Below are 230,686 nucleotides of genomic sequence, written 5' to 3'. Positions count from 1 at the left end.
CGTAAATATTTCTACTTGTCTTTTCATTTATATGAATTTAATTTAACAATCAGTTTTATCCTTATTTTCAAAGAACAGTTCAAAGATAAGAGCGGAACCAGGGTGGTCTCCAAATAAAAAAACCTGCTTTTGTAAAACAGATTTTAAATAGTATTAAATTAAATAGAAGAATATTTTACTCTGGTCTATTTTCAGAAATATAAGATTCTAGTCTTCGTTTAAGTTCATCAACCTCCTTCATTTTATCGGTAAGGCTGTTAAGCTCAAGATCAGGGAATTGTTTTCTTATGAATTCAATTCGCTCTTCATTACCGCAATTACCGGGACAGGCTTCCACCGTTTCTGAAATTGTGATCGCCAGAGCTTTGCGGTACACTTCATCTAAAAGAAGAAAATGCGCCTTATCCAGTCCTTTTTGCGCAGCTTTGAACTGGATCAGGATCTTTTCTGGATCTTTATTTTCATCCAGCATTTTTATAAGCCCGTTAAGCTGGCCGCTGATGCTCTGCAAGCGGGTTTTTATATCTTTACTTAGATCTCTAGGAATCATACTTTTAATTTTCAGCAAGATACATCTGGAGTGGGGGAGGTCACCAAAAGTATTTTAAGTTTTTAGCAGCAATTTGTTCCTTCCTGAATGGGTGGACAGGCAACAGTACCATAAGAACAATAAACGCAGCAATCACCTTCCTTTGGTTTCAATAATTGACTGCAATTTTCACATTGGTAAAAAAACTGACAGGCGGTTGTAGGCATTTCTTCTTCTTTCGTATGTCCGCAATCAGGACACGTAATGGTAGATACTAGCTGTATTTTCATAATCTATTATTTTTGTTTAGAGCATATGAGGAATATCCGATGACAAAGTTGGATACGTAAAGATCATCGTCCTTAACTCATTGATTTTCATTTTGGTTTTTATCGCCATGGCGAATAAATTGATGGTTTCCTCTGTGTTAGGACCTATTAAATGTGCCCCAAGAATAGTCTGATTCTCTTTATCAATAATCGTTTTATAAGCATATTCTTTAACATTCAGTCTTTTTGCATTGAACCAGCTTTCCGCATGGTTATAATTGACCTGATATTCTATCTGTTTTGATTTGGCTTCTGCTTCGGTTAATCCTACTGATGCCAGGGTAGGTAAAGTAAAAACTACGGAAGGCATTGGTGGATAATTAACTTTTTTCTTGTTCCCTTTGATGATGTTTGATGCCACGATATGCCCTTCCATCACCGCAACAGGGGTAAGGGGCAAGCTTTTAGAATCTGCTGAATCTCCCGCTGCATAAATATTAGGATTAGAGGTGCTTTGGAGGTAATCGTTGACCGTGATTCCTTTTTTTGAAAAAGATATCCCTGCTTTTTCCAAATCTAAATCAAATATGGCGGGAGGACGACCGGCCGAGTTAAAGACAGAGTCAGTCTTATAATTGACCTCTTTTCCATTTGATTTTCCTACTACTACATAATGGTCTTCTTTCTTTTTAATTTTAGAAACTTCGGTTTTCAAAACCAATTTAATGCCCAGGTTTTGGGTTGCCTCCACAAGATGTTGTACAATGTCACGATCAAAGTTTTCCAAAGGAAATTCTCCACTATGTAATATGGTTACATCGGCACCGGCCCGCGCAGCGATATGGGCAAATTCAAAGGCAATGTAGCCACCTCCAATAAATAAAAGTGATTCAGGTAGCTTTTTCAGGTTAAGGAAATCTGTACTTGAAAGGGCCAAATTTCCACCTTCAAAACCCAGTACCCGGGGTTTTGCTCCTGTTGCGATTACGAATTTATCAGCTTCAATAACTTCATCTCCTACCTGTAAGGTGTTATCAGATACAAATTTAGCTGAAGTGTGATAAGTGTCTATGTTCTTATTCTTATATCCTTTTTCAATTTTAGGAGGCATGGCATCCACAAAAGATTGCTTAAAAGCCATAATATCTTCCCAATTGACTTCTGGTACGGTATCTATTCCATTTCCTTTAAGCCTTTGCGCAAAATCACGTACTTCAGTTGCTCCTATAATCACCTTTTTAGGATCACAGCCTCTTAGGGCACAGGTTCCACCGTAGGGAAGTTCATCGGTAATGCCCACCTTAAGGCCTTTGGAGGCACATTTATTAGCAACGGTCATACCCGACATCCCGGAACCTATTACAAATACATCATATTTTTTCATCTACTTCTCTTCTTTATTTTCTGTATCGATTACTTTATAACCAGTTTTATTTATTGCTTCTCGAATTACGACCAAATCAACTTTAGTTTTATCATATTCCACCACAGTATTAGAATTTTTGTAACTCGCTTTTACGGATAAAATGCCATCTAGTTTGTTCACCTCGCTTTCTACATGGGCTTCACAGCCTGCGCAGGTCATTCCCTCAACTTCAAAGGTGTGCTTTATTATGTTTGATTGAGAAACATACACTATATCCTTGCTGGGCTGTGCATAAAATATATTGGAATAATAAGGGAAAGTCAGCATCAATCCGGCAAATGCTGTAACTATGAATAGAAAATTTTTGGACTGCCAAAAAGATGGTTTTGCTTCTTTGTCACAGGCACAATCTATTTCTTCTTGTGTTTTAGGTTTCAATTTTAAATACCAGGCCAAACCAAGAATTCCTATAGTAAGTGCAACCAAATAGGGACGAAAAGGTTCTATCCAGGAAAATGTGGTGACAAGTCCACTACTACCTGCTAAAATTGCCAAAAGGGGAGTAATACAACATACGGAAGCAGTTATCGCAGTAACTATGCTCAAATATGCCGGACTGTTTGATTTTTTGGAAGTTTTCATTTTAGGCAGTTTTTTTAACCATTTTGATAGTAGTGAAAATAGTATTAAGTACAGCTGTTTTATCCTTCACTAATGAATAATACAATGTTTGCCCATCTCTTCTGGAGGAGATAAAACCTGCATCTTTAATTTTACGGATGTGTTGGGATATTGCAGGTACACTCATTTCTAAAATATCAGCAATATCACAAGGGCACAATTCGTCTTCCATGTTCAAAAGGAATAAAATTTTTAAACGTACCTCACTACCAGCAATCGATAACAGTTTGGTCATATCCTGAAAATTATCATCCATTCTTTCAAGAACATTTTTACAATTGAGAAGTTGTTGATGATCAGCTTGGGCTCTTGTACAAGTAATTTCCATGGTGAATGTATTATTTAGATTTCAAAGGTATAATAAAATACGTATTTAAGCAAATACTTAAATAATAGTTAGTACAAATATTCTGCTTCATACATTTAAGAGATTATGACCATTAATTTCAATGATTCTAGGAGTTGTATAGCAGTCAGCACATTACCGCTTCATTCAGCGAAATGCTCCATTTTGGGTAAAGAGCTTTCTTAAGAATATCTTGAGCATCCTTTTAATTTTTTCTCTTGATGTATTCGATAAATAACAAGTTGTGCTAATTCTATAGCCTTATTCTATAAACTAAGTAACAAAGGATGCCCGCTTAATAGGAATTCCATTTATTCATTTACTTCACTTCCGGTTGTTTTTTAATTTCAGCATTTCCATTTCCTTCCCGGCCGTTGCTGTTCCTACCTTTTTTGTAATGCAAAATACCAATATTTAGAAGTTAGTCCAGACTGCATAAGCCAGTCGCATACTCCTTTTTATAAGTCTTCCCTAATTCTAATTCTTGAAAATGTATCAGCATCAAAAAAGGTAACAGCACACGGCTCTATAGGAAGTAAATCAAATAAAAATCTCATGAAATCATTTCAAAACAACATACCCAGAAGCGAAGTAAAAAAATCAAAAACAGGAAAACGCCCCGGATATAATAAGTAAATCAATTATTAATTTTTAAATTTTTTAATTATGAGTACGCTTAGAAACAAAGTTCAGTTAATCGGAAATGTGGGGCAAACCCCGGAAATCAAAAATCTTGAAAGTGGTAAAAAAGTAGCCAGCTTTTCAATTGCAACCAATGAATTTTATAAAAGTTCAAAAGGAGAAAAAGTACAGGATACACAATGGCACAATGTTGTGGCATGGGGGAAAACCGCTGAAATCGTAGAGAATTATGTGGGCACCGGAAAAGAAATTGCCATTGAAGGTAAATTGACCACTCGATCCTATGAGTCCAAAGAAGGAGAGAAGCGATATGTTACTGAAGTGATAGCCAGTGAAATTCTTCTTTTAGGCAATGGAACTGCTAAGGCGGAAAGCCAGCAGTAGTTAATTAAAAGAGGGCGGGTACTTGCTCACGGTAACGCCCTCTTTTCATTGAAAACTCTTTAAAATGATTAATTATGAAAACTAAAGTTAATGAAATATCGATAAAATATCAGGGGAATTTTAAGATCTCTCAGGCGCCTAAAATAAGTTCATCTGTTAATGCTGCTGAACTATTATACAATACCTGGAACAAAGACCAGATCGGCCTGCAGGAAACTTTTAAAGTAATGCTGCTTAATAACGCAAATAAAGTGAAAGGCATTTTTGAAGTTTCCACCGGTGGAATTACGGGGACACTCGTAGACTTACGAATCTTGTTTGCGGTTATTCTCAAGAGCCTTAGCTGTTCTGTGATCCTTGCTCATAATCATCCGTCAGGGACTTTAAAACCGAGCGAAGCAGATAAACGCCTGACACTAAAAATTACCAAAGCAGCGGAACTGTTAGATATTAAAGTCCTGGATCATTTAATACTGACACCAGATGGTGATTATGTAAGCTTTGCGGATGAAGGTATCCTGTAAACTATTTTTTAATCCCTTATAAAATACCTCTAAAAACTTTAGGGGTATTTTTTTTATTCTAATCTCTGGATTTTTTATTGGCTACCGGTAGTCTGGAATTAAAAAAAAGAACTTTCGCTTTTACCTGAATCTTCCTTTTTACTTTCCAAGTATGGAAATAAATGAATAATAAAATTAAAATTTTCACCATTCTATAGCATATTAATTTCTTTTTGAAAAAAAATATGGTATATTTAATTAGCTGAACTTCAGCAAATAATTTTATGTAAGGTATCCCAATTTTTGACTTTCGCTGATATCCTTACCAATCATAATTTTTTACATAATGGAATTTTATTCCTCAAAATGCAACTGGACATTGGTCCAATTTGTATGAGATTTTCGTCCCGCCTGGCGGGACGAAAAGGAATAGCAAGAGGATAACGGGCAAAGCCGCGTTATATATCTGGCTTACAACACTAATTAATTGATAATCAATCAATTAAAGTTAAATTAATTTAGGTTTAGAGCTTTTTGAAGTCATTTTTTCACGGAAAAAACTTCACAGCCCAGTAAAATCAACAAAATTTTCACGGAAAAATGGATAAAGGATATGAATATGAACGGTTTAAGAGCATAAGTCTGAAGGCTTCCGTTGCAAAGAAATTCAACAGCTATTGCAAAAAACTTTCTATGTCAAAATCCATGACCTTGCTTTTAATGCTGGAGTTTTTTGAGGATAATGGAATTTCTCCAACGGAATCTATGGGCCCTAAAATGCAAACCCTGGAAAACCTGATCAAGAAAAGGATCAATGGAGTCATCGCTATCTTAAAAGATATTGAGAAAGGACAAACCAAACCAACGGTAGCCATGATGCAATCTTTGTTCCAGGAAGCTGAACCTAAAAAACAACCCCTGATCCTGGAGAAGAAAAATACGGAAGAAAAACAACCCAAATATCAAGAACGAAATCAACAAGACTCATAAATTATTAAAGATGTATATCACCATCACAGCACAAAAATTAGGAGGGAATTATTCTCAGGGTTCAGCCGACTTTGTGGACTACCTGGAAAAGGAAAACCAGGGACTGGATTCGCAGGATAGGGAATACTTCTTTAATCAATATGGGGACCAAGTTTCAGCGGAGGAAGTAGTCCGGGAAATTGATGCCAATACCGCTAAACTGGAAAAAACGGAACCAAGGTTTTATTCTATTACGATAAGCCCTTCAAAATACGAGTTGAACAGGTTGAAAAACAACAGCGAAGATCTAAAAAAATATACTCGTGCAGTGATGAAAGATTATGTGGCTTCTTTTAATCGTGAACTCAATGGCCGACCGGTCAATATTGATGATATAAAATACTACGCCAAAATTGAACATCAACGATTTTTTAAAGGCACCGATACACAGGTACGGGAAAATCAGCCCTTTGCTACCAAAATACTTCAACTAAAAAATGATATCCAAAAAGTGGAGCGCGGAGAACAACCTGGGAATATTGCTCAGATGAAACGGGAGATCAATAAACTGGAAAAAGCAGCTCCCCATAAACAAGAGGGGCAACGAATTGTACAGGGAATGCCCAAAGAAGGGAACCAAAGCCATATCCATATTATAGTGAGCCGCAGGGATGCTTCGAATAAGTATAGCTTATCTCCCGGTAGCAAATACAAAGCATCGAAGGTTGAGTTGAATGGGAAAACAGTCAAACGGGGTTTTGATCGTGATAAATTCTTTGGAAAAGCTGAAAAAACATTCGATAAGAACTTCGGATATCAACGAAATTTTGTGGAAACCTATACTGCCAGGAAAGAGTTCATTAAAAACCCTAGAAGTTATTTTTCAAATTTGATGAAACTGCCAACCAGTGAAAAAGCAATTGCCATGAAAATGCTAAAAGAAACCGGAATGCCTATGATGCCAAACATCCCAACCAATAAAGCCCAGTTGGCTTTAAAAGTTCTTAACCGGTTGAGAAGGGGAGTGGATATAGCAGTTAAATCAAGCTCTATCGGAATTTAAATGAAATAATATAAATGATATGGAAGAATTCAACATTGTAAATACCACCATAATCGTCATTTTTTGTAGTCTGCTTTTCTACGGTTTATACCGTATTTCCAGATATGCATTTTTGATCAATTCACTTTTGCTAATAGGATTTATTCTTTACTGCTTTTATCCCCAGCTGATTATAGAAGGCCTATTGTATGTGGGTAGCCCCTTGTTATTAATCAATACGGTTTTCTATGTTTTCTGTCATTCCACTGAAATAAAGGATAAGGTTGCGAGGAAGTATCAGGTAAATTTTAAAACCAGTAGTAAAGATTTTAAGATTGCTAATATCAAACGCGGGGCATCCGTCATCGGTTCTGCCGGTAGTGGAAAAACGGAAAGTGTGGTCTATGGTTTTCTAAAGCATTTTCAGCAATACACTTTTTGTGGAGTAATCCATGATTATAAGGATTTTGAACTTACCGAAATGGCTTATCCGCTTTTTAAGGATTCAGATATTCCTTTTAAGATCATTTCCTTTGATAAGATTATCCACCGGGTCAATCCGATTGCACCCCGCTATCTGGAAAATGAAGAGAGCGTCAATGAAATTTCCAGAGTTCTCATTGAGAATCTATTAGAACAGAAGGAGTCAGGCACAAGCGGAACCACAAAATTCTTTAATGATGCTGCAGAAGGTTTAATAGGAGGGATGATCTGGAAATTGAAAACATCCTATCCACAATATTGTTCATTGCCCCATTTAATCGCAATATATCAGTTTCTGGACACAGAGAGCCTTATAGCTTTCCTGGATTCGAACAGGACCTCCAGGGCGATGGCAGATGCCTTTATTAGCGGTAAAGATTCAGAAAGACAGACTGCAGGGGTAAAGAGTACCCTGGCTAATGCCCTAAAACGGATCAGTACCCAAAGTATATTTATGGCCCTGTCTGCAGATGACGTTCCTTTAAATATAAATAATCCCGAAAACCCCGCAGTAATTTCCGTTGTGAATAACCCTAAATTTGAATCTTCCTATTCTGCGGTAATTGCAGCCATCATCCATACCATTACCAAACAAATGAGTGTACGTAATTCCAATCCGTCATTTCTATTGATGGAAGAAGCACCTACCTTACGCTTACTGAATATGCACCGCATTCCGGCTACTTTGAGAAGTTATGATATTGCCACGATATATGTGATGCAGGATAAGATCCAGAATGACATGATGTACGGAGATAAGGCCAGTAAAGCTATACTAAGCAATCTGTCTTACCAGTTCTTTGGGAAGGTTAATGATCCTGACACCGCTAAATATTATGAACGTTTCTTCGAGATTATAAAGGATCCTACTAAGAGTGTGAGTAGTGGCCATAATCTGAATTTCGATACACGAGTGATTACCGGGGAAAATGAAATTCCGAAAATTAGAGCAGATGCTTTTTTTCGATTGAAACAGGGTGAGTTCATTACCTATGCTGATGGGAAGGATAAAAAAGTACAGTTTAAATTACAAAGGATTTTAAGGGAGCTTCCTGGAGCAGCTAAAGAGTTCTCTTCAACCGATTTGGAAATGAATTTTGAAAGAATTTATCAGGAAGCTAAATCAATTTTTAAATAATTACAATAATATTATACTTTGTCAAGTAAAAACCAGAAAAAACTTGACCTAATTCAGTTTTAAGATTATCTTTGCGGTACTATGAATATTGCAGCATCCATTAAAAGTAAAATTAATAAGTTAGATTCAGGAGAGGTTTTTACCTATGATACCCTTGGAATTCCTCCAAATGAATTCCTGGCTGCTGCAAAGGCATTAAGCCGATTAGTGGAGGATAATGTAATCAGGAGATATAAAAATGGGGTATATTACAGACCTAAACAAACTGCTTTTGGGGAATTAAAGCCCAGAGAAACCACATTACTTGACTTGTATCTCTTTGAAAAGGACAAACAGATTGCATACGTTACCGGATTGCGACTATATAATGAACTGGGATTGACTACTCAAATATCGAATGTGGTAAGGGTAGCAGGTAACAAAGAGATCAAAGCCAAAATAGGTAATCTTGTCATTAAACCTGCAAAAGCGTATGTGCCCGTTGAAGAAAACAATGTATCGTTACTTCAATTATTAGACGTTATAAAAGATTTTAAAAATATTCCGGATATGGATAAAAAAAGGGGAATCACCTTTTTAAGAAAAAAAATTCAGGAGCTTACTGATGTAGAGAAAAATAATCTGATTGCTATTGCCAAAGCATATCCTCCAAAAGTGAGAGCACTGTTAGGTGCCATCCTTGAAGCTCTTTCTTTAAATTCCTTCAGTACATCACTTAAAGGCAGTATCAATTATCTGAGTACTTATAAATTTGGCTTATCCAAAAGCATCTTACCTACAATCTCAAACTGGAATATTTCTTAATGAAATTACATCACTATAAAGCCGCTTTTGAAGGTGCCATCGTGGCCACTGCCCACCATTTCGGAATTTCTGAAATCTATGTAGAAAAAGATTATTGGGTGACCTTTGCCCTTAAAATTATCTTTACGGATCCCAACTCCAAAGATATTGCCGTTTTCAAGGGAGGAACTTCGCTATCTAAATGCTATGGTATCATTCAACGGTTTTCCGAGGATATTGATCTCGTTGTCATAAAAGAAAATGGAGAAACAGATAACTCTATAAAAAGAAAACTTAAGAAGGTCACCAGTGTGTTGGAATCAGAAATGAAGCTTGTTCCTGATCACCCCCTGGAAAATAAAAAAGGCAAGATTAGAAAGTTGGTGTACGGTTATGATAAAGTAGGGGTAAAAGGTATATATGGGCAGGTTCGGGACCAGATTGTTTTGGAAGTTTCCAGCTTAGGCAGATCTTACCCGTCGCAAAAAGTCAGCGTGCACTCAATGATCACACAGTTTATTGCGACCACAAACAATCAGGACCTTATAAAAGAATATCAACTTGAACCTTTTAATTTAACGGCAATAAGCATCGAACGAACCTTTTGCGAAAAAATCATTAGCCTGGTAAGATTTTCATATACGGAGAATCCTTTAGAGGATTTAAAAAATAAGATCCGACATACCTACGATTTACACCAGTTACTGCAGGAGTATAAAATTTCGTTATTCCTAAAATCAGATGATTTTGAAGTAATGCTTTTGCAGGTAGGGAAAGATGATGATAAAGCTATTCCCACAGATAAAGAATGGTTGTCCAAACACCCGTTAGAATCCTTGTTTTTTAAAAATACCGAGAAGGTTTGGGAAAGTTTAAGCCCAACTTATAATGGTCAATTTAGGGAATTACTAACCGGAGAACTACCAGACGAAAAAGAAGTATTGCAATCTTTGATGAATATCGGATCCAGACTAAAAGATATAAAGTGGTCTATCTGAAAATCCTGATTTCGGATAGTCAGTTGGTTTTCAATTAGGATTATTTATAAATCGATGAGAAATTTTTAATACCACATCCCTTTCACCCTTTCCTTCGTTGAGCTCCAGTAATACCTGCCGGTCGTTACTCAGAGAAAACTTAGGAAATACATACACCAATCGAGCAGTGTGACCTTTTTTAATTTTCGTAGGAGCTTTATAGGCGAATACAGGGTCTTTTTTAAGTGATTGCATCGATTTTTTCTTTCCCTTTTGCCTGGTAGTCACAGACAGATTTAGAAAATTGACATCATAATCCAGGCTGGATTGGTTTTCAATCTGAATTACAAAATACAGTTCGTTCTGGTTAAAAACTATATTTTCAACACTTAATATGATGCCCTGGTTTCTTTTCTTTACCCTACCAATCCGTTCCTTTTTATTCAGTAGATAGAAACAAAAATTTCGATAATGGGTTTCTCTGTCGAGCTGGTTTGGTTTTGGTTCTATATCCTTAAAAGGGGCTGGCAGATCACGCTTTTCAGTGCCTATACGTTCTGTACCCTGGATAAAATAGTTTAATCTGGAGAGGTCCTTCCTATACTTAAGGATATAAGAGTACACCGAACCTCCAGCATCTATTACCAGAAGATTACTCTCAGTCCCTGGTTTAGCCTGTAATAAGCCGAAATATTGTTGTCTTTCCCTGTTATGGGTGAAAACAAAATGGCTGGCACCTGTAATACCCTGGCTGATAGGCTGCGGAAAAAATAAGGCCACGTTTTTGTGTTCATTGGCAAAAATCGTGTCCAAGCGTTCTGCCTTTTGAGAATAAAGTTGGATGCCTGTTAAAAGGATCGCGGAAATAAGAAGATATGTTTTCATGACCAAGAGTTTAAATTATACCAGAAATTTATAAGCCTGGTTTTAATATGAGTTTATAGTTATTCAGGACCGTAACTTTTACATTACGATTTTTGGTTTTTAAGAGCTTGCCTATACCACTTACCTGTGGCACACTGGGAATATTGATCTCTCCTAAAAGATCATCCAGGACTTCGGTAGTGGCTTCCTCACGAAAATTATTTTCCACATAAATACCTTCACTTCCATCCTGTAGATCAAAAGCTTTTAATGCGGTTGGTTGATGTTTTAAATTCTCTATTTCGATAAGCACCCGGTTAGGCCGAAAACTTACAAAACCAAAAATGGGGGTATTCTTTGGGACCGGCTTATTGCCAATAATCGCATCCTGTTCCAGCCGTAAACGGAGCCGGGAATTAGACCTGACTACCTGGGTACCATCGACTACAGCTAAAATTTCCGAATCGGTAGTTTCAGAAGCAGCAATGTTGTTTGATTTAGGATTGGATGCAAAGAAAAGCTGGTGCTCCAGTCCCATCTCTTTAGCCTGGATCTTCACTTCCTCCCGAATTGCTGAAGTATCTGTCCTTTGAATTTTCCTGGGAATTGATTTTTTAGACCGGGCAGCCACCGCACTTACTTCCGCATACCTTCTTTCTCCCAAAAAATATATACTATCGATGATGTGCTGTTTTTCCTTTTCGGGAAGTTCTGCATCGTAATAACCCAGAGAATCCATCAGTTTTTCATCATAAATACTGGGGACATTGGTCTCCCTTACCTCTTTTAAATCGTTGATGGCATCCAGTTTCGAATCATAGGAAGGTGGATCTTCCTGCAGCTCTGGAACCGTTGTTTGTTTTAGGTTCTTGTCCTCATCTTGATCATCACCTGTGATCATGATCGTATAAGAGATCAAAAAAATGATGGTGATAGCGATGATACTCCCAACCACGATCTTATTCTTTTCTATTTTCATCATAATATGTTTTAAGATTCAGGAACGATTTTTCTCAGACTGTTTTCAAAGTAATCCGTAATCAGGAGGCCATGAGGATTATTTGGAAAATGCCGGTCTACCGTTATAAGTTTTCCCGTGGAAATAAGTTCATAAGTGTCTACAATAGAGCCTCGGTTGATTTCAAAAACGGTAGTTGTTCTAAACCTATAATGATCATCCATTTCTTCGATGTCCGATTCGATACTGATGACCTTTTGTACCAATGAATATTGAAGCAGACGATTATAAACACCTTCGGCTTTTTTCTGGCGATATAGATCGGCAACAGAACCATTACCCAACCATAATGCCTTTTCAAGGTTTTTCTCATAATTGGTGGCGTGAATGTTGTAGAAGTAAGTGTGGAACAGGTCTAAATGTGCTAATGCTTCCACCTGAAAATTTTCTTTTTGGGTGACTAGTTTTAAAGGAATAATACTCCCGTCATTGTTAATGGCAAAAGTAGAGTTCAACGCTTTTTTATTCGTTGTGAAGGTGACCCAGAGGGCAAAAGCACTAAATATTTGTGCGCTTATAACAATTGCTAATACAATAAATCGGTTGAGTTTTAAGACGGTATAAATATCTTTATAAGGAGTTTTCATAGTTTTTGTGTTTAGTGTTTATACATCTGCTTATTCTGATCTATCTTTTCCATAACTGGCAAAGGTTTTAGCTGGTAAATAATCTCAGGGTAAAGGAGATGGCGCGGCGGTATAATTTGAATTTTAAAAAGACGATAAAACCAATTGATCCAAGTTCCACCACCGGAGCAAAGAAATTACTCCCGAAATCGGTACCGAAAAGGTTCTGCCAGAAGTTGGTGTTGATCTCCGTATATAGCGCGTTAATAAATACATTGACCAGAAAAAAAGCAGGAACAAGCATATATACTCCCGCATATAATCTGAAAAAGCTATAGGCCATCGAACGGAATTTCTCAAATACCGAAAGACTAAGGATCAAAGGGAAGAAAGCCTGCATGATTCCCAGGATAAAATAGCGCTCCGCAAGGAAAAGAGGATAAATAAACAAATCCAGGATCCATAAAAACAGGCTGATCAGAAATGCAAAAGTTTTAAAACCATATAATGGAGTGACCAGTGCTTCATATAATAAGGCCATGGCTTTGCGCATCGCGTCCAGTGCGGATACATCTTCTTCGATCGGGATCTCCTGCATCTGTAGGGGGAGGAGGGCAGGAGCAGTTTCACGGTATTGATTCTCTATGGCTACAAGGATCCCATCAAAAAATCCCAATATCTGAGTAGAGAAAATAACCAGCAATACCACGGCAAAATTCTTTGCCAGTTCACCTGGACTAAGACCCCAGGTATATCCATCTTTTTCCGCTACACCCTCATTATATTTCTTCAGAATGTTGACCAGGAAAAATAAAACAGCTAAGGTTTTCATTCCTACTATAGTGTATTGCGAGAACTCACTACTCTGAATCGTCTGGAATACAGTATCAATATATTCCAGACCTACTGCGGATATGATGGCAACAGCTGTCATTAAAAAGCAGTTTCCCGGTTATTGATCCTGTCCTGCATCTTCCGAAATGATATGATCTCCTGGTAACGCCTGGTTTTCAAGCGCACATCATTCACCATTTCCTGGCTTTCCAGTTCTTTTTGTTTTAATACCTCGGCCCGCTCTGCATCACTCATTTTTAAATGGTCACTGGATAAGATCTCATCGATAAAATCCATGGTTGCCAGGGAGTTTTCCACCACGGCATCAAAGGATTCTGTGACCCTGGTTACTTCATCGGGTTCGATATACGGAGAATCCAGAATGTCTCGAAGGTCATTCTGCATGACGCTGATCAATCGCTGATTATTTCGTCCGATCTCCCGAACAGCCTTCAGATCCTGAATGACACTATTGACCTTTTCTATATTCTCTTTTTGAGCTTTTAGAAAATTAACCGTCTTTACCAGGTTGGCTGTCTGTTTTGCTGATTCTACAAGGGATTTTACCAGACTGATAAAATTGGTATTATCATAAACGGGCATTCCCTGGCACGCAGCGCGTGCAGGCAATAATAACGCTATAGCCATTACTACAATCAAAGTTTGAGTTTGCTTTTTCATGATTTCTTGTTTTTAGGATTAATAAATTCTGTAATTGCTTTTTCCATGGAGTTATGTTGGTCATAAAGCGCCATTATTTTATCATTTTCTGACCCGTCAGTCAGATATGCCGCATAAACTTCCATGGGTACTTCGAGACGGAACACATTGCTTTGTTTTCCAATCTTTATAAAGATCTCTGTGTATTTTCTGGATCCGGTAAGGTTGTTCTTTATAGATCTTAACTGGTTAAGATCATGTTTAGAAAGACTTAAGCGTCTTACCAGCTCTTCATATCCTTTTTCGTTATGGAGGCTGTAAATCACCTGTGTGTTCTCCAGAATACTCGCTGAAGTGGAATTATTGGGAAGCTGGTTGATCGATTGTAAAATGATTCCGATAGCACCGTTCTGTTTACGAATAGCCTGATAGTAAAATTCTACGCTCTCTAGTACGTTTTCAAATTTTAGCTGTTTGGCAAATTCATCAAAAAGGATAATTCCTTTTTCCGAACGATTCTTCCATATGGTTCTTTGTATAGCCGACTTGATCAGCTTCAACATCACCGAAAGGATTTCCTTGTTATCCTTTACTTCATCCAGTTCAAAAACGATCAGACGTTTATCCTCGATTTTATAGGTCTGATCTTCGTTGACTTCAAATAGAAAACTATATAGACCATCGCCAACATACTCCGACATGATATGTAAGAAATTCGTAATGTTGAAGTAGTCGGGATGGATTTTGAGTTTGCTCAACAACTCTTTTTGGTTGCTTTCGATGAAGTGGTAAAAGCTATCTAGAGAATGATTCTCAGGTGTGTTTACATAATAGTGGCGTAATATCTTTTTGATGGAAACCGACTGAGCCTTGGTTACTTTCAGGTCTGAGGCAAATAATTCGAATAGGAACACCGACAAATCTTCCAGACGTTCCGGGCTTAGGTCATTTAAATTATTGATATAGAAAGGATTGATGCCTAAACTCTTTCCACTCTCATAGCGGAGGACAGTATATTGTCCGGGATATAGTTTAGCGAATTTGGTGTATGATCCTCCCAGGTCAATAATGACCAGGCGTACCCCACTTTCAAAATATTGTCTCAGGATGTTGTTAGCCAAAAAAGACTTGCCTTCACCAGTGGGAGCAAAAATGGCAAAATTCCGAGCTTTGATCCGTTTCTTATTCTCGTCCCAGACATCTTTAAGCACAGGGATATTATGTTCCCGATCATTGAAGATGATGCCAGTCGAATCCGACTTATAATTCGTATTATTAATAAACAGGCACAGGGCATGTTTTAGATCGGTTACATAGAGATCTTCATTGGAAAAATTAGACGAAAAACAGCAATAACTGTTTAGTATATAATTTTTACGTTCTTCACCTCCGGGGTAGTAGGGCAGAATGTCCAGCTCTTTGAATTCGGTCTTTATTTTGGAAGCAATCCTATCCAGATTTTTGGATTTCCGATCCCAATAGATGATGTTTAGATGACCGCGTATGATTCGGGAATTTTCATCCGCATTGATCCGATCCAGAGTATCCTGTATTTTTCCCAGTACTATTTTGTTTTGAGATCCGAAATTGGAACTCTTTTTTAATTCCTCAACTTTTTTATCCAGAAGCCTGCGCCATTTATGTTTATCGTCCAGATATATGATCTGGTTTATCATATGATTCTCATTCAGGGTGAGCCCTAAACCATCGATAAATCCCTGATGGAATACAAAATCATCCGAAGTGAATTTTTCATTGGTCTTGCTACTTTGAGCACTTTCGCCAAAACATAGTTCACTGTTGATGGCCAGGGTGTCAAAATAATTTTCACCAATATTTACTTCCCCTTTTTCTAATAGAATATCGGTATCAAAACCTTCATTGAAACCATTGAAATAGCTGTTAGTCAGGTGTTCTATACCTTTTTTTTCCAGTGGGATGAGATCTATTTTACGACTGTTATTGATAAATGAAACCGAATCGCTCACTGCAGCTGTAAAGCTTTGTACAGTATCATCTAATTCCCTAACAATTGCTTTGGAGATATTTCGAAACGGATTGACATATTTGGAGTTATTAAGAGCTTTATTTTTGGGCAGGTTAAAAAAGAGAAAACTGCGATGCTGCATATATCCTCTTCCTTTGAAATGATCATGGGTGGCTTTTTCTAAAAAGGATTCGCGTGGTAGTTTCTCACACGAATAGGCTGTCTTTAAATAAATATCCTGCTTATGGACAACAGTTCCTACCGGTAGCGATTTCAGTGCCTGAAACCATGCTCCATGTATATCTTCAAAATCTTTTTCAGATAGGGAATATATCTCTGGTAAGGTCACTTCATAACACAAAACCACATTACCATTATTGGCAAAAATGATATTGTCTCGAATATCTACAATAGGATTATGGGCTGATAGGTTAATCTTTTTCATAGTAGAAGCCGGAATTTTTTTTATTACTGATGATTTTTGGGAATACTTTGGCCACATGAAATATTTGAGGATTATTTACTGACCTGATCAAAGCGATATATAAAACCGAATTGAAAAGGAATACACCACTAATAATCCCAAAACTGAAAGAAAAGATGACGACCAGAAGAGAAGCTATGATGGATACCATCATCAGTGCGAACAGGGATAAAGGCAATCCAAAAATGATTGCCTTCTTTCTCATATTTCTATAGATCTCAAATTTTTTCATAACGTTTAGTTCATTATTACTTCAGGATCTTATACTACAATGGTGATCAGATAGGAAAAAATACCTACGACAGCGCCGGCAATGAGAACAAAGACCAGGACCCTGGTGATTCCTTTTTTGAGATCAGAATTTTCTCCAAAGAAATGACCAGCATTAAATAGAAACCCAATAAGGAAGATGACCCCCAGGATAATAGGGAAGATGCTCCTAATAGTATCAGAAACATCATTTACGGAATCTTCAATTCCCCCAATTTGTGCAAAAAGTGATGTTGAAAGTAGGGAAGCAAACGTTGCCAAAAAGATTGATTTTTTCATAACGGAAAAGTTTAGATTTTTGATGTTGTTTTCGTTAAAGAAAAATTACATATAAATAGTTTCAAATAATTGAAAATCAGATATTTGTGAATAAAATATTATTTGGTTTTATTTGAATTCCGTTATTATTATTTGGCATTAAATTCTATGAATATCAATGGGTAAGTTGTTGATAACCTGAAAATTGAAAATTTAGAAAACACTCAAAACGTCAGTTTTATGATTTTGCTCTTGAAAATGTGTGTCATTTTCTAATAGGGATCTCAGAATCAAAAACTAATTGTCATTGATCCGGGACACGACGGGAAAGATTCAGTTGCTATTGGAATAAACGGTATTCAGGAAAAGGACGCGGTGTTGAAAATTGCAAAGAAAATTTTGGAGTTAAATGAGAAGAAGGATGCGCCTTTAGATATTTATTTAACTCGATATAGCGATACACTCATTTCTCTATCTGATAGAACTAACCTGGCCAGAGCACTAAACGCTGATCTATTTATTTCGCTGCATTGTAATCATTCGGACAATCCAAATGCCAGAGGTATAGAAGTTTATGTAGCTAATGCTATATCTAAGTATTCAGATGAATCTATCTGGCTTGCGTTTCTAATACAAGTTGAATTAAATAATAATTTGGGTTTTGAGAGTAGGGGAGTGAAGTTTTCGAATTTTCAGGTAAAACGGGAAACGGTAGATTATTGTCCTTCTGTGCTGTTAGAATTGGGGTTTTTTAATATTGGGGATGAGAATAATTTTCCCAAAAGGCAGAAGCTATTACGGCGATGGCTTTAGCTGTATGGGAATTTTTAATTAAAAATTCAAAGGTTACTAGAGAGTTATATGAGAAATATTAAAAGAGATTTTGATAGCGACTGTTAACCCTATACCTACCTATATCAGAATGTCTATTTGATTGAGAATAGGATTGTAAAGGTCAACTGTGTCATCCGGGGACTCTATCGATAAAATTAAGCTGTAGCGAACTTGATTGTTGTACCTCATTAGTTTTTTTCGTGTTCGCCACCATCCATTAACCGGAAAAATAGCAATCACGTTTCTTGTGGCTAGGTCGGCAGCAGTTCCTTTCCAAATGTCTTTATGGATTGAACCTTTGTCTCGAACTTTATTGCCGATAATCCAACTTTCACCAGAATACGAGCCACCTTGGTCTTCCAATCTCGCTTCTCTGTTTACTCTTTCACGAAAATGCCCAACAGATTCACCGGAATCAATCATTTTAAACCTCAAACCGTAGGATTGATAGTAGTATGATTTGCTATATTGTTTGTTTCCGGGATTAGGTTCTATAAAATAACATAGCGTGGCGGTAAGAGTTACTTCACTATCAAAAAGACCAGTCAATACTTCTGAGGGCCAAGGCAAATCATGCAAGTGCATTTCATTAGTTTTGACTGTTCCCTTATCAAGAATGTACGGGCTTAAAGTTTCCTGAGCAATTAGCGTAAGTGAGTTGTTGGCGCTTCGAACCGCCTTCTGAAAATCAGGTACGCCATAGCCAAAAGTTCGTAGTAAATCTCGTTGCTCTGCGTTATTTAACTCTTGGATTTTTCTATTGCTAAGCATTTCATTTGTCCAGTCTGCCGAATGTACTAGAAGCCCTTTAATAGTTTCAGGCCATAGTGTCGGATATTGCGAGGTTAACATTGCAGCATATCTAGATGCTAGTGCAGTGGCACCGCTTGTATCGCCAAAGCTATGCAATGGTTCAGTTCTAAAGTTTTTTCCAACCGAAAGCACTCTTAATGAATCTGGATCTATGAGTCCATCATTATGAATCCCATAATTACCACCTTCCATAACCAATTCAGGTTTTAAAGCCCAACTGTTTTCCCACATCAGGGAAGTGCTATTGCTTGGCGACATTCCGCCAGTTGGAACAAGTGGGGTTGCCCCTATAAATTGGACTTGGTCAATAACGGTCTTTTGGGTAAATGAGCCAATTGTCAAAACATTAAAGGCTTGGGCTGGGTCGTGAATGGATTCTTCAAAATTTCTTTGGGGATATTCGTTAGGGTTGAATATAGAAGTATTGCCACTGGAAATACAGAATAGAGATTTACCATTTGATGTTCCCGATTCTCCAAATGCTATTTTATCTACTGAACTTGACCAAGAAGAAGGTTTTCCCTTGTCTCGCCCATCCGTAGCAGTAACGGCCATAGTAAGAATCCGTTTATTTTCTGAATTTAAGATAATCGCTCTGGCAACTGCTTCTTCAGTTACCGCACCATATAATTCTGGTTGATGAGGATTGTTCGGATGAATTAGTTTTATGGATTCAAGACGATGGAAAATTTCAATGTTTGAGGTGTCTTGTAGTAAATCTGTTAGGTCACCATATAATGCTGTTCCGGCCATTGGTGTTCCGTGTCCGAGACTATCGGTGTCGGCATTTCCCCATTCAGGATTTACCGAGTCCATATTTCCATCTGGTAAAAAGTCTTGCAAAAGAGGGTGTCCTCGGTTAACCCCAGTGTCCATAATGCAGATAATTACGGAATTATCTGTAGTTCTATTGATTGTCCGGTTTTTTAGGTCTTCTATCCAGTCATTAGCATCATCACTGTTAAGACCTGTAAAAAAATCGGCAGCTTCTTTAGGCTTCCTTAACTCTGCTAATTTATCAGTGTATAAAATAGTAGTCGATAATTCCCTAGCTGTGCATCTTACCAAACGCACAATGTGTTCTGGGAACAGTAACCTTCGTTCAGCTACAACGATGACATTATCTGTAAGCATATTCATTACATCGTCATCTTCACGGGCATCGTTCTGAGTATCTTCACGATGTAACCAGACTTCCCACCAGATTTCTTCATCCAGGTGGGGAAATTCAATTTCATCTTCTTGCCAAAAACTGACCAATGTGGCTTGCTGAATGTTGCTGATGTTGTTGAGTAGAGGAGCATTTTTAGGATTCCCCTTTGGGGTATCTTTATCAGGATTAAGATATACTTCAATTTTATTTAGAAATTTCGATATTCCTTTTGTGTTTAAAAATACACAAGCTCGATATTGCTCATATTCATGACCATCTATTACAACTTTTTCCAATTTTGATGAAACAAAGCGATGGTCGCCGGCTCTTCCATCCTCAAAACTATCAAATGCCAACAAACAATTTTTTTCGGAAATGAATTCTAGATATACAAAATCAGTATTGGAATCATCTCTGAAGGACCTTACTGCCATACCAAGTTGAGCACGTAGAGAATTACCGTGAGCACCTCTATTTCTATCAATAGGATTCACTTGGTTTCGTCCAGTACCTGGGCTTGTGTAAGACTCGGTAGATACATACCCAGAAAGAATTATGTGTTCTAAGTTTCTAGGCATCTACGATTTAAAACTGGGTCTTTTTGTTTTGAATAAATTTATGAAGTGTGGCTGATGAAACTTTATCGGAATTGTTCACAATCATTTCCTTAATAGCATCTTTACAGGCATTGGAAATATCTGCAAAGCTCAATCCAACTGCTTCCTTTGCCAAAGCATTTATGGTCTTGCCTTTAGTGAGTGAATACCCTTTAAGCTGAACTTTAATAAGTTCTGCAATTTCTTTATCGCTTGGTAAAGGATATTGTATAATGTCATCAAAGCGTCTGAATAAAGCTTTGTCCAGAGCTTCCGGTATATTGGTTGCGGCTATCAACAAGCTATTCGATTCATCTTTCTCAATATTCATCAAGAAGCTGTTCAATACTCTTTTAATTTCCCCAACGTCGTTGCCGTAACTACGATTAGAACCTATGGAATCAAATTCATCAAAAAGATACACAGCTCTATGTTGATACATAGAATCGAAAATTAATTTGAGTTTAGCAATAGATTCACCCATATAACGACTAATCAAACCATCCAATCGGATAATAAACAATGGAATTTCCAAATCGCCTGCGAGAGCCTTGGCCGTCATAGTCTTTCCACAACCAGGTGGACCAACTAGCATTAGTTTACGTCTTGGTTGTAAATTATGCTGTAAGAGTTGGTCGAATTTTCTTTGTTCAGATAAAATACGCTTAATAGCCTCAGATACCTCTTTAGTCAAAACCATATCTTTGGTTTTGATATGAGGCCGAAAAACTTCAAGTAAATCTTTTAATTCTCTTTGGGCTTCATTAACAGGAAGAATTCTTGTTTTTGAAACTGAATCTACCTTTCTTTTGGTCTTGATTTTCTCAATCAAATGTTTCAGTTCCTCAGCAAGTTTGGTGTGCCCTTGTCTGGCTTCAGCAGCCGCAATCTGCATTGCAGTGGTGTAAAAACGGTTATCGTCTTCGTCACCATAGCTCTGTAATAATGCCTTTATTTTTTCTGCTGCTGCCAAATTGTTTTTAACAAAAGTAGTGAAATTAAAAAATGTTTAGATGTGAAAACTTGTAATCCTTATAAAAATTAGTTTCAAATTAAGATTTACATAATAAACACCTACTTCCTCTTATCCCCAGCCTTCTCGTCAAAAGCAATCAAATTAAACAATTCCCGCATCCTGCTGCGTACTCTATTTCCATAGCGTTCTTCCAACTCCTCTGCATTTAAATTAGTAGTAGCATGAGTTTTTAGCTTGGTTTCAAGAAAAAGATCATAACGGGAGAGCAGGATTTCCCCGATCACGTTGCAATCTTTTCCATAATGCCGCCCCATAGGTTCTACACCCATATCATCGAAACAGAAAAAACTACTTTCTCCATAATCTTCTATGGTTTTATATCCTAAATGATTGAAGGCAAAAACAATATTCCGGCAGGGCATCACAACATATTTTCGTTGATGTGGCACTAAAAAATGTAAGAGTTTCATAAGACTTGTTTTACCGCATCCCACGGGTCCGGTAAGTAAGAGTCCTTTATCTAGGTCAATATCAAATTTTTTGCAATTTTCCTTATCTTTGATGAAGTAGGAGCATAGCTTTAATAAGATCTCTTTATCCTTTTTGTAAATTTTAAACTTTTCTCCAAAGAGGATCTTACCTTTCGCATTCAAATACACCAGGATTTTCGGAAAATCATACTGCACGGATTTTCCATCAAACCTGCCTAAAGAATATTCTACGCCGCCTTCGATTATTTTAGAGGGGTTGTGCATAATTCTTGGTTTTAGTGGTCTTGAGGTTGTCCTGATGATGAGACGCTTCCTCTTTTATTTCCTTGTTATCTTCGTTGAATAATTCTGTTCTATCCATCCAGTGGATCGCTAAGGCTTGCCAGTCCCTTACCTCGTTTCCATCACTTGTTTTCCAATTATTGGAGTGGTAATGATCAAAGAATTTTTTTCCTTCGTCAGCATTAAATCCTTTTTCTTTAAAAAAAATTAAAACGGCCTGCCTGCCCTTTGGCTGTTTATTAATGTTTATTTGTTTAGTATTGTTTATATAAGGTACTAATGCTTGTCCACTGGCGGGACGGTGTGGGTCCACAGCTTGTCCATTTCTGGGATGGTGCTGGTACACAACTGGTTCATCTTTGGGATAGTACTGTTCCGCAAGCTGTTCCAATATGGGATCGTAGTCGCCCGTAACCGGTTCATCAGTAGTCCCGATAATGGCCATCTTAATTTTACTTCCCTTGTAAGGATTATTGGATGGAAAATACGAGAGATAATTCCATGAATCAAGGTCTGTGATACAACGATGATAGGTAGATTTAGAGCCTATCTTAGCCACGCGCATCAGTTCCCTACGGTTTACAAAAAATACATCTGCAAACCGGCTACTATTCCATTCCTGAAATAAGGCCATATACAGGCTAATGTGGGTTGGGTTTAGGCGCTCGTCAAAAAAGAACTTTTCAAAAGCTGCGTTGAGTTGCTTAATATAATTCATCCTTTATAGGTCAAAATTGTGTTTTACTCTGTTTTCATCCATCACCCGGTGAATCTCCTGGACATCATAGTAAATAATCCCACCTACCTTGGTATATGGCAGGGTACCATTTATTCGAAGATTTTGTAAAGTACCCGGACTTATTTGAAGCAGATCCATAACCTCTGAGGATTTAAGATAGCGTTTCAGTGTCCCGGAATTTTGTTTGGTAAAGAGGGTTTTTAATTCTGCGAGCAATTCCATTTTGAATTCTCGAAGATCGTCTGTGGTAATAATACTTGTTGGCATAATAGAACATTTTTAATAGAAAGGGACTACCAAACGGTTAAAGCTTTTTAATTGATAGCCCCTATCATAGTTTGACTTTCGTTCTACTAAATTGGTACTGTTTGGTGGATATCTTTCCCTATGGGTTTCGTAGTTACGATAACATTTAACATTTAATATCTATTGCTATAGTATGGTCTTTTTTGGGGAAGTATTGCTTAGAATTATAAACCAAACTATTAGAAAATTGATTTTGTACGGCAGTTCTTGAACTTTTCGTAGTAACTCGTAACTACGAAAAGTTCATTTTTCATCATCCTGGTTCATCTTAGCTTCCAAACGCAGGATAAGATTATGAAGATATTTTGCTCTGGGACCTTTTCGGGACTTTATTTCAGAGTAGGTTTTGTAGATGTTCTCCAGTTTGATATTGAAGAAATCCTCAAAAGAAGAAGTGATTGTGCTGATATCTACAGTACCATGGTTAAGATCTCCATTGGCGTATAAGGCATAGATAAGTTCTACCAATGAAGTTTTTGAACCTGACCACAACATGACCTTATGTTTTTTATCCATCAAACCACTTTGTTTTCCTGGTCGTAGAGTTTCCATTGCTTCTCTAATGAAATGGATAAGCCGATACATAGCCTGGATCTTTGCCCATAGCATATCATGAGAGCTTGAAAACTCAGGATACTGGTAGTAATTGATCATGGGAGTGAAAGGATAGTTCTTACGATGGTTCCTGGTAAAAAGCTGGTGATCCAGGTATTCATGCCCTTGTTCCATATATTGGACAAAATCATTATTCTTATAAAAGAACTTATTGATCTTACGTAGTTCCTTCTCAAAAAATCGAAATTGAAAATTCTTACCTGCTTTAGGTTTACGAGTCTCACAGGATCGTACTTCTGAGAAATAGATGAGATAGCTCATAGGACAGGGTTTGATTTTTTTAAAGAATTCGATCTCGTCCGGGGTGTTTTCAAAATCCTCTTTTTCCACAATCTCTTTTAATTTAGAAAGGGTGTGATTTGAAATATCAATCCCTTTATCCGCTTTTTTTAAGGGATGAGGGATTGGTACCACCTTAGTGTTCAAACTATTGTGAAACTCATGTATTACGTCATCAAACATCTTATTATTACCTTGAATCATTAAAAAATAGTGTGGTAACGGGATCTTCAAATTGTTTGTTTTTATAAAGACTAGGTAAGGACCGCGATTACAATATCAATTATGAAATCTCATTTCTCATCATGTCCAATTGTTCTAACAGGAAATTATCGGAAGTTTGAATAAAAGCCTGTTTCTCAATTATGGTTGCACCAAATTTTCGTTTTTCAAAGGAGGCGCTAAAACCTAAATCTATTTTCTGAAAGTTTGAGTTCTTAGCCCTTTTTATGGTCTGATATAATAACTGACGATATACCTGATATTCCCTGGAATATTCATAATCCATTCCGATTAAATTGGGGACGTATATACCTCCTTTATTTTTGTAACAGAACATGACGCCGGCTATCTGCTTTTCCTTCTTAAGCTTTAATTCGATGAACTCCCAGTTTGAATCGGATGCCATATTTTGAAATACTTTCTTTGGATAGGTAAAAGTGTTTAATCCGAAATTTTTTGATTTCACATTTTTATAGAGTTCATGATAGATATCAATTTTTTCAGGAGTAGGGGAGTCTAAAATTGATATATGGAACTTATCTTCAAACGGCAGTACCTCTTTTCTGAAATGTTTTCGAGACCGGGAGCTTAATGTTTCCAGAAATTCTTCTTCACTGTTCCATTCTAAATTATTAATTACACAGGAATCTGGCATGGAGACGGGAATATAACCTTCCTTTTGGAAAACTTCTGCTAAGGCTGTAGATTTCTTAAAATCGCGCAGAACGCACATTCCAGTTCTTAGTCTTTCTCCCAGCGCTTCGATTCTTAATAAGAGTTCTTTGATAGCTTCCTCAGATTGTGAATGCTTGTGGTCTAAATACAAATGACTCCCTTCGGTAAAGAGACATCCCATAGACAGTACTTTAGTAGTCATCGCATAGGGATTGGATTCCCTGTCTTGCTCTATGGCTTTAGATACCGATTCCGGTGCAAGCATATCATTCTTCCATAAGCCGCTGGTTAAAAATGTAGCTAAAATTGGATCATCCTTCTGATCTGTAATTATAAAATAATGGAAGTTCCAGTTATGCTCTTTTTGATCGTTATGGGAAAAGCATTTTTCCAGAAATTGAAGTCCTTCTTTATTAAGCATATTATGATTTCCAAGTAATTTATTCCATAGATCTGTATCGATGTCTTCGATGCTTTCCGCATAAATCACCGATACATCTGAGTCTGATTTTTCTTTTATCGTAGTTGGGTTCACGCTTATATTAAAAGCTTTGCCAACCCTTTCCAAAGTATTATTAGTTGCCTTTAGCGCTTTTTCGTAATGATTCTCCAAGGCATCCACCAGGGCTTTAATATCTTCTAATTCATTGTGGCAGGAAATCGTAATTCTTACCCCGGTATTTTTCACAGGAACCGCTGGAAATAATCCCAGGTTTACAAAGAATCCTTCATCCAGCATTCGTTTCACAAAATCATAGCCGGTGGCGGGTAAGCCCGTACCAATATAAAAAACCGGGGAGTCGTTCTTTGAAATTAAGGGCAGGTTGGTTTTTGAAAGCAATTCATTAAAATAATTTATCCGCATCTGAAGAGCTTTTTGTAGTGAATAAATCTCCGAAGAAAGATGAATGTCTGCCGAAGCACTTGCCGCGGCAACAGCGCTGGGTTCCAGTTGGGCAGAGAAGGTGAGGGGGCCACCAAAATTTTTAATTTTTCTAAAGAGTTTTCGATCTGGACAGACCAAGACCGCACCCGAGGCTCCAAAGGTTTTGCTTAGGGTGCCAAATAATAAAATATTTTCAGGGAGTTCTTTTAGGACTTCCATTACATAGCCACCACCATTATGGCCCTTCCAGCTCATTCCATGCACATCATCAAAATACAAATGCAGCTGAGGATATTTTTCACAAAGGGAGATAAGATCTTCTATGGGGGCATAATCACCATACATGGAATAAACCCCATCTGCCATATACCATATTTTTTTAACCTTTCCTGATAATCTCTTTATTCGGTCTTCCAGCATGTCCAGCGAGTTATGACGTATCAAACTCACGGGAATACCTCTTATCTTAAGTAATTGGGCAGCGTTTTGAACACTCCAATGCACCTGGTGATCTAAAATTACCGCGTCCTCATCTCTAACTGCCGTCGGTAAAACTGCGATATGACCTAGCGTACTGTTCTTGGTTATAAGAATTGGATTGTTGTAGATCTCTTTTATTTTTTCTTCTAACCTCGCATACAATGGATGTGAGATATAAGTCTTTGAAAGTGGAAATTGAGTACCATATTTTTGAATGGCATCTATAGCAGCATTTTTAAGACGCTGGTCTTGTTCCAGACCCAGGTAGCCCGTGGTTCCAAAATGAAAGGATTCTATTCCATTAACTTTTATTTTCCGTCCATTCAATCCTGATCCCTCAGCATGCAAATGTAAAACTCCTGCTTTAGTTGCATTGGTAATTACTTCATCTACGGTATCCAGAAAATTGTTGTGTTTTATTTTTGCCATAACTATAGATTTAAAAATTCTCATATTAAACTATGACAAAAAATTATTATAAATCTAACCGTTATTGGTAAAAGTCTTTTCAGAACAGTCATACGGCTTTTCATCCAAATGCAGGTAAAATCTATGTTTATAATTTTAAAACATGTTAAATGAAATCATTTAAGGTGTTCTGATAAGACTATTTATTTTTTATTATATATTAGTGATATCCAAAACTTTACGGGATGGTGGTGGATGGAACCTACGCGAAAATGTGGATCTCTGAGGGGATCTTATTCTTTGTCTATAAAGAAATTTATGAGATCAATAGGAGTATGGCCAGAGAGATCGTTAGTCAACGTTTGCAGCTGCAAAATGAAAATTCGTATCCTATATTTTGTGATCTAAGGGCCATTACCAATGCACAGAAGGAAGCCAGGGATTATCTCGCAATAGAAGGTGCCTTTATGACGACAGCTCTGGCTCTTCTGGTGAAAGATGATCATGCGATGGCTATTACTCAACTCTTTATAAAAACAAGCACCCCCGATTACCCTATCCGGGTATTTAAAGATAAAAAGAAGGCGCTTTTGTTTCTGCAGGACTTTAAATAGTAATCTTTAATATAAGAATTATGGAATATGCATTCAACAATGAGGATAAAATGAGATTCAATTCTTTATATCAGCAAATCATAGAAATTGCCTGTGGTAACTTCATGTTTCGTCAGGAGCCTTCCGGCAGAAGAGATCCCATTGATACAGTTACCGTACTGCTGAATATGATGTCAGAGGAAATATATAATTTTTGTTTTGGATCAAATCAGGAAATAAAGCAACCGGAAATACAATTTTCAATCTTTTTAGATAAGGATTTTTACATCACGTCATATTCTTCCAACACTCCTGAAATTTTGAAATGAAATCAGGACAAATTTGACTGCCCGGTTTCTGAAATTCTTTCAAAAAACTCGGAGAAAGCGCTGACGGACGAACTTGATTCAGCTACTGGAAAAATGTATCAGCAATTTATTCCTGTTGACTTCATTGTTGAAAATAAAGCATTACATAGATGTCCTTGCACTATTCAAAGGATGGTGGGAGTAGATCCCTCCTGTGCATATGTCATTACAGCTTTTCGTTTTACGAATGGTGAAGAACCTCTGAGAAAAGTAAGTAGTATAAGACATTCATTAAAATCAGGAAAAAAGGAAAGCGCTGCAACAAAAATTTTACTGAAACAAGTACGTCTTTATATCCTTAAAAATCTTCATACCGATCTTCCATCTCTTAGAGAATTAGGTCTTATTCATCGTACTAATAAAACGAAACTCAAAGAAGGATTTAAAAAAATGTATGGCACTACCATCCATAGGTTTCATATGGAAAAAAGGCTTGACAAAGGAGCACTCTTGATTAGAACTACGGAATTACCAATTTCCATAATTACTCAAAAATGCGGTTTTAAGGATCATTCTCATTTTTCCAAGAATTTCCGCAAACAATTCGGGCAGACACCTTCTCAATATAGAAGGGATTATCAACGGTCGATTTTATAATAGAATAGTTTAACGGCTTTAGCAACCATTTTCTTTGACAGGATTTGGTGAAATTTACTATTGTAAAATGACAGAGTTATAAAAATTGAAATACTAAGATTTTTATTACTTCTTTACTTTTCAGTACCATGCTGGCTTTTACACCCAATGAAAGAAATTATAAAATCTTTTTGCGCAGAAAGTAGGAGAAGCCGAAAATCCTTGAAAGAGTAGGTGAATTTAAACTTTAATATTATGAAAAAGTTATTTTTAATTCCGATTATGGCGTTTCTGGTAGTATTAGGCATGTCCTTTACAAACTTGGGAGGCGAAATTGAAGAGCAACCTGAAGTTGTTGCCAATGACTATGTGAATGATAACGGTACCTGGAGAGCTGTTCCTGAACAAAACTGTACCGGCGGCAACGAAGTTTGTCGAGTTCAGTTTGGTGCCGGTGGACCGATCTATGATCTTTATGACGAGATGGATCTGTCTACCAAAAAGGAACAAAGTGATGGCACCATAATAATTCTTCAATAGAAATTGATAAAAAAGCCTATCGGTTATTTAGCCGGTAGGCTTTTATTTATTTTTCCCCTTTCTGGTTTATTCAGGCAATACAAGAAACTTCTGTAAATTATCTGTTTTAATATAGTTATTAATAGCCTTATTTGCATCTTCCTGGGTTACAAAATTTTCCAATATTCCAGTATATTGTAAAATGTACTCTTCATAATTCCTTTCTTGTTCCAGACTTTTTTTTAAAAATTGTGGCCAAAAATTGAAATATCCAAAAGAATTGATTCGGGATTTAAAAAGTTGACTCGCATGTTTGATATGAGCTTCCAACCACTCATTATCAATCCCGTCTTTCTTCAGTTTTTTGATTTCATTCATTGAATTTAAAAACATATTGTGTTCGTTACCAAGCTCACTATTGAATCTAATGTTAAAAGCATATAAACTATCGTTCAAATCGATCCATTGTCCGCCAGCCCCTGGTGCATAACAATCCTCATGCAGAACCTTTACCAGTCTTTCATAGAAGGCAGTATTAACAAGATTCAGTAACACTTGATTCTTTATGCTTGGCTCTATTTTTATGGGCAAGAATATTTCAGAAAATGATTGACCAATTCCGGGATATATTAAGGTGTCATTTATATTTTCACTCCTGTTACTCCATTCAGTAATTTTTTTTCCTTCTCTACGACCGGATACTGGAAACTCTGACAGATAGAGTGATATTTCTTTAACCAACTCCTTAGTTTTGAAATCTCCAGTAACGATAAAAGTATATTCGTTGAAATTAGAGAAATGATCTTTGTAAGCTTTCATTAAAGCTTTCTTATTAATATCATCGTAGGAGATCTTGTCAAGATTTGGATACAAAGGGTTCCAAATTGTTTCTATTCCTTCCTTGAAAAAATTAGACCCTCCTTTATTTGCATAGGGACTTTTTCGTTGAATCCTTTTCTTTTTCCAATATTGAAAAGCCTGGTCGTGATCCTCAGGGGATTGAATATACTGATATAATAGGTTGAAAAAATCGTGTAAGTTTTTTTTATAAAACTGAGCCTCTATGAGAAAATTAGCATGGTCGAAACCAAAATTCAATTTCATATTATGATTACGCTTAAATTCTTCTATCTGAAAATGATTATGGTGATCGGTACCTGTGAATGTAGCATAATTATGTGCTAATAACTCAAGTTCATAATTAATTGAATCACCATCAAATCGTATAGGTTGAAAGCCCAAAAACTCAATCCGGTTCTTGAATTGTGAGGATTGTGGGGCTGTTGGTTTGAATAATACCTTAATATTATTTTTTAATTTTAGAGTAGTAACACCTATTACGTCTTCATTCAGACTAAGTTCGGATATCTCTTCTACCTTAATTACTTCCTTAATCTCATCTATCTTGTTAATTGGAGAATGATTTTCCGGTGTATTAGACTTATATACCTTTGAAATAATCCTTTCGATTTTTTTCTCTCCCGGAATGAAAGCCTCGGGAACATTAATAAAAATAAAATCCGTGTCTTTGAGTAAATTCTTTCGGTTATCTGAAAAGTTCTGTAGCTCGGAAAGAGTCAATTCCTGTAGCAGTTTTTGCAGATTTTTAAGTCTGTTTTCAGAAGGTGCTGAATTCTGATAAACAAAATGATTTTCATATTGATTTGCTAAATTGATGGAACTTAAAGATTCGTCCTTCCATGCTGATATAAGCTTCTCCTTAGCTTCGTTCAATTCTTCCAGGGTAAAATTGGAATGAATGATTTTATCAGCTTCAACCGCATCAGCAATCTTAATTCCTATTTTTGAGGGTTCAGATCCCAGTTCAATATTCATTAACCCTATACTAACTTGACTACTGGCAGCTCCATTCCCGTGGTAACTAACTGCATTACCCGAGAATTTTGGATCATATTGACTTAAATAATTTCTGTTTCTTTCTGTTATTATGTGTTCATATAAATTTTGAAGGACAGCGATATAAAAATCTTTCTCTGATTTAATTTTAAACTCATGGTTAGGTCTTTTGGAAATTATATTTAACCTCCAATTAGTATTTAGGGTATCCTTTATGGATTCATATTGATTTTTTCCGGTTAACTGATAATTGAACTTTTTAATGGCTGGCGAAGGATCCCTTTCGATCTTTGGCCTTGATAACCGTGAAAACTTACTACGGATGACATTTTCTATGCTGTCCAGGTTGATAGGACCTACCACAATGGCCGCTTGTAGATTTGGTCTATACCAGTCTTTATAAAAATTTCTTAAACGATTAATATTCAGCGTTTTTATACTTTCAATACTTTTCTTGCTATCCTTAAACGGAAATTCTATATTTTTAAGAATGATTTTTAATTTTTTATCATAAAGATTGCTCGCGTATGTATCATTAGGTCGCATTTCGCCAAGAATACTTCCTGCATGCATATCCAGCCGGGAGGAATCAATTACAATACCTTCTGCCCATTGTTCTAAAACATTCAGTCCAAGGTTGAGTTTCTCCTGATTATAGTTAGGTATTCGTAGAGTATAACCGGTAGAAAGTCTTCGTGTAAACGCCGTAAGATGAATACCATTTACAGTAAGGATTACATCCAGATCTTTGAACTTTTCAAGATCCTTTACTGCTACGTGTTCCAAAAGGTGCGCATATTCAATCTGGTCTTCGTCGGTATGGAAACTTCCGGATTTCACCAACATTTTTAAAACCACTTCGCCTTTAGGATTGTTATTATTCTTCAAATAGTATGTAAAACCATTATCTAGTACTCCAAATCTTACTGTACTATCCAGAGGGATAGCTTTTTCAGACAAACTTTGCTGAAAAATTTGAGAATAGGAGAGGAAGGTGCTAAAACCAAAGAGTAGGATAAAAGCATAATGTTTTTTAATAGCCATCATTCTGAATTAAGTTTGGGTTTTTTGAAATTTCTTCGGCTGGAATTGGATAAAGTATATCTGTATTCTGCCAGGTTGAGTTATTCCCAAAAACATTTGTAGTTCGGTCGGTTCTTTTAAGATCAAACCAGCGATGTCCCCATTCTGTAAATAGTTCAAGCCTTCGCTGGCGAAATATCTTTTCCATTAATTCTTCCTCAGCTATACCTGGTGTACTCTCCGTTAAAGCAGGTAACCCCGCTCGCTTACGAATCACGTCAAGATCATTTAGTGCATCGTTGATCTTACCCAAATTTGCTCTTGCTTCTGCCCGAATTAGATATTGCTCAGCTAAACGTAAAACCATAGAATATTCCTTAATGGGAAATTCTGAACTGGCATCAATCTTATATTTATGACTGAAGAAAGCATCTTTTGATGAATTATATCCAACCCAATTCTGACGGCGAATATCACTTTCAATAAACTCAGGAATTATGGATGCATCTAATTTTAATGTGGCAAAAAAAGAGAAGAAAGGATCGATAATAAACATACTACCATCATTCGTATTAGAGGCTATTCCGCCACCACCGATTGGAGAAATTTGCCATATAGCCTCCCGGCTATTTGCCAGAAAAACATCATCCAGGTTATCTAGTATTTCGTAAGAAGCAGTTTCATTAATTACCTGGCTGCTATAATCTTCAGCTTTCTGCCAATCTTCCTGATAGAGATATACTCTGGCCAGAAGAGCATTTGCCCCAAACTTATTCCCGCTGGTTCTTTCGCTATTTCTGTATGAAGAACTCAGAGTTTCTGATGAAATCAGTAGGTCTTCTTCTATTAAATTGTAGATTTCATCGACTTCTACCCTCGGTTTTAATGCGTTTTCCCGATAGTCGGTGTTTAGTATCAACGGTACCTCTCCATAAAGATTTACCAATTGAAAATAACTGAAAGCCCGAACGAACCTTGCTTCTCCTTCAAGCTGCTGCTGCAGCGCTGCATCAATGGAAGAAGAATTTTCTAAACCTTCGATCAAAGAATTACATAAATAGATGATATTATAAGCACTGGTCCATAGTTGTAAGTTACCCGGATTGCTTGGATCGATTTCATGCTCCTGGAACTGCATCATATTGATATTTCCTGAATTGAGATACTGAACATTATCCGACGATAAACCTCCCAGTACGGTAACACTCGATCTTGAACCACTTGAGAAATCAGCCTGGAAAAGTTCATTATAGATACCGTCCATGGCGCTAATTGCTGTTTGATCGTTATTGAACACCTCTTCTCTTACCAATTTATCGGTAGGAGAATCGATCTCTACCAGTTTCTCACAAGAGTAATTACTGGCCAAAAACAATAAAAAAAGAGTTCGGTTTATTAATGTTTTTATATTCATTACTATATAGTTTTAAAAGTTTACTTGAGCTCCTGCGGTAAGGCTTCGCAGGTTACCTATAAAATTACCGTCATAAGAATTTTCAGGATCCATACCCTTATAAGACGTGATTGTCCAGAGGTTTTGCCCGTTAAAAAACAACTGAAATTTGTTTATGCCTATACGCTGAAGAAATTGCTTTGGAAGATCATAGCTCAGAGAGAGGGTTTTTAAACGGAGAAAAGAACCGTCACTCGTAAAGAGTGAGCTGTTAATAGCATTTGAATAAGCCAGGGCTCCCTGATAAGACTGAGTTGGCTGTTGAAAGTCATCGGTATTATATCCTGAGAGGATATTTACCGGCCTTCCTGCGTTATAATATATCAGTTTTCCATTTTGCCTGACGAATTGCCATAAAAACTGCAAATGAAAATTTTGGTAGCTAAGGCTATTGTTTAAACCGCCAAAGAATTCGCTGGTTCGATCTTCTACAATGATTCTGTCCTGGTAATCCAGTCTGCTATCACCATTCACATCTTGGAAAGAATAATAACCACTTTCCGGATCTATCCCTGTATAGTTATAATTCAGCGAAATATTTAAAGGCTCACCAACGCGGTAAGTATTGGCGTATGAAGACTCCTCAATACCTGGATAACGCACGAGTTCATTTTTTGGAAAACTTATATTCAAAGAAGTCTGCCATTTGAAATTCAAATTATCAATATTAATACTACTAAATTCTATCTCAGTTCCCCGGTTCTCGACTGTTGCAGGTAAATTGGCCTGGACAGATCCGAAACCAGTGATTGCAGGAAGCGTATATCCTACCAGCTGATTGGAGGAACGGTTTTGATACCAGCTTCCTCCTAAATTGACCCGGTTATTCCAAAAAGCCAACTCAAGTCCCACTTCCAATTTTTTATTAATCTCCCAGGAATAATCGGGATTGGCCAATCCGGTAGGAAAAAGACCTCCTGGTCCTCTGGTAGCTCCATAAGCGTCGAGGTATCCATAATCACCAATTTGGTCATTCCCCGTGCTGCCGTAACTTGCGCGAAGTTTACCTAAGGAGAGAAAGTTGAGATGATCTTTCATAAAACTTTCTTCAGAGAAGATCCAGGCTGTCCCAATAGCTCCGAAATTGGCAAAGCGTTTATTAGGTCCGAACCTGCTGGATCCGTCCCTTCGGCCGGTTAGGTTGAGATAATATTTTTTATCCCAATTCAATCCCAATCGTGAGAATAGCGCAGCATATCTATACTCAACCGTGGAGTTTTGTGCATTCAATATACTCTCTGCGGCCGCCAGATTGCCAATAAGTGCCTCAGAAGCATAACCTATACCTTGCAGACTTTGACGTGAGCTGGTATTTTCCTGAATGGTACCGCCCAGTAGTAGATCCATATTTAACTTTCCAAAACGGACATTGTAAACCAACTGTGGTTCTACAATCCATGATTTCCTAACGGAGTTTAGATGTACTGATCGGTTTATGGGATTACCCGCCGGGTTATATGACCGTGCGGGCAACTTCCAGAATTCGTCACTGTCATACCGTGTGTATCCAAGACTCGATTTCAGAGTTAAGCCTTTTGCAATTTCATAAGAAATACCTGCATTCGTGATAAAATTATTCGTCTGGATGTCATTACTATTAAAAAAGCCTTCCAGAGGATTCTTTATACCGGCCTCAGCCCATTCGGTCCAGTTCAGGGAGTCATCATCATTCAATAATGCCGGTGCGTTAGGAGGTAGAAAATTTAAGGCACCAACGTTGAGATCTCCGGTAAGTTGGTTCTTATCAAGGCCATAATTCAGGGAAACCTGTAAATTTAATTTTCTGTTCTGGGAGGAGTGGTTTAGACTTAAATTACCGGTAAGCTTGCGATAATTATAATCACCGGGATATACGGTGCCCTGGCTAAACCAAGAGCCGCCTACTCTAAATGAGGTTAGGTCTTTTCCTCCAGTAAAGGCTAGGTTAGCATTAGTTACCTCTGCATTTTTACCAAATGCATATTCCTGCCAGTCCGTATAACGTTGCTGATCCCATACCAAAAGATCATAGGCATTGCTGGCATTAGGTTCAATACCGTCATTATCATAAGCTGCTTTTCTTAATTCAAGATATCGCGGTGTTTCAAGCAAATCCATTTTTCCAGGTACATAAGATATGCCGGTATAGGCCCTCATCTCAAGTCCTTTACTAGACTTTAAGCCAGTTTTTGTAGTGATAAGAACCACCCCGTTGGCTCCACGAGAACCGTAAATAGCTGTGGCATCGGCATCTTTAAGAACCTCAATACTTTCAATATTTGCAGGGTTTAGGTTATTTAAAGGGTCAAGACCCGAATTTCCTAGAAGAGAATTACTTTCTACGGGAATTGAACTAATTGGTACCCCATCAATAATATATAAAGGATAATTACCTTCACTCCTTAGACTATTAACTCCCCTAATCTGTATGGTGGAAGCCGCTCCCGGATTGGTTCCTCCAGAGGTGATCTGTACACCCGCCATTCTTCCTTGTAATGCTTGTAATGGACTTATCACTGGCTGTTTTTCTATTTCCTCAGCCGTGACACGGGAGATATTACCGGTTCGTTCACGTCTTTTTACGGTATAGTATCCGGCATTGATAAGCACTTCGTTTAAGGAGGCAATATCTTCCTTTAGGACAACATTTATGGTAGATTGATTACCAACTGCAACCTCCCTTGATTTAAAACCTATAAATGAGAATATCAGGGTGTCCCCTTGGCTAGCCTGGATAGCATAAGATCCGTCTGCTGCGGTAACCTCACCAACTCGTTTATTTTTAATAAAAACAGTTACGCCTTCTAATGGTTCCCCTTTGGGCTCTGAGACTTTGCCAGTAATTTCCTGTTGGTAAAAATAAATAGGAGTTGAGGGTGTTGCCGCTTTGGCTTGACCCATCGCCAACATGACCAATAAGGCCATGGCTAAGAGGAACATGATGATAAGCATGCCCCGCTTGTAAAAATTTTTCATAATTTTACATTAGTTAAATGAAACATTTGTTTTATTAAAGCTTAGGCCTTCCCTGTACGACTGCAATCTCAAGGGAAGGCTTTTTTGCTTTTACCCGTCAAAACGAGTGTTCACTTTTCTTTTTTCCATATGCATTTTTTTATTGGCTAAAACAATCTGTAAAATTGGCGCAAAAAAAGGTTGCCGTATAATAACTAAAGGCCATCTGACCTTAAGCCGAGTTTGCCCGTCTACTTTTCTATTAAGAATAGCAGACTTCCCACCCAACTGCCATTACCTATATGAGGTAATAACAACCCACGGGATTATTTATAAGGTTTTCCTGTTCCCGTACACAAGCTTGATAAAAACACTCCACAGGAATGCCGGCCGCTTTGACCTTTGTTTAAAATGTAGGGTTAATTCGTAGCGACGATTTTTTAAGTGAAGAAACAAATGCTTTAAAAATAATTGAGCAGAAAATACCTAAATACAAAAAAGGCGTGAAAGCTCAACTTATCGAATCGCGGTACTGGTATACCTTGTACACAATAAGTGAGCCCACGCCCGGGTCGTGAGCACTTCACCTATCATCTCGTGTACTAAAAATTACCAGTTTTCGATTCGAGATTCAAAGCGAATGCTTCTAATATTTTACTTAAAGAAGTTTCGCAAATATATTATAATGAACCAAATATAATAAAAATTATTTTATGGTACCTTATAGGTTACCATAATTTTTGTTTTTAACCTAGAATTTTATAGTATGATTGAGAATACCTTAAAATTCAGTGAACATAAAATAAGATTTGGCAAGCATATAAGGTCATTAAGAGAAAGAATTGTTAGTCTTGAATATCCAAATAGAAATATTTCACAGCAAGAGCTGAGTGATCGAAGGGGCCTTTTATCTAAAAAAACTATAGGTGAAATAGAGAGGGGGGAGGCTAATCCTACTTTTGAAACATTAATAGCCCTGGCAATAGTTTTAGAGGTTTCAGTTACAGAGTTATTTGACTACAATTAATTTGCTTTATCCCGCTAAATCGGAGTGGAAAATAACCATTAAATTGCGTATATAAGACTTGTGATCGCAAATAATGTATTGATAAAAAATTTAATTTTTGGGAACCAGGAAAGAAAACAGTTAAGTGTACAAGTCGATGTCCTTACTACTTTAACCTATCAATCGTATGTCGAACAAACAATATTTGGCAATTCAAATACTCATTTTCTCATCTTTAGAATCCTTTAACATTAGAAAGATTTTTACTAAATTGCTCCAGCTACTCTACCCTACCTCGGAAGCATAATTATTTACTACATACCCGAATCTTAATAATGGCAAAAAAGAAAACTACCAAAGAAAAATCTATTGAAGAAAGCCTGTGGGATGCTGCGAATAAATTACGTGGCTCCATCGAACCTTCAGAATACAAACATGTGGTGCTCGGGCTTATCTTCCTGAAATTTGCCAGTGATAAATTTGAAGTGCGCCGTGAGGAACTTGTTGCCGAAGGCAAAGAAAAGTACCTTGAAATGAAAGACTTCTACAATATGAAGAACGTCTTTTTCTTAGCAGAGACTTCTCGATGGAACTATCTTATTAAAAATGCGAAGCAAGACGATATTGCGCTAAAGATTGATACCGCGTTAAACCAGATCGAAAAGAACAACCCATCTCTAAAGGGTGCATTGCCGGACAATTATTTTTCCCGCTTAGGACTGGACAAAAGTAAATTATCGTCTCTTTTGGACACCATTAATAAAATAGATACTCAAAAAGACAAATCCCAGGATATCGTGGGGCGTGTATATGAATACTTTTTGTCCAAATTCGCTTTGGCGGAAGGAAAAGGAAAGGGAGAATTCTATACACCAAAGAGTATTGTAAATCTTATTGCCGAAATGATAGAACCCTATAAAGGAATAATTTATGACCCGGCTTGTGGTTCAGGTGGAATGTTCGTGCAGTCTATCAAGTTTATTGAAAGCCACCACGGGAGCAAACGGGAAATTTCAATTTACGGACAGGAGTACACCAATACTACTTACAAACTGGCAAAAATGAACCTTGCCATTCGGGGGATATCTGCTAATCTGGGTGAAAAAGCGGCCGATACCTTTAGCAATGATCAGCATAAGGATTTGAAAGCCGATTATATTATGGCCAACCCGCCCTTTAATCAAAAGGACTGGCGTGGGCCGCAGGAGTTAATAGATGATCCCCGATGGCAGGGTTATGAAGTGCCTCCTAAAAGCAATGCCAATTACGGATGGATATTAAACATGGTTTCCAAACTATCAGATGATGGGGTTGCCGGTTTTATTTTGGCTAACGGAGCTCTTTCCGGGGGTGGCGAAGAATATAAAATTAGGAGAAAATTGGTGGAAAACAACCTGGTGGAAGCTATAATAATTTTACCTAGGAATATGTTTTACACTACTGATATAAGCGTAACCGTTTGGATCCTCAATAAAAACAAAACAGCACATACTCGTTCTATCGGCGATAAAGAACGCCATTATAGGAATCGAGAAGAGGAAGTGTTATTTATGGATTTAAGACGTTGGGGAAGTGAGTATGAAAAAAAATTTATTGAACTAACTTCTAATGATATAGAAAAAGTAGCCGAGAACTATCACCATTGGCAAGAGCCAGATTGGGAAACCACTTACAAGAATATTCCTGAATACTGCCAATCAGTGCATTTTGATACTATAGCCAAAAACGACTTTTCTTTAGTTCCTAGTAAATACATTGAATTTATAGATGGCGATAGCGGTATTGACTTTGATACCGAGATGAAACGTATTCAAGGAAATTTTAAAGAATTATTGAAAGAAGAAAAACAAAGCCAGGAACAACTCATAAACGCTTTCAAAACTTTAGGATATGAGTTATAAATCGATTGGAAAATATATACAATTGGTAGATAACCGAAACAAAGATTTAGCTGTTACCAATCTATTGGGTATTAACATTACCAACAATTTTATGCCATCTGTTGCGAACCAATCAGGTTTAGATTTATCTAAATATAAGTTGGTTCAAAAAGGTCAGTTTGCAACTAACATTATGCACGTTGGTAGAGATGAAAGACTTCCTATAGCATTATATACTAATGATGATCCCGCATTAGTTTCTCCAGCTTATAAAGTATTTGAAGTGATTGATGAGAATGAATTACTTCCAGAATTTTTGATGATAGAATTTCAAAGACCAGAATTTCATCGATTAGCTTGGAATTATTGCGATAGTAGCGTTAGAGGTGGTTTGGAGTGGAACCGCCTTTGCGAAATAGAAATGCCCATACCGCATATAAATGAGCAACGCAAATATGTAAACCTCTATAAAGGATTGCTTAATAATCAAAAGACTTACGAAAATAGCTTAGATGATTTACAGCTGATTTGTGATACCTACATTGAAGATTTAATCAAAACCAAAGAACCTAAAACATTAGGTGCTTACATTCAACAATCTGATGAACGAAATACTGATTTAGAAATTGATTTTTTACAAGGTGTATCGACTTCTAAAATTCTAATTAATACTAAAGCGAACACAACAGGTGTGAATTTCAGGAATTACAAAATTGTTAAAAATGGACAATTTGTATATGTAGCCGATACTTCTCGAAGAGGAGATAAAATTGCTTTAGCAATGAATAATGCTGAAGACTGTATTGTATCTGCAATTTACACAGTTTTTGAAGTGATAGATAAAAGAGTATTGCTTCCTGAGTATCTGTTTTTATTTTTTAAGCGAAGTGAGTTTGACCGTTATGCACGCTTTAACTCTTGGGGAAGTGCAAGAGAAACTTTTGATTGGGGTGAAATGTGTAGAGTGCAATTACCTATTCCAGATATAAAAATTCAAGAAGCCATTGTTACCATTTATCATACTTTAGAAACTCGCAAGCGTATTAATGAGCAATTAAAAGCCAGTATTAAGCCCCTTTGTCCTGTGCTAATGAAGGGGGTTGTGCATGGGGTGGAAACAGAACTTATTGAAGCATGACAGAAGAATTAGAACGAATAAAAAAATTAAGTGAATTTCAACTTGTTGAATATTTTCAAGATGGTGTAATTGCTCGGGCTACAGGAAGTGATTTTGATAATCAATTATATACAACAGTAAGAACCAAGCTCATTAGGAATAAAGCATTAGAAAATTTGCTACCTGAATGGATTAAAACAAAAAGAACAATAGACCAGTTTTGGACTTTCATCAAGGGAAGGTTTAGTACTTATCAAGAACGCAGAGATTTTTTATGGGATGAATTCTCCCCAATATTAAATTATTTAGAAAAGAAATCTACCTCACCTTTAGAAGAAAGCATTGTGTTTGATGAAGCACATATTCATATTCAATGGCAAAAAGCTCTTAAACGAATGCAAACAGAACCTGAAGGTGCGATAACTTCAGCTCGAACATTAATTGAAAGTATTTTAAAATATATTTTAGACGAGCAAGGTATAGAATATAACGATGGCGCTGAATTACCCGACTTGTATAAAGAAGTTGCAAAATCTTTGAATTTAGCACCAGAAAAACATCAGGAGCAAATTTTTAAGCAAATACTTGGTAGTGCAAGTGGTGTTGTTAGTGGTTTAGGAGCGTTGAGAAATAAACTAGGAGATGCTCACGGGAAAAGTAAAAAAAGTGTTAAACCATCAGAAAGACATAGTGAATTAGCAGTCAATTTAGCAGGGTCAATGACAATTTTCTTGTTCAAAACATTTAAAGAAACCAAAGTTTTTAAATTATCAGCATTTTGAATTTTATACTAAGACTTTTCTTAACCTTCAGCTCGGTTTCATTTTTTGTAATTATTTTTCTTATAAAGAATAAAATATTTCCAAATATATGCCGGAATATTGACCATTTTCAAGTATTAATGAGCTTGGTTTATTTGATTATTCCATTCCTATTGGCTCTAATTGCCTTGTTTCTATCTGGAAAATTATCGGTATCCAATATTAAATCCATAAAAACGATTGAAGTCTCGAATAATGATTTTTTAGCCAATTATTTAGCTTTCTTCTTCGTTGCACTGAGTGTAAATGACAGTCTTACTTTTTTTGTGGTTTTTGGAATTACTCTTGTTTTTACTTTCGTTTCCAGGGTTTCCTATTTTAATCCAGTCTTTTTAATATTCGGTTATACATTTTATTATGTAACTATTAAGGATAATGTAAAAATAATGCTAATCAGTAAACAAAAGATTAAATCGCCTAAAACAATTGATGAAATTCTAGCCCGAAGAATTAACGATTATACATTTATTGAAATTTAAGATATGAATTACCTAATAGCTAAATTAAAAACTGAGTTCAAAAGTATCCTTTCTAAGAATAATGCGATCGTAGATAATATTACTGGAAATTCAGATGAGAAAGTTATTTATGATCCGAATCATAATTTAAATGAGGACGAATGGTTCCTTTTAAATAATTTTTCGGAAAAGGACTATTTTATTGAGGAATTAAAATCATCTTTCTCCCAATCTTCATTAAATCAGATTCATAACACTCAATACAACGATATTAATTTCTTATTAATGTTCCAAGGCAATCAAATACATATTCAACGTATTACCTCTTCAAAGTTTATAAATCGCAAGACTTTTTTAGATTATTCGGGACAACCTGTTATTACCGAACAAAAACAACAGATAGAAATAAGAGAAACATCAGACGCTATTTATTTTCAAAAAGAAGATCAGCTTATTTTTAGAGATTTGGGTAAAATAAAACCAATTTTTAGAGGCATCTCAGAGCTCCATCGCGAAGCCACGGAGGAAGAAGTCTCACAATTTTTAGCTATTCCGTTTATATTGCTAAATGGATTTGATGATAAAAAAGTTGGTACTCTCAACAGAAAAAGAATTGCCGATGTAAAAGTAAAGTATGATAGCCTCTCAAAAAGAAAAAGAAGCTTATTAATAAAGTATGCAAAAGAGAATGCTGGAATAGATATATCGAATGATAAGTTAGAAATTAAAAACGATGTTGATTTAAAAAACTTACTTTATGCAATGGATCAGAGGTACTATTTTGCAGATATTTATGAAGAGAAAAGAATAGCTACTTCAACAAGAATTCAGGATTCATAATATATGTCTAATTAAATAATTTAAAATTATAATGTAATAATGCCCGAAACCAATCGCATAGAATATAAGCGTGAACTTTCCGAAGGACTGGAGAAAGAAGTTGTGGCTTTTTTGAATTACAGAGAAGGTGGCATAATTTATATAGGCATAGATAAAGAAGGTAGGACAGTTGGCGTTCAAGATGCCGATAGCGACCAGTTAAAAATAAAAGACCGGTTAAAAAACAACATTCGTCCTTCAGCCCTCGGACTGTTTGATATTGTAAGCGAAGAAAGGGATGGGAAAGAAATTTTAAAGATTATTGTAGCCAGCGGTTCTGAGAAACCATACCATCTCAAAAAATACGGGATGAGTGAAAAAGGCTGTTTTATACGCCTGGGTTCTGCTGCAGAACCGATGTCGCAGAAACAAATTGAAGAACTTTTTGCCTCTCGTACCCGGAATTCCATAGGGAAAATAAAAGCCCATCGCCAGGATCTAAACTTTGAGCAGCTTCATATTTATTACCAGGAAAAACAAAAACCCCTTAATAAACAGTTCAGGAAGAATTTAGAGCTTACAACCACCGAGGGTGATTTGAATTACGCCGCTTATTTGCTGGCCGATGAAAATAACCTTTCCGTAAAGGTCGCAAAATATAAGGGTGACACGCGAGTAGATTTAATGGAAAGTAACGAATACGGTTATTGTTCCCTTGTGAAAGCTACTAAGAGTGTACTGGATAAAATAAGCCTGGAAAACCGCACCATCACACAAATAACTCAGAAAGAACGAAAGGAACATCGTCTATGGAATGCCATTGCACTTAGGGAAGCAATTATAAATGCCTTTGTCCATAATGACTATACCCGCGAAATAGCACCAAAATTTGAGATCTTTAATGATCGCATCGAAATAACTTCCGCAGGTTCTTTACCTGATGGCTTAAGTAAAAATGAGTTTTTCGAAGGCTTTTCAATTCCCCGGAACAAGGTGCTGATGCGTATTTATAAAGATCTGGACCTGGTAGAGCAATTAGGTTCGGGAATTCCCAGAATACTGGAAGCGTACAGCAAAGAATGTTTCCGTTTTTCTGATAATTTCCTCAGGATGATATTTCCTGCCGGAGATGAAGTTTATAGGGAGACCCCGCAAGTCTCCCCCCAAGTTACCCCACAAGTCACCCCCCAAGTATGGGATCTTCTTATTGTTTTTAAGGGCGAAGAAAGTAGAATCGAATTGCAAAAATCATTAGGGCTTGTGGACAGAAAAAATTTTAGAATCAATTACTTAAACCCCGCTTTAGAAGAGGGTTTGGTAGAATTAACAATACCGGACAAACCCAAAAGCAGTAAACAGAAGTATAGGTTAACTGAGAAGGGAAGAAAAGCCAGACAGGAATGAAATTTACCGAAGCACAACTGGAAAGTGTTTTTGCCAACCAGCTGGAACAGGAAGGTTATAAGCATCAATTAGGAGGCACTATCTCACGAAAGGAAGATGAAGTGCTCATTGAAAGTGATCTTCGGGAATTTCTATTGACAAGGTACCGGAAAAACGGGATTACTAAAAATGAAATAGATTCCATTATCCTTAGACTTAAAACTCTTCCGGCATCAGACCTCTATGAAAGCAACAAGGAGTTTATGCAAATGCTTTCTGATGGTTTTTCGCTAAAGCGGGAAGACCGTTCCCAAAAAGATATTTGGATCTATTTAATTGATTATTCAGAAGACAACCAAAATACTTATAAGTTCGTTAATCAGCTGGAAATTACCGGAACCCAAAAACGTATTCCTGACGGGATTCTTTATATTAATGGAATTCCGGTAATTGTTTTCGAATTCAAAACGGCGATTCAGGAAAATACCACCATTTATGACGCTTATATTCAATTAACAGTGCGTTACCAAAGGGACATACCTGAACTTTTTAAGTACAATGCATTTTGTGTAATTAGTGATGGTGTAAATACCAAAGCAGGTTCATTTTTTGCGCCTTATGAATTCTTTTATGCCTGGCGCAGGATCGCAGGATTGGCACAAGAGGTTGACGGTATTGATAGTATGTTCACCCTTATCCAGGGAATGTTGCATCAATACAGGCTGCGGGACATCATTAAAAACTTTATTTATTTACCGGATAGCTCCAAAAAGGATGAAAAGATCGTGTGCCGCTATCCCCAGTATTATGCGGCAAGGGCTCTATTTGACAATATTCAGAAAGTCCAAAAACCTAACGGTAACGGAAAAGGAGGCACCTATTTTGGAGCAACCGGTTCCGGTAAAAGTTTTACCATGCTTTTCCTAACCCGGCTTTTAATGAAAAGTGATCATTTTGAAAGTCCTACTATTATTTTGATTACAGATCGAACCGATTTGGATGATCAGCTTGCAGGGCAATTTACCAATGCCAAAGCCTTTATTGGGGATGATGCTATCGTAAGTGCAGAAAGCCGTGCAGACTTACGCAAACGGATTAGAGGAAGGGAAAGTGGTGGCGTGTTCCTTACCACTATACATAAGTTTACAGAAGATACCGAGTTACTTACGAATAGAAGCAATGTTATTTGTATATCTGATGAGGCTCACCGGAGCCAGACCAATCTTGACCAGAAAATAAAAATCACAGAAAAAGGGGTAAAGAAAACTTTTGGCTTTGCTAAGTACCTTCACGATTCTTTGCCTAATGCTACTTTTGTAGGTTTTACCGGGACGCCAATCGATGCTACTTTAGATGTATTTGGGAAGGTAGTAGATGAATATACAATGACAGAATCTGTAATAGATGAAATTACAGTACGTATTGTATATGAAGGAAGGGCAGCGAAAGTGGCCCTTGAAAACAGAGAATTAAAGAAAATTGAGGAATATTACCGGGTAGCTGAGGAAGAAGGTGCGAATGAGTACCAGGTAGAAGAGAGTAAAAAGCAGTCGGCTAACATTAATGCCATTTTGAGTGATCCGGATCGTTTACAGGCCATAGCAGATGATTTTGTCAATCATTATGAAAAAAGGCTGGAGGAAGGTGCTACCGTAAAAGGAAAAGCAATTTTCGTTTGTAGCAATCGTGAAATAGCTTACGAGCTTTATAAGAACATCATCGAATTAAGACCGGAATGGGCAAAGATTAGAAAGGCAGAAGAAGGTGCCGATTTAACTGAAAAAGACAGGAAGCAACTCAAGCCTATTGAGAGGATAAAGATGATCATGACAAGGGGAAAAGACGATCCTAAAGAAATGTATGATCTTTTAGGAACCAAAGAGTACCGGAAAGAGCTGGACCGTCAATTTAAAAATGAGAAATCGAATTTTAAAATTGCCATTGTCGTCGATATGTGGCTTACAGGTTTTGATGTGCCGTTTCTGGATAGTATCTATATCGATAAACCCATCCAGCAGCATAACCTTATCCAGACGATTTCCCGGGTAAACCGGAAGTTCCAGGGCAAGAACAAAGGACTGGTAGTAGATTATATTGGTATTAAGAAACAAATGAACTTAGCTCTTGCCAAATATAATAAGGGTGAGCGTCAGAATTTCGAAGATATTGAAAAGTCCCTGAAGATAGTTAGGGACCACCTGGATTTACTGGCCAGGATTTTTCACAAATTTGATAGTACAGATTATTTCCAGGGAGATCCTTTAAGCCAATTGAACAACCTTAACCTGGCTGTTGAATACGTACAGCATACCAAGGAGCTGGAAACACGTTTTATGGATTTGGTGAAACGCCTGAAAGCTGCTTATGATATTTGTGCTGGAAGTGAAAAGTTAACACACGAAGAACGGGATTATACACATTTTTATTTAGCTGTAAAATCTATAGTTTTTAAACTCACCAGGGGAAATGCACCGGATACCGCCCAGATGAATGCCAAAGTAAGGGAAATGATCAGAAATGCTTTGGCAAGTGAAGGCGTGGAGGAGATCTTTAAAATGGGTGATCAAACCAATAGTCAGCAGGATATATTTGATGAGGATTATCTGGCAAAAATCGATAAGATCAAATTGCCCAATACTAAAATCAAACTTTTACAGCAATTACTGGCCAGGGCTATTGGAGAGATTAAAAAAGTGAACAAGGTAAAAGGAGTAGATTTTTCTAAAAAGATGGAAGGCCTGGTTTTCCGATACAATGAAAGAAAAGGTGATGTGTTACGCGGAGAGGTCTACGAAGAGATGGCAGAGCAGCTCACAGATCTTATTTGGCAGGTACAAAAAGAGTTTTCGGCCGGGGAAAAGTTGGGAATTGATTTTGAAGAAAAAGCCTTCTATGATATTTTAAAAGAGCTTTGTATCAAATATGATTTTCAATATCCCGAACATAAGCTCATCGAGCTCTCAAAGTCAATAAAAGATTTAGTGGACGAACAAGCGAAATTTCCAGACTGGAGCAAAAGAAATGACATTAAATCTGCCCTAAAGGTTGGACTTATTCTATTACTCGATGAACACGGTTATCCGCCGGTGGAACGGGATGAAGTTTATGAAGAAATATTTGAACAAGCGGAGAATTTTAAGAAAAATAGAGCGGTGTAAATGAGTTACTATGCTTTATAGCATTCCTTTAAATGATGACTCCTTTTAGACAATTATCCTAATAGCCTTAAAATAATAGCGCCAATTACTTGTAATTCAGCTTTCTTTAGAAAGCTTTTTTAGTCTTTTTTAAAAGTTATAAGTCAGTATCATAGGTTATGTTTTTACCTGAAATTTAATTTTACAGATGGATATTTATTCGCTATTTAAAAAATCGACTTTTTATTCTGTGTGATTTCGACATTTTATGGATCTAACGTTTCGCATTTCTTCACTGCTTTACTTTTAGGAATTTTTTAAAGCTGCATCTCTAAGGGATATATATGAGAACTTTTTACGATAGGGAAGAGGATGTATTTCATAGCTATTAGGTTTCAGGCATGCTGAGCTATTCCAGGGAAGTAATGGGCAGTAATTCAAGATTGGATCTTAATTACTAAAATTTTGAATCTTATTAACGATGGAAAATTAATGGTTACTTTATAGAGTTAATTTCCGGAATAAATATAAAATTCCGTTTTAATTGATATTAAACGGAGATTTTCTATATGGCTCTTATTTATTTATTAAAAAAAAATGAGATTCTGTACTTATTCTGTACTAGATGAAAAAACAAAAGGCTCTCGATTTCTCGAAAGCCTTGATTTTACTTGTAGCGAGACCGAGATTTGAACTCGGGACCTCCGGGTTATGAATCCGACGCTCTAACCAACTGAGCTACCTCGCCGTATATAATTCTCATTATTTAAATCTCGCTAAATGCCTTGTCATAATTGGCTTCGCAGGATTTCTTTAATGCGGGTGCAAATATAAAAACAATTTGTTTTGACGCAAACTTTATTTTCTAAAATATTTATTTTGATTTCTTTTAATGTTACCAATTAATATCTATATTGCCCGAAACTAATTAATCAAGAATGGAAGAAAAGATAAAGTACGAAATGGAGTTTCCTATTCAAGCTTCTCCTTCATTATTATTCCAATATATTTCAACGCCCTCAGGTTTAAGTGAGTGGTATGCCGATAACGTTAATTCCCGAGGGGAATTTTTTACTTTTATATGGGAAGGTAGTGAAGAGAAGGCAAAGCTCGTAAGTAAGAAAAGTGACGAGCGTATAAAATTCAAATGGATAGATGATGAAGATACTCCTTATTTTTTCGAATTACGTATACAGGTTGACGACATAACCAAAGATGTATCCCTTATGATTACAGATTTTGCTGAAGAAGACGAAGTAGATGAAGGCAAAATGCTTTGGGAAAATATGGTTTCAGATCTTAAACAGATTCTGGGATCAGCCTAGAATTCTATTATAAATAGTAACTTTGCCCCGTTTTTAAACGGGGTTTTTTTATGATCAATTTAGACGGAACAATAGTAAAGGAAAAAAATGCAAAATTATCGGTACTTAACCGGGGCTTTGCTTATGGAGATTCAGTATTCGAAACGATAAGAGTGATTAGCGGGAAAATAATGTTCTGGGAGGATCATTATTTCAGGTTAATGGCTTCTATGCGAATTATGAGAATGGAAATTCCATCAAGTTTTTCCCCTGAATTCCTGGAAAAAGAGATCAAAGAGATCATTGAGGCAAATGACCTGGCGACCTCTCCTGCCAGAATAAGATTTGCAGTGTACAGGCTTCAGGGAGGGTATTATACTCCGGCTACTAGAGATATTGGCTATGTTATTAGTGCTGAAGCCATGGAAAATTCATTTTATCTCTTCAATGATAATCCTTACGAGATAGAATTATTTAAGGACCATTATGTAAATAGTGGCTTACTTTCTACGATCAAATCTAATAACCGAGCGGTGAATGTTCTGGGAAGTATTTATGCCCGAGAGAATGACTATGATAATTGTCTTTTGTTAAATGAAAAGAAGAGTGTAGTGGAAGCTTTAAATGGGAATGTGTTCTTAGTAAAAGGAAAAACAATAAAAACTCCGCCGATTTCAGATGGAGCTCTCAATGGTATCATAAGGAAGCAACTGGTGAATATTCTAAAGAAGACTGAAGAATATAACCTCGAAGAAACTTCTATATCACCATTCGAACTTCAGAAGGCAGATGAATTATTCATTACGAACGTGGCTCAGGGTATTCAACCGGTTAGTAAATATCGTAAAAAAGACTTTGAAAATAAGGTTTCAAAAGATCTATTGAGCAAGCTTAACGTAAAGGCAAGATTGGGTTAATTATAAGTTGGGTTTTCGGGAGAATTAGACCAAAGCATATATTCGCCGCCTAATTCTAACATTTTATCTTTCCAAAAAGAATTGTAAGGTTTTTCTAGCAAATCTCTGTTGTCTTCGTTCACGGTAACAACCCAGGAATGAGAATTTAATTCTTCATCTAACTGGTTAGCATCCCAACCGGAATAACCCAGGAAAAATTTAATTTGCTTGTCGTCGATTAACTCCTTGGAGATAAGTTCCATCACGACTTCAAAGTTACCGCCCCAGTAAATTCCATGAGCTATCTCAATACTATCGGGGATTAGGTCTGGGATCTTATGAATAAAATAAAGATTATCCTGCTCTACAGGCCCTCCATTGTAGACCTTAAAATCTCCTTTAATTTCAGGAATAAGATCTTTTAGAGTGAAATCGAGAATTTTATTCAATATAAACCCAACCGATCCATTGTCTGAATGGTCAGCTAGTAGAACCACAGAGCGATTAAAAGACACATCTCCAATTATAGATGGTTCTGCAACTAAAAGATGGCCTTTGGTTGGTTTTAACGCGATCATTGTAGCAGTCTTTTTATCTAAACTAATTATTTCCTATAAATAATGCAATTCCTTGGCAAAATTTTTAAATAAAAAAGCCTTCCTTAAGGAAGGCTTTTAATAATTACTAATGCAAATTATTAGTTCACAGCTTTTTGTAAATCAGCTCCGGCTTTAAATTTCACTACATTTTTAGCAGCAATCTTAATAGTTTTTCCGGTTTGTGGGTTTCTTCCTTCACGAGCAGCTCTTTTAGATACAGACCAAGATCCGAATCCTACTAATGAAACTCTATCTCCTTTTTTAAGAGACTTCTCTACGTTCTCAAGGAAAGACTCTAATGCTTTTTTTGCTGCTGCTTTAGAAATTCCAGCGTTTTCAGCCATTGCATCGATTAAATCTGTTTTGTTCATAATTTGAATTTTAAATTAATTGTTGGTTAAACATTCTGTTAAACTGGTATACAAATTTATACGGATTTCTTGTCCACGCAAGTAATGACAGGGGAAAAGCCCGTATTTGTTAATAACTTGGTTGTTTTGTTAATAAAGATAATTGTTTTTTATTAAAATGCAACCGATTCAGTGTTAATAAGGCTTCAGCGCATTTTTGCTTCCGGAGCAAAATCGAAACCATTTAAAAGTGATTTTGCATCCATTTTTCTCTTGCCCGGAAGCTGAATTTCTTTCACAATAATATAACCGCCAATTGCGGCGACTTTTATTTTATTATCAACAATGGTAACTGTTCCGTTTGGCAAATGATGTTCACGGTTTAATTTCTCGACATCATAGATCTTTACCTGCATTTCTTCTGAAAAATTATCCAGGTAACACCAGGCTGCAGGATATGGATTCAAACCTCTAATAAGATTGTATATATTATCGAGTGAATTGTTCCAGTCTATTTTAGTATTATCCCGTGTAAGTTTAGGCGCATCCCTTAGGTCGCTAGAATCAAGTTGAGCCCTAGATTCTACTTCCCCTTTTGCAATTTTGTCAAGCGTTTTAACGACTAGCTTAGAGCCGGTTTTCATTAAACGGTCGTGCAAAGACTCTAAATTCTCATCCTTGTTGATGTTAATTTCTTGCTGAAGTATCATCGCACCAGTATCGATCTTCTCATCTAGAAAGAAGGTTGAAACTCCGGTTTTTTCCTCGCCATTAATGATGGCCCAGTTAATAGGCGCGGCACCTCTATATTGAGGTAGGAGGGAAGCGTGAAGGTTAAAAGTGCCATATTCCGGAAAATTCCATACGGATTTCGGCAACATTCTAAAAGCTACTACTACCTGTACATTGGGATTGAGGGATTCAAGTTCCTTCTGGAAATCTTCAGATTTGAGATTCGTTGGCTGTAGAACTTTTAGATCTTTAGATTTTGAATAGGTTTTTACCGCGCTCTCTCTTAATTTCCTGCCTCTTCCGGCAGGCCTGTCTGGGGCTGTAATTACACCAACTACATTATATCCGGCATTTATGATGGCTTCCAGGCTTGCGACTGCAAATTCAGGAGTTCCCATAAATACTACTCTAAGGTCTTTCATTTATTTATAATTTTATACTTATTATTCGCACTGCGGTCCAGAATTCCTTTTTCGCAAAGCAGACTTAATATTTTTAAAATGGCAGTTTCAGTATAATCCAGGTGTGAAATTATTTCTCTTGAATCCATAGGACCTTTCCGCAATAGTCTTAGGATACTTAAATAGATTTCATTCATATCATCCCTGCTTAATTCCTTTTTCTCCTTTTTACATACGGAGCATTTTCCACAGGCGGGAGGATCTTTCTCTCCAAAATATTTCAGGAGTTGTACCTGTTTGCAAATAGAATCGTTCTGTACAAAATCCAGAACAGCCTCAATTTTATCTCTTTTTGTCTTATTATATTCTTTAATAAAAGAAGCGACCGGGTTTATAGTGGAGTCATCTTCCCGTGGCACCAGGAAAGTAATGCTGGCATCATGTTTAGATAAATTGAATTCTATGATCTCTTTTTTAGCTAATTCCTCTAATATACTGATACATTCTTTTTCAGGCATATTCGCCTTGTCGCAAACTGAATTAAGATTAAACGGGATCAGGTTTTCGAAAACTCCACCGTAATTTCTCAGAACCGTCCTAAGGAGATGTGCGTACCTTGGATTTTCTTCCAGGTAATTGTCCAGATGATGACCAGATAATAATACCTGGATCTCTGTTTTCTTTTGGTAATTCTGAGAAAGTCTCAAAATACTGCACCTGTCTAGAAGCTGTAAAGCATTGAATGCTTTGTGAGAATTGAACTGGTAATGATGACAAAAACTGGAGAAATTAAAATCATGTTCTGTGTTTTCACCTTCTCCATAAGCGATCCTGAAATAAGCATTCAGTTTACGATATAGGAGTTTTACGTCTTCGACAGAAGCAAGATTGTTGAGGAATTGATTCTTCAAAACCGGGATATCACCGGAATTTGTAAGTATAATTGCCTTTGCTGGTTTACCATCCCTTCCGGCCCTTCCAGCCTCCTGAAAATAGCTTTCCATACTTTCAGGGAGGTCAATATGAATTACCGTTCTTACATCGGGCTTGTCTATTCCCATGCCGAATGCCGTTGTGGCTACCATGACACTTACTTTATTGGCAAGCCACTGCTCAAATTTTTTCGACTTATCCTCTTTCTTTAATCCGCCGTGGTAGGCCGCAGCGGTAATCCCGTGTTTGTTTAAAAACTGACTTATCTCCTGTGTGGCGTTCCGGCTTCTTACATATATTATTGCTGAATCCTCATTGAGGATCTGGGTCAACCTAAAATATTTGTCCTCAGTTTTTATGACTTCATACTGAAGGTTCGATCTTTCAAATGATTTTTGATGAATTACCGGGTCTTCCAGTTTCAATTGTTCACAAATATCTTTTACTACTGTTTTGGTGGCAGTCGCGGTAAAAGCAGCAAAAACAGTTTCCGGAAGCAGTTCTCTAAGTTCAGCAATATTTCTATAGGCGGGTCTGAAATCATGGCCCCATTGTGAAATACAATGGGCCTCATCTATAGCAATAAGGCTGATGTTCATTTGTTTTAATCGTTCTCTTACGAGTTCCTGCTGTAATCTTTCAGGGGATAAATAAAGAAATTTATAATTTCCGAAAATACAATTGTCAAGGTTCCTATCCAGGTCAGCATAGGAGATCCCACCAGTAATTGCCATTGCTTTGATGTTCTTTTGTTGTAAGCCATTTACCTGATCTTCCATTAATGAGATCAATGGTGAGACAACAATACATATACCGTCTTTTATTAAGGCCGGCACCTGAAAGCAAATGGATTTTCCTCCTCCGGTAGGGAAAAGGGTTAAGCTGTCCTTTCCCGCGAGAATAGATTGGATGACCTCGAGCTGTTGCGGCCTGAATTCCCGGAAGCCCCAGTATTTTTCTAATATTTTTAAAGCCTCCTCCTGCAAATTACTTTAGATCTTATCTAATATAAAGGTTGTACGCTCTTCCACACTGAGTTTTGGAACTTCAATTGGATCGTATCCATACCTCCTATAAGTAGAATAAAGATAAGACGAAATTTTTAAGGCTTCCTCATAACTCTCATATCGTTCGTTATCACTGGTGTAGATTTCCTTCCAGGGAGGCAGGATAAAAATGATATCGTAACGATTGATCTCGCAGGTTCTATGGAAAAAATCCGGGTAATTCGTGTCGAAATAATCCATGTAGGCAACTACATCTGGTAGACCCCGGTCTATAAATATATGATCAGATTGGTGCTCTTTTGCCTCATTGAACTGATTAAGCCTGCCTTCAAGAAGCTTTTCACTGAATAACAATGGTTTTTTTAGGAAAAGCTGGTCTATACCTTCCTTCTGAGCCTCAAGGGTTACCTGCCTGGAGATTTCATGCAGACATTTTTCTCCTTTTTCTTCCAGTTTATGAATGATGGAAGATTTACCTGTTCCCGGACCACCGGTAATTACAATTTTTCTATTTTTCACGGCGCAAATTTCGACATTTGAATTTGATTATAAAAATGCTATCATTACTTGTATCTTTGCAATTAAACGAAGGAGAAAAATTATGAGTGAATCCAAGAATCCGGAAGAATTTTACGCCAAATTGAAAAAGCAACTTCAGGATACGGCTATGTGGCCTTCTGAATATCTTTATAAATTTATTGTCCCAACCAAAGGAGATCAAATTTCACAGGTGCAGGGCATTTTTAACAATATGGGAGCTGTGATTGAAACGAAGCAATCTAAAAAGGGAAAGTATACCAGTGTTTCCATCAACGTTAGAATGAAAAATCCAGATCATGTGATTGAAAAATATAAAGAAGTTGCCATAAAAGTGGAAGGCGTAATATCTCTTTAACCACGCTATAAAAGAATCCTTTTTATTGTGGTTCTTTGGTAATATTTAGTATTTTGCAGGCAGGAGTATAACTTCAGTAATTACCTAATTAAACTTCAATTTTGACAAACGCATTAGAATATAACTCTGAAAGGAGTAAATTGATAATTCCCGAATACGGCAGACATCTTCAAAAAATGGTGGAGCATGCTGTGAGCATTGAAGACGACGATGAAAGAAATAAGGTCGCGAATTCAATTATAGCAGTAATGGGAAACATGAATCCTCACTTGAGGGATGTACCAGATTTTCAGCATAAACTTTGGGATCAGTTATTTATTATAAGTGATTTTAAACTTAACGTTGACTCACCTTTTCCAAAGCCAACAAGGGAAATGCTGGCAGAAAGGCCAGACATGCTGCAATATCCTGAGAATAATCCCAAGTATCGTTTCTACGGAAACAATATTAAAAGGATGATAGATGCGGCAAAAGATTACGAAGAAGGCGAATTCAAAGAAGCTTTGGTTCTTACCATAGCCAATCATATGAAAAAATCTTACCTGAACTGGAATAGAGATTCAGTTGATGATGATGTGATCTTCGAACATCTTAAGGATCTTAGCAATGGGAAGATCAATCCTAAAAATCTTCTTGATGAAGATCTAAGTCAAGCTTCAGAACTTATAAGAGGCAGTGGAGGAAAGAAAAAATATACCAAGAACACAAAAAAAGGCGGCCGTAGTAAAGGTGGTCGCAAACGCTACTAAATTCAACAACTTTTAATGGGAACTTTTCAAATTGAAGGTGGTCATCGTTTGAGCGGGGAAATTCAACCCCAGGGAGCAAAAAACGAGGCACTGCAGATTCTGTGTGCTGTATTGTTAACCGATGAAAAAGTAACAATACATAATATTCCAGATATACTTGATGTAAATAAACTTATCAATCTTTTGCGCAATTTAGGTGTAAAAATTGAAAAGATCGGTAAAGGAAGCTATACTTTCCAGAGTGATGATCTAAATATGGATTATCTCAACAGTGAGCAATTTAAAATTGATGGCGGTGGATTAAGAGGATCTATCATGATCGTTGGTCCTATGCTGGGAAGATTTGGAAAAGGTTTCATTCCGAAACCGGGAGGGGATAAAATTGGAAGACGAAGGCTTGATACCCATTTTGAAGGTTTTATGAAATTGGGAGCCGATTTCAGATATAATAAAGAGGAAAGATTTTATGGTGTGGAAGCTCCAAAAGGCCTGAAAGGTGATTTCATGCTTTTGGAAGAAGCTTCAGTTACAGGTACTGCTAATATTGTGATGGCAGCAGTCCTTGCAAAGGGAACTACTACAATTTATAATGCGGCATGTGAGCCTTACCTGCAGCAACTTTGTAAGATGTTGAACTCAATGGGTGCTAATATTAGCGGAGTTGGGTCTAATTTACTTACTATAGAAGGTGTTGAAAAACTGGGAGGTTGTGAGCATACTGTTCTACCAGATATGATTGAAATAGGATCATGGATAGGTCTGGCAGCGATGACAAAAAGTGATATCACCATTAAAAATGTAAACTGGGAGATGCTGGGCATTATTCCAACTACTTTCAGGAAACTTGGAATTACTGTTGAGAAGAAAGGGGACGATATTCATATTCCTGCACATGAAAATGGATATGAAGTGCAAAGTTTTATTGATGGTTCTATCATGAATATTAGTGATGCTCCATGGCCTGGATTTACACCAGATCTTTTAAGTATCATTTTGGTGACTGCAACTCAGGCAAGAGGAAGTGTACTTATTCATCAGAAAATGTTTGAGAGTAGATTGTTCTTCGTGGATAAATTGATCGATATGGGAGCAAAGATCATCCTTTGCGATCCTCATCGCGCTACGGTAATTGGGCATGATTTTACCTCTCAACTGAAAGCTACTACGATGACCTCTCCAGATATTAGAGCTGGAATTTCTTTATTAATTGCGGCACTGTCAGCAAAAGGAACTTCTACCATTCATAATATTGAGCAGATAGATCGAGGTTATGAACATATAGTTGAAAGACTTCAGGGAATAGGTGCCAAGATCACCAGGCTGGAATAATCTTTTAAACTTAAGGAATAAAAAAAAGCTGTTCGATTGAACAGCTTTTTTTATGCATTTATTTCTTTAGACTTAAACCTCCTCGGTCTTAGCTTTTTCTTTACGTTCCTGATAATGGAAAAGATTCTTTTCCTTGATCATTTTCGTAGTTTTTTCAGGCAGCATATCTTCCCATCCATCTTTTCCTTCGCTAATCATTTTAAGTACTTCACGAGAGTAGATATCCATGATATCTGGATTGTAATTGGTGATGTCTTCTACACGTCCATTATATTTGAAGAATTTGTAAAGTTCCTTCATACGAGGATGTACTTTTACATTTTCACTGGTAGTGATCTCACCGGTTTCAGGATCTTTCAATGGATATAGATAAACCTTAAGATCTTTAAAGAACAGTTTACCAAAAGCTTCAAGAATTCCACCGCTTAGGTGACGATAGTATTTCTCATCGAATACATCTACCAGGTTTTGAACACCCATAGTCAGACCCATTCTTTGCTTGGAATAACGAGAGAAGTATTCAACAACCCTGTAATACTCCTGGAAATTTGAGATCATTACGGTTTGTCCAAGAGAACATAACAGTTCTGCACGGTCCATGAAATCTCTTTCATCGATCTCTCCTTCCGCCCTAAGGTTGGAAAGGGTGATCTCAAAAATGATCTCAGTATTTTCTCTATTTACCTTACTTTCATTAAAGAACATTTCTTTAGACCGCTCATACATATCCATATTAACTTTCGTTACTGGTCTAAAGCTACCTCTTAAAGCGAGAATATTCTTTTTATAAAGGATCTTAGCGGGAAGAACATTATTTCCATCTGGCCCAAACATTACCGCCTCGGTCATTCCATTCTTTACCAGCTGGAGACTCATTAATCTGTTATCTACCTTTTCGAATTTTGGACCGGAGAAGTTAATTGTATCGATCTCGATTTGATCCTTATCTATATGATCGTATAGATATCTAAGAAGTTTCTTAGGATTATCATATTTATAATAAGCACCGTAAATAAGGTTTACACCAAGGATCCCAAGTGTGTTTTGTTGGTGTCTCGCATCATTTTCATGAAATCGAACATGTAGTAGAATCTCATTGTAATCTTCACCTGGTTCAACCTGGTATCTGATTCCAACCCAACCATGACCTTTATATTTTTTAGCAAAATCTATAGTTGCTACAGTATTGGCATAGGTGAAAAATAATTTATTGGGATGTTTTTCTCTTGAAATTCTTTCTTCGATGAGCCTTGTTTCGTGAGAAAGCATTTTCTTTAAACGAGCTTCAGTAACGTAACGACGGTCATTCTCAACTCCATATATCGCATCACTAAAGTCCTTGTCATAGGCACTCATCGCTTTTGCAATGGTACCTGAAGCGCCTCCAGCCCGAAAAAAGTTACGAACGGTTTCCTGGCCAGCACCAATCTCTGAAAACGTCCCATAGATGTTTTCATTCAAATTGATGCGAAGGGCTTTACTATTTATTGACGGAACATTCTCAAATTCCTTATCGCCCATTATAGTAATTGGCATAGTTTTTCTTTTTAGTAAACAATTTCTTTGTGTACTTCAAAAGTACTAAAAGCGGTAGGCATACGAAAAAATATATTTACTTTTGTGTCAAAAATAACACCTTTTGGAAGTAACATTTTTAGGAACAGGTACATCTCAGGGAATACCAATCATTGGAAGCGATCATCCGGTCTGCCTTAGTGATAATCCAAAAGACAAGCGTTTGAGGGTTTCCATACTTGTAAACTGGAATAACTTGAATATTTTAATTGATTGCGGACCAGATTTCAGGCAGCAAATGCTTGCCAATAATGTTAGAAAACTGGATGCTATTTTTTATACCCATGAACATAATGATCATACGGCCGGTCTGGACGATATAAGGCCTTTCTTTTTCAGGCAGGGCGATATTCCGGTTTATGGACACGAAAGGGTTTTAAATGCCTTGCAAAAGCGCTTTGATTATATCTTTACTACTAAAGATAAATATCCTGGAGCTCCTGGTGTTAAGGAAAATATCATCGAGAATAGACCGTTCAATTTTCACGGTTTAACTGTTACTCCCATAGAATTCATGCATAACCGTTTACAGGTTTTCGGTTTCAGGATGGAAGATTTTGCATATTTGACTGATATCAAATCTATAGAAGACCAGGAGCTAGAGAAGCTTCAGGACCTTGAGGTCCTTGTGGTTAGCGCTCTTAGAATTCAACCACACCATTCTCATTTCAATCTCAAAGAAGCTTTGGAATTCGTAGAAAGGGTTAAACCACAAACCACCTATTTTACCCATATTAGCCATATGCTGGGTTTCCATGATGAAGTAGAGAAGGAATTACCAGAGAATGTTCATCTGGCTTATGATAATTTAAAAATTACCGTTTAGAATGCGCAATAAGATCTTAATGTACCTTTTTATATTTTCAGTGTTATTCACGCTTTTTATATACGTGAATGATAAGAGGATACTGGATTCAAAGCAGGAAAAAATTGAACGCCTCGAAGATCTTCTGGCTGATATGGAAGAAGTTCCAGATGCGGATACTTTTTCTGAAATATCTGAAGTTGAAGATTATTTTAACCTACAGAATAATGAGGATGCCATTACTTATTTTGAAAATAAAGGAATAGATACACAGGACCTTATTTTGAAAATAGAGGATGCCATTATCAGTAAAAATTCTGCTGAAGAAGATAATCCTTTAGTTCCACAAGCCGGGATGGAAGGAAATATGCGGATTAATAAGATCAAGGTTTTGAACCATAAGTGGATCATCGCAGATTTTACAGACGGCACATACTGGGGAGAGGTTTTTCTGAGTTATGAAGTCGCTGAAGACGGAGAGATCAAATTCTATCCGGAAAAATCTTTTCTTTACCCTTTATACTAGATCCTGGTCTTTAGCCATTCTTTTAATTCAAAGAAGTTCTGGGGAGCCACACCGTGACCCACGGGAAATTCTGAATACGAATTTTTAATTCCCAGGTTATCCAGGAAAGGTTTTGTTTTTCTGGCCCAATCCACTGGAATTACCTGGTCAACGCTACCATGAGAGCAGTAAAAGTCAAGTCCGGAAAAGTCGTTCTTCTCATAGCCTTCTTTCAGGATTCCCTGGTTAACGTAACCGCTAAGTGCAACGACATTCTTAATTTTTTCAGGGTATGAGAGTGCCACCGCATAGCTTAAGATACTTCCCTGACTAAAACCCAGAAGATTTACATTTTTAGCATCTACCGGGTAATTCTTGATCACTTCATCTATAAAATCCCTGATGGTCTCTCTGGAGGTAATCGCCTGCACATCATCGCTGAATTTCCCGTCATTGTTATCCCAGTGAATTTCATACCATGCATTTCCATATGGCTGCATGGAATAGGGTGCTTTGGCCGAGATAATAAAAAGATCATCGGGCAATTCTCCTGCGAAAGAAATTAGATCATTTTCATCGCTTCCATAGCCGTGAAGCATTATTAAAACCGGGGATTTATCCGATTTTATTTTTGGTTCTTTAATAATATGTTGAAGTGAAAAATCTTTTGTCATTATGAAATTGTACTAAACCATTTTTGAAATAAAGGTCCCAATATCGGAACCTCGCGTTCTTCTCCTTTTATCGCCATTACCAGACCATAGCCCCATAAAACGATAAAGAATAAATAAAATGCTCCTACTATAAAACCCTGATCAAATAAACCCATTAAAGCCCCGATCAGGTAAAAAGTGATATTTATACCAAAAGCCTGTCTTAAATGAAAACTCGCAAATCGATCTTTAGGTTCCAGATTCATGAAATATGCGATGATCGTACCAATGATGGTAATATAGGCAACAATAGCTGTTGTTTTCGCCTGTCCTGTAGTTTCCATGATTTTAAAATTATATACTAATAAATCCTTTTTGAGTGACTACTCCAAAAGCTTTTCCTATTAACTTCTTATTTAGGAACAAACTGTTTTTGGATGAGGATAATATATCTTTCTCACTAAAATCGAAAGAATCACCAGGGATAAACAAACTAAGGTCTACCGGTGCTTCTTTTTCTATTTCAGACTCTTCGATCCCAAACCGTTCTTTACCTGCGGTTAGATATTTTATTGCTTCCTCTTTTTCGAAAATAGTGGAAAGTGCTCCAAAAGCAGACTCTAAGCCAATAGTCCCGTAAAGCGCGTTATCAAATTCAACTTTCTTATGCTCAACATCTATTGGGTTATGGTCGCTGGTTACCATATCTATAGTTCCGTCCTTTAAACCTTTAATAAGGGCCTTACAGTCTTTTTTCGTCCTGAGAGGAGGAAGTACCTTTATGTTGGCATCAAATGATTTTAATTCCTCGTCAGTAAATAGAAGATTATGAATGGCCACACTGCAGCTAACATCCAGTCCTTTTTTCTTAGCGTCTCTTATCAGTTTAACCGATTTCTCAGTTGAAATGGTTGGAATGTGCAATTTTCCTCCGGTGTATTCCAGTAAATAAAGGTCTCTGGTAATCTGCAGTTCTTCAGCCAGATTTGGAATTCCTTTTAGACCCAGCGAAGTGCTGTTTTCATGTTCATTCACCATGCCGTTGCCAGCTATCCTGTTCTCCTGAGGATAACTCTGAATCAAAGCGTTAAAATTCTGAGCATATTGTAAAGCGATCTTTAGCAAATTTGGATTACGTAAGGGTAATTTATAGTCTCCGAAACTTACTGCGCCCGCTTCCTGCATATCAAGCAATTCAGCGAGATCAACTCCCTGGCTTTTAATTGTAAGAGCACCAACCGGGTAAAGGTACACGGGATGATGAGATGCTTTCGCCTTCACCGCCGAGATACTTCCGCTATGATCCAGCACCGGATTGGTATAAGGATTCAATGCTACAGAAGAAAATCCTGATTTGCCGGCAGTTTCTAATCCATTTGCAATGGTTTCTCTGTCTTCAAAACCCGGTTCTCCAAAACTTACACTACTATCAAACCATCCTTTAGAAACGTGCAGATTTGGTATTTTAATTTCCTTATCTGCTTTTTCATTCAGGTTTTTACCAATCTTCTTAATGATACCGTGATCTATGAAAATATCTGTTTTTTTATTGTGGAATGGAGATTTTTCATCCAGAATAATAACCGATTTTAAAAGTAGCTTCATTTAAGGAATTTTATAAGTAGCATTTCGATCGCTAGAAATATTAAGGCAAAAATAACAAACCATTTCCAAAGAGAAGTGATCTGGGTGGCAGCATTTGTTTCAGAAAAATATTCTTCAGTAGAATTATAAATATTGATTCCCTCTAGTTCTGTTAGGTTGGTATAATTTAGATCACTTTCTGTTCTGGGAAAGTTAAAACTGATACTTCCTACCATCGAATTATTATTTGAAACACTGTAATTCCCGGCTTCCAGGTCTATATTTCCTGTGCTTATCTCTACGCGGTTATTATAATTCTGCTGTTGGGGAATTATATCTGTCTCCCCGTTAACGATATGAAGAACCAGGTCTTTTTCCAGTTCTACCGGAATATCTATTTGCTGTTCTTCATCAGTAAGATAATACAACTGGTTTTTTTTAAGCGAGGTAAGTCCTATTTGATAAAAAACCGGAACGATAAGAGGAGAATTCCTGAAATTAGAATTCACCTGATTAAGAGCAGCACTAAAAAGATAAACCGAATCTTCTCCAGCCAGAAATGCCCTGCCATCCTGATAGCTAAGAATAGCATTGCTCGCTGACAAATTGTGCGAGGTTAACACTTTTGGATATTCAAAATTATCTATTCGGTCCTCGAAGACATTTTCGAGCAACGGGTGGTCAAAGGAAATGTCTGTGATCAGTCTTTCAGAATTTACATTATCTGAAAATGCTGAAAATCCAAAGCTATTTAATAATTGTCCATAACCTTGAGCCTCTTCAGAAGGAATAATAATAACAGAGGCTCCATTCTCTTTAACCGTAGAGAGATTGTTGATCAAAGAGGAGGGAAGCTGTTCAATTTCATTTAAAATAATGAGGTTTGCCGAGTTCAATCGGTTAAAATCGATTTGATTTGGTCTGAAATTAAAGGTTTCGAATTCCGGTTCTGTATAAATACGATTTAAAAAATCTGTTTCCTCAGCAGAAATTATTACAACTTGAATTTTAGGATTTTCGTTGATATTGAAATAAAGCTGGTTATCGTAAGAAAGTCCCAAATCTTCAATTTCTATGCGACCTCTGGCGATGCTATTATTTTGAAGTCTGAACGTTACCTCTGTTGATCTATCTTCTACAAACTGAACTGTATTTCTTCCTAATAAAGTTTCTTGATCATAAATAGATATGGTAACCGGTTCTTCAGATAATTTATTTGAACTGGTAATGATTTTAAGCGTGGTACTTTCCGGAGAGGTTTCTTCTACGAAAACAGTGTCCAGACTGGCATTATTTATTTCAGGCGTTAATTGTTGAATGAAATGATAATCAAATTCTGTTTTATTTATATCAGTTGGCAGGTTCATCGATCTTTGAAAATCTGAAATGATTACCAGGTCATTATCCTCATTATCCTGATCCCTGAAGTAATTTTCAGCCTTCAGGTTAATTTCTCTAAAACTTAATTGTTTTTCGGTAAGCTCAATATTTTGAAGTTCGGCTTTAAGTTCGGTTGTATTTCGATCAAAATATTCCCTCGTATTAGTGAAAAAGCCGATATTTTTTTCTCCTTCTAAATTCTCCAGTAATGAATTTAGTGCTTTTTGAAAACTTGAAGATTGATCATTACCAGCCTGCATGCTAAATGAATTGTCCAGATATATGAGGGTCTGAGGTTCGTTAAGGGCTTTGTCACTCGCAGGAATAAATGGTTGTGCGAATGCCAGGATCAAACAGGTGAGTAGCAGTAATCTTGAAGCAAGGATCAGAAATTTCTTGAGCCGGGAACTTTTTCGGGTTTCCTGAATTACTTTTTTCAGGAACTTTACATTGGTAAAATCTTCCTTTTGGAATTTTCTTAAACGGAACAAATGGACGATCAGCGGAATAATAAGTAGAATAAGGGCATACAGTAATTCCGGCTGTTGAAAATGCATATTAAGGAATAAGGTTTCTCAAATATAGAAAATGATAGTCGATTAAGCGCTAAAACCTTTTAATACGGAATTTAAAATTGCTGCCTTTGCCTAATTCAGATTCCAGTGAAATAGATCCACCCATAGATTCTATAAGTTTTCTCACTGTGGCGAGGCCAATACCGCTACCTAAACTTCCTTCGCGATCTACGGAATCTAAAGTGGTAAAAAGTTCAAAGATTTCGCTGTGTTTTTCCGGTGGGATTCCTTTGCCATTGTCTCTTACTTCAAAAAAGTAAAATTCTTCATTCTTGTCAAAGGTTATCTCAACTTTTCGTAGATCCTTATCATTGTATTTCAGTGCATTGCTAATAAGGTTCATGAAAACCTGGGTTAGGGCAGCCTTATTGACATTATGTAGCATAATGTCATCTGGGTAGGTGATTTTGATATCATCTGAAACCTGGTAAAGATCGACAATTCCCTTCAGCATTTTTCGAAGATCAACATTGGTATAATCCTTTTCCATAACATGATCACTACGGTAAAAGCTCAAGATCCCGTCAATATAATTTCGTAGAGAGTAAGAGGATTCTACCAGGAATTTCAGGTATTGTTCGGTGTCCTCATCAAATTTACCCTGATTTTCATCCTTTAGTAATTCAGTAAGAGAAATGATATTGGCTAACGGCGATTTAAGATCATGGGAAACAAGGCTCGCAAATTTTTCAAGTTCATGATATTTTTCTTTCAATTTATTCTGAACCTGATAAAGCTTTAATCTCTGCTTTCGGAATTCAAATAAATTCATTGCCTGTTTGGCCAGGGCTTTTAAGGCTTTTAACTGATCACTGGTAAGTTCTTTTTCTTTCGTATCAAATACACAAAAAACCGCTATGGCATGTCCCTGGGGATTATGAAGTGGAATCCCGGCATAAAATGAAAATTCCCGATCATAAATACCCTTAGCTGCTTCAAACAACTCGGGTTGTTTACTCCTGTTTAGAATATAAATGGGTGTGTCACTATGAATGGCATGGTCACAGAAAGAGTTGTTTCGATCTATTTCTTCGATTTCGGCGCCATATACCGATTTATTCCAGATTCGGGTTTTATCTACGATACTAATTTTGGCAACTGGAGAATTGGATATAGTAGCCGCTAAAAACGTAAGATTGTCATAATCTTCGTCTGGCCCCGAATTTAGTATATTATATTCCTTCAATGCAGTTTGCCGTAGCTTTTCATTGAAAGGAACTAGCTTATGTTGCATTTCCCCAAATAAAATATTGATTTAAAGTTATTTAAAAAAAAATAACTTTTCCTAAAAAATATCCTAATCTAATGAATATAACGCTTTATACTAAAATCGAAACGGGTACCTTCTCCTTCTATTGAGGTTACCTTAATAAAACCACCAAGGCTGCCTACGATCTTTTTTACTGTAGAAAGCCCGATTCCATGACCTTTTTTTCCCTGCCGGTCCTTTTCTGCGGCTGTGGTGAAAAGCTCAAAGATCTCATCGTGTTTATTATCTGGAATACCAATACCGTTATCCTGTATGCTAAAATTGAAAAATTCACGGTTCTCTGTACAATCTATATCAATAATGATCCTTTCGTTGCTATTATATTTAAGACTGTTACTTATAAGATTCATAAAGACTTGCCCTACAGCCGCACCATTACCATAGATTTTAAGATTGTTATCAGGTAAATTGATTTCGCAATTTTCAGCGATGTTTAGAAGGTCTATAATATCTTCTAATAGATCGTTAAGGAAGAATTCCTGATCTTTATCTGCATCTACATTGCTGGAATAGTGATCCAGAAGTCCGTTGATATAATCACTAAGGGTAAGCCCTGATTGCTTGAGATAATTTAAATATTTAATTCCTTCTTCGTCCAGGTTTGAAGAATACTTTGCTTTCAGAATGTCTGCAGTAATGATCATATTAGCAAGCGGCATTTTAAGGTCATGCGAAACAGTACTGGCGAATCCCCTTAAAATACGGTTGTTGTCATCAAGATCATTTTTCAGTTTCTCGAGTTCTTTATTCTTTCGCCGGTATTCAAATAATACTTCGACCTGTTTGGCCAGAGCTTTTAACGCAGTTTTCTGGGCATCGGTTAAATGATGTTCTTTAGAGTCTAAAACGCAAAGCGTGCCGAGTGGTAAACCTTCTTCATCTAAGATTGGAGCACCTGCATAAAACCTTATAGCACCTTCCTTGGCAATAGCAAGAGGATTATCCTTGAAACGAATATCTTTTAAGGTATTGGGAACCTCAAATAATTTTTGAGGCTCTAAAATAGCATGCCCACAAAAGGAAAACTCTCTTTCAGACCTTTCTATTGATGTTCCCACTTTAGACTTAAACCAATTGATCTCCCTATCCAGAATTGAAATGATCGCTATCGGCGTTTCGCATATAGCACTGGCAAGTTTGGTGATGCTATCATAGGTTTCTTCAGGAAGCGAGCCAATGATATCAAGGTTTTTGATTGAATCAAGCCTTTTTTCCTCATTAGCGGGAATTGCGGGACTTATCATTAATAAGAAATCAAGTTTTTAATTTGTTAAAGAAAACTAAAATAAATGAGACTACCAAGCTCTAAAATTGCCCTTTTTCAAAGACTCCAAGGCCAAATAGTGCAAAGTCATATTTCACAGGATCCTGAGGATCCATCTTTCTTAAGTTCTGGTCTAATTCAGCCAGGGCTTTGGCATCGTTCATCTTTCTTTTTAGCAATCCTAGTTTCCGGGCAACGTTTCCTGAATGTACATCCAAAGGACAGGATAACTGAGAAGGAGAGAGGTTTTTCCAGAGTCCAAAATCAACCCCAGTTCTATCATCTCTCACCATCCATCTTAAGAACATATTGATACGTTTTGCAGCGGAATTCTTTAAAGGATCACTTACATGTTTTTCGGTTCTCTTTTCATGGGGGATTTCAAAAAATACTGATTTAAAATTATGGATCGCTGGCTGCAAACTATTGATTTCAGAGCCTTCCGTGAAAATTCTCTCAAGACCCGTATGATTTTGGTAAATATTATTTAATGCCTTTATAAAGTATTTTAGATCTGTAGAATTAAATGTTCTATGTACAAAACCATCCAGGTTATCAAGATCACTTTCCTGATGATTCACTACAAAATCATATGGACTCATATCCATTAGTTTCATCAACTTCTCAGAATTGTTAAGGATACTTTTTCTGTTACCCCAGGCGATAGTAGCGGTAAGAAATCCGGCAATTTCAATATCCTCTTTTTTAGAGAAAAGATGTGGGATTTGAATAGGATCAGATTCAATGAATTTAGGCGTGTTATACCTTATAACTTTCTCGTCTAAAAATTCCTTTATTTCTGATCGGGACAATTTCATATTTTATCATTCCTTTTTGCGCGTGCAAAGATATAGTTTCTCTACAAAGACATGGTTTTTTACGGTTAGTATTGATCATGATTATCTAAACCCTTAGATTCAGCTTTTGATCTTCATTTTCCGTATATTTAATTGATAATGAGTAAAATACGGAGTTATGAAAAATCTTGTTTTCATATTACTGACTTTCCTGTATTTCACTATCTCCCATACAGAGCAGGATAAGTATCAGAAAGACCGCCATCAAATGGTAGCAAACCAAATTGCAGCCCGTGGCATAAATGATAAAAATACTCTAAAAGCAATGCGTAATGTGCAAAGACATCAGTTGGTACCACAAGAACAAGTAGAGAATGCATATGAGGACAGGCCTTTACCCATTGGTCATGGACAAACAATTTCACAACCTTTTATTGTAGGCTATATGACAGAGATTATCAACCCCCGTTCGGGAATGAAGGTTCTGGAAATAGGTACGGGTTCTGGCTATCAGGCTGCCGTGCTTGCAGAGATAGTAGATGAAGTCTATACTATAGAGATCGTTGAACCTTTATATAAAACTGCAAAAAGCAATCTCAATAATCTAGGTTATAATAATATTAAAATGAAGCATGCAGATGGATTCTATGGTTGGGAGGAACATACACCTTTTGATGCCATAGTGGTTACCGCTGCTTCAGAATTTATTCCTCCACCATTAATAGAGCAATTAAAAGAGGGCGGTAAAATGGTAATTCCGGTTGGAGCCCCATTTACAGCCCAGCATTTAATGCTGGTTGAAAAAAAGAAGGATGGGAAATGGAAAACAAAAAACTTACTTCCTGTACGCTTTGTTCCCTTTACCCGCAACTGATGAGCTTCTCATACTTCAACCGACTTATATTTTCAATTGGATTGCTTTCTGTTTCAATGATCGCTTTTCAGTTAAGCCTGATGCAATATTTGTCTATTGTTCAGTGGTATCATTTTGCCTATATGGTGATCGCTATTGCACTTTTAGGATTTGGTGCTGCCGGTACCTTTCTCGCATTATTCCGAAATTCATTGATCCAAAGAATAAAAGTTTTACTCCCTTTATTTATTACCCTTTCAGGAATATTTATGCCTCTCAGTCTTTGGCTATCAGGGCAGCCTTTGTTCCGTTTTGACACCTATTTACTTTTTGTAGAGCAAAAAGAGATCTGGCGATTATTATTATTCGAGCTGCTATTCTTTCTGCCATTTTTCTTTTGTGCATTGGCTATAGGGATGGTATTTATAAATTATGCTGACGGGATCGGGAAGTTGTATTTCAGCAACCTTGTAGGATCAGGTCTAGGCGGGATTTTGATAATAGCTCTATTCTGGATGGCTTCCCCTTCACTAATTCCTTTTGTAACCGGGTTATTAACCTTGCTGGCATCTTTTGTTATTTTATCATCTCATAGAAGAACTTTGTTGATGGGAATAAATATCGTCACTGCTTTGATGCTCTTATTCTTTGCGATCAACAATCCCATCCATATAAGCATCTCCCAATATAAAAGTCTTAGCCGAAGCCTTGATCTGCCGGATACTACTATTGAAACTTCAGAAAACAGTCCTTATGGCTGGGTTCAATATATTACCTCGCCGGTATTACGCTATGCTCCCGGTCTTAGTTTGTCTTATACCGGTGAAGTACCTGTAATTGATGCCATCTTTAATAATGCCGAATGGGCCGGCCCTGTTTTAATTTCTCAGGAAGATAGTAAGATCCTTAATTATACCACTTCTGCAGCCGCTCTGGAGATTATGGATCCTCAGAAGGTCCTGGTTTTAGGAGCCGGCACAGGGATCAGGACTCATTATTATAGTTTCCAGGATATTCCTCAAATTGACCATGTAGAACCAAATCCTCTGCTCTCAAAACTTTCTTCGGAAACCTCGAACTTTGGCAGTAATGTTAATCAACATCAAAAAGATGGACGGTCTTATCTTTCTGAAAATAAAGAATTATATGACATTATCAGTATTCCAGATATTGGTTCTTTTGGCGGCACCGCTGGTCTTAATGCGATCCAGGAAGAATATTTGCTTACTACTGATAGCTTTTCTCAGATATATGATCATCTAAATGAAAATGGAATTATAAGTATCACGGTATGGATGGATTATCCATATAGAAATCCTTTAAAAATCACTGCAACGCTTGCAGAAACATTAGCTCAAAAAGGAATAGAAGACCCTGAGAACTACCTGATAGCAATTAGAAGTTGGAATACCATTACCTATTTAATGAAGAGAAAAGCATTTTCTAAAAGCGAAATTGATGGGCTGAGGAACTTTTGCGACCGACTTTCATTTGATCCGCTTTTTCTTCCGGGAATATCTTCAGAGGAGAGAAATACCTATAATAGCCTGGAAGATGAAAACCTCTTTAAGTTAACTGATCGTTTGATTTCAGGTGATCGCAAAGATGTTTATGAAACCTATGATTTTAATCTAAGGCCTGCTACAGATGATCGTCCATATTTTTCGCAATTTCTTAAGTGGAAAAACTTCAGTCATTTGCAGAAGCTTTTTGGAGATCAGTCGGCTTCGTTCTTTGAACTTGGATATCTAATAGCTGCAGTGACCTTTATACAGTCACTTCTGCTAGCAATTCTCCTTATTGTTTTGCCTTTATTTTTTCTGAAGAGAAAAATGAATAATAAATCATGGACCCTGCTTTATTTTGCCGGGATTGGTATAGGCTTTATGTTCGTTGAGATCGTACTTATACAGCGGTTTATTCTTTTTCTTGGTCATCCGGTTTATTCCGTAGCAGCTGTGATCAGTTTTATGCTGGTAATTTCAGGTATAGGAAGCTGGTACTCTTCAAATTTAAAAATCAGCCTGATTTCCATTCGAAAGATCGCTTTAGTGATCGCAGGAATATTGGTTCCTTATACAATTGGATTACCCTGGATTCTTGATACGGGGATGGGATTTGATATAGGAATAAAGATGCTGTTTGCTCTAGTATTGATTGGTATTCCTGCTTTTTTTATGGGAATGCCTTTTCCTCTCGGCTTGCGATACCTTTCAGAAAAGAATGAACAAGAAGTGCCCTGGGCCTGGGGGATCAATGGATGTTTTTCAGTAATAAGCACATCATTGGCAACTATCCTGGCTATAGAAGCAGGATTTACTGTACTTATATTATTTGGCGCTGTCGCTTATTTGATTACGATGGCTAGTTGTTTTATTCAATCCAGAAGCTGAGGCTACGAGATTTGAATTAATCATTGATAATCTCTCCATCTACCATGGTAAGTTTTCTATCAGCCATGTCTGCTAATTCCTCATTATGCGTAACGATTACGAAAGTCTGGTCAAATTCGTCTCTTAGCCTGAAAAATAGCTTATGCAGATTTTCTGCAGATTCACTATCGAGATTTCCTGAAGGCTCATCGGCAAATATCACTGCCGGATTATTAATAAGACTTCTGGCCACTGCAATTCTTTGCTGTTCACCACCACTTAATTCGCCAGGTTTGTGAGTAGCCCTGTTCTTCAGCCCAAGAAAACTAAGTAATTCCATGGCTCTTTTTTCAGCATCTTTCCTGGGAGTTTTATGGATAAATGCTGGAATACAAATATTTTCCAGTGCCGTAAACTCCGGAAGTAACTGGTGGAACTGAAAAATAAACCCAATATGTTTATTTCTGAATTTGGAAAGTTCACGGGATTTTAATCCATAGATATTCGTACCGTTTATTTCTAATTGAGAATTTTTCTTTTTCGTGGGTTTATCCAGCGTACCTAAGATCTGTAATAACGTAGTCTTTCCAGCACCGGAAGCACCAACAATAGAAACGATCTCACTTTTTTTAATATGAAGATCTACAGATTTCAGGACATGCAGGTCTCCGTAGTATTTATGAATATTCTTGGCAATTATCATTTAGGAAAAATAAGTGCTCCGAAAATAGCCAAATTAGACAGATTCCCCAAGCTTAGCTTCGGAATAAGTTTTTTATGTTATTATAATCAATGAAATAAACTATACGCAAACTTAAATTATGCCTTGCCGGCCTGGCAAATAGGTTATCCAGGCTTTCATCAAATTCCAGATAGCTTAATTTATCTTCGTTAAAGATCGAATTCCGGTACAATAAAATGGCTTCACTTCCCGGAGCAAACTGCCAGCGATAACTAAGATCAAGATTCCAGATATTGAAGTTGGCATCTGGATTATTATCATCATTAATCTCATAATCAATACTGGTTAAATCCCCATTTTCCAGAAGTCTTGCATATCCGTTCTGAGCAAATCTGGCTGTAGACCAGAAGTTTCGGAAACTAAGGTTTAAACCCTGTTTTGTATTAAAATTATAATTTCCGGTTATAGAATTTTCAATGCTTTTCTGGTCTCTGATTCCAAATATAATATCATCATCAACCTTATTTACATAGCTGGGACGGTCATTCTCGAACCTGTATAGAAAATCATAGATGATATTAAACCGATCACTAAATCTAAATCTTGGTTGAATATTTAAATTAAAAAAGTTTTGCTCAGAGTTGAAATATTCTTCAAAACGTAATCTTACATCGATAGCCATTTTTTTGCGATAATCTGATGAAATGAAAAAGGACATATCAGAGAAATCATTGTAAGTAATATAGGTGTCTTCAGTTCTGGGTTCAAAAAAGTCAAGGAATTCTGAATTATATCCCAGGTTTCCTCCAAAAGCAAACCTTTTTCGTGTCATTGCAAAGAAATCTGCGCCAATACCGTTGTTAACAGTAACATCTGGCTTATATCTACGTAGATGCTGACCGTATAAATTAAACTGGTAAGTATTATAATTACCTTTTGGTTCGAAGATCTGGTAGGTTAAAATCCCAGAGAAATTATTGTAGTTATTCGTAAAGTTTACTCCTAAATCATTGATGTCGTAAGTTTCATTAGAAAATCTGTGATCTACGCTATATCTGAAATTTCCCTTGGTCCTTGCAAATGATAACATAGAAGCAAATCCAGTCTTATTCTGACCTGGAAGATTCACATTACTCATTTTTGCTTCACCTGCAACATTGAAAGAATTGGATTTATTATATACATCAAAGAGAAAACCGGTTACATTCCCATCCCTGAAATTTCCATTCCTGGTCACATTGGTGTTAATGAGAGTTATAGAGCTATTCTTATTAAATCTCTGGTCCAGTACCAGGATATTATAGTTTGCTACAGCTTCAGTGGTCTTTCTTCTCCTATTTCCGGTAATAGAATCGCGATATACCGCTTCGGCTTTACCTGTGATAGCATTAAAGAAACCAATTCCCAATCCCCGGTCGGTTCTTCCTGAGATCTTCATGGCATTTAAAAGGTCTACTTTCTCTGGATTTTCTATGATCTCTTCATTCTCCAGAAGTTCTGATTGTGCTTCATTAAATCCAATTGGAGTGCTGCCAACCCGGCGGGAATAGAATAGATCTCCTTTGTTGAACAGTTCAGTACCCTCCGTAAAGAAGGCCCGGTTTTCTCCAAAAACCTGCTCAAAAGGGCCAAGATTAAGTTCAACCTCATCATAGGCAGTTTGTCCAAAATCTGGAACAAGAGTCATATCTAAGGTAAAGGAATCATTTATTCCATATTTAAGATCCAGCCCTGCGTTCAAATTAAAATCTGAATTGGAATTGAAATGGTCTATTGCTACTGAAGTGTAGGGGTAGAGGCTAAGTCTAACCGGCGGATCAATATTTTTGATGCCGTTTAAAAGTCCGGTATATTGAGCTGATTCACCAAGGGATTTGTTAATATAGTTCCAAACGTATACAGAATTTAAATGGGTAATGCTCCTGGCAAACTGGATGCCCCATTCCTGTTCAGGCTTTTCGGGAAATCTTAAGGCTGAATAGGGAATCTTCATCTCTACATACCAGCCATCGCTATCTTGAGAAACAGCAGACTCCCAAACTACATTATAACCATAATCTTCATTGGATCCGGTCAATCTTGCATCGGCCTGGGTTCCTGCAGAGGTTACTATGAATCTAGTCTGGTTTTCGCCATCGTCGTATGTATTAAGGTCTAACTGAAAATATTCAGATTGGTTTAGATTATCTCTCTGTGTTAGCTGCCTCATTACCCGGTGAGGTTCATCTTCAAGCAGGGTGGCAGCGATATAAATGGCAGTATTGTCATATAAGATCTTCACACTTGTTTCATGAGAATGTGGTATAGGATCACCATCACCCGGTTCCAGCATCACAAAATTACCTGCAACGTTCGCTTCATTCCAGACATTTTCTTCTATTATTCCATCAATCTTAGGCTGGGATGAAACCTTCTTTGTCTGGTAGATCTTTCGATTATCTGGGATTTTCTGGGAAAAAGAGGTTAGGGAAATTAGAAATAAGGAAAAGAATAATATTTTGTTTAGGGGCATTGATTATGATTGTTTCTTGAAAACCCCGTAAATGTATTACCGATATTAAGATTGGACAAAATAAATCTATAAAATCAAGTTAAACAGAATTCATTTTGTTCACTTAAAGATTAGATTTGTTAAACAAAAATATATATTTGTATCTATGGAAGATAAAAATTTGAAAAGAGCAACTCTAGCAGGAGGATGTTTTTGGTGCACTGAAGCTGTTTTTCAAAGATTAGAAGGAGTAGAGAAGGTTGTTTCCGGGTTTACAGGTGGGAGTATTAAAAACCCAGCCTATCGCGAAATTATCACCGGTAGGACAGGGCATGCCGAGGCTATAGAAATTGAATTTGATCCTACGAAAATAAAATTTGAAGAATTACTAGTTGTATTTTTCGCTACTCATGATCCTACTACCCTGAACAGGCAACAAAATGATGTGGGAACCCAGTACAGAAGCGCTATATTTTACCATGATGAACAACAAAAGGAAACAGCCGAGGAAGTAATTAGGTTACTTGAGAAGGAAGAGTCTTTTCAGGATCCTATCGTGACAGAGATTACCGAAGTAGGTCCCTTCTATATAGCTGAAACCGAACATCAGGATTTTTATAATCAACATAGGCAGCAACCTTACTGTCAATTTATAATAGACCCCAAGATCACAAAACTGAAAAAATTATTTTCTGATAAACTGAAACAAACGAATTAAAATGTCATATAAATTATTCGAAGAGTACGACCAGGATATAACCGATAATTTGCAAAATAATTTCAGGGAGATTATTTCAGGCGTTGGTGAGGATCCAGATAGGGAAGGGGTAATTAAAACTCCGGAAAGAGCTGCAAAAGCGATGCAATTTCTAACCCAGGGATATTCTATGGATGCCGAAACGATCCTTAGAGGAGCTGTGTTTGAAGAAACTTATGATGAAATGGTGGTGGTCAAGGATATTGAACTTTATTCCCTTTGTGAACACCACATGCTACCATTTTTCGGGAAGGCTCATATAGCCTATATCCCGAACGGGAAGATTATAGGTTTAAGTAAATTACCCAGGGTAGTAGATGTATTTGCAAGAAGGTTACAGGTGCAGGAGAGACTCACAAACGATATTCTAGAGTGTCTTAATAAAACGCTGCAGCCTCAGGGAGTTGCGGTAGTTATAGAAGCTGTCCACCTTTGTATGATGATGCGAGGAGTTCAAAAGCAAAATTCTGCTACAACCACTTCAGGCTTCAGAGGTCAATTTAAAGAAATCGAGACCAGGAACGAATTTTTAAAACTCATTAGCTCAGACCTGCGTTAGGCTGTTTGGCATCTTATTTGATTTATGTAAGAAAAATCAAAGCAATGAATATATTCAGAAATAAAATTTTTATAAAAGGACTTGCTTATGATCTTGCCGGTATGGCAACAGTTGCAATTCCTGTTGTAGGGCCATTTCTAGATATTATCTGGGCGCCTTATGCAGCAAAGAAAATGAGTGAAATGTATCCTGGAAGAAAAGGAAAACTGGCTTCTATACTAGTATTTCTGGAAGAGATACTTCCCGGAACCGATATTATTCCAACTTTTACCCTGATGTACCTCTATACATACGTATGGAAGAAAGAGCCTTTAAAGGCCAGGGTCATCGAGGTTGAAAGTTATTAATGTTTGCTTAATTAGTTAATGGAATAAAGGCTGTCATGAGAATGACAGCCTTTATTTTTTTATATCTTTATGGAAGCAGAGAGCATAATATTCCTGCCTATGTTTTGAATACCATCAGGTTTAAGCCTTGATAAATGGGAAATATAGGATTTATCAAAAAGGTTATTACCTATAAGACTCAGGTCTACTTGCAGACTATTCAGTTCGATCTTTGTTCCAAGACCGGCACCGAATAAACCATAGCCTGGTGTTTCTGTTTCGAATTCCCCAGGGTTGTTTTGATCAAATACGTTCTTAAGCCTTATAAATGCATATTTATCTGAAAAGAACTTTCCCTTTTCAAATTCAACCCTAAAAGTGTTAGTAATGGAATTTGCCGGAATTAGTGGTAGATAATTACCATTATTCAGTTTTCCGGTTACTGTCTCAAAACTACTTTCCAGATGCAGCCAGTCCAATGGATGCGGGTGAATATGAAAACCTATTTCTCCTCCATATAAATTCGCATTATCCTGGATATATTCAAATACAGGATCATTCTCTATAGTCTCTCCAGTTGGATTTATAAAAATATAATCATTCACCGAATTAGAAAATGCATTAACGTAGGCTTCAAAATGTTTATTTCTCCATTCAAATGCGAGATCTACCTGGAAATTCTGCTCGTTCTTTAGATCTGGATTTCCTATTTCATACCTGTTCGCCCCATGATGAGCCCCGTTAGAAGTAAGTTCAGATAAATTAGGTGCCCGGAAACCACTTGCCAGATTAAGTCTAGCGATGAATTTTTGTTCTATTTGATATTTTGCTCCAATCGCACCATTGATACTATTAAAATTACGATCTACTGCTTCAATAACATCACCATCTTCGGCGGTAAAAGCTTTACTTTCCAGATTACGAGTATCAAATCTAAGTCCTCCCTGGAAATCCCAGTTTTCCAGATGGTAATGGGTAGTTGCGTAGATTCCAAAATCTGTGGTGGTAGCATCAGGGATCAATAGCTCCTCTCCAAAGTTTTCATTGGTTTGATACATTCCCTGAACTCCGGCAATAGTTTCAAAATTGCCAAATTTCGGAAGGTTATACTTAAAGTTATAATTCAAGGTCTCCAAATGCATTTCTAATGCCGGTTCTCCTTCCTCATGCTCTTCTTCAGGCTCCTCCTCATGTTCTTCCTCTCCTTCATGTTCTTCCTCACCTTCATGTTCTTCGTGATGCTCTTCGAACTCTTTTCTATTGTTGAATTGATACCCGATTTTAAAATCTATGCTTGAGTTTTCAAAATAAAACCTGTTATCCAGGCTTAGAACATGATTATCAATTTTCTGGTAGGGCAGTAGAGGATCCTTATCTGTAGACTGAATGCCTAATTCTTCCGGGATTCCAATTTCGCTCCTGTTGAAATTATATCGCAGATCGGCTTTGTATTTATTATCCTGAAAACCTATACCGGCTTTAAAATCCTTTTCGTTGAATCGCGTGTTGGTAACCCGGTAATCATCGCCGGTTTCATAATCGCTATGTGCGGCATAACTACCGCGGGCAAGAAATTTCAATTTCTCTCCAGAGGTTTTAGCCATGGCACTAAACTGGTAACCATTTGTATTACTAAAATAATCACTTTCAAACTCTGAGTTGGTAGTATTCTCAAAAGCATAACTTTCCGGGTTTAGGTACAAAACACCCCCAATGGCATCACTACCATATAATAATGAAGCGGGTCCCTTGATCACCTCTACACTTCCAATTCCTTTTGAACTAATCCCCAATCCATGTTCGTCACCATATTGCTGGTTTTCCAGTCTTACACCCTGTGTATATACCAGCACGCGGTTAGAACTAAGACCTCTAATTACAGGCTTTCCAATTCCAATTCCGGTGGTTAGACTTTCAACTCCGGCAATTTGGGTGATCCCGTCGGAAAGGTTTATGGCTCCTTTTTTATTCAATTCTGATATACTTTTTCTATCCACCTTCATTACGTTTTCACTCTGTAATTGATGAAATGGAGTTGAAACGATGACTTCTTCCATTTCTATAGCAGAAGGTTGAAGACTTATCTGAATATTCTCTGCAGGTAGGGTGATCTCTTGATTTAAAGTAGCGTAACCAATAGACGAGATAACCATTTTATAATTTCCTTCTGGCAGATTATTAATGCTGAATTTTCCATCAACATCGGTCATGCTTCCTTTCTCCAGTTTTGGAAAATAGACATTTGCGCTAAAAATAGGTTCTCCAGAATCGGCATCGGTGATAGTTCCCGATATTTTATTTTGACCGTATATATAGGTATTCACTGCAAATAGCAGTGTAATTAACAATGTATTTCGCATTATTATTTTTTAAAATGATTTGAATTTTTGCTTTTATAAACTGTAACTACTAAGCAAATTGCGGAGGCCCTCGAAGATCAAAATGAAGAGGTTCAAATTCATTTAAAAATGAGTAGTAATCAAAAATCTCTTTTACTTCAGTAATTTCTGAAACCAGCAGATATTCTGTCGCTGTAAAGTGGTAGACAGACTTTTTACTGAATTTATGCAGATCACAATCTAGAGATTTAGAATGATAGTGATGTTCAGCATAATTATCACATAGCTTATGGCTATGTTCTGAAAAAATATGTGAGAAACTAATGATTCCCGGCAGTAAGATCAATACTGCCGAACAAATGAAGAATATGTTCTTAAGAACTTTCAAATGCTAAATTTTGAAAACTTTAGATAATCCCATTCTAGTTAGCATTTTCTTTTCGAATGCCCAGAAAAACTGAAACTGGCCGAATATCCATCCAAAGCAAATAAGTAATACCTGGTAAATTGGAAAAATAAGTACTATTCTAGAGAACCAGTAAACAGACCAGTGGCTGGTTTCCTGATCGATTCCCAGAAGATTTACCACAGGACTTGCAAGTTTAGCAGCTGTAGACCCGGTAATTGCGAAAACAATAAAAATGATAATTAATTGCCAATTAGAATCAATTCCCCAGCGATCTTTCAATTTCTTCATGCTGCAAATATAAGGATTTGATTAAAGAATCAAATTCTTGTAGGTACACTAAATCGTTGGTTATAATGCCGGCTGAAGTACACGAAATAATTATATAGTAAATAATTCACCTCATAACCGTAATCTATATTGGGATCATAATTGATCTCATTTAGGTAAAGGTCAGGATTATAAAGCTGTGGTTGCCTTACTCTTTGATTATATTCCGAAACCAGAAACTGGTTCTTATTTTCAAGATATGGCAAAGAATAATAGCCCCGTGGTCTCGCATAGGAATTAATAAAAAGATTGAAGCCTGGTTCAATAATTATGATTTCATATTCCAGACTATCATTTGCAATTCTTACCGTATCATTTTCAGCATTAGCGATCTTATCTGAAGGAAAGTTTTTTCCGCCGGTAGAACCGCAACTATAAACGAATAATGCGAGTAAGGCTATATATATAATATTTTTCATGATTGATTTTTCCAGGTTAAGTTCAAAAATTATTCCTATTATTTTCCTCCGGTGAATCCACCAAGGATGCTACCATCAGACTTATCTGATTTTCCCCCGCCGAGGATCATCCCACTAATATCGTCGATAACGCTGCCATCCCCATCGCGGTCTAACAGAGTTTTTAAGAATGAATTATCGTGTTTGGAATTGCTTCCCAAAACAGAGCCAAGCAGATCACTTAAACCGTCTTCACCAACGTTGTCTTTTCTTTTCTGACTGCCCAGGATGCTTAAAAGAATAGGCGCGGCCATTTTGAGAATAGCGTTCAGATTTTCTTTATTCATATTTAAAACAGATCCAAGATTCGAGCTTATTTCATCTTGCCTGTCTCCAAGAATATGAGTCAGTATCTTGTCACCTTCAGAATGGAGATAATCCATATCCAGATCATCTGTATTCTTCAGTAAAGTGCCATCGTGTTTGTTGTTGTTCAAAGCAGAATTTAGACCAGCTGCTCCTTCCTGAGACCTTGCATTATTTTTCATCGCACCCAGAAGTAGGGGTAGGGCCATACCCAGTGCAGTTGTCACTTTATTTTCTTCTTCTGAAGTTTTATTGCTAGCGCTCTTAATCAATGCTTCACCAGCAGGTGTATTTAAAATATCCAGGATCGATGCCATAATTTTTTATTTTTTAATTGTAAATCCCTAGAATTTACAAAAAAAACCTAATGAATTTAGCTATCGCTGGAATTGCTTTTTTCTTTCTTTAATATAGAAATGATCTGCTGGGCTAGTTCAACCCCAATCCTTTCCTGTGCTTCATTAGTTGCTGCTCCAATATGTGGGCTCAAAGAAATACTCTCGTTCATTAATAGTTTGATCGCAGGGGTAGGTTCATTCTCATAGGTGTCCAGTGCTGCAAAGGCCACTTTCCCAGATTCAATAGCAGCAAGTAAAGCTTCTTCATCCAATACCCCTCCCCGGGCAGTATTAATAATTCCGACACCGTCTTTCATTTTTTCAAATTCCCTGGCACCAATAACAGGCTTATTCTGTGCTGGTACATGAAGGGTAATAAAATCTGAATCTTTGATCAGCATCTCTACAGGTTCTGTTTTAATAGGAATTTTTATAGTTTGATCATTATAAAATTCAAGAGTAATTTCAGCTTCCCCAACATGTTGATCGCTTGCAATGACCTTCATACCGATACCGAGTGCAATTTTAGCCACTTCCCGACCAATTCTTCCAAATCCTATGATACCAAGAGTTTTCCCCCTAAGTTCCATTCCGCCAGCGTAAGATTTCTTAAGTTCCTTAAATCTCGAATCGCCCTCGAGAGGCATATTCCGGTTAGAATCATGTAATTTACGAACTCCTCCAAAGAGATGAGCAAAAACAAGCTCGGCCACAGAACTGGATGATGCAGCAGGTGTATTGATCACGGCAATGCCTTTGCTTCTCGCATATTCAACTTCAATATTATCCATTCCTACACCACCACGGCCAATAACCTTTAAGTGGATGCAATTATCAATGATATCCTTACCAACTTTCGTGGCACTTCTTACTAGAAGTACACTAATACCGTTCTTGTTCAAGAAATCCTTCAGCTGTTCTTGAGCAACTTTCTTGATTATTACCTCAAAACCGGCTTTTTTAAGTGTTTCTGCTCCGCTCTGGGAGATACCATCATTTGCTAATACTTTCATTTTCTAAATGATCTATATAATTTATCTAGCTTCTTGTTTCTAATTCTTTCATTAATTCGACCACAACCTTAACACTTTCAAGACTTAGGGCGTTATACATAGAAGCCCGGTAACCTCCAACGCTTCTGTGACCATTCAGTCCATTCACCCCGGCATCTTTCCACATTTTATCAAATGTTTCCTTATGAGATTCATCAACCAGATTAAAAGTAGCGTTCATGGCAGAACGATCTTCTTTAGCGGCAAAACCTTTGAATAATGGATTTCTGTCAATTTCGTTATAAATGAGTTCAGCCTTTTGATTATTCTTTTCTTCCATGGCTTTTATTCCTCCTTGCTCCTTGATCCATCTTAAGGTGAGCAAAGAGACGTAAACCGCATAAACTGCAGGAGTGTTGAACATACTGTCTTTGCCAATGTGAACTGCATAGTCCATCATCGAAGGAATCTCCCTGGAGACCTTACCAAGAATATCGTCCTTAACTATCACCAACGTGGTACCAGCTGGCCCCATATTTTTCTGGGCACCTGCATAAATAAGATCAAATTTTGAAAAATCCATTTCCCTGGAAAAAATATCACTACTCATATCACAAACCATTGGCTTGTTAGTCGCAGGGAATTCTTTCATTTGAGTTCCGAAAATGGTGTTATTGCTTGTACAATGAAAATAATCTGCATCGTCTGGAATAGCATAGGATTTTGGAATATAATTGAAATTCTTATCCTTTGAGGAAGCTACTTCTACTACATCTCCAAATAATTTCGCTTCTTTAATCGCTTTAGAAGACCAGGTACCCGTATTAAGATAAGCTGCCTTTTTTTCAAGCAAGTTATAGGCGGTCATTAAAAACTGCGTACTTGCACCTCCTTGTAGAAAAAGCGCTTTGTAACCTTTGTCATTTAAGCCAAGTAATTCGAGGGCTAAAGTACGAGCTTCCTCCATTACCGCTACAAAATCTGCACTACGGTGGGATATTTCTAAAATTGATAAGCCTGAATTATTAAAATCTAAAATAGCCTGAGAGGCCTCCTTGAATACCTCTTGCGGTAAGATGCAGGGACCTGCGCTAAAATTGTGCTTTTTCATAAATTTATAGTTGGTTAAAACAAAGATGCCAATTTTTCAAAGCATTTGCTGTTAGGGAAATTATAAGATTAAATTTTAGAGAGGAATTCAATAGTATCTACGTTGTCTGCATAATCCCAAAGCTCTGGTTTCTGAGTTTGGCCAAAAGTAACTTGGTTCTTATTCGAATTTTTCTTTACGATACACTGAATATTATCTGAATTTTCCTCAAGTTTTTTTTCCAGATCCTTTTCGTTCAGATAGGTTTCATAGAATAAAGAGGCGATAGGTGAACCAAAATTCTCATCCTCCTTTAAGATCAGGAAACCGTTGTCCAAAATTTTGAATTCACTTATTAAATAAACAGCCTTATTATAATCATAGTTATTAGCATATTTATTCTGATTTATCAGAGGATTCCATTCGTTAATTGCTTTAAAGAAACTATCGAAATCATATTTTTCCGGCACATAAAGTTTAGAAACATTTCTGCAGCCAAGACCATAATATCTGAAAATATCTTCACCTAGCTTTTCCAGGTCTTCTTTTGTCTCATTACCGGTGAGTATAGCGACTGAATTTCTATTCTTTCTAATAATATTAGGTTTACCCTTAAAGTAATACTCAAAATACCTTGCCGTATTATTGCTACCCGTAGCTATGACCGCATCAAAATCTTCCAGTTTTTCTTTTGTAAAACTGATACGTTCTTCGTAGCGTTTATCCAGATGCATTAGATAAGCGGCGATTACAGGAAGTAGTTGTTGATCGTTACTGGACTGTTTCACTAATACCTTATGGCCGGAGACCAGGACAGATATAAAATCATGAAATCCAACCAGAGGTATGTTTCCAGCCATCACAATGCCAACGGTTTTTCCTCCACTATCAGAAAGTTTATAACTGTCCAGCCACAGTTTTAAATTCCTTGGAGTTAAAGCTTCACTCCATTGTTGCAGGGAAAAGATGATATTTTCACGGTTGAACCAGCCATTATAATGAATAGCAGAATCTATCTTTTCTTCCATCTCTGCAAAGAATTTATCATTACCTGGCAGATCATTATTTTTTACCGATTCGGTAAGCTGAAATTGGTGAAGAAATTTCCCTAAAGTTGTAAGATGTGATTTATGGTCGTCGATTGTCATCGTCTAATTTGGTTATGAATGTGGCCTATGTTAAATTTGTGCAGCGAAATTAAAGTTTCCAGAGCTTAAAACCATAAAATTTCCTAAAAGCTACGGTCTTTTTTCGTTGTGTTTTTAAATTTACAAATAAAAGAAGAGCTATGGCAATTGTAATAACCGATGAATGCATAAACTGCGGGGCCTGTGAGCCGGAATGCCCGAATACCGCAATTTATGAAGGAGCAGATGACTGGAGATATGCCGATGGTACCGACCTTGAGGGTAATGTAGTTTTACCAAATGGGAAAGAAGCCGACGCAAATGAAGCACAGGAACCTGTTAGTGATGAGATATATTATATTGTTCCAGATAAATGTACCGAGTGTAAAGGTTTTCATGAAGAACCTCAGTGTGCCGCAGTATGTCCTGTAGATTGTTGTGTTCCAGATGAAGATCATGTGGAAACAGAGGAGGAGTTACTTGCTAAACAGCGTTTTATGCACCACGACGAATAATTTTAATTATATATTATAAGAAAATCCCGCTCAGAGATAAGCGGGATTTTTTTTACGAAACACTGAACTTTAATTCATTTCTATAGGTGGAAGGTGATTTCCCCGTGAATGCCTTGAACTGTTTATTGAAATGACTGAAATTATTAAATCCGCTCTCAAAGGAAACATCAGTAATACTTATCTGTTTTTCATGTAATAGTTTGGCGGCATGTGCCAGCCTGTATTCATTCACGAACCTGGTAAAGGTTTTGCCAGTTATCTTTTTAAAATACCTGCAGAAGGCCGGGTTGGTCATACTAACCTTTTCACTTATCTCGTCAAGACTAATTGGTCTGGTAAATTCCTGTTTTACAAAATTGAAAATAATATTTATTCTGTCATTATCCTGCAAGGAGGTTTCCAATACAAAACCGCCGGCATTGAGAATAGTATATTTTTCAGCTTTTTCCAGCATTTTTAAAACCTGTAGTAAACCTATTAATCTGGAAAATGGATCCTTGTCTTTTAAGCTTTCTATTTTGGCACCAATCCTCCGTTTGGTATCACCATGAAATACAATTCCTTTTTTAGCACGTTCCAATAAATTTTTAATCCCAGTCATTTCTGAAGATTCGAAGAAATCATAACCCAGGAAACTCTCTTTGAACTGTAGTACAGATTCCCGTTCATGGCCGGTAAGGCTGTCTGTGAACGAACAATGAGGTAATAAAGAACCAATTAGTATAAGATCACCATTTCTATAATAGGATATGTGGCTACCTATTTGCCGTTTACCACATCCTTTATTTACATAAACCAGTTCGATCTCAGGATGGTAATGCCAGAAAGTTGGCTTTTTGTGATCTGGATCACTATAGTAAGTCCTATAGGAAAAAGAACTTCCAAATCCCGGTTCTATCTTTTCCAGAGTAGGTTTGTTACCTGTTCCCATATATCCCATTTTTCCTATAAATTTAGTTTGGATCACTATTTAAAGGTATTACAAAATTATCTGTAATATGTGTAAAATTAACCGAAAACGTTTTCACTGCTGTAATTGATGTTAATATATAACACAATCTTGTTCATTGCGTACTATCATTGAGCCTTCTTTATACCTAGTTTTAATTGAATTTTAATCGCAGTTCTAACTTAAAACTTAAGATTATGAAAAAGACATTCAAAAAATTAATTACGGCTTTTCTTTTTATGATGGCCATTTCAGTTAATGCGTCAGACGGATTAGACCTGAAAGTGAATAATCAGCAAAATCTAATTGTTGAGGTTCAGAGACTCGAGCAGGGGGCAATGCTTAGCCTTCTTGATGAAACCGGAGAGATCGTGTATAAAGACAAGTTCTTTAATGAAGACACTTTCACCAAGGTTTTTGATTTTAATCGTCTGGAAGATGGAAAATATACTTTGATATTCGATAAGGAACACAGCGTTTCTTTTTCAACCATCACAAAAGATGGTTCGAATTTAAGTATAGATGATACTGCTTACAGATTAGATTTCAAGCCTTTATATAGGGTTTCAGGAGATCAGGTATCTATTTGCCTTTCAAATCCTGAAGAAAATAAGGTAGAAATAGAAATTTTTGATAAATTTGGCGTGCCCGTTGGAAATTTGAGAACAAATGACCTGGTTGTTAAAAGCAAACTGGATTTTTCAAAAGTGCCTTCTGGTAGTTATATTGTAAAAATTAAGACTAAGACCAACACGTTTTCAAAATGGATCGATGTTGGATAAATTGAATTTTGGCTAATTCAAATTTAAAAGCCCTTGCGATTCGCAAGGGCTTTTTACTTTTTCAATTTAAATATTCTTAATTGTCATCCATTTTACGGTTGATCTTATCGATCGCATTTTGAATTGACTTATCTGGTTCAATGATATTATTGCTTCCCCAGAACTCTGAATCTGAGAATCCGGAAACATCATCTACCATTACAATATTCGGATTTATAAGATCAACAGTTTTCTTCCAGTCATCACTGGCATATTCCTGCCAGTCGGTTACTACCATTTCACTATCTATCTTATATTTAGAGTTAAAGATCTTACGCTTCCAGTTAACCACATAATCCATTTGTGCTTTACCGTAGGCAAAATGCCATTTACCATCTTCCTGCGCATAATCAACCTGGTAGTTGAGTTCTGTTGGGTAGACCTTAGAACCATTTGGCTTTTTCTTTACGAACATGGCGGCAGCAGCATCCCTGTCATCTACGTTCAGGCTATAATCGGCCTTAACAAGGGTAGAGGTTTCGGCATCTATAAAAAGTTTGCCATAATACCAAGGGTCAGATTCATCAATTTCTTTAAAGTTCACTACGTATGTATAACGGTCATTGATCTTTGCCGGGTCGTCAAAAGAGAATTCATAACTTTCTACCATTCCTGGCCTCAATACATACTCAGTATATTTCATCATATCCAGATACAAGGTATTGAACGGACCACCTCGAAGTTTTAGTGCAAGAGTGTCCAGTTTATTATAATCTGTACTCTTACGTGCTTTAAAAAGCGATACTAGGTCTTTCTTTGTAGAATTATATGGACTTTTAAAAATTTTCACCACAGCTTCAGATAAACTAACATTGCTCCAGCCTTTTTTAATGGTTTCACGATAGAAACCAGTCATAAGACTTTGGTCTGTTAAATAATTTTCATCCTTTTTAGAGAGCATTTCTCTTACCAGTAACTCCGGGTTCGTAGCTTTATATAAACTAATTTCAGTGAGCTCTTCTACAGTTTCCTCAAGTTCTATCCTTGTGTTGGAACTCTTAAAATAGGTAAGAGGAAGGGTTTTACTCTGGAAACCAAGTACAGAGATAGTAACTGTTGCCTCTGTAAGATCTTCGGGTACTTTCAGAGAGAATTCTCCGTCTGAATTCGTAATAGTAGAAATATTACTATTATTAAGGGCAAGGTAAGCTGAAGATATCGGCCTACCATTTCGGGCATTAACTACTTCCCCTTTATATTCAACAAATTTAATGTCTGAAGGTTGAAAAGCGAAGCTTTGCATGGAGACGAATAAAAAGCTGAACAGTAAAATCAGGAAGTGAGTTTTACCATTTAATATTGCTTCAAATTTTTTCATTGTAAAATTTAATTAAGTTTGAATAAACTTATACAATATAATGAATTTCAGGCATAAAATGATGTGAATCACCTTGAAATTGATGTGTGTGTTTGTTATAAATTTAAATATTATTGCATTAAATTGAGAATGCTTTAAATTTGACTAACCTTTTTTGATTATGCATAAAATAACACTACCAAGGCTCATTTCTGGATTTAACCTTCTTTTATTCATTTCTACCTTTTCTATCTTATCCATCCGTGCACAAACCGGTTTGGTAGCAGCAAGTTCAGAAAGTGTTGGGGTATCTTCAGAAAGACTCGATAAGATCGGAAACATGTTATCATCTTCAATTGAAAATGATCAAATACCAGGAGCAGTAGCTTTGATAGCGAAAGATGGGAAAATAGTCTATCATAAAGCTTTTGGTGAAGCAGATGCGGAAGGAAAGGATTTGAAAAAGGATCATATCTTCCGAATCGCATCACAAACTAAGGCTATTACCTCTACGGCTGTTATGATGCTGTGGGAAGAAGGGAGATTTAAGCTGGATGATCCTATTTCAAAATATATCCCTGCATTTGAAGACGAGCAGGTGCTGGTTAGCTTTAAGGAGCAGGATTCCAGTTTTCAAATGATACCGGCGAATAAGGAAATAACTATTCGGCATTTATTGAGTCACACCTCCGGGATTGGTTATGGTGTGATCGATGGAGATGATAGATTCAGGAAAATCTATGCTAAAGCCGGTATAGTAGATCTTTTTACCACAAACGATGTAACTATTGAAGAAAATATTAAAAAACTTGCCAAACTACCTTTGCATCATGAGCCAGGTGAAAAATTCACGTATTCCGAAGGACTTGATGTGCTGGGATATTTTGTTGAAGTAATTTCCGGAAAGCCTTTTGATGAATTTCTGAAGGATAGAATTTTCGATCCCCTTAATATGCAGGACACTTATTTCTATTTGCCGGAATCAAAGGCTGACAGATTGGTGAAAATTCAGAAGCGGGAAGGTGATGAATGGGTAAACTACCCGGTAACTTTTTATGATCCTGAATATCCGGCAACAGGAGCGAAAAAATTCTTTTCAGGTGGTGCCGGTCTATCCAGTACAGCACTGGATTATGCTAAATTTCTCCAGATGTATCTTAATGGCGGAAATTATAACGGAAACCAGATTTTGAGTCCAACAACTATCAACATGATAATGAGTAACCAAACCGGCGATCTTTTTAGTGGTCCTGAAAATTATTACGGCTTAGCCTTCGGAGTTGTGAGCAAAGAAGGAGAGGTCAAGGGTGGTTTGGGTCCTGAAGGAACTTTTGACTGGGGTGGTTATTTTAATACACAATATTTTGCCGACCCGAAAAACGATATTATAGGCATTTTAATGAAGCAAACCCAGGGACCGTTGAATGACGAGACTGGTTGGAAATTCAGGCAAATGGTTTTTTCCAGTATAATAGATTAAGTTTTGAAGGATAATTTTTCTACCAGGTCTAAAGAATATAGCCAGTACAGGCCTACCTATCCAAATGAGGTCTATGATTTTATAAAGGCCCAGCTCTCGTCTTACGATACAGCCTGGGATTGTGGCACAGGAAACGGTCAGGTGGCCGTGGAGCTTTCAAAGTTTTTTAAAAAGGTGGAAGCAACAGATATAAGTGAGAATCAATTAAAGAACGCGGCTAAAAGAGATAATATCCATTACTCTGTCCAGCCTGCTGAAAAGACCAGCTTTTCTAACCGCAAGTTCGATCTTATAATAAGTGCACAAGCCGTTCACTGGTTTAATTTTGATACTTTTTATTCAGAAGTGATAAGATGCCTTAAACCCGGAGGCAAGGTCATGATCATGGGGTACGGTCTTTTTTATTCTAATACAGAGACCAAGAGGGTGATAACCAGGTTTTATAATGATATCATAGGTCCATACTGGGATGAAGAAAGGATATATCTTGATGAAAATTATGAAACTATCCCTTTTCCATTTAAGGAAATAGCTACTCCAGAATTTGCGCAGCGTTACCATTGGAGTATTGATCATTTATTGGGCTATTTACGTACCTGGTCTGCAGTGAAGCATTTCGAAAATGAGAATGGAAGAGATCCAGTTTCGTTGATAGAATCTGAACTTCGTGAAGCTTTCGGAAAAAGTAACGAAGTTAACTTTCCTATACTTCTCAGAATGGGGAAAATGGACAGACCTGCTTAAAAATTCTACATTTTTCAAACCTGTGATATTCAAACGGCTGTGAATATTGATTTAATTTTGATGGCATGAAATATGCTTTATTGTGAAACGTTAAACAAGTTGACTAAAATTGAAGTTAATTATGAAGAAAATAATCTTCGCCCTTTTGGCTGTTTTCATCAGCTTTAATAGTGCCAGTGCACAGATATATGCAGATAATCAAAGTGCTTCGGTGACAGATCAGGTTTTAAAAGAATTGAACCGGGAACGATCTTTACTAAGCCAGAATCTTGAATTCAGGATCAAGGAAATAGATTCCAAGATCAATAACCTCGATGAGAGTATAAAGAATACTAATTCTGCTTCAGAGAAGGTTGAAAAACTTCTGGAAAGGGTAAAATACCTGGAAGAAAGGCAGGAAGAGATCGACAAGAACACTATTAGCGTATACAAATATAATTACAGTTCAGCAGTGTTGAATCTTGCTTCTATGGAAAGGGAGATCAAACCTTTGAACCTTTTTAATACCTCCCGGGAATTTTATACAACCCTGGATGCTGTAGGAAATCCTATGAATTATGAAGGATACCAGGAATGGTTTGGAAAATTTAAAAGTTATATAGCTGAAGAGAAGGAAGATGATGCCAGGCTGGAAGCTCTTAATCACATGTTGCAGGTAACCGGTGACCTGGCCAAAGGGACTCCATTTACCGGAATGTTTGCCGGTAGTCTTTTTGACGGAATTAGCCAGTTCATTGGATCTTTGAACAGGAGAGATAAGGAGTTGAAAGACCAGAGCATGAAAATGCTGAAACTTACTTCATCTATTGCCCAATTCACGCATGATAAGGACCTTATTGAAACCGAGTGGGAGGCGATTACCAAGAGTTTAAATGAACTTAAGGAGCTTCAAAATAAGGCTATGGAAGATAACCTGGTTGAAATACTGGATATTAAAAAGAAAGATTTCAATGAGAACTTCACCAATGAGACCGACGCTAAAAAACGTACACAATACATTCTGGATATTTCTAAAATAGCCGAGAATAATATCGTGGAAGAACGAAAAACGAACCCCGAGAACTGGAAACAGGAATACCATGACCAGATGCTTGCGGTCCAGAACTTAAAGATAAGATTCGGGATGCTAACTTTCAGGATTCTTGAAAACCTGGATAAATATGAAAAGCTTATTCAGAAATATCAAAATGACCCCTTCCTGAAAGATGAGATGAAGAACGTTAAATTGAAACTTGACCTGGTTAGAAATAGTTTCGAATCCACCTTTAATCCTCAGGAATACATCAAAGCTTCCAACGAAATGTACATCGTTGAGTAAGTCCTAATCAGATTTATAATGATCCAGAATCGCCTTGATGCCCCGTAACGGGATAATTATCCATTCAGGGCGATTCTCTATTTCATAATTAAGTTCAGTAATCGCTTTTTCAAGTAAAAAAGTATTCATCAGGATCTTAAAGTCTCCATGTTTTTTAGGTACGTAATCCCGTGCGTCGGCTTTGTCCAGGTAACCTTTAATATATAGCCTGCTTATATAATAATGCCATTTTTCAGCCCAATCTTCCAGGTCGCCTTCTTTTCGTTGCTGGTCATATTCCGGAGAAAGTATATTGCTATAAGCCGCATAGTGAAGAGATCTGATCATGGCAGCTAAATCTCTCATTGCCGATCTCCTTATTCGCCTTTCGCTAAAGGATTTTGATGGGTCACCTTCAAAACTATTCATGATATAATCTCGACCTGTCCATAGGATCTGTCTTAAATGATAATCCCCGTGCGTTCTTATTTTCATCACCGAGATCTTATGGTCATATATATCCTTAAAACAATTTAGAATATCTTTTTTCAAACCAATAACTTCTTTTGCCTCTTTGGCCGTTTCTTCCGGAAGATCTTTGATTACCTGTTTCAATTTCTCCAGACTTGTCCTTGTCAAAGTCTGTAATCCTGAAAATAATGACCTTTGGTAATGTAATGAAGACTCTTCTTTATCAAAATCTTTTTCTTTAGAGTGCTGTGAAAGGGCATCATGAAGTTCGGCAGTGAATTCTCCCAATTGATAAATCCTTTCAGGAAGAATAATTCCCGTAATTTCCTGAACAGGTTTTGGAAAATCCTCATATCCCAGCGGAAGCGTAATATGATCATCCAGTTTCTCTATTTCAATATCCTTTTTAGCAGTAAGTACCCGTTCAAAATACCGGTCCAAAGAATCCTTTACATGGGTCCACACTTCTCCCTGGTTTTCGATAATTTGCTGAAGCATTCCCAGGAAATATGGTTTTCCATTTCTTTGGCTGAATTTTACCGTTCCTGCATACCTTGAAATCTTTTCGAAATCTGTTTTAGTGGACAGGAATTTAATGGTCTCAACATCGGGATTAAAGGTTTGATCTAGTTTTCTATAGAGTTTTAAAATCAGCTCGTTATCATAAGTGATGATCGTTTGCCGGTGTTCTGTGCTCACCAGTTCAGATCTAGGTTCTTTATCCAGGTCTTTTATCAAGGATTTTTCAGCTGAAAAGTCTAATTCTCCAGATGCTGTTTTAGATCTTTTTGATCCTCTGAAACCTTCTATTAAATGATCCCTGAATTCTTCAGCATAAACCGAATCAAATAAGTATCCTTCTTCCTTATCAATTTTTAGTTTAGCGATGATCCCACGCTTGGGTATTTCATTAAGTAGATTTTCATTTTCTATTGATGCGAAAGAAACCGGAAGCTGGTATAACTCAGGTAAACCTTCATTATAGGTCACCTCAAGAATAATGATCCTTGTTGGCAAATCTTTTATTTTGATCTCAATAGATTCTTTAACAGTGATCTCCTGAAGGGTCCTTCCGGCGCTTTCAAACCATCTTCTGTGCTCCAGGTATGGAGGAAGGATCTGGCCAGATAATTTTTGAAGGGTCCTGTTCTTTAAAAGATTATTCCAGTTATCGATCTTTAAAACCGGGATTTTACTTCCGCCTTCAACTCTTTCTCTTTCTTCTTCCAGGGCAAACCAGTAATAGCCATAAGGCGATAAGGTAAATAGATATGGTCTGTCTGTTATCTTCGGAAATCTGTTATGGCTAAAGACTTCTACCGGAGTATAGCCCTTAAAATCTTCAAGATCCAGTTCTGCTGGTTGTGAAAAACGGGAAAGATTTCCCAGTACAAGGATCTTTTCATCCTTATAAATCCTGGTGTAGGCGATGATCTTGGAATTGGATGGTGAAAGGAATTCTATATCTCCTCTTCCAAAGGCCTTATATTTTTTACGCATACCAATGATCCTCTTCATCCACCAGAGAAGAGAGGAAGAGATCATTTGCTGGGTCTCCACGTTTATAGATTCATATTTATACTCAGGATCTATGATGAGTGGCAGGTATAGTTTCTGCGGATTTGCAAGTGAGAACCCGGCATTTCGGTCTGCCGTCCATTGCATAGGTGTTCTTACCCCATCACGATCTCCAAGGTAGAAATTATCTCCCATCCCGATCTCATCGCCGTAATAGATAATTGGTGTTCCCGGTAAAGAAAATAGGAGCATATTCATGAGTTCTATCTTGCTGCGGTTATTATCCAGTAGCGGAGCCAGTCTATGTCTTATCCCAACGTTGATCTTGGCCTGAGGATCTTTAGTATAAACCTTATACATATAATCCCTTTCTTCATCTGTTACCATTTCCAGGGTAAGTTCATCATGATTTCTAAGGAAGATCCCCCACTGGCAATTTTCAGGAATCTCCGGGGTCTGGTCTATAATATCTATAATAGGGTAGCGGTCTTCCATTTTTACAGCCATGAACATACGAGGCATTATAGGGAAGTGGTAGTTCATATGACATTCATCTCCATCTCCAAAATAAGCTGCGGAATCTTCAGGCCACATATTAGCTTCAGCAAGAAGCAATTTGTTATCATAATTCTTATCTACATGTGCTCTGAGTTTTTTCAGAAATTCATGCGTTTGTGGAAGATTCTCACAATTAGTGTCTTCTCTTTCGAATAAATATGGAACAGCATCGAGCCTGAAACCATCTACTCCCATTTTACACCAGTAATCCATAATATTGAAAACTTCCTGCTGTACCTTAGGATTATCAAAATTCAGGTCGGGCTGATGCGAGAAAAAGCGATGCCAGTAATATGATTGGGCTTCAGCATCCCAACTCCAGTTGGAGGGTTCGGTATCGGTGAAAATTATCCGGGCATCTTTATATTTATGTGGATCATCGCTCCACACATAATACTCCCTTTCTTCAGATCCCGCAGGAGCTTTTCTGGCTCTTTGAAACCATTCATGCTGATCTGAGGTATGGTTTATCACCAGCTCGGTAATAACTTTTAATCCGCGGCTATGAGCTTCATTCAGGAAGATCTTGAAATCTTCCACATTTCCATAGGAGGGATTGATATTATAATAATCTGCGATATCATACCCATCATCCCGCAGTGGTGATGGATAAAATGGTAATAACCAGATGGCAGTTACTCCAAGATCTTCCAGGTAATCCAGTTTCTGCATTAGCCCTTCAAAGTCTCCAATTCCGTCACCGTTACTATCAAAAAAGGCCTTAATGTGGAGTTCGTAAATTATTGCGTCTTTGTACCAGTGATTTTCTTTGGAATTGGAACTTTTAGCCATAAGAGAGTTTTAAATAATTAAAAATCAGGAGTTAGTCTTTTAAATTTATAAAATATGTGGCCTTTCAGAGTTAAAAATATACTAAGACTCAAATTTTAAGTAAACCACTTTATGAGAATGCAAAAAAAAGCGGGAAATAATCCCCGCTTTTATCTTCTGTTAATCTATAGGTATTCTACAAATTGATATTCAGTTTAGCATAGTAATATGCTCCTCCAAATCCCATTTGAACAGCATCCCAGTAACCACCAGCCTCGGTCCAGTCATCCTGCTGATCTGGATAAACATTGAACAAATTATTGCTTCCTACATTAAGTTTAAGAGCATCATTTAATTTAAAACCGAAGTTAAGATCAGTAACAATTTTAGAATCGTATACATCTGAAGCGGCAGCAACTTGATTTTCCAGACTTCCGTAATCTGCAACATCTTCAAACATCTGAAAGTCCAGTAGGGTAACTTCACTAAATCTGGTTAAACCTAAAGCTACATCAAACCATTCAATATCATAAATGAGATTTAAGGTCAATTTACTATCAGGAGCTGATGCAAGTAAAAATGACTTATCTCTTTCACCAAAAAATGTCTGTTCATCAAGATCACCATTTTTTACATCAGTGATCGTCATGTCATTAAAGTTACCTATGAAACTTGTGGTTAGTTTACCTTCACGTAAGCTGAACTCGTTGGAAAGAACAATGTCAAGACCTACAGTTTCAGTATCTGCCCCATTAGCGAAGAATTGTGCAGCTTCTACATTATCTATTTGTGGAGCATCGAAATTACCTGTTAGTACGATACGATCCTGAACATTGATGTAATAACCGTCAACCGTAGCAGTGAATTTTCCGAAATTTGCTGTAAAACCCAGTGAAGCGTTTAAAGCCGTTTCTTCCTGCAAAGGTCCAATTCCGAAAGAGGCCGTAACCGGACTATTGTTTGGTGATAATAAAGATTCTAAAGCTTCACCTCCTACAAAGTTTGTGAACTTAAGGTTGTAATAGATCTGGGCCAGGGAAGGAGCTCTAAAACCGGTACTAACAGAACCCCTGATATTAATATCCTCTGTAGCCTTTAATCTTGCTGCTAACTTTCCGTTAAGAGTACTACCAAAATCACTATAGTTTTCAAATCTTGCAGCTGCTGCTAAAAGGAAAGCTTCAGTAAATTCGAATTCAGCATCTGCATACAGTGAGACGTTAGATCTGCTTCGATCAACTTCATTATCTGGTCCGTATCCTGGGAATCCTTGAGAACCACCTGGTCTTGGATCTCCTGTTACCGGATCTATAGGCTGCATTTGTATATCTGGATTTGTAATAGGAATTCCATCTACATCATAGGTAGCGTATGAAGCTTCTTCTCCAGCGAAGATCTCGAAATTCTCTGTTCTGTATTCAGCTCCAAAGGCGAAGTTTACTCCTTCCAGCATGTCTTCGTAATACTTTGAGAAATCTAAATTGATCACATTCTGACTCAAGTTATGACCACCGGCATCAAAATCTGTTGGAGAAATATCTCCAAGAGAAGCGTTAATGGTTCCTTTTATGTAATAATGGAAAAGGTTTTTCCCCCAGGTATTACTAAGGTCAATATTCCAGCCACTTTCAGTTTTAGTTCTAAAACCTGCGGCTACCGAATTATCAGTGATAATGGAAGTGATCCTTGGTGTAAAACCATCAGGATAAACACTCACCACGTTTCTTGCCGTTGGATTGTTTCGTGTAAAAGCAAAGGCATCTGTGTCTCTATAATTTCTACCTCCGAATGCATAGAATTCTGTATTTTCTGAGATAGGGATTGCCAAATTTCCCATAAAGTTCACACCTTCGATTGCGGCTTCACCAAAACCACGTCTAAAATCGAATCCGGGACGAAGCGTCTTATTTTTATTCAGATACTCAACAGTAAAATTAGCGTACCCATCTTCGGCTATTTCAAAACCATAATTGGTGGTTACTTTTACTGAACCCCCGTCGAAATTTTGATCATCCCCAATGGCATTTCCATCTCTATCTGTGTCTAACCTGTTTCCATCTGTATTTGGTGCACCTTCCGGAAAATCTCCTTCCGCATTCGTATTGTAGAATCCGTAATTAACGCTTCCGGTAAATTCTTCAACAGCATCTTTTAAAACGATATTGATCACCCCGGCAATGGCATCTGAACCATACTGTGCTGCAGCACCATCTCTAAGGATTTCTATTCTTTTAATAGATGCGGCAGGTATGGCGTTAAGATCTGTTCCGGTATTTCCTCTTCCTCTTGTTCCAAAAATATTGATCAGAGAAGACTGGTGTCTTCTTTTACCATTTACCAGTACTAAAGTTTGATCTGGTCCTAAACCTCTTAATGATGCAGGGTCTATATGGTCGGCCCCATCAGATCCCGACTGTTTGTTAGCATTGAAAGAGGGTGCGGCATATTGCAGCATCTCGTTGATCTCTATTTTACCAGTTTGTGTGTTAACCTCGCTTACATCAATAACGTCAACGGCTACAGGTGTATCTGTTGAGGCTCTTTTTGGGCTTCTTGAACCTACAAGTTGAACTTCCCCTAAAGAAACTCCATCGGCCAGGGTTACATCTATTTGAGACCTTCCATTTACAGCCACTTCCTGCTCTTCAAATCCTACAAAACTAAAAACAAGTGTAGCTTCAGGATCTACTTCGATAGTATATTGGCCATCAAAGTCGGTTGAAGTTCCATTCTCGGTCCCTTTTTCATATACATTAACGCCGGGTAGGGGTGTGCCGGAATTATCTGTCACGACCCCTGTGATCTCATCTTGGGAAAAGACCATTATGGGTAATGAAAACATTGTAATAAAAAGTAAAAACTTCTTCATGTTTCTAAGTGTTTTGGTTAATTATATTAAGCAATATAATTAAAATGATTAACGATATTAATGAAATGGCGATAATCAATAATTACTGTTCAATAATTATTGAATTAGGAAAACAGGAGGGTCAGATTTGCGAATTCTCTTCTAATTGTTTTGTTATTTATTGAGCAGAAGTAATTATGAAATACTCTTAGATAATACCTATCTTTGCAGCCGCAAAAACAAAGCATCTAAATAATTTTATATGAAAGCTGGAATTGTAGGACTACCTAACGTTGGTAAATCAACACTTTTTAACTGTTTGAGTAATGCTAAGGCCCAAAGTGCAAATTTTCCTTTTTGTACTATCGAACCGAACGTTGGAGTTGTAAATGTTCCTGATCCTAGATTATTGAAACTGGAAGAATTGGTAAATCCTGAAAAGGTTGTTCCTGCGACCGTAGAGATCGTGGATATCGCTGGTCTTGTGAAAGGAGCAAGTAAGGGGGAAGGTCTAGGAAACCAATTTCTTGGGAATATCAGGGAAACTGATGCGATCCTGCATGTTCTAAGATGTTTTGAAGATGACAATATTGTGCACGTAGATGGTTCTATTGACCCTATCAGGGATAAGGAAACTATCGATATGGAGCTTCAGTTGAAAGACCTTGAAACTACTGAGAAAAAACTTGAGAAGGTTAAAAGAGCCGCTAAGACTGGTAATAAAGAAGCCCAGAAAGAGGAGGCTGCTTTATTAAAAGTAAAGGCAGGACTGGAAGCTGGTAAATCTGTTCGTGCAATAGACCTAACCGAGGATGAGCGTAAAGAATTCATCGCTCCATTACAGTTCATTACAGATAAGCCTGTAATGTACGTTTGTAACGTTGATGAAGGAGCTGCTGTAGAAGGTAACGCCCATGTAGAAAAAGTTAGAGAGGCCGTTAAGGATGAAAATGCTGAGGTTTTAGTGCTTGCTGTAGGAACTGAAGCTGATATTACCGAATTAGACGATTTTGAAGAAAGACAAATGTTTCTTCAGGATATAGGGTTAGACGAACCAGGATCTGCAAAACTTATCCGTGGTGCATACCAACTTTTAGATCTTCAAACTTATTTTACCGCTGGGGTAAAAGAAGTTAGAGCCTGGACGATACCTGTAGGTGCATCTGCGCCTCAGGCCGCTGGAGTGATCCATACAGATTTTGAAAAAGGCTTTATTCGAGCTGAGGTTATTGGCTATGACGACTACGTGAATTTTGGAAGTGAAGCCAAGGTAAAAGAAGCGGGTAAGATGCGCGTGGAAGGAAAGGAATATATCGTTAAAGATGGCGATGTAATGCATTTCCGTTTCAATGTCTAAGAGACCTGGTCTCCAAAAATAACTGAAATAATAAATAAAAAATTTCGTCTAAGCCGTACCATTTTTATGGCTGTTTTGGGTGATGAAATCTGTGCTAAATTCTCATTTTCAGCATGGTAATTATTTAATCTTATACCCGGGTAGATGCCTGGGTTGTCTTAATTAACATTTATTCTAAAATCTTTGTTAATTACTTTACGCATTATCTATTTCAATTTTTAAGCTATAGCCTTATATTTAGGCCATAACTCCATGACTACTTATGAGCGAGAATACTAAATATACCGAAGATAATATTCGGTCATTAGACTGGAAAGAGCATATTCGTATGCGTCCCGGAATGTATATCGGGAAGCTCGGAGATGGTTCTAGTCAGGATGATGGGATATATATCCTTTTAAAAGAAGTTATAGATAACAGTATTGATGAGTTCGTGATGGGCGCGGGGAAAACTATTGAGATCTCTGTGCAGAATCAACGGGTCATCGTTCGTGACTTTGGTAGGGGTATACCTCTTGGAAAGGTTGTAGATGTAGTTTCCAAGATGAATACCGGTGGGAAATACGACACCAGGGCTTTTAAAAAGTCTGTAGGTCTAAACGGTGTTGGTACCAAGGCTGTAAACGCGCTTTCCTCATATTTTCGTGTGGAATCTTCCAGGGATTCAAAAAGTCACGCTGCCGAATTTGAGCAGGGTAATTTAATGGAGGAGGAGCATCTTGATGAAACTTCCAGACGAAGAGGAACCAAGATCACTTTTATTCCCGATGAAGCGATTTTCAAGAATTATAAGTTCAGAAATGAGTATATCGAGAAAATGCTTAAGAACTATGTTTATCTCAACCCGGGATTAACCATAGTTTTTAATGGAGAAAAGTTCTATTCTGAAAATGGATTGAAAGATCTTCTGGGAGATAGTATTCATGAAGATGATATGCTTTATCCTATTATTCATCTTAAAGGTGAGGATATTGAAGCAGCGATCACTCACAGTAAATCTCAGTATAGCGAGGAATATCATTCTTTTGTGAATGGTCAGAATACTTCCCAAGGAGGTACCCACCTGGCCGCTTTTAGAGAGGCTGTGGTTAAAACTATTCGTGAATTCTACGGAAAGAATTATGAGGCAAGTGACATTAGGAAATCTATTGTTGCTGCCATCAGTATAAAAGTAATGGAACCGGTTTTCGAAAGTCAGACGAAAACGAAACTAGGTTCTACAGATATGGGTGGAGAATTACCTACGGTAAGAACTTATATCAATGATTTCGTAAAAAGGCATCTGGATAATTACCTTCATAAAAATCCTGAAACAGCTGAGAATCTTCAGCGCAAGATACTTCAAGCTGAAAGAGAGCGTAAGGATCTTTCCGGAATTAGAAAACTTGCGAAAGACAGGGCTAAAAAGGCCAGTCTTCATAATAAGAAATTACGGGATTGCCGTGTTCATCTTGGCGATAGCAAGCATGAGCGTTGTCTTGAAACTACTCTTTTTATTACCGAGGGTGATTCTGCGAGTGGATCCATTACCAAAAGTAGGGATGTGGTTACCCAGGCAGTTTTCAGTTTAAAGGGTAAACCGCTTAATAGTTATGGTCTTTCCAAAAAGATCGTTTACGAAAATGAAGAGTTCAACCTGCTGCAAGCGGCACTGAATATTGAAGAGTCTTTGGAAGATCTGAGATATCACAATATTGTGATCGCGACCGATGCCGATGTTGATGGAATGCATATTCGTCTTTTATTGATCACATTTTTCCTTCAGTTCTTCCCTGAACTTATCAAGGAAAACCATTTATATATACTGCAAACTCCATTATTTAGAGTCCGTAACAAGAAAGAAACCATTTATTGTTACAGCGAAATGGAGCGCAAGCAGGCTATTGAGAAACTTTCGGGTAAACCTGAGATCACCCGATTTAAAGGTTTGGGTGAAATTTCACCGGATGAATTCGTTCATTTTATTGGTGAAAATATTCGTTTAGATCCCGTGATGTTAGACAAAGACAAGTCTATCGAAGAAATGCTGAGTTTCTATATGGGTAAGAACACACCAGACCGTCAGGAATTTATTATCGAAAACCTGAAATTTGAACTTGACCTGGTTGAAGAACTTGGAATATGAGATTTACCAATAGAAATGAGGTCAAAATAATACCGTCTATTTATATCGTTCTGGTAGCGGTATTTGTCACCAACGTATTTGTGAATATTGAGATCATGGCTTCTTCTGAAACCGAACAGGAGTTAAGTTTTAGCCATTTTGTTCCCAATATCGTAACCTTATTAATTGGATTATATATACATAAGATAGGCCAGTCATTTGATTTTGATAGTGATGGTGAGACTTTGAATTTTAAGAATAATGGGGTCTTTTTTTCTAAATTCATGGAATATCGTGTAAAGAAGGCTGAATTTCCTAAGCGAAAACTAGGGAAATTCAAGTTCGTGGATTATGGTATTTATTCTGCTCTAACCATTTACATTAGTTCCAGAAGAAAAAAAGGCTATAGAAAATATACATTCAATACTACATTTTTAACCCGAAAAAAGAAAAGAGGGATGGTGGATTCCTTGAACAAGGTATTAGAAACCACTCCTAAAGTTACTGCCTAATGGAAGAAAACCAAGAAGGAGCTCAGGAAGAGCAGTTTGAAAGTAAAGAAGAACTTATTAAGGTAACCGGCATGTACAAAGACTGGTTCCTGGATTATGCTTCATACGTGATCCTGGAACGGGCAGTACCTGCAATCGAAGACGGATTTAAACCTGTGCAGCGACGTATCATGCATTCCATGAAGGATCTTGATGACGGTCGGTACAACAAGGTGGCGAATATCGTGGGTCATACCATGCAATATCACCCTCATGGTGACGCCAGTATTGGTGATGCCATGGTTCAGATTGGCCAGAAGGATATCCTGATAGATACCCAGGGTAACTGGGGAAATATTCTTACAGGTGACCGGGCAGCAGCTCCCCGTTATATCGAGGCACGACTATCAAAATTCGCTTTAGAGGTCCTTTTTAGTCCTAAACTTACCGAATGGCAACTTTCTTACGATGGTAGAAAGAAAGAACCGGTGAATCTTCCGGTGAAATTTCCTATGCTACTAGCACAGGGAGCAGAAGGTATTGCCGTTGGATTGAGTACAAGATTTCTTCCGCATAACTTTAATGAACTTATAGATGCTTCCATTTTACATCTGAAAGGAAAAAGTTTTAAACTTTTCCCTGATTTCCCAACTGGCGGAATTGCAGATGTTTCCAATTACAATGACGGGAAACGTGGGGGTAGAGTAAGAATAAGGGCTAAGATCAATCAGCTGGATAAGAATACGCTGGTGATCAATGAGATTCCTTATGGAACAAATACTTCCAGCTTGATAGATTCAATTCTAAAGGCGAACGACAAAGGTAAGATCAAGGTCAAGAAGATCGAGGATAATACAGCTGCTGAAGTTGAAATCCTTATCCATTTGCCAAATAATATATCTCCAGATAAAACCATTGATGCGCTTTACGCTTTCACCCAATGTGAAAATTCTTTAGCGCCACTAGGTTGTGTGATCATAGATCATAAGCCGATATTCCTGGGAGTTTCTGAGGTTCTTAGAAGATCTACAGATCATACGTTGCATTTGCTTAAACGTGAACTCGAGATAAAATTAGATGAGCTCGAAGAACAATGGCATTTCGCATCTTTGGAAAGGATCTTTATTGAAAATCGTATTTATCGTGATATAGAAGAAGAAGAAACATGGGAAGGCGTGATCGCGGCGATAGATAAAGGTTTAAAACCTCACACAAAACATTTAAAAAGAGCGGTAACCGAAGAGGATATCGTGAGACTGACAGAAATTCGAATCAAAAGAATTTCAAAATTCGATATAGATAAGGCGCAACAAAAGATCGATGCTTTAGAAGGAGAAATTGCACAGGTGAAACATCACCTGGATAATATCGTGGACTTCGCGATAGATTATTTCAAAAAACTAAAGAAAGACTACGGAACGGGAAGAGAAAGAAAAACGGAACTTAGACTTTTCGAAGATATTGAAGCTACGAAGGTAGTTATAAGAAACACCAAGCTTTATGTAAACCGGGCTGAAGGTTTTGTTGGTACCGCCCTGAAAAAGGATGAGTATGTTACTGACTGTTCAGATATCGATGATGTCATCTGTTTTACGGCAGATGGTAAGATGATGGTCACCAAAGTGGATAGTAAAACCTTTATAGGAAAGGATATTATTCACGTTGCTATTTTCAAGAAGAAAGATAAGCGCACTATTTACAATATGGTGTATCGTGACGGAAAAGCTGGAAATACTTATGTGAAACGTTTTGCGGTAACTTCGGTAACCAGGGATCGCGAATATGATCTAAGCCAGGGTAAAAAGGATTCTAAAGTCCTTTATTTCTCTGCAAACCCTAATGGTGAGGCAGAAGTGGTTACCGTATTACTGAGACAGGTGGGAAGCATTAGAAAGGTTAAATTCGACCTTGATTTTGCAGATGTCCTTATCAAAGGCCGAAACGTAAAAGGAAATATTGTCACTAAGTATTCTGTAAAACGCATCGAGATGAAGGAGGAAGGGGTTTCAACCTTGAAACCACGTAGGATCTGGTTCGATGATACTGTGAAAAGACTTAATGTTGATGATCGCGGCGAACTACTTGGTGAATTTAAAGGCGAAGACAGATTGTTGGTCATTACCCAGGACGGTGTGGTGAAAACTATTAAACCAGAGCTTACTACCAGGTTCGATGATGAAATCATTGTTCTGGAAAAATGGGTAAAAGACAAACCGGTTTCGGCAATTTACTGGGAGCCTGAAAAGGAGCGTTATTATGTGAAACGTTTCATCATTGAGCATCCAGACAAGGAAGAAAAATTTATTTCAGAACATGATGATTCGTTCCTGGAACTGGTCTCCACAGATTATTATCCAATGGCGGAAATTGTGTATACCAAGCCAAAAGGAAAAGAGCGCAGGGAGAATGAAGAGGTGAACCTCGCTGAGTTTATTGCAGTTAAAGGGATCAAAGCTTTAGGAAACCAGCTGACTTCAGAAAAAGTGAACCAGATAAATCTTTTGGATCCAATGCCGTACGAGGAACCGGAAAATGAGGATGATGAAAATGAAGAAGAAGATTCTGATGGAAACGGAGAAATCAGCGGGGAGGATATAAAATCAGGTAAGATCAAAGCACCTGAAAAAGGAAAGAATTCTGATGGGCAACCATCTCTTTTTGATGAGTAATGGGAATATTTAAGGAGTTTAAAGAATTTGCCGTAAAAGGCAATATGATAGACATGGCGGTGGGTATCATCATTGGTACCGCCTTTAATAAAGTGGTGGATGTGCTGGTAAAGCAGGTGATCATGCCGCCACTTAGTATGCTTACCAATGGTGTAAATTATGCCGACAGGAAAATTATTCTACAGGATTCCTCAGGAATTGAGGGAGATGCAAATTTTGTAGAGGAAGTTTCTATTGGATACGGACTTTTAATAGAAACACTCATAGACTTTCTGGTTATTGGTTTTGTAGTATTCCTGGTAGTGAAGTTTATGAACCGTTTCCGTAATAAGGCACAGGATCCAAAGAATACTAAAGTGGTCACTCCTAAAGATATTGAGCTGCTTTCCAGTTTAAATGATAAGATGGAAGAGCAGAATAAACTTCTAAGGGAAAGACAGGGTTAGTTAGAAACCTTCTTTACTTTTCCTTTGGCCTTTTTTGAGCTGCCTACCTGTCCGTACTCAAATGTATAACCATCTTTGGTTGTAGTAAGTATTTTAATGTGTATCGGCTTTTCTTCAGCCATACCTGCAGGGTTGGTATTTCTAAGAATGTATTCACAATCATTAATCCAGCGAACACTGGAAGTATCTGTCTTACCCTGAAATTTCTCAATCTCTATACTATCATTTCTAATAAAACGGGAAGTCACTAATTCACCGTTGATAAAACTCTCAAATTCGTAAGTCCCTGTTCTAAAATCCTTACAATTTCTTTCAGCGTTGAAGCAGGAGCATAAAAGCAATAAGCTGAATAAGACGGTTATTTTCTTCATACCGCAAAATAATTCAATTTAGGCGGAATAATCAATTTTCGAAGGCTTCAAAACTTCCATCAGTATAAAAAATAACGATCTTCTTGATTTCCTTTCCAGATCTTTCAGACGGAAAATTGGTAGGTTGTTCCTGCGAAAAATTTTGAGTGGGTTGATAATTTGATAAGGGAGTAGCAGGCTTTTCTTCGATTTTTGGTTTCTCGATTTCATTCTTTGAATCTTCACCTGCCGGAAATTTGCCCTTTCCGTTTAGCAACCAATACAATTCCACTTCTGGAAAATTCTGTACAACCTTCATCACAAAGTCCAGACTTGGTTTGTTTCTACCAGATAAAATATGTGAAATAGAGGAGCGCCCAACTTCAATTTTATCGGCAAAAGCAGCGGCCGAAAGATCATAAAAATCGAGGATCTTATTCAGTCGCGAGGCGAACTTTTCAGTGTTTACCATTGTAACATAATTAGGATGTGAATTGCATTTACAAATGTAAATAATATTTACAAGAATACACTGTTACATCTGTAAACAATTAACAACAATGCAAATAAACACTTCAATTAAAACAACCTAAATAACTAAAAATAAATTATTTAGGTATGTCAAATAAAATGATAGGATTATTTCCAAAGTAGACTGTTGCTGGCCTGGTATCAGTGTTTACAATTGTTTACAACAAATGTAATTTTAGGTGTTTACAATTGTAAAATATACATTGTTTAGTTTTGTAAACATGAAAAATGAAGAGCTTAAAGATCTGTTTCAGGAAGACTTTTATTCTCAAATAAAATTTGAAGAAGTTACAGGTCGATACATTACAAATGACGACCTGAATTTGGTTTTAGAAAAACTGGCTGATAAATATCCTGTGGAAGAAATTGGAAGATCGGTTGAAGAAAGATCAATTAACATGATCACCTTAGGAGGTGGTAAAACTAAAATTTTAGCCTGGTCTCAAATGCACGGAAATGAAGGAACCACCACAAAGGCGGTTTTCGATCTTCTGAATGCTTTTGCTCAAAATGATAGAAATGAGGTTTTCGAAGAGATTTTAAATCTCTGTACCTTTATTATCATACCTATATTAAATCCAGATGGCGCTGCCGCATATACCCGGGTTAATTCTAATGAGGTTGATCTTAATCGCGATATGCAGGACCTTAGTCAGCCCGAGAGTAGGATTTTGATGGAGCAATTTCACCGGTTTAATCCCAATTTTTGTTTAAACCTGCATGATCAGCGTACAATTTTTAGTGCAGGAGAGGTAGCTGAACCGGCAACTTTATCTTTTTTAACTCCTTCTAAAGATAAGGAGCGAAGCATAGATGATTTCAGGAAGCAAAGCATGAGTTTGATCGCCGGTATTGCGGAAGATCTTTCAAATGAGCTGCCTGGCAGAATAGGGAGGTATGATGATGCGTTTAATATTAATTGTGCAGGGGATACATTTCAGCATCTTTCAGTTCCTACAGTACTTTTTGAAGCGGGACATTTCCCGGGTGATTATGAAAGGGAGGTTAGTAGAAAATATGTTTTCAAAGCATTGATTTCCTGTATCTATCAAATTGCGGTAGGTGCTTATGAAATTGCAGACTATGAGTCATATTTTAAGATTCCGGAAAATCAGAAGCTTTTTAATGATGTAATTATTAGAAGGGCGAAGTTTAGAGATGGTATTAAAGATGTGAGTATCCAGTTCAAGGAGATTTTAAAGGGCGGGAAGATAGATTTTGTACCTGTAGTAGAAAAAATCCAGGAGAATATTTCAAAATATCCTCATAGAGAAATAGATGCGGCTGGAGCGGAAATTAAATTGCCTAATGGGGTTGAACTCGACGAAAACGTTGTAGTTAATAAAATTATCTTAAATAACGAGAAAATACAGGTTAAATATCAATATATATCCAATTAATTGACAATAATTCAATGATTTTGTATTAATTTTGAAGTTCATTAAAAAAAAGAACTTTTAAAATGGCCAAGTTTAAATTAGACGAAACAGACCACCAGATTCTTGACATGCTCATCGAGAATACTAGGACACCATTTACAGATATTGCCAAAAAACTTCTTATTTCTGCAGGTACCGTTCATGTGAGAGTTAAGAAAATGGAAGAAGCCGGAATTATCATTGGCTCTTCTTTGACCCTGGATTACAAGAAATTAGGATACGCCTTCATCGCTTACGTAGGTGTTTTTCTAAAAAATACATCTCAAACCAAATTTGTACTTGAGAGAATCAACGAGATCCCATTTGTCACGGTAGCTCACGTTACCACAGGCAAATTCAATGTGTTTTGTAAAATCCGAGCAAAGAACACTCAACATGCTAAAGAAATCATCTTTCAATTAGATGATATCGAAGGTGTTTACCGAACAGAAACTATGATCTCTTTAGAGGAGAGTATAAACGACAAAAAGCGATTGATGCATTCTATTTTTAAAGACATGTAAACAGTCCTAAACTTTTATTAAAGGCCCTTTAGACTGTTTTGTTTAAAGGGTTTTTTTATAAATTTAAAAAAATTGACCACCCTAAAAATTGATTATGCACAGAGAACCCAGATTAGATAGATTCAATGATAACGTGCTTGCGAAGTACCAGGTTTATAATAGTATATTCTTAACCCTTCCATACGACGAGATCAAAAAAACAGGAGCCTTGCTTCCTTTGTTTCAGGAAATATGTGAAGCTGGATTCCAAAACAATGAGAATCCTTCCCAAATTGTAGAGCGTTTTTTTGATAAATATGGCGAAAACCCGACTGAGGAGGAAAAAATAGATCTTCTTTTCAGATTTATTCAATATATAGAAAGACAGGTTGTTCTTTTTGACGCAATAGAAGATGCTTCATTTTCTATAGTTAACAATATGGATGGTCGTGGTACTTTAAGAAGTGTAAAAGAAGAGGCCGAGGCTAAACAAAAGGTGGAGGAGTTAAAGGAGTACCTTAAAAGATTTAAAGTTAGGCCTACGCTTACTGCTCATCCAACACAATTTTATCCTGGAACAGTTCTAGGGATCATTACAGATCTGGATCATGCAATTAGAAAAAATGACCTTGTAAGGATCAAACAATTGCTTGCTCAATTAGGTAAAACTCCATTTTTCAAAAAAGAGAAGCCTACTCCATATGATGAAGCGGTAAATTTAATATGGTATTTTGAGAATGTATTTTATCAGAGTGCCAGTAAGATCCATAATTATATTCAACAAAATATTTTTGATGGTGAAGATGTAGGGAATCAGGTTATAAATCTTGGTTTCTGGCCAGGTGGTGACCGTGATGGGAATCCTTTTGTTACTACAGATATTACTCTTAGGGTAGCGAAAAGATTAAGAAGAACCATACTTCTGAATTATTATCGTGATGTACGTGAATTGAAGAGAAGATTGACTTTTAGAGAAGTACATGAGCTAATGGCTGAGATCGAAAAAGGATTATATGATTCGGCTGTATCAAGATCTGGAAGCATTAAACTTCCACTTGAAGACTTGAAGCGCAAATTCAATCAGATCAAGAATATACTTGAAGAAAAACATCAGTCATTGTTTATTGATGAAGTAAACGATATGATCAATAAGGTTAATCTTTTTGGTTATCATTTTGCAACGCTGGATATCCGTCAGGATTCAAGTATTCACCAGGAAGTTCTGGATGAAATCAGCAAAATGAAACCCGAATTGATTCCTTCCAATTTCAATGAGCTAGATGATAAGAAGCAGATCGAGATATTGAGCACGGTAAAAGGAAAACTTGATCCTGAAGAATTTGAGGAAGGTATGGGTAAAGCTACTATTTCCTCAATATATGCCATGCAGGAAATTCAGGAGAAAAGTGGTGAACCAGGTGCTAATAGGTATATCATTAGTAACTGTGGTAGTCCGCAGGGTGTTCTTCAGCCGTTTGCCTTTATCAGAATGACGGGGTGGGAGCATCCAACAGTAGATGTTGTGCCATTATTCGAAACAGTTCCAGATCTTCAGGACGCACATAATGTGATGGAAACTTTATATACCAATCCGGTTTATAAAGAACACCTGGAAAGAAGAGGAAATAAGCAAACAATAATGCTTGGTTTTAGTGACGGTACTAAGGATGGTGGTTATTTAATGGCAAACTGGAGTATTTTTAAAGCAAAAGAGGCTCTTACCAAAATATCAAGGGAATATGGCATTAAAGTAGTTTTCTTTGATGGTAGAGGTGGACCACCGGCTAGAGGTGGAGGTAAAACTCACCAATTTTATGCTTCTTTAGGGCCATCTATAGAGAACGAAGAAATACAGCTGACGGTTCAGGGACAAACCATTAGTTCTAATTTCGGAACAAAAGATTCGTGTGCTTACAATCTTGAGCAATTATTAAGTTCTGGGGTGTCGAACGAGATCTTCAGCAATGGTAAGAATGAATTGAAAGATGAGGACAGAAAGACCATGACCGAACTTGCTGAGATCAGTTATGAGACCTACACGAATTTCAAAAAGCATCCGAGGTTTATTCCGTATCTGGAAAAAATGAGTACTCTTAAATATTATGCTAAGACCAATATTGGAAGTAGGCCTTCTAAACGTAATAAATCTGCAGAGCTGAATCTTTCAGACTTGCGGGCAATTCCTTTTGTAGGTAGCTGGAGCCAGTTAAAACAAAATGTTCCCGGATTCTTTGGAGTTGGAACGGCGATGGAAAAACTTGAGAAAGAAGGGCAGTTTGATAAGGTGAAGCAACTTTATAATAACTCTGAATTTTTCAGGACTCTGCTGGAAAATAGTATGATGAGTCTTACCAAGTCATTCTTTCCTTTAACTGCATATATGAAAAATGATGAGGAGTTTGGTGAATTCTGGCAACTGATACATGAGGAGTTCGAACGTTCTAAAAAGATGTTGCTTAAGGTTACGGGTTATGATAAACTAATGCAAAACCAGCCTGCAGGTAAAGCTTCAATCGAAGCAAGGGAACGTATAGTGTTGCCATTATTAACGATACAGCAACATGCCTTAAGGACCATTCAGCAGTTAAATAAACAGCCATCAGGTACCGAAGAGAAACTTGAGATCTATGAAAAGATTGTGACCAGGTCTTTATACGGTAATATTAATGCAAGTAGAAATTCAGCTTAAATGAAAAAATCACAATTGACCAAAGGAGAATTCGGTGAATTCTATTCCGGATATATCGATAGGTTAGATAGTGACGCAGAACTCCTTCCGTCTCTTCAGGATAACACTGAAGAGATGTTGGAATTCTTCAAAGGTATACCTTCAGACAAATGGAGTCACCGGTACCAGCCTGATAAATGGAGTTTGCTGGATTTGTTGCAGCATATCATTGATACTGAACGAATTTTCCAGTACAGGGCATTATGCTTTGCAAGAAACGAACAAAAAGCCCTGCCTGGATTTGATCAGGATCTTTATGTTTTAAATTCTGGTGCAGAGCATAGAAATTCAGCAGACTTGATTGAAGAATTTAAAGCGGTAAGAACTTCAGGGATTTTTCTATTTAAAAACTTTACTGAGACCATGCTTAAGATTACAGGAAATATGAATGATGTAAATACCTCTCCAAGGGCTATTGGGTTTATTATGGTTGGCCATGCGAAACACCATAAGGACGTTATTAGCAACAGGTATCTTTAATGTGGAAAGGCATTAAAATATTCCTGAAACTTTTAAAAAAATCCTATTTAAGCTGGGAAAAGAATGGAGCTTATGCAAAAAGTGCAACCATTGCATATTATGCTTTGTTTTCGCTACCATCTTTGCTCATCATCGTTGTTAGTATTGCTGGTTATTTTTTTGGAAGGGAGGCTGTACAAGGGCGCCTTACCGGGGAAATATCAGAATTCATAGGTGAAGATACGGCGAATGCCGTGGAGTCTATGATAGAGAATGCGGCTCTCAGCCAGGATTCTACACTAGCTCTGATCTTTGGATTAGCTATGCTGATATTCGGGGCAACCGGGGTGTTTTTTCAGCTTAAAATTGCGATGAACAATATATGGAATGTTGCTGCTAAAAAGACCAACTTCCTTAGATTAGTCCTCGACCGGGTGATTTCACTGGGGATGGTATTTGTTCTTGGGTTGTTACTACTTATCGCCATGGTAATTTCTGCCTTATTGAAAATGCTGGCTGGGCAGGTGGAGAATTTCTTCCCCGATATTACCGAATTGATGATCACTTTTGCTAATTATGGCCTTTCATTTATAATAATCACCACTCTTTTTGCGGCTATTTTCAAACTTCTTCCAGATATTAAGATCAGGATAAAGACCACTTACGTAGGTGCTGCCTTAACCGCAGTTTTGTTTCTGTTAGGAGAATCTGCAATTAGTTTTTACTTTGGGCAAAGCTCTCCAGGTTCTGTATATGGTGGGGCTTCATCTGTAGTATTAATATTGCTGTGGGTCTATTTTACCTGTTTGATATTATTCTTTGGTGCCGAATTCACCGTTCAATACGCCTTGCTGAAAAAAGAAAAAGTAGTTCCTAATAGATTTGGGGAGCCGGCAATTTACCAGGAGATGGAAAAACTGGAACAGCGCAAAATGGAGATCAAGGATGAAAAGCATATTCTGGATAGGTTGAAGTCTCATTTGGATATCGATGAGAAAGAGGATTCAGAAAATGACAAACCCCAGTCTTAATAAAGGTTTAACTTAAGTGCCGCTAGTTTTAGTAGGGTCTTAATATACTTTCCCGTAGTTGCTCCCTATCTTTGAATGAACCAAAAATTAAAATTTTATTATGGAAAAGAGAATTGCAATTTTGGCCACAGATGGATTTGAAGAAAGTGAGTTGGCCTCTCCAAAAGAAGCAATGGAGAAAGAAGGATTTAAAGTTGATATTGTAAGCCTTAAAAAAGGAAAGATCAAATCCTGGGATAAGGATAATTGGGGAAAAGAATATGACGTAGATTACAGCCTCGATGAAGTTTCAGCCAAAGATTATAATGCGCTGGTATTACCTGGAGGAGTTATAAATCCAGATAATTTAAGACGGGAAGAATCTGCACTTATTTTCGTTAGAGACTTCTTTAAGCAAAGTAAACCGGTAGGCGCTATTTGCCATGCACCATGGACGCTCATTAGTGCTGAAGTAGTGAAAGGTAGAACAATGACCTCTTTCAATTCTATTAGGAAAGATGTCGAAAATGCCGGAGCGCTTTGGGTAGATGAAGAAGTAGTTGTGGATGAAGCATTTGTTACCAGTAGAAATCCAGATGATCTTCCAGCTTTTAATGCAAAAGTAATTGAAGAGATCAAGGAAGGTAAACATGATCTGCAACATGCCTAAGATTTTATAAAAATTGCTAGAAAGAAAAAAGGAGCGTTTTTTACGCTCCTTTTTTTATATCTAATTATTTATCGGAATCTTCATCAAGATCTTCATCGTCTTTTTCAGGGATGTCCACTATTGGGTCATTATAATCTGAATCATCATAATCATCCTCATCAAAATTGGCCATAGTGCTTTCCAGGCGGGTGCTCACTTTTACCAGATAGATAGTGTCATCTGTACGTACTTCGATCGCATCTACAGTTTCATTTTTGGCATTCTTGAATGAGATCACCTGGTCATCATCATAGCCATCAGGATACTTGTCCACTAACATGCTTAATATTTCGGGAGTAAGCTTTTTATAATCTACGATTATCCTTTTCATAGTGTAATTGGTTTATGCAAGTATAAATAAAAAATCAAATTACAAGCAAAACATAATAACGAAATATTTAAAAATTTAAACAATTAAAAATCAATTGGTTAAATAATATTCAAAGGCCTTGTCTATAACATCGTTGGGTACGATAATGTCAATTAATGGTTCTCCGATATCTTTTAGAAGCACGAAGTTAATATTACCTCTTTCGTTCTTTTTATCGAATTTCATCAGGTCTTTTATCCGGGAGATATCTTCATTAGAAAATTCCTCTTTACCATACATTTTTTTTATGACCTCGTTTATTTGCTGAAGTTTGGCTTCAGGGAAATCCTCAAGTTTATGAGAAATATAGCTCTCCAGGATCATTCCTGCAGCAATGGCCTCTCCATGAAGAAGTTTGTTCTTTTCAGGATGGGTAAGGCAATAAGATTCAATTGCGTGTCCCAGGGTATGACCATAATTAAGTGTTTTGCGTATGTTCTTTTCAAACGGGTCTTTTTTAACGATCTCGGCTTTGATATCTACTGAATCTTTAATGATTTCATCGAGGTCTGAAAGGTCCAGTTCGGCCAGGTTGGTCACTTTATTCCAGTAATTTTCATTAGCGATCAATCCATGTTTAAGAATTTCGGCAAGGCCACTTCTCATTTCCTGCGGTGAAAGTGTTTCCAGGTAGTCCGAATCTATCAGAACCATTTCCGGTTGAATTATAACCCCAATCTGATTTTTTAAATTACCTAGATCAACCCCGGTCTTACCACCAACTGAAGCATCCACCATAGATAAAAGGGTAGTGGGTACATTAATAAACTGGATGCCTCTTTTAAAAGTTGAGGCTACAAATCCGCCAAGATCGGTCACTACGCCACCCCCAAGATTTATCACCAGGCTTTTTCGGTCTGCTTCCAGCTCAGATAAGGCATTCCACACTCCTTCACAGGTTTGAAGATTTTTAAATTCCTCACCAGCTTCGATCTCGATCACTTCAGTGATGATATCTGTTCCAATTTTCTGAAGAAACCTGGAAAGACAAAAAGAATGGGTGTTGCTATCTACCAGAATGAAAATTTTTGAAGGCTTTTCAGAATTTATAAAAGCATTCAGTTTTTCATATCCATTTTCAGCATAAAGCACAGGATTTAAAGATGCCGTTAAATCGTTCATTTCATTAAGATTTGTGCGGGGGAAATTAAATAGAATTATTGAATTTTATCAACTTCAATAATTATATTTGCTCGATTAATAGCGCGAAATGATAAATAAGAAAATATTCAATAACACTAAATCAGCTTTTAAGCTTAAGTCTAATACTGAATTGGATAGAGCGATATTTTTATTCAGTATGATGAATTATTCATCTTTGGTTAAGGCCGGGACAGCACTAACTAAATTATCTTTAAAATTACATTTACCTGTAGAGACACTTATCAAAAAGACAATTTTTGAACAGTTCTGTGGAGGAGTTACTGAAGAAGATTGTAAACCGGTGACTAAAGAAATGTATGATGAGAACCTTCATAGTATTTTGGATTATTCAGTAGAGGGAAAAGAGACCGAGGAAGAGTTTGATTCTGCCATGGAAAAAAAGCTGAGTCTTATTGAATATGCTAAAAAGAGTGATGAAGTAACTTTCGCGATGTTCAAGCCAACGGGGATTGGTAGATTTGAGATCTGGGAAAAGGTGAGTGAGAAGATAAATCTTACAGATGAAGAGAAAGAAGAGTGGGAGAGAGTAAAGAAAAGAGTAGATACTCTTTGTAATCGCGCTAATGAACTTGGAGTGAGACTTTATGCCGATGGTGAGGAAACTTGGATGCAGACGGCCGCAGATGATCTCATGGAAGAAATGATGAGGAAATATAATAAGGAGGAAGTCCTTATTTTTAATACACTGCAGTGTTACCGATGGGACAGGCTGGATTATTTAAAAAGCCTGCATGAAAAAGGAAAACAGGAAGGCTTTAAGGTAGGAGCCAAAATTGTGCGTGGCGCCTATATGGAAAAAGAAAATGCTCGTGCAAAGAAGCTAGGATATCCTTCTCCAATTTGTGAAAGTAAGGAGGCCACTGATGTTAACTTCAATAGTGTGATGTCGTATTGCCTTAATCATTTAGAAGATATTTCTGTCTTTATAGGGACACATAACGAGGTAAGCAGCTATTTGGCGCTTCAGATCATGGAAGATAAAGGACTTTCCTTAGATGATAAAAGAATATGGTTTAGCCAGTTATACGGTATGAGTGACCATATTAGCTACAACTTAGCGAGGAAGGGATATAACGCGGTAAAACTGGTTCCATTTGGCCCGGTTCGAGATGTTGTTCCATATTTGTTAAGAAGAGCCCAGGAAAATACTTCTGTAAAAGGTCAAACCGGTAGGGAACTTGGTTTGTTACGCGAGGAAAAGAAAAGGCGTAAAGGTGATAAATCTACGAAACATCACCGCGAATAATTAACACATGCGGCGGATAGCAAAAGTTATCTTTTATAAGATCCTCGGCTGGAAGCTCGAGAGTAATTTTGATCCGGCGATAAAGAAGTGCGTCTTTATAGTTGCACCGCATACGAGTTCATATGATTTTCTTATCGGAATCCTGGTGCGTAAGGTCATGGATATCCAGATAAACTTTGTGGGTAAAAAAGAACTTTTTAAACCTCCCTTTGGTTGGTATTTTAAAATGGTAGGAGGTTCGCCGATTGACCGTAGCGGAAATAAGAACAAAGTGGACGCCATTGCACAGATCTTTAAAGAAAAGGACATCTTTAGATTAGCGATGTCTCCTGAAGGGACCAGGCAAAAAACCGATAAATGGAGAACAGGTTTCTATTATATCGCTTTAAAGGCTGAAGTCCCAATTATAAGGGTGGCCTTTGACTATGGTACTAAAAAAGTAAAAATCTCCGATGCCTATTGGCCAACCGGAGATTTTGAAAAAGATTATACTGAGATTTTCAGTTTTTATGATGGTGTTCAGGGGAAGATCCCTGAGAACTTTTAATTAATCTTCAGCTTCCTCAGAGGCTTCCATAGTATGATAAACGTTTTGTACGTCATCATCTTCTTCTAACTTTTCAAGTAACTTTTCTACATCTGCAGTTTGTTCCTCATTCAGGGATTTAGTTACCTGCGGAATTCTTTCGAAACCAGAAGAAAGGATCTCTATTTCGCGATTTTCAAGTTCTTTCTGGATCGCTCCAAAATATTCAAAAGGCGCATAAATATGTATTCCATCTTCGTCCTCAAAAACTTCTTCGGCTCCAAAATCTATTAATTCCAGTTCCAGTTCTTCCGGGTCAAGCCCTTCAGAATTGATCCTGAAATTACAGGTATGATCGAACATGAATTCAACAGATCCAGAAGTTCCGAGGTTACCATCGCATTTGTTGAAATGTGAACGGATATTCGCTACGGTACGATTATTATTATCTGTCGCTGTCTCTACCAATACCGCAATTCCATGAGGTGCATAGCCTTCAAAAAGCACGATCTTATAATCTCCCTGGGATTTATCTGAAGCGCGTTTAATGGCGCGTTCAACATTATCCTTTGGCATGTTCACGCTTTTCGCATTTTGAATTACGGCACGCAGCTTGGCGTTAGTATCGGGATCTGGTCCACCTTCTTTAACTGCCATTACTATATCCTTCCCAATTCTGGTAAAGGCTTTGGACATTGCAGACCAACGTTTCATTTTACGTGCTTTTCGAAATTCGAATGCTCTTCCCATTGTTCAATAAAATTAGATTCGGGCAAAAATATAAAAAAAGCTCCTAATTCACATTGTAAAATCAGGAGCTGATGTTTTTATAAAAATAATTAAGATCAGCCTGTGGCTTCAATAATATCTTCGATAGTGCGGGCAAGTTTGAAATCCTTTTCGGTTACCCCATCTGCATCGTGACTGGATAGGGATATCTCTAATTGATTATAGACATTTCCCCAGTTAGGGTGATGTTGTTGAGCTTCAGCTTCAAAAGCTATCCTGGTCATTACAGTGAAGGCTTCCTTAAAATTTTCAAACTGGAAGGAGGTATGAATAGCTCCTTTGGCATAAGTCCAGCCATCAAAGTCATTTAATTTATCATGAATTTCGTCTTCGCTTAATTTTTTCATTGCTTAAATCTTTTGGTTTCTCTTAAAGTTAGAAATTAAGCAGTGAAATGGAAGGCAAATTGACTCCTTTATTATAAGATTAACAGCTATAGTTTCGTAGAAGCCTCTACAACCTGGCTTATTGTTATCTGTAGGTTCCTGGGTAGTTTGTTATCTTTTGGTAAAACCGCCAGAAAACGATCATAGTTGGAATCATAGACATTCTTGAAAAGCGGATTCTCATAACCGAGACCTTCGCAAATGTCGCTTATAAAATCTCTTTGATGAACCAGGTCTGTACTTCCAAGATGAAAAACTCCCTGTTTATTCCTGTTGATGATATAGTGAAATTGCTGGGTCACCTTCAGGATCTCAGTTGCATTTATCACAACATTAGGGAATACTTCAAGCGGTTCACCCAGATCGATGATCGTTTTTATCTGTTTGATCCTGGGCGAAGCTTTTCCAAAAACCATCGGCAGCCTAACAATATTATAATTATGGTTAGGTAATCTTAGCAGTGCATTTTCTATTTTGATCTTGAACCTGCCATAAATACTCTGGCTTAAGGTTTTATCGTATTCGTATGATGGGAAATTTGTAAAGGCATCAAAAACATTCGCAGAGCTTATAAAAATAAGTTTCGAATTGTACTTTAATATGTGGTTGATAATAGAAAAATGCGTGACAACCTGCGCATCAAAATCACCTCTTAAGGCAGAAATGATCACATTAGGTTTCAAATTTTCAAGAAGGATCTCGATATTTTCAGTTTCCATGTCAAAATGGTGAAACTGATGGTTGCTCTCAAAAAAATCATTCTCTGTATGATAAGTACCGTGAGTATCAAAATAGGAGCATAGCTCTTTATATAAGGCGTTGCCTATAAATCCGCTAGCTCCTAAAATGAGTATTCGTTTCAAATAAATTATCCTTTATAAAAGGGCAATTTTACCTGAGTTGCAGAAACCGCTTTTTTACGTATTTGAATAGAAACCTTATTTCCCACGCCTGCAATATCAGATGGTACATATCCCAAACCTATTCCTTTTTCAAGGGAAGGGGACATGGTGCCCGAAGTTACTTCTCCAATTTTCTTACCATTCTCGTCTACGATATCATAACCCTGACGAGGAATTCCTCTTTCATCCAGTTCAAAAGCAACTAATTTTCGCTTAGGCCCGTCTTCCTTCTGTTTTTTAAGCTCTTCACTATTTATAAAATCCTTATTGAATTTGGTGATCCAGCCAAGGCCAGCCTCTATAGGTGAAGTAGTATCATCTATATCATTACCGTAAAGGCAATATCCCATTTCCAGTCGCAAAGTGTCTCTTGCCGCAAGACCAATAGGTTTAATTCCAAAATCTTTTCCGGCCTTCATCACTTCATCCCATATCTGCTCGGCATCCTCATTTTTGAAATAGATCTCGAAACCTCCACTTCCGGTATACCCTGTTGCCGAAACGATCACTTTTTCTACACCTGCGAAAGTTCCTACTTCAAAAGTATAGAACTTCATATTCGCAAGATCTATATCTGTGAGCGATTGCATTGCTTCAGCAGCTTTTGGTCCTTGTATTGCCAATAGAGACATATCGTCACTCAAGTCACGCATGGTAGCATCCATGGTGTTGTGATGTGCGATCCAGTTCCAGTCTTTTTCTATGTTAGAAGCATTTACAACTAACAAATATTTTTCAGCATCTATTCGGTAAATGATAAGATCGTCCACAATTCCACCTTCATTATTTGGCATACAGGAATACTGTGCTTTCCCATCTACCAATTTGGATGCGTCATTGGAGCTTATTCTCTGGATCAGGTCTAATGCATGTTCCCCGGAAATTAGAAATTCACCCATGTGAGAAACGTCAAATACTCCTAGATCCTTCCTTACTGTTTCGTGTTCAATATTCACGCCTTCGTAGGATACGGGCATGTTGAAACCGGCGAATGGAACCATTTTGGCGTTTAATTCTTTGTGCTTTTCAGACAGGGCTATTTCTTTCATTATTTTCAAAAATTTGCGCAAATTTATTCAATTCAGGAAGAATACAATATTTATTTGGCCTTTTTATGGATTTATATTTAATATGTATTCTTAAGTTTATAGGAGATAAGTTCAAGAATTAGATATTTATGAAAATACTTACTGCAGAGCAGCTTTCCGAAGCCGACAAAATTACCATCAAGAAACAGGATATAACTTCTGAAGAATTAATGGAGCGGGCAGCTACCCTGGTTTTTAATGAAATTCATAACCGACTAAATGGTGCTCCCATCCCAATTAAGATCTTTTGTGGGATTGGAAATAATGGAGGGGATGGATTGGTGATCGCAAGACATTTGATTCAGCATGGTTATCATGTGACGGTCTATGTAGTTAATTATAGCGATAAAAGGTCTGATGACTTTCTGGCGAATTATGAGAAACTCAAAAATATTACTAATGACTGGCCACAATTAATTAAAAGCGAAGAGAATTTTCCGGATATCAATACCGGAGATTTTGTTATAGATGCCATGTTTGGGATCGGGCTCAACCGGCCAATAGAAGGCTGGGTCGCTAAACTGGTTAAATCAATAAATGATTCAAAGGCATTTACATTGGCTATAGATATGCCTAGTGGATTATTTTCAGACAAAGTACCCGGTAAAGACGCAGCGGTGATCGAAGCCGATTTCACCCTTAGTTTCCAGGCGCCAAAACTCGTTTTCTTTTTACCTGAAACCATGGATTATGTTGGTGATCTGCAAATACTGGATATTGGATTAGACCGGGAACATCTTGGTCAAATTAGTTCTATGAATCATTTGATTGGAAAAATTGAAGCTGCCAGTATTTACAAACCAAGAAAAATCAATTCTCATAAAGGGGATTATGGTCACGCCCTTATAGTTGGTGGCAGCTACGGAAAAATTGGTAGTGTTTTGCTTACAGCGACTGCGGCTCTAAAAACTGGCACTGGCTTATGTAGTCTGTATATTCCAAAATGCGGATATAATATAGTTCAAACCGGTTTGCCTGAAGCAATGGTATTAACAGACAGGGATAATGAGCAGTTGAGTAGTTATCCTGAAAATTTTGAAGCAGATGTTGTTTGTTTTGGAATGGGAGCTGGTACTTCCCAAAAAGCGGTAGAAGCTTTAAAAGACATGTTGCATACTGTAAAGTCTCCAGTTGTAATTGATGCAGACGGTCTTAATATATTATCAAAAAATAGGAAGCTTTTGGATTTCTTACCTAAAAACTCTGTTCTTACGCCACATCCTGGGGAATTAAAAAGGTTAATAGGGGACTGGAGTGATGATTTTGAAAAGCTGGATAAGGCTAAAGATTTTAGCAAGCGCTATAATGTTGTACTCGTAGTGAAAGGGGCGCACACTTTTACTATCAAAAATGAAGAAGTCTATGTAAATAATTCCGGGAATCCTGGAATGGCTACTGCGGGAAGTGGGGATGTATTATCTGGTGTGATAACATCTTTAATAGGTCAATCTTATGAACCGTTATCGGCTGCAATACTGGGAGTTTTTCTTCATGGGCTTTCGGGTGATATCGCCGCATCTGAATTGGGATATGAAAGTCTGCTGGCAGGTGATATAGCTAATAATATAGGTATAGCCGTAAAGAATCTATTTAGAAATGAGATGAAAGATTCGGAAGGAAATTAAGAATTGTTGAAATTATTATTATTTGTGATCCCTTTTATTTGGAATCTTATTCCTGAAATAAGATTTTTGCAATCCATAAACCTATTTTAGAAAATGCAAAATCATCACTATATAAGCTCCGCAGTTTTAGATCTTGAAGTAATTCATGACATTTTAAAAAATGATAGAAAACTTGCTCTAAGTGATGAATCCCGATTGAATATTATTAAATCCCGGGAATATCTGAATAACAAAATTAAGGAAAGTGACAGACCGGTTTATGGTATAAATACAGGTTTTGGGGCACTGTGTAATGTTAAGATCACTTCAGAGAAACTTACTGAATTACAGGAAAACCTGGTAAGATCACATGCCTGTGGAACGGGAGATAAGGTTTCAAAGACTGTAATAAAACTCATGCTTCTTTTGAAGATACAATCCCTGAGTTATGGAAATTCAGGAGTTGCGTTGGAAACAGTGGAGCGCCTTATAGAATTTTATAATAATAACATACTACCCGTTATCTATGAACAGGGGTCATTAGGAGCTTCCGGTGATCTTGCGCCTTTGGCACATCTTGCTTTACCATTGATTGGTGATGGAGAAGTTTATTTTGAAGGTAATGTAATATCTGGTGGGGAATTACTGGAAAAGATGAATTGGGAGCCGGTAAAACTTCAGAGTAAAGAAGGATTGGCTTTGCTAAACGGTACGCAGTTTATGAGTGCTCAGGGAGTGTATGCTCTGTTAAAAGCATATAAACTCTCTTACATGGCAGATCTTATCGGAGCAATTTCTTTAGATGCTTTTGATTGTAATTTATCTCCGTTTGATGAACTGGTTCATTTAGTAAGGCCGCACAGGGGACAGGTTAAAACAGCTGAAAGAGTAAGGAGTTTTCTGGAAGGAAGCGCTATAGCAGAATCTGAAAAGGACAATGTGCAGGATCCGTATTCTTTTAGATGTATTCCGCAGGTTCATGGAGCGTCGAAGGATACCTTATCTTTTGTTCGAAAAACGATAAAAACCGAGATCAATTCGGTGACTGATAATCCTAATATTTTTATTGAAGCAGATAAGATCATTTCGGGAGGAAACTTCCATGGTCAGCCTCTTGCATTAGGTTTAGATTACCTGGCGATCGCACTTTCTGAACTTGCCAACATTTCTGAAAGAAGGATATACCAACTGGTTTCAGGTTTACGCGGACTTCCTAATTTCCTGGTTGAGAACCCAGGCCTGAACAGTGGATTCATGATCCCTCAATATACCGCAGCAAGTATCGTAAGTCAGAATAAACAATTATCTACTCCAGCATCTGTAGATTCTATTGTATCCTCCAATGGACAGGAAGATCATGTGAGTATGGGAGCCAATAGTGCTACCAAACTGCTTAAGGTGGTGGAGAATTTAAATTCGGTGCTTGCTATAGAACTTTTTAATGCTTCACAGGCGATGCATTTTAGAGAGCCTGCCAAAACTTCAGAAACGCTTAGTAATGTAATTGAAAGTTTCAGAAAAGAGGTTCCTGTATTAACCGAGGATAGAACCATGGCGCCTTACATTAAAAAAGCCAAAGAATTTATCGATAATATGGAAATAGAAGATTTTCTTGATTAGATCCTGGTTTTTATCCAGGTTACCGCTTCTTCCAAAGTTTGAAATACTTCAAAACAGCTATTGTCTTTATAGAATTTCTTTTCAACTTCTTCAGCGTTTCGGCGTGTCATTTCATTTTCGCTCACTACGGCAATGGCTCGAAGATTCGTGGCGTTCGCAGATTCAAAATAGACCATAGGATCTACGGCGTAAGAATTAACACGATGTGAGATATATCCGTAATTTTTTCCATTAAAGATTTCTGCGCCGAGATCTAATAACTTTTGATTGGAATCCACATCAAAAAGAACACCTTCATTAAGTTTAGCGATCAGGATATTCTCATGGATATACGCTGTCCCAAAATCAAGTTTTATCTCGTTCTTTAACATTTGTTGTAGGGCCTGTTTTGCGCTAATTTAGAATAATTAATGTATTGGGAGAAAAGATTTTATTAAAAAAGCCACTTTGAAAAAAGTGGCTTTGCAAATTGTATTTATAAGAGATTAAGACTCAGTTTCTTTGATCGATTTTTGAATATCTATCGTCAACTCTTTTTTCTCTTCGTCTAGATCCATTATTATCTTATCTCCGTCTTTTAATTTGGAGCTAATGATCTCTTCAGCAAGAGCATCTTCGATATATTTCTGAATCGCCCTGTTCAATGGACGCGCTCCATATTGCTTATCGAATCCTTTTTCTGCGATGAAATCTTTCGCTTTATCTGAAAGCTTAAGATCATAACCAAGACCCTGAATTCTATCGAAGAGTTTCTCAAGTTCAATATCAATGATCTTATGAATATCTTCTCTTTCAAGGCTATTGAAGATCACAACGTCATCAATTCTATTTAAGAATTCAGGAGCGAATGCTTTTTTCAAGGCATTTTCAATTACGCTTCGAGCGTTATCATCTACCTGAGATTTCTGAGCAGCAGTTCCAAATCCAACACCTTGTCCAAAATCTTTAAGTTTTCTCGCTCCAATGTTCGAGGTCATGATAATGATAGTATTTCTGAAGTCTATTTTTCTACCAAGACTGTCAGTTAAATAACCATCATCTAATACCTGAAGCAACATGTTGAAAACATCTGGATGGGCCTTTTCGACCTCATCAAGCAGAATTACGGCGTAAGGTTTTCTACGTACTTTTTCAGTTAACTGGCCGCCTTCTTCATAACCAACATATCCCGGAGGTGCACCAATTAAACGTGACACAGCGAATTTTTCCATGTATTCACTCATGTCAATACGTATAAGCGCATCGTCGTTATCAAATAATTCACGCGCCAGTACTTTCGCTAACTGTGTCTTACCAACTCCTGTTTGTCCCAGGAAAATAAAGGATCCAATTGGCTTATTAGGATCTTTTAAACCGGCACGGTTACGCTGAATAGCTTTCACAACCTTACCAACGGCCTCGTCCTGACCAATAACTTTTCCTTTTATCTTCTTAGGTAACTCAACAAGTTTATTGCTTTCTGTCTGAGCTATCCTGTTAACAGGAATTCCTGTCATCATTGAAACTACATCTGCAACACTGTCCTCTGAAACTGTTTCCTTATGTTTTTTAGATTCTTCTTCCCACTTTTCCTGTGCGATTGAAAGCTCCTTTTCAAGGTTCTTTTCATCATCTCTCAACTTTGCAGCTTCTTCATATTTCTGTTTTTTAACAACAGAATTTTTGCTTTCCCTTACCTCTTCCAGCTTTCTTTCCAGCTCCAGGATCTGTTTAGGAACGTCAATATTGGTAATATGAACTCTGGACCCAGCTTCATCCAGTGCATCGATAGCTTTATCTGGCAGGAATCTGTCAGTCATATACCTGTTTGTAAGATGTACACAGGCTTGAATTGCTTCTTCTGTATACTCTACATTATGGTGATCTTCATATTTATCCTTAATGTTGTTCAGGATCTCTATAGTTTCCTCAACGGTAGTAGGTTCTACTATTACCTTCTGAAATCTTCTTTCTAAGGCACCATCTTTTTCGATATACTGCCTGTATTCATCCAGGGTAGTGGCACCTATACATTGTATCTCACCTCTGGCAAGTGCAGGTTTGAACATATTGCTGGCATCCAGACTACCTGTGGCACCGCCGGCACCTACTATAGTATGGATCTCATCAATGAAAAGGATAATATCATCATTCTTTTCAAGTTCGTTCATTACAGCCTTCATTCTTTCTTCGAACTGACCGCGATACTTTGTTCCAGCAACTAAGCTTGCCAGGTCAAGAGTGACCACTCTTTTATCAAAAAGAATTCTCGATACTTTACGCTTTACAATTCTTAAAGCCAATCCTTCGGCAATGGCAGATTTACCAACTCCTGGCTCTCCAATTAGAAGAGGGTTGTTCTTCTTTCTTCTACTAAGTATTTGTGAAACCCTTTCAATTTCTTTTTCCCTTCCAACAACAGGGTCAAGTTTGTCAGCTTCAGCTAAAGCAGTAAGATCCCTTCCGAAATTATCCAGAACCGGAGTCTTGGATTTTTTCGAAGTTTTTCCTGTACTTCCTCCACCGCTAAATGGATTTTCCCTGGTGGTTTCATCTCCACCATCATCGTCTGAAAAAGATTCTGCCGACGGGCTGTCAGAGAAATCATCTTCATCGCTAGCGATCATATATTTAAACTGATCTTTTACTCCGTCGTAATCTATTTTCAATTTATTAAGTAGTTTAGTTGTAGGATCGTTCTCGTTTCTAAGAATGCAAAGCAAAAGGTGAGCGGTATTGATGTTAGAACTCTGGAATAATTTAGCTTCCAGGAACGTTGTTTTCAATGCTCGCTCTGCCTGCCTGGTTAGGTGCAGGTTTCGCTTTTCATTACTAATGGTAACCGTATTAGGGTTAGCCGGGCTTAATATTTCGACTTTTCGTCTTAAATGACTTAGATCTACTTCTAATGCATTCAATATATCTATAGCCTTGCCATCACCGTCACGTAATAAACCAAGCATAAGATGCTCTGTCCCGATGAAATCGTGACCCAGTCTTAATGCTTCTTCCTTACTATAAGCAATGACATCTTTTACTCTTGGTGAAAAATTATCATCCATTTTATCTTCCTTTCTCAATATTTATTTTCACTCCAATTAGGACAAAAACTGTACCTAACAAGGTGTTAGTAGCTAATTGACAAAATTACTTTCAATAAACCAAGTGTAAAATAGTGAACTTATTAACCAAATCACAATAAAAATTTGTTAATAAAAAGAAGGGCTGGACTGTGTTTGTTACCCTTTAAAGAAGGAGAAAATATGTAAATTGCCCCTTAGATTTTTTGAGATAAATTAAAATTTTAAGTATGGCTGAAGGAGAAAAGCTAATTCCTATCAACATTGAAGATGAAATGAAATCAGCCTACATCGATTACTCGATGTCGGTCATTGTGTCACGTGCACTACCAGATGTACGTGATGGATTAAAACCAGTTCACAGAAGAGTATTGTACGGTATGTACGAGCTTGGAGTTCTTTCAAACAGAGCCTATAAAAAATCTGCGAGGATCGTAGGGGAAGTACTTGGGAAGTATCACCCACACGGAGATTCATCTGTTTATGACACCATGGTTAGAATGGCCCAGCATTGGAGCATGAGATATATGCTTGTTGATGGTCAGGGTAACTTTGGATCTGTTGATGGTGATAGTCCTGCAGCGATGCGTTATACTGAAGCGCGTATGCGTAAGATCAGTGAGGATATGCTTGCTGATATTGATAAGGAAACTGTTGATACCCAATTAAACTTTGACGATTCACTTAGCGAACCGGTAGTAATGCCAACCAGGGTTCCAAACCTATTGGTAAATGGAGCAAGTGGTATCGCCGTAGGTATGGCCACCAATATGCCGCCTCACAACCTTTCTGAAGTAATAGACGGAACCGTCGCCTACATTGATAATCACGATATCGAGATCGATGAGCTTATCCAGTATATCAAAGCACCAGATTTTCCTACTGGTGGTATTATCTATGGATACGATGGCGTTAAAGAAGCCTTCAAAACCGGAAGAGGAAGAGTTGTAATGCGAGCCAAATCTCATATGGAGGAGATCAATGGAAGGGAATATCTTGTAGTTACTGAAATTCCTTACCAGGTGAATAAGGCCGATATGATCAAGAAAACGGCCGATCTTGTAAATGAAAAGAAAATTGAAGGCATCAGCCTGATCAGGGATGAATCTGATAGAAACGGTATGCGTATCGTGTATCAGTTGAAAAGAGATGCCATTCCTAATATTGTACTGAATACTCTCTTTAAGCATACAGCCTTACAATCTTCTTTTAGTGTAAATAACATTGCACTGGTAAATGGAAGACCGGAAATGCTTAATCTTAAGGATCTTATTTATCACTTCGTTGAACACAGACATGATGTTGTAGTAAGACGAACTGAGTATGAACTAAGAAAAGCTAAAGAAAGAGCTCATATTCTTGAAGGTTTAATCATAGCTTCAGATAATATTGACGAAGTTATTGCATTGATTAGAGCCTCTTCTAATGCTGATGAAGCCCGTACCAAACTGATGGAGCGCTTTGAGCTTTCCGAAGTTCAGGCGAAGGCGATCGTAGAAATGAGGTTAAGACAACTTACCGGCCTGGAGCAGGATAAGTTGAGAGCGGAATATGATGAAATCTTAAAGACCATTGAAGATCTTGAAGATATTCTTGCCCGTAAGGAGCGTAGAATGGAAGTGATCAAAGATGAACTTTTAGAAGTTAAAGAGAAATACGGTGATGAAAGACGTTCTCAAATAGAGTACGCCGGTGGAGATTTAAGTATTGAAGATATGATCCCAGATGAGAGAGTGGTTATCACCATTTCTCACGCAGGTTATATTAAAAGAACATCTCTTACAGAATATAAGACTCAGAATAGAGGAGGGGTGGGTCAAAAAGGTTCGAACACAAGAAACGAGGACTTCCTTGAATACTTGTTCGTTGGAACCAACCACCAGTATATGCTATTCTTTACTCAAAATGGTAAATGTTACTGGATGAGGGTTTATGAAATTCCTGAAGGAAGTAAAGCTTCTAAAGGAAGAGCTATCCAGAACTTAATCAATATTGAGCCAGATGATAAAGTAAATGCATTCATTTGTACTCAGGATCTTAAGGATGAAGAGTATGTGAATGATCATTTTGTGATCATGGCTACAAAAAAAGGTCAGGTTAAGAAAACTAGACTTGAAAAATACTCCCGTCCAAGAACTAATGGTATTAACGCAATCACCATTAAAGAAGGAGATGAGTTGCTTGAAGCGAAATTAACTACAGGAAACAGCCAGGTGATGCTAGCTGTGAAGAGTGGTAAAGCTATTCGTTTTGAAGAAAGCAAAACCCGCCCAATGGGTAGAAATGCTTCCGGAGTTAGAGGTATTACCCTGGCAGATGATAATGATGAGGTAGTTGGAATGATCGCCGTTAATGATTTTGACTCAGATATACTGGTCGTTTCAGAAAATGGTTATGGTAAACGTTCCAGCCTTGAAGATTATAGAATCACCAACCGTGGTGGAAAAGGGGTTAAAACAATTTCCGTTACCGAAAAAACAGGACAACTTGTCGCAATTAAAAATGTTTCAGACGCAGATGACCTTATGATCATCAACAAATCTGGTATTGTGATACGTATGGCTGTAGAAGATTTACGCGTAATGGGCCGTGCAACCCAGGGAGTTAGATTGATCAACCTAAAAGGTAACGACGCTATTGCTGCTGTGGCTAAAGTGCTACATGATGAAGATGATTTAGAGAGTATGGAGGATGCCGAAAAGCCTGTAGGTAGTGATGAATCGGCGAATGGCACAACTATTGCAGATGATAGTGAGGAATAAAAATTTAAACCAAAACAACAATGAAAACTAATATCTTGACAGCGGCGGCAGTGTCATTTCTAACCATGACAGCAGTCGCACAAAAAGACCAGGTAAAAAACGCAGAAGATGCCCTGGAAGACAATAACTATGCTGAAGCTAAAGCTCAGCTTAAAGTTGCTGAGGCAAATTTAGGTGAGCTTAATGATAAATGGACAGAAAACTTTTATCTATATAAAGGTAAAGCATATATGGCTGACGGAACCAGTGCTACTGGGGAAGACCTTAAAATTGCGGCTGAATCTTTGAAAAAAGCTGCTGAAATGGGTAACGAGGAAGCTGTAGAAGCTTTATCGACTTTAAAGACAAGTCTTATTGAAAGTGCGATCGAAGATCAGAATCAAGAGAACTTTGCAGCTGCAGCTGATAAACTTTATACCAGTTACGAGTTGAGCAAAAAAGATACAGTTTATCTTTATTATGCGGCAAATAATATGGTTCAGGCGCAAGACTATGACAAAGCGGTTGAATATCTTGAGACTTTGAATGAACTTGATTATGATGGTTCAGGTAAAGCCTATACTGCGGTAAACATCGAGACTGGAGAGAGAGAAAATCTTGGTTCAAAGCAACAGATGGATCTTATGATCAAAACCGAACAGTATAAGGATCCTGAAGTTGAAAAGATTCCTTCTAAAAAAGGAGATATCGCTCAATTGATTGCTAGAATCTACATTAGCCAGAAGCAATATGACAAGGCGATTGCGGCGATGGATAAAGCTAAGGCAACTAATCCAGATGATATGGGATTATTGCAAGCAGAAGCTAACATGTATTACCAGATGGGAGAAAAGGATAAAGCAAGAGAGATCCTTGAAGAAGTTGCAGCAAAAGACCCATCAGATCCATCTACATTTAACAATATTGGTTTAATGTATGCTGAGATCAACGATAACGAAAAAGCTGTTGAATTTTATGAAAAGGCTCTTGAGAAAGATCCTGAATACAATGAGGCCAGAATTAATATGATCGCTGCTAAATTAAGTGCAGAGAAAGAGATCATTAACGAAATGAATGGTCTTGGTATGAGTAAAAAGGACAATGCTCGTTACGACGAACTGGATGCTGAAAGAAAGGAGCTTTATAAAGCAGTTCTTCCAGATCTTGAGAAAGCGATGGAAGTAGATCCAGATAATAAAGATATTATCCAGACTGCTATGAACCTTTACTCAAATCTTGGTAATCAGGAAAAAGTAGCTGAACTAAAAGCTAAATTGTAAAAAGAGTAATTCTTTTATAAATAAAAACCCGCTGAATTTCAGCGGGTTTTTTTATTCCATTATTTGAAAGAAACTTTCTTCCTAAATGATCTTTTTGATCACTCTTAACTTATGAGTGTGCTTGCGCAATTCAGAGTTAAAAATTCCTGAATGGTCTATTCGATCTACACGCACCTTACCGTCTACATGAATAATGTAATTATCCTTCATCATTATTCCAACATGGTCTATCACGCCATCATTATCATCAAAAAATGCCAGATCTCCTGGTTCACTTTCTTCAATAAAACTTAGCGCTTCTCCTTGCTTTGCCTGTTCCGCAGCATTCCTCTGGATCTTAAATCCATTCAATTTGTAGACGATCTGGGTGAAGCCGCTGTTGTCTATTCCAAACGGACTTTTTCCGCCCCAGATATGAGGGGAGTTCAAAAACAGGGCAGCTGTATTAATTAGGTTTTCTTTCCTAGAAACCCTGTGCCTTATTTTTTCACCTTCGAACCTGTGACCTAAATTTTCCGTAAAATTTAGTACAGACCCTATTGCAACCGGCATTAGCAAGCCACTTTCATCGGTTATATATTCGATTAGATCTGAAGAAAGCTGAAGATCGTCCTCGTCAAGAGAATAATAATCAGCTTCTTCGATTTTCTTATACTGCTTTTTGTCTATCCAGGCTTCAAACCCATCGAATGAGTTCCTGATTCTGCTCCAATGAACACGATCTTCAAGGATCTTGAAATGCTCCCCATACAGTAGTTGGGAAGTCATTTCGCTTTCATGAGATGCAGCGGCCCTTAGCGGTACAATACTTAAATGGCAAATACCGTATTGCATTAATTAATCTTATTCAATTTTAGGAATTACGTTCAATGACCATTGCTGAAGCTCCTCCGCCACCATTACAAATTGCGGCAGCTCCAATTTTCGCGTTGTTTTGCTCTAATACGCTAAGTAAGGTAATTAAAATTCGAACCCCGCTACATCCTAGTGGATGACCTAAAGAAACGGCTCCACCGTTTACATTGGTGTTCTTATCGTTTAATCCTAAAATTTTCATATTGGCTAAACCAACTACAGAAAATGCTTCATTGAATTCGAAGAAATCAACTTCATCCATTTTTATACCTGCCTTGTCTATTGCTTTCGGTAAAGCCTTTGATGGAGCAGTGGTGAACCATTTTGGCTCCGTTGCAGCATCAGCAAAGCTTTTTATAGTTGCCAAAGGTTTCAATCCAAGTTCATCAGCTTTCTCTCTGCTCATAAGAACTACTGCTCCTGCACCATCATTAATGGTTGAGGCATTGGCAGCAGTTACCGTTCCTTCTTTAGAGAAGGCCGGTCTAAGAGAAGATATCTTGTCCATACGAACATTCTTGAATTCTTCATCTTCTTTTACTACTAAAGGATCGCCTTTTCTCTGAGGAACTTCTACAGGAACTACTTCATTGTCAAACTTTCCTTCTTTCCATGCTTTTGCAGATCTTTCGTAAGATTGAACTGCAAATTTATCCTGATCCTCTCTCGAGAAACCGTGTTCTGAAGCACAAAGATCTGCACATACACCCATGGCATTGTGATCATAGGCATCTACTAATCCGTCCTTCTGCATTCCATCTTCAAGGGTAGCAGGGCCAAATTTCTTACCATTTCTCATATGAACGTAATGAGGAATAAGACTCATGTTTTCCATTCCTCCAGCAACCACAATAGAGTTGTATCCAAGCATAATAGATTGTGCACCTTGCATTACAGCTTTCATACCGCTGGCACAAACTTTATTAACGGTTGTACATGGAACGCTATCTGGAATTCCGGCACCAAGAGAAGCCTGCCTGGCAGGAGCTTGTCCTACACCAGCCTGTACCACATTTCCCATTAAAACTTCCTCGACCATTTCTGGTTTAAGATTGATCTTTTCAAGGGCTCCTTTTATAGCGATGGAACCAAGTTTTGTTGCGGGAATGCTGGATAAGCTACCAAGGAAACTCCCTATTGGAGTTCTCGCGGCGCTTACTATTACTACTTCTTTATTCATGTTTTAAGTTTAATTAATTCAAGTGTTGCGAAGTTAGTGATTTTATAAGGAATTAAATAACCTAAGCGCTATGAGCCCTATTTTTACTACATTTGAGCATTACCTGAATATTTATGAGCGATTTCATTAATAAGCTATACAAAAATCAGGCGCTTTTTTATAAAGTTTTCCTGTTTGTGCTTACCTCTGTATTAATCGTTTACCTGCTTCCCAAAGGCGGTAAATTTAAATACGATATACCTAAGGGGAAACCGTGGCAATATGAGAATTTATACGCTCCTTTTGATTTTGCCATCCTCAAAACAGATGAGGAAATTGCCGCCGAGCGTCAGGATATAACGAGATCCCATATTCCATATTATAATTTTAATACAGAAATACCTGAGCGGGTAGAAAAAGATGCTCTTCAGGAAGTTCAAAATGTTTTTCAGGATACAACGCTTAATGTCTATGAAACTATCATAGACGATTTTATATCTGAAACAGTAAACAGAATTTATGAATTTGGGCTGCTTCAGGAAAGTGAAAGATTGGGGCCAGATCAGCTGGTCTATCTGTTAAAAGGAAATGAAGCTTCCGAAGTTGCTTACAGGCGTATCCTGAAGCAGGGTGAAATTCGTAGTTTCCTTAGCGATGAAATAACCGACGCAGGTTTCTCTTCGTTTAAAACTGAATTACTGGAAGTTTTCTTTAATTCGGTCGAACCTAATGTTACTTTCAACAATGAACTTACTCAGAATGAACTTCAAAGTAAGCTGAGTAATATTTCCTATACCCGAGGTATTATCGAGCAGGGGAGCAGGATCATTGCCAAAGGTGAAGTCGTAGAAGGGAATAAATATAATATTCTAAGGTCTCTTAAAGCTGAATATGAATCCCAAGTTTGGAGTAAATCCAATTATAACTGGATCATCGTTGGTTACAGTGGCCTTGTTGCTTTAGCATTATTGATGTTATTGCTTTTTATGCGGAAATATCGCATTACTATTTTTGAGAATAATGTGAAGGTTACCTTCATATTCTTCAATATCATTTTTATGGTAATGCTTACCACGCTGGTAGTGAATTTCAATATAGACTATGTGTATGTGGTACCATTATGTATACTGCCACTTACTTTAAAGGCGTTTTTTGATGCCAGGTTAGGTTTATTCACTCACGTGATCACGGTGTTACTTCTGGGATTTATAGTTCCTAATAGTTACGAATACATGTTCCTGCAGATCATTGCTGGAATCGTAACCATTCTTACAGTTAGCGAGCTTTATAAAAGAGCGAATTTATTTATATCTGTAGGTCAGATTACTCTGGTATATATTATTGCATATTTTGCTTTTACGGTTATACAGGAAGGGAATATTGATGATATGAAACCCGAAGTCTTCCTTACCTTTTTATTAGGAGGTTTGGCCACGCTATTTGTTCAGCCGTTGATATATGTATATGAAAAGATCTTTGGAATGGTTAGCGATATGTCTTTGCTGGAACTTTCTGATACTAATTCAAAATTGCTGAAGGAGCTTGCAGAAAAAGCTCCGGGAACTTTTCACCATAGCCTTAATGTGGCGAATTTGGCTGAAGCTGCGGCTAATGAGATCAATGCTAATGCAATGCTGGCCAGGGTAGGAGCCTTGTATCACGATATTGGGAAAATGCATAATTCAACTTACTTTACCGAGAACCAAACTACCTCGGTGAATTCTCATGATGAATTAGCACCCAGGGAAAGTGCCCAGATCATCATTGAACATGTGATAAAAGGTATTGAAATTGCCAAAAAGAATAACCTGCCAGACAGGGTTATCGATTTTATAAGGACTCATCATGGAACCAGTACAGTTTATTACTTCTTTAAAAAGGAAAAAGAAGTTAATGAAAATACTTCTCCCGAAGATTTCAGGTATCCAGGACCTATTCCTTTTAGCAAGGAAACCGCGATTTTAATGATGTGTGATAGTGTGGAGGCTGCTAGTAAAAGTCTTAAGGAACCAACTTCGGTGTTAATTGATAATTTCGTAGAAAAAATCATAAACAAACAAATGGAAGAGGGTCAGTTCCTAAATTCAAATATTACCTTTAAAGAAATACAGATGGTAAAAAAGATCCTTAAGAGAAAACTGAAGAACATTTACCATCTGCGTATTGAATATCCCGAGTAATTAATGCACGTTCAGGATCTTATGTTCCTTATCGTTGAACGTAAAGCTTTCACCTGCTTTTTTACCTTTCATTTCCTGGTAAATTGGCGCGTCGGTGGAAATTGCATAAACCGTGCTTCCTTCGTCCAGTACTATTTTTCCTAATGCTGCCGAAATAAAATAATAGTTCTCTGAAGTTTCCACCACACTTCCAAAATCAATTTGCTCGGTGTAATGTTTTTTATCTATACGGCTTAATTTCTCCTTCATTTTGGTAGAATTGTCCAGATATTCAGCATATTTTTCAAAGTCTCCAAGTAGTTGCCCTTTACTGTCGTCTTCGTCATAATCTGTATGGGCATCATTATTCTCCATGGATTCCCTTATCTGGTCCATCTCCTTCTGATATTTCTCTATTTGCCTGTTTACAGTATCCAGGCATTTGTAATATAACTCCTCTTTATTAGCTACCATGATATTTCTATTTTCAAATTGAAATTTAAAATTAGTTAAGCTATTATTGCTTATCGAAGATTTAGGAAATATTTAATATCAAAAAATCACTTTAGGGTATAGCCTTATATTACATTAAAATAAGCTTTTAGACTTATAAATATATTTTATAAGCTTTTAAGCTTATTTTTATTATATTTGAATATGATTGCAGTAATCTCAGCAGATCTATTATCCTCATCCAGCTATCCAAAGGACTTGCTGGAAAAGGTTATCATTACCTTAAACAAGGAATTTGAATCCATTGAGAAAACTTCGAAAGAAGACTCGGGTTTTCGAATATTTCGTGGCGATAGTTTCCAGGGTGTAGTTCATGAACCTTCTGAAGCTCTTACATTAGCTTTACTTTTTAAAACGGCTATTAACAGGTTGCATCTAAAGGGTATTAATGGTAATAAAGCTTTTAAGCGTGAAGCAGATCTGAGAATGGCTATTGGGATTGGAACCTATGATTTTAAAAGGGAATCCATTCTGGAATCAAATGGGGAAGCATTTCAATTTTCAGGACGCACCCTGGACGAAATGAAAAAGGAGAACCGTAAATTGAAGTTAAAGACTTCAGATGATAATCTAAATGAAGAATTCAACACTTCTTTTTTCCTATTCGATACCTTATCTGATAAATGGAGTACTGCTTCGGCGGAAGTAATTTATTATCTTTTGAAAGGATTTAAGGAAACTGAAATTGCAGATGAACTTGGTATTAGCCAGTCTGCCGTTAACCAACGAAAAAAAGCTGCCGGTTGGGATGCAATTGAAGTTTTAATAGCCCGTTATCAAAAAGTCATTTCTGAACATTTCTCTAATGGAAAATAGCATACTGATCTTTCTTCAATTACTATTAGCGCATATCATTACAGATTTTGTGATCCAGCCAACAAAATGGGTTAGGCATAAACGTAATCACAAATCAAAATCAAAATTCTTATACCTGCATGCTTTCATTGCTGGTTTCCTGACTTTTGTTTTTCTAATGCGTTTAGAATGGTGGTATATTGCAATTTTTATTGGAGTAACTCACTTTTTTGTTGATCTCTGGAAGTTGCAGTTCGATAAGGATAATCTAAAAATGTTCGTTTCAGACCAGTTACTACATTTCTTTGCGATCCTGATTGCCTGGTTATATATCACTTCTAATTTTTCAAATATATTTTCTTACTTATCAGATATAATTCAGTCTGAGGTTATACTTGCTACCCTAATCGGTTACCTGCTCATTATTTTTCCCGCCGGATTCTTAATTGGAAAAGCTACCAAAAGATGGCAAAGTGAAGTTGAGGATGACCTTAGAAAGAATAGTCTGGACGCTGCGGGTAGATATATAGGGATCTTCGAAAGAATTCTTGTCCTAACTTTTATTCTAACTGCAAATTTTTCAGCAATAGGCTTTTTGATCGCGGCAAAATCTATTTTACGCTTTAGCGATAAATCTGAGACCGGCGCGAGAAAGCAAACCGAGTACGTGCTCATAGGAACCCTGATGAGCTTTACGATCACAATTCTAATTGGTTTCCTAGTACGCCATATCGCGTTCTAGCAGCTGGATATTGCTCTGTAGTCTTTCTCTAACAATATTCATCATTCTTTTATTCAAAGCAGAAGAATTCTGAATATATCTTTCATACTCTTCCAGTGTGAATTGTCCAATGATCATACCTTTTAAACTGTTTCTGAACTTTATATCCCTTTGGATCGTATTTTCGATATACTCCAGTCTTTTTTCAAGTTTAAGCTCATAGAACTTATTCTTGTGCTTATTGATGTAATTTCTAAAAGCAGCGAGAAGCAAATCGTTCTGAAGTTTAACGACAGGCCGAAGCGTTTCATTCTGAAATCGTTCGTCTGCACTCATGTTTTCGGTAATTCTTGCGGAAGGAATCTCGGGTCTGAGTTCCAATAGGTTAATATCTCTCGGAGTCATGGCAAGTATTGTTTCTTAAATATAATTAAATATAATGTCTCATTTACCATGCCTTAATTTGACTTGTAAACCGGTTATAAACAACTGTCAAGTTAAATCTGTCTTAATCGGTCTCTCATCTTAAAGCCATCTTGTTATATTTAAAATAATAGCAAAAGAAATTTGAAGAATGATTGAATCTAAGAATCCATATACCGGGGAAGTGATAGAGAAGTTCAAAGAACTTACAAAACCGGAAATAGATGAAGCTCTTGAAAAAGCAGACAAGAGATTTAAAAAATGGCGTAAGACAAGCTTTAAAGATCGCGCAGATCTTATGCTTAAAGCTGCTGAGGAACTTAAAAAGAACAAAGAAGAATATGCCAGGGATATTAGTCTGGAAATGGGAAAACCAATTTCACAGGCTGTTTCAGAAATAGAAAAGTGTACATGGGTATGTGAATATTATGCAGAAAATGGCGAAAGACATTTATCTTCAAAGAATATTCATACAGACGCTGCGAAAAGCTATGTTTCATACGAACCGATAGGAGTAGTGCTGGCTGTAATGCCGTGGAATTATCCTTTCTGGCAGGTATTCAGATTTGCAGCACCAGCATTAATGGCCGGTAATATTGGTATTTTGAAACATGCGAGCAACGTAATGCGTTCTGCTAATAATATCCAGAAGGTTTTTGAACGAGCAGGCTTTCCAGATGCATGTTTTCAAAATTTAGTTCTTGGAAGTAGTAAAATTGAGGCGATAATCAAAGATCCGAGAGTTAAAGCAGTAACCCTAACCGGTAGTAAACCAGCTGGAGCTGCCGTGGCTTCAACTGCAGGAAGTGAGATCAAAAAATCTGTCCTTGAACTTGGTGGCAGTAATGCCCTCGTGGTTTTTAAGGACGCAGATCTAAAGGAAAGCGTTAAAACTTGTGTACAGGCAAGATTTCAGAACACGGGACAAAGCTGTATTGCCGGGAAAAGGCTTATTCTTCATGAAAGTATTGCCGATGAATTTATAGACGAATTCGTTAGGCAGGTAAGGGAATTGAAAAGCGGCGATCCATTAGATGAAAATACTTTTATAGGTACTCTCGCAAGAGAAGATCTAGCTGAAGACTTAGAGAAACAAATTCAGGATTCGGTAAAGGCAGGAGCGAAGATCATCCTGGGAGGTAAAAGAGATAAAGCATATTTGGAACCAACTGTACTTACCAATGTTACTCCAGAAATGAGTATGTTTCGTGAAGAAACTTTTGGACCTGCAATTGGTGTCACCACCTTTAAAAAAGACCAGGAAGCAATAGATCTGGTCAATCTTTCCGATTTTGGGTTAGGAGTATCCATATTCACCGAGGATATGGATTTTGCAGAGAAGATAGTTCCGGAATTTGAAGATGGCGCTGTCTTCGTTAATGAGCTGGTAAAAAGTGATCCAAGGTTACCTTTTGGTGGAACCAAGATATCAGGGTACGGGAGAGAATTATCAGCAGATGGTATACAGGAATTTGTAAATAAAAAAACCGTTTATTTTAAATGATCCTGCAGGGAGTTCAAGTAATAATAAGGTTTCCTAAAACAATTTAATATGGGACAAAAAATATCAGTTACAGTAGATAGCGTTGTTTTCTGTAAAGTAAATAACCAATTCAAAGTTTTATTAATTCAGCGAAAAAAAGAACCTTTTAAAGGTCAGTGGGCCCTGCCAGGCGGTTTTGTAGAAGAAGGGGAGGATTTGGAAACAGCTGCAAAAAGAGAACTTAAAGAGGAAACGGGTGTAAAGGTGGAGTCTATGCAGCAAGTACAGGCTTTTGGTAAACCGGGCAGAGACCCAAGAGGTCATACAATTTCTATAGGTTTTCTTAGCCGTATCTTTTGTGAAGAGGATCTTAGTCCATCAGATGATGCTGAGGATGCAGGTTGGTTTGAGATTGAAAAACTTCACAATATGGACCTGGCGTTCGATCATGATGAGATCATTAACGTAGCTCAACAATTTCTATAATCATATTTATTTCTTTTTAAATTTTTGGAATCTGAAAATTATTTAGGTCTCTTTCATTATTTGATAATTCTATGAGTCCTCTTTTATTTACTGCCTTTTTCTGTTTAATTTCGAAATAAAAACAATGAGATTTCATACAAGAAAATGGATTAAACCACAGGATCTAAACCCAAACGGAACTTTATTTGGAGGTAGATTACTGGAATGGATAGATGAAGAGTGCGCACTTTATAGCATAGTCCAACTGGAAAATCCTAAAACGGTTACTAAATATATGAGTGAGATAGACTTTAAAAGTTCAGCTCATCAAGGTGATATTGTTGAAATTGGAATTGAAGTTAAAAAGTTTGGAACTGCCTCACTGACGCTAAAATGTGAGGTGCGTAATAAAATGACCCGGGAGACAATCATCTCTATAGATAAGATCGTGATGGTAGCTTTAGACGAACATGGAAAACCTAAAGCGCATGGCAAGACCGAAATTGAATATGTAAAAGACAGGCTGAAGTAAGATCAGCCTTTTTCTCGAGTGCCATGATTTTGATCTAAACGAACGGGGAAATCTTTCTCTTTACCGTAAATTTTGATCTCCTGAATATCTGCAGGTAGGTAATATCCATTTTTCATCAGAGCTTCTTTAACAGTTCTAACCACATTACCTTTAGTTTTCATTGCCTGCATTCTAAAATCCTTGGTATCTACCCAAAAATAGACTTTCAGGATAATCGTGCTGGTCGCTAACTCATCTTCAACCACAAAATTCCTATGCTCCTGATCTTCAATGACCATAGGTTCTGATTTTAGAGCCTCAGAAATGGTTTCTTTGGCTCCGGCAATATCATCTTCGTAAGCTATACCAACATTAAAACTCCATCGAAAAAAACCATCCTCAGTATAATTCGTAACTGGTTTGGTTAAGACATCACTATTTGGGATATAAACATCTTTCCCGTCGAAGGTTTTCAATTTAGTGTATCTAAATTCCAGGGCTTTAACCTTTCCAAAATTTTCTCCTATCTCCACTGTATCATTCACGTCGAAAGGACGGTTGAATGCCAGGATGATACCGGAAATGAAATTCTCACCAATATCTTTAAAAGCAAATCCAAGAACTACAGCACTTGCACCGGCAGCAGTTAGTATTCCTGTTGCTATACCGCCAAGACCAGCTGCCTTAAGGGCGAGCATTATTGCGGTAATTATAGTTAAAAACCTAATTGCCTTACCCAGGAAGCGGCTCATTAGAGGGTCTGATGTTCTTGCCGATATTCTTCGGGTAAAGAATTTTCCTAACCAGATACCAATTAGAACTCCCAGTATTATAATTAGAAGCCCCAGCCCAATACCAGGTAATTGCTCAATGAAATTTCTATAGAATTTCTGAAAAGCCTCAGATAAGGTTTCAGCTTCTAGGGGAATGGAATACTGCATTCTATGGTTTTCCCTAAAATTATAAATAAGGAAACATAGATTGTCACAAGGAAATGTTAGTTTTTACTGGTTGCTAGAGCCATTCTGTCCCTTTTCGGCATTTTCTTTCTCTTCTTCAGCAATTTGTTCCCTTGCTTTCTTTATTTGTTCTTCAGTAGCTTTTGTTGGTTTCTGCTCCTCTGCAAGTTCAGGTTGCAGAAATAATTCGGCATAAAACGGGAAGTGGTCAGATTTAATATCACTGCCTGTATTTATATTCTTTACACGGAACTCTTCAGAAACAAATATGTGGTCTAAAGACCATCGCATGATGAAACTCGTCGCATCGAAAGTGTTATAAAAACTGCGTCCTTTTCTCACATCCAGTAATTCTCCAACAGATTGCATCATACTAACGGTATTTGACCAAGCCACATCGTTGAAATCCCCAATCACCACTACCGGGATTTTAGAATCCAGGGATTCCAGTGCAATTTTCATCATTTCAGCATCCCTGTCAGACGAAGATGGATTATGCTGTGGCATTGGTGGTGTAGGGTGAATAGCATGCAGTTGTATCTTGTCTCCAGACCTTAATACAATTTCTGTATGTATAGATGGAATACTATCGTCAACAATATATTTGATCTCTGGATCTATAAGTTCCAGCTTAGAGTAAAGGATCATACCGTAAGTGTTATCTAGCGGTGCCTCAACTTTATAAGGATAATCAGATCCCAAACCTGCTTTTATTGCCTGGTTCCATTTTGAATCTGTTTCAGTAAATATAGCAACATCGGGATTGAGCTTTTTCATTTCCTCCACAAGAAGGCCTGTCTCTTTATTTTTTTGAAGTACGTTCGAAGTTAAAAGCATAAAGCCTGTTTCCTTATTTACCGCTTCTGTAGGTTCTCCAACATCAAATGGTGAAAATGGGGTGTAGGGGTATATCTTCATAAACTGGAAGATAAAACAGGTGACAAGGACCGCCATAAATGTATAATCTCTCCATGATTTTATTTCAAACCTGAAAAAATACGCAGCAATAGCGGTTAATGTGAGAAGGGTTAACTGAATATGCGGATAATCAAACATCCTTATCCACCAGAAATCTGCGGCGATAAGCGGGATTAGTGTAATCATTACGGCTAGTATACCGAAGCCCTGAAGGAAAGGTTTTAATTTCATAATTAGTATTGGTTAAGCTTAATGCTTTTCTCCCAGAAAACTAAGAATATCGTCTCCAGACGGTGCTTCAAAGATTTTAAGATCAAAATACGGAATAGCCGCAATGAGATGGTCGAAAATATCGGCTGAAATATACTCATAATTTTCCCAGCGTTTGTCCCTGCTAAAACAAAGAATTTCTAAAGGTATCCCGTTCATCGTTGGTTCACGGTGACGAACAATAAGGTACATCTCTTTATGAATTGCAGAATGTTCTCGTAAATAAGAATCTGCATATTTCCTGAAAACCCCTAGATTTGTTTGATTTCTGCCGTTTATGAGCAAGCTTTTATCGATATTATTGCTTTCATTATACTTATCGATTTCAGCCTGGCGATTGTCCAGATAAGGAGCAATTAATTTAATTCTTTTTAATTTTTCTATATCCTCGGTACTAAGGAACTTAACCGAATTTTGTTTGATAAGGACAGATCGCTTAATTCTCCTACCCGGCGATTCCTGCATTCCTCTCCAGTTCTGAAAAGAATCTGATATAAGGCTATAAGTAGGTATCGTAGTATAGGTATTATCCCAGTTCTGGACTCTTACGGTGGCCAGGTTGATCTCTGTTACCGTACCATCTGCTCCATATTTTTCAAAACTTATCCAGTCACCGATCCTTACAATATCATTTACAGACACCTGAATAGAGGCCACCAGACCAAGAATAGTATCTTTAAAGATCAATAAAATAACGGCCGAAGCCGCACCTAAAGAAATGGCAAATCCAACTACAGATTTCCCTGTGATCTCAGAAAAAATGAACATCAGGCCAATGATCCAGATGAAGATCATGATGATCTGACTGAAACTTTCAAGGGGCTTATCATTGAATTCCGGCCTTGTTTTTAAGTAATTTCTTGTGGATCGAAGTATACTTCGGCAAATCCAGATAACCAGAATAATAACATAGATCTTAAAGCCAAAATAGAAGATCTTGAGTACTTCGGGAAATTCAGAAAAGATTAAGGGGAATAACTCATAAATAACGAAAAGTGGTAGAAAACGCCCAACATATCTTGGGAAATTACTTTTAATAAGAAAATCATCAAAAGTAGTCTTGGTCTTATTCGTGAAAAGTTTGAAGGTTTCAATGATAAAGTGTTTGATCAGGTAATTAATCCCCAGGATAATCAGGGTTAAAATGATAAGGTTGATCAAAAGATTTAAATACTGAGCAAAGGTGGCATTCATGCCGTGCTTCACAAAAAACTCTTCAAAAAAACAGATCAGGTCTATAAGTCCTTCTTCCATATTCATGAATTAAAGATATTTCTTTTCTACATAAAAAGGACCAAAAGGAAGAACAGAACAGCCCAGAATAATGCCTATTTGGGTCAGGCTCCAGTTCATTGGTTTAATAAGTAGAATACCGCCAAGCACATAGGCCATAAAAAGAATGCCATGCGCCATGCCTACCTGCTGTACCATCTGGGGCATTTCAAAAATATATTTTAAAGGCATTGCAATAAATAATAGCAATAAAAATGAGATTCCTTCCAGAATACTGATCCATTTAAAAAGCCTGACTTGTTTTTCCAGTGACATAAGAAATATTTAAAACTTAGGCAAAGATAAATGATTAGTTAGACATGGCATTGGGAAGATAAACCAACCTTTAGGAGGTTTTTAATATAATTCCCGATTCTCATGAGCTCATTTTTATTAATTTGCGAACGTAAAATTAAATTATGAGTTCTAAAAGAGTATTGGTTACCGGAGGTCTTGGTTTTATAGGCTCTCATACGGTAGTTGCCCTTCAAAAGGAAGGACATGAGGTAGTGATCATTGATAATCTTTCTAATTCTTCTATAGATGTACTTGGAGGAATAACCCAGATCACTGGAAAAACGCCAGAATTTGAAAATATAGATCTAAGAGATAAAACTGCGGTTAAGGATTTTTTCGAGCAATATCATGATATTGAAGATGTGATCCATTTTGCGGCTTCAAAGGCTGTTGGAGAAAGTGTAATGAATCCTTTATTATATTATGAGAATAACATCTCTACGCTGGTTTACCTATTACAGGAACTGAATAAAAAGCCAAGTTCCAGATTTATTTTTAGTTCTTCATGCACTGTTTATGGGCAGGCAGATGAGTTGCCCATTACAGAGAATGCACCGGTTAAAAAGGCAGAATCTCCTTATGGGAATACCAAGCAAATAGGCGAAGAGATCATTCAGGATACCTGTAAAACAAATGTAGATTTTAAAGCCATCGCGCTTAGGTATTTTAATCCTATAGGAGCGCATCCTACAGCTGAAATAGGTGAATTACCAATTGGTACTCCGCAGAACTTAATTCCATTTATTACCCAAACGGCTATAGGTAAAAGAGAGGAGCTTTCTGTTTTTGGGGATGATTATCCTACAGAAGATGGTACAGCGATTCGCGATTATATTCATGTAATGGATCTTGCCGAAGCACATGTAAAGGCTTTGAACAGGCTAATCGAAAATAACGAAAAGAGTAATTATGAGGTATTTAATTTAGGGACAGGCCAAGGTAATTCGGTCCTTGAGGTTATAAAATCCTTTGAAAAGGTCTCCCGTGAAAATTTACCTTACAAAATAGTTGGTAGGAGGGAAGGTGATGTTATCGCTGCCTATGCAGATACCACTAAAGCCAATGAAGATCTGGGCTGGAAAGCGAACAGGTCTCTAGACGATGCACTGGAAAGTGCCTGGAAATGGCAAAAAGTTGTTCAGGAAAGGGAAGAAAAAGAAGAAAACTAGTTATTTAAAGATAACTATCTACTATAAAAAAAGACCGGCAATTTGCCGGTCTTTTTTCTTTAAATATGAAAATTTTACCTGGTACCATTTACAAGAAAAGCGTGAATAACGCCCGGTATCCATCCAAGAGCGGTTAAAAGCAAACTTATTAGAAAAGTTACCCCTAGACCGTGCTTCATAAATACAGCTAATGGTGGTAGTAAAATGTTTAAAATGATCGTTAATAAAGACATATCCTGATTTTTTTATTGGTTAAATAGATCACTGCTATGAGCGATAAATAGCTCTTAACCAGTGTTTCGACCAAGGTAAAATTAAGTCAGGTTATATCCTGAGGCGTTAGGAAAAGTTTAGATTAATTATAAGGAAAGCGTTAAACCATTTCAAAAATGACCAGAGCGTATAGGTAGAATCTGGCGAACCTTAGTAGACCAAAAATTAGATAACTCGAAAAAGGAAATCTGATGATCCCGGCAGCGATACTCGTCATTGCAAAAGGTATGGGTAGCAGAGCACCAACTATAATTAAAAATCCTCCCCATTTACGTGTGTTCTTGATATGTTTAGCCATTTTGAGTTCCATAGCTTCATGCACAGCTGGAATTTTTGTGATCCCAACTCCAATAAAGTAAGAAACGATCCCTCCTAAATAAGATGCCGTGGCGAGCAGGGATAAGAATAAGAAAGGACTACCTGACTTACCGGCCCAAGCTATAAAAAGTTCTGGGGGTACAAGACCTAAAAGAGATTCAGATAAAAAGAAAATCGACAGAACTTCGAAAGGAGCATAAGTCTCAGTTATAGTCACAAGCATATCTTCAATATCCAGTAGATAGTGATCTATAGCCCATAAAGCACCAACAAAAAGTACAATTGGTAAAACTGCTTTTTTAAGACTATTCCAAACAAAGGAATAAAAACCAGTATAATTGTAATATTGATGCAATAAACGTATCCGCGACTTCTTCTTAGATTTCGCTTTTTCTTTCATTAATTTCCTTTCTAGTTATAGCAATTTTTAGAAATTCTTCAACTGAAGTAGTGGGATATGCAGAAATAAAATAATGGATATTAATAGTCCTCCCCGGCGTGCTCTTTTAAAGCATTTACATACTCGCGAAGTTCCAGTTCGTTCACCTTATTATCATGCTCTGCCATTAGAGAAAGCATATATTCTAAACTTTCCTGACCGGTTATTGGCTCGTTTTCTGCAATCTCGGTCTCTTCAGCTTCTTCTACATCTTCACCTGCTTCTATAGGTTCGTCATCTGGTATGGCAATTAAGAAATCTTCGTGTTCACCAATATGTTCGTAAGTTAACCTGGTAACCTTGGCAAGCAAAGGAATATTCTCTTCAACCACAAATTTCCTTAATTCCTTAAGGTCTTCAACAATTGTATTTGTGATAATTCCATTACGCATTAAATCGCGCTGAATTTTATTGAGTAATTTCTGAGCTTTGATATTTTCCAAGGTGTCTCTTTAAATTAAGTTAGTATTGACTTAGCGAAAATTCAATTCCAAACCGGTAGAATTTTTCCGATGACAAAGTTAGTTTTTTTACGTTTCTATAAAAGTCTTTTTAGAGGTTTTATCAAGTATTTAACCTTTAAAATTAACACAATCTTAGAGCTTTAAATTTTAGAGAGATACACGTCTTTAGTAGCTTTAAATCGCAAAATAAAATATTATGAGTAAAGAAAATAAAACAGCGCTGGTAACCGGCGGAAGTAAAGGTATAGGATATGGCGTAGCCAAAACTCTTTTACAAATGGGTTATAAGGTCGCTGTTACTAGCAGATCTCTATCTGCTGCTGAAAAGGCGGCCGAAAAATTAGCAGCTGAGGGAGAGATCATTGGCCTTGAAGCTGACGTTCGAGATTTTGAAAGTCAGAAAAAGGCTGTTCAGCAATTATTGGACAAATGGGGTCAACTGGATGTACTGGTAGCTAACGCGGGGATTGGTAATTTTGGTTCTGTAGAAGACCTTACCGTAGATGAATGGAAAGATACCATTGATACGAACCTTACTGGTGTTTTCTATAGCGTAAAAGCATGTGTTGATGCCCTTAAGAAATCTGAAGGTTATATTATAACTATTTCCAGTCTTGCAGGAACTAATTTCTTCGCAGGTGGTGCAGCTTATAACGCGAGTAAATTTGGTGTTACTGGATTCACGCAAGCGATAATGCTGGATCTAAGGGATAAAGGAGTAAAAGTAAGTACCATTATGCCTGGTTCTGTCGCAACATATTTCAATGATCATGAACCTTCTGAGGAAGATGCATGGAAAATTCAGATCGAAGATATTGGCGAATTGGTTGGAGACCTTTTAAAAATGAATCCCAGGACGCTTCCAAGTAAGATTGAAGTTCGACCTTCAAAACCTCCTAAAAAGTAAATTTTTCATTAAATCTGAAAAGGCTGGATTTTATAGATCTGGCCTTTTTTGTTTTAATCAAAGATTAAAAAATTAACAGCTCTTCCCGATAAGGGTTAAATTCATTACAAAGCCTGTAATAGCTCAGTTTTTTAGGGGTAATTGGAGTATTTTAGAGCTAAATCAAAAATAAAATTGTTATGAGTATCAAAGGAAAAACAGTAATAATTACAGGAGCTTCCAGCGGGATTGGTGAAGCAACTGCGATAAAACTCGCCAAAGAAGGAATGAACGTTGTGCTTACCGCCAGAAGTGAGGATAAGCTCAATAAACTTAAATCTAAGATCGAGGAAGAAAAATCTGGAAAAGCTATTGTTGTTCCTGCAGATGTCACCAAAAAAGATGACCTGAAAAAGGTGGTTGAAAAGACTAAAGAAGCTTTTGGTAGTATTGATGGACTAATAAATAATGCGGGACTTATGCCTTTGTCCTATGTTAAGAATTTACATACAGATGAATGGGATAAGATGGTAGATGTGAATATTAAAGGTGTTCTAAACGGTGTGGCTGCAGTCCTACCAACTATGCTTGAACAAAAGAGTGGTAATATTATCAATATTTCTTCCAGCGCCGGGAGAAAGATCTATCCTGGTGGAGCAGTTTACTGTGCTACCAAGTCTGCAGTAAGAATGTTTTCTGAAGGCTTAAGACAGGAACTGGCGCCAAATTATAACATTAATGTAACCTCTATAGAACCCGGTTTTGTAGATACAGCGCTTACTGAAACAATTACCGATGACGAAATTAAAGATGATCTTTTGTCTAATTTCAAGGAAATGACTCCTTTGGAATCTGAAGATATAGCAGAGGCAATTTTTTATTCACTGTCTCAGCCGAAAAGAGCAAACATCAATGATGTTTATATCATGCCAACAGAACAGGCACAATAAGCATCAATTTCTTATAATTCTGAAAGGTCCGGTTTACCGGGCCTTTTTTATTTTTTAGATCAAATGGTACTTCATTATATCAGAGTTGAGAAATAAATTTTGAATGAATAAACTTTACTAAAATTCCGATAATCGAACTAAAGCAAGCTTAATTTGCACTTAAAGCTTTATTTTCAAAACCTGAAAGCAAATTATTAGTGACCGGAAAATTTAAGAAATATCAGAATGATTTTATAAAGTTCCTGAGAAGCACCGACTTTTCAAAAGCTATTGTACTCACGATTGCTATTGTTGTTCCTATTGCAATATTTTCAAATCTTGGGAACCTGGAAATTGGGGTAAGTCTGGCTATGGGGTGTTTATTGTCTTCTCCCAGTGACGTGCCGGGAAGTTTTAAACATAAGGTATATGGGATACTGGCAGCTGCATTGCTGGGTGCTCTTTCCTTCTGTATCGCAGGATATTCTGCTAAATTTCTATGGGCAATTATCCCCATGCTTGCGGTAATGATGTTTTCCATTTCATACCTATCAGTCTATGGATTTAGAGCATCGCTTGTAACATTTTCAGGTTTACTTGCCGTGGTTCTAAGTTTCGCCAATATTTCCTCCGGAATAGAGATCTGGCAAAAATCACTTCTTGTTGGTGCTGGTGGAATCTGGTATCTTTTGGTAAGTATCTCGTGGTACTTGATAAAGCCGGAAAGAGCTACCGAGCAGTTGATCGCTGAAACGATGGAATTGACCGCAGACTATCTAAGGTTAAGAGTAGAATTATTCAAACCAGATTCCGACGAAAAGGAGATACAGAAAAAGCTTTTTCAGAGTCAGAGTGAATTGAATGAGCATCATGAAAGTCTTCGTGAAATACTTATAAGTTCCAGGCAATCTTCCGGTAGTTCAGGTTACGCCAGGAAGCGACTACTTATTTTTATAGACCTGGTGGATATGCTGGAATTGGCAATGGCTAATCCTATCGATTATAAGAACATGCAAAAGTCTTTTGAAAAGAATTCGCCGGAATTAAAAGTTTTTGCTGATTTCAGTTTAAAAATGGCTACCCAGTTAGAAGCTATTGCTCTTGCCATGCTTAAGAATTCCAAACTGCCAAAGAATAAAATTCCTGAAGCATTGGCTAATGTGGAAGATGTTCTGAATAATTTCAGAAGAAAAATAGACATTGGTCAGAACAGGGAAGAGATGCTCATGTTGCGTAATCTTTTTGATTACCAGTCTAAACAAGCTCAAAAAATAAATAATATAGACAGGATCCTAAGGAACCTGGAAGGAAAAAGAAAACTGTTCGTAAAAGAAAAGGAATTTTCAAAATTCCTAACACAACAGGAATACAGTTTTAAAACCTTAACGACCAATTTAAATTTTGATTCGGCGATCTTCAGACATTCTCTTAGGCTTGCCCTAGTGGTAATGGCTGGTTATTTAATAGGCACCTATTTTTCGGTGCAAAATTCTTATTGGATTCTTCTTACGGTTGTAGTGATCATGCGTCCAAATTACGGACTCACAAAACAACGAACCAGGAAACGTATCATGGGAACCTTAATTGGGGGCGCGATCGCAATTGCTATTGTATTTCTTACACAGAATACTACAGTTTATGCCATTCTGGGAATATTATCTCTAACCCTTGCTTTTTCCCTGATCCAGAGAAATTATACTACCGCCGCGATCTTTATAACCTTAAGTATAATTTTTATCTACGCTCTATTGCAACCAGAAGTGCTGAATGTAATTCAATTTAGGATCGTAGATACTTTAATAGGGGCAGGGCTGGCAGCTTTTGGAAACCTGTTATTATGGCCAAAGTGGGAGTCACAAAATTTAAACAATGTCATTGCTACCTCTATTAAAGCTAATCTCGAATATCTACAGGAAATAGATAAGTATTATCATGAGAAGAAGTCGCTACCAATTTCCTACAAATTATCCAGAAAAAAGGCTTTCCTGGACATGGGAGCTCTTAGTGGTGCATTTCAACGTATGACCCAGGAACCTAAATCCAGACAAAAACAGGTAGGACTTATTTATGAGATCGTTGGTTTAAACCACACCTTTTTATCCGCTGTGGCTTCCATGGGGACCTACATCAGGACGCATCCCACTACCAGTGCTTCAGAAGATTTTGAAACCTATACCAGGGCGATCACTGTAAATCTTAAGAATTGCGTGAACTTTCTCGAGGATAAGGAATTGATAAAAAAGGAAGAACTTGAAATCTCTAATGCTGGTAAATCACTTCAGCAAAAATTCGATAAACTTGCAGAGCAAAGAGATCTGGAGATAGAGGCTGGAAAGGAAATGATCGATGAAAAAATGCGGTTCAAATTACAGGAAGCTCATTTGGTGACAGGCCAATTAGAATGGTTGCTGGATATATCAGAAAAACTGCAGGTGAATATCGAAAAGCTAAAAAAGGAGTAAATGAGTAAACGCGCTTTTAAGAAATATATAAAATCTCTGGATAAAGAAGACCTTGAAGAACAGATCATGGATCTGTATACCAGATTTGAGGATGTAAAAGTGTTTTACAATTTTGTCTTCAATCCTAATGAAGAAAAGCTGGTTAGGGAAGCTAAGTTTAAGATCTCGAAGGAATATTTTCCGCCAAATAACCGAAGACCAAAAACCCGAAGATCTGTTGCACATAAGCTAATTAAACACTTTTTGAAACTGGAAATGGAGGCTCATGCCCTGGCAGATGTAATGTTCTATAATATCGAAGTTGCTCAAACCTACTCCAGAGATAAAGACAACGTTACAGAAGCTTTTCAAAAAAGCATGCTGAAATCTTATGACCAGGCGGTGAATTTTGTAATAGATAAAGGCATCTCCAGCGAATTCATGAAAAGGATTCATGAAATAGGAAACGAGGCTGAAAGACAGAAATGGGTGAATTCCTATCAATTTGAACAATTGAAAGACCGGTTTCTATAATACAAACCATGAAAATACTATTATCCCTATTAATGTTTTTTACTTCAATTGTCGGGTATTCTCAGCTTGGCTTTTGCAGTGGCAGTAAGGGGGATCCAATATTTCATGAAGATTTTGGGCAAGGCTCAGGTACCGGCGATCCACTAGCACCGGGCATTACCAATTATAATTTTGTACGGCAGGATCCGCAGGATGGGGAATATACTATTTCCAGTACTATTGGAAATTATATCACTTCCTGGCATTCCTATTTGCCAAATACCAACATTTCAGGAGGTAGGGCTCTAATAGTGAATGCCGATTTTAATCCAGGAAGGTTCTATAGAAAAGAGATCTCAGGGCTTTGTGAAAATACTACTTACGAATTTTCCGCATTCCTGATGAATATTTATAATCGTTCAAGCACTATTTGCCCTAATGGAGGTATTCCAAATAATGTACGTTTTGAAATTTGGGATGAAACCGATTCTTACATTATCAAATCTGGAGATACTCCCATGATCAATTCAACCTCCAATCCTGTGTGGGACCGGTTTGCCCTGACGTTCAAATCTCAATCCGGCCAGGGATCGGTCATTTTAAAGATGTTCAATAATGGTGAAGGTGGGTGTGGGAATGATCTTGCGATAGATGATATAATTTTCAGGTCTTGCGGCGATCTCACCACTATAACTACTGAAGAAAATGAAGACAGTCTTACAATTTGCCAGCAAATAACACCGGTCCAGTCAGATCTACAAGCTAATTCAGATGGTTCTGTATATGAAGATCCGTTTTTTCAATGGCAACAAAGCTTTGATGGAGATAATTGGACAAATATTCCGGGAGCAACTTCTGCTAGTTTTAAAACAAGCTTAATTGAAGAAACTCGATATTTCCGTGTTAAAGTAGCTGAAGATCAGAATAATTTGAATAACAATGTTTGTAGTTCAGCTTCGGAAGCATTTATTATAGAAGTGATTTCTACTCCTGACGCTCCACAAAGTAATGGTGATGTTCAGGTTTGCGAAAATGACGTGTTTCCATCAATAAGCGTCACCGTAGAAGAAGATGAAAGCGTGGATTGGTATGATGCCAACGGTAATCTGGTTGCGGAAAATTCTCCATCATATTTTCCAGAGGAACAGGGGATTTTTTACGCCGAAGCCAGGAAAGAAGGTTATGAATGTGGAGCAAGTGAAAGAACTGCCGTGAACTTTACGGTGAATCCAGTGCCCGATCTGGATAATGAAAATCTTGAAATCTGTCCTGAATCTAATTTAATTTTGGATACCGGGCTTAATGAATATGAATTCTCATGGTCAACCGGGGAGAATACGTCTTACATCGAGGTGAATTCCCCGGGTCAATATTCTGTAGAGGTTATAACCCCGGAAGGATGTATAACTACGAAGGAATTTTCAGTTACTCCTGTAAGTGATGCCCAAATTGAACAGGTGATTTCTGAAGGAGAAAATGTAAAAATAACGCCTGTCACTGAAGGGGAATTTCAATACTCCCTGGATGGTGTGAATTACCAGGATTTTCAAACTTTTAATTCTGTTGCCGGAGGTATTTATACGGCCTATATAAGGGATTTGGCGAGTTGTAATATAGATACCTTTGATTTTGCTCATATCGTAGTCCCTAAAATGATAAGCCCAAATGGGGATGGTTACAATGATAACTTTGAATTAAAGGGAGTTGAATTCTTTGGTAAATCTGAGATCCTGATCTTCGATAGATATGGTAAGATCCTGAAAGCAGGGAGTGGAGCAGGTTTTCAATGGAACGGCAAATTTAATGGTATAGATCTTCCAGCCGATGATTATTGGTGCCTGATCAAAATTTCTGGCTTTCCAGATCAAACCGTTCATTTTTCCTTAATCAGATAAATCAGTTTTCCAGGATCTCTATTGCCGGCTTATTCTCTTTATTCAAAAAGATGATGATATAAGATTTTTCAGGTTTAAATTCATATGATTTTTGAATAATTGGTTCAGGTGCTCCTTCCCAGTAAACCTCTATGGTTTTTTACCACTACTCACGTACTGGCTCAAAACTTGATTAGTATAAGCGAAGGCATTAGCCATGCCCATTGCCCTGCAGCTGAAATGACTACTCCCAAAGCTGTGTAAATTCCGCCACCTACCATTCCGCCGGCGGCGAGAGCCTAGACTGAAGGCCATCCGAAAGATCCGGAGGATTCTTCCTTAGACATAAAAAAATGATTTTTTTGGTTAGTGGTTTTAATTACGATGATTCAGCAGAAGTGCCTGAAAATGTAGCGTTAAGTTTTGTCTAAAATTGTTTAAGAATATTTAAAAGAATAAGTTCTGAAGTCAAACCAATCTACATTTTAAATCCTTTTAAGCTTTGGAATAATAGGCTTTTTGGGTTCGTTCTAATTGAGTAAATTTGAAAGTCAATAATTGATGCTATGGAATTGGAAAAAATAATTTCTCAAATTGAAGAACAGAAAAATCTTCCGAATCTTAATTTGAGTATTAAAAGTAAAACCGAAGCCTTTACCCATAAACTTTTTTACACTCTTTTCGATAAACAAACTCCGGTAAAAGACAATCTTATGGAATTGGGGATGGATTTTGAAGTTCTGGCGAAACTTGTCTGCTGGGAGCCGGGCTCTCCCTGTCAGGATATTTGGAAGGATTATCTTGAAATGTTACCCGGTATACTTGAAAAGCTTAACCTTGATGCGCAGGCAATAGCGAGAAATGATCCTGCGGCCAATTCTGTGGAGGAGGTTTATTTGTCTTATCCTGGATTTTATGCCATAGCAACTTACAGGTTAAGCCATGAACTGTATAAATTCGGTTTGCCGCTTGTACCCAGATTAATGACCGAATGTGCTCATAGTAGTACCGGTACCGATATAAATCCCGGAGCGAAGATTGGAAATTCGTTTTTTATAGATCATGCGACCGGAGTGGTTATAGGAGAAACCGCTGTAATTAAGGACAATGTGAAGTTATATCAGGGTGTAACTCTAGGCGCCCTTACGGTGAACAGGACTTTAAGAAATATTAAAAGACACCCTACGATAGAAAGCAATGTTACCATTTATGCAAATGCAACTATTTTAGGGGGAGAGACGGTAATAGGAGAAAATAGTGTTATTGGCGGGAACGTTTGGTTAACTAAATCGGTTCCAAAAAATTCCATGGTTTCTCATACGCCTCAAATAAGTATAAAAAACGCAGCAGATAAATGAATGATTCAATATTAGACCTGGTAGGAACCACACCGCTGGTAAAAGCAAAACGCGTCTTTAATAAACCGGGAGTAGAATTATACTTTAAACTCGAAGGACAAAATCCCGGAGGTAGTGTAAAAGACAGGGCGGCTTACAATATGATCAAAAGTGCCCTTGACAGGGGAGATATAGATAAGAAAACAAAACTTATTGAGGCTACCAGTGGAAATACGGGAATTGCGCTTGCTATGATCGCTGGAATCTTTGGATTGGATATCGAACTGGTAATGCCAGAAAATTCAACCATTGAAAGAGTTCAAACTATGAGAGCCTATGGAGCCAAAGTAATATTGACCAGTGCTGACGATGGTATCGAAGGTTCCAGGGATTTTGCTGAAGATAAGATGAAATCTGGCGACTATTTTATGCTGAATCAATTCGGGAATGATGATAACTGGAAAGCTCATTATAAAACCACTGGACCAGAGATATGGAGAGATACCGATCATAAAGTGACCCATTTTGTTTCTTCTATGGGAACCACCGGGACCATTATGGGAACCAGTACATTCCTGAAAGAGCAGAATAAAGATATCCAGATCGTAGGAGTACAACCAACCGATGATTCCCGTATTCCTGGCATCAGGAAATGGCCGGAAGCCTATTTACCAAAGATCTTTAATCCGGAAAAAGTAGATAGGGTGCTCGAGGTTAGTGAGGAGGAAGCAATCAAAATGAGCAGAAGACTAGCTGAAGAAGAAGGAATTTTTGCCGGTATGAGTAGTGGGGGAGCTGCCAGTGCCGCAATTCGATTATGCAATGAATTAGATAATGGCCTTGTGGTAAGCATCGTCTGTGATAGAGGTGACCGGTACTTATCATCAGATCTTTTTGAGCAATAAAAAAGAGGCTGTTTGAATTTTAGCGTTAACTCTGTGTGATTTTAGTGATCTGAGAGATCAACCATTTATTAACTATTAACTACTATTACATTTTAACATTCTGTCTTATGAGATTAGACAGCGCTAAATATCCATACAGCCTCCAAAAGTTTACTTCAATTTAAAATTTTTCAATAGATGCCACACCAGTGACAGAACTACGGGCAGGAATAACTTTTAGTTTTTCACGTTGGTTGCCTTTTTCAAGGTATACGATATACTTTTCATTATCTATGTTTCCTTTTAGACCAGAGGCTATGTATTTGTCTTCGGTTAAAGTCCAGCCTAAATAGTTAGTGTATATCTGGTTCCTAACATCAAAAGGTAATGGTACATTTTTAAATTTCTGAAAAGTTTTTACAAGCTCATTTTTGTCATTGTACATGGCGTTTAATTGCCCATTAGAGCTTTTTACAGTAATGTAAATATCTCCATCTTTGTTACCAGACTCTTCGCGAAATCTTAGAAGATCAAAATTCTCATTAATAAATGCGATGGCATTAGATTGGAATTGTTTCTGGTAATTTTCTTTTACCTTAACGATGCCATTAGCATAATCTTCAAAAACGATTTGGCCGGTTGGCTCATAATGTAAAGTTGTTTCCTCTAACTGGATAACTTCCTGAGAATAGGAGTTTAAAACCCATCCTGCTACTAAAATAAATGTGATGATCTTTTTCATGATTTCAAGAAATAAAATGATTGATAAACTGTTTAAGAATGAAACTCTAATATACATTGTAACCACCTGTTTAAAAACCACTTAAGTAGCACAAAACACTTATTTTTGATTTCTATTCTGGTTGTCCAGTTCTTTTAAAAGCAGAGAAATATCTTTAATTTCCAACTGATTTCTGGCCATATCTATAGAACCATTTTGTTTTAATAACTGTAGATGTCTGTTCACCACCGCTCTTGTAGAACCAATTAAATTAGCGATCTCTTTATTTGGTAAGTCGTTGATTAATTCCAGCTTTTTAGATTTGGAATTCACATTTTCAAGGAGAAGTTTAAGCAAGCGGGTAGTGATGTTCGTAAAAATAAGCTGGGAGACATTAGATTCTAATGCGCGCATCATCTTTCCAGCATAAGAAAGAAAGTGTTGATATTGGTGAGGATTCTTATTCAACCAATCTCTGAGTCTGTCCATTGGAATGGCGAGTACTTTTGTATTATCAAGGCATTCATAATAAACCCTGTGTTTTGCCCCATCAAATAGGCAAAACAAATCAAAAACATCAGCCTTTTTAAGGAGGAATAAGGTGTGTTCTTTTTCACTGAACTCATCTACATTATACATTTTGATGCGACCGGAAGTGATGATATAGAAATGAAAAAGAAATTTTTGATGGTTAATGATGCAGGTGTTTTTCAACCACTTTTCTTCATGAAAATCCTTTAGCAAATCTTGCCATTGAGATTCATTCAGGTCAGCGAATAATTCGCAATTATTTAATACTGACTGATACTTAGAAAAAAAGTTATTTGCAGGGATCAAACTTCCGGAATTTTCTAGTTAGAACTATTTCCGGGGGATGGGTAAAATGTTATTTTTTCAAAAGCTGAAAAAATTATAGTATAAAATCACCTGCTTAAAATTACAATAATTTTCCATGTGATATATTTTATTTAATACTTCTTATTGCTCAATTAATTTTTGACTAAAGTATAAAATGCCTTATTTTTGCAAAATTGCTTACTTATAAAGGAATCTATGGCGCTAGAAACATTTGGTATTGAAAAGAAGAAAGTAGACAAGAAATTATATGACTATCAGCAGAAGGATATAAATAAAATTTTCGGGGTAATAGATGAACACCCTGGTAACTACAACCTGTTATATCAACTACCTACGGGTGGTGGAAAAACCGTGATCTTCTCTCAGATGACGAGAGAATATATACAGAGGACAAATAAAAAAGTTCTTATTCTTACCCATAGAATTGAGCTTTGTAAGCAAACATCCAAAATGTTATCTGGATTTGGGGTTCGTAACAAGATCATTAATTCTAAGGTGAAGGAACTTCCAGACCAGGATGACTATATGTGCTTCGTGGCCATGGTAGAAACCCTGAACAATCGTTTGAATGACGAGAAACTGGAGATCCAGGATATTGGGCTGGTGATCATTGATGAGGCGCATTACAACTCTTTCAGAAAGCTTTTCAAATTCTTCGAGAAATGTTTTATCCTGGGAGTTACAGCGACACCATTGAGTTCGAATATCAAGCTACCAATGAAAGACAATTATAGAGAACTTATTGTAGGAGACTCTATAAACTCTCTAATTGAAAAAGGTTTCCTGGCAAAAGCGAACATATTCAGCTATAATGTTGGGCTTACCAATCTTAAAGTGGGGATGAATGGGGATTATACCGTAAAGTCATCAGAGGAGCTGTATTCTAATTACAGCATGCAGGAAAAGCTTCTTACTGCATATTACGAAAGGTCCCGAGGTAAAAAAACACTGATATTCAATAATGGTATCAATACTTCTGTAGAAGTATATCATACATTTAAAAATGCCGGTCTGCCTATAAGGCACCTTGATAATACTACAAGTAAGCAGGATCGTAAAGATATCCTAAAATGGTTTAAACATACGCCAGATGCTATAGTTACATCTGTTAGTATACTTACAACAGGTTTTGATGAACCTACCGTAGAAACTATCATCCTTAACCGTGCAACTAAATCTCTGACTCTGTATTTCCAGATGATTGGTCGTGGATCTCGTGTACTAAAAGATAAGAGTGAATTCAACGTGATCGATCTTGGTAATAATATGGCCAGATTTGGTCACTGGAGCACGCCGGTAGACTGGAAACAGATCTTTAGATCACCAGATTTCTATTTTGAAAATCTTCTAAGCGATGAAGAGATCGAAAGGGATTTCCAATATCAGATGCCTCCAGAGGTTCGGGAACAATTCGCTAAGACCGAAGATGTAACCTTTGATATTGAAGCAGCTTATGATGAAGTCATAAAGAAAGGATTAAAATCTAAGGCGGTACTGGAATGGTCTATGGAGCAGCACGTGCAAATGTGTGTAGAGAACAGTGAAGATGTATTCGATGCGAGAATCCTCGCGAAGGAGCTGAAAGATGATATTGCATCCAGGATTAGACAATACTCATACTGCATTAGTAAAAGCACCAAAAATTACAGGGACTGGCTGGAAGAAGATTATTCGCGTAAACTTAGAATGGAGATCAATAAGCAATTCTAATTATTGTCTTTATCTTTTTTACCGAATAGACGATTAAAGAATCCTTTTTTCTTCTTTTCCTTCTTATTGTTTCTTTTTTGATTGTCTTTGTCCTTTCCAGAAAATAGGCGTTCAAAGAAGTTGTCTCTTTCTTGTGGAGGGCATTCCATCATTTCCGCAAGTTCGCTGGAAAGAGGTTCGAACCTAGCATTGGTGATATTGTTGAAATTCGAATCAGCATTCATTTTTTGCATTAATCTGGCAAAAATCGGTAAGGCTGAATTTGCCCCCTGGCCAATACCGGTATTTCTAAAACCGATCCTGTGATCATCGGCTCCCACCCAGGTTACGCAAACCAGTTCAGGAGTGATTCCAACGAACCATCCGTCTTTATTGTCTTGTGTAGTTCCGGTTTTTCCAGCAATATCGTTCTGAAGTCCATATTTATAACGCAATCTGGTAGCGGTTCCTTCATTTACTGTGGCCTGCATCATATTGATCATTATCTTCCTGGTGTCTTCTGAAAAAGCTCTATCACTGGATATTTCAGGTTTGAATTCGGCGAGTAGATTTCCATTTCCATCCTCTATCCTTGATATGTAAAATGGCTTGGAATAATGTCCTTTATTTACAAAACTGGTATAAGCAGAAGTTAATTCACTAAGATTCAAAGAAGCTGTTCCTAGGGCTATGGAGGGCACTGCTGGCAAATCAGATTCTATTCCCATGTTTTTGGCCTGCTCTATAACATTTCCAATTCCGGTTTCCATCAAAACCTTTACTGCGATCGTATTCATAGACCTGCTCAAAGCGGTCTTTAAGTTATAGTTCATGTTTGGATCATCACCTTCTGAAGACGAATTTGAGGGGGTCCAGCCGTCCTCATAAGTTACTTCCCGAACAGAAAAGTAGGAGCAGGGGTCTATTCCATTTTCAAGAGCCGCAGTATAAACAATAGGTTTAAAAGTAGAGCCTACCTGTCTTTTGCTTTGTGCAACATGGTCATATTTAAAGAACCTGAAGTCGACTCCGCCAACCCATGCCTGAACAGCACCATTTTCGGGATCTACTGCCAGTAAACCAGAATTTAAAAATTTCAGATAATGAGCAACACTATCTATAGTGCTTACATTCCTGGTTTCCATTCCATCTTCATAACTAAATAATTCGGTAGGATGTTTTTGTTCCAGTCTTTTCATTATCTCAGCTTCACTAAGTCCTTCTTTCTGTAAAGACTGATATTTAGGTGTTCTTTTTACGACATCGTTAAGGATCTTCTTATCGCGAATCCACGGAGCGTAATTGCCATAGGATTTCTCGTGCTCCACTTGCAATTGCGACATATGTTCAATCATTGCTTCCTCGGCTAGTTGCTGCATTTCATAATTCAAAGTAGTATGAACAATCAGGCCGTCACGATATATATTATATTTTTTACCATCCTTGTTCTTCAAAGTATCCAGGATCTGGCTCACATCTTTTCTTACCTGTTCCCTAAAATAGGGAGCAATACCTTTATCATGGCTGTAACTTTTATAATCAAGGATCAATGGGCGTAGTTTTGCTTCTTCAGCTTCTTCCATGGTCAGGTAGTTATTTCTGGCCATTTGCATAAGAACCACATCGCGCCTTAGCCTGCTGCGTTCCGGAAAGATCCTTGGATTGTAGTAATGACTGGCTTTAAGCATTCCTACCAAAACTGCTGCTTCTTCGAGGGTTAATTCTGAAGTATGTTTATTAAAAAACTTTAGGGAAGCACTTTCAATTCCGTAGGTGTTGTCACTAAAGGGAACTGTATTAAAATAAAGTTCGATGATCTCATCCTTGGTGTAAATATCTTCAAGTCTCTTTGCGATGACTGCTTCCTGCATTTTGTTTATAACAATACCGAACATCCCAAAATCACGCCGGCCATAAATATTCTTGGCTAGCTGTAGACTGATGGTACTACCACCACCGGCAGATTCGTCCTGTAGAAGGATAGATTTGAAAAACACTCTAAGCAGACTTCGGTTGTCTATACCATCGTGCTCGTAGAACCTCGCATCTTCAGTAGCGATAAGGGCTTCAATGAGATGCTGCGGGAATTCAGAAAACTTGATAGGTTGCCGGTCGAAAATATAGAACTTACCTATTAACTCACCATTGGCGGCAAGGACCTGGGTTGCTTTATTCTGTTTTAATTCGGTTAGTTCCTTAGAGCTGGGAATCTTCCCCCACATGCCAAAATAGATACTCGCAAAAAATAAAAAGAAAAGAGTGATTAAGCTGGTAAGGATGATTAGTGCCCACTTTAGTTTAGGATGTCTTTTTATTCTTGCTAACATTTGTTCAGGGTAAATGCTGCAAATAAACAAATGTTTATCCTAGACCTTTCAATTTTAAGCATATTTTAATTCATTTTTAACCAAAAATTAAAGCCGGCAAACCTCAGTTTACCGACTAATTTACAATAGTGTTCATAAGGTAGATGATAATTTATTGATCCTGGTTTTGATTGAATCCCAGCCAGAACCATTAATAAATGCTCTTTAAGTCAGCCAAGGTTTATGGTAGATCGCTGGTATTACTCCCGTATCTGAACTGGTTCAGCGGGTCGTCATGTAAGATGGATTTTACGACCAACTACGCATAGCACTTTTTCTCGTGCCAATTGAAATAGCCTGCTGAATGTTTCAGATTTAGAAAAGGTCGGCGGTGTGTAATTCCACCTTCTTTATTTCTTCCGAAATCCTGGATGACGCTATCTAAAGTTCTCATAATTGATGATTTTGATGATTGATGATGATTTTAATTCTTCTAAGCAAATCTTCTTCTGCTTAAGATGCTCATTGAACCGGCATTAGCCTCGGTGTTCATAAATGATTTTCTACTTTTTGTGTTTTTTGATGAAGTTGTCATGATTGATAATTTTTGATGATTGATGATGATTTTAATAATACTAAGCGAATCTTCTTCTGCTTAAGATGCTCATTGAACCGGCATTAGCCTCAGTGTTCATAAATGATTTTCTACTTTTTGTGTTAACTGATGAAGTTGTCATAATTGATGATTTTAATGATTGTTTCTATTAAATAGACGACAGGAAAAATAATCTGTTACAGTACTATGTAATAAAAGGTACCGATTTAACAACTTTTTAACTTTTCAACTGAAATTCAGTGAGTTAACAGGAGAAGGGAAGGCCTTTAAATGTTTTCAAATTATTGTTAATCTTTTTGCGTGCGCTGTTCATTAATGTACTTTAGTTTAAAGTCTTCTTATATGAACAGATGGGCCGTAGGTATAATAATGATGGTATTGGTGATCGCCGGTGCGATTTATGGTATTTATGAAAAAAACGATTATGATTTTAAGGATTCCACAAAATCCTATAAGATCATTAATAAATGGGAATTACCTTCAGAACTTGAAGAAGTTTCAGGAATTCATTGGGTAAGCGACGATCGCATTGCCTGCATACAGGATGAGGAAGGCATTATATTTATTTTCGACCTAAACTCAAACAGCATTGTAAAACGATATAAGTTTGGTCCTTCCGGAGATTACGAAGCTCTAACTTTTCTCAATGGAGAATACTGGGTGATAGAAAGTAGCGGGAAATTGTACAAGGTTAAGAACCTTGATCTCGCTGAAAAGGATGCCGAAAAATTCATCTTGGACTTTGAATACCGCCACAATATTGAGGGCTTGGCGTCCACACAGGATGGTGATCTATGGTTAGCTGTTAAGGAGCGTAACCTCGATAATCGTGGTGATTATAAAGCTATATATTCTTTTGATCCAAAAACCAATAAATTGAATTATGATCCGGTGGTGAAGATCAACTATAATGATCCCGCTTTTGATGTCCTGCGCACCAATAATCCAAGGAAACTTATAAGACCTTCAGATATTAGCTTCCATCCCGTAACAGGAGAACTATATGTTCTGGATGCTGAATTTCAGAAATTACTTATACTTAAAGATTCGGGAAAAATCAAAGAGTTACATTTATTAGATCCAGAAGAATTTTCTCAGCCTGAAGGTCTTTGTTTTAGTCCTTCTGGTCGTATGTTCATTGCCAATGAAGGTTTAGGTGGAGCTCCAAATATTATAGAATTGAAATTCTTTAATTGATCAGGCTTTCTGAATATCCCTTGCTATTGCCTGCACTTCATCCAGAACTCTCAACAGGTTTTCTCCCCAAAGCTTTTTGATCTCGTCTTCGGTATAACCTCTTTTTACCAGTTCTATAGTAACATTTAGAGTTTCTGAAGCATCCTGCCAGCCATCAATTCCTCCGCCACCATCAAAATCTGAACTAATACCTACATGGTCTATCCCAATCTTTTCAACAAGATAATCTATATGATCTACCAGATCTGAAACATTCACTGGCGTTACTTTCATTTTAAGATCTTCAATTTCAGGCTTAGCGGCAAGCTTCAACTTATCTATATTTTCATAATAGAGGTCTTCTTCGCTCTGAGTCAATTTCTCAATGCTATCATTTTCAAGAATTGCAATATCCATTTCCTCAGCTTTCTTTTCGTATAATTCTTTAGAAGCAGCTGCAAATGCCTCATCCTTTTCGGTATTCAAATAAGAACTAAATGCAACTGTTTGCACAACTCCGCCGTGTTGTTTAAACAAGGCAAGAAGTTCGTCATCCAGATTACGACTATGATCACATAGAGCCCGGGCAGAGGAATGCGAGGCTATAAGCGGAGCTTTTGAAAGCTCGAACATCTGTTTGATCGCTTCCTTACTTGGGTGCGAGACATCTATCATAATACCATATTTGTTCATTTCAGCAATTGCTTCTTTACCCAATTCACTTAGTCCATTATATAGCCATTCATCATTTTCTTCACCGGTATTGGAATCGCAAAACTGACTGTGGCCGTTATGTGAAAGCGACATATACCTTGCTCCACGATCATAAAATTCTTTAATTCGGTTAAGATCGGTGCCAATAGGATAGGCATTTTCAACCCCGATCATGGCAACCTTTTTATTTTCATTTACCAGTCTCCTTACTTCATCCGAAGTGGTAGCTAAGCCAATCTTATCTGAAGCTATTTCCTCTGTAAGCCTGTGGATTGCCTCAAATTTGCTAATTGCATTTTCATACGCAGCGTCATAGCCTTCCTTATTCAACTCTTTTTGTCCCGTGTAAACAATAAGCCAGGTCACATCTATACCGCCTTTTTCCATTTTCGGAAGGTTTACCTGAGTATCCAGGTTCATGGTATAATTTTTAGCCTCGGTAAAATTGTTTACATTAATGTCGTTATGAGTATCTATAGTGATTGCATTCTCATGAATTTCCCGGGCTTTCTGTATAAGTTCTTTATCTGAAGTTTGGGCATTAAGAGTTAACAGCCCTGTAAATAGAAAGATCCCAGTGAATTTAAGTCTCATTTTCAGCGGTTTTTGAAATTAAAGGACTGAATGTAAGAATTATTATTAAGCTAAACTTAAAATCCAAAAATGGATTAATTTTTAATCTACATTTGAACAAACATTTTACTGTTTAATGAATAAATATATAGTTGTTAATCAACCTGAGACCTGGACGATATCTTCTGAACATCTAAAGATCATTTCCTCTAAGGATTACCTTACCAATCCAGAATATTCTAAGCTTAAGAAAGCAAGGATATTTAACCTTTGCAAGGATTATTCCTATCAGTCTAAAGGTTATTATGTATCTCTTCTTGCGGAAGCAAGGGGGCATTTGGCAATTCCAACCGTTAAAAATATTGTAGACCTTGGTGAACCAAAATTAGTAAAGATCGTATCTGAAGATTTTGATGATCTCCTTCAACAATCTTTGAAGAATATAAAATCCCAGGAATTTACTTTAAGTATTTACTTTGGGCAGAATGTGGCGGCAAAGTACAGGGAATTAAGCGCGATGTTCTTTCGTCATTTTCAAATTCCCTTTCTTCGGGTAAAATTCAATTTCACTACCAGGTGGAATATAAAAAGTATCAAAGCTATTTCAGAATCTGAGATCCCCGAAGAGCATAAGGAAAGTATGCTGGTTTTTGCTGAGCAGTATTTTGCAAAGAAAAGGTATGATACTCCGCGAAGTACAACTTTTGAGTATGATCTGGCAATTCTTGTACAACCAGATGATGTTGCTCCACCAAGTAATCCTAAAGCATTAAAAAAGTTTGTTGAGCTAGGAGAAAAGATGGGATTCTATACAGAAATTATCCATCCTAAGGACCTATCAAGGTTAACGGCTTTTGATGCATTATTGATACGCCAGAGTACTGAAGTTAATAATGAGGCTTATGCTTTTGCCAGGAAAGCGCAACAGGAAGATATATCTACGGTAGATTACCCTGATGCTATCTTAAAATGCTGCAATAAGGTTTTTATGGCTGAAGCACTTGAGAATGCAGGTATTCCAACACCAAAAACCATTATCGTTCATAAGGACAATAAAGATTCAGTCCTGAAAAAAACCGGTTTACCCGTTGTTTTGAAATCTCCAGATTCCACTTTTTCATTCGGTGTAAAAAAGGCTGAAACCGAAAAAGAATATTTTGAGGTAGTAAACGCTATGCTTAAAAAATCTGACCTGGTGATCGCTCAGGAGTTTCTGCCCTCAGATTATGACTGGAGGATTGGTATTCTGGATGGCAAGCCATTCTATGCCTGTAGATATTATATGGCCAAGGGGCACTGGCAGATCTACAACTGGGATGCAGAGAAGAAAGATGATCAAGATGGGAATGCAGATTGTCTGCCCATAGAAGAAGTGCCTGAAAAGATCCTGAAAAACGCTATAAAAGCCGCGAAACTTATGGGGAAAGGTCTTTATGGCATCGATATCAAAGAGGTGAATTATAAGGCTCTGGTAATAGAGATCAACGATAATCCTAATATAGACGCCGGGGTAGAGGATGAATACTATGGGGACAAGGTTTACCTGAACATTTTAACGGCAATCAAGAACAGACTGGAAAATAAAATATAATGGCATATCACCTTTTTGAAGTGTATGGAATTGAACTGGAATATATGCTGGTTCAAAGATCAAATTTAAAAGTGAATCCTATCGTGGATAAGCTTCTTACCAAAAAAAATGGCTCATTGACTTCTGATGTTGAAAATGGGAAAATAGAATGGAGCAACGAATTGGTTTCTCATGTTGTGGAAATGAAGACCAACGGACCTACAGATGATATCGACCATTTAGCTGCATTATTTGCAGAGAACGTGCAGGAGATGAATCAACTATTGGAAGATTTTGATACCTGTCTTCTTCCAACCGCGGCTCATCCATTCATGGATCCAGATACCGAAACACGTTTGTGGCAGCATCATTATAGTAAGATATATGCTTTATACAATAAGATCTTTGATTGTAAGGGTCATGGCTGGAGTAACGTGCAAAGCATGCATATTAACCTGCCTTTCTTCGATGATGCTGAATTTGAAAAATTACATGCCGCTGTAAGGATTTTGTTACCAATTATACCAGGGCTTGCGGCTAGTTCACCTGTTCTGGACGGTGAATTTACCGGTTATAAGGATGCCAGAATGCATTACTATAAGAGCAATCAAAAGGAAATTCCACATATGACGGGAAAAGTTATTCCCGAGCAGGTCTTCAATAAAGCAGATTATTACAAAACCATTTTTGAACCTATCACAGAAGCTATCAAACCTTTTGATACTGAAAAGATCCTTGACCATCACTTCCTTAATTCCCGTGGCGCTATTTCCAGATTCGACAGGAATGCTATTGAAATTAGGGTTATCGATATACAGGAAAATCCTTCAGCAGATATTGCGATCGCTGCATTTATTATAGAAGCCTTGAAATTACTGGTTTCAGAAGAACTTATTTCCCTGAATGATCAGAAAGCATGGCATGAAGATGAGCTTTTTCAGATCTTTGATGAAGTCATTAAGAATGCTGAAAATACGCTTATAACAGACAAAAAATACCTCGCCATCTTTGACCTGGATAGAGATTGTGACGTAAGGGCTATTTGGAAAAAGATATACGAATTAGTAGGAGGGAAGTTGACTGAAGATCAACAGAATCATATTGAATTCCTTATCCAGAATGGAAGTCTATCTACAAGGATCTTGAAAGCTTTGAGAAGTGACTTTTCCCAAGGCAATATAAAAAAGGTTTATACCAGACTAGCAGAGTGCCTTCAGGAAAACAGAATGTTCCGGCCATGAAACTGGTCTTGACATGTGAACATGCTTTTCCGGATATTCCGGAAAAATATGAAGAGCTATTTACTTCGGACTTAGAAGTTTTAAAAACACATGAAGCATACGATCCCGGTGCTTACGATCTTTTTACAGACCTGGTGGAACTGGCAGATTATACTATTCATCAAAAAATAGGCAGATTACTGGTTGAATCGAACAGATCTTTAGGACACAAGAACCTTTTTTCAAGATTTAGCAAAGGCTTAACCGACTTAGAAAAGAAGGAAATTCTGGAAACCTATTATAACCCATATCGCCGTGAAGTGGAGGATAATATTGCACAACTGATTGGTGTAGGGAATGAAGTTCTTCATATTTCTGTACATAGTTTTACGCCGGTATTAAATGGGATAGAGCGTAATTGTGATATAGGATTGCTGTATGATCCTGGAAGAAAGAAAGAACAGGAAATTGCCTTAAAATGGAAAGAAACTATTTTAAAAGGTCATTCCGAAACAAGGATCAGGTTTAACTATCCCTATCTTGGAAAGGCTGATGGTTTTACAACCAGCCTGAGAAAGCGATTTCAAAAAGATTATATGGGAATCGAACTGGAGGTAAATCAGAAATGGGTGAAAAGCAATAGGATGGATGAAACCTTAAAGAAAATAATATTCAGTTCACTACAGGAAATAAAAAAGGGATCTTAAAAATTAATTCTAAGATCCCTTTTTTATAATTGATATTCTTTAATTATTTCAGATCGTATTCAAGGGTGATCTCAGCCTTTAGAAGTTTTGATAATGGGCAGTTTTCCTTTGCCTTATTCGCAATTTTATCAAATTTTTCTTTATCTATTCCCGGCACAACCGCATCCAGAATCAAGTGGGATTTGGTTATTTCACCATCTTCAAAAGTAATTTCAGAAGTTGTTTCGATCTTATCTGGAGTGAATCCATCTTCAGTTAAAAAAGCAGAAAGTTGCATACTGAAACATCCTGCATGGGCCGCTCCAACCAATTCCTCTGGATTTGTACCTTTTCCATCTTCAAAACGTGTTTCAAAGGAATATTGCGCATCCTTCAAAACTCCGCTCTCAAGACTAACGGTTCCATTTCCTTCTTTTAATGAGCCTTTCCATACGGCCGATCCTTTTCTTTTCATAATTTAATTTTTTAGTGATTTCTCCTAAATTAAGAAGCACAGGCTGAAACAGAAAAGAATTATAAAAACCTTAACCAATAAGGGGTAAAATAAAAAAGCCTGAAAGTAAAACTTCCAGGCTTTTCTATATTCTATGCTTGTTAATTACTTGATCTCAACAACTTCAAGATCGAAAACAAGATCTTTACCAGCTAATGGATGATTAGCATCAACTACGATACTTTCATCTTTAACTTCTGTTACCACAAGATTGATCTCACGACCATCAGGCCCTTTAGATACTAATGGCATTCCAACCTCAGGCTTTAGCTCCTCTGGCAGTTGACTTTTTTCAACTTCCTGGATTAATTCAGCTTTTGGTTCTCCGTATGCCTCTTCTTTTGGTATATTGATAGTTTTCTTCTCGTTAACTTCCATACCGATAAGACCTTCTTCAAAACCTGGTATTAGTTGACCTTGTCCTAAAGTGAACTCTATAGGCTCTCCACGCTCTACTGAGCTATCGAAAACCTGACCGTCTTCTAATTTCCCTGTGTAATGTACCTTAACGGCGTCATTTTGCTTAACTTGACTCATAAAAAGTATTTTTTTCAATTTTAATTTTGGCTATAAACTAATTTTCAGCCATTTATCGGTTAAGGTGCAAGTACCCTGCCGAAGGCCAAATAACCCGACAGAATATCCGATGATGACACATTTTGTCATATTTTCAGTAAATTGGATAATAATTCCAGAATTTTTTACTTCAAATCTGTCAAACTAACTTATTCTTATATGAAAGCGAAAAACTGCAAAATTGATAAAGCTTCCCGAAGGGATTTTATGAAGAAGTCGGCGATTGCGGCTACAGGATTTATGATCGTACCCAGGCATGTTCTCGGAGGACCGGGTTTTACCGCTCCTAGTGATAAATTGTTGATAGCCGGAATAGGAGTAGGTGGAAAGGGAGAATCTGATCTTACCAGTTTTTATGAAAGCGGGAAAGCTGAGATAGCGTTTTTATGTGATGTGGACGATCGCAGAGCTGCTGCTTCCAGGGAACGTTTCCCAAAGGCGAAATACTATAAAGATTACCGGGAACTGTTTGATAAGGAATCCAAGAATTTTGATGCTGTTTCTGTTTCCACCCCAGATCATAATCATGCTGTGCAGGCAATGGCGGCTATGGAGCGTGGTAAACATGTCTATGTGCAAAAACCTTTGACCCACGATATCTATGAGGCCAGGCAGTTGACTGAAGCTGCTAAAAAATATAAAGTGGTGACTCAAATGGGAAACCAGGGAGCTTCTGGGGATGGTGTTCGTAAAATGAAGGAATGGTATGATACCGGGATTATTGGAGAAGTAGATGAAGTTTATGTCTGGACCAATAGACCTGTATGGCCACAGGGAATACCATGGCCGCAGACTTCTACCGCTGTACCTTCTGAACTGGATTGGAAATTATGGCTGGGCACCGCGCCTTATAAAGAATATGTAGATGGCCTGGTTCCTTTTAACTGGCGTGGCTGGTGGGATTATGGTACCGGCGCCCTTGGAGATATGGGATGTCATTTGATAGAACCTCCATTTAGTGTTTTAGACCTGAAATATCCTAAAGATGTTGAGTGTAGTGTGGGTAGTGTTTACGTAGACGAATTTCAAAGAGGTTATTTCCCGGAAAGTTGTCCGCCTTCCAGTCATGTGATCATGAGTTTTGATGGAAAGTCTGAAAATTCCAAAGATATAACCATGCACTGGATGGATGGTGGGATTAAACCAATGAGACCTGAAGAGCTAGGACCAGAAGAAACTTTTGGAGATGGTGGTAACGGAGCCCTGATCATTGGTTCTAAAGGTAAAATGATGTGCGGTACTTATGGACTGAATCCTCGATTACTACCTACTTCTAAAACAGAGGAAGTGACTGTTCCACAAAAATATGCCAGGGTAGAAGGTGGTATGGCCGGGCATTATGCCCAATGGGTGGAAGCCGCTATCGCTGGATATGGAGAAAAACCATTAAGTTCACCATTCGATATTGCCGGTCCACTTACAGAATCCTTGTTAATTGCCAACCTGGCCATTAGAGGTTATGATATTCAGAAGACCAGAAAGAATGAGAATGGAGAAGAGCAGATATATTATCCTGGAAGAGATATTAAAATGATATGGGACGCTGAAAATATGAAAGTGACTAACTTCGACGAAGCTAACCAGTTCGTGAAAAGGGAATATCCAGATGGTTTTACCTTATAAAATAATATGAAAACATGGATTCATCCAAACTTTTATAAGCTTCGGAATTTCCTGAAGTTATTAAGCAGACTATTCTTAATCTTGCTGCTAATTTCCTGCAAGGACCGGGATATGAAAGGTGATGAAGTAGATTGGGATACAATCTGTGTGACAGCAACGGCTTATAATTCTGTTGATAGTCAAACAGAAGGTCATCCCATGCTTACGGCCTGGGGAGATACGCTAAGGCCGGGTATGAATGCCGTAGCTGTTTCACGCGATCTTATGAGGATGGGACTGGACCATAATTCCAAAATTAAAATTGAAGGATTTGACAGTGTTTTTCTGGTAAAGGATAAAATGCATTATCGCTGGAGAAATCGAATAGATATTTATATGGGTAAAAACGTAGAAGCTGCTAGAGAATTTGGTAGAAAGAAACTGAATATTGCTTACATATTCCACAAGGACTCAATTTCCCATTAAACCGATTATGCCATGTTTATTATATTCGAAGAAAATTCTATCAATGCCAGCAGTTAGACATATCCTTTTCTTTCTTTTCACCATAGTTTGTTCTTTTCAATCCATTGCACAGGAACCTGATTCGCTTCAAACGAATAAAAAATTAATTATTGGGGTTACCGAAACTCCGCCATTCGTAGAAAAACGTCCTAATGGATTTTCAGGATTAAGCATCACTTCCTGGAAAATGGTTAATGAGCAATTACAAGCAACCTATGAATTCAAGGAATATAAGAATCTAGAAAGTCTTCTAAATGCGATAGAAAAAGGTGAAGTAGACCTGAGTGTTAATCCTATTACCGTAACAGACAACCGAATGAAGAGAATGGAGTTTTCGCAGCCATACTTCATCTCTCACACCAGCGTGGTAAAGAAAAAGGAATCTACATTTCTGAAACATCTGAAGAATTTTTTCAGTTGGGACTTCTTTTCAGTTATTGGTCTTTTATTATTTGTGATATTGATCTTCGGAATCCTAGTGTGGGCTTTTGAAAGAGAGAAAAATAAGGAAGAATTTGGTGGGAATATCAGGGGAATAATGCAAGGTTTCTGGTGGAGTGCTGTGACCATGACTACAGTAGGTTATGGAGATAAAGCCCCAAAAACTACTGGAGGAAGAGTTGTTGGATTGATCTGGATGTTCATGGCCGTGATCATCATTTCCAGCTTTACTGCAGGCATTGCTTCATCCCTAACCGTGAAGAGTATTAATGAGGAAATTAGAAATATTCAAGACCTTGAAAGGTTTGATGTCACCACCGTAAAAAGTTCAAGTTCCCAGGAATTGCTAGACCTTTATAATATTGAAAATAACCTGGTGAGTAATGGTTTCGAAGGTTTAGATGCAGTAAGAAATGATAAAACAACTCTTTTTGTTTATGATGAACCCATACTTAAATTCGAGATCGAGAGACTAGACCTTTCAAATGATCTGGAGATTCTTGGCCAGAGCCTTAAAAAGGATTATTATAGTTATGCTTTTCCTAAGGATTCCAGGTTATTAAAAAAGATTGATCCTATCCTGGTAAGGACCCTTAAAAGTATGGAGTGGGCTAACCTTATTAAAGATTATAATTAATTAAGTCCTAAATATCCCAGGAGGATCCAGAGTATAATAAACATAATAACTATCCCTAAACAACCACAGCCTCCACCAAGTTTCTTTGCTCCCCAACCGGCTAAAATAGCTCTTAGAATGTTTTTCATGATTCATAAGAATTAGACTTTAAAAATATATCTGGAAAACCATTATTAGTTCTTAATTATGAAAACTTTAAAGACAAATTATTTTAAGCTGTTGATTTTTAGTATATTGAAAATTCTTTTTGAAAAAAATATTATATGCGAACCCGAAACCATACAGACAGGAAATCGGAGATCGAATTTTTAAGAACCGCTCGCCAGGTAAATAATAAGGTGATTTATATTGCCATTACGATCATTATTCTTGTGGCTGTGGTGGCCATGACCGGTGTTTATTATGAATACTGGTAACTACTGTTTGATCTCGTTCATGAGTAAGAAGGCTTTGTTTATATATTCCTTCTCCAAAAACAAAGCAAAATAGTTTGAGGTAGAGATCATTTCAAATACTGGAATCCCTTCATAAGCCAGTAATTTAAAAATGTAGAAATATAAACCTACCGTTTGCGAGCTATTCTTTGGTAAGGCAATGGTAATTGAAGATAATTCCTCTTTGACGGAAACCCGAACTTCATTTCTAAAGCACTTTTCCACAAGATCTGTCAGTGAAGATGAAACCAGGATGTTACTTTCCTGATAATTACTTGAGTAATTAAGGTATACGCCTGTCTGGTCCTTTACTGCTTCCAGTAATTTAGCTTTATTTGAAATAATGGTTTTGGAGTTAAGAAAAGTATACTCCGTAATACCAGATCTAACGATGATGTCACCCAGTTCGCGAAGACTTTGCATATTTACCTTGGTCCTGCTGGGAGCGTACCTCCTTAAAGCCATGATAATACTTCCCTGTTTTACCGGTTTACGCATCTCTTTTTCTACCTGAGGCTGAATATCGGCAGCTAATCCGCTGAAGTTTACAATATCCCGGGCTATGGCATCATCCAGGAATGGCTGATGTCGAATTATATCGTGAACGCAGGTGGTAATCGTCTTCATTGTTAAATATTGAACATTTTGTACAAATGTATATAAAATGAAATATAATTTTTGCCTCCCTTGCTTTAAATAATACCTATGCAGCCTGAATTAAAGAGATATGAAAGTTTTAAAATTTGGAGGTACTTCTGTTGGCTCGGCCCCAAGTATCAGGAATGTAAAGGAAATTATTCTTAATCAACCGGGTAGTAAATTACTGGTACTTTCGGCGATGTCTGGAGTAACTAATATGCTGGTTGAAATTTCAGATCAGGTAAGAAATCATGAGTTTTCTCAAAATTCGGAAAAAATAAAGGAACTGAGATCTAAGCATTTTGGACTTATTGATGAGCTTATCACCGATGCTACGCTTAATTCTTCAGTCAAAGAAAATATAGATTCTCAAATTCAACAGCTCGAAAAAATCTGTTCTGCTGAATGGAATAAGAATATTGAGGCCACCATATTGACCACAGGTGAAAGCCTTTTGACCTTCATTTTCAGCTCTTATCTAAAATTCGAAAGTATCCAAAATACTTTACTGGATGCCAAAGAATTCATGCATATAAGTAACCTTGAAAATCCTGATACGTTACATATTGGGGAGTTATTGAACGATTGTTTAAAAAGATCTTCTCAAAATGATATTCTAATTACCCAGGGATTTGTAAGGCTGGATGCGCGAAATGAAATCAGTACTTTAAAAAGGGGTGGTAGCGATTATACCGCCACTATTTTAGGTGCTGCCATTAGAGCTTCCGAAATTCAGATCTGGACAGATATTAGCGGTTTACATAATAATGATCCGCGATTTGTAGAAAATACGCATCCGGTATCACAATTAAGTTTTGAGGAAGCCGCAGAGCTTGCCTACTTTGGAGCGAAGATCCTTCATCCCCAAACTATATCTCCGGTGATAGGGAAGAATATTCCGGTTTACCTTAAAAATACATTTACTCCGGAAGCTACCGGGACTTGTATTAGTGCAATTGCCGAAAGAAAAGGATTAAAGGCTATATCAGCAAAAGATGGAATTACTGCAATAAAGATCAAATCCAACAGGATGTTGATGGCTCATGGTTTCCTGAAAAAAATATTCGAGATTTTTGATAAATATGAAACGGCGATCGATATGATCACTACTTCAGAGATCGCGATCTCGCTTACCATAGATGACTGCACGAATCTGGACCATATTCTATCTGAACTGGATAATTACGGCGAGATTAGCGTTGACGCTAACCATAGTATTATTTGTGTAGTAGGTGAGGGGCTTATTGAAGATCGCGGTACTTCCAGGTTGTTTGAAATTCTTCAGGATGTCCCAGTGAGGATGATATCTTACGGAGGAAGTAATAATAATATTTCCCTTTTGGTAGATACCAGAAATAAAGTCGAAGTTCTGCAAAAACTTAATAAAAAGCTTTTTAGTACTGAAGGAGTAGGATCTCTATAAATCTGGTACGAACATTTGGTTAAACTTAATTTTTTTGTGTAGTGAAAACCGTCGGGAGGTATTGCCACTGGCGGTTTTTTAATTTTTATTCCTGTTCTTTTCCTCAATAAACCTCGACATAAAATAAGTACTTTTATGCAGATGGTGTTTCAACATTTTACCGGTAAAATTTGCGTTCCTATGATCTTCCAGATCTTGAATTATCTGGAATAAAACCTTTCTAAAGCGTTCATGATGGAAATCTAAATTGAATCTTTCATTGTAGATCTCAAACCCGATGCTTTGTTTTTCCTGCCAAAGTTCTTTATTACTATATAAATCTTTTGACCTTCTGATAAAATTGTCTGTCTCATTAGAAACATATCCATTCCAGTGATTAAAGTCTGAAATCCCTTCTGATCCAAAAGAAGTGGTGACCGAGGGAGTTCCATTTTTCATAGCTTCAACCAGTTTCCCTTTAATACCAGCACCAAACTGAATAGGGGCAAGGCAAACTCTAGCACTTTTCATTACCAGGTTTGAATTATCAGCCCAACCATGAACAAGAAAATTTTCTTTAGGATTGTGTAAATTCAAAACTTTTTGAGTTGGATAGGCCCCGTAAATGTTCATTTTCGCATCTGGTAAATTTTTCCTCAAGTCTGGCCAGATCTTTTCTTTTAAAAACAATACCGCGTTCCAGTTTGGCTCATGGAGAAAATTGCCAATACTTATGAAGTCTTTCCGGGCTTCAAAAACTGGAAGTTCTCCTTGCTCTTTTTCCTTAACTGGATTAAGCATAAAGGGTAAGTAGAAAAGAATTTCATCCGGTATTCTAAACTCCGATCTAAGCAATTCCATTTCAGGTTCCGAAATTATTAAACTCAGGTCGCTCCGGTAAATAGCTGCAATTTCTCTTTTTGCCAATTCCGAATTCCGATAGATATCTTTTGCCTCCCTATTCTCCTTAAAAGCTTTTTGCCTGGCGTTTCGAAGAAAATGCAGATCTTCGGTATCTAATATTTTAATAGCTTCGGGGCATATATTATCTACTCTCCAGCCAAATTGTTCTTCCATCATAAACCTATCAAAAAGGACAGCATCAGGCATTAATTCTTTAAGAAAATCATCAAATTCAGGATCATTCAATTTGATCTTTTCAGAATCTATGCTTAGTGAATTAAGGTCGACCTTGTTGTCGGTTTCCCTGGCCGTGGTAGCGAAGGTGATCTGGTAATTTTCTTTTTTGAAAAACTCTATTAATTGCATCATTCTGGCGCCGGCCGCTGAAGATTTGGGCTCAGGCCACACGTAACCAATAATTAGAAGTCTTGGCATTGGATTTTTTTCAAAAATAACATTTTATAACTGGCCCGAAAGCAGAAAACTGGCGGTTATCCAGAGAACGATTGAAAGAATTCCGCCAATCAGGAAAAAGTGTCTGAACCTGTAAATTCCCATTCCGTAGATAATAGTATTGGTTTGATAACCTACAGGAGTGAAAAAACTAAAATTAGAAGCAAAGAGTACCGCCAGGATAAAAGGTTTAGGATCCTGATTCAAACTTGCGGCAATGGTAATAGCTATTGGAGCAATGATAATGGCGGTTGCATTATTGGAGATGAATCCGCTTAAAAACATGGTTACCAGAAACAGTAAACCTATCACCATAAAATTACTTTTATTATCGAACAATTTTAAAAGGTTTTCAGAGATCCATTGATCGGCCCCGGTATTAGCCATGGCAACCCCCAATGGAATCATTCCTGCCAGAAGGAATATGATCTGCCAGTTTACCTGGGAATATATCTTACCAAGATCTATGCATTTTAAAAAGATCATAAGAAAACAGCCTATCAAGGCGCTTTTTAAAATAGGGAAAATAGAAAAGGCTGATAATCCAATGACCAAAAGAAGAATGCCAAGGGAAATGTTCCTTTTGTATCTAGTAGTAATGTTAATATCATGATGCTGTTTTAAAATGGTGATATCATCCATTTTCTGTAATTCCAGAAGATCTGAATTTGTTACTTCCACAAGTAAGCGATCACCAACTCTTAATTCTATGTCATCAGATTGTTTGTCGAAGATTCTTCTCCCTGGATTTCTAAGGTTCCGCCTTTTTCTTATTGCCAATGGAGAGGCACCATGAAGATCATACCAGCCAACAGTTTTAATACTTTTACCGATGAGCGGGGAATTTGGAAGCATTAAAATTTCAACCAGTTGGATATCATCTTCCAGGATATCAGGATTACCTTCAAAAAGTTCATCACTTTTTTTATCAGAGTTCTTTATAATAACGATGTCTCCAGAATCCTTTAGTTTTATAAGTTGTTCTATACTACACCTTAACAAGAGTTGATCTCCTTCTTTCATGGTAGTATATTTCCCAGGGTGATCGTTCACAATTCCTTTTCGTTTCAGCCTGATCACTTCAATATCTTCAGCTTCTGATCCAAAAATTTCATTGATGTTTTTTCCTATGAGTCTCGAGTTCTTATTTATGATTCCCTTGGTAATGAATTCATCGAGGTCATAATCGGTTGAAATATCACTTTTCCTTTTCCGCGGTAGAAAGCCAATAAGAATACTCACAGTGACAATGGTAATCACCAAGAAAATCACCCCAAGCCAGGTAAATTCAAAAAAACTAAACCGTTCCACCCCTCGTTCAATAGCCACCGCATTAACAATAAGGTTTGTTGAAGTACCCATTAAGGTGCAACTTCCGCCAATGATTCCCGCGAAAGAAATTGGTAGTAATAATTTAGATTCGGGAATATCGTACTTATCACTCAGTTCATCTATGATCTTCACAAAAACGAGAACCACGGCGGTAGTATTTATAAACGCTGAAATACTACCGGCGATGAACATAAAAACCGGTACCATGAGAAGTAGAGGTAATCCTTTTAATTTTTTCATACCATTAGCAAGCCAGTCTATAACCCCGTTATTTTCCAGCCCAATGGCTATGATCATTAAGGCCAGAACGGTTATAGTCGCAGGACTTGAAAACCCGGAAATTGCTTCCTCGGGAGAAATAAATCCCGCAAGCAGAAGACTTACCATAATAAAGAACGCGATCTTATCTACCGGGAAGACCTCCAAGGCGAATAGAAAAATCACGATAATGATTATGCTAAATAGTATGATGATCTCCTGGCTCATAATGAAAGGCTTATTATAAAATTAGTCCTTAGTTCTTCTTCAGATTATTCTTTCAGAAATATTTATGATTCTTATAAGTTTAAGAATTGCCAGATTCAACTTTAATTTCATAGCTTGAAATATAAATATTGATCATGAGCCGAGGATTTGTAAAAGAAGAAGACCAGGAAGAACCGGTATTGGTTCCGCCGAGAGCTGCTATTCCAGAGGGAGAAACAAACTATGTAACTCCAAAGGGATTAGAAGAACTGAAAAATGAACTGAAGGATCTTGAATTCGCAAGAGCTCATGTTGATGCCGAAAATGATACCGAAAAGAGACGGGCACAGAGTTTAATTGATGGTAAAATAAATCTACTATCAGAAAGGCTGAATACTGCCAGAATGCTGGATCCAAAAGATCAACCTGAAGATGAGATCAGGTTCGGGGCTCATGTAGAACTGAAAAACGAAACTTCGGGACAGTTACAGGAATTCCAAATAGTAGGAGTAGATGAAGCTGATATCAAAAAGAAAAAGATCGCTTTTGTAGCACCTATCGCTAAAGCTGTTACCGGTAAAAAAGTAGGTGAGGAGGTAGATTTTAAACTTGGGAATGAAATTAGAAAACTCAAGATCCTAAAAATAGACTACTAACCCTTTTGCAAACGAAAATCCAGGTCATCTGCGATGCCTCCTAATTTGTTTATTTCTATAGTAAATTACTTTTCAACTGAACCTTTAAAATTGAGAGTTTCAAATTGGTTCTGGTCTATTTTTCCGATGTAATGGCCTCGTTTAAAACTGAGATAGGTAAAATATCCATTTCCTCCAGTTAGAAATTCTGCTGCAATATTTTCATTCTCATCAATTACATTTACAGAAATTCTGCCTATACCGTTTAGACTTTTGTTTTCTTTAAAATAAAACATCTGGAAACTTCCCCCAGAACCTCTGCGGCCAATGCAATTCCCTGAAATTGATTTGGAAAGACATGTAACTTAATTTTTCACTTTTCAGTCTTAAGTTGATATTTCTCCACTTCCAGAATCAGATCGATATAATACCATATTTTAATCAATGAAAAATTTAAAAAATGTCAGTTCAATACCATTGTATTCAAATTATAATTACCCCTAATTCCTGCATGCTTGTTTACTTAATAAGAACAATTTTATAAAATACTATGTTTGAGGCTGCTATATTTTTTTACCTTTAAAACAATTAAAATTATAACCTGATGAATTCTTATAAAACAAATCTTAACCTACTCAATGTGGATATTGGCTTACTAATTTTTAGAATAGCAATAGCTGGATTAATGTTAACCCATGGGTTCCCAAAGCTTTTGACCTTGTTTGGGCCTGATGAAATTAAATTTGCCGATCCCTTGGGTCTTGGAGAAACTGTAAGTTTTACCCTGACAGTATTCGCGGAATTCATCTGCTCTGCTTTTATAATCTTTGGTTTTCTCACCAGATTTTCAGCGATCCCTATTATTATTACCATGGCTGTTGCTGCATTTATTGTTCATGTACCCGATGGTTTTGGAAAACAGGAATTGCCATTGCTTTTCATGTTCGGATTTTTACTTTTAGCAATTTGCGGAGGAGGAAAGTATTCTTTGGATTACCTTTTACAAAATAGAAAATAGCAGCACTTTGAGTAAGGTATATATTTTAATGGGCGTTTCTGGTGTTGGTAAGACTACGCTGGGAATGATGCTGGCTGAAGAACTTTCAGTCCCATTTTATGATGCCGATAATTTTCATTCTGCTTCTAATAAAGAAAAGATGCAAAATGGCATTCCTTTGACCGATCTGGACAGGGAAGGATGGCTTGGAAAGATGAGTTCATTAATTCCGGAATGGCAGAGCTCAAATGGAGGTGTTCTGGCATGTTCTGCATTAAAGGAAAAATATCGTAATCAGCTTGCCGGTGGTATTGATAAAGACCTGGAATGGATCTTTTTATTTGAGGATTTCAGCATAATCGCAGATAGGATCAGTAAAAGGAAATTGCATTTCTTCAATCCAGATCTTTTAAAATCCCAATATGATACACTTGAACCGCCAGATTATGGTATTCATATAAAGGTTGAAAACTCTCCAGAGGAATCGCTAAAGGAAATTCTTCAAAAACTGAATATGCCCGAATTTGGTATTATAGGCCTGGGCGTTATGGGTAAAAGTCTTGCTTTGAATATGGCAGGAAAAAACTTTTTGGTTTCTGTATATAACAGGCGTGAAGGAGAATTAGAAGAAAATATAGCTCAAAACTTTGTAGACAAATATTCAGATAAATATCAGTTGCAAGGTTTTGATGATCTTAAAAATTTTGTTTTTAGTCTGAAGTCACCGAAGAAAATACTTTTGATGATCAAAGCCGGTGATCCCATAGATGAGATTATCGAAGAATTGATCCCATTTTTAAAGACTGGCGATCTTATTCTGGACGGTGGAAACTCCCATTTTAAAGATACCGAAAGAAGACTTGAAAAATTAAGTGAATTAGGAATTCACTTTTTAGGAGTCGGTATTTCCGGAGGTGAAGATGGAGCATTAAATGGTCCTTCTATCATGCCCGGTGGTTCTAAAGAGGGCTACAATAGGGTAAAGGACTTGTTAGGCAGCATCGCGGCTAAAGATCGACTGGAAAGACCTTGCTGTAATTATATTGGCCCAGGAAGTTCCGGTCATTATGTAAAAATGGTGCATAATGGTATCGAATATGGCGAAATGCAGCTTATAGCAGAATTCTATTATTTTATGCGGTATTTCCAGGACCGTTCACCGGAAGCTATATCCAAAGTTTTTACTGAGTGGAACCTGAAGCAGATAAGCTTTCTCCTGGAAATCACTGCCGATATTTTACTGAAAAAGGAAAATAATCAATATCTGTTAGATAAAGTTCTGGACATTGCAGGTCAAAAAGGGACTGGTGGCTGGACCACCGTTGCTGCGCTTGAGGTTGGGGTTTCCCTGGATACGATAACAGCTTCAGTTTTTGCCAGAAATATTTCGGCTTTTAAAAAGCATAAAAACCAGGTCAGGGAATTGTATAAGCTAAAAAATAAGGCTGATCTGGAAATTACAGATGATGAGCTCTTCAAAAGTTATAGATCGGCCTCTGTGATCAACCATAGTATTGGTTTTGAATTGTTGCGAATAGCTTCCGTGGAATATGGATGGAATTTAAACTTTTCTGAGATAGCCAGGATTTGGACCAATGGCTGTATAATTAGATCCTCATTTATGGAAAAGCTGTCTGGAATTTACGATTCAACTAAGAGTAGCCATTTATTATTATACCCCGATATTGCGGAAAAATTAAATGAGGATCAGGAAATATTCACACGAATTATACCTGCGATTTTATCTCAAGGATGTCCAATGCAGGTATGCTCCTCAGCTTTAAATTACTTTTTAAGTTTCACCAGAGAGAATACACCGGCCAATCTTATTCAGGCACAAAGAGATTATTTTGGTGCTCACACATATGAAAGGATAGATAAACCCAGGGGTGAATATTTTCATTCAAACTGGAAACCAGAATAACCTATGGATCTTCAAATTTTATTCGCCGTTCTCGGCGGAATTGCCATTTTGTTATTCCTTATCCTTAAACTTAAAATACAGGCGTTCCTGGCATTGCTAATAGTATGCATACTTGTAGGTATTTTTGCAGGAATGCCTGCTACTGAAATATTAACTACCATGCAGGAAGGCATGGGCAGTACTTTAGGTTTTGTTGCTACCGTGGTGGGGTTAGGTGCATTATTTGGCGGAATACTGGAGCAATCTGGTGGTGCGAACAGCCTTGCTAAATATTTACTTCGGAAGACTGGAGAAAAGCGGTCTCCATGGGCGATGATGTTAACAGGATTCCTTGTAGCAATCCCGGTATTCTTTGATGTCGCCTTCATTATCCTGGTGCCTGTCACCTATGCTCTAAGTAAAAAAACAGGAAAATCACTGGTTCTATATGCCATGCCACTTCTTGCCGGGCTTACGATCACGCATGCATTCATTCCACCTACGCCTGGGCCAATAGCGGTCGCCGACATTCTGGGAGCAGATCTTGGATGGGTGATCCTTTTTGGGATACTTACCGGGATTCCTGTGGCCATAATAAGCGGACCTATTTTTGCGAAATTCATTTCTAAAAAAATGAATATTACACCCCCAACATTTACCGAATCAGGTAATGAAATTGATAATGACCTGCCTTCGCCAGGACTAATTTTATCTATTATTTCTGTACCAATCATTCTTATTGTTTTCAACACTGTGCTAACCAGCCCATTGTTCCCTGAAAATTTTATTTCGGGTCCTTTACTTTATTTGATCAACTTACTGGGCCATCCATTTACAGCGCTCATAATTGCGAACCTTTTAGCCTGGTACTTTATTGGAATCAAAAGGGGAGCGGGAAAACAATTTTTGAATAAAACTGCCATGAAATCCTTTGAAGCAGCCGGGATCATTATTTTATTGACAGGCGCTGGTGGAGCATTCAAGCAAATATTAATAAGAACAGGGGCAGGGGAGATGATCGCAGAATCGCTTCAGGGAACCTTCTTTAATCCTTTATTTTTTGGCTTTACTATAGCTTTACTCGTTAGGCTACTACAGGGTTCTGCAACGGTTGCCATGATCACAGCTGCCGGAATTACCGCTCCTATCATAACAACCTCTGCACTTTCTCCTTCAGAGATCTCGTTAATAGTAATTGCAATTGCTGCGGGAGCATCTGGGTTTTCTCATGTGAACGATAGTGGATTCTGGTTGGTAGGAAAATATCTCGGCCTCACTGAAAAACAAACTTTCAGATCCTGGACCCTTATGACCGGGATTGTTGCCATTATGGGTTTACTGGTAAGTTCCATAATGTATTATTTGATATAAAAAAACCGCTATAAAAATAGCGGGTTATGTTTTAGATTTTTTCGTCTCGAGGATGATCTGTAGATTTTTTATGATCGGGTCTTGATCCTTTTTTGTTGTACTGCATATTCTCCTCATCAACTAATTCAGATCTTCTCTCTGGCTTTGAATCATTGCTCGCCGGAACATCCATTTCCTCAGCGGTAAAATCTACTTCTTTATTTCGATCCAGGTCCTTATCCTGGCCCTTATTCATGCTACGGCCTTTTTCGTTCAGGGCTTGTTTATCTTCCTTTGTTACCTCAGGGTTATAGGGCAAGTTCTCAGGTTTAGATTTTTTTGCTTCTTCGTTTGCTCTGCTTACTTCCTTTTTCATAATTCATCATTTTCTGATTCATCTTTAATTTAAAGAATAATCAAAGGATTAAGCTAAATGACGGGTTAAATTCAAGTTAAACCTAAGAACAAAAAAAGGAAAGCAGTTACGCTTTCCTTTTAAATTTTGTGGAATGTGTGTCTTAGTTCTTAGCTACAGAAGCATCACCTTCTAACATTGCAAAGAATTTATCCAGGTTAGGAATAATTACAATTCTTGTTCTACGGTTTTTAGCCATATTTTCTTTGTTCGTATTCTCAACTAAAGGCTGGTAACTACTTCTTCCGGCAGCAATAAGTTTAGATGGTTCAACATCATATTTATCCTGTAGAAGTCTAACAATAGAGGTTGCTCTTCTAACGCTTAGGTCCCAGTTATCTTTCAGGTAAGAGTCCTTAACCATTGTTCTATCATCAGTATGACCTTCGATCATCACTTCCATGGCAGGCTCACTATTAATTACTTCTGCAAGTTTCTTAAGTAATGGCTGAGCTTCTTTAGTCACTCTATAGCTACCGCTACCAAATAATAGTTTATCTGAAACATTGATCATTACTACAGTTTCATCAACGCTAATGTCAATATCATCTTCATCTGCACCTTCAGAAATGTTTTGCTTAAGGTTATAAGAAACAGCAAGGTTAATAGAATCTTCAAGGGTTTTAGCACCTTTTACTTTTTCCGGATCCATTTTAGAGATAGTGCTACGCATTCTATCTTTTGTATTCTTAGACATTACCGTTAGGTCGTTCATTTCCATCATTCCCTCATTTTCTGTTCTAAGAGAATTGATTTTTGCATTGTATTCTGCAACTCTTTGCTCTATAAGAGCATATTTTTGTTCAACTTCTTCTTTCTCAACTCTGGTTTTCTGTAATGTACTCTTAGTATCATTTAGTTCACTTTCCAGTGCTACATATTTCTTCTTAGAAACACAGGAAGTTAGCATAGTAGCTGCCAATACTGTAACAGTTATTACTCTTTTCATAAATCAGATTTTTAAATTTTGTTCTTTTGATTAATTATTTAGTTCGAATAATCAATGATATAAGAGCTATAACAGTGCCATTCGTTTATTACAGCTATAATCGTATACCAGGACTATGAATTTTGGAAAGTTTGAAAAGCTCTTAGGCTTTAAGAAATAGGTGATTAGGTTGCTAATTCTGTAATTAGAATAATATTCAGTAAATTTTCTATAGAAAAATACCAGGTGATGAATTAAGGAAAAAAACTGTGGAATTAAACCTTAATTGTGTAAAAAATCTCCACAGTTTTGGTTCAATATTATTTAAAGAATTCCTTTTGAATGCTGTTATATATACTGATTTAACACAAGTTTACCAGAATTAAAGCATATAAACTTCCTGAAATAATCTCTAAACGATAACTTTGAGAAATCCAAAAAAATAAGCATTGGCAGATAAGAAACAAAAGGCATTAAAGATCCTGAAAATACTGGGTAAAATATTTCTGGGCATTCTTATTTTCCTGCTTTTAGTCATTTTATTTGTTCGTAGTCCATGGGGCCAGGATATTATAAAAGATAAAGTAATTAATTCTATAGAGGAGAAAACCGGTGGGGATATTGCACTGGAAAAACTCTTTATTAAATTTAATGGGGATATACAGATAGATGAACTTCTAATCAAAACACCCGAGGGAGATACTGTTATTTACGCCGGCAGTTTGTCTGCAAATATTCCCATTATGCCCTTAATAAAAGGTAATAGTTTTGGCCTGGATGGTCTGGATGTCAAGAATGTTAAGGCGAGAATAATAAGGAAAGACTCTGTCTCCGGATTTAATTATGAGTTTCTAACAAATGCCTATGCTTCAGATACAACGCAGGCTGCTCCTGCAACCGATACGACTTCTGCGCCAATGGAGATCAATATAGGTGATATAAACCTGGATGATTTCGACATTATTTATAAAGACGATGTAAGTGGGATCGATGCGGAAGTGAAATTCGAAAAAATCCTGTTGGAATTTACCGAAACCGATCTTCAGAATATGATATTCAGGGCAGATGATGTGATCCTTCGTGATGCGATGGTGAATTATGTGCAAACAAAACCATTTCCTGAAAGCGATACCGAAGCTCCGCCGATGCCGGTATTTGAGATTGATAATATCGAAATTTCCAATATCCAGGGAGTTTATGACTCCAGGCCAGATTCCCTGTATACGGGCTTTCTTATTACCGACGTAAACCTGGATAGGTCAAGACTTGATCTAAAAGATAACTTGATTTCGAGTGAGTTTATAGGTATTTCCAATTCCAATATTACTTTGAAGATGCAACAATCTTCCGGTAAGCAAAATGATACAACGAGTACATCTGCGCCTTTTGAATGGCCACAGTGGAAGATAGACCTGGCCAGTATAGATCTTGAAAATAATTCCTTCAAGTACCTGGTAAATGATGCCAGGATAAAAAGAGGAACTTTTAATCCCCATGCGGTAGAAATAGACAGTTTGATCTTTAAGGCTGAGAACATTCTTTATGAAGAAGCTATGGCCAGTGCTAAAATTCAAAAGGTGCAATTTCAGGAAGGATCGGGGCTTGATCTGAATAAGTTTAATATTAAGGCCAGCCTTACCGATGAGCAAATGGAATTTTCAGATCTTGATATATCAGTAAATAATAATCGATTGTCGGGGAATCTTAGCATTGCTTATGAGAATTTCAGTGACTTCCTTAATAAACCTGATAATGCGAGACTCGATCTTGATCTGAATAATATTTATTTAAGGCTGAGCGAGATATACCGTTTTCAGCCCGATCTTAAAGATAATGAATATGTCAAGGCGCTGGCAAGTTCTCCAATTAGGGGAAATGTAAGTGCTAATGGGAAATTGAACAATATCAATTTGCAGAACCTTGATTTAAACTGGAGCAATACAAGGATCGTAGGAAATGGAAATATTTTAAACGCCCAGGATCCTGAAAACCTAAATTTTAGTTTACCTAATGTCAAGGTTAATTCCCAGAGGAGTGATCTTGTGAAATTTGTAAAAGAGGAAGACCTGGGTGTAAAATTGCCGGAAACCGTCTCTTTAAGTGGAAGCTTTTCAGGAAATGCCAGCGAGATAAATACAAATGCCTTACTTATTACCTCGGAAGGAAGCCTGGATGTTGATGGGGAATTTCAGATGGGAGATCAAATCGTTTTTGATGCTGAAGTGCAGGGCGATAGTATAGCTTTGGGTAACCTGCTGCAGAATGAAGCTTTGGGAGAAATAAAGATCAATCTCAAAACTTCAGGAAAGGGTAGCTCAATTAACGACCTTAATGCCAGTCTGGATTCTGAAATATCTTCATTCACCTATAATGGATATGAATTCCGGGACATCAACATCAATGGAGAACTGGAGAATGGTGCCGGGCCTGTAAATATCGATTATAAGGACAATAATTTAAATATGAATGCTGAAACCAGGATTCAGCTGGATTCGGTTTCACCGAGATTTGACATTCATTTTGTTCTGGAGGGAGCAGATCTAGAAGCTCTTGGCATAACGAGAAAGGAAATTAAGACCGGTTTTACGCTTGATGGCTGGTTCGAAGGAAACTCCAGCAAATATGAAATGGAGGCAAGCATTATAGACGGTGTTGCGGTTTATAATAATGAAACCTATTTACTTGGTAGTTTTAATGCTTCGGCATATGTTAGAGAGGATACCACTTCAGTAAAGATAGATAACCGAATGATAGATCTGGACCTGCAATCTAATGCCAGTCCGGCCGATTTCTCTAATTCGATAAACAGACATTTAAAGAGGTATATTACTGAGAATTACCAGGAAGATTCTATAACTACTCCCGTTAATTTAAAAGTAAATGCCAGGATAAGGCAGGCGCCAATTCTTAATGAAGTATTCTTAGTGAATCTGGAAGATCTGGATACCATAGACGTAAATATAGATTTCAGGGAAAAGGACCGTGAATTAGAAGCAACTGTTTCGGTACCTCATGTGATGTATTACGGCAGCGAGATTGATAGTTTAGAAGTATTTATGCGGTCTGATACAGAAGACCTCAATTTTGACCTTGCCTTTAATGAGCTTAACGCCGGGCCGCTGGCCATTAAGAAAACTGTTGTAAATGCCAATGTTCTTAACCAGAAGCTGGACCTTGAGTTTTCTTCCTTCTATGAAGATTCTGAAATTGTACATTTCAATTCTGAATTAGATTTTAAGGGTGATACCTTAAGATTTCATATTAATCCTAAGAAGTTTATTCTCAATTCAAACCAGTGGGAGGTTGATAATTCCAACAGAATAAGTATTGCTGAAAAATATCTTGATTTCCAGAATTTCAGGATATCCCGGAATAATCAGGCAATGCAATTAAGTAATGATAAACCCGGGATTGAAAAAGAACATTTAAGCCTCGACTTCCAGAATTTCAAATTAGCAGCCCTATTGAATTATTTAAATCCTGAAAACAAGCTCGCTACCGGTCAATTGAATGGGAATATCGTTTACGAGGAACCTTTTGGCGAAACAGGAATTCTGGCAGATATGCAGATAAATCAATTCGAGGTGATGGGGGTCAATCTTAATACCCTGGATCTTAAAGGAGAGTCTGCAGGTTTTAGTAATTATGATTTCGAAATGGCCATAAAAGGAGGTGAAGTTGACCTAGACCTTACTGGTACTTATACTGCAGCAGATCCTTCCGCAAAAATTGATATGCAGCTTGATCTAAATGAGATTCAAATGACTGCTTTGGAAGGTTTTTCACAAGGAGTAATTAAAGATGGAAGCGGTAGTTTTTCGGGTAGTTTTAGTTTAAACGGAACCGTTTTAGAGACTAAATATGAAGGTAGTATGAATTTTAATTCTGCTCAATTCAATATTGCTACTTTAAACGCCAGTTTCATCCTTCCCAATGAAGAACTGAGATTAGATAACGATGCCGTTTATTTTAATAATTTCAATATTAATGACACAAATGACAATTCGGTTGTTCTAAATGGAGAAGTTGGAACCAAAGACCTGTTGAATCCGACATTTGATCTGGATGTTCAGGCAAATGATTTCAGGTTATTGAATTCTACTGAAGAGGACAATGAGCTTTTTTATGGAACTGCGGTGGTTGATGTTGATGCACAGATCAATGGCGACCTTAATCTTCCTGAGGTAGATATGAATGTAGATATAAAGGAAAGTACCAATTTCACTTATGTGGTTCCTCAAACTGAACTTCAGATCAATGAAAGGGACGGAGTGGTGATTTTTGTAAATAAGGAAAATCCTGATGCCATTCTCTCCCAAACTGAAGAGGAATCCTATGTGGTTTCAGGCTATGATATTTACTCCCGCGTTACCGTAAATGAAGGAGCCACCTTCAACATTATTATAAATGAAGAGACAGGGGATAAGTTCCAGGTCCAGGGTGAGGGAGATCTAATCTTCAATATGTATCCTAATGGCCGCACAGCACTTACAGGTATTTACGAGATAAATGATGGATTTTATGAAATGAGCCTGTATAATCTCGTAAAAAGAAGATTTGATATTGCAGATGGCAGCCGTGTTTCCTGGGCTGGAGATCCATTTGATGCACAGTTGGATGTACGGGCGATCTATACGGTAGAAACTTCAGCTTCGGCTTTAATGGCCTCTCAGACCTCTAATTTAGATAGTGGTGAAGGAGATAGATTCCGGCAGGAAATACCCTTCCTGGTTTATCTTAATGTAGAAGGAGACCTTATGGAGCCAAAGATCACTTTCAACCTGGATATGCCAGAGGATGAACAAGGTATTGCGGGAGGAGAAATCTTCGGACGGGTGCAGCAACTTAACAACCAAGAGCAAGAATTGAATAAACAGGTATTTTCTTTGCTCGTTTTAAATCGTTTTTTCCCCGAATCGGGTAGTGACGGAAGCCAGGGAGGGACACTTGCCGTGGCGAGGGATAACCTTAATTCTGCCTTATCAGATCAATTGAATATGCTTTCCAGTAAGATTCTTGGAGAAAGCGGGGTCCAGCTTAATTTTAACGTAGATAGTTTTACAGATTACCAGGGTACCAGCCCGGAAGAAAGAACACAGTTAGGTATAAGCGCACAAAAAGCATTTCTTGAGGATAGGTTAGTTGTAGAAGTAGGTAGTGAAGTAGATATACAGGGTGGCAACCAGGAAGGGCAGGAGACAAGCCCGGTAATTGGGAACGTGAGTATTTCTTACTTACTGGACGAAAATGGCACCTGGCGATTAAAAGGTTTTAGTAAAAGTCAGTATGAAAACGTAGTGGATGGCCAGTTGGTGGTAAGCGGAATTGCTTTAATTTTTACGAAGGAATTCAATAAATTCAAAAATATCTTCGAAAGAGCCGTAATGGAAAATGTAAAGAAAGAGGAAGATAAACCTAAAAAAGAAGAAAATAACACAGATGAGAATTAGATATTCGGCAATAATCATTTTTTTGATTTTTATTCAAGCCTGTAGTGTGGAGAAATTCATTCCAGATGATGAATTACTTTATACCGGGGCAGAGATCGAGTTTGAGTCTGATAGCACCATCGTTAATAAACCAGCGCTAACCACCGAATTAAATAAAGTACTAAGACCCGAGCCAAATAGTAAGTTCCTAGGGATGCGTCCCGGACTTTATTTTTACTATAAAGCGCAAAGAGAAAAACCTGGGTTCATCAACAAATTCCTGAACAAAAAGATAGGCGAAGAACCGGTTTACCTTTCAGACGTAAACTTAAATAATACTGAAGATATTCTTATAAACAGATTAGAGAACAGGGGCTACTTTTATAGCAGAGTTAGTTCAGAAACTATTACAGATAAAGAAGCTAAAACTGGTTCCGCAACTTATTCGCTAAATGTGCCTACCCCGTATACAATGGCCAGCTACCAGTTAGATTCAGATTCCTTGCTGGTTTATCAGAATATTCAGGAAAATCTGGACAAGACGGTTCTTGAAGAGGGTATGCCTTTCGATCTGCCGGAATTAAAGCAGGAACGTGAACGTATAGATCTTCATCTCAAAAAAGATGGCTATTATAATTTTAACCCTGGATTCCTGATCTTTGAGGCAGATACAAATCAATATAAGCAGAAGAAATTCGATCTTTTTCTCAGGTTAAAAAAAGATGTGCCTTCAAAATCTGTTATTCCTTATAAGATTTCAAATGTAAATGTTTATCCGAATAATAATATTGAGGAAGATTCCCTAAGTAAGAATTTTGAAAGGTATAAGAATAAGAATTACTTACAGGAAAATATTTTCTTCAAGCCTAAATATCTGGATCCATATATTCTTATTGAGACCGGTGATTATTATGATCCTGCAAAGTCCAGGAATACCAGCCGTAGACTTGGGACTATTGGAGTCTATAAATTCGTGAACATTAGGTATGATGAGATAGACACGCTTGCTACAGACAGCCTGGGCCTGCTCGAAGCGAATATTTTTCTTTCTCCTCTTAAAAAAAGAGCGATTAGGGCAGAACTACAGGCGGTTACTAAATCTAATAGTTTTGCGGGACCACATCTTGCCTTGACATTTGTAAACCGAAACCTTTTTAAAGGTGGTGAAACACTTAATATTTCGGCTAATTTCGGGTATGAATTTCAGGTCGCTTCAGGAAACAACCCGGGAAGTAATTCCCTGCAATTAGGAGTCTCAAATGATCTTATCATTCCGAGGTTATTATTTCCTATAAGTTTTAGCAAGAACTATTTTAAATATGATATTCCAAAAACCAAGATCAGTCTGGGAGGTGATTATTTAAGAAGAACACAGTTATTTACCCTGGCATCACTGAATTCTACTTTTGGATATTTCTGGAACGCGAACAGGTACGTGACCCATGAATTTAATCCTGTTAGTCTTAATTATGTGAGCCTTAGTGATGTTACTCCTGAATTTCAGGATATCCTTGATGAAAATCCTTTCCTGGAAAGAAGTTTTGAGCAGGAATTCATTGCCGGTCTTACTTATTCTTTTACTTATAACGGATTAATAGATACCCAGAAAACACATGCCTTTTTCCTGAACTCAAACTTTGATATGGCGGGTAATACCATGAGTTTGTTCGGGAAGGAGGCTGAAGATGGAAATAAAGAAGTCTTAGGCCTGGAATATGCTCAATATGCTAAACTAGATCTTGATCTTAGATATCATCTAAGGTTGGGAACCCAGACTATCGCCACCAGGTTATTTGCCGGTTATGGGATGCCTTACGGAAATTCTGATGTAATGCCTTTTAGTAAACAATATTTTGCTGGTGGGCCATATAGCGTGAGAGCTTTTAGAACGAGATCTTTAGGACCGGGAACTTTTGACCCTAGCGAGCCTACAGAATTAACCGAACCTGGAGACGAACCTTCAGATGTCGCTACCTATCGCGATCAAACCGGGAATATACGGCTGGAAGCGAATGCGGAATACAGGTTTCCTATTGTGACTTATTTGAACGGGGCATTCTTTGTTGATGCCGGGAATATCTGGACTTCAGAGTCACGTCCTGAAACAACGAATCTCGATACCGATGGTTCAGGAGAATTTGGTTCAGGTTTTATTAATGAACTAGGTATTGGAACCGGTGTTGGTTTAAGAATAGATATTCAGAGTTTTGTGATCAGGTTCGACCTTGCGTTCCCATTGCATGATCCAAGGGAACCAGCCGGTGAACGCTGGGTTAATGATTTTGGAAGTCCGGTATTTAATTTTGCAATTGGTTATCCTTTCTAATGCTGCATTTTATTTCCATAGCATAGATCTCCCGCATCGCCCAACCCGGGAACTATATAGCCATTCTTATCTAGTTCATGATCTATAGTGGCGATCCATAATTTGGAATTCTCTGGAAATTCAGTTTTTAAATATTTAACACCTTCATCTGAACCGATTACAGATACCAGATGAATTTTAGCAGGCTTGCCCATTGGTTCCAGTGCTTTCAGGACATTTACAAAAGATCTCCCAGTAGCGAGCATGGGATCTGCAAGGATCAACGTTTTGCCTTCAAGTGAAGGCGACGCAAGATATTCTACCAGGATCTCAAACTTCTCATCATTGTTGGGATGATGACGGTAAGCGGAAATAAAGGAATTTTCTGCATCATCAAAATAGTTGAGTATTCCCTGGTGTAGAGGAAGACCTGCACGAAGTATGGAACAGATCACTATTTCATTCTTTGGTTCCGGAACTACAGATCGTCCCAGAGGAGTGGTTATCTCCATTTTTTCATACTCTAATTCTTTACTGAGTTCATAGGACATGATCTCTCCAAGTCTCTCGATATTTCTTCGAAACCGCATTCTGTCTTTCTGAATTCCAGTATCTCTAAGCTGAGAAATGAACCTGTTCGCGATAGAATTGGTTTTGAGTATTTCCTGAACCTCCATAGTGATCTATTAAAATTTTCAGACCAAATTTAAGCTTTTCCAGATAGAACCTAAAGAGATTGAAGTATCCAGGGGAATTTCTTTATTAAACAGATCAAAATTGCAAAGTTCAAAGAATGTTTAACAAATTCATTCTATAATATATTTTAAAAATAAAATGTAAATTTATGTGGTAACAAACTAAATATCAGGCCCATGTTAAAGAACTGCGATGCTTTCTCAACATTCTCCACGAACGACATGGAAAAGGCCAAAGAATTCTACGGAAATATCCTTGGTCTTCATCTTAAAGAAAATTCATTGGGGTTATTAGAATTAGATCCGGGACATTGTTCTGTCCTGATATATCCTAAAGAAGATCATCACCCCGCCGAGTTCACAGTTTTGAACTTCTACGTGCCAGATATTGAAGAACAGGTAGACGAACTGACTGAAAAGGGGGTGAAGTTTGAACAATATGATGGAAAGATTAGGACAGATGCCAGGGGAATCCATCGCGGATCCAATCCTACAGCAATTGCCTGGTTCAAAGATCCGGCGGGTAATTTACTTTCCCTGATAGAACAAAAAAATTAAGATCATGAAGGAGAGAGATGAGCTAATAAAAAAGCTGAATGAAGCATTCGCGAATTGTGATACAGATTTCCTTGCCAAAAGTGTTACCGATGACGTTAAATGGGAAATTATTGGAGAGAAAACTATTTCTGGAAGAAAAGACTTTGAGAAATCACTTGATAGAATGCGACATGGCGGTCCTACAGAAATTAAGGTCAGCGAAATAATAAATATCAAAGATAAATCTGTAGTAGAAGGCATTGTGGAGTTCTATGTTGAACCGGGGAAGAAGAAAAAATATGCTTTCTGTGATGTATATATTTTCTCAGATTCAGACGGCTCAAAATTTAAAGAACTCCGCACTTATGTGACCATGCTTAAAAAGAAATAGCATTAGTCTATATTTACTCAATCCCTCTATAAAAGTTCACAGGAATTAATTTAATAAATAAATCATGAAAATATTGATCACATTTTTAAGCCTTGCTTTTTTCTGTTCAGATTATGCAGGGGACAAAGATTGTCTGAAAGATTCAGATAATCTTAATTCAATTGAAAATCATTGGAATGAAGCAGATATTTTCGAATATCTGGAAGAAACCAAAGAATCACTAAAAGAGAGCGTTGAAGGCCTTTCTGAAGAGCAAATGCAATTTAAACCAGATGCTGAAAATTGGTCTGTGGCCCAGACGGTAGAACATATAATTACCGTTGAAGGAGCCCTTAAATCTATGCTGCAAGCTAAATTTGATGCTGGAGAAGACTTGGACCAGAAAACCGAAATAGTAATGACCGATGATGATGTTGTGGCGCTTATTACCAATAGAACAGAAAAGATAAAAACACAGGACCAATTTCAACCTACAGGTAATTTATCAAGTGCAGATGAAGCCTTGGATGCATTTGAAGATCAGAGGGAAAACATTGTAGACTGGCTGAAAGATTCTGATGTAGATATGAGAAATTACGTTAATGAATTTCCATTTGGAAAGATCGATGCCTATCAAACAGTTCTTTTCATGGCAGGACATACTGCACGACATACCGCCCAGATCGAGGAAGTAAAATCAAACCCAGATTTTCCTGATTCATAGGTTCAATTAATAGAGAATTAGGGATCTGTGTTAAAGCAGATCCTTTTTTTGAAAAAGCTCTGGGAGACGTAAAATCAGGATTATTAAAAAATTGGCTGTATTTTTGATATATTAAAAGATACAATTCGAATCTTTAAAACATGAGAACCAGTTTATTTTTTATTTGCTTTTTTTGTGTCTGTTTAGCTGCATCAGCCCAGATAGAAATTCCGCGTACCACGAATACCGGACCTATCATAAAAGCTGAAGAATCTAATTCTACAGGATTTCCTATACTTAAAAGGGAAGAAGCTGAGACTGAAAGCAGGTTCTTGAATGATAAACCAAAACCTATAGACCTTAGAGAAAATCCTAATGGATTAATGACCGAGGCTGATGTTATTAAGAAGAAATGGAGTAAAGACAAAGAAATAAGAGAGGAATATAGAAAGGACCAGAGCCTAGGAAATGTTGTAACCCAGGGAAGATTTGTAGAAGTTTATTGTCGTGACCATCAATACATTGACGGTGATAAAGTTCAGATCTTTGTAAATGGTCAAATGGTTGCTGCCAGTGTAAATTTACATGCCGGTTTTCAACCAATTCTGGTAACCCTGCAAGATGGTTTCAATAGTATTCAATTTGTAGCGCTCAACCAGGGAAGTTCCGGTCCAAATACAGCAGAATTAAGGGTTTTAAGCGAAAAGGGAGAGCAGATAGCTGTAAAAGAATGGAATCTTCTTACAGGTGCAAAAGCTGAACTTATCGTTGTTAAAAACTAAATAACTTATAATATAAAACAAAAAAAAGCCGGGAACATCCCGGCTTTTTTTTATTTAATCTACAAGGTCTTCCAGGATTTTGATCTGTTTCAGGGTTTTTTGGATCTTATCCCTATGCTCTTCCAGCATTTCTTTTACGGTAGGATTGAGAATATTCTTTTTAAGTTTTTCCTCATATTCCTTCAAGCTTGCTTTTTCACCTCTGATGCATTCTTCAAGAATGGATTCATCATTTTTCCTGGTTACAGAACTTTTAAAATCTATCCAGAAACGATGAAGGCTACCTAAGGTTGTACCGCTAGATTTTTCTTTAGGATGTTCATTTAACTGGTGAATGTATTTATCAATTTCGGTTGCGAAATGATTTCTTTGTACGGCCTGATCTTTTAGGAACTTCTTAAGATCGGGGTTCGTGGTATGTTCTAAAGCTTTTCTATAACCTTTTTCTGCATCATAATTCTTTTCCAGTAAATCTGTAAGAACTTGTACAAGGTTTTTATGACTTGCCTCTCTGGCCGATTCTCTTGTTGTTTTCATAACACTGAAAATTTATTTAATTATCTACTTAAAGATACTTCAAAAGTACAGGTTAACAGAACTTTACAGCTTTAAATTAGATGACCATTGTCATATTTTTACCGATTTTATTAAGCAGGTCATTATACAGAATAATCCCCATTTCAAATTGAGTAATTAAAGACTAGTTTTAAAATAATATTAGCCGTAATTCTTCCTTACTTCTATCTATTGAACCGTGGTATAATCATTTAAAACCAATAAAAATGCAAAGTTATTTGAAGTCTTCCGGGTTAAAAAGATCAGTGCTTATTTTACTACTAATATTTTTTAGTACATACACCTTTGCACAGGATGCTATGAAAAATGAGAATTCAGTGGCAATTAATTTAAAGGATGGTAACATCAAGTGGGGTGCCTGCCCAGACCTTATCCCTAATGGTTGCCAGGTTACGGTACTTAATGGTGATATAACCCTTAACAATGCTGATGTCCTTTTTAGATTTGAACCAAACACAGATATTCCAGAGCACTGGCATAATTCTGCAGAAAGAATGATCCTTTTACAGGGAGAATTAGAAGTCACCTATGAAGGAGAAGAAACCAGAATTCTGAAAGAGGGTTTTTATGCTTACGGTCCAGAGAAAAAGGCTCATAATGCTCGTTGTAGTGGGGGAGAGCCTTGTTTATTATTTGTGGCCTTTGAAAAGCCAGTTGATGCCTTTGCTGGGAAATCGAATTAATTTGCTTCAGAATAAATCCTTTTTTACCTAACTTAGAAGGAGCAATCATTAATTATATTTATGAAAAAGGTTCTAATTGGATTAGATTATAATCCAAAGTCAGAGAGAGTGACAAAAAAAGGATACGAACTTGCAAAGAAGCTAGGTGCCGAGGTTTGTCTTATCCATGTTTTGGCAGATGTAAGTTATTATGGGGTAAATTATCCTAATTTCATGGGGTATGAAGGTTTTAATGAAATGCAGGTAGACCTAAATGTTATTTCTGAACTCCGGGAAGTTGCTAAAAATTTTCTGGAAACGGCCGCCAAACACCTGGATGATCCCATGGTAACAACTCACCTTGCTGAAGGACCAACTTCAGCCGCGATTCTTGATTATGCCAATAAATGGAATGCAGATCTAATTGTGCTGGGAACTCATAGCCACTCAGTCCTGGAAAAGGTTTTAATGGGTACCACTGCAAGTAGAATTCTGGAAAAAACAAAGATTCCAGTATACCTTATTCCCGTCAAAAACGATTCAGACTAAAGGATTACAAATCCATAATTCCATTCTATAATCTTGTGTTAATCATTTGAAATACAAGGTATTATTGGTTATTTTCAAGAAGAGAAATAATTATAACCAATTAAAATTTAAAATTATGGGAATTGTAAAAGTGATCGAAGTGATCGCAACTTCTGAAAAGAGTTTTGATGATGCTACCAGAAATGCTGTTAAGGAAGCTGCAAAATCTATCAATAATATAAAATCTGTTTATATCAAAGAAATGAAAGCACAGGTGAACGGCGATGCGATAACTTCATACGCCGTGAATGCGAAAATTTCATTCGAAAAATCCAGCTAGGAATTTGTTCATTTTAGATGTCTCAGGTCAGTAAATTTACTGGCCTTTTTTATGAACTATATTATAGTTTTAACCTTTGTATATCAAACTATTGTGGTGTATTTCTTAACTTATATCTCCACATAAAAGTGGAAGAGAGGATCATTAAAACATAGAAATCGCCGCAAAGTTAATGGATGATGCTTCTGCGCTTTAATTTAAAGGCCTAAAGATCATTAGAATAAATATTATTGGAGTTAAATAAATTTTTAAATCAGTATTGTTTTGGAGGAAAACAGAATATTTTTGATAGGAGCTTCAGCAGGAGGGAGGGTTGCTGTAGAAAAAGTTTTAAAATCAATCTCTCCGGAAATCAATGCATCTTTTCTGGTCGTTGTTCACTCCTCTTTCGATATGATCTCCAGTTTTTCAGAATATCTTAATAGAAAAATCCAGATGGAAGTTCTGGATTCTAAAGAAAATATGAATATTGAAAAAGGTAAAGTATATGTTGCTGTTCCTAACCAGCACATGGTTATTCATGAGGGTAAACTCAGGAACTCTAATGGGCCAAGAGAAAATCTTTTCAGGCCTTCTATAGATGTTTTATTCAGATCTGCGGCAGTAGCTTTTGGTAATCGATGTGTAGGTATATTACTTTCAGGAAGGTTGAATGATGGTACTGTTGGCCTGGAAGCAGTAAAAAGATGCGGCGGAAAGACCATTATTCAGGAGCCGAAATCTGCAGAGTTTGCAGGAATGGCAATATCTGCTCAAAAATTTGTAGAAATAGATTATACTTTACAAGTAGAAGAAATAGGCGAATTAATTGAGGAATTAACCGAAAAGCCTCTGCCGCAGGAAGTAGAAATTCCCTACACCATTAAAAGAGAATCTGAAATTGCAACAAAAATCAGAAGCCAGGTTAAGACGGAAGATTTTCTTGGTGAAAAAGTAGCTTTAAGTTGTGCGAGTTGTGGCGGACCATTATGGAAAATTAAGGATACAGGAATCGAAAGATATCGCTGTCACGTTGGACATTCCTTTTCGCAAGAATCTTTATTACTGGCTCAGAATGAAAATCTGGAGGAAACCTTATGGGTTTGTTTAAGAACTTTAGAAGAGAAAAAAGTCCTTATGCTTAATATAGCCGACAGCTTTAAAACAAAGGGTTCAGATCAAATTTCCCGTTCATATTCAGATAAGATCAAAGAGGTAGACGAGCACATAAACAGGTTAAGGGAGTTAATGGACATTAGAGATTAAAAATTCATTTCTTAATCAAAACCGGTAAATATCTATTATCGTTTTATCCAATAATTCCTCTTATAAATTGAATTTTGATTCTCCTTATCTATAACTAAAAGTCTTTTCTAAAACTGTATTACATTCTTTCCGACAGATTTACCTGACTCCTGTAGCTTATGCACCTTTTTAAAAGTTTCAGAATTTAAACCTTCAAACTTTTTATTCATCGTAGAAAATATTTTCTTCTCTTCTACAAGATCTTTTATGCGCTGTAGTATTTTTTGCTGAGCAATCATATCTTCGGTCTCAAACATGCTTCTTGTAAACATTAGTTCCCAGTGAAAACTTACACTTTTACTTTTTAAAGCATTAAGGTCTACATTTTCAGTAGTGTTGACTACACAACAAATTCCACCCTGTGGTGCGATTAATTCAGCCATGGCGTCCCAGGTTCCGGAAGTATCGGCAAAATTTAAAATATAATCCACGTTTTTGTAACCAGACATTTGGTCCAATAGGTCATGATGGTCAACAATATCATCGGCTCCCATTTTCTCACACCAGTTCCTGGTCACATCCCTGGAGGCGGTGGCAATAACTTTTAATTTCGTCAATTTCTTTAATATTTGGATCGCAATCGAACCAACTCCACCGGCACCTCCAATAATTAAAATATTTTTTCCCTGTCCGGAATTCTCTTTGATCCTCAATCTGTCAAAAATAGATTCCCAAGCTGTAAGAGCAGTAAGTGGCAAGGCAGCGGCTTCCGTCCAATCAAGGTTTTTAGGTTTGTGACTAACGATCCTTTCATCTATAATCTGGAATTCGGAATAGCATCCAGACCGGGTTATATCTCCGGAATAAAATACTTCGTCCCCTGGTTTAAAATGAGTAACCCCTTCACCAATAGATTCAACAATTCCCGCGGCATCCCATCCTATGATCTTAGGATTGTCCAGTTCTTCATCTTTTGCAGCACTCTGCCGCACCTTATAATCTACAGGATTAACCGAAATTGCTTTGATCTTCACCAGTAGATCACGTTTTTCTGGAGAAGGTTTATCCGTTTCGAACTCAAAAAGACTTTGATCCTGGTCTATTGGTAGTGATTTTTTAAAACCTATCGCTTTCATGTTTTTCTTTTCAAATTACTAGTCATTATTGACATTTCAATTCTACAGGTCATAAACTTTTGCTAAAATCCAGTAGTTATTGATTGCTTCTTCTGCAGTGGTTAAATTTGACTAACGGTAAAAAAGTATATTATGAAAATAGGGTTTATAGGTTTAGGAATTATGGGTAGCCGTATGGCATTTAATCTTTTAAATGCTGGTTATGATCTAAAGGTTTATAACCGCACTAAAGAAAAAGCAGAAGAACTTCTTAATAATGGTGCTCATTGGGCAGATTCCGCCAAAGAAGCAGGGGAGGGAGTTGATATACTATTTTCTATGTTGGAAAAACCGGCGGTCGTAGAAGAAATGGCAACTGGTTCAGAAGGATTTTTATCAGGAATGCAAAAGGATGCTCTCTGGATAGATTGCAGTACGGTGAATCCTTCCTTCAGTGAACGGATGTCCAATCTCGCAATAAAAACAGGTATACGATTTATGGATGTGCCTGTTTCGGGTTCAAAAGTTCCTGCGGAAGAAGGTGAATTGCTTTTTCTGGCAGGTGGCACAAAAGAAGATTTTGAAGAAGCTAAACCTTTATTTTTAAAAATGGGTAAAGATGCAGTACATATAGGTCCAGCTGGGAAAGGTTCAGCCATGAAGATCATGATAAATCAATTATTAGGACAAAGTATTCTGGCGTTTTCCGAAAGCCTCAATTTGGGAATGGCCATGGGGATTGATAAAAAGACCGGGATGGACATTTTACTTAAAACACCCGTAACGGCGCCAATTCTTGATGTTTTCAGGTCCAGGATAGAGAATAATGATTATGAGCCTAATTTCCCTTTGAAACACCTTCAAAAGGATCTTCATTTGTTCACAGAAACTGCCTATGAATTGGGGCAACCAAGTCCTTTGACTAGCACTGCAGAAGAGATATATGGTTTGGCTAAACATAAAAATATGGCCGATCTTGATTTTACAGCAGTATTCAAGTATTTGCATGAAAAAGAATAATTTTAGGAAGTCTCAGCTTTAAATCTTTTATTATCGGATTCCTATGACTATCTTTACCAAAATTTTGATGCAGGCTGAGATCAGCCATTGCTCTCTCTGAATTAAACCTTCAAAAGATAATCTTACACATTAAATTTTTCTGGTATTCGTTTAGTTGGTTCAAAGCATTGAAGTTGGAAAACGAATAGTAATTAAAATTTAGTGAATGGCAAGATCCGGACAAACCCAAAACAAACGAGAAAAAGAGAAAAAGAAGCTTAAGAAACGTAAAGAGAAGGAAGCTAAAAAGCAGGAGAGAAAAGAAAATTCTAACAAAGGAGCATCATTTGAAGATATGATCGCCTATGTAGATGCAGATGGGAATCTTACAGATACTCCGCCAGATCCATCTCAAAAGGTAGAAGTAGACGCAGAAGATATTGAGATCGCTATACCTAAGAAAGAGGATAGGGATTATGAAGAACCTGTAACCGATACCGAAGGAAAAGTTTCCTTTTTTGACCATTCTAAAGGTTTTGGATTCATTATTGGGAAAACAACCGGTGAAAAATATTTTGTCCATGTAAGCGGTCTCATAGATGAGATCGAAGAGAACGACAAGGTAAGTTTCGAATTAGAACAGGGAATGAAAGGTCTTAACGCTGTTAGGGTTAAAAGGATCTAAAATCTCTTTAGGCTTGATTCTAAGCCTTATACTACTACACAAATTATCCTGAATTGTAATTTATTGAAAATTAATTGGTTATTGTGGTGTGCATCGGATATTTAAATGTACATTTGCCATGTTAAATAATTTAGTTTTCTTCACTTTAGTAAATCCGTTCAGGATATTCCAAGTTTTAGTCACTTCAGTATTTAGACAGTAATTAAAAACAGTACCAGTATCAACAATCCAAAATTTGCCCAGAAACGGGCTTCAGAATTTTCCAAGACTCTTAGGAGCCGTGTAAATTCATATTTCAAAACTAATCAAATTAGTAAGCATGCTAATGGCAGTATGATCGTTAAAACGATTTTAATGTTATTGGTGTTCATTACTCCTTTAGTGATTATCAATACTGGGATAGTTTCCAGTGTATGGTTGATCTTTGCTTTATATATAACCAGTGGTTTTGGGATGGCTGGAATTGGAATGGGCATCATGCATGATGCGATCCATAATTCTTACTCTAAAAATCAAAAAGTAAATCAATACTTAGGATATACTTTGAACCTGATTGGAGCAAATGCAAGTATCTGGAAAATACAGCATAATGTACTTCATCATACCTTCACTAATATAGAAGAGGCAGATGATGATATAAATCCTCCATTCTTTTTAAGATTTACACCACATACCAAAAGGTATATGATCCATAAATTCCAACATATCTATTCCTGGTTCTTCTATGGTCTGTCTACAGTATCATGGGTTACTGCGAAAGATTTTATTAGAATGGCACGATTTAAAAAAATGGGATTCTTTAAAGGAGGAAAAGCTTTTAATAAAGAGCTGGCTAAGGTTATTGGATGGAAAGTCGTTTCTTTTGGATTCGTATTAGTACTGCCAATTATTATGGCTCCTGTAGCGTGGTGGATAGTAGTGCTTGCATTTATTAGTATGCATTTTGTAACTGGACTTCTTATCACAACTGTATTTCAGCTGGCGCATATAGTACCTACCACCGAATATCCTTTGCCAAATGAAGAAGGAATAGTAGAAGGGGACTGGGCGAGTCATCAACTTTTTACAACAAGTAATTTTTCACCAAAAAGCAGGTTATTTTCCTGGTTCATTGGAGGATTAAATTACCAGATAGAACATCATTTATTACCAAATATCTGTCATGTTCATTATAGAAAAATATCACATATCGTAGCACAAACCGCAAAAGAATACGGTTTGCCTTACCATAATAAACACAGCTTTGTCTCGGCAGTTGGAGAGCATTTCAAAATGCTTCGCCAGTTAGGAAGGATGGATAATCTTAGAGCAGGTTAATAATATAGATTGGATGTCGTACGATCTTTAAACAAAGACGGCAATTTTATAAATAATAACAAGTATAGTAATGCAAGAAGGTAAAGTAAAGTTTTTCAATAATACCAAAGGATTTGGTTTTATTAAAGCTGACGATTCAAACGAGGACATCTTTGTACACTCAAGTGGTCTAATCGACGAAATTCGTGAAGACGATAGAGTACAGTTCGAAGTTGAGCAAGGTAAAAAAGGCCTTAACGCCGTAAACGTTGAAGTAATTGACTAATTATTTTCAGTTTTCTTTAGAGATCTGTTAATGATGAAGATTGTATGTCGTACGATCTCTAAACAAGCACGGCAAATTTGTAACAATTAATAAGTATAGTAATGCAAGAAGGTAAAGTAAAGTTTTTCAATAATACCAAAGGATTTGGTTTTATTAAAGCTGACGATTCAAACGAAGACATCTTTGTACACTCAAGTGGTCTAATCGACGAAATTCGTGAAGATGACAGAGTTCAGTTCGAAGTAGAGCAAGGCAAAAAAGGCCTTAACGCTGTGAACGTAGAAGTTATAGACTAATTATTTTAGAACACCTTTAAGGAGTTTAGAAATAATCCAGATCGATCGTCGCATGATCTATAAATAAAGCGGCAAATTTATAACAATTAATAAGTACAGTAATGCAAGAAGGTAAAGTAAAGTTTTTCAACAATACAAAAGGATTTGGTTTTATTCAGGCTGAAGGATCTAACGAAGATATCTTCGTACACTCAAGTGGTCTAATTGACGATATCCGTGAAGACGATAAAGTTCAGTTCGAAACTGAGCAAGGAAAAAAAGGATTAAACGCAATTAACGTTGAGCTTATCGACTAATTAGTTGATCCCTTTTTAAAAGTTAAAGCCATCTGAAAAGATGGCTTTTTTTTATTTTCGGAATTCTGTATTTATTGATAATAAGCCAACCAGAAAAATTTTAAGTAAGTATTACAGATCAACCAACTTAGTTAAGACAGTAGAAACTTTTAAATTCATTATGAGGAAAGTTTCAAACACAGTACTAAAGATTTCAATTTTGGATCCTCTTCATCCCTAAAATTAATTTTGCAAGAATTAGGTTTATCTAAAAATAAAACAAGGGTTTTTGAATTCTTTAATAGAAAGTCGCTAAAAAGTTTCGGATATTGCTGATACTATACCAGAAAACCAACCACATGATAACCAAAAAAAAACTGCTGCTTTACGGCACAGCTCTAATTTTAGGCACATATTTTTTATTTCTTGGCCTTACCAAAGCTAAAGGGTTTTTTGCGCCCTTATTAACGGCTGTTATTTTAAGTCTAGTGGTATTACCTCTTTCACAATTAATGGAAAAGAAAATGAAAAGGCCACTGGCTGCCATTTTAAATAGCCTGATCCTTTTTATTATTTCTGTAGGACTTATGGCTCTGGTGTCATATCAAATAAGGTCTTTTGCAGAAGACTGGCCACAGATCGAGGAAACCATGACTCCTAAGATCGAACAATTTAAGGCCTTCGCCTTAAAACACACGCCGTTGGATCAGGAAGATATTAAGGAAGCGAAGAATAATTCTTCTGAAATGGGTTCCGGGACCGGGGATAGGATAAAAGCATTCATGAGTGGGCTTTCCAGCTTTCTAGCCAATTATCTGCTAACTTTTGTATATGTATTCTTCCTTCTAAATTACCGGCAAATTTTCAAGGATTTTCTAATGAGGATGTTTCCAGACGAGGAACGCGATACAGTAAAAACCATAATTACGAAATCGGCTAAAGTAGCTCCCCAATATTTACTCGGAAAACTAATCTTAATGGGCTTGCTTGCAGTTCTATACTCCATAGGCCTTGGAATTTCAGGAGTTAACAATTTTATCCTGGTGAGTGTGATAGCTGCAGTATTAACGCTCATTCCATATGTTGGTAATGTGATTGGGTTCACGATGGCAGTGGCATTTGGATTTCTTACTTCAGGTGATACTACCGTATTAATTGGGATTGCACTTACTTTTACCGTAACCCAATTTGTAGAAAGTTATGTTTTGCAACCCTATGTAGTAGGGGAAAGGGTAGATGTACATCCATTCTTTGTAATTGTAGCCGTTATTCTGGGAAATATGGTTTGGGGAATTATAGGAATGATCCTGGCAATCCCTATCATGGGAATAGTTACGGTTGTTCTTTTGAATATCAATGAATTAAAACCGTTCGGTATTTTATTCAGTAAAAAGGAATTTTCCGAATAGAACACTTTCAATTTATCTTTGATTAAAAACCTGGGAAAAAAACATACAAGTTTTTAGGCTTATGCTTATCTTTATTAAGCAGTTCCTGCATTTTTCATCTCCCATTCTATTTTGATCTTTATTTCCTGCTTGATACTAATTTAAAAACAGCCGGAAATGAAAGTATATGATGATAAGCACATTAAAAATGTGGTCTTTGTAGGTGCCCATAACAGTGGCAAGACCACCCTGGCCGAAACCATGTTATTCGAAGCTAACCTCATTAATAGGAGAGGAAGTGTAGAGAATAAGAACACAGTTTCAGATTATCACGAAATTGAACAGGAGAAAGGGAATTCTGTTTATGCAACTCCTTTGCATACCGAATGGCGGAACTATAAGATCAATATAATCGATACACCTGGTCTCGATGATTTTATAGGAGAAGTTATAAGCTCAATTAAAGTCGCAGATACCATATTGACCATTATCAATGGGCAACAAGGAGTGGAAGTGGGCACAGAGATCATCTGGAACTATATAGACCGGTATCGCAAGCCAACCTTATTCGTTATTAATCAAATAGACCATCCGGCCTTCAATTTTGAAGAAAGTTTAAAAAGCATTTCTAATCTGGTTGGAAATAATACCGTTCAGATTCAGTATCCGGTGATGATAGATGGAGCACATTGTATCATCGATATTTTGAAAATGAGGATGTATAAATTTCCGCCGCAAGGAGGAAAGCCCGAAAAGTTAGAGATACCAAAAGATCAAAAAGAGAAGGCAGATTTCTTACATAACGAGCTGGTGGAAAAAGCTGCTGAAAATGATGAAGAGCTTATGGAGCTATTTTTCGATAAGGGCAGCCTCGATGAAAATGAAATGAGAAAAGGGATAAAAGCCGGGATGATGAATCATGAGTTATTCCCGGTTTTTTGTGTATCTGCACTTAATGATATGGGCAGCGGAAGGTTGATGGGGTTCATAGATAATGTAGCACCGGCAGCTACAGATATGGATGCGGAGCAAAGTATGGATGGAAAAGAATTAATTCCTGAAAAAGAGGCCCCAACAGCATTATTCGTTTTTAAAACAGTTCATCAGCCTAATTTGGGTCAGGTTACTTTTTTCAAAGTTAAAAGAGGAGAAGTTAAATTGAATGATAAACTGGTCAATTCCCGTACCGGGGAAACTGAAACTTTGAACCAGCTTTTTATCATGGATGGAAAAGAGCGTATTCCTGTTTCAAGGCTTACCGTTGGCGATATTGGAGCCACCTTGAAATTGAAAGATACCGAAACCAATGACACCTTATCTGAAGTAGGGAGTGAGTTATCTATTAAACCTATTAAATATCCACAACCCAGGTATCACAAGGCTATTTCTGCTATAAATAATAAAGATGAGGAGAAATTAAGTGAAGCTTTGAAGAAGATCCATAGTCAGGATCCAACTGTAGAGATATCCTATTCCAAAGAGGGAAGACAGTTGATCATAGCCTGCCAGGGTGAGCTTCATTTGGCGATATTGGAATGGATTTTACTTAATATTTACGGAGTTGAAGTAAGTTTTCAAAAGCCGAAAATAGCCTTCAGAGAAACTATTCAACGCTCTGCCAATGCAAATTACAGGCATAAAAAGCAATCTGGAGGCTCGGGTCAATTCGCTCAGGTACACATGAAGATTGAACCATGGTTCGAAGGTATTACTGAGCCTGAAGGCTTTAATATAAGAGGAAAAGAAGAGATAGACCTTCCATGGGGCGGAAAACTGGTATTTTATAATTGTATTGTTGGAGGTGCGATAGATCAGCGATATTTACCATCTATTCTGAAAGGAATTCTTGAAGTAATGGAGGAGGGGCCTTTAACGGGTTCTTATTGTCGTGACGTTCGGGTTATGGTTTATGATGGCAAAATGCATTCGGTAGATTCCAACGATATTTCCTTCAAGATCGCGGGAGCACATGCATTTAAAGAAGCTTTTCTCCATGCAAATCCAAAACTATTAGAGCCAACTGTAGAACTAACAGTAAAAGTACCCGAAGAAATGGTTGGGAATGTAATGACAGATTTACAATCAAGGCGGGCAATAATACAGGGAATTGAAAGTGATGGTAATTACCAGGTCTTGAAATGTGTAGCTCCAGAGGCAGAACTTCATGGCTATTCTACAGATCTAAGGTCCCTCACGCAGGGAAGGGCGACTTTCACCTCTATTTTTTCATCATATCAACCAGTTCCGGTAAATGTCCAGAAAGAATTAGTTAATCTTGAAATTTAATAGCAAACTTCATGTTTACAAATGTATTTTTCTGATAATAAGCAATTTATAATGAATTAAGGATGTTATCACTGAAATTTACTCTAATTTTATAAGTGATTGATTATTAGATGGTAACTCATTTCGATTTCATTTGTTAAGGTGACAATTAAACTGAGGGCCTTCCCGTAAATATTAACCAACCTAAACTAAATTCTATGAGTACTGCAGTGATCATTACCGTAAGTTTGAAAAATTCAGATAGTAATCCGCCAAAGCTTAAACTAAAAGATTCCGTGGGAGATTCCGGAGACAATCAAATGAATACTAATGTAGAACTTGGCGCAAATGTTACCTGGGTTCCAGATCTAACTAGCGGGATACAAAGTATTGAGATCGTTGAAAAAACAGGCGAGACCAGTATTTTTTCTTCTTCTCCTCATTCTACAGGTAACGGCAACTATGAAGGTACAATTGTATCCCAGAAACCAACGAAAGGTGGTAAAACCATTGATAGCGAAGATTATTCAATAATCTTTACCATAGATGGGGATAGCGAGACCTATACCGATGATCCCAAGCTCTCTATTAAAAACTAATTCAAATATGTTTTGCATGCTTAAAGCCTATTCCCTAACAATAGGCTTGTTTTGTATTTTGGGCATTTCTGTCTATGCGCAGGATCAAAAACAAGCTGATAGTCTCATTTTAATATATGAAAAAGGGACAAATAATGACCTTGAGGTTTTAAAACAAATTGCTGAATATGAAACCGATCCTCAAAAAGCAATTATTTACTCAGATATTCTTATAACGAAAGCTTTAAAAGAAGCCAGCAATCAATATGCTCATTCCGGATATCTGCAAAAGGGTTATCATCTGCAGTCATTGGGTAATTATACCGAAGCACTCAAAGCTTTCTTTAAAAGCGAAGAACAGGCGGTTTTAGCCGGAGATGAACTAGGTAAATCTGCAGTTTTAATTTCTATAGCTGACACCTATTCAGAAATGGGGAATTCAAAGAATGCGAAATCCTATTATAAAAGGGGCTTAAGAGAAGTTAGAGAGATCAATGACTCTATGGTTCTTGCTACAACCCTTCTAAATGCAGGAGATGAATATTTAAAAACAAAACAGTATGATAGCGCACTGATATACTTCGAAGAGTCTGGTTTGATCTTCAAAGAACTAAATGTCCCAATTGGCCTTGCTTACAATTATGGAAATTCAGGAATGGTATATGCAGAGCAGGGAAAAGATGAGCTGGCAGAGAAAAGAATCTCTGAAGCGATCGATATCTTAAAAAAACTGGAGGATTATTCTCCAATATCGGTTTATCTCAATTATATGTCTGATATCTATTTCAGGAAAAATAAATTAGATAAGGCATTCTCATACGCCGAACAAAGTCTTGGTCTCGCAGAGCGATATAATTTAAAAAAGCAGATAAGCGAAGCTCATCTTCAGTTATCCGAGCTCAATAAAAATAGGGGAGATTATAAAAATGCCTTTAATAACTATGAGAACTTTGTTCTTTACAGGGATAGTATCAATAACCTCGAAACTGTGCAGGAAATGGCCCGTTTAAGAACAGATTACGAAGTTTCTCAGAAACAGGTTCAGCTGGACCTGGTAGAACAACAAAGAAAAACTCAGAAAGCCGTTTTAATTGGTATTGCTATTGCCTTATTACTTATTGCAATTCTGGCTATTGGACTTTTCAGGCGCAATAAATTCATATCCAGGACCAAAGCGATCATAGAAAAAGAGAAAAACCGGTCAGAAAAATTATTGTTGAATATTCTACCTAAAGACACAGCTATGGAATTAAGGGATTCTGGAAAAGTGGTAGCGAAAAAATTTGACTCCGTAAGTGTTCTATTTGGCGATTTTGTAGGTTTTACCAGCTATTCAGAAAGGCTTAGTCCAGAAGAAGTTGTAGATTCGGTAGATTTTTATTTTTCAAAATTCGATGAGATCGTTGAGAAATATGGCCTTGAAAAAATAAAGACCCTTGGCGATTGTTATATGTGCGCTGGTGGATTACCGTTTCCTTCTCAAGACCACGCTCAAAGAATTGTGATGGCTGCATTCGAAATGACAGAATTTGTTAGATCCTCCAAAGCAAGGTCTGAAATTGAATATAAAGAATTAAATTTTGATCTCAAAATTGGCATTAATTCGGGACCAGTAGTGGCCGGAGTAGTGGGGACCAAGAAATTTGCCTATGACATTTGGGGAGATACTGTAAATATCGCTTCCAGAATGGAGTCGCATTCAGAACCAGGAAAGATCAACATTTCAGAGAAAACCTGTGAGCTAATAGATAGAGATTTTGAATGCGAATACAGGGGGGAATTTGAAGTCAAGAACAAGGGCTTTATGAAAATGTATTTTGTGAAAAAAGCAAATGAAGATTATCTCAGGAAATTTAAAGAATTATCATCTAATAAGATGCAAACTGAACATTCATTAGCCAATAATATATAAATATCTTAACCTAAATTCCTTTTTAGCACTTTCTCAAAACACCGGCTATTTTCCATTTGATCATAAGGGGCATAATTCCGAGTAAGTTTATAATTATTTCTTTGGTAAAGACCAATAGCTTCTGTTTGCCTGGTGCCTGTTTCGAGTATACATTTTTCATAACCTAATTCCAGTGCCCAAAGCTCTAATATTCGAAGTATTTTGCTGGCATAACCTTTATTGCGTTCTTCAGGTTTCACATACATTCTTTTAATTTCCATGACGCCTTCTGTATATTCCTTGATCGCTCCGCAGGCTACCGGATCCTTTTCCTTGTATAGAACTACTACATGCTTTATCCTGTCCAGTTTATTGAATTGATCATAGAAATCATGCTCATCACCATCTTTTACAGCAAGATATTCATCCAGTTCCTTCACCAGTTTTATAAAATCTGTATCGTCTGAGTTCGTTCTTTCTATCCTGATCATTTCTTCAATATTTTAATAGTGAATTTAGCAGATACTTTCTAGAAATTAAAGCCCGGTCAGCAGAAAATTAAATTTTATGATTTCATTGGCTGCTTAGGTTTCTTTGCTATCCTAGTTTTATACAAAATTATGATCATGAGAAGAGTTTCGATTTTATTGGTAGCATTACTAACGGTTGGATTGCTGAGCTGCCAGGAGAAAAAGGACACTAAGAAAGAGAAGAACGAAGTACCGGAAGTGGTTCAAAGGACTTTTCAGAATAAATATCCTGTAGAGAATGATCCAGACTGGGAAAAAGATGATCACGGCAACTGGGAATCACATTTCAAAATTGATGGCGAAAAATACAGAGCTGATTTTAATGCTGACGGATCCTGGATAGAAACCGAAAATAGCATTAAAAAAGAGAACCTTCCCGACGCTATTAAGAAAAAAATTGAAGAGGAATATCCCGATAGAAAAATTACCGAAGTCGAACACGTGAATAGTGCGAAAGAAGGCGAATTCTATGATGTGGAATTCAAACAGAAAGGGAAAAATATGGATGTTGTTTTCAAAGAAGATGGATCAGTAATGAAAATTGAAAGACAACGTAAAAATTAAAAATTGCATTGAAGATACTGATTTAAGGTATTTTGGAATAATAATTAAGGCTGTTTATTACTTTTAAGCGTATTGAAAGAAATGAACAGCTTTTTTATGCCCTAGCACCAGGCATTAATTCCCATTAATAATTTCCTTTTTCTCACTGAATGATAAATATCATTCAATATAAATCGGGTTACCTGTAACTTAAAGGTTCTAAAACCTTTAAAGATGAATCCTAAACTTAAAACTATTTGCTATAGATTTTCTAATAATAAAATTCAATATTATGAAAAGGGATGTTTTAATTATTGTAGTCGCAGCAGGCCTAATGTTATTGTTGGGTTGTAATCAAAAACAGGAGGTTACATCCATGCTGGAAAATGAAGAAACCAGAACGGAAATTTTTAGCTCTATTAGTGATAATCCTGAGTACCTAAAGAGTTTCAGGAATTATATGCAGGTACATCATGGGAACTCACAAATGATTATGGATGGATCTATGAAGGGTATGAATCGTCGTGGTGGAATGATGAATATGAAAGACAGTACGGCAATGATGCAATCCTTTATGAATAATCCTCAAATGATGTCTAACATGATCCAAATGATGCATACTAAGGGCATGATGAACGACGATTGTATGAAACAGGCTATGTCTCATATGGATGAAAATATGCCGGAAAAAAAGTAATTATTCTTTCGGAAACGACTGAATAATCACAGCTTTAGAAGATCTGAAATATCCTATAGGCTAATTAAGTTTTCTTATAGTTTTTCGTCAGGCAATATTCATAAAAAGAGTAGTTTCGCCGCTTCTTTAAGCTACTTGAAGCAATGACGAAAAAAGCGATCTACGGGGTGGTCATTTGTGCACTGATTGCCGGTACAAATGGTATTTTCATAAAGGAGATGACCAGCATGTCTACTGGTATGATCGCCTGGTTTAGAACAGCAGTTCCTGCGCTTTTTTTATTGCCAGCAGTATGGCATAAGGGCGGGATTGAATTAAAAGGAAATTATCGTCACATGCTTATCGTGTCTTTTTTAAACGCTGGGCGTATGTTCCTATATCTCTTGGCTTATAAATATACTTCCATTGGTAATGCGGTCGTGCTCTTCTATTCATATCCATTATTTGTAACCGGCATAGAAAGCCTGTATTATAAACACCCAATACAAAATAAACAATGGTTCTTTTTATTTCTGGCTTTCACAGGAATTGTGCTTACCTATGCCGGAAAGCCTTTTAGTTTCCAGTCTGATGACTTTATAGGAATGCTTGCAGCTTTGGGAGCTGCTATCGGTTATGCGGTAACCGTGATCATGTTTAAAAAGGAAACGCATAATTATAGTCAGAATCAGCTCATTATTTATCAGAATATTGCAGGGGCAATTATCTTTCTACCCTTTTTAACCGGACTTCCATCTACCGAAATTGGTCATATGGGAACAGGGCTTGTTTATGGGATCGTTATTGGGGTGGTGGTTTTTAAACTGTTCTTCTACGGACTCAAATTTCTTCCAGCAGCAACCGCCACATCCCTTATGTATCTTGAGGTTGTAAGCGCTATTTTATTAGGGTATTTTCTATTGGACGAAACACTAAGCTGGAATACTTATGTGGGTGGAGCCTTTATTTTAATAAGCAGTTTCTTTATTTCCAGAATGAACAGGAAACAAGCACAACTTCAGGCAGAATCGGTTTAAGGAAATATCCTTATCTTATTTCAGTTTTAAATAGAATTGAAAATGATCAAAAAACTGAACTGGGATACCATTCCCGTTGAAAAGGTTACCGATAAAATGGAACGCCAGCTGGTCTATGGCGAAAAAGTTATGGTGGCAAAAATGAAATTCAAAGACGGGTTTTTAGTGCCGCTACACAGCCACATCAATGAACAGGTGACCAATGTGCTTTCGGAAACCATTCGCTTCTGGTTTGGTAAAAATAAAGAGGAAACAATAGACCTTAATGCCGGGGATGTTATCGTGATCCCGGCAGATCTTCCTCATGAAGCGCTTATGATTGGAGACGTAGAGGAAATTGACACCTGGGCGCCCATACGCGAAGACTGGCTTGACGGAACAGATAATTACCTAAGAAACAACTCATAGATTTTTATGGATTTTGGATTAAAGAATAAAATAGCCTTTGTTGGAGCATCCAGTCAGGGGCTAGGGAAAAGTGTGGCTATGGAACTCGCGTTTGAAGGTGCAAAAGTGATCATCAATGGCCGTGATAAAGAAACGCTTGAAAAAACGAAAAATGAGATCGCTTCAGCCAGTAATACCGTAGTGATGGCAGTTGCCGGTGACCTTTCAATTGCCCAAGACAGAAAAAGAATTGTAGCTGAAATAAAAGACAAATTCAGTCATATTGATATTCTTGTAACCAATACCGGCGGGCCACCTTCAGGTAAATTTGAAAACTTCGAACAGGAAGACTGGGATAAAGCCTATCAGTTACTGTTAGGCAGCGCGGTGTCGATCATGCGAAGTTTTATTCCCGGAATGAAAGAACAAAACTGGGGACGTATAATCAGTATCACTTCACAGGCGGTTAAGCAGCCGGTAGAGAATCTTATTTTATCTAATTCTGTAAGGGCTTCTGTAGTTGGATTAATGAAAACTTTGGCAGGTGAACTGGGAGAATATAATATCACGGTAAATAATGTGATGCCCGGTTATACCAACACCAACCGATTGAAGAGTCTGATCAATAAAAACCCGGAAATGGAAGAAGCGAAAAAGGATATTCCCTTGCGACGTTTTGGGGAACCCAAAGAATTTGCTGCTGCGGTCACTTTTCTAGCTAGTGAAAGAGCCAGTTATATTACGGGAGTTTCCCTTGCGGTTGATGGGGGCTGGATCAAAAATATTTTATAACGATGAAACCTAATATCAAAGGGAAATAATATAGATAGCATCCGGAACTTTTCTCAGGATCATCTATGATACCGGTTTGGCTTTTAATTCCACCTCATAAGGGAAAGCGAACTTCTCAAGGTCATCTCCAGCAAGCCAGGCTGCCATATCTTTATTTTTGAGCACAACCGGCATCCGTTTTTTGTTATTATGTATCTCATTCATAAGTTCATTGGCTTCGGTGGTGAGAATAGAGTAGGAGTTCACCAGTTCATTGGTCTGCGGATTTTTCCACGAGGAGTAGATCCCTGCAAAAGAGAATATTTCCTGATCTACCGGTTGAATGAGAAATTTCTGCTTTTCTTTTCCTTTAGAGTCCAGCCATTGCCATTCATAATAACCATCTGCAATCACCAGGCAACGATTATTCACTGAATTCCGGAAAGCCGGTTTTTCACTGGCGGTCTCTATCTTGGAATTCAGGGTCCTTTTTTTGATATTATCATCCTTGGCCCAGAAAGGAATAAGGCCCCAGTGGTAAATATTTATCTCCCCGGGATTTTCATCTGTGATCACTGGAGTTTCCGCAAAACTAAATGCATTGATCTCATCCTGAGGTTTGTATTTCTCAGGTTCGATAAACCGGGCATCCAGAGATTTTTCCAGCGACGAGAGTTTAGAATTGAGTTTTGTACGGTAACACATGGGATTTTGCTTTTTTTAAAATTAATGAATTCTATGGAGATATATCAACAGGAATATGCCCTGCTTTATTATTTTAGTAAACCGATAGACCAAATAAACAGATATTGAAAGAGTTGCATAGAATAGGTTTTGGAGGTGGATGCCACTGGTGTACCGAAGCGGTCTTTCAGGCTATAAAAGGAGTGAAGGAAGTGAAGCAGGGTTATATTTCGACAGCTCAGGAAAAGGAAACTTTTTATGAAGGAATACTTGTAAATTATGATCCCGGAAGTATCAGCCTTCAGGCACTTATCGAGATCCATCTGCAAACGCATCAGAGTACTTCCAATCATAGTATGCGTTCCAAATATCTTTCTGCTGTTTATACCTTCAATACAAAGCAAAATTCCGAAGTGCTGGATATTCTGAATACTTTGCAGGAAAAATTTGAAAAGCCAATAATTACTTCGGCATATTATTTTGGCAAGTTTAAGGCATCCAGACCTGAAATAACCAATTACTACAAGACCGATCCGGAAAGGCCATTCTGTAAATTGTATATAGATCCTAAAATAAAAATCCTTGAAGATAAATTCCAAAGGTTCATCAAATAAGTAAAATAGATAGCTTTATCTGAATTACCTCCTGAGACGGCCGAATGATCTCCTATGGGTAAAATCACATATAAACCTGATTTATAGTACCTTTAGTACTCCAGTAAGACATTATTGAGAATTATTAATTAAAATGGACCGGCCGTATGTTACAAAAAGTATTATTAGAACGCGAAATATATGCATCTGAAGAACATAAAATGATGCAAAAGATGATCCAGGACTTCATTCGTGATGAAATTCTGAATCAAACAGACGAATGGGAAAAGAATGGCATGGTGAGCAGGGAGATCTGGGAACGTGCCGGAGAATTGGGTTTGCTATGTATCGATATGCCTGAGGCTTATGGTGGCAGTGGTTTTGATTTCAGCTTTAGCGCCTTATTCATTGAAGAGCTGGCGAAAAAGGGAGTAACCGGACCTGGTTTCTCATTACATTCAGATGTTGTTGCTCCATATCTTTTAAAGTATGGTACTGAGGCTCAAAAGCAAAAGTATCTACCTGCCATGGCTGCTGGTAAAATGATCACTTCTCTTGGTATGACGGAGCCAAACTGTGGGAGCGATCTTCAGGCGATCACCACTACGGCGGTAGATAAGGAAGATCATTATCTGGTAAACGGACAGAAAACTTTTATCACGAATGGATTTATGTGTGATATGTCTTTGGTAGCAGTTAAAACCGGGAAAGGAACAGAGAATGAGGGAGTGTCTTTATTGATCATTGAAAGTGATTCAGAAGGTTTTGAAAAGGGAAAGCCACTCAAAAAAATAGGGATGAAAGCCCAGGATACCTGTGAATTATTTTTCGATAATGTAAAGGTTCCGAAGGAGAATCTGTTAGGAGAAGAAGGCGCGGGTTTTAAGATTATGATGACCGAACTGGCCAGAGAACGTCTAATTGTTGCATTAAATGCAATTGGTGGAGCAGAGGGCGCGATTGCCAATACCATTGAATACACATCTACCAGAACCGCTTTTAAGCAACCCATAGCAGCATTCCAGAACACACAATTTAAACTTGCCGAATGCGCTACACAATTACAGGTTCACCAGTCTTTTTTAGATCGCTGTACATCATTGTTATCAAAACATGAACTCACTGCTGAAAGTGCTTCCATGGCCAAATATTCCGCTACTGATATGCACAATAAAGTAGTTGATGAATGCCTACAGTTATTTGGTGGTTATGGCTATATGTGGGATTATCCAATTGCGCGTATGTATGCAGATAATAGGGTGGCCAGGATCTACGCCGGCACCAACGAGATTATGAAATTATTGATCGCTCGCGGTTTGTTTAAGGAATTGTTCGGGCAAATGAAAGACGATAGAAAAAAATAGGACAGGAAGAATTATACTAATTCTCAAAGTATTCTTTCTATTTACACTGATAATCATCATTCTTTTTCAAAATAAGGTCAGGTAACTTTGACTTTATGAAAACCTCAGAAATCCTAAAATTGCTTTTAGGCATTATGATTTTCATAGTGCCAATCATGACCGTTTCTGGTCAGCAAGAGCTCTCTGCAAAAGATATAGTGAAGAAGGCAGATGAAAATATGCGTGGGAAAACCTCGCAGACAGATATCACCATTAAGATCATAAGGCCTACCTGGAGCCGGGAAATGCAAATGAAAGCCTGGAGCAAGGGCGATGATTATTCCATGATCTTAGTTACAAGTCCCGCGAAAGAAAAAGGCACTGTTTTTTTAAAGCGAATAAAGGAAGTATGGAACTGGATACCTTCTATTGAACGCAATATCAAATTACCTCCATCCATGATGTCTCAAAGCTGGATGGGGACTGACTTTACTAATGACGATCTGGTGAGGGAAGCTTCTTCGGTATCAGATTATGATCATACGTTGCTGGGAAAAGAAACTATTGCAGGAAAGGAATGCTATAAAATTCAAATGATCCCCAAACCTTCCGCAGCAATAGTTTGGGAAAAGGTAATTGTCTGGATAGACACTCTTGATTTTTTGCAGTTAAAAGCTGAATTCTATGATGAGGACGGAGAACTGGTAAACATTATGAGGTCCAGTGATATAAAAGAAATGGGAGGAAGAAAAATAACTTCAAAAATAGAAATGTTCCCGGTTGATAAGGAAGGAAACAGTACGGTGATCATTTACAATGATATTGTTTTTGATGAGCCTATTAAAGATGATTTCTTCACCACAAGAAATATGAAACAATTAAAGTGATGTTGTTAAAACTAGCCTGGTTAAATATCTGGCGTAATAAACGCAGAACGATCATCACCGCGACCTCTGTTTTTTTCGCGGTGTTGCTGGCGATTACTTTTAAGTCCTTAACCGATGGTATCTATGATAATATGATCCATAACGTGGTGAGTTATTCAACCGGTTACCTGCAGATCCAACAGACAGGTTATTGGGATGAGCAATCTATTGATAACACATTTGAGGAGGATGAAAATTTGTATCAGGAGTTGCTTAAAAATCCGAATGTGGAAAATATTATCCCCCGTTTACAAAGCTTTGCCCTGGCATCTTATACAGATAAAACAAAGGGTGTTCTTGTTTTAGGAATAGACCCGGACAAAGAAAAAGCTGTCAATAATCTTCACGAAAAGATCACCAGCGGCGAATTCATTGAAAACCCCAATGAAAATGCGGTTGTTTTAGGGGAAGGTTTAGCCTCTAAGCTCAAATTAGGAGTAAACGACACCCTGGTGCTTTTGGGCCAGGGCTATCATGCAAGCAGTGCCGCAGCAAAATACAGGGTGAAAGGTCTGGTGAAATTAGGAGCTATAGATCTTAATAACAGCGTGGTGTATATTCCACTCAGGCAGGCACAATATATGTATGGGGCAGAAGATCGCTTATCATCGGTATCTATCATGCCTAACAAAACAACAGATCTGCAAGGCATGAAAAGATCTATTCAGGAAACAATAGATCCAGAGAAATATGAGGTAATGACCTGGAAAGAAATGCTGTCTGAACTTGACCAGTTTATAGAGGCCGATAAAACAGGACATTTTATCATTATCGCTGTCCTGTATATTATTATCTCCTTCGGATTATTTGGCACCTTGCTAATGATGCTTTTTGAAAGAAAACACGAACTGGGAATCCTTATTGCCATTGGAATGAAAAAGCATTTACTGGCCATTATCCTTTTACTGGAATCTTTAATGATCTCTTTGATTGGATGTTTTGCCGGTATCATTGGAGGAATTTTGGTGGTGAAATGGTTCACCATATATCCAATTCGTTTAACCGGCGAAATAGAGCAGGTATATGAGGATTATGGCATTGAATCCATTCTATACTTTTCCAGTGAGGAGAAGATTTTTATTGTTCAGACTTTAATTGTTATGGTCTTATCTATCCTGTTGGCTTTTTATCCGGGCTATAAGGTGATGAGATTAAAACCTGTTGAAGCCATAAATAGTTAGTCATGTTGTTTCAGATTGCCTGGCGGAATATATGGAGGAATACCTCCAGAAGCTTAGTGGTGGTTAGCTCAATCATAATTGGAATATGGGCAGGAATCTTTATTCTGTCTTTTTCCTGGGGCATGTATAAGAACAATATCAACGAATCTGTTTATAAGCAATTATCCCATATTCAAATTCATGATCCTGACTTTAAACAGGAAATGGATCCTAGATTTATTATACCGGATTCCGATTCGATATTAGAACAATTAGAGTCTGATAGCCGAATTGCATCCGTAAGTTCCCGGGTTATTGCAACCGGGATGATTACCTCCACTACAACTGCCAGTGGAGTGACCATTTACGGGATCAATCCGGTTTCAGAAACTAAGCAGATAGGATTGGGCCAGAACCTTATTGAGGGCGCATATTTTGGATCTGGCAAAGACAATGAAATCCTGATTGGCCAGAAATTGTCTAAAAAACATAAGCTCAAACTTAAAAGCAAAGTGGTATTAACCTTTACCGATGTGAACTCTGAAATAGTTTCCGCAGCTTTCAGGGTTGGAGGGATTTACAGATCTAAGAACATTTCTTTAGATGAAGTGAATGTTTATGTAAAAAAGGAACATTTAAGAAATTTACTGGATTTAAAGCCTTCTGAAACCAACGAAATAGCCATTTTAATTAAAGATGAAGAACAACTGGACAGCATTACAAATTACAACAAAACACTTGTTCCTAATGCGAAGATCGAGGACTGGAGGCAGCTTGCTCCTGAACTGGACCTTATTATAGAATCCTTCAACTTGTATACCTATATCATTAGCGGGCTCATTTTACTGGCTTTAACCTGTGGTATAGTAAATACGATGTTAATGTCTGTACTAGAGCGTATTAGAGAGCTAGGAATGTTGATGGCAATTGGCTTAAACAAGCGGAAGATATTTTTCATGATCATGCTGGAAACCATTTATTTAACACTAATTGGGTGTCCAATTGGCCTGCTAATGGGCTGGTTAACAGTGACCATATTAGGAAGAACTGGAATAGATATGTCTATGTTTTCTGAAGGCCTGGCATCTTATGGTTTCAGTTCCATGATCTATCCGGCTTTAGATCAGGAAAAATATATGATCATCATGACCATGTGCTTTATCACGGCCATATTATCGGCTATTTATCCAGCCTATAAAGCCCTGCAATTAAATCCTTCGGAAGCAATACGTAAAATATAAAGTGATGGTAAAGACAATAATAGACGCACATAATGTGAGTAAAACATACAACCCTGAGAAAGTGCCGGTTTATGCGGTTCAGGATGTACACGTACATATAGAGGAGGGGGAGTTCGTCGCTTTGGTCGGCCCTTCGGGTTCAGGAAAATCGACCTTACTGAATATGATGGGTGGCCTGGATGAACCCACAAAAGGAAGTGTAATTATAGATGGAGTTGAATTGACCGAGCTTTCAGAAAACAAATTAATAGATTTCAGACTGCACAATATTGGCTTTGTATTCCAGGCGTTTAATTTGATCCCGGTGCTCACTGCAAAAGAAAATGTGGGTTTTGTTTTGCAATTGCAGCATATGCCCAAAAAAGAGCGCGAAAAAAGGGTATTAAACTTACTGGAAGAAGTAGATCTTGAGGATAAGATAGATAGTAAGCCAGGTGAACTTTCCGGCGGACAGCAACAACGTGTGGCGGTTGCCAGGGCATTGGCCTCAAAACCAAAAATAATACTGGCAGATGAACCTACGGCGAATTTAGATTCCAAATCTGCTGCTAATTTGCTGGACATTATGGCCAAACTGAACAAAGAAGAGAATATCACTTTTTTGTTTTCTACGCATGACCAGAGAGTGATTCAAAAGGCGAGACGCGTAATAACACTGGTTGATGGTAAGGTAGATTCTGATGTACAACAAACACCCACCTGATCCTCATGAAAAGGTTATTACTAACATATCTGTTATTATTCACCTTAACTACGATATATGCCCAGGAAAGGGAGGAAAAACTATTTCTCAACGGTTACATTAAGAATCTGCAGGAATTCAGTTTTGTAGACAGACTGGAACAGTTACAGTGGACAACATTTTTACACAACAGATTGAATTTTAAGTATATTCCTTCAAATTCCATTACAGCGAGGTTAGAAGTTAGGAACAGAGTGATTTATGGTAACAATGTTAAGAATATACCAGGCTTTTCGGACTACATTTCTCAGGACAATGGAATTGTAGATCTTTCTTGGAATATAATTTATAACAAAGACCTTCTTTTTAATTCTACCATAGACAGGGCTTTAATTAATTACACCAAAGGTGACTGGGATATTACCGTTGGAAGACAGCGTGTTAACTGGGGAATGAATTTAGTCTGGAATCCAAATGATATCTTCAATACCTATAATTATCTGGACTTTGATTATGAAGAACGGCCGGGGAGTGATGCCATAAGGATACAATACTTTACAGGTGATTTTAGTAAGATTGAAGTAGCTGCCAAAAAAGGGAAAAGCGCCGATGATAAAATAATTGCGGCAATGTATAAATTCAATAAGGCTTCCTATGATATACAGCTAATTACGGGCGTTTATAAAAAGGATTGGGTTATTGGAGCCGGTTGGGCCGGAAACTTAAAAGAAACCGGTTTTAAAGGAGAGATCTCATATTTTGTACCTTATGAGTCTTATGTGGATTCTGAAAATGTGTTGAGCGGATCCTTATCCGTTGATTATGGGTTTCCAGGTGGATTGTACCTTCATGGTTCGGTATTGTATAATAGTAATGCGGAAGACTCAACAGCAAATCTGGGGGATCTGGTGTTTACCAGTCTAACCGCGAAAAATTTAATGCCGTTTAAATATTCAGGTTTTTTACAAATTGCTAATGAATTTACACCGATTTTCAGGTGGTCATTTAGCAGCATTTATTCACCAACAAACTATTCAGTAATAATTATACCTAGCCTAGATTATTCAATTGCCATGAACTGGGATCTTAATTTCACGGGTCAGTCTTTCTTTGAATTTGAAGATTACCAGACTTTAGGAAATATTCTCTTTGTGAGACTTCGCTGGAGTTTTTGATAAATAGATCAAATAGTGCGGGAAATGTACATTTCACTTAATAACTAATATATCATATATGAACTATAATTTATATTATGTAAAATATAATATTTTACTAGTTGTCGTCTAGATTCTTACTTAATCCGTCTTCTACTTCTCTATCTTCCATATAATAATTGAATTTTAATACTAATAGATCCTCTTTAATGAATGAATAAACTTCTGTTTCCAAAATTATTCGCTGTATTAAAAAGACTATGAATTCAATTAATATTATTTTCTATTTAAATTTACCTTAATATCTGATTTTTAATAATTTACCTTTTACTTTTGTAAATTCTAAGAATCATTAAATTATGGCATTTCATCCTAATTCTGTAGTAAATTCTGTTCCCGAGAACGCCATCAAACAAATTCACCATTTGGATTTTGGTGATATTATTTTCCTGGATAAAACTATTGTTACAGAATTAAATGAAGGTATTATCTATGGATGGGAAAAAGGTTCTGAAGTTATCGCTCTTGCAGAAAAATATTTCGGTAAGGATTTTTACGTGAATTACATGTCTAACCGTATAAATGATTATTCCGTAGTGGCTCAGGATTGGATAAAATTCTTTGAAGAAAATCGCAAACTCAGGAGTTTTTGCATTGTCACACACAATAATATTGGAACTACCAATATCGCCATAGAACGATTATTCTATAAAGAAGGAAAGATCATGCATTTCACCGACCTTAAATTAGCACTCGAATATACCGGTAATCTACCTGTTTAATTTTCATTTTCTTCAAATTCACTTAATTTCCCCTCATAAGAAATGGTTGTTCTTTGACTTGAGATGACATAGGTTCTCACATTATTATTAGGATATAGAGTGACTCTAAAGTCAAGGCTCTCACCGTCTTTCAGGGCTTCAAAAGTAATCTCAATCCTATCTTTTTCAGGTTGTTCAGAGGTTTTAATATTCTTTGCGATCCCTTCATATTTAATTCCTCCCTGGTCACTTCCATAACTACCTCCAGAATGTCTTACTCCAAAATAAGGCAAAAAAACATCCACACTATCCTTATTGAATTTTATATGATTCGGGTTACCAATCAAATTAATATTGCCTCCGTTATTTGGATATGCCAAATTATTCTCAATTTCGAACTGGCCTTTAGAGACCAGTTCCTGTAATTCCTTGAAGTTTTCATTATCTATAGCAGTATTTGAACTACCACAGGCTATCAATAGAAATAAAGAAAAAAATAGAAAACTTGCACTAAGGGATCTTCTTAATTCGATATTTTTAAAAATCTTCATCGGTATCAATTTATTATTCTAGCGCTAATAATTTACTCATTTTCCATTAAAGCAGCTGTTCCAAAAAGAATTATTGCTCCTGTACTCTTCTTCTTTCCGCTTCGGCTCCCGTTTCCCTGTTTCTTGAAGATTTTAATTTTCGGTTTCCAAAATTGAAGGTAAAGGTTAGCAGGAAGGTACGCGCTGAAAAATCGAATAGGTTCTGTGTTTTTAGATCCTGTTCAGGCAAATTGGTTCCACCATTAAATTCAAAAGAGTCAAAGATGTCCCGAATCGTTAACTTCAGGGTTCCGCCATTTTCACCGAATTTTTTAGAGATTCCGGAATCTACTCTATAAAAAGCATCGTATTTGGCAGTTCCAAAAAAGCTCTCGCTATTATAGAAACCGCTTAACTCTGCAGACCAGGTCTCAGAAATTTTAAAAGAATTTATGTTATTTATAAAGTAAATACCAAGACTTAATTCTACCGTGTCTTCGTAATAGAATCCCCTAAGCTTTTGGTAAACATAATTTAGATTGTTCTGTGTGCGCCACCATTTGGTAATACGCCAGGGAAACCCAAGGCTCACGGCCAGGCTTCTTGTGTAATCCAGATTGTTGGCTTCAAATATAAGCCGGCCGGTCTCTTCATCTAAACGCTCCTGAAAATTCGCGATAGTATTATCCTCATTTGTATATTCAACAGACAGGACAGAAGATCTATAATTGATACTATATTTAACCGAATTTGAAAGGGCCGGTTGTAAAGAAGCGTTTCCCGAAATGAAAGTATAAGGATCAAAAAGAATCACGAATGGCGCGAGATCATTAAAAGTGGGCCTGGTTATTCGCCTTGAATAACTGAGATTCATACTTAGCGTATCATTTAAATTATGGTTTAAATATAGAGTTGGGAAAAATTCTCCATATTCACGATCCACTACTCTACCCTGTGTATCTGTATCCAGCTCAGAATTGGTGAATTCATATCTAAGGCCTGCTTTAATCCCTGTATTTTCAGAGAACTGATATTCCATACTAAAGTACCCGGCGTAAATGCTTTCATCCAGGTAACTTTTGTTGGTGAGTGTAGGATCTGGGATCCAGGAATTATTAATGAGCTCCTCTACTGCAACGTCATTTTCAAAATTAGAGGTTGTTAATTTTAAACCTGTTTCTATTTTAAGTTCTTCATTGGGACTGGTTTTATAATCCAGGGCACCAACATAGGTTTTGATAGGAGTTAGCTTAGTGCTTCGGGAAATTGTATCGGCTTCAAAAACAACATTTTCATCGAAATATGAATTTTTATAATCATTGGGATTATCGTCTTTATAATAGAGGTAATCAAGATTGAAGACGAGAGATTTTTCATCAGTAAAATCGTGAGAAATATTGAAGTTCGCCCCAAAATGTTTCCAATGATTGATCTCATGATTTTTCAGGTATATAAATGACTCGATTTCAGAATTCCTGGTATTGATATTTTCATTTTCCGCGTACATAGACCAGCGATTATCATAAGCAGTAAGCAGTATTCCCATGATGGTTTTTTCTGAAAGTTGATAATCTAAACCTGTTCTTATATTATGATTTTCCTGCCGGGCATCCCTATCTGAGTATGTACTGTTCCCAACGCTGTCTCCATCTTCAGTATATTCCCGGGAGACGGTAATAATCTGATCTGTTTCGTTGAGACTGTATGAATAATTTCCGAATAGATTTAACTTACCTTTCCTGTAATTAAAATTGATAGAATTGGTAGTTAGAAAATCATTGCTATACCCAGCCGATAGTGACGCGGAGCCATTTAGTCCAACATCTGTCCTTTCTTTGAGAATGATATTAATAAACCCGGCATTACCTTCAGCATCGAGATTCGAGGGTGGCGTTGTTATCAATTCTATACTTACAATATTATCTGAGGTCATCCCCTCCAGCATTTGGATCAAGGTGGCAACGGGAACATAACTGTTTTTCCCGTTTATCATAATGGCAACTCCATCTTTTCCCAGAATAGAAATACTATTATTCTGCCGGTTTACAAGAACACCCGGAGATCTTTCCAATATCTCCAGGGCTGAACTTCCTGCCGAAATAATACTGTTTTCCACGTTAATGATCATACGATCCATTTTTTGCTGAAAAAGAGGTTTTGTCCCCTCTATTTGAACTTCATCCAGTAATTCCTCATTTAATACCAGCGAAGGCATCGTTAAATTTTCATTTAAACTGAAATTTTTTGAATATGATGGTTTATATCCTATCATGCTGGCCATTAGCAGATAATCACCCGGTACTCCTGAAAGTTTATAACTCCCATCATCCTGTGTTATACCTCCTTCTACTAAAGTTGAATCTATTTGCTTAAGCAAAAGGATATTTGCGAATGGCAATGCTTCCCCGTTAGCAGTTTTTACATTTCCTGTAATAGTATATTCCACCTGGGAAAAAACATCAGTAAGAAACAGAAGAAAAACACAAAGTGTAGTAGTTAACTTACACATTTTTAGATAGTTATACACAAATATAAACTAAAAACCTATAAGCGTTCATTAACTATCTCATTTTCAGTTTTTTAAATTGTAAATTTAAAATTATAGAAGTAATTGGTAGATAGATTAATTCTGGAAATCTAATTTCTGCTCCTGTAAAGATTTGACAAAAAAAATCCGGTAACATCAATTTTGTTACCGGATCAATTCTCAAATGTTTCTGGTTTTATTTTTCCTCTTCATCCTCCTCTGTTCCACTAATAGAATCTAAGGTATCTTGTATTGTTTCTTCTTCCTCACTTGTAATACGTGATCTGTCTTTTTTGATTTTGAGATTACCATCCCCATCCTTCCTCAGTTTATCATCCTTTTCATGAAAATTCGAAGGTCTTCCTGAATTCTTTTGCCAATCGGCCTGCTCATTATTTTTATCTTCAGACATAATAATTGTTTTCTCTAATTTAATAATTTGAAATGCTGAAGCCATCGGGTTTAAAGATCATTTAACAACGATTTAGGGCATTTTTACATTAAAAACGAAAGCTCTATACTTTAATAATGCTACGAAAATTGCTGCCCCCAGTGCATTACCAAGTAATGCTGTGATGAGGGTTTTTGAATAAACCAGAAAATCTATTTCTGAGGAGACCAACATCCCTGCAAATATTTCAATATTACCTATAATACTGTGATGGAGCCCCGTAAAGCCCATAACAGCGGTGATTAAATAGATAATGATGATCTCTGATGTTGTTTCCTTCGAAGAGGTTACCAGCCAGCTTAATAGTCCCATTAACCATCCTGCCAGAATTGCACTTACCAGAATGGTGGCAAAATTATAATCTGCATAATGTTCACCTATAGATGCGATAGTGTCTGCTTCGAAAAGTCCTAAGTTAGGACCAATCCAGGATAACGTAAGAGCTATTAGCATACCTCCTACCAGGTTACCAAGAATCACCAGTCCCCAGATTTTGAACAAACTAAGAACACTCCTGCTACCGCTCAATACCGGAAGGGTAAGTAAAGAGGTTTGTTCTGTAAATAATATAGACTGGCCAAGTACTACAAGTATAAACCCTATGGGATATACAAAAGCTATAAGTTTGTAAATAGTTGCCTCTGCAACTGTACCCTGGAAAAAACTAAACACCGAACAGATCATGAGATAACTGAAACCAATCTCAAGCCCTGCCGTAAAAGAACTTAAAAGGATACTACTTGAACTACGATCATAGGTTTCACAACCCTCAATAATTTGTTGTTTTAGAATTTCCCCATGAGTCTTAGTCTTAGTAGAGTCATTAGATCCAGAATTTTCTATTTCCTCGTTTACTTTTTTCTGCTCGTCCTTATTTTTTTGTTTCTTTTCTGAATCCATTTACGCTTGTATTCGTCCATTTTGTATAAAAATAAAGAATCCGGAGCTCTAAAACCTCCGGACATTTATTTTAATTATTTTTTGATATTCAGGAGTGCAATTCTTCTTTAGTAACCTGTTCCCAGATCTCTACCGCTTCATCACGACATAACTGAATCATTTTAAATTCGGTATGCCTTTTATCCCTATCAGAATCATAGTACATATCACTATATTCAAACCCGTATTCTCGGGCATCTTCGGCCGAGGCTCCATAGTAAATATAATCGAAATCGGCCCAATAGGCTGCTCCAAGGCACATCATACAGGGTTCGCAACTCGTAAAAAGAACACAACCCTGAAGATTTCTTGTCTTTAATTTCTTACAGGCTCTTTGTATTGCCCTTAATTCTGCATGTTGTGTGCAATCTCCGGCACACAGAACTTCATTTCGTGATTCAGCGATAATTTCATCTCCTTTCGTAATCACCGCACCAAAAGGACCTCCATTATCCATATCCCTTCCTTCTCGAGCCAGACTCAGTGCTCTGCTCATCATCTTCTTTTGTAAATCCTTTGTTCCCATAACGTTTTAAATTTACGGAATAATTGGTGGCTTACCCCCTATTTCACACTATTTGCGAGTAGATTAAGCAGAATTTAAGGTATGGACAGGAAAGTCTAAAAATACTGCTAAAAGTTTGCCAATTCTACCCTAAGAGCCTTGGTAAGCCAATTAGAAATAAGTTTATTTATCTAAACTAAAAGAAGAATATATGGAAGCTATTTTTGAATTCGTAAACATAGACAAGAGTAATAACCTTGAATCTTTTACTCAGAAGAAATTAGACAAAATTGAAAATAAATATGATTGGGTAGTACGTGCGAATGTCTACTTTAAAAGAGATGAAAATCAAAAACCTAATGGATATATCACAGAGATCAGGTTAAGTGCACCGGGACCTGAGATTTTTGCCCAGTCCAACGAAGATTCCTTTGAAGCTTCAATTGCGCAAACGGCTAAAGATATAGAAAGACAATGTAGTAAGCGTAAAGCCAAAATGAGTACACATTAAAATATTTTAATGCTGAACAAAAAAAGCCTTTCGAAATCGAAAGGCTTTTTTATTGGATAAATAATTCTTCACTTAAGCTTTAAGATCTTCCTCTTCAAGCCTGTCTTTGAACTCATTTATAATTCCTCCTTTAAGAAGAACATCGATCTGGCGATCGCTCATTGAATGTTTAGTTTCGAATTCTTCTTTTTTTCCGTTATCGTTCTTAACGATCACTTTTATATTATTTCTTTTCTGTACATCATCACGAAGGTTTCTGAAGTATACATTATCCCCCTGCTCTATTTTATCATAATCCTCAATATTGATAAATTCTAAGGGAAGTATTCCGAAATTTACAAGGTTCTGCCATGCAATACGGGCATAGGAATTAGCAATGACAGCCACCTGGCCAAGATATTTTGGAGCGATGGCAGCGTGTTCACGACTGGAGCCCTGTGCGTAATTATCTTTAGCTACCACAATATGTCCGCCGTGAGTTGTTTTAGCTTCCATAGCGCGGTCATAAAAAGTCTCATCTATAACCGTATACGAATATTTACTAATTTCAGGCAAGTTACTTCTAAACGGAAGAACTTCTGCCCCGGCTTTCAATATCTCATCTGTAGAAATATTATCGCCCATTTTCAGTAATACCGGAACACAATATTTTTCCTGCATTGGTTCGATATATGGTAATGACTTAATATTAGGACCTTTCTTCAATTCAATATTAGTACCATCTTCTGGCGGTGCCACCAGCATTTCTGTATTAATGATCTCGATCTCAGGATGCTGGAATTTCGGATACTTCATATCGTATAATTTCTCCAGATCTCTAGGATCTGTGATCTTACCAGTTAATGCCGATGCTGCAGCAGTTTCCGGACTGCATAAGTGTACCTGGTCATCTTTTGTGCCAGATCTATCAGGGAAATTTCGAGGCATGGTTCTTAAACTAATTGTTCCAGAGGCCGGAGCCTGTCCCATACCAATACATCCCATACATCCAGATTGGTGAAATCTTGCACCTGCTTTAATAAGATTGGCAAATGCCCTATTATCTATCATGTTCTGGATCATCTGTCTTGATGTTGGATTAATGTCGAATGAAACATCATTGTTCACTGATTTACCTTCTACAATTGCACCGGCAATCCAGAAATCCCTTAACCCAGGATTAGCAGAAGATCCAATAACCACCTGGCTAATTTTTTTTCCTTCAACTTCTCTTACCGGAACTACATTTCCAGGACTTGTTGGCAATGCGATTAAAGGAACTAGTTCATCAAGAATGATTTCATCGTGAGAGTCATATTCGCAACCTTCATCAGCTTTTAATTCTGTCCAGTCTTCTTCCCTTCCCTGTGATTTTAAAAATCTTTTAGTTTCTTCATCACTTGGGAAAACAGTGGTAGTAGCCCCTAATTCTGCTCCCATATTCGCGATCACATGGCGATCCATGGCGCTTAAATGTTTCAGGCCATCTCCATAATATTCTATTACTTTACCAACTCCTCCTTTTACATCATATCTTCTAAGCATCTCGAGGATAACATCTTTGGCGCTTACCCAGTCTGGAAGTTTTCCGGTAAGTTTTACACCCATTACTTTCGGCATCTTGACAAAATATGGTTGCCCCGCAATTGCAGCTGCAACATCCAATCCTCCTGTTCCTATGGCCAACATCCCTAAAGATCCTGCAGCCGGGGTATGGCTATCAGATCCTACCATGGTCTTACCTGGTTTTCCAAAGCGCTGCATATGTACGGGATGACTAACACCATTTCCTGGTCGGCTATACCATAGTCCAAAGCGTTGTGCTGCAGAATGAAGGAACAAGTGGTCATCTGCATTTTTAAAATCTGTTTGAAGAAGGTTATGATCTACATACTGGACAGCCACTTCTGTCTGGGCCTTTTTTAAACCCATAGCTTCTAGTTCAAGCTGTACCAAAGTTCCGGTGGCATCCTGTAAAAGAGCCTGATCTATTTTGATCCCAATTTCTTTCCCAGGTTCCATTTCTCCTTTTAAGAGATGTTCTTTAATAAGCTTTTGCGTGACATTAAGTTTTGACATAGTTGGTAATTTTAGACTTTAAAATACTATCTTTTGTAGGAAGTTTTATTCCCTTTAACAGAACCTTAGCCTAAAAGCTAGAAATTTTAGCGCTTTTAAAACATTAGCCCTAAAAAGCGTTTAAAAAATTATATTTAAGACTTAATTAATCTAACAATGAATACGATCGTTAAGCGAGCAATTGTTGGTGGAATTGTATCTACCATTGTCATGGGCTCCGGGACATTTATACTGGGACAGATATCAGGTTATAAAGCTCTGGAATTACTAAGAAACTCCATGTCTGGAATCAATATGCTTTGTAATACAGTTATCCTTGGATCTACAACTATTTTAGCATTGATGCTTACCCTGCTTGGGTTAAGTAGATCATCTGAATCACGCCTAACAGATAGACATTATAAGGATGTACTTATGATCGCTAAGGCAGATACCATTTTAATTGTGGCTGCGGTAATCACATTCCTGATGTTGAATCTACCTATCAGGGAATCTGAAGAAGTAGTTAGATCATGGTACCAGACCATTTACTATATAAGTTTAGGGATGGCGGCTTTACTAGGTGGAGGATTTATTGCAGTGGTAATGATGTTATATGGTACGATCACCAATGTTATTTTGATAGTAGGACTTAATATTAAGGATCATCCATTGATCTCTAATGAAGGAGCCAAAGAGGCTAAGGAACAAGAGAAAAAAGAGGAGCAAGAATCTAAAGCTGATTAGATAAAATAAGAAAAGGGCGCTTTGATAGAAAAAAGTATCGACGGATCTACTGAATTCAAGGCAATCATGGTCAATCTTATTCTTTCGAAACAGCCCTTTCGGAAAAATTAATTAATTAAAAATTTAGCTTTTACCTAGTTTATTTAGAATATCTATTTGTTCTCCTTCTTCAAGATTAAATCCAGGTTTTCCCTTTCTCGGAAATAAGAAACTGAATGGAGTATCGAAGGCGGCCCAGCTTTCTGCGAGTCCAAAATCGTTATTTTCGTTTTTCTTTTCAGGTCTGATAAATGTATTTAATTCTGAATCGTAGTCAGAACCAACGGCATCTTCTCCGGGAAACAACATTCCGTCATTGATCTCTGTATAAACTACTACAGATGCACCTTCGTTACCTGGAAGATCAAAGATATTGATATCGAAACTATCTAATACCTTATCTTTTCCTGTAATATCCCTAGTCTTGAAATCATCCTTAAAATTGTTTCTAGGGTGGGCGTAAACTGGGGCACCTCCAGCATCTTCAGATAAAGTTTTAAGATCTGCATAGGCAGATTTAAGTACACCGTCACAGGTAATCAAAATACCTTTTATTTGATATCCTTCTTCTACCAGCTTCTTAACAGCTGCCTTAGAAGATTCTTCTACGACATCTATAAGGATCATATCCCTTCTATTCAGATGTCTAATTGCATAACCCTGATTGAAAACACCGTTTTCCTTCTCACCTTTGATTATAAAGGTATCTGGGATTAGTTTTAAAAATTTACCAGTTTCACCTTGCTCAATAAACTCAGCCGTCTGGCTGTGAATCACCTCCATTTTATCTACTGTCTTCATATATTGTTGATTTTTAATTGATGAATTGAAGATACAAAACAAGCCCGGAGAGGTCAAACCAATTTTTAATTGTTTAACTGCTTTTAGGAGTTAATTAACGGAATAGCAAATGCGGTGAATTTTCCATGATGACTCAAGGAAAAAGGAATTTCTACGGAATGGTCTTTAATCACTAAGGAAGGTATTCCAAGAATATCTTTTTTGATAATAAAATCTTCCGGTCTAAATTGGAATTTATTAGAGAGACTCTCTATATAATTTGTAGCTGAATTTTCAGGATTCGGAAAAACATTTTTTGAGATTTTTTCTGAAGACGTGGTAGCATGTACATAATCAGAGGTGATGTCTAATTCGATATCATAGACCGATTCATCAATTGAGACTTTTCCAAACATCTCTGAACTTTCAAGCGTACAATGAAAAGCTTTGGGGTTGATTTTCCTGGGAAGGCTAAAGATCCGTTGGTGTGCTTTATAGGCAGTCTCCTTCATGGCCCAGAATAGCCAAAGTCTAAGTTCACGGTCTTCAGCATTCAAAACCTGCTCTATTTCTTCTTCTGAAAAAGCCTTAGACAGGTATCTCGGATTTTCAGATTTCCTTTCAGCCCTGGCAAGTTCAAGATCTATTACATCATTCCCTACAACCATTAATTACTTAATTTCCGCTGAATAATGGATTTTGCATCACCTACAGTTAACATACCTTCCATGGAATCATTATCAATTTCAATATTGAATTCATCTTCAACATCAAGAACGACATCTACCAGGTTAGCAGAATTTATCTCAAGATCGTTCAGGAAATCTGTATTCTCCTGGAAATTGTTCAAGCCTTCCAGTCTTTGCACATAAGGTTTGACAATCTTCTTCAGGCGGGTTAATATTTCTTTCTCACTCATAATTTTATTTTAAGCAATATACTTTTTCAATAGGACTACGGCATTAACATCTCCAAAGCCAAAACTGGCCTTAGCCAAAATATTGATTTTTTGATTAATTCTTGATGTGGGTATTTTTTTCGGATTGATAAGTTTTGAAATTTCGGGATGAACTTTTTCACAATTTAAATTCCCGAAAATATACTCATTGTAGATCTGCAGGACTGAAGCTACGCATTCTATAGAACCCGAAGCGCTTAAACAATGCCCGGTCATTCCCTTTAAAGAATTGATATAAGGAAAATCCTCATCTGTTCTATTAAGTGCACTGGTCCAGTTCATTACCTCAACTGCATCCCTTGATGTTGCCGTTAAGTGACCGTTTATAGCATCGATCTCTGAGGCTTCAACCTCGGAGTTTTTTAATGCCGCCATGATGCACCTAGTTACCGCTTCATTATTTGCCGCAGTCATACTGCCTTCTCCTCTTTGTCCTCCACTATTTACATTACCTCCTAAAACTTCGCAATAGATCCTTGCTCCACGCTCCTTAGCCGAATCGAGGTCTTCAAGAACTAACGCACCCGCTCCACTCCCTGGAACAAATCCCGATGCATTTTCACTTAAAGGGCTGGATGCTTTAGTTGGATCTTCGTTATATTTACTTGGTAAAATTCTCATGGCGTCAAAGCCACCCCAGACATAAGGCCCATGATCGCTGCAGCTTCCAACCAGCATACGTTTTGCTTTTCCGTTTTGTATACGTTCAAATCCCATCAATAAGGCCTCGGCACCTGTGGTGCAGGCAGAAGAATTTGTAGTAACCTGGTTGCCACATCCAAGTATTCCTCCAAGATATGCGCTTATACCACTGGCCATGGTTTGAACTACACTGGTGCTGCCTAATCGCCTGGTCTTGCCAGCATCGATCAAATGAATTGCCTCTCTGAATTTATCAACACCTAAGATCCCAGTTCCAAATATGATCCCGGAATCCCAGTCTGGGGAACCATTCTCTGTTATTTCAAGTCCTGCATCCTTCCAGGCATCGGTGCCTGAAATTACGCCGTAAACAATCCCGCTGCTATTAAGCCCTCGAAGCTGGAGTGGGGTAAAGTATTCTTTTAGTAATTCTTCAGAAATTTCAGGCTTCCCTCCTATCTGGCAGCTAAATTTTAAATCTTTAAGTTCCGGAAAGAAGCGAATTCCACTTTTCATTTCCTGAATCGCTGAATTAAAATTATCTAGTCCTACCGCATTTGGTGCAGTGACTCCCATCCCGGTAACGACAACCCTTTTTTTCATTTACGATCTATCCTTTAAAATCATCCCCGCAATCACGCCTCTGCATACCAGGTTATTTTCAGAATCGAACATTTTCACCCGGCACTTTAATTTTTCAAAACGGTAATATTGCTTTTCTGATTGTACGTTAACGGTTTCACCGGGATATACAGGTTTAAGATATTCCACTTCAGAGGAAGTCATGGCGATCTTTGCTTTTAGATCATCTTTATTTTCCTGATCAAGCAGATATATTCCCAGGCAAACCACACCTATCTGGGCCATACACTCGGTCAGGATAACTCCTGGGGTCACAGGATTATCTTTAAAATGGCCTTTATAGAAATCCAGATCTGGTGAAAAGGTAAATTTTCCTTCTATAGATCCGGGATCCACATTCAGGATCTCATCTACGAAAAGAAAAGGGCTGGAATAGGGTAATTTATCTAGTATTTCCTGCATTTACATTAAATGTTCTCCTCCATTAACAGGAATGATGGTTCCGGTGATCCAACTAGCTTCATCTTTACTTAATAGGTAAACTACATTAGCAACATCATCTGGAACGGTAAGTCGTCTGAAGGGATTATGCTTTAATGCATGAACCCGCAAGGTTTCATTGCCAGGGATCATTTGAAAAGACCTGGTCACTGTAATCCCCGCCTGTATACAATTTGCCCTGATTCCAAACCTGGCAAATTCCAGGGCCATACTTCTGGTAAGAGCCTCCAGGGTAACTTTTGCTGCTGATACAGCCGCATAATTTTTCCAGGCTTTTTTATTTCCGTCACTGGTGAATGAGATCACCCGCGCATCTTTTGTAAATAATCCATTTTTATAGACTGCCTGGGTCCAATCGTAAAGGCTCAAAGCCATTGCATCAATGGTTAATTGAAAATCTATATTCTCAAGAAGGTTATTCTCCCCTACCATTGGCTTTAGATTTCCTTTGGCTATACTATGTAACAAAGTCCTTATCCGGCCTTTTTCACCAAGGATATCTTTAATTTTTTCTATAAGTTCCTCCCTGCTCTCTTTCTTGACCGCATCGGCATTAAAACTTTCGAATTGCACGCCAGATTTACGAATATCGTCAAAAGCTTCTTCTATATCCGGGATCTCACTTCTCCTATCCCGGTGAATGATAATAATATTCATGCCATGTTTTGCCAGTTTCTTGGCACTGGCATAACCTAAACCACTACTTCCGCCAAGAATTAGCGCCCAGTAATTCTGATCTTTAAATTCTTCTACCATTCTATTAAAATTCTTTGTGCTGAAAAGCCGGGTCCGAAACTGAGCATAATTCCCTGCTCCCCTTCAGATATATCCTTGTTAAGGAATCGCTCCAGAACATATAGAACTGTCGCGCTACTCATATTGCCATACAGGCGTAAAACTTCCCGGGTATCATCTATATTCTTTCCTAAGTTACCAAAAAGATCAGAAACCGTCTGTACAATTTTTCGGCCTCCAGGATGAAAGATCAGGTGATCTACTTTTTCAATAGAAGTGTTATGTCTTTTTAAAAACGGATGAATGATCTCAGGAAAATGATCTGAAATCGTAACCGGAACCTCAGGATCCAATATCATTTGTAAACCACTGTTCTTTAAATCGAATCCCATTAAGTGTGTAGCGTTATAGAAGTGATACATTTCTTCTCCCAGGATCTTTGGGCCACTAATATTTTCTTCGGAAGAAAGCAGGACGCAGGCAGCTCCATCACCAAAAATAGCAGCACTTACCATATTGGCCATGCTGTAATCTTCTAACTGAAAAGTAGCCGATGGACTCTCCACCGCAATTACGGCAGCTCTTTTTCCCGGATTGGATTTCAGGAAATTATAGGCATAGATCATACCCGAAATCCCTGCAGCACAACCCATTTCGGTGACCGGGAGACGCGTAACATCTTTTCTAAGCTCCAGATCATTGATCAAATAGGCATCCAGGGATGGGATCATAATACCCGTGCAACTTACCGTAATGATATAATCTAGAGATTCCGGCTTCCATGCGGAATTATGAAGGGCTTTTTTCAGTACGTTGCTGCCAAGTTTTTTGACTTCCCGTACATAAATATCATTCTTATCTTCGAAAGAGGTAGCGGTAAATACTTCTTCAGGCGACATTATAGAATACCTTTTATCTACTCCCGCACTTTCAAAGATCTTGAGGATCTTTCTGCGGAACCTTTCCTCCTGCCCAGATAGCCAATCTTCAACGAATGGCAGTATATCTTTAGTTTCTTTGGAATATTGTGGTAGTTCTTTTTCAGCCCTAACAATTTTTACGCTCATAAGTTTTTCGTTTCTTTTTCAATGATCCACTGGTATCTAAAAGCCCATTTCCAGTTGATTAAATGAGTCTTCCCCGGAAGTTGTTTTTTATATTTAGCCAGGTCTGTCCTTTTAAAGCCTCTGAGAATAGAAATCAATCCGTCTTTTCTGGCAATCTCATTATTTACAAAAACGGCACAAAACGCCTGGAATAAAATATAGGCTGTCGTACTTCT

Annotated in this window: 221 protein-coding genes and 1 tRNA gene (2 of these 222 running past the window's edge); 116 read left to right on the top strand and 106 right to left on the bottom strand. The window is 37.3% G+C overall.

Annotated elements, in window-relative coordinates; translation table 11 throughout:
* From G3I01_RS14445 to G3I01_RS14420, 6 genes are all read right to left on the bottom strand, one after another.
* Nucleotides 1-27, bottom strand: partial view of a thioredoxin family protein gene (locus G3I01_RS14445; protein ID WP_219548967.1) — the start only. The gene continues 243 nt to the left of window position 1, outside the view; only the first 27 of its 270 coding nucleotides appear in the window; it begins with the start codon at nucleotides 25-27; its stop codon lies off the left edge, out of view.
* A 148-nt stretch (nucleotides 28-175) separates the two neighbouring features.
* Nucleotides 176-550 (bottom strand): metal-sensitive transcriptional regulator, encoded by a 375-nt coding sequence (locus G3I01_RS14440; RefSeq protein WP_037322012.1) that lies wholly within the window; start codon nucleotides 548-550, stop codon nucleotides 176-178.
* A gap of 62 nt (nucleotides 551-612) precedes the next feature.
* Complete coding sequence (locus tag G3I01_RS14435) at nucleotides 613-819, bottom strand: GDCCVxC domain-containing (seleno)protein (protein WP_219548965.1); 207 nt, start codon at nucleotides 817-819, stop codon at nucleotides 613-615.
* 16 nt (nucleotides 820-835) lie between these two features.
* Nucleotides 836-2,182, bottom strand: coding sequence for an NAD(P)/FAD-dependent oxidoreductase (locus G3I01_RS14430; protein ID WP_219548963.1), 1,347 nt, complete (start codon nucleotides 2,180-2,182; stop codon nucleotides 836-838).
* Nucleotides 2,183-2,806 carry a mercuric transport protein MerTP gene (merTP, locus tag G3I01_RS14425; RefSeq protein WP_219548961.1) on the bottom strand — a complete coding sequence of 208 codons (624 nt, stop codon included), beginning with the start codon at nucleotides 2,804-2,806 and terminating at the stop codon, nucleotides 2,183-2,185.
* A 1-nt stretch (nucleotide 2,807) separates the two neighbouring features.
* A complete protein-coding gene (locus G3I01_RS14420) occupies nucleotides 2,808-3,173 on the bottom strand; it encodes a metalloregulator ArsR/SmtB family transcription factor (RefSeq protein ID WP_219548959.1) in 366 nt (121 codons plus the stop codon).
* A 684-nt stretch (nucleotides 3,174-3,857) separates the two neighbouring features.
* Between G3I01_RS14420 and ssb the strand changes: the two genes are divergently transcribed.
* The 7 genes from ssb to G3I01_RS14385 all read left to right on the top strand — a co-directional run bounded on the left by ssb (nucleotide 3,858) and on the right by G3I01_RS14385 (nucleotide 10,133).
* Complete coding sequence (ssb, locus tag G3I01_RS14415; protein WP_219548957.1) at nucleotides 3,858-4,217, top strand: single-stranded DNA-binding protein; 360 nt, start codon at nucleotides 3,858-3,860, stop codon at nucleotides 4,215-4,217.
* 74 nt (nucleotides 4,218-4,291) lie between these two features.
* Nucleotides 4,292-4,741, top strand: coding sequence for a JAB domain-containing protein (locus tag G3I01_RS14410; protein ID WP_219548955.1), 450 nt, complete (start codon nucleotides 4,292-4,294; stop codon nucleotides 4,739-4,741).
* A 579-nt stretch (nucleotides 4,742-5,320) separates the two neighbouring features.
* Complete coding sequence (locus tag G3I01_RS14405; protein ID WP_219548953.1) at nucleotides 5,321-5,710, top strand: BfmA/BtgA family mobilization protein; 390 nt, start codon at nucleotides 5,321-5,323, stop codon at nucleotides 5,708-5,710.
* Between the two features lie 10 nt (nucleotides 5,711-5,720).
* Nucleotides 5,721-6,752 (top strand): MobB family relaxase, encoded by a 1,032-nt coding sequence (mobB, locus tag G3I01_RS14400; RefSeq protein WP_219548951.1) that lies wholly within the window; start codon nucleotides 5,721-5,723, stop codon nucleotides 6,750-6,752.
* A gap of 19 nt (nucleotides 6,753-6,771) precedes the next feature.
* Nucleotides 6,772-8,352, top strand: a complete 1,581-nt coding sequence (locus G3I01_RS14395) for a type IV secretion system DNA-binding domain-containing protein (RefSeq protein WP_219548949.1) — start codon at nucleotides 6,772-6,774, stop codon at nucleotides 8,350-8,352.
* Nucleotides 8,353-8,433: 81 nt separating this feature from the next.
* Nucleotides 8,434-9,156, top strand: a complete 723-nt coding sequence (locus tag G3I01_RS14390) for a DUF6088 family protein (protein ID WP_219548947.1) — start codon at nucleotides 8,434-8,436, stop codon at nucleotides 9,154-9,156.
* A complete protein-coding gene (locus G3I01_RS14385) occupies nucleotides 9,156-10,133 on the top strand; it encodes a nucleotidyl transferase AbiEii/AbiGii toxin family protein (protein ID WP_219548945.1) in 978 nt (325 codons plus the stop codon). Before G3I01_RS14390 ends, G3I01_RS14385 begins: the two co-directional genes overlap by 1 nt.
* Nucleotides 10,134-10,163: 30 nt before the next feature.
* Here the strand turns inward: G3I01_RS14385 and G3I01_RS14380 are convergent, their stop codons facing one another.
* From G3I01_RS14380 to G3I01_RS14345, 8 genes are all read right to left on the bottom strand, one after another.
* Nucleotides 10,164-10,997 (bottom strand): DUF4138 domain-containing protein, encoded by an 834-nt coding sequence (locus G3I01_RS14380; RefSeq protein ID WP_219548943.1) that lies wholly within the window; start codon nucleotides 10,995-10,997, stop codon nucleotides 10,164-10,166.
* 28 nt (nucleotides 10,998-11,025) lie between these two features.
* Nucleotides 11,026-11,955 carry a conjugative transposon protein TraM gene (gene traM, locus G3I01_RS14375; RefSeq protein ID WP_219552843.1) on the bottom strand — a complete coding sequence of 310 codons (930 nt, stop codon included), beginning with the start codon at nucleotides 11,953-11,955 and terminating at the stop codon, nucleotides 11,026-11,028.
* 11 nt (nucleotides 11,956-11,966) lie between these two features.
* Entirely contained in the window at nucleotides 11,967-12,581 is a 615-nt protein-coding gene (locus tag G3I01_RS14370) for a conjugal transfer protein TraK (protein ID WP_026934538.1), read from the bottom strand.
* A 67-nt stretch (nucleotides 12,582-12,648) separates the two neighbouring features.
* The gene (locus tag G3I01_RS14365; RefSeq protein ID WP_219548941.1) at nucleotides 12,649-13,494 is read right to left on the bottom strand and encodes a hypothetical protein; all 846 of its coding nucleotides are present in this window, start codon (nucleotides 13,492-13,494) and stop codon (nucleotides 12,649-12,651) included.
* Complete coding sequence (locus G3I01_RS14360) at nucleotides 13,494-14,075, bottom strand: conjugal transfer protein (protein ID WP_219548939.1); 582 nt, start codon at nucleotides 14,073-14,075, stop codon at nucleotides 13,494-13,496. Before G3I01_RS14360 ends, G3I01_RS14365 begins: the two co-directional genes overlap by 1 nt.
* A complete protein-coding gene (locus tag G3I01_RS14355; protein ID WP_219548938.1) occupies nucleotides 14,072-16,486 on the bottom strand; it encodes a TraG family conjugative transposon ATPase in 2,415 nt (804 codons plus the stop codon). The genes G3I01_RS14360 and G3I01_RS14355 overlap by 4 nt, the downstream gene beginning before the upstream one ends.
* Nucleotides 16,473-16,757 carry a hypothetical protein gene (locus G3I01_RS14350; protein WP_219548936.1) on the bottom strand — a complete coding sequence of 95 codons (285 nt, stop codon included), beginning with the start codon at nucleotides 16,755-16,757 and terminating at the stop codon, nucleotides 16,473-16,475. Before G3I01_RS14350 ends, G3I01_RS14355 begins: the two co-directional genes overlap by 14 nt.
* A 29-nt stretch (nucleotides 16,758-16,786) precedes the next feature.
* Nucleotides 16,787-17,074, bottom strand: a complete 288-nt coding sequence (locus G3I01_RS14345) for a hypothetical protein (protein ID WP_107013272.1) — start codon at nucleotides 17,072-17,074, stop codon at nucleotides 16,787-16,789.
* 279 nt (nucleotides 17,075-17,353) lie between these two features.
* Between G3I01_RS14345 and G3I01_RS14340 the strand changes: the two genes are divergently transcribed.
* Nucleotides 17,354-17,866: an N-acetylmuramoyl-L-alanine amidase gene (locus tag G3I01_RS14340; RefSeq protein WP_347709013.1), complete on the top strand. Its 513-nt coding sequence runs from the start codon at nucleotides 17,354-17,356 to the stop codon at nucleotides 17,864-17,866.
* Nucleotides 17,867-17,965: 99 nt separating this feature from the next.
* Here the strand turns inward: G3I01_RS14340 and G3I01_RS14335 are convergent, their stop codons facing one another.
* From G3I01_RS14335 to G3I01_RS14305, 7 genes are all read right to left on the bottom strand, one after another.
* Nucleotides 17,966-20,431, bottom strand: coding sequence for a S8 family peptidase (locus G3I01_RS14335; protein ID WP_219548935.1), 2,466 nt, complete (start codon nucleotides 20,429-20,431; stop codon nucleotides 17,966-17,968).
* Nucleotides 20,432-20,438: 7 nt separating this feature from the next.
* Entirely contained in the window at nucleotides 20,439-21,422 is a 984-nt protein-coding gene (locus G3I01_RS14330) for an AAA family ATPase (RefSeq protein ID WP_219548934.1), read from the bottom strand.
* 101 nt (nucleotides 21,423-21,523) lie between these two features.
* Nucleotides 21,524-22,180 carry an ATPase gene (locus G3I01_RS14325; protein ID WP_219548933.1) on the bottom strand — a complete coding sequence of 219 codons (657 nt, stop codon included), beginning with the start codon at nucleotides 22,178-22,180 and terminating at the stop codon, nucleotides 21,524-21,526.
* On the bottom strand, nucleotides 22,164-22,916 hold the full coding sequence (locus tag G3I01_RS14320; protein WP_219548931.1) for a hypothetical protein: 753 nt from the start codon (nucleotides 22,914-22,916) through the stop codon (nucleotides 22,164-22,166). Before G3I01_RS14320 ends, G3I01_RS14325 begins: the two co-directional genes overlap by 17 nt.
* 3 nt (nucleotides 22,917-22,919) lie before the next feature.
* A complete protein-coding gene (locus G3I01_RS14315) occupies nucleotides 22,920-23,204 on the bottom strand; it encodes a helix-turn-helix domain-containing protein (protein WP_219548930.1) in 285 nt (94 codons plus the stop codon).
* A gap of 282 nt (nucleotides 23,205-23,486) precedes the next feature.
* Nucleotides 23,487-24,341 carry an RteC domain-containing protein gene (locus G3I01_RS14310; protein ID WP_231608392.1) on the bottom strand — a complete coding sequence of 285 codons (855 nt, stop codon included), beginning with the start codon at nucleotides 24,339-24,341 and terminating at the stop codon, nucleotides 23,487-23,489.
* A gap of 79 nt (nucleotides 24,342-24,420) precedes the next feature.
* Entirely contained in the window at nucleotides 24,421-26,829 is a 2,409-nt protein-coding gene (locus G3I01_RS14305) for an aminotransferase class I/II-fold pyridoxal phosphate-dependent enzyme (protein WP_219548929.1), read from the bottom strand.
* Nucleotides 26,830-27,053: 224 nt separating this feature from the next.
* On the opposite strand from G3I01_RS14305, the gene G3I01_RS14300 reads away from it, so the two are divergent.
* The 4 genes from G3I01_RS14300 to G3I01_RS14290 all read left to right on the top strand — a co-directional run bounded on the left by G3I01_RS14300 (nucleotide 27,054) and on the right by G3I01_RS14290 (nucleotide 28,885).
* Nucleotides 27,054-27,422: a hypothetical protein gene (locus G3I01_RS14300; protein ID WP_257710636.1), complete on the top strand. Its 369-nt coding sequence runs from the start codon at nucleotides 27,054-27,056 to the stop codon at nucleotides 27,420-27,422.
* A gap of 20 nt (nucleotides 27,423-27,442) precedes the next feature.
* Entirely contained in the window at nucleotides 27,443-27,730 is a 288-nt protein-coding gene (locus G3I01_RS17150) for a hypothetical protein (RefSeq protein ID WP_257710635.1), read from the top strand.
* A 93-nt stretch (nucleotides 27,731-27,823) separates the two neighbouring features.
* Entirely contained in the window at nucleotides 27,824-28,366 is a 543-nt protein-coding gene (locus G3I01_RS17145; protein WP_257710634.1) for an AraC family transcriptional regulator, read from the top strand.
* Between the two features lie 234 nt (nucleotides 28,367-28,600).
* Nucleotides 28,601-28,885 carry a DUF6520 family protein gene (locus G3I01_RS14290; protein WP_219548927.1) on the top strand — a complete coding sequence of 95 codons (285 nt, stop codon included), beginning with the start codon at nucleotides 28,601-28,603 and terminating at the stop codon, nucleotides 28,883-28,885.
* 66 nt (nucleotides 28,886-28,951) lie between these two features.
* Here the strand turns inward: G3I01_RS14290 and G3I01_RS14285 are convergent, their stop codons facing one another.
* The 3 genes from G3I01_RS14285 to G3I01_RS14275 are packed head-to-tail and all read right to left on the bottom strand — an operon-like array spanning nucleotide 28,952 to nucleotide 36,152.
* A complete protein-coding gene (locus tag G3I01_RS14285; RefSeq protein WP_219548926.1) occupies nucleotides 28,952-31,768 on the bottom strand; it encodes an insulinase family protein in 2,817 nt (938 codons plus the stop codon).
* Nucleotides 31,755-33,158 carry a RagB/SusD family nutrient uptake outer membrane protein gene (locus tag G3I01_RS14280; protein ID WP_219548925.1) on the bottom strand — a complete coding sequence of 468 codons (1,404 nt, stop codon included), beginning with the start codon at nucleotides 33,156-33,158 and terminating at the stop codon, nucleotides 31,755-31,757. The genes G3I01_RS14285 and G3I01_RS14280 overlap by 14 nt, the downstream gene beginning before the upstream one ends.
* Nucleotides 33,159-33,170: 12 nt before the next feature.
* Nucleotides 33,171-36,152, bottom strand: coding sequence for a SusC/RagA family TonB-linked outer membrane protein (locus tag G3I01_RS14275; protein ID WP_219548923.1), 2,982 nt, complete (start codon nucleotides 36,150-36,152; stop codon nucleotides 33,171-33,173).
* A 745-nt stretch (nucleotides 36,153-36,897) separates the two neighbouring features.
* On the opposite strand from G3I01_RS14275, the gene G3I01_RS14270 reads away from it, so the two are divergent.
* The 7 genes from G3I01_RS14270 (at nucleotide 36,898) to G3I01_RS14240 (ending at nucleotide 46,773) form a co-directional block, all read left to right on the top strand.
* A complete protein-coding gene (locus G3I01_RS14270; protein ID WP_089663738.1) occupies nucleotides 36,898-37,158 on the top strand; it encodes a helix-turn-helix transcriptional regulator in 261 nt (86 codons plus the stop codon).
* 314 nt (nucleotides 37,159-37,472) lie between these two features.
* Nucleotides 37,473-39,038 carry a class I SAM-dependent DNA methyltransferase gene (locus G3I01_RS14265; RefSeq protein ID WP_219548921.1) on the top strand — a complete coding sequence of 522 codons (1,566 nt, stop codon included), beginning with the start codon at nucleotides 37,473-37,475 and terminating at the stop codon, nucleotides 39,036-39,038.
* Nucleotides 39,028-40,155 carry a restriction endonuclease subunit S gene (locus G3I01_RS14260; protein ID WP_219548920.1) on the top strand — a complete coding sequence of 376 codons (1,128 nt, stop codon included), beginning with the start codon at nucleotides 39,028-39,030 and terminating at the stop codon, nucleotides 40,153-40,155. The genes G3I01_RS14265 and G3I01_RS14260 overlap by 11 nt, the downstream gene beginning before the upstream one ends.
* Nucleotides 40,152-40,916: an abortive infection family protein gene (locus G3I01_RS14255; RefSeq protein WP_219548918.1), complete on the top strand. Its 765-nt coding sequence runs from the start codon at nucleotides 40,152-40,154 to the stop codon at nucleotides 40,914-40,916. The genes G3I01_RS14260 and G3I01_RS14255 overlap by 4 nt, the downstream gene beginning before the upstream one ends.
* Nucleotides 40,917-41,437: 521 nt before the next feature.
* Complete coding sequence (locus G3I01_RS14250) at nucleotides 41,438-42,253, top strand: hypothetical protein (protein WP_219548917.1); 816 nt, start codon at nucleotides 41,438-41,440, stop codon at nucleotides 42,251-42,253.
* Between the two features lie 39 nt (nucleotides 42,254-42,292).
* Nucleotides 42,293-43,636: a Fic family protein gene (locus G3I01_RS14245; RefSeq protein ID WP_219548916.1), complete on the top strand. Its 1,344-nt coding sequence runs from the start codon at nucleotides 42,293-42,295 to the stop codon at nucleotides 43,634-43,636.
* Nucleotides 43,633-46,773, top strand: coding sequence for a type I restriction endonuclease subunit R (locus tag G3I01_RS14240; RefSeq protein WP_219548915.1), 3,141 nt, complete (start codon nucleotides 43,633-43,635; stop codon nucleotides 46,771-46,773). Before G3I01_RS14245 ends, G3I01_RS14240 begins: the two co-directional genes overlap by 4 nt.
* A gap of 653 nt (nucleotides 46,774-47,426) precedes the next feature.
* Here G3I01_RS14240 and G3I01_RS14235 read toward each other — a convergent pair.
* A tRNA-Met gene (locus G3I01_RS14235) sits at nucleotides 47,427-47,500 on the bottom strand.
* A 190-nt stretch (nucleotides 47,501-47,690) separates the two neighbouring features.
* On the opposite strand from G3I01_RS14235, the gene G3I01_RS14230 reads away from it, so the two are divergent.
* Together G3I01_RS14230 and G3I01_RS14225 are read left to right on the top strand one after the other, a co-directional pair.
* Nucleotides 47,691-48,077, top strand: a complete 387-nt coding sequence (locus G3I01_RS14230; protein WP_108171698.1) for an START-like domain-containing protein — start codon at nucleotides 47,691-47,693, stop codon at nucleotides 48,075-48,077.
* A 50-nt stretch (nucleotides 48,078-48,127) separates the two neighbouring features.
* On the top strand, nucleotides 48,128-48,973 hold the full coding sequence (locus G3I01_RS14225) for an aminotransferase class IV (RefSeq protein ID WP_219548913.1): 846 nt from the start codon (nucleotides 48,128-48,130) through the stop codon (nucleotides 48,971-48,973).
* On the opposite strand, the gene G3I01_RS14220 is transcribed toward G3I01_RS14225, so the two are convergent.
* From G3I01_RS14220 to G3I01_RS14200, 5 genes are all read right to left on the bottom strand, one after another.
* On the bottom strand, nucleotides 48,970-49,530 hold the full coding sequence (locus G3I01_RS14220; protein WP_219548912.1) for a YqgE/AlgH family protein: 561 nt from the start codon (nucleotides 49,528-49,530) through the stop codon (nucleotides 48,970-48,972). The two genes, G3I01_RS14225 and G3I01_RS14220, sit on opposite strands and share 4 nt — an antisense overlap.
* A gap of 119 nt (nucleotides 49,531-49,649) precedes the next feature.
* The gene (locus G3I01_RS14215; protein WP_006990442.1) at nucleotides 49,650-49,922 is read right to left on the bottom strand and encodes an HU family DNA-binding protein; all 273 of its coding nucleotides are present in this window, start codon (nucleotides 49,920-49,922) and stop codon (nucleotides 49,650-49,652) included.
* Between the two features lie 185 nt (nucleotides 49,923-50,107).
* Nucleotides 50,108-51,055: a methionyl-tRNA formyltransferase gene (gene fmt / locus G3I01_RS14210; RefSeq protein ID WP_219548911.1), complete on the bottom strand. Its 948-nt coding sequence runs from the start codon at nucleotides 51,053-51,055 to the stop codon at nucleotides 50,108-50,110.
* Nucleotides 51,052-52,953, bottom strand: coding sequence for a RecQ family ATP-dependent DNA helicase (locus G3I01_RS14205; RefSeq protein WP_219548910.1), 1,902 nt, complete (start codon nucleotides 52,951-52,953; stop codon nucleotides 51,052-51,054). Before G3I01_RS14205 ends, fmt begins: the two co-directional genes overlap by 4 nt.
* Before the next feature lie 6 nt (nucleotides 52,954-52,959).
* Nucleotides 52,960-53,493, bottom strand: a complete 534-nt coding sequence (locus G3I01_RS14200) for an ATP-binding protein (protein WP_219548908.1) — start codon at nucleotides 53,491-53,493, stop codon at nucleotides 52,960-52,962.
* Between the two features lie 82 nt (nucleotides 53,494-53,575).
* Between G3I01_RS14200 and G3I01_RS14195 the strand changes: the two genes are divergently transcribed.
* The 3 genes from G3I01_RS14195 to murA all read left to right on the top strand — a co-directional run bounded on the left by G3I01_RS14195 (nucleotide 53,576) and on the right by murA (nucleotide 55,947).
* Nucleotides 53,576-53,869 carry a DUF493 family protein gene (locus G3I01_RS14195; RefSeq protein ID WP_108171692.1) on the top strand — a complete coding sequence of 98 codons (294 nt, stop codon included), beginning with the start codon at nucleotides 53,576-53,578 and terminating at the stop codon, nucleotides 53,867-53,869.
* A 101-nt stretch (nucleotides 53,870-53,970) separates the two neighbouring features.
* Nucleotides 53,971-54,618 carry a DUF4290 domain-containing protein gene (locus G3I01_RS14190; RefSeq protein WP_219548907.1) on the top strand — a complete coding sequence of 216 codons (648 nt, stop codon included), beginning with the start codon at nucleotides 53,971-53,973 and terminating at the stop codon, nucleotides 54,616-54,618.
* Between the two features lie 15 nt (nucleotides 54,619-54,633).
* Nucleotides 54,634-55,947: a UDP-N-acetylglucosamine 1-carboxyvinyltransferase gene (gene murA, locus G3I01_RS14185; RefSeq protein ID WP_219548906.1), complete on the top strand. Its 1,314-nt coding sequence runs from the start codon at nucleotides 54,634-54,636 to the stop codon at nucleotides 55,945-55,947.
* 72 nt (nucleotides 55,948-56,019) lie between these two features.
* On the opposite strand, the gene G3I01_RS14180 is transcribed toward murA, so the two are convergent.
* On the bottom strand, nucleotides 56,020-57,483 hold the full coding sequence (locus G3I01_RS14180; RefSeq protein WP_219548905.1) for a TonB-dependent receptor: 1,464 nt from the start codon (nucleotides 57,481-57,483) through the stop codon (nucleotides 56,020-56,022).
* A gap of 103 nt (nucleotides 57,484-57,586) precedes the next feature.
* Between G3I01_RS14180 and G3I01_RS14175 the strand changes: the two genes are divergently transcribed.
* Both G3I01_RS14175 and G3I01_RS14170 read left to right on the top strand, forming a co-directional pair.
* Nucleotides 57,587-58,348 carry an MBL fold metallo-hydrolase gene (locus tag G3I01_RS14175; protein ID WP_219548904.1) on the top strand — a complete coding sequence of 254 codons (762 nt, stop codon included), beginning with the start codon at nucleotides 57,587-57,589 and terminating at the stop codon, nucleotides 58,346-58,348.
* Between the two features lies 1 nt (nucleotide 58,349).
* A complete protein-coding gene (locus G3I01_RS14170; protein ID WP_219548902.1) occupies nucleotides 58,350-58,853 on the top strand; it encodes a hypothetical protein in 504 nt (167 codons plus the stop codon).
* On the opposite strand, the gene G3I01_RS14165 is transcribed toward G3I01_RS14170, so the two are convergent.
* The 7 genes from G3I01_RS14165 to G3I01_RS14135 form a co-directional block, all read right to left on the bottom strand.
* Nucleotides 58,850-59,506, bottom strand: a complete 657-nt coding sequence (locus tag G3I01_RS14165; RefSeq protein ID WP_219548901.1) for an alpha/beta fold hydrolase — start codon at nucleotides 59,504-59,506, stop codon at nucleotides 58,850-58,852. The two genes, G3I01_RS14170 and G3I01_RS14165, sit on opposite strands and share 4 nt — an antisense overlap.
* The gene (locus tag G3I01_RS14160) at nucleotides 59,506-59,829 is read right to left on the bottom strand and encodes a hypothetical protein (RefSeq protein WP_219548900.1); all 324 of its coding nucleotides are present in this window, start codon (nucleotides 59,827-59,829) and stop codon (nucleotides 59,506-59,508) included. The genes G3I01_RS14165 and G3I01_RS14160 overlap by 1 nt, the downstream gene beginning before the upstream one ends.
* A 10-nt stretch (nucleotides 59,830-59,839) precedes the next feature.
* Nucleotides 59,840-61,090 (bottom strand): dihydroorotase, encoded by a 1,251-nt coding sequence (locus tag G3I01_RS14155; protein ID WP_219548899.1) that lies wholly within the window; start codon nucleotides 61,088-61,090, stop codon nucleotides 59,840-59,842.
* A complete protein-coding gene (locus G3I01_RS14150; protein WP_219548898.1) occupies nucleotides 61,087-63,006 on the bottom strand; it encodes a BatA domain-containing protein in 1,920 nt (639 codons plus the stop codon). Before G3I01_RS14150 ends, G3I01_RS14155 begins: the two co-directional genes overlap by 4 nt.
* Nucleotides 63,007-63,055: 49 nt before the next feature.
* Nucleotides 63,056-64,258, bottom strand: a complete 1,203-nt coding sequence (locus tag G3I01_RS14145) for a GAF domain-containing sensor histidine kinase (RefSeq protein WP_219548896.1) — start codon at nucleotides 64,256-64,258, stop codon at nucleotides 63,056-63,058.
* 68 nt (nucleotides 64,259-64,326) lie between these two features.
* Nucleotides 64,327-65,538: a GAF domain-containing sensor histidine kinase gene (locus G3I01_RS14140; protein ID WP_219548895.1), complete on the bottom strand. Its 1,212-nt coding sequence runs from the start codon at nucleotides 65,536-65,538 to the stop codon at nucleotides 64,327-64,329.
* Between the two features lie 61 nt (nucleotides 65,539-65,599).
* Nucleotides 65,600-66,370: a TIGR02757 family protein gene (locus G3I01_RS14135; RefSeq protein WP_219552841.1), complete on the bottom strand. Its 771-nt coding sequence runs from the start codon at nucleotides 66,368-66,370 to the stop codon at nucleotides 65,600-65,602.
* A 163-nt stretch (nucleotides 66,371-66,533) separates the two neighbouring features.
* Between G3I01_RS14135 and G3I01_RS14130 the strand changes: the two genes are divergently transcribed.
* A complete protein-coding gene (locus tag G3I01_RS14130; RefSeq protein ID WP_219548894.1) occupies nucleotides 66,534-67,229 on the top strand; it encodes a protein-L-isoaspartate(D-aspartate) O-methyltransferase in 696 nt (231 codons plus the stop codon).
* Nucleotides 67,175-69,601 carry a hypothetical protein gene (locus G3I01_RS14125; protein WP_219548893.1) on the top strand — a complete coding sequence of 809 codons (2,427 nt, stop codon included), beginning with the start codon at nucleotides 67,175-67,177 and terminating at the stop codon, nucleotides 69,599-69,601. Before G3I01_RS14130 ends, G3I01_RS14125 begins: the two co-directional genes overlap by 55 nt.
* Nucleotides 69,602-69,617: 16 nt before the next feature.
* Here G3I01_RS14125 and G3I01_RS14120 read toward each other — a convergent pair whose 3' ends face one another.
* Together G3I01_RS14120 and G3I01_RS14115 are read right to left on the bottom strand one after the other, a co-directional pair.
* Complete coding sequence (locus G3I01_RS14120) at nucleotides 69,618-70,283, bottom strand: ABC transporter ATP-binding protein (protein ID WP_219548892.1); 666 nt, start codon at nucleotides 70,281-70,283, stop codon at nucleotides 69,618-69,620.
* Between the two features lie 52 nt (nucleotides 70,284-70,335).
* Nucleotides 70,336-72,774 carry a DUF5916 domain-containing protein gene (locus G3I01_RS14115; RefSeq protein WP_219548890.1) on the bottom strand — a complete coding sequence of 813 codons (2,439 nt, stop codon included), beginning with the start codon at nucleotides 72,772-72,774 and terminating at the stop codon, nucleotides 70,336-70,338.
* Between the two features lie 145 nt (nucleotides 72,775-72,919).
* Between G3I01_RS14115 and msrA the strand changes: the two genes are divergently transcribed.
* Genes msrA through G3I01_RS14100 form a run of 3 tightly spaced genes read left to right on the top strand, consistent with a single transcriptional unit; the run spans nucleotide 72,920 to nucleotide 74,416 of the window.
* Nucleotides 72,920-73,471 carry a peptide-methionine (S)-S-oxide reductase MsrA gene (msrA, locus tag G3I01_RS14110; protein WP_219548889.1) on the top strand — a complete coding sequence of 184 codons (552 nt, stop codon included), beginning with the start codon at nucleotides 72,920-72,922 and terminating at the stop codon, nucleotides 73,469-73,471.
* A gap of 1 nt (nucleotide 73,472) precedes the next feature.
* On the top strand, nucleotides 73,473-74,069 hold the full coding sequence (folE, locus tag G3I01_RS14105; protein WP_219548888.1) for a GTP cyclohydrolase I FolE: 597 nt from the start codon (nucleotides 73,473-73,475) through the stop codon (nucleotides 74,067-74,069).
* Between the two features lie 44 nt (nucleotides 74,070-74,113).
* On the top strand, nucleotides 74,114-74,416 hold the full coding sequence (locus G3I01_RS14100; RefSeq protein WP_219548886.1) for a hypothetical protein: 303 nt from the start codon (nucleotides 74,114-74,116) through the stop codon (nucleotides 74,414-74,416).
* Nucleotides 74,417-74,475: 59 nt separating this feature from the next.
* Here the strand turns inward: G3I01_RS14100 and G3I01_RS14095 are convergent, their stop codons facing one another.
* The 8 genes from G3I01_RS14095 to G3I01_RS14060 all read right to left on the bottom strand — a co-directional run bounded on the left by G3I01_RS14095 (nucleotide 74,476) and on the right by G3I01_RS14060 (nucleotide 81,802).
* On the bottom strand, nucleotides 74,476-76,755 hold the full coding sequence (locus tag G3I01_RS14095) for a TonB-dependent receptor (protein WP_219548885.1): 2,280 nt from the start codon (nucleotides 76,753-76,755) through the stop codon (nucleotides 74,476-74,478).
* 49 nt (nucleotides 76,756-76,804) lie between these two features.
* Nucleotides 76,805-77,122, bottom strand: a complete 318-nt coding sequence (locus G3I01_RS14090) for a hypothetical protein (protein ID WP_219548884.1) — start codon at nucleotides 77,120-77,122, stop codon at nucleotides 76,805-76,807.
* A gap of 3 nt (nucleotides 77,123-77,125) precedes the next feature.
* Complete coding sequence (locus G3I01_RS14085) at nucleotides 77,126-77,431, bottom strand: DUF6787 family protein (protein ID WP_219548882.1); 306 nt, start codon at nucleotides 77,429-77,431, stop codon at nucleotides 77,126-77,128.
* A gap of 29 nt (nucleotides 77,432-77,460) precedes the next feature.
* Nucleotides 77,461-77,889: a DUF6146 family protein gene (locus G3I01_RS14080; RefSeq protein WP_219548881.1), complete on the bottom strand. Its 429-nt coding sequence runs from the start codon at nucleotides 77,887-77,889 to the stop codon at nucleotides 77,461-77,463.
* A gap of 38 nt (nucleotides 77,890-77,927) precedes the next feature.
* Entirely contained in the window at nucleotides 77,928-78,551 is a 624-nt protein-coding gene (locus G3I01_RS14075) for a DUF937 domain-containing protein (RefSeq protein ID WP_219548880.1), read from the bottom strand.
* A 56-nt stretch (nucleotides 78,552-78,607) separates the two neighbouring features.
* Nucleotides 78,608-79,585, bottom strand: a complete 978-nt coding sequence (locus G3I01_RS14070; protein WP_219548879.1) for a D-2-hydroxyacid dehydrogenase — start codon at nucleotides 79,583-79,585, stop codon at nucleotides 78,608-78,610.
* A gap of 25 nt (nucleotides 79,586-79,610) precedes the next feature.
* Nucleotides 79,611-80,675, bottom strand: a complete 1,065-nt coding sequence (gene serC, locus G3I01_RS14065) for a 3-phosphoserine/phosphohydroxythreonine transaminase (protein ID WP_219548877.1) — start codon at nucleotides 80,673-80,675, stop codon at nucleotides 79,611-79,613.
* Between the two features lie 68 nt (nucleotides 80,676-80,743).
* Nucleotides 80,744-81,802, bottom strand: a complete 1,059-nt coding sequence (locus G3I01_RS14060) for an acyl-CoA reductase (protein WP_219548876.1) — start codon at nucleotides 81,800-81,802, stop codon at nucleotides 80,744-80,746.
* 140 nt (nucleotides 81,803-81,942) lie between these two features.
* On the opposite strand from G3I01_RS14060, the gene G3I01_RS14055 reads away from it, so the two are divergent.
* Nucleotides 81,943-82,296, top strand: coding sequence for a 4Fe-4S dicluster domain-containing protein (locus tag G3I01_RS14055; protein ID WP_219548875.1), 354 nt, complete (start codon nucleotides 81,943-81,945; stop codon nucleotides 82,294-82,296).
* A gap of 52 nt (nucleotides 82,297-82,348) precedes the next feature.
* Here the strand turns inward: G3I01_RS14055 and G3I01_RS14050 are convergent, their stop codons facing one another.
* Nucleotides 82,349-83,227, bottom strand: a complete 879-nt coding sequence (locus tag G3I01_RS14050) for an AraC family transcriptional regulator (protein ID WP_219548874.1) — start codon at nucleotides 83,225-83,227, stop codon at nucleotides 82,349-82,351.
* A 215-nt stretch (nucleotides 83,228-83,442) separates the two neighbouring features.
* On the opposite strand from G3I01_RS14050, the gene G3I01_RS14045 reads away from it, so the two are divergent.
* Nucleotides 83,443-84,027 (top strand): T9SS type A sorting domain-containing protein, encoded by a 585-nt coding sequence (locus G3I01_RS14045; protein WP_219548872.1) that lies wholly within the window; start codon nucleotides 83,443-83,445, stop codon nucleotides 84,025-84,027.
* 76 nt (nucleotides 84,028-84,103) lie between these two features.
* Here the strand turns inward: G3I01_RS14045 and G3I01_RS14040 are convergent, their stop codons facing one another.
* Nucleotides 84,104-85,384 (bottom strand): carboxypeptidase-like regulatory domain-containing protein, encoded by a 1,281-nt coding sequence (locus G3I01_RS14040; protein WP_219548871.1) that lies wholly within the window; start codon nucleotides 85,382-85,384, stop codon nucleotides 84,104-84,106.
* A 160-nt stretch (nucleotides 85,385-85,544) separates the two neighbouring features.
* On the opposite strand from G3I01_RS14040, the gene G3I01_RS14035 reads away from it, so the two are divergent.
* From G3I01_RS14035 to G3I01_RS14025, 3 genes are all read left to right on the top strand, one after another.
* The gene (locus tag G3I01_RS14035; RefSeq protein WP_219548870.1) at nucleotides 85,545-86,843 is read left to right on the top strand and encodes a serine hydrolase domain-containing protein; all 1,299 of its coding nucleotides are present in this window, start codon (nucleotides 85,545-85,547) and stop codon (nucleotides 86,841-86,843) included.
* Between the two features lie 3 nt (nucleotides 86,844-86,846).
* Nucleotides 86,847-87,587 carry a class I SAM-dependent methyltransferase gene (locus tag G3I01_RS14030; RefSeq protein WP_219548869.1) on the top strand — a complete coding sequence of 247 codons (741 nt, stop codon included), beginning with the start codon at nucleotides 86,847-86,849 and terminating at the stop codon, nucleotides 87,585-87,587.
* A gap of 121 nt (nucleotides 87,588-87,708) precedes the next feature.
* Nucleotides 87,709-88,905: a hypothetical protein gene (locus G3I01_RS14025; RefSeq protein ID WP_219548867.1), complete on the top strand. Its 1,197-nt coding sequence runs from the start codon at nucleotides 87,709-87,711 to the stop codon at nucleotides 88,903-88,905.
* 3 nt (nucleotides 88,906-88,908) lie between these two features.
* Here G3I01_RS14025 and treS read toward each other — a convergent pair whose 3' ends face one another.
* Both treS and G3I01_RS14015 read right to left on the bottom strand, forming a co-directional pair.
* Nucleotides 88,909-92,223 carry a maltose alpha-D-glucosyltransferase gene (gene treS / locus G3I01_RS14020; protein WP_219548866.1) on the bottom strand — a complete coding sequence of 1,105 codons (3,315 nt, stop codon included), beginning with the start codon at nucleotides 92,221-92,223 and terminating at the stop codon, nucleotides 88,909-88,911.
* 175 nt (nucleotides 92,224-92,398) lie between these two features.
* Nucleotides 92,399-95,071, bottom strand: a complete 2,673-nt coding sequence (locus G3I01_RS14015; RefSeq protein WP_219548858.1) for a TonB-dependent receptor — start codon at nucleotides 95,069-95,071, stop codon at nucleotides 92,399-92,401.
* Nucleotides 95,072-95,312: 241 nt separating this feature from the next.
* Between G3I01_RS14015 and ychF the strand changes: the two genes are divergently transcribed.
* The 5 genes from ychF (at nucleotide 95,313) to mscL (ending at nucleotide 102,117) form a co-directional block, all read left to right on the top strand.
* Nucleotides 95,313-96,407 carry a redox-regulated ATPase YchF gene (ychF, locus tag G3I01_RS14010; RefSeq protein WP_108171659.1) on the top strand — a complete coding sequence of 365 codons (1,095 nt, stop codon included), beginning with the start codon at nucleotides 95,313-95,315 and terminating at the stop codon, nucleotides 96,405-96,407.
* A 262-nt stretch (nucleotides 96,408-96,669) separates the two neighbouring features.
* The gene (locus G3I01_RS14005; protein ID WP_219548856.1) at nucleotides 96,670-98,532 is read left to right on the top strand and encodes a DNA topoisomerase IV subunit B; all 1,863 of its coding nucleotides are present in this window, start codon (nucleotides 96,670-96,672) and stop codon (nucleotides 98,530-98,532) included.
* The gene (locus tag G3I01_RS14000; RefSeq protein ID WP_219548854.1) at nucleotides 98,529-99,023 is read left to right on the top strand and encodes a hypothetical protein; all 495 of its coding nucleotides are present in this window, start codon (nucleotides 98,529-98,531) and stop codon (nucleotides 99,021-99,023) included. The genes G3I01_RS14005 and G3I01_RS14000 overlap by 4 nt, the downstream gene beginning before the upstream one ends.
* Nucleotides 99,023-101,671: a DNA gyrase/topoisomerase IV subunit A gene (locus G3I01_RS13995; protein WP_219548852.1), complete on the top strand. Its 2,649-nt coding sequence runs from the start codon at nucleotides 99,023-99,025 to the stop codon at nucleotides 101,669-101,671. Before G3I01_RS14000 ends, G3I01_RS13995 begins: the two co-directional genes overlap by 1 nt.
* Entirely contained in the window at nucleotides 101,671-102,117 is a 447-nt protein-coding gene (gene mscL / locus G3I01_RS13990) for a large conductance mechanosensitive channel protein MscL (RefSeq protein ID WP_219548850.1), read from the top strand. The genes G3I01_RS13995 and mscL overlap by 1 nt, the downstream gene beginning before the upstream one ends.
* Here the strand turns inward: mscL and G3I01_RS13985 are convergent.
* Both G3I01_RS13985 and G3I01_RS13980 read right to left on the bottom strand, forming a co-directional pair.
* On the bottom strand, nucleotides 102,114-102,488 hold the full coding sequence (locus G3I01_RS13985) for a DNA topoisomerase IV (RefSeq protein WP_219548848.1): 375 nt from the start codon (nucleotides 102,486-102,488) through the stop codon (nucleotides 102,114-102,116). The genes mscL and G3I01_RS13985 overlap by 4 nt on opposite strands.
* Before the next feature lie 31 nt (nucleotides 102,489-102,519).
* Nucleotides 102,520-102,939 carry a helix-turn-helix transcriptional regulator gene (locus tag G3I01_RS13980; protein WP_219548846.1) on the bottom strand — a complete coding sequence of 140 codons (420 nt, stop codon included), beginning with the start codon at nucleotides 102,937-102,939 and terminating at the stop codon, nucleotides 102,520-102,522.
* A 280-nt stretch (nucleotides 102,940-103,219) separates the two neighbouring features.
* Here G3I01_RS13980 and G3I01_RS13975 point away from each other — a divergent pair, with 280 nt between their 5' ends.
* The 6 genes from G3I01_RS13975 to G3I01_RS13950 all read left to right on the top strand — a co-directional run bounded on the left by G3I01_RS13975 (nucleotide 103,220) and on the right by G3I01_RS13950 (nucleotide 109,786).
* A complete protein-coding gene (locus G3I01_RS13975) occupies nucleotides 103,220-104,398 on the top strand; it encodes a DUF2817 domain-containing protein (RefSeq protein ID WP_219548844.1) in 1,179 nt (392 codons plus the stop codon).
* Between the two features lie 62 nt (nucleotides 104,399-104,460).
* Nucleotides 104,461-104,940 (top strand): winged helix-turn-helix transcriptional regulator, encoded by a 480-nt coding sequence (locus G3I01_RS13970; RefSeq protein ID WP_026934463.1) that lies wholly within the window; start codon nucleotides 104,461-104,463, stop codon nucleotides 104,938-104,940.
* A 94-nt stretch (nucleotides 104,941-105,034) separates the two neighbouring features.
* Nucleotides 105,035-107,608, top strand: a complete 2,574-nt coding sequence (locus G3I01_RS13965; RefSeq protein ID WP_219548842.1) for a phosphoenolpyruvate carboxylase — start codon at nucleotides 105,035-105,037, stop codon at nucleotides 107,606-107,608.
* On the top strand, nucleotides 107,609-108,127 hold the full coding sequence (locus G3I01_RS13960) for a DinB family protein (RefSeq protein WP_219548840.1): 519 nt from the start codon (nucleotides 107,609-107,611) through the stop codon (nucleotides 108,125-108,127).
* Nucleotides 108,127-109,137 (top strand): YihY/virulence factor BrkB family protein, encoded by a 1,011-nt coding sequence (locus G3I01_RS13955; RefSeq protein WP_219548838.1) that lies wholly within the window; start codon nucleotides 108,127-108,129, stop codon nucleotides 109,135-109,137. The genes G3I01_RS13960 and G3I01_RS13955 overlap by 1 nt, the downstream gene beginning before the upstream one ends.
* 100 nt (nucleotides 109,138-109,237) lie before the next feature.
* Nucleotides 109,238-109,786, top strand: coding sequence for a type 1 glutamine amidotransferase domain-containing protein (locus G3I01_RS13950; RefSeq protein WP_219548836.1), 549 nt, complete (start codon nucleotides 109,238-109,240; stop codon nucleotides 109,784-109,786).
* 64 nt (nucleotides 109,787-109,850) lie between these two features.
* Here the strand turns inward: G3I01_RS13950 and G3I01_RS13945 are convergent, their stop codons facing one another.
* Together G3I01_RS13945 and aroB are read right to left on the bottom strand one after the other, a co-directional pair.
* Complete coding sequence (locus G3I01_RS13945) at nucleotides 109,851-110,156, bottom strand: hypothetical protein (RefSeq protein WP_219548834.1); 306 nt, start codon at nucleotides 110,154-110,156, stop codon at nucleotides 109,851-109,853.
* A gap of 90 nt (nucleotides 110,157-110,246) precedes the next feature.
* Nucleotides 110,247-111,317, bottom strand: a complete 1,071-nt coding sequence (gene aroB, locus G3I01_RS13940; RefSeq protein WP_219548832.1) for a 3-dehydroquinate synthase — start codon at nucleotides 111,315-111,317, stop codon at nucleotides 110,247-110,249.
* A gap of 88 nt (nucleotides 111,318-111,405) precedes the next feature.
* Between aroB and G3I01_RS13935 the strand changes: the two genes are divergently transcribed.
* Together G3I01_RS13935 and G3I01_RS13930 are read left to right on the top strand one after the other, a co-directional pair.
* Nucleotides 111,406-112,605, top strand: a complete 1,200-nt coding sequence (locus tag G3I01_RS13935) for a proline dehydrogenase family protein (RefSeq protein WP_219548830.1) — start codon at nucleotides 111,406-111,408, stop codon at nucleotides 112,603-112,605.
* A gap of 7 nt (nucleotides 112,606-112,612) precedes the next feature.
* A complete protein-coding gene (locus tag G3I01_RS13930; RefSeq protein ID WP_219548828.1) occupies nucleotides 112,613-113,152 on the top strand; it encodes a 1-acyl-sn-glycerol-3-phosphate acyltransferase in 540 nt (179 codons plus the stop codon).
* On the opposite strand, the gene G3I01_RS13925 is transcribed toward G3I01_RS13930, so the two are convergent.
* From G3I01_RS13925 to gcvT, 4 genes are all read right to left on the bottom strand, one after another.
* On the bottom strand, nucleotides 113,153-113,881 hold the full coding sequence (locus tag G3I01_RS13925; protein WP_219548826.1) for a YebC/PmpR family DNA-binding transcriptional regulator: 729 nt from the start codon (nucleotides 113,879-113,881) through the stop codon (nucleotides 113,153-113,155).
* Between the two features lie 95 nt (nucleotides 113,882-113,976).
* Nucleotides 113,977-114,267: a 4a-hydroxytetrahydrobiopterin dehydratase gene (locus tag G3I01_RS13920; protein WP_219548824.1), complete on the bottom strand. Its 291-nt coding sequence runs from the start codon at nucleotides 114,265-114,267 to the stop codon at nucleotides 113,977-113,979.
* An 86-nt stretch (nucleotides 114,268-114,353) separates the two neighbouring features.
* The gene (locus tag G3I01_RS13915) at nucleotides 114,354-115,169 is read right to left on the bottom strand and encodes a sugar nucleotide-binding protein (protein WP_219548822.1); all 816 of its coding nucleotides are present in this window, start codon (nucleotides 115,167-115,169) and stop codon (nucleotides 114,354-114,356) included.
* Nucleotides 115,170-115,174: 5 nt separating this feature from the next.
* Nucleotides 115,175-116,257 (bottom strand): glycine cleavage system aminomethyltransferase GcvT, encoded by a 1,083-nt coding sequence (gene gcvT, locus G3I01_RS13910; RefSeq protein WP_219548820.1) that lies wholly within the window; start codon nucleotides 116,255-116,257, stop codon nucleotides 115,175-115,177.
* Between the two features lie 128 nt (nucleotides 116,258-116,385).
* On the opposite strand from gcvT, the gene G3I01_RS13905 reads away from it, so the two are divergent.
* Nucleotides 116,386-117,921 carry an NAD(P)H-hydrate dehydratase gene (locus G3I01_RS13905; RefSeq protein ID WP_219548818.1) on the top strand — a complete coding sequence of 512 codons (1,536 nt, stop codon included), beginning with the start codon at nucleotides 116,386-116,388 and terminating at the stop codon, nucleotides 117,919-117,921.
* A gap of 93 nt (nucleotides 117,922-118,014) precedes the next feature.
* Nucleotides 118,015-119,520: a histidine ammonia-lyase gene (hutH, locus tag G3I01_RS13900; RefSeq protein WP_219548816.1), complete on the top strand. Its 1,506-nt coding sequence runs from the start codon at nucleotides 118,015-118,017 to the stop codon at nucleotides 119,518-119,520.
* Here the strand turns inward: hutH and G3I01_RS13895 are convergent.
* Entirely contained in the window at nucleotides 119,517-119,891 is a 375-nt protein-coding gene (locus G3I01_RS13895; protein ID WP_219548815.1) for a hypothetical protein, read from the bottom strand. The two genes, hutH and G3I01_RS13895, sit on opposite strands and share 4 nt — an antisense overlap.
* Before the next feature lie 114 nt (nucleotides 119,892-120,005).
* Complete coding sequence (locus G3I01_RS13890) at nucleotides 120,006-122,561, bottom strand: ATP-dependent Clp protease ATP-binding subunit (protein WP_219552840.1); 2,556 nt, start codon at nucleotides 122,559-122,561, stop codon at nucleotides 120,006-120,008.
* A 248-nt stretch (nucleotides 122,562-122,809) separates the two neighbouring features.
* Between G3I01_RS13890 and gyrA the strand changes: the two genes are divergently transcribed.
* Together gyrA and G3I01_RS13880 are read left to right on the top strand one after the other, a co-directional pair.
* Nucleotides 122,810-125,341: a DNA gyrase subunit A gene (gyrA, locus tag G3I01_RS13885; protein WP_219548814.1), complete on the top strand. Its 2,532-nt coding sequence runs from the start codon at nucleotides 122,810-122,812 to the stop codon at nucleotides 125,339-125,341.
* A gap of 20 nt (nucleotides 125,342-125,361) precedes the next feature.
* Nucleotides 125,362-126,600, top strand: a complete 1,239-nt coding sequence (locus G3I01_RS13880) for a tetratricopeptide repeat protein (RefSeq protein ID WP_219548813.1) — start codon at nucleotides 125,362-125,364, stop codon at nucleotides 126,598-126,600.
* Between the two features lie 81 nt (nucleotides 126,601-126,681).
* Here G3I01_RS13880 and G3I01_RS13875 read toward each other — a convergent pair whose 3' ends face one another.
* Together G3I01_RS13875 and G3I01_RS13870 are read right to left on the bottom strand one after the other, a co-directional pair.
* The gene (locus G3I01_RS13875) at nucleotides 126,682-127,434 is read right to left on the bottom strand and encodes an NlpC/P60 family protein (protein ID WP_219548811.1); all 753 of its coding nucleotides are present in this window, start codon (nucleotides 127,432-127,434) and stop codon (nucleotides 126,682-126,684) included.
* Between the two features lie 19 nt (nucleotides 127,435-127,453).
* A complete protein-coding gene (locus G3I01_RS13870; protein WP_219548810.1) occupies nucleotides 127,454-128,635 on the bottom strand; it encodes an acetyl-CoA C-acyltransferase in 1,182 nt (393 codons plus the stop codon).
* A 113-nt stretch (nucleotides 128,636-128,748) separates the two neighbouring features.
* On the opposite strand from G3I01_RS13870, the gene G3I01_RS13865 reads away from it, so the two are divergent.
* The gene (locus G3I01_RS13865; protein WP_219548809.1) at nucleotides 128,749-130,794 is read left to right on the top strand and encodes an HDIG domain-containing metalloprotein; all 2,046 of its coding nucleotides are present in this window, start codon (nucleotides 128,749-128,751) and stop codon (nucleotides 130,792-130,794) included.
* On the opposite strand, the gene G3I01_RS13860 is transcribed toward G3I01_RS13865, so the two are convergent.
* A complete protein-coding gene (locus G3I01_RS13860) occupies nucleotides 130,795-131,247 on the bottom strand; it encodes a transcription elongation factor (RefSeq protein ID WP_219548808.1) in 453 nt (150 codons plus the stop codon).
* A 183-nt stretch (nucleotides 131,248-131,430) separates the two neighbouring features.
* Here G3I01_RS13860 and G3I01_RS13855 point away from each other — a divergent pair, with 183 nt between their 5' ends.
* Both G3I01_RS13855 and G3I01_RS13850 read left to right on the top strand, forming a co-directional pair.
* Nucleotides 131,431-132,102: a SatD family protein gene (locus tag G3I01_RS13855; RefSeq protein WP_219548806.1), complete on the top strand. Its 672-nt coding sequence runs from the start codon at nucleotides 131,431-131,433 to the stop codon at nucleotides 132,100-132,102.
* Entirely contained in the window at nucleotides 132,092-132,823 is a 732-nt protein-coding gene (locus tag G3I01_RS13850; protein ID WP_219548805.1) for a DUF3307 domain-containing protein, read from the top strand. The genes G3I01_RS13855 and G3I01_RS13850 overlap by 11 nt, the downstream gene beginning before the upstream one ends.
* On the opposite strand, the gene G3I01_RS13845 is transcribed toward G3I01_RS13850, so the two are convergent.
* Nucleotides 132,800-133,207 (bottom strand): glyoxalase, encoded by a 408-nt coding sequence (locus G3I01_RS13845; RefSeq protein ID WP_219548804.1) that lies wholly within the window; start codon nucleotides 133,205-133,207, stop codon nucleotides 132,800-132,802. The two genes, G3I01_RS13850 and G3I01_RS13845, sit on opposite strands and share 24 nt — an antisense overlap.
* A gap of 169 nt (nucleotides 133,208-133,376) precedes the next feature.
* Here G3I01_RS13845 and G3I01_RS13840 point away from each other — a divergent pair, with 169 nt between their 5' ends.
* From G3I01_RS13840 to G3I01_RS13830, 3 genes are all read left to right on the top strand, one after another.
* Nucleotides 133,377-134,729 carry an NAD-dependent succinate-semialdehyde dehydrogenase gene (locus G3I01_RS13840; protein WP_219548803.1) on the top strand — a complete coding sequence of 451 codons (1,353 nt, stop codon included), beginning with the start codon at nucleotides 133,377-133,379 and terminating at the stop codon, nucleotides 134,727-134,729.
* 48 nt (nucleotides 134,730-134,777) lie between these two features.
* Nucleotides 134,778-135,194 (top strand): NUDIX hydrolase, encoded by a 417-nt coding sequence (locus G3I01_RS13835; protein WP_219548802.1) that lies wholly within the window; start codon nucleotides 134,778-134,780, stop codon nucleotides 135,192-135,194.
* A 124-nt stretch (nucleotides 135,195-135,318) separates the two neighbouring features.
* Entirely contained in the window at nucleotides 135,319-135,705 is a 387-nt protein-coding gene (locus G3I01_RS13830; protein ID WP_219548800.1) for a hotdog domain-containing protein, read from the top strand.
* A 2-nt stretch (nucleotides 135,706-135,707) separates the two neighbouring features.
* Here the strand turns inward: G3I01_RS13830 and G3I01_RS13825 are convergent, their stop codons facing one another.
* The 4 genes from G3I01_RS13825 to G3I01_RS13810 form a co-directional block, all read right to left on the bottom strand.
* The gene (locus G3I01_RS13825) at nucleotides 135,708-136,625 is read right to left on the bottom strand and encodes a mechanosensitive ion channel family protein (RefSeq protein WP_219548799.1); all 918 of its coding nucleotides are present in this window, start codon (nucleotides 136,623-136,625) and stop codon (nucleotides 135,708-135,710) included.
* Nucleotides 136,626-136,688: 63 nt separating this feature from the next.
* Nucleotides 136,689-137,792, bottom strand: a complete 1,104-nt coding sequence (locus G3I01_RS13820; protein ID WP_219548797.1) for an endonuclease/exonuclease/phosphatase family protein — start codon at nucleotides 137,790-137,792, stop codon at nucleotides 136,689-136,691.
* Between the two features lie 18 nt (nucleotides 137,793-137,810).
* Complete coding sequence (locus tag G3I01_RS13815) at nucleotides 137,811-139,085, bottom strand: mechanosensitive ion channel family protein (protein ID WP_257710620.1); 1,275 nt, start codon at nucleotides 139,083-139,085, stop codon at nucleotides 137,811-137,813.
* Between the two features lie 9 nt (nucleotides 139,086-139,094).
* Nucleotides 139,095-139,379, bottom strand: coding sequence for a DUF3817 domain-containing protein (locus tag G3I01_RS13810; protein ID WP_219548794.1), 285 nt, complete (start codon nucleotides 139,377-139,379; stop codon nucleotides 139,095-139,097).
* Nucleotides 139,380-139,522: 143 nt separating this feature from the next.
* Between G3I01_RS13810 and galE the strand changes: the two genes are divergently transcribed.
* Nucleotides 139,523-140,569, top strand: coding sequence for a UDP-glucose 4-epimerase GalE (gene galE, locus G3I01_RS13805; RefSeq protein WP_219548793.1), 1,047 nt, complete (start codon nucleotides 139,523-139,525; stop codon nucleotides 140,567-140,569).
* Nucleotides 140,570-140,643: 74 nt separating this feature from the next.
* Here galE and G3I01_RS13800 read toward each other — a convergent pair whose 3' ends face one another.
* The 3 genes from G3I01_RS13800 to G3I01_RS13790 form a co-directional block, all read right to left on the bottom strand.
* The gene (locus tag G3I01_RS13800) at nucleotides 140,644-140,802 is read right to left on the bottom strand and encodes a YqaE/Pmp3 family membrane protein (RefSeq protein ID WP_072552264.1); all 159 of its coding nucleotides are present in this window, start codon (nucleotides 140,800-140,802) and stop codon (nucleotides 140,644-140,646) included.
* Between the two features lie 140 nt (nucleotides 140,803-140,942).
* Entirely contained in the window at nucleotides 140,943-141,560 is a 618-nt protein-coding gene (locus G3I01_RS13795) for a short-chain dehydrogenase (protein ID WP_219548792.1), read from the bottom strand.
* 80 nt (nucleotides 141,561-141,640) lie between these two features.
* Complete coding sequence (locus G3I01_RS13790) at nucleotides 141,641-142,042, bottom strand: hypothetical protein (protein WP_219548791.1); 402 nt, start codon at nucleotides 142,040-142,042, stop codon at nucleotides 141,641-141,643.
* A gap of 217 nt (nucleotides 142,043-142,259) precedes the next feature.
* Here G3I01_RS13790 and G3I01_RS13785 point away from each other — a divergent pair, with 217 nt between their 5' ends.
* From G3I01_RS13785 to cysM, 7 genes are all read left to right on the top strand, one after another.
* Nucleotides 142,260-142,970, top strand: coding sequence for an SDR family oxidoreductase (locus G3I01_RS13785; protein ID WP_219548790.1), 711 nt, complete (start codon nucleotides 142,260-142,262; stop codon nucleotides 142,968-142,970).
* A gap of 179 nt (nucleotides 142,971-143,149) precedes the next feature.
* Nucleotides 143,150-143,899 (top strand): SDR family oxidoreductase, encoded by a 750-nt coding sequence (locus tag G3I01_RS13780; protein ID WP_219548788.1) that lies wholly within the window; start codon nucleotides 143,150-143,152, stop codon nucleotides 143,897-143,899.
* A gap of 197 nt (nucleotides 143,900-144,096) precedes the next feature.
* On the top strand, nucleotides 144,097-146,340 hold the full coding sequence (locus G3I01_RS13775; RefSeq protein WP_257710616.1) for an FUSC family membrane protein: 2,244 nt from the start codon (nucleotides 144,097-144,099) through the stop codon (nucleotides 146,338-146,340).
* Nucleotides 146,341-146,853, top strand: a complete 513-nt coding sequence (locus tag G3I01_RS13770) for a DUF6155 family protein (RefSeq protein WP_219548787.1) — start codon at nucleotides 146,341-146,343, stop codon at nucleotides 146,851-146,853.
* 8 nt (nucleotides 146,854-146,861) lie between these two features.
* On the top strand, nucleotides 146,862-148,727 hold the full coding sequence (locus G3I01_RS13765) for a T9SS type B sorting domain-containing protein (RefSeq protein ID WP_219548786.1): 1,866 nt from the start codon (nucleotides 146,862-146,864) through the stop codon (nucleotides 148,725-148,727).
* Between the two features lie 545 nt (nucleotides 148,728-149,272).
* A complete protein-coding gene (gene epsC / locus G3I01_RS13760) occupies nucleotides 149,273-150,064 on the top strand; it encodes a serine O-acetyltransferase EpsC (protein ID WP_219548785.1) in 792 nt (263 codons plus the stop codon).
* Nucleotides 150,061-150,948, top strand: a complete 888-nt coding sequence (gene cysM / locus G3I01_RS13755) for a cysteine synthase CysM (protein WP_219548784.1) — start codon at nucleotides 150,061-150,063, stop codon at nucleotides 150,946-150,948. The genes epsC and cysM overlap by 4 nt, the downstream gene beginning before the upstream one ends.
* 160 nt (nucleotides 150,949-151,108) lie before the next feature.
* Here the strand turns inward: cysM and G3I01_RS13750 are convergent, their stop codons facing one another.
* Together G3I01_RS13750 and G3I01_RS13745 are read right to left on the bottom strand one after the other, a co-directional pair.
* Nucleotides 151,109-151,669, bottom strand: a complete 561-nt coding sequence (locus tag G3I01_RS13750) for a hypothetical protein (RefSeq protein ID WP_219548782.1) — start codon at nucleotides 151,667-151,669, stop codon at nucleotides 151,109-151,111.
* Between the two features lie 99 nt (nucleotides 151,670-151,768).
* Nucleotides 151,769-152,392: a Crp/Fnr family transcriptional regulator gene (locus G3I01_RS13745; protein ID WP_257710614.1), complete on the bottom strand. Its 624-nt coding sequence runs from the start codon at nucleotides 152,390-152,392 to the stop codon at nucleotides 151,769-151,771.
* A gap of 309 nt (nucleotides 152,393-152,701) precedes the next feature.
* On the opposite strand from G3I01_RS13745, the gene G3I01_RS13740 reads away from it, so the two are divergent.
* On the top strand, nucleotides 152,702-154,216 hold the full coding sequence (locus tag G3I01_RS13740; RefSeq protein ID WP_219548780.1) for a DEAD/DEAH box helicase: 1,515 nt from the start codon (nucleotides 152,702-152,704) through the stop codon (nucleotides 154,214-154,216).
* Here the strand turns inward: G3I01_RS13740 and G3I01_RS13735 are convergent.
* Both G3I01_RS13735 and G3I01_RS17140 read right to left on the bottom strand, forming a co-directional pair.
* Nucleotides 154,213-156,522, bottom strand: coding sequence for a transglycosylase domain-containing protein (locus G3I01_RS13735; RefSeq protein WP_219548779.1), 2,310 nt, complete (start codon nucleotides 156,520-156,522; stop codon nucleotides 154,213-154,215). The genes G3I01_RS13740 and G3I01_RS13735 overlap by 4 nt on opposite strands.
* Nucleotides 156,523-156,820: 298 nt before the next feature.
* Nucleotides 156,821-156,955, bottom strand: coding sequence for a hypothetical protein (locus G3I01_RS17140; protein WP_257710613.1), 135 nt, complete (start codon nucleotides 156,953-156,955; stop codon nucleotides 156,821-156,823).
* Between the two features lie 504 nt (nucleotides 156,956-157,459).
* On the opposite strand from G3I01_RS17140, the gene G3I01_RS13730 reads away from it, so the two are divergent.
* Nucleotides 157,460-158,314: an SdiA-regulated domain-containing protein gene (locus G3I01_RS13730; protein ID WP_219548778.1), complete on the top strand. Its 855-nt coding sequence runs from the start codon at nucleotides 157,460-157,462 to the stop codon at nucleotides 158,312-158,314.
* On the opposite strand, the gene G3I01_RS13725 is transcribed toward G3I01_RS13730, so the two are convergent.
* On the bottom strand, nucleotides 158,315-159,601 hold the full coding sequence (locus G3I01_RS13725; RefSeq protein WP_219548777.1) for a membrane dipeptidase: 1,287 nt from the start codon (nucleotides 159,599-159,601) through the stop codon (nucleotides 158,315-158,317).
* 115 nt (nucleotides 159,602-159,716) lie between these two features.
* On the opposite strand from G3I01_RS13725, the gene G3I01_RS13720 reads away from it, so the two are divergent.
* Genes G3I01_RS13720 through G3I01_RS13710 form a run of 3 tightly spaced genes read left to right on the top strand, consistent with a single transcriptional unit; the run spans nucleotide 159,717 to nucleotide 163,077 of the window.
* Nucleotides 159,717-161,171, top strand: coding sequence for a RimK family protein (locus tag G3I01_RS13720; protein ID WP_219548776.1), 1,455 nt, complete (start codon nucleotides 159,717-159,719; stop codon nucleotides 161,169-161,171).
* Nucleotides 161,171-162,391, top strand: a complete 1,221-nt coding sequence (locus G3I01_RS13715) for a glutamate-cysteine ligase family protein (RefSeq protein ID WP_219548775.1) — start codon at nucleotides 161,171-161,173, stop codon at nucleotides 162,389-162,391. Before G3I01_RS13720 ends, G3I01_RS13715 begins: the two co-directional genes overlap by 1 nt.
* A complete protein-coding gene (locus tag G3I01_RS13710) occupies nucleotides 162,358-163,077 on the top strand; it encodes an N-formylglutamate amidohydrolase (protein ID WP_257710612.1) in 720 nt (239 codons plus the stop codon). Before G3I01_RS13715 ends, G3I01_RS13710 begins: the two co-directional genes overlap by 34 nt.
* A 43-nt stretch (nucleotides 163,078-163,120) precedes the next feature.
* On the opposite strand, the gene G3I01_RS13705 is transcribed toward G3I01_RS13710, so the two are convergent.
* Nucleotides 163,121-163,531, bottom strand: coding sequence for an OsmC family protein (locus G3I01_RS13705; protein WP_219548774.1), 411 nt, complete (start codon nucleotides 163,529-163,531; stop codon nucleotides 163,121-163,123).
* A 144-nt stretch (nucleotides 163,532-163,675) separates the two neighbouring features.
* Nucleotides 163,676-164,107, bottom strand: a complete 432-nt coding sequence (locus tag G3I01_RS13700) for a peptidylprolyl isomerase (RefSeq protein ID WP_108171597.1) — start codon at nucleotides 164,105-164,107, stop codon at nucleotides 163,676-163,678.
* A 198-nt stretch (nucleotides 164,108-164,305) separates the two neighbouring features.
* Here G3I01_RS13700 and G3I01_RS13695 point away from each other — a divergent pair, with 198 nt between their 5' ends.
* Genes G3I01_RS13695 through G3I01_RS13685 form a run of 3 tightly spaced genes read left to right on the top strand, consistent with a single transcriptional unit; the run spans nucleotide 164,306 to nucleotide 167,351 of the window.
* Nucleotides 164,306-165,769, top strand: a complete 1,464-nt coding sequence (locus G3I01_RS13695; protein ID WP_219548773.1) for a Gfo/Idh/MocA family oxidoreductase — start codon at nucleotides 164,306-164,308, stop codon at nucleotides 165,767-165,769.
* Nucleotides 165,770-165,775: 6 nt separating this feature from the next.
* On the top strand, nucleotides 165,776-166,234 hold the full coding sequence (locus G3I01_RS13690) for a 3D domain-containing protein (protein WP_219548771.1): 459 nt from the start codon (nucleotides 165,776-165,778) through the stop codon (nucleotides 166,232-166,234).
* 43 nt (nucleotides 166,235-166,277) lie between these two features.
* Nucleotides 166,278-167,351 carry a transporter substrate-binding domain-containing protein gene (locus tag G3I01_RS13685; RefSeq protein ID WP_219548770.1) on the top strand — a complete coding sequence of 358 codons (1,074 nt, stop codon included), beginning with the start codon at nucleotides 166,278-166,280 and terminating at the stop codon, nucleotides 167,349-167,351.
* On the opposite strand, the gene G3I01_RS17135 is transcribed toward G3I01_RS13685, so the two are convergent.
* Nucleotides 167,348-167,479: a hypothetical protein gene (locus tag G3I01_RS17135; protein ID WP_257710611.1), complete on the bottom strand. Its 132-nt coding sequence runs from the start codon at nucleotides 167,477-167,479 to the stop codon at nucleotides 167,348-167,350. The two genes, G3I01_RS13685 and G3I01_RS17135, sit on opposite strands and share 4 nt — an antisense overlap.
* Before the next feature lie 135 nt (nucleotides 167,480-167,614).
* On the opposite strand from G3I01_RS17135, the gene G3I01_RS13680 reads away from it, so the two are divergent.
* Nucleotides 167,615-167,767 carry a hypothetical protein gene (locus G3I01_RS13680; protein ID WP_219548769.1) on the top strand — a complete coding sequence of 51 codons (153 nt, stop codon included), beginning with the start codon at nucleotides 167,615-167,617 and terminating at the stop codon, nucleotides 167,765-167,767.
* On the opposite strand, the gene G3I01_RS13675 is transcribed toward G3I01_RS13680, so the two are convergent.
* Nucleotides 167,768-168,412: a hypothetical protein gene (locus G3I01_RS13675; RefSeq protein WP_219548768.1), complete on the bottom strand. Its 645-nt coding sequence runs from the start codon at nucleotides 168,410-168,412 to the stop codon at nucleotides 167,768-167,770.
* Nucleotides 168,413-168,512: 100 nt separating this feature from the next.
* Between G3I01_RS13675 and G3I01_RS13670 the strand changes: the two genes are divergently transcribed.
* A complete protein-coding gene (locus G3I01_RS13670) occupies nucleotides 168,513-169,847 on the top strand; it encodes an aspartate kinase (RefSeq protein ID WP_219548766.1) in 1,335 nt (444 codons plus the stop codon).
* 78 nt (nucleotides 169,848-169,925) lie between these two features.
* On the opposite strand, the gene G3I01_RS13665 is transcribed toward G3I01_RS13670, so the two are convergent.
* Both G3I01_RS13665 and G3I01_RS13660 read right to left on the bottom strand, forming a co-directional pair.
* A complete protein-coding gene (locus G3I01_RS13665; protein WP_219548765.1) occupies nucleotides 169,926-171,164 on the bottom strand; it encodes a glycosyltransferase in 1,239 nt (412 codons plus the stop codon).
* Between the two features lie 24 nt (nucleotides 171,165-171,188).
* On the bottom strand, nucleotides 171,189-173,000 hold the full coding sequence (locus G3I01_RS13660) for an SLC13 family permease (RefSeq protein ID WP_219548764.1): 1,812 nt from the start codon (nucleotides 172,998-173,000) through the stop codon (nucleotides 171,189-171,191).
* A gap of 134 nt (nucleotides 173,001-173,134) precedes the next feature.
* On the opposite strand from G3I01_RS13660, the gene G3I01_RS13655 reads away from it, so the two are divergent.
* Nucleotides 173,135-173,635, top strand: coding sequence for a GreA/GreB family elongation factor (locus G3I01_RS13655; protein WP_219548763.1), 501 nt, complete (start codon nucleotides 173,135-173,137; stop codon nucleotides 173,633-173,635).
* Nucleotides 173,636-173,700: 65 nt separating this feature from the next.
* On the opposite strand, the gene G3I01_RS13650 is transcribed toward G3I01_RS13655, so the two are convergent.
* A complete protein-coding gene (locus G3I01_RS13650; RefSeq protein ID WP_219548762.1) occupies nucleotides 173,701-173,910 on the bottom strand; it encodes a hypothetical protein in 210 nt (69 codons plus the stop codon).
* Nucleotides 173,911-174,218: 308 nt separating this feature from the next.
* Here G3I01_RS13650 and G3I01_RS13645 point away from each other — a divergent pair, with 308 nt between their 5' ends.
* From G3I01_RS13645 to G3I01_RS13635, 3 genes are read left to right on the top strand one after another with little or no spacing between them, the layout of a single operon-like run.
* Complete coding sequence (locus G3I01_RS13645) at nucleotides 174,219-174,632, top strand: DoxX family protein (protein WP_257710609.1); 414 nt, start codon at nucleotides 174,219-174,221, stop codon at nucleotides 174,630-174,632.
* Nucleotides 174,633-174,639: 7 nt separating this feature from the next.
* Nucleotides 174,640-176,535, top strand: a complete 1,896-nt coding sequence (gnd, locus tag G3I01_RS13640; RefSeq protein WP_257710608.1) for a decarboxylating NADP(+)-dependent phosphogluconate dehydrogenase — start codon at nucleotides 174,640-174,642, stop codon at nucleotides 176,533-176,535.
* 3 nt (nucleotides 176,536-176,538) lie between these two features.
* A complete protein-coding gene (locus tag G3I01_RS13635) occupies nucleotides 176,539-177,885 on the top strand; it encodes a gluconate:H+ symporter (protein WP_219548760.1) in 1,347 nt (448 codons plus the stop codon).
* A 31-nt stretch (nucleotides 177,886-177,916) separates the two neighbouring features.
* On the opposite strand, the gene G3I01_RS13630 is transcribed toward G3I01_RS13635, so the two are convergent.
* Complete coding sequence (locus tag G3I01_RS13630) at nucleotides 177,917-178,240, bottom strand: hypothetical protein (protein WP_219548759.1); 324 nt, start codon at nucleotides 178,238-178,240, stop codon at nucleotides 177,917-177,919.
* A 142-nt stretch (nucleotides 178,241-178,382) separates the two neighbouring features.
* Nucleotides 178,383-179,228: an OmpA family protein gene (locus G3I01_RS13625; protein ID WP_219548758.1), complete on the bottom strand. Its 846-nt coding sequence runs from the start codon at nucleotides 179,226-179,228 to the stop codon at nucleotides 178,383-178,385.
* 428 nt (nucleotides 179,229-179,656) lie between these two features.
* Between G3I01_RS13625 and G3I01_RS13620 the strand changes: the two genes are divergently transcribed.
* Together G3I01_RS13620 and G3I01_RS13615 are read left to right on the top strand one after the other, a co-directional pair.
* Nucleotides 179,657-184,657, top strand: a complete 5,001-nt coding sequence (locus G3I01_RS13620) for a translocation/assembly module TamB (RefSeq protein WP_219548757.1) — start codon at nucleotides 179,657-179,659, stop codon at nucleotides 184,655-184,657.
* The gene (locus G3I01_RS13615) at nucleotides 184,647-186,962 is read left to right on the top strand and encodes a BamA/TamA family outer membrane protein (protein WP_219548755.1); all 2,316 of its coding nucleotides are present in this window, start codon (nucleotides 184,647-184,649) and stop codon (nucleotides 186,960-186,962) included. The genes G3I01_RS13620 and G3I01_RS13615 overlap by 11 nt, the downstream gene beginning before the upstream one ends.
* Here G3I01_RS13615 and upp read toward each other — a convergent pair.
* On the bottom strand, nucleotides 186,959-187,618 hold the full coding sequence (gene upp, locus G3I01_RS13610; RefSeq protein ID WP_219548754.1) for a uracil phosphoribosyltransferase: 660 nt from the start codon (nucleotides 187,616-187,618) through the stop codon (nucleotides 186,959-186,961). The two genes, G3I01_RS13615 and upp, sit on opposite strands and share 4 nt — an antisense overlap.
* A 195-nt stretch (nucleotides 187,619-187,813) precedes the next feature.
* Here upp and G3I01_RS13605 point away from each other — a divergent pair, with 195 nt between their 5' ends.
* The 4 genes from G3I01_RS13605 (at nucleotide 187,814) to G3I01_RS13590 (ending at nucleotide 190,028) form a co-directional block, all read left to right on the top strand.
* On the top strand, nucleotides 187,814-188,194 hold the full coding sequence (locus tag G3I01_RS13605) for a VOC family protein (protein WP_219548753.1): 381 nt from the start codon (nucleotides 187,814-187,816) through the stop codon (nucleotides 188,192-188,194).
* A gap of 4 nt (nucleotides 188,195-188,198) precedes the next feature.
* Nucleotides 188,199-188,564, top strand: coding sequence for a nuclear transport factor 2 family protein (locus G3I01_RS13600; protein WP_219548752.1), 366 nt, complete (start codon nucleotides 188,199-188,201; stop codon nucleotides 188,562-188,564).
* A gap of 64 nt (nucleotides 188,565-188,628) precedes the next feature.
* Nucleotides 188,629-189,267, top strand: coding sequence for a DinB family protein (locus G3I01_RS13595; protein WP_219548750.1), 639 nt, complete (start codon nucleotides 188,629-188,631; stop codon nucleotides 189,265-189,267).
* Between the two features lie 140 nt (nucleotides 189,268-189,407).
* Complete coding sequence (locus G3I01_RS13590) at nucleotides 189,408-190,028, top strand: hypothetical protein (RefSeq protein WP_219548749.1); 621 nt, start codon at nucleotides 189,408-189,410, stop codon at nucleotides 190,026-190,028.
* A gap of 54 nt (nucleotides 190,029-190,082) precedes the next feature.
* On the opposite strand, the gene G3I01_RS13585 is transcribed toward G3I01_RS13590, so the two are convergent.
* Nucleotides 190,083-190,565, bottom strand: coding sequence for a PA2169 family four-helix-bundle protein (locus G3I01_RS13585; RefSeq protein WP_219548748.1), 483 nt, complete (start codon nucleotides 190,563-190,565; stop codon nucleotides 190,083-190,085).
* 245 nt (nucleotides 190,566-190,810) lie between these two features.
* On the opposite strand from G3I01_RS13585, the gene G3I01_RS13580 reads away from it, so the two are divergent.
* The 4 genes from G3I01_RS13580 (at nucleotide 190,811) to G3I01_RS13565 (ending at nucleotide 193,379) form a co-directional block, all read left to right on the top strand.
* Nucleotides 190,811-191,287, top strand: coding sequence for a cupin domain-containing protein (locus tag G3I01_RS13580; protein WP_219548747.1), 477 nt, complete (start codon nucleotides 190,811-190,813; stop codon nucleotides 191,285-191,287).
* A 60-nt stretch (nucleotides 191,288-191,347) separates the two neighbouring features.
* Nucleotides 191,348-191,815, top strand: a complete 468-nt coding sequence (locus G3I01_RS13575; RefSeq protein ID WP_219548745.1) for a universal stress protein — start codon at nucleotides 191,348-191,350, stop codon at nucleotides 191,813-191,815.
* A gap of 115 nt (nucleotides 191,816-191,930) precedes the next feature.
* Nucleotides 191,931-192,134 carry a dodecin family protein gene (locus G3I01_RS13570; protein WP_219548744.1) on the top strand — a complete coding sequence of 68 codons (204 nt, stop codon included), beginning with the start codon at nucleotides 191,931-191,933 and terminating at the stop codon, nucleotides 192,132-192,134.
* A 264-nt stretch (nucleotides 192,135-192,398) separates the two neighbouring features.
* Nucleotides 192,399-193,379, top strand: a complete 981-nt coding sequence (locus tag G3I01_RS13565) for a chemotaxis protein CheB (protein WP_219548743.1) — start codon at nucleotides 192,399-192,401, stop codon at nucleotides 193,377-193,379.
* 107 nt (nucleotides 193,380-193,486) lie between these two features.
* Here the strand turns inward: G3I01_RS13565 and G3I01_RS13560 are convergent, their stop codons facing one another.
* Nucleotides 193,487-194,494: a zinc-binding alcohol dehydrogenase family protein gene (locus G3I01_RS13560; RefSeq protein WP_219548742.1), complete on the bottom strand. Its 1,008-nt coding sequence runs from the start codon at nucleotides 194,492-194,494 to the stop codon at nucleotides 193,487-193,489.
* Between the two features lie 132 nt (nucleotides 194,495-194,626).
* On the opposite strand from G3I01_RS13560, the gene G3I01_RS13555 reads away from it, so the two are divergent.
* From G3I01_RS13555 to G3I01_RS13510, 10 genes are all read left to right on the top strand, one after another.
* Nucleotides 194,627-195,493, top strand: coding sequence for an NAD(P)-dependent oxidoreductase (locus G3I01_RS13555; protein WP_219548741.1), 867 nt, complete (start codon nucleotides 194,627-194,629; stop codon nucleotides 195,491-195,493).
* Between the two features lie 205 nt (nucleotides 195,494-195,698).
* Entirely contained in the window at nucleotides 195,699-196,157 is a 459-nt protein-coding gene (locus G3I01_RS13550; RefSeq protein ID WP_219548739.1) for a cold shock domain-containing protein, read from the top strand.
* Between the two features lie 354 nt (nucleotides 196,158-196,511).
* Nucleotides 196,512-197,474 carry an acyl-CoA desaturase gene (locus G3I01_RS13545; protein ID WP_257710607.1) on the top strand — a complete coding sequence of 321 codons (963 nt, stop codon included), beginning with the start codon at nucleotides 196,512-196,514 and terminating at the stop codon, nucleotides 197,472-197,474.
* Nucleotides 197,475-197,544: 70 nt separating this feature from the next.
* Nucleotides 197,545-197,739 carry a cold-shock protein gene (locus tag G3I01_RS13540; RefSeq protein ID WP_011709462.1) on the top strand — a complete coding sequence of 65 codons (195 nt, stop codon included), beginning with the start codon at nucleotides 197,545-197,547 and terminating at the stop codon, nucleotides 197,737-197,739.
* A 101-nt stretch (nucleotides 197,740-197,840) separates the two neighbouring features.
* Nucleotides 197,841-198,035, top strand: coding sequence for a cold-shock protein (locus tag G3I01_RS13535; protein ID WP_011709462.1), 195 nt, complete (start codon nucleotides 197,841-197,843; stop codon nucleotides 198,033-198,035).
* A gap of 101 nt (nucleotides 198,036-198,136) precedes the next feature.
* Complete coding sequence (locus G3I01_RS13530; RefSeq protein ID WP_026934381.1) at nucleotides 198,137-198,331, top strand: cold-shock protein; 195 nt, start codon at nucleotides 198,137-198,139, stop codon at nucleotides 198,329-198,331.
* A 338-nt stretch (nucleotides 198,332-198,669) separates the two neighbouring features.
* Nucleotides 198,670-199,719, top strand: a complete 1,050-nt coding sequence (locus G3I01_RS13525; RefSeq protein WP_219548737.1) for an AI-2E family transporter — start codon at nucleotides 198,670-198,672, stop codon at nucleotides 199,717-199,719.
* Between the two features lie 156 nt (nucleotides 199,720-199,875).
* Nucleotides 199,876-201,984, top strand: coding sequence for an elongation factor G (locus tag G3I01_RS13520; RefSeq protein WP_219548736.1), 2,109 nt, complete (start codon nucleotides 199,876-199,878; stop codon nucleotides 201,982-201,984).
* A gap of 197 nt (nucleotides 201,985-202,181) precedes the next feature.
* Entirely contained in the window at nucleotides 202,182-202,562 is a 381-nt protein-coding gene (locus G3I01_RS13515) for a hypothetical protein (RefSeq protein WP_219548734.1), read from the top strand.
* A gap of 16 nt (nucleotides 202,563-202,578) precedes the next feature.
* Nucleotides 202,579-204,453 carry an adenylate/guanylate cyclase domain-containing protein gene (locus G3I01_RS13510; protein WP_257710604.1) on the top strand — a complete coding sequence of 625 codons (1,875 nt, stop codon included), beginning with the start codon at nucleotides 202,579-202,581 and terminating at the stop codon, nucleotides 204,451-204,453.
* 5 nt (nucleotides 204,454-204,458) lie between these two features.
* On the opposite strand, the gene G3I01_RS13505 is transcribed toward G3I01_RS13510, so the two are convergent.
* The gene (locus tag G3I01_RS13505) at nucleotides 204,459-204,923 is read right to left on the bottom strand and encodes a GNAT family N-acetyltransferase (protein ID WP_219548732.1); all 465 of its coding nucleotides are present in this window, start codon (nucleotides 204,921-204,923) and stop codon (nucleotides 204,459-204,461) included.
* Nucleotides 204,924-205,058: 135 nt separating this feature from the next.
* Here G3I01_RS13505 and G3I01_RS13500 point away from each other — a divergent pair, with 135 nt between their 5' ends.
* From G3I01_RS13500 to G3I01_RS13480, 5 genes are all read left to right on the top strand, one after another.
* Nucleotides 205,059-205,526: a PepSY-like domain-containing protein gene (locus G3I01_RS13500; RefSeq protein WP_219548731.1), complete on the top strand. Its 468-nt coding sequence runs from the start codon at nucleotides 205,059-205,061 to the stop codon at nucleotides 205,524-205,526.
* A gap of 271 nt (nucleotides 205,527-205,797) precedes the next feature.
* A complete protein-coding gene (locus G3I01_RS13495; protein ID WP_219548729.1) occupies nucleotides 205,798-206,202 on the top strand; it encodes a hypothetical protein in 405 nt (134 codons plus the stop codon).
* Nucleotides 206,203-206,345: 143 nt separating this feature from the next.
* On the top strand, nucleotides 206,346-207,218 hold the full coding sequence (locus tag G3I01_RS13490; RefSeq protein WP_219548728.1) for an EamA family transporter: 873 nt from the start codon (nucleotides 206,346-206,348) through the stop codon (nucleotides 207,216-207,218).
* Between the two features lie 42 nt (nucleotides 207,219-207,260).
* Nucleotides 207,261-207,626: a cupin domain-containing protein gene (locus G3I01_RS13485; RefSeq protein ID WP_219548727.1), complete on the top strand. Its 366-nt coding sequence runs from the start codon at nucleotides 207,261-207,263 to the stop codon at nucleotides 207,624-207,626.
* A 6-nt stretch (nucleotides 207,627-207,632) separates the two neighbouring features.
* Entirely contained in the window at nucleotides 207,633-208,397 is a 765-nt protein-coding gene (locus tag G3I01_RS13480; protein WP_219548726.1) for an SDR family oxidoreductase, read from the top strand.
* Between the two features lie 63 nt (nucleotides 208,398-208,460).
* On the opposite strand, the gene G3I01_RS13475 is transcribed toward G3I01_RS13480, so the two are convergent.
* Entirely contained in the window at nucleotides 208,461-209,081 is a 621-nt protein-coding gene (locus tag G3I01_RS13475; RefSeq protein WP_219548724.1) for an SOS response-associated peptidase, read from the bottom strand.
* 104 nt (nucleotides 209,082-209,185) lie between these two features.
* Between G3I01_RS13475 and G3I01_RS13470 the strand changes: the two genes are divergently transcribed.
* From G3I01_RS13470 to G3I01_RS13435, 8 genes are all read left to right on the top strand, one after another.
* Nucleotides 209,186-209,674 carry a peptide-methionine (S)-S-oxide reductase gene (locus G3I01_RS13470; protein ID WP_347708993.1) on the top strand — a complete coding sequence of 163 codons (489 nt, stop codon included), beginning with the start codon at nucleotides 209,186-209,188 and terminating at the stop codon, nucleotides 209,672-209,674.
* Nucleotides 209,675-209,820: 146 nt separating this feature from the next.
* Nucleotides 209,821-211,017 (top strand): acyl-CoA dehydrogenase family protein, encoded by a 1,197-nt coding sequence (locus G3I01_RS13465; RefSeq protein ID WP_219548723.1) that lies wholly within the window; start codon nucleotides 209,821-209,823, stop codon nucleotides 211,015-211,017.
* A 95-nt stretch (nucleotides 211,018-211,112) separates the two neighbouring features.
* Nucleotides 211,113-211,883, top strand: coding sequence for an outer membrane lipoprotein-sorting protein (locus G3I01_RS13460; protein WP_257710603.1), 771 nt, complete (start codon nucleotides 211,113-211,115; stop codon nucleotides 211,881-211,883).
* On the top strand, nucleotides 211,883-213,103 hold the full coding sequence (locus tag G3I01_RS13455; RefSeq protein WP_219548722.1) for an ABC transporter permease: 1,221 nt from the start codon (nucleotides 211,883-211,885) through the stop codon (nucleotides 213,101-213,103). Before G3I01_RS13460 ends, G3I01_RS13455 begins: the two co-directional genes overlap by 1 nt.
* A 2-nt stretch (nucleotides 213,104-213,105) precedes the next feature.
* Nucleotides 213,106-214,323 carry an FtsX-like permease family protein gene (locus tag G3I01_RS13450; protein ID WP_219548721.1) on the top strand — a complete coding sequence of 406 codons (1,218 nt, stop codon included), beginning with the start codon at nucleotides 213,106-213,108 and terminating at the stop codon, nucleotides 214,321-214,323.
* A 4-nt stretch (nucleotides 214,324-214,327) separates the two neighbouring features.
* Nucleotides 214,328-215,026 carry an ABC transporter ATP-binding protein gene (locus tag G3I01_RS13445; protein ID WP_219548720.1) on the top strand — a complete coding sequence of 233 codons (699 nt, stop codon included), beginning with the start codon at nucleotides 214,328-214,330 and terminating at the stop codon, nucleotides 215,024-215,026.
* Nucleotides 215,027-215,031: 5 nt separating this feature from the next.
* A complete protein-coding gene (locus G3I01_RS13440; RefSeq protein ID WP_219548718.1) occupies nucleotides 215,032-216,180 on the top strand; it encodes a hypothetical protein in 1,149 nt (382 codons plus the stop codon).
* Between the two features lie 338 nt (nucleotides 216,181-216,518).
* Nucleotides 216,519-216,941 carry a hypothetical protein gene (locus G3I01_RS13435; protein WP_219548717.1) on the top strand — a complete coding sequence of 141 codons (423 nt, stop codon included), beginning with the start codon at nucleotides 216,519-216,521 and terminating at the stop codon, nucleotides 216,939-216,941.
* Here the strand turns inward: G3I01_RS13435 and G3I01_RS13430 are convergent.
* From G3I01_RS13430 to G3I01_RS13410, 5 genes are all read right to left on the bottom strand, one after another.
* On the bottom strand, nucleotides 216,938-217,471 hold the full coding sequence (locus G3I01_RS13430) for a DUF4251 domain-containing protein (protein WP_219548716.1): 534 nt from the start codon (nucleotides 217,469-217,471) through the stop codon (nucleotides 216,938-216,940). The two genes, G3I01_RS13435 and G3I01_RS13430, sit on opposite strands and share 4 nt — an antisense overlap.
* Nucleotides 217,472-217,541: 70 nt before the next feature.
* Complete coding sequence (locus G3I01_RS13425; RefSeq protein ID WP_219548715.1) at nucleotides 217,542-219,959, bottom strand: outer membrane beta-barrel family protein; 2,418 nt, start codon at nucleotides 219,957-219,959, stop codon at nucleotides 217,542-217,544.
* Nucleotides 219,960-220,173: 214 nt separating this feature from the next.
* Nucleotides 220,174-220,389: a hypothetical protein gene (locus G3I01_RS13420; protein ID WP_219548714.1), complete on the bottom strand. Its 216-nt coding sequence runs from the start codon at nucleotides 220,387-220,389 to the stop codon at nucleotides 220,174-220,176.
* A 72-nt stretch (nucleotides 220,390-220,461) separates the two neighbouring features.
* The gene (locus G3I01_RS13415; RefSeq protein ID WP_219548713.1) at nucleotides 220,462-221,328 is read right to left on the bottom strand and encodes a formate/nitrite transporter family protein; all 867 of its coding nucleotides are present in this window, start codon (nucleotides 221,326-221,328) and stop codon (nucleotides 220,462-220,464) included.
* A gap of 88 nt (nucleotides 221,329-221,416) precedes the next feature.
* A complete protein-coding gene (locus tag G3I01_RS13410; protein ID WP_219548711.1) occupies nucleotides 221,417-221,893 on the bottom strand; it encodes a nucleoside deaminase in 477 nt (158 codons plus the stop codon).
* Between the two features lie 190 nt (nucleotides 221,894-222,083).
* Here G3I01_RS13410 and G3I01_RS13405 point away from each other — a divergent pair, with 190 nt between their 5' ends.
* Nucleotides 222,084-222,383: an HPF/RaiA family ribosome-associated protein gene (locus G3I01_RS13405; RefSeq protein ID WP_219548710.1), complete on the top strand. Its 300-nt coding sequence runs from the start codon at nucleotides 222,084-222,086 to the stop codon at nucleotides 222,381-222,383.
* A gap of 72 nt (nucleotides 222,384-222,455) precedes the next feature.
* On the opposite strand, the gene G3I01_RS13400 is transcribed toward G3I01_RS13405, so the two are convergent.
* The gene (locus tag G3I01_RS13400) at nucleotides 222,456-224,441 is read right to left on the bottom strand and encodes an aconitate hydratase (protein ID WP_219548709.1); all 1,986 of its coding nucleotides are present in this window, start codon (nucleotides 224,439-224,441) and stop codon (nucleotides 222,456-222,458) included.
* 156 nt (nucleotides 224,442-224,597) lie between these two features.
* Here G3I01_RS13400 and G3I01_RS13395 point away from each other — a divergent pair, with 156 nt between their 5' ends.
* Nucleotides 224,598-225,167: a hypothetical protein gene (locus G3I01_RS13395; RefSeq protein WP_219548708.1), complete on the top strand. Its 570-nt coding sequence runs from the start codon at nucleotides 224,598-224,600 to the stop codon at nucleotides 225,165-225,167.
* A 123-nt stretch (nucleotides 225,168-225,290) separates the two neighbouring features.
* Here G3I01_RS13395 and G3I01_RS13390 read toward each other — a convergent pair whose 3' ends face one another.
* From G3I01_RS13390 to G3I01_RS13355, 8 genes are all read right to left on the bottom strand, one after another.
* Nucleotides 225,291-226,007: an MBL fold metallo-hydrolase gene (locus G3I01_RS13390; protein WP_219548706.1), complete on the bottom strand. Its 717-nt coding sequence runs from the start codon at nucleotides 226,005-226,007 to the stop codon at nucleotides 225,291-225,293.
* 83 nt (nucleotides 226,008-226,090) lie between these two features.
* Nucleotides 226,091-226,654: a 4'-phosphopantetheinyl transferase superfamily protein gene (locus G3I01_RS13385; RefSeq protein ID WP_219548705.1), complete on the bottom strand. Its 564-nt coding sequence runs from the start codon at nucleotides 226,652-226,654 to the stop codon at nucleotides 226,091-226,093.
* Nucleotides 226,654-226,905 carry a phosphopantetheine-binding protein gene (locus tag G3I01_RS13380; protein ID WP_219548704.1) on the bottom strand — a complete coding sequence of 84 codons (252 nt, stop codon included), beginning with the start codon at nucleotides 226,903-226,905 and terminating at the stop codon, nucleotides 226,654-226,656. Before G3I01_RS13380 ends, G3I01_RS13385 begins: the two co-directional genes overlap by 1 nt.
* A 9-nt stretch (nucleotides 226,906-226,914) precedes the next feature.
* Nucleotides 226,915-228,189, bottom strand: a complete 1,275-nt coding sequence (locus G3I01_RS13375) for a beta-ketoacyl-[acyl-carrier-protein] synthase family protein (protein WP_219548702.1) — start codon at nucleotides 228,187-228,189, stop codon at nucleotides 226,915-226,917.
* Entirely contained in the window at nucleotides 228,190-228,630 is a 441-nt protein-coding gene (locus G3I01_RS13370; protein ID WP_219548701.1) for a FabA/FabZ family ACP-dehydratase, read from the bottom strand. It abuts the gene before it with no gap.
* A complete protein-coding gene (locus tag G3I01_RS13365) occupies nucleotides 228,631-229,425 on the bottom strand; it encodes an SDR family oxidoreductase (protein ID WP_219548699.1) in 795 nt (264 codons plus the stop codon).
* Complete coding sequence (locus tag G3I01_RS13360) at nucleotides 229,419-230,471, bottom strand: 3-oxoacyl-[acyl-carrier-protein] synthase III C-terminal domain-containing protein (RefSeq protein ID WP_219548698.1); 1,053 nt, start codon at nucleotides 230,469-230,471, stop codon at nucleotides 229,419-229,421. Before G3I01_RS13360 ends, G3I01_RS13365 begins: the two co-directional genes overlap by 7 nt.
* Nucleotides 230,468-230,686, bottom strand: partial view of a methyltransferase domain-containing protein gene (locus G3I01_RS13355; RefSeq protein WP_219548696.1) — the 3' portion only. Its footprint extends 510 nt past the window's final position; only the last 219 of its 729 coding nucleotides appear in the window; its start codon lies off the right edge, out of view — the gene reads right to left on this strand; its stop codon occupies nucleotides 230,468-230,470. The genes G3I01_RS13360 and G3I01_RS13355 overlap by 4 nt, the downstream gene beginning before the upstream one ends.

Source organism: Gramella sp. MT6, from assembly GCF_019357415.1.
Lineage (GTDB): Bacteria > Bacteroidota > Bacteroidia > Flavobacteriales > Flavobacteriaceae > Christiangramia.
This window is presented reverse-complemented; position numbering and strand designations above follow the sequence as displayed.

Coding starts and splice junctions, on each gene's coding strand:
- G3I01_RS14440 (WP_037322012.1), bottom strand. CDS start 550: ATGATTCCTAGAGATCTAAGTAAAGATATAAAAACCCGCTTGCAGAGC.
- G3I01_RS14435 (WP_219548965.1), bottom strand. CDS start 819: ATGAAAATACAGCTAGTATCTACCATTACGTGTCCTGATTGCGGACAT.
- G3I01_RS14430 (WP_219548963.1), bottom strand. CDS start 2,182: ATGAAAAAATATGATGTATTTGTAATAGGTTCCGGGATGTCGGGTATG.
- merTP (WP_219548961.1), bottom strand. CDS start 2,806: ATGAAAACTTCCAAAAAATCAAACAGTCCGGCATATTTGAGCATAGTT.
- G3I01_RS14420 (WP_219548959.1), bottom strand. CDS start 3,173: ATGGAAATTACTTGTACAAGAGCCCAAGCTGATCATCAACAACTTCTC.
- ssb (WP_219548957.1), top strand. CDS start 3,858: ATGAGTACGCTTAGAAACAAAGTTCAGTTAATCGGAAATGTGGGGCAA.
- G3I01_RS14410 (WP_219548955.1), top strand. CDS start 4,292: ATGAAAACTAAAGTTAATGAAATATCGATAAAATATCAGGGGAATTTT.
- G3I01_RS14405 (WP_219548953.1), top strand. CDS start 5,321: ATGGATAAAGGATATGAATATGAACGGTTTAAGAGCATAAGTCTGAAG.
- mobB (WP_219548951.1), top strand. CDS start 5,721: ATGTATATCACCATCACAGCACAAAAATTAGGAGGGAATTATTCTCAG.
- G3I01_RS14395 (WP_219548949.1), top strand. CDS start 6,772: ATGGAAGAATTCAACATTGTAAATACCACCATAATCGTCATTTTTTGT.
- G3I01_RS14390 (WP_219548947.1), top strand. CDS start 8,434: ATGAATATTGCAGCATCCATTAAAAGTAAAATTAATAAGTTAGATTCA.
- G3I01_RS14385 (WP_219548945.1), top strand. CDS start 9,156: ATGAAATTACATCACTATAAAGCCGCTTTTGAAGGTGCCATCGTGGCC.
- G3I01_RS14380 (WP_219548943.1), bottom strand. CDS start 10,997: ATGAAAACATATCTTCTTATTTCCGCGATCCTTTTAACAGGCATCCAA.
- traM (WP_219552843.1), bottom strand. CDS start 11,955: ATGAAAATAGAAAAGAATAAGATCGTGGTTGGGAGTATCATCGCTATC.
- G3I01_RS14370 (WP_026934538.1), bottom strand. CDS start 12,581: ATGAAAACTCCTTATAAAGATATTTATACCGTCTTAAAACTCAACCGA.
- G3I01_RS14365 (WP_219548941.1), bottom strand. CDS start 13,494: ATGACAGCTGTTGCCATCATATCCGCAGTAGGTCTGGAATATATTGAT.
- G3I01_RS14360 (WP_219548939.1), bottom strand. CDS start 14,075: ATGAAAAAGCAAACTCAAACTTTGATTGTAGTAATGGCTATAGCGTTA.
- G3I01_RS14355 (WP_219548938.1), bottom strand. CDS start 16,486: ATGAAAAAGATTAACCTATCAGCCCATAATCCTATTGTAGATATTCGA.
- G3I01_RS14350 (WP_219548936.1), bottom strand. CDS start 16,757: ATGAAAAAATTTGAGATCTATAGAAATATGAGAAAGAAGGCAATCATT.
- G3I01_RS14345 (WP_107013272.1), bottom strand. CDS start 17,074: ATGAAAAAATCAATCTTTTTGGCAACGTTTGCTTCCCTACTTTCAACA.
- G3I01_RS14335 (WP_219548935.1), bottom strand. CDS start 20,431: ATGCCTAGAAACTTAGAACACATAATTCTTTCTGGGTATGTATCTACC.
- G3I01_RS14325 (WP_219548933.1), bottom strand. CDS start 22,180: ATGCACAACCCCTCTAAAATAATCGAAGGCGGCGTAGAATATTCTTTA.
- G3I01_RS14320 (WP_219548931.1), bottom strand. CDS start 22,916: ATGAATTATATTAAGCAACTCAACGCAGCTTTTGAAAAGTTCTTTTTT.
- G3I01_RS14315 (WP_219548930.1), bottom strand. CDS start 23,204: ATGCCAACAAGTATTATTACCACAGACGATCTTCGAGAATTCAAAATG.
- G3I01_RS14310 (WP_231608392.1), bottom strand. CDS start 24,341: ATGATTCAAGGTAATAATAAGATGTTTGATGACGTAATACATGAGTTT.
- G3I01_RS14305 (WP_219548929.1), bottom strand. CDS start 26,829: ATGGCAAAAATAAAACACAACAATTTTCTGGATACCGTAGATGAAGTA.
- G3I01_RS14300 (WP_257710636.1), top strand. CDS start 27,054: ATGGTGGTGGATGGAACCTACGCGAAAATGTGGATCTCTGAGGGGATC.
- G3I01_RS17150 (WP_257710635.1), top strand. CDS start 27,443: ATGGAATATGCATTCAACAATGAGGATAAAATGAGATTCAATTCTTTA.
- G3I01_RS17145 (WP_257710634.1), top strand. CDS start 27,824: ATGTATCAGCAATTTATTCCTGTTGACTTCATTGTTGAAAATAAAGCA.
- G3I01_RS14290 (WP_219548927.1), top strand. CDS start 28,601: ATGAAAAAGTTATTTTTAATTCCGATTATGGCGTTTCTGGTAGTATTA.
- G3I01_RS14285 (WP_219548926.1), bottom strand. CDS start 31,768: ATGATGGCTATTAAAAAACATTATGCTTTTATCCTACTCTTTGGTTTT.
- G3I01_RS14280 (WP_219548925.1), bottom strand. CDS start 33,158: ATGAATATAAAAACATTAATAAACCGAACTCTTTTTTTATTGTTTTTG.
- G3I01_RS14275 (WP_219548923.1), bottom strand. CDS start 36,152: ATGAAAAATTTTTACAAGCGGGGCATGCTTATCATCATGTTCCTCTTA.
- G3I01_RS14270 (WP_089663738.1), top strand. CDS start 36,898: ATGATTGAGAATACCTTAAAATTCAGTGAACATAAAATAAGATTTGGC.
- G3I01_RS14265 (WP_219548921.1), top strand. CDS start 37,473: ATGGCAAAAAAGAAAACTACCAAAGAAAAATCTATTGAAGAAAGCCTG.
- G3I01_RS14260 (WP_219548920.1), top strand. CDS start 39,028: ATGAGTTATAAATCGATTGGAAAATATATACAATTGGTAGATAACCGA.
- G3I01_RS14255 (WP_219548918.1), top strand. CDS start 40,152: ATGACAGAAGAATTAGAACGAATAAAAAAATTAAGTGAATTTCAACTT.
- G3I01_RS14250 (WP_219548917.1), top strand. CDS start 41,438: ATGAATTACCTAATAGCTAAATTAAAAACTGAGTTCAAAAGTATCCTT.
- G3I01_RS14245 (WP_219548916.1), top strand. CDS start 42,293: ATGCCCGAAACCAATCGCATAGAATATAAGCGTGAACTTTCCGAAGGA.
- G3I01_RS14240 (WP_219548915.1), top strand. CDS start 43,633: ATGAAATTTACCGAAGCACAACTGGAAAGTGTTTTTGCCAACCAGCTG.
- G3I01_RS14230 (WP_108171698.1), top strand. CDS start 47,691: ATGGAAGAAAAGATAAAGTACGAAATGGAGTTTCCTATTCAAGCTTCT.
- G3I01_RS14225 (WP_219548913.1), top strand. CDS start 48,128: ATGATCAATTTAGACGGAACAATAGTAAAGGAAAAAAATGCAAAATTA.
- G3I01_RS14220 (WP_219548912.1), bottom strand. CDS start 49,530: ATGATCGCGTTAAAACCAACCAAAGGCCATCTTTTAGTTGCAGAACCA.
- G3I01_RS14215 (WP_006990442.1), bottom strand. CDS start 49,922: ATGAACAAAACAGATTTAATCGATGCAATGGCTGAAAACGCTGGAATT.
- fmt (WP_219548911.1), bottom strand. CDS start 51,055: ATGAAAGACCTTAGAGTAGTATTTATGGGAACTCCTGAATTTGCAGTC.
- G3I01_RS14195 (WP_108171692.1), top strand. CDS start 53,576: ATGAGTGAATCCAAGAATCCGGAAGAATTTTACGCCAAATTGAAAAAG.
- murA (WP_219548906.1), top strand. CDS start 54,634: ATGGGAACTTTTCAAATTGAAGGTGGTCATCGTTTGAGCGGGGAAATT.
- G3I01_RS14180 (WP_219548905.1), bottom strand. CDS start 57,483: ATGCCAATTACTATAATGGGCGATAAGGAATTTGAGAATGTTCCGTCA.
- G3I01_RS14170 (WP_219548902.1), top strand. CDS start 58,350: ATGCGCAATAAGATCTTAATGTACCTTTTTATATTTTCAGTGTTATTC.
- G3I01_RS14165 (WP_219548901.1), bottom strand. CDS start 59,506: ATGACAAAAGATTTTTCACTTCAACATATTATTAAAGAACCAAAAATA.
- G3I01_RS14160 (WP_219548900.1), bottom strand. CDS start 59,829: ATGGAAACTACAGGACAGGCGAAAACAACAGCTATTGTTGCCTATATT.
- G3I01_RS14155 (WP_219548899.1), bottom strand. CDS start 61,090: ATGAAGCTACTTTTAAAATCGGTTATTATTCTGGATGAAAAATCTCCA.
- G3I01_RS14150 (WP_219548898.1), bottom strand. CDS start 63,006: ATGCATTTTCAACAGCCGGAATTACTGTATGCCCTTATTCTACTTATT.
- G3I01_RS14145 (WP_219548896.1), bottom strand. CDS start 64,258: ATGCAACATAAGCTAGTTCCTTTCAATGAAAAGCTACGGCAAACTGCA.
- G3I01_RS14140 (WP_219548895.1), bottom strand. CDS start 65,538: ATGATAAGTCCCGCAATTCCCGCTAATGAGGAAAAAAGGCTTGATTCA.
- G3I01_RS14130 (WP_219548894.1), top strand. CDS start 66,534: ATGAAAAATCTTGTTTTCATATTACTGACTTTCCTGTATTTCACTATC.
- G3I01_RS14125 (WP_219548893.1), top strand. CDS start 67,175: ATGGAAAACAAAAAACTTACTTCCTGTACGCTTTGTTCCCTTTACCCG.
- G3I01_RS14120 (WP_219548892.1), bottom strand. CDS start 70,283: ATGATAATTGCCAAGAATATTCATAAATACTACGGAGACCTGCATGTC.
- G3I01_RS14115 (WP_219548890.1), bottom strand. CDS start 72,774: ATGCCCCTAAACAAAATATTATTCTTTTCCTTATTTCTAATTTCCCTA.
- msrA (WP_219548889.1), top strand. CDS start 72,920: ATGGAAGATAAAAATTTGAAAAGAGCAACTCTAGCAGGAGGATGTTTT.
- folE (WP_219548888.1), top strand. CDS start 73,473: ATGTCATATAAATTATTCGAAGAGTACGACCAGGATATAACCGATAAT.
- G3I01_RS14100 (WP_219548886.1), top strand. CDS start 74,114: ATGAATATATTCAGAAATAAAATTTTTATAAAAGGACTTGCTTATGAT.
- G3I01_RS14095 (WP_219548885.1), bottom strand. CDS start 76,755: ATGCGAAATACATTGTTAATTACACTGCTATTTGCAGTGAATACCTAT.
- G3I01_RS14085 (WP_219548882.1), bottom strand. CDS start 77,431: ATGAAGAAATTGAAAGATCGCTGGGGAATTGATTCTAATTGGCAATTA.
- G3I01_RS14080 (WP_219548881.1), bottom strand. CDS start 77,889: ATGAAAAATATTATATATATAGCCTTACTCGCATTATTCGTTTATAGT.
- G3I01_RS14075 (WP_219548880.1), bottom strand. CDS start 78,551: ATGGCATCGATCCTGGATATTTTAAATACACCTGCTGGTGAAGCATTG.
- G3I01_RS14070 (WP_219548879.1), bottom strand. CDS start 79,585: ATGAAAGTATTAGCAAATGATGGTATCTCCCAGAGCGGAGCAGAAACA.
- serC (WP_219548877.1), bottom strand. CDS start 80,675: ATGAAAAAGCACAATTTTAGCGCAGGTCCCTGCATCTTACCGCAAGAG.
- G3I01_RS14060 (WP_219548876.1), bottom strand. CDS start 81,802: ATGACAATCGACGACCATAAATCACATCTTACAACTTTAGGGAAATTT.
- G3I01_RS14055 (WP_219548875.1), top strand. CDS start 81,943: ATGGCAATTGTAATAACCGATGAATGCATAAACTGCGGGGCCTGTGAG.
- G3I01_RS14050 (WP_219548874.1), bottom strand. CDS start 83,227: ATGGGAACAGGTAACAAACCTACTCTGGAAAAGATAGAACCGGGATTT.
- G3I01_RS14045 (WP_219548872.1), top strand. CDS start 83,443: ATGAAAAAGACATTCAAAAAATTAATTACGGCTTTTCTTTTTATGATG.
- G3I01_RS14040 (WP_219548871.1), bottom strand. CDS start 85,384: ATGAAAAAATTTGAAGCAATATTAAATGGTAAAACTCACTTCCTGATT.
- G3I01_RS14035 (WP_219548870.1), top strand. CDS start 85,545: ATGCATAAAATAACACTACCAAGGCTCATTTCTGGATTTAACCTTCTT.
- G3I01_RS14025 (WP_219548867.1), top strand. CDS start 87,709: ATGAAGAAAATAATCTTCGCCCTTTTGGCTGTTTTCATCAGCTTTAAT.
- treS (WP_219548866.1), bottom strand. CDS start 92,223: ATGGCTAAAAGTTCCAATTCCAAAGAAAATCACTGGTACAAAGACGCA.
- G3I01_RS14015 (WP_219548858.1), bottom strand. CDS start 95,071: ATGAAGAAGTTTTTACTTTTTATTACAATGTTTTCATTACCCATAATG.
- ychF (WP_108171659.1), top strand. CDS start 95,313: ATGAAAGCTGGAATTGTAGGACTACCTAACGTTGGTAAATCAACACTT.
- G3I01_RS14005 (WP_219548856.1), top strand. CDS start 96,670: ATGAGCGAGAATACTAAATATACCGAAGATAATATTCGGTCATTAGAC.
- G3I01_RS14000 (WP_219548854.1), top strand. CDS start 98,529: ATGAGATTTACCAATAGAAATGAGGTCAAAATAATACCGTCTATTTAT.
- G3I01_RS13995 (WP_219548852.1), top strand. CDS start 99,023: ATGGAAGAAAACCAAGAAGGAGCTCAGGAAGAGCAGTTTGAAAGTAAA.
- mscL (WP_219548850.1), top strand. CDS start 101,671: ATGGGAATATTTAAGGAGTTTAAAGAATTTGCCGTAAAAGGCAATATG.
- G3I01_RS13985 (WP_219548848.1), bottom strand. CDS start 102,488: ATGAAGAAAATAACCGTCTTATTCAGCTTATTGCTTTTATGCTCCTGC.
- G3I01_RS13980 (WP_219548846.1), bottom strand. CDS start 102,939: ATGGTAAACACTGAAAAGTTCGCCTCGCGACTGAATAAGATCCTCGAT.
- G3I01_RS13975 (WP_219548844.1), top strand. CDS start 103,220: ATGAAAAATGAAGAGCTTAAAGATCTGTTTCAGGAAGACTTTTATTCT.
- G3I01_RS13970 (WP_026934463.1), top strand. CDS start 104,461: ATGGCCAAGTTTAAATTAGACGAAACAGACCACCAGATTCTTGACATG.
- G3I01_RS13965 (WP_219548842.1), top strand. CDS start 105,035: ATGCACAGAGAACCCAGATTAGATAGATTCAATGATAACGTGCTTGCG.
- G3I01_RS13960 (WP_219548840.1), top strand. CDS start 107,609: ATGAAAAAATCACAATTGACCAAAGGAGAATTCGGTGAATTCTATTCC.
- G3I01_RS13955 (WP_219548838.1), top strand. CDS start 108,127: ATGTGGAAAGGCATTAAAATATTCCTGAAACTTTTAAAAAAATCCTAT.
- G3I01_RS13950 (WP_219548836.1), top strand. CDS start 109,238: ATGGAAAAGAGAATTGCAATTTTGGCCACAGATGGATTTGAAGAAAGT.
- G3I01_RS13945 (WP_219548834.1), bottom strand. CDS start 110,156: ATGAAAAGGATAATCGTAGATTATAAAAAGCTTACTCCCGAAATATTA.
- aroB (WP_219548832.1), bottom strand. CDS start 111,317: ATGAACGATTTAACGGCATCTTTAAATCCTGTGCTTTATGCTGAAAAT.
- G3I01_RS13935 (WP_219548830.1), top strand. CDS start 111,406: ATGATAAATAAGAAAATATTCAATAACACTAAATCAGCTTTTAAGCTT.
- G3I01_RS13930 (WP_219548828.1), top strand. CDS start 112,613: ATGCGGCGGATAGCAAAAGTTATCTTTTATAAGATCCTCGGCTGGAAG.
- G3I01_RS13925 (WP_219548826.1), bottom strand. CDS start 113,881: ATGGGAAGAGCATTCGAATTTCGAAAAGCACGTAAAATGAAACGTTGG.
- G3I01_RS13920 (WP_219548824.1), bottom strand. CDS start 114,267: ATGAAAAAATTAAGCGAAGACGAAATTCATGATAAATTAAATGACTTT.
- gcvT (WP_219548820.1), bottom strand. CDS start 116,257: ATGAAAGAAATAGCCCTGTCTGAAAAGCACAAAGAATTAAACGCCAAA.
- G3I01_RS13905 (WP_219548818.1), top strand. CDS start 116,386: ATGAAAATACTTACTGCAGAGCAGCTTTCCGAAGCCGACAAAATTACC.
- hutH (WP_219548816.1), top strand. CDS start 118,015: ATGCAAAATCATCACTATATAAGCTCCGCAGTTTTAGATCTTGAAGTA.
- G3I01_RS13895 (WP_219548815.1), bottom strand. CDS start 119,891: ATGTTAAAGAACGAGATAAAACTTGATTTTGGGACAGCGTATATCCAT.
- G3I01_RS13890 (WP_219552840.1), bottom strand. CDS start 122,561: ATGGATGATAATTTTTCACCAAGAGTAAAAGATGTCATTGCTTATAGT.
- gyrA (WP_219548814.1), top strand. CDS start 122,810: ATGGCTGAAGGAGAAAAGCTAATTCCTATCAACATTGAAGATGAAATG.
- G3I01_RS13880 (WP_219548813.1), top strand. CDS start 125,362: ATGAAAACTAATATCTTGACAGCGGCGGCAGTGTCATTTCTAACCATG.
- G3I01_RS13875 (WP_219548811.1), bottom strand. CDS start 127,434: ATGCAATACGGTATTTGCCATTTAAGTATTGTACCGCTAAGGGCCGCT.
- G3I01_RS13870 (WP_219548810.1), bottom strand. CDS start 128,635: ATGAATAAAGAAGTAGTAATAGTAAGCGCCGCGAGAACTCCAATAGGG.
- G3I01_RS13865 (WP_219548809.1), top strand. CDS start 128,749: ATGAGCGATTTCATTAATAAGCTATACAAAAATCAGGCGCTTTTTTAT.
- G3I01_RS13860 (WP_219548808.1), bottom strand. CDS start 131,247: ATGGTAGCTAATAAAGAGGAGTTATATTACAAATGCCTGGATACTGTA.
- G3I01_RS13855 (WP_219548806.1), top strand. CDS start 131,431: ATGATTGCAGTAATCTCAGCAGATCTATTATCCTCATCCAGCTATCCA.
- G3I01_RS13850 (WP_219548805.1), top strand. CDS start 132,092: ATGGAAAATAGCATACTGATCTTTCTTCAATTACTATTAGCGCATATC.
- G3I01_RS13845 (WP_219548804.1), bottom strand. CDS start 133,207: ATGACTCCGAGAGATATTAACCTATTGGAACTCAGACCCGAGATTCCT.
- G3I01_RS13840 (WP_219548803.1), top strand. CDS start 133,377: ATGATTGAATCTAAGAATCCATATACCGGGGAAGTGATAGAGAAGTTC.
- G3I01_RS13835 (WP_219548802.1), top strand. CDS start 134,778: ATGGGACAAAAAATATCAGTTACAGTAGATAGCGTTGTTTTCTGTAAA.
- G3I01_RS13830 (WP_219548800.1), top strand. CDS start 135,319: ATGAGATTTCATACAAGAAAATGGATTAAACCACAGGATCTAAACCCA.
- G3I01_RS13825 (WP_219548799.1), bottom strand. CDS start 136,625: ATGCAGTATTCCATTCCCCTAGAAGCTGAAACCTTATCTGAGGCTTTT.
- G3I01_RS13820 (WP_219548797.1), bottom strand. CDS start 137,792: ATGAAATTAAAACCTTTCCTTCAGGGCTTCGGTATACTAGCCGTAATG.
- G3I01_RS13815 (WP_257710620.1), bottom strand. CDS start 139,085: ATGGAAGAAGGACTTATAGACCTGATCTGTTTTTTTGAAGAGTTTTTT.
- G3I01_RS13810 (WP_219548794.1), bottom strand. CDS start 139,379: ATGTCACTGGAAAAACAAGTCAGGCTTTTTAAATGGATCAGTATTCTG.
- galE (WP_219548793.1), top strand. CDS start 139,523: ATGAGTTCTAAAAGAGTATTGGTTACCGGAGGTCTTGGTTTTATAGGC.
- G3I01_RS13800 (WP_072552264.1), bottom strand. CDS start 140,802: ATGTCTTTATTAACGATCATTTTAAACATTTTACTACCACCATTAGCT.
- G3I01_RS13795 (WP_219548792.1), bottom strand. CDS start 141,560: ATGAAAGAAAAAGCGAAATCTAAGAAGAAGTCGCGGATACGTTTATTG.
- G3I01_RS13785 (WP_219548790.1), top strand. CDS start 142,260: ATGAGTAAAGAAAATAAAACAGCGCTGGTAACCGGCGGAAGTAAAGGT.
- G3I01_RS13780 (WP_219548788.1), top strand. CDS start 143,150: ATGAGTATCAAAGGAAAAACAGTAATAATTACAGGAGCTTCCAGCGGG.
- G3I01_RS13770 (WP_219548787.1), top strand. CDS start 146,341: ATGAGTAAACGCGCTTTTAAGAAATATATAAAATCTCTGGATAAAGAA.
- G3I01_RS13765 (WP_219548786.1), top strand. CDS start 146,862: ATGAAAATACTATTATCCCTATTAATGTTTTTTACTTCAATTGTCGGG.
- epsC (WP_219548785.1), top strand. CDS start 149,273: ATGGAATTGGAAAAAATAATTTCTCAAATTGAAGAACAGAAAAATCTT.
- cysM (WP_219548784.1), top strand. CDS start 150,061: ATGAATGATTCAATATTAGACCTGGTAGGAACCACACCGCTGGTAAAA.
- G3I01_RS13750 (WP_219548782.1), bottom strand. CDS start 151,669: ATGAAAAAGATCATCACATTTATTTTAGTAGCAGGATGGGTTTTAAAC.
- G3I01_RS13740 (WP_219548780.1), top strand. CDS start 152,702: ATGGCGCTAGAAACATTTGGTATTGAAAAGAAGAAAGTAGACAAGAAA.
- G3I01_RS13735 (WP_219548779.1), bottom strand. CDS start 156,522: ATGTTAGCAAGAATAAAAAGACATCCTAAACTAAAGTGGGCACTAATC.
- G3I01_RS17140 (WP_257710613.1), bottom strand. CDS start 156,955: ATGAGAACTTTAGATAGCGTCATCCAGGATTTCGGAAGAAATAAAGAA.
- G3I01_RS13730 (WP_219548778.1), top strand. CDS start 157,460: ATGAACAGATGGGCCGTAGGTATAATAATGATGGTATTGGTGATCGCC.
- G3I01_RS13725 (WP_219548777.1), bottom strand. CDS start 159,601: ATGAGACTTAAATTCACTGGGATCTTTCTATTTACAGGGCTGTTAACT.
- G3I01_RS13720 (WP_219548776.1), top strand. CDS start 159,717: ATGAATAAATATATAGTTGTTAATCAACCTGAGACCTGGACGATATCT.
- G3I01_RS13715 (WP_219548775.1), top strand. CDS start 161,171: ATGGCATATCACCTTTTTGAAGTGTATGGAATTGAACTGGAATATATG.
- G3I01_RS13705 (WP_219548774.1), bottom strand. CDS start 163,531: ATGAAAAGAAAAGGATCGGCCGTATGGAAAGGCTCATTAAAAGAAGGA.
- G3I01_RS13700 (WP_108171597.1), bottom strand. CDS start 164,107: ATGAGTCAAGTTAAGCAAAATGACGCCGTTAAGGTACATTACACAGGG.
- G3I01_RS13695 (WP_219548773.1), top strand. CDS start 164,306: ATGAAAGCGAAAAACTGCAAAATTGATAAAGCTTCCCGAAGGGATTTT.
- G3I01_RS13690 (WP_219548771.1), top strand. CDS start 165,776: ATGAAAACATGGATTCATCCAAACTTTTATAAGCTTCGGAATTTCCTG.
- G3I01_RS13685 (WP_219548770.1), top strand. CDS start 166,278: ATGCCAGCAGTTAGACATATCCTTTTCTTTCTTTTCACCATAGTTTGT.
- G3I01_RS17135 (WP_257710611.1), bottom strand. CDS start 167,479: ATGAAAAACATTCTAAGAGCTATTTTAGCCGGTTGGGGAGCAAAGAAA.
- G3I01_RS13680 (WP_219548769.1), top strand. CDS start 167,615: ATGCGAACCCGAAACCATACAGACAGGAAATCGGAGATCGAATTTTTA.
- G3I01_RS13675 (WP_219548768.1), bottom strand. CDS start 168,412: ATGAAGACGATTACCACCTGCGTTCACGATATAATTCGACATCAGCCA.
- G3I01_RS13670 (WP_219548766.1), top strand. CDS start 168,513: ATGAAAGTTTTAAAATTTGGAGGTACTTCTGTTGGCTCGGCCCCAAGT.
- G3I01_RS13665 (WP_219548765.1), bottom strand. CDS start 171,164: ATGCCAAGACTTCTAATTATTGGTTACGTGTGGCCTGAGCCCAAATCT.
- G3I01_RS13660 (WP_219548764.1), bottom strand. CDS start 173,000: ATGAGCCAGGAGATCATCATACTATTTAGCATAATCATTATCGTGATT.
- G3I01_RS13655 (WP_219548763.1), top strand. CDS start 173,135: ATGAGCCGAGGATTTGTAAAAGAAGAAGACCAGGAAGAACCGGTATTG.
- G3I01_RS13650 (WP_219548762.1), bottom strand. CDS start 173,910: ATGTTTTATTTTAAAGAAAACAAAAGTCTAAACGGTATAGGCAGAATT.
- G3I01_RS13645 (WP_257710609.1), top strand. CDS start 174,219: ATGAATTCTTATAAAACAAATCTTAACCTACTCAATGTGGATATTGGC.
- G3I01_RS13635 (WP_219548760.1), top strand. CDS start 176,539: ATGGATCTTCAAATTTTATTCGCCGTTCTCGGCGGAATTGCCATTTTG.
- G3I01_RS13630 (WP_219548759.1), bottom strand. CDS start 178,240: ATGAAAAAGGAAGTAAGCAGAGCAAACGAAGAAGCAAAAAAATCTAAA.
- G3I01_RS13625 (WP_219548758.1), bottom strand. CDS start 179,228: ATGAAAAGAGTAATAACTGTTACAGTATTGGCAGCTACTATGCTAACT.
- G3I01_RS13615 (WP_219548755.1), top strand. CDS start 184,647: ATGAGAATTAGATATTCGGCAATAATCATTTTTTTGATTTTTATTCAA.
- upp (WP_219548754.1), bottom strand. CDS start 187,618: ATGGAGGTTCAGGAAATACTCAAAACCAATTCTATCGCGAACAGGTTC.
- G3I01_RS13605 (WP_219548753.1), top strand. CDS start 187,814: ATGTTAAAGAACTGCGATGCTTTCTCAACATTCTCCACGAACGACATG.
- G3I01_RS13600 (WP_219548752.1), top strand. CDS start 188,199: ATGAAGGAGAGAGATGAGCTAATAAAAAAGCTGAATGAAGCATTCGCG.
- G3I01_RS13595 (WP_219548750.1), top strand. CDS start 188,629: ATGAAAATATTGATCACATTTTTAAGCCTTGCTTTTTTCTGTTCAGAT.
- G3I01_RS13590 (WP_219548749.1), top strand. CDS start 189,408: ATGAGAACCAGTTTATTTTTTATTTGCTTTTTTTGTGTCTGTTTAGCT.
- G3I01_RS13585 (WP_219548748.1), bottom strand. CDS start 190,565: ATGAAAACAACAAGAGAATCGGCCAGAGAGGCAAGTCATAAAAACCTT.
- G3I01_RS13580 (WP_219548747.1), top strand. CDS start 190,811: ATGCAAAGTTATTTGAAGTCTTCCGGGTTAAAAAGATCAGTGCTTATT.
- G3I01_RS13575 (WP_219548745.1), top strand. CDS start 191,348: ATGAAAAAGGTTCTAATTGGATTAGATTATAATCCAAAGTCAGAGAGA.
- G3I01_RS13570 (WP_219548744.1), top strand. CDS start 191,931: ATGGGAATTGTAAAAGTGATCGAAGTGATCGCAACTTCTGAAAAGAGT.
- G3I01_RS13560 (WP_219548742.1), bottom strand. CDS start 194,494: ATGAAAGCGATAGGTTTTAAAAAATCACTACCAATAGACCAGGATCAA.
- G3I01_RS13555 (WP_219548741.1), top strand. CDS start 194,627: ATGAAAATAGGGTTTATAGGTTTAGGAATTATGGGTAGCCGTATGGCA.
- G3I01_RS13550 (WP_219548739.1), top strand. CDS start 195,699: ATGGCAAGATCCGGACAAACCCAAAACAAACGAGAAAAAGAGAAAAAG.
- G3I01_RS13545 (WP_257710607.1), top strand. CDS start 196,512: ATGTTATTGGTGTTCATTACTCCTTTAGTGATTATCAATACTGGGATA.
- G3I01_RS13540 (WP_011709462.1), top strand. CDS start 197,545: ATGCAAGAAGGTAAAGTAAAGTTTTTCAATAATACCAAAGGATTTGGT.
- G3I01_RS13535 (WP_011709462.1), top strand. CDS start 197,841: ATGCAAGAAGGTAAAGTAAAGTTTTTCAATAATACCAAAGGATTTGGT.
- G3I01_RS13530 (WP_026934381.1), top strand. CDS start 198,137: ATGCAAGAAGGTAAAGTAAAGTTTTTCAACAATACAAAAGGATTTGGT.
- G3I01_RS13525 (WP_219548737.1), top strand. CDS start 198,670: ATGATAACCAAAAAAAAACTGCTGCTTTACGGCACAGCTCTAATTTTA.
- G3I01_RS13520 (WP_219548736.1), top strand. CDS start 199,876: ATGAAAGTATATGATGATAAGCACATTAAAAATGTGGTCTTTGTAGGT.
- G3I01_RS13515 (WP_219548734.1), top strand. CDS start 202,182: ATGAGTACTGCAGTGATCATTACCGTAAGTTTGAAAAATTCAGATAGT.
- G3I01_RS13510 (WP_257710604.1), top strand. CDS start 202,579: ATGCTTAAAGCCTATTCCCTAACAATAGGCTTGTTTTGTATTTTGGGC.
- G3I01_RS13505 (WP_219548732.1), bottom strand. CDS start 204,923: ATGATCAGGATAGAAAGAACGAACTCAGACGATACAGATTTTATAAAA.
- G3I01_RS13500 (WP_219548731.1), top strand. CDS start 205,059: ATGAGAAGAGTTTCGATTTTATTGGTAGCATTACTAACGGTTGGATTG.
- G3I01_RS13495 (WP_219548729.1), top strand. CDS start 205,798: ATGAAAAGGGATGTTTTAATTATTGTAGTCGCAGCAGGCCTAATGTTA.
- G3I01_RS13490 (WP_219548728.1), top strand. CDS start 206,346: ATGACGAAAAAAGCGATCTACGGGGTGGTCATTTGTGCACTGATTGCC.
- G3I01_RS13485 (WP_219548727.1), top strand. CDS start 207,261: ATGATCAAAAAACTGAACTGGGATACCATTCCCGTTGAAAAGGTTACC.
- G3I01_RS13480 (WP_219548726.1), top strand. CDS start 207,633: ATGGATTTTGGATTAAAGAATAAAATAGCCTTTGTTGGAGCATCCAGT.
- G3I01_RS13475 (WP_219548724.1), bottom strand. CDS start 209,081: ATGTGTTACCGTACAAAACTCAATTCTAAACTCTCGTCGCTGGAAAAA.
- G3I01_RS13465 (WP_219548723.1), top strand. CDS start 209,821: ATGTTACAAAAAGTATTATTAGAACGCGAAATATATGCATCTGAAGAA.
- G3I01_RS13460 (WP_257710603.1), top strand. CDS start 211,113: ATGAAAACCTCAGAAATCCTAAAATTGCTTTTAGGCATTATGATTTTC.
- G3I01_RS13455 (WP_219548722.1), top strand. CDS start 211,883: ATGTTGTTAAAACTAGCCTGGTTAAATATCTGGCGTAATAAACGCAGA.
- G3I01_RS13450 (WP_219548721.1), top strand. CDS start 213,106: ATGTTGTTTCAGATTGCCTGGCGGAATATATGGAGGAATACCTCCAGA.
- G3I01_RS13445 (WP_219548720.1), top strand. CDS start 214,328: ATGGTAAAGACAATAATAGACGCACATAATGTGAGTAAAACATACAAC.
- G3I01_RS13440 (WP_219548718.1), top strand. CDS start 215,032: ATGAAAAGGTTATTACTAACATATCTGTTATTATTCACCTTAACTACG.
- G3I01_RS13435 (WP_219548717.1), top strand. CDS start 216,519: ATGGCATTTCATCCTAATTCTGTAGTAAATTCTGTTCCCGAGAACGCC.
- G3I01_RS13430 (WP_219548716.1), bottom strand. CDS start 217,471: ATGAAGATTTTTAAAAATATCGAATTAAGAAGATCCCTTAGTGCAAGT.
- G3I01_RS13425 (WP_219548715.1), bottom strand. CDS start 219,959: ATGTGTAAGTTAACTACTACACTTTGTGTTTTTCTTCTGTTTCTTACT.
- G3I01_RS13420 (WP_219548714.1), bottom strand. CDS start 220,389: ATGTCTGAAGATAAAAATAATGAGCAGGCCGATTGGCAAAAGAATTCA.
- G3I01_RS13415 (WP_219548713.1), bottom strand. CDS start 221,328: ATGGATTCAGAAAAGAAACAAAAAAATAAGGACGAGCAGAAAAAAGTA.
- G3I01_RS13410 (WP_219548711.1), bottom strand. CDS start 221,893: ATGGGAACAAAGGATTTACAAAAGAAGATGATGAGCAGAGCACTGAGT.
- G3I01_RS13405 (WP_219548710.1), top strand. CDS start 222,084: ATGGAAGCTATTTTTGAATTCGTAAACATAGACAAGAGTAATAACCTT.
- G3I01_RS13400 (WP_219548709.1), bottom strand. CDS start 224,441: ATGTCAAAACTTAATGTCACGCAAAAGCTTATTAAAGAACATCTCTTA.
- G3I01_RS13395 (WP_219548708.1), top strand. CDS start 224,598: ATGAATACGATCGTTAAGCGAGCAATTGTTGGTGGAATTGTATCTACC.
- G3I01_RS13390 (WP_219548706.1), bottom strand. CDS start 226,007: ATGAAGACAGTAGATAAAATGGAGGTGATTCACAGCCAGACGGCTGAG.
- G3I01_RS13385 (WP_219548705.1), bottom strand. CDS start 226,654: ATGGTTGTAGGGAATGATGTAATAGATCTTGAACTTGCCAGGGCTGAA.
- G3I01_RS13380 (WP_219548704.1), bottom strand. CDS start 226,905: ATGAGTGAGAAAGAAATATTAACCCGCCTGAAGAAGATTGTCAAACCT.
- G3I01_RS13375 (WP_219548702.1), bottom strand. CDS start 228,189: ATGAAAAAAAGGGTTGTCGTTACCGGGATGGGAGTCACTGCACCAAAT.
- G3I01_RS13370 (WP_219548701.1), bottom strand. CDS start 228,630: ATGCAGGAAATACTAGATAAATTACCCTATTCCAGCCCTTTTCTTTTC.
- G3I01_RS13365 (WP_219548699.1), bottom strand. CDS start 229,425: ATGGTAGAAGAATTTAAAGATCAGAATTACTGGGCGCTAATTCTTGGC.
- G3I01_RS13360 (WP_219548698.1), bottom strand. CDS start 230,471: ATGAGCGTAAAAATTGTTAGGGCTGAAAAAGAACTACCACAATATTCC.